We start from the raw sequence: 171633 nt of genomic DNA on the forward strand, positions 1-171633 counted from the left end.
CACCTGCGGTCTTCATGCGAACGCGGAAGCCGTGGGTGCGCTTGCGACGGGTAACGGAAGGTTGGTAAGTACGTTTCATGTTGCTCTCACTTGATCGACTGATCGAAAATTAACCGCACGATCATCGCTGAAGCGGCAATGGCCGGAGGTTTACAGAATTGGTTTTCGCGGAACCCGCTATTTAAACCGGTTTTCTTTTGGCCGTCAATAGTTTAGCCTGCTTCGGCCTGACCCCAAGAGGAGTTCGCCAGATGATCCGTCCCTGTGGATAACTCCCTTTCGCCGACGATTTGGCGTTAGAATCTCGCCTTACTTCCCAAAAATTCTGCACGCCGCTCCGGCTCGCTTGCCCCGCAAACCCTTGTGGCACAAGCGCCTGGAGCCATTACGCCTGGTTCGGCCTGACTGCTCAGGGCCTTGTTGCGTATGCGCGACAGGGGCAGCGGCGAACCGCCGTGCACATCATAACGACAGCAACTCGATGAACGATTTCTGGCAACACTGTTCCGCATTGCTGGAGCGCGAGCTAACGCCCCAGCAGTACGTGACGTGGATCAAACCGTTGGCCCCGGTCGCCTTCGACGCCGCTGCGAACACGCTCAGCATCGCTGCGCCGAACCGCTTCAAGCTCGACTGGGTCAAGAGCCAGTTCTCCGGCCGCATCGCGGATATGGCCCGCGATTTCTGGCACGCTCCGGTCGACGTGCAATTTGTGCTGGACCCGAAAGCAGGCATGCGCGCCCCCGCGGCGACGTCGTCGCCGGCTCCGTCGCGTCCATCTTCGGCGTCTGGTGCAATGGGCGGCGGCCATTCGTCGGGTGCAAACGGCGGTGGGGCCGCCGTGGACGCAGCCGTCGGCGCCGTACAAGCGTCGCAAGCCGCGCGCGCCAATGGCGCGAACAGCGCGATGGCGACCCTCAACGCGAATGCACGCGCCGCGGCTGACCACAACGCGAACGCACGCGCGGTCGCTGAAGATGCCGCCGACCTCGATCTCCCGAGCCTCGATGCGAACGAAGCCGCGGCCGCCCGCCGCACGTGGCGCCCGGGCCAAAGCGCGAGCTCGAACGGCAACGGCGACAACGACTCGATGTACGAGCGTTCGAAGCTCAACCCCGTGCTGACCTTCGACAACTTCGTGACCGGTAAGGCCAACCAGTTGGCGCGGGCCGCTGCGATTCAGGTTGCGGACAACCCCGGCATCTCGTACAACCCGCTGTTTCTGTACGGCGGCGTGGGCTTGGGCAAGACCCACCTGATCCACGCGATCGGCAACCAGCTTCTAATGGACAAAGCCGGCGCGCGGATTCGCTACATCCACGCGGAACAGTATGTGTCCGACGTGGTGAAGGCCTACCAGCGCAAGGCGTTCGACGACTTCAAGCGCTACTACCACTCGCTCGACCTGCTGCTGATCGACGATATTCAATTTTTCTCAGGCAAGTCGCGCACACAAGAGGAATTCTTCTACGCGTTCGAGGCGCTGGTCGCGAACAAGGCGCAGGTGATCATCACCAGCGACACGTATCCGAAGGAAATCTCCGGCATCGACGACCGCCTGATCTCGCGCTTCGACTCCGGCCTGACGGTGGCGATCGAGCCGCCCGAGCTGGAAATGCGCGTCGCGATTCTGATGCGCAAGGCGCAATCGGAGTTCGTGAGCCTGAATGAAGACGTCGCGTTCTTCGTCGCCAAGCATCTGCGCTCGAACGTCCGTGAACTGGAAGGCGCGCTGCGCAAGATCCTCGCGTATTCGAAGTTCCACGGCCGCGAAATCACGATTGAAGTGACGAAAGAAGCGCTGAAAGACCTGCTGACGGTACAAAACCGGCAGATTTCGGTGGAAAACATCCAGAAGACCACGGCTGACTTCTACAGCATCAAGGTCGCGGATATGTATTCGAAGAAGCGTCCTGCGAACATTGCCCGGCCGCGGCAGATCGCGATGTATCTGGCGAAGGAGCTGACGCAGAAAAGTTTGCCGGAAATCGGCGAGCTGTTTGGCGGGCGCGACCACACCACGGTGCTCCACGCGGTGCGCAAGATCGCCGCCGAGCGTGGCACGGACGCGCAGCTGAACCACGAACTGCACGTGCTGGAGCAAACGCTGAAAGGTTAAGCAGGTCGGGCGGGAAATTCGACCTGTTTATTTCCAAACTCGCCCCCATTTTAGTGGAGCGGTTCCGTTTTCAGGCACAATACAGGTTTAACCGCCCGGCGGCCGCGGGCGGAATTCACGCCGTGACAGGCGCTGCGTGGCGCCGGCGGGGAGCCGCGGTTGCGCGCTGTAAGGCTGGCAAGTCAGGCGCGCAGGCCGTTATATCAACGAAGGAACTCTATGCAACTGGTCAAGACCGAACGCGATAACCTCCTCAGGCCGCTGCAAACCGTGAGCGGCATCGTCGAACGCCGCCATACGTTGCCGATCCTCGCCAATTTGCTGATTACCAAGAACGGCCCTGAAGTGTCGTTCCTGTCGACCGACCTCGAGTTGCAGATCACCACGCGTGCCGATTTTGGCGTGGGCGGCGATTCGGTCGCGACCACGGTGGCAGCAAGAAAGCTCCTCGACATTCTGCGCGCCATGCCCGACGGGCAGGTCACGCTCACGTTGAACGACAAGCGTTTGACCGTGCAATCCGGCAAGAGCCGCTTTGCGCTGCAAACCCTGGCGGCCGACGAGTTCCCGACCGTCGCTCAGGCTAAAGACTACGGCGCGAACCTGGTGGTTCCCCAGAAAACGTTCCGCCAGTTGCTCGGCATGGTCCATTTTTCGATGGCCCAGCAGGACATCCGCTACTACCTGAACGGCATGCTGCTGGTGGTGGACGGTGACCAGCTGATGGCGGTCGCAACCGACGGCCACCGCCTCGCGTTCTCGTCGATGAAGATCGAAGGCTCGTTCGCGCGTCAGGAAGTGATCATTCCGCGCAAGACGATTCTTGAACTGCAGCGTCTGCTGGAAGACATCGACGACACGCTGAAGATCGACATCGCGCCGACGCAGGTGAAGTTCACGTTCGGCCAGGTCGAACTGGTGTCGAAGCTGGTGGAAGGCAAATTCCCCGACTTCCAGCGCGTGATTCCGAAGTCGCACAAGAATCAGTTCGTGATCGGCCGTGAAGAACTGCAGCGCTCGCTGCAACGCGCCGCGATTCTGACGTCGGACAAATTCAAGGGCGTGCGCTGCATCATCGAGCCGGGCCAGTTGAAGATCATGTCGACCAACGCCGATCAGGAAGAGGCGCAGGAAGAACTGGAAATCGCGTACGACGGCGACAGCGTCGATATCGGGTTCAACGTCACGTATCTGCTCGACGTGCTCGCGAACCTGAAGGTCGACATGTTGCAAGTGAGCCTTGGCGACGCCAGCTCCAGCGCGTTGATCACGATTCCCGAGAACGACGAATTCAAATACGTCGTGATGCCGATGCGCATCTAACGCGTCCAAAACCAAAGAACACACCAAGGGGCGCAGCGCCCCTTTGGCGTTTTTATGGTGTTTTGAAAAGTCCCGAGCAGCAACCTTGCAGTAACGCAGAACCGGAAAAAATCCATGACTGAAACGAACAATTCGCAACCCGATAACAGCTACGGCGCCTCCTCGATTCAGATCCTCGAAGGTCTGGAGGCGGTACGCAAGCGGCCGGGGATGTACATCGGGGATACGTCAGACGGGACCGGTTTGCATCACCTCGTATTCGAAGTGCTGGACAACTCCATCGACGAAGCGTTGGCGGGGCATTGCAACGATATCCAGGTGATCATTCACGCGGACAACTCGATCTCGATCACCGACAACGGCCGCGGTGTGCCGACCGGCCTGAAGATGGACGACAAGCACGATCCGAAGCGCAGCGCCGCTGAAATCGTGATGACCGAACTGCACGCCGGCGGCAAGTTCGACCAGAACAGCTACAAGGTGTCCGGCGGCCTGCACGGCGTGGGCGTCTCGTGCGTGAACGCGCTCTCGGCGTGGCTGCGCCTGACCATTCGCCGCGACGGCAAGAAGCACTTCATGGAATTCCACCGTGGCGTGCCGCAGAACCGCGTGATCGAAGAGATCGACGGCGTGGCCGTCTCGCCGATCCAACTGATTGGCGACACCGAAAACCGCGGCACCGAAGTGCACTTCCTGGCTGACGAGACGATCTTCGGCAATGTCGAATATCACTACGACATTCTGGCCAAGCGGATTCGCGAACTGTCGTTCCTGAATAACGGCGTGCGAATCAAGCTGACCGACCAGCGCACGGGCAAGGAAGAAGATTTCGCGTTCGTGGGCGGCGTGAAGGGTTTTGTTGAGTACATCAACAAGAACAAGGCCGTGCTGCACCCGAACATTTTCCACATCAGCGGCGAGAAAGACGGCGTGGGCGTGGAAGTGGCAATGCAGTGGAACGACAGCTACAACGAAAACGTGCTGTGCTTCACGAACAACATTCCGCAGCGCGACGGCGGCACCCACCTGACCGGGTTGCGTGCGGCGATGACGCGCGTGTTGAACAAGTACATCACCGATCACGAAGTCGCGAAGAAAGCGAAGGTCGAGACGGCCGGCGACGACATGCGCGAAGGGCTCTCGTGCGTGCTGTCGGTGAAGGTGCCGGAGCCGAAGTTCAGCGCGCAGACCAAGGACAAGCTGGTGTCGTCGGAAGTGCGCGCGCCGGTGGAGGATGTGGTCGCGAAGGCGCTCGAAGAATTCCTGCTGGAAACGCCGAACGACGCGAAGATCATTTGCGGCAAGATTGTCGATGCGGCGCGGGCGCGCGATGCGGCTCGGAAGGCGCGTGAAATGACGCGTCGTAAGGGCGTTCTGGACGGCGTTGGTTTGCCTGGGAAGCTGGCGGATTGCCAGGAGAAGGACCCGGCGAAGTCGGAAATTTATATCGTCGAGGGCGACTCGGCAGGCGGCTCGGCGAAGCAGGGGCGTGACCGGAAGTTTCAGGCGATCTTGCCGCTGCGCGGCAAGGTGCTCAACGTGGAGAAGGCGCGCTATGACAAGCTGCTTTCTTCGGAGCAGATTGTGACGCTGATTACGGCGCTGGGTTGCGGGATCGGCAAGGAAGACTACAACCTCGACAAGCTGCGTTATCACCGCATCATCATCATGACCGATGCTGACGTGGACGGCGCGCACATCCGCACGCTGCTGCTGACGTTCTTCTATCGTCAGATGCCGGACATGATCGAGCGTGGGTATATCTATATCGCGCAGCCGCCGCTGTTCAAGATCAAGGCGGGTAAGGATGAGCGGTATTTGAAGGATGAGGCTGAGGTTAATGCTCACATCCTGAAGCTGGCTTTGCAGGGGTCGGAGTTGTTGGCTTCTGAAGGGGCTACGCCTATCACTGGCGATGCGCTTGGGGAGTTGGCTCGGGCTTATTTGTTGGCTCAGGCTGTGGTTAATCGTCTGAGCCGGTTGTATGACGCTGGGGCGCTCGAGGCTGTGATGGATGGGGTTGTTATCGACCTTTCCAGCGAGGAAGCGGCTGCAGTGTCGGCGGCGGCTCTTGAGGCGAAGCTGCGGGATGATGCGTTGAAGCCTGAGGTTAAGGTCACGACGATGTATGACCCGGTGCGTGAACTGCGCTCGCTGCGCGTTGCGCGGACTCATCACGGCAATCAGAAGATTTCTGTGTTGGATCAGGATTTTCAGTTGACCGCTGATTACCAGCAGCTGATCAATACCGCTAATACGTTTAAGGGGTTGATTGGGACTGGTGCTGTCATTAAACGTGGCGAGCGCAGCATGGCTGTTACCGACTTCAAGAGCGCTATGAAGTGGTTGTTGGCTGATGCTGAGCGCAATATTTCCAAGCAACGCTACAAAGGCTTGGGCGAGATGAATCCTGGGCAGCTCTGGGAGACGACGATGGATCCGACCGTGCGTCGCTTGCTTCGTGTGCAGATTGAGGATGCTATTGCGGCTGATGGCATCTTTACGACGCTCATGGGGGATGATGTGGAGCCGCGTCGGGCGTTTATTGAGTCGAATGCGTTGAGGGCGGGGAATATTGATGTTTGAGGGTGTTACATGTAACAGTGCCTTGGAGTGAGTGTGAATCGCAGCCAGTTTGCGACAGGTACTATCTAATCGAGGGCCCGTCTGACTTCCGCTTGCCCCCCCCGAGATATTCCAGACAAGTTCCGAATAGAAGTCTGCAAACCCCGCGTAGCGTAAGGCTCGCGGGGTTTTTTCCACCCGCGGATCGTGGGTTTCGTTGACGATCAAGTCAATCGGGCGCATTGATGGAGAGCATGCGCTATCGCTTCAACCGACGAAGTTCGGCATTTGCCACTAACAACCGCAGGTTAGCCGCGAACGCCCAGCTGCACGTTTCGCCAACGTGTGATTTCAACGGTATGCCATCTACGCCCCGGCACCCGGTCTCTCACCAAGATGAGTCTTCGCAACCGCAAGCGACCCAGAAACCCCTGTCTGCTTACTCTGAACATCGTAGAAGCCGCCTGATGTGGTATATCGATTGTGTTTCGTTTAGCATCCTACGAGCGAGGCTATGGTGTATGACAAGATGGCCCCTTTCGTTCCGAAGATACTAACCCCACGCGAAGGTGGCGATCGTGCCATTTTCGCGTGAGATGGCCGTAGCACGTCCGACATGCTTGAAATGCTGACCAAACAGCAATGCACGAGGGATGGTTTCGATTGGCTAACTCAGGATGTCATACCGCAGAAGCCTTCGAAAGCTAGTGGTGAGGCTCAATCAATTGCGGAAAAGCGTAGAGATGGACCAACAGGGCATACGAATGACCTTTGAAGAAAAGCGATCAGATCAATCAACCCCCACGGAGAGCAGCACTATGGCGCGCAGCTCCACGGGCGTCTCTCACAAGGCTGCTGCCAACGGCACGCCGCCCGACCTGTTGAAGCCAGGCAAAAAGATGGCCCCGCCCAACATAATTGGCAAAGACCACGCACTATGGCAGGGTGACGTACTGGCTTTCTTGAAGGGTCTGCCTGCCGAACCCATGTTCGACCTTGTCGTTACTTCCCCACCATATAACATTGGCAAGGAATACGAAACCCGCAAGGGTCTCGAAGACTACATCAAATGGCAAGAGTCCATTATCGATGAGATCATTCCTCGCTTGAAAAGCGGCGGAAGCCTTTGCTGGCAAGTGGGCAACTACGTGGACGACAACCAAGTCTTTCCGCTCGATATTGAGTTCGCGCCGATTTTCAAGAAGCATAAGCTTCAAATGCGCAACCGTATCATTTGGACATTCGGCCACGGCTTACATACTCAGAAGCGCTTCTCGGGCCGTTATGAGGTTGTGCTTTGGTACACGAAGACCGAGTCGAAAAAGGACGCGTACACCTTTAACCTCGACCCTGTGCGTGTTCCGTCGAAGTATCCTGGAAAGAAGCACTTCAAGGGGCCGAATGCTGGCCAGCTATCAGGCAATCCACTCGGGAAGAATCCCGAGGATGTGTGGGACATCCCCAACGTGAAGAGCAACCATGTTGAGAAAACGCTCCACCCGTGCCAATTTCCTGTGGGGCTGATCGAGCGGCTAGTCCTCGCGCTGACTAATCCTGGTAATCTCGTTTTTGATCCGTTTGCCGGAGTTGCTTCGGCAGGAGTGGCCGCCGCAATTCATCGCCGCCGATTTTGGGGCTGCGAAATGACAGAGGATTACATCAAGGTCGGCATGGATCGTCTTCAAGCTGCTCTCAAAGGCGAGGCTGTCTACCGACCGCATGACAAGCCTATTTACGACCACACCAAGAGCTCGCTTTCACGCAAACCGGCGGAGTCCGGCTCGAAGAAAGCAGAACAAAACGAGGACCACGACCAATGAAGCATTTCACATTTAACCACTGCGCGGGTGACAAGACGATTTCTTCGGCTAATCGCAAACTCATCGCCGATGCAATCACGGGGGTGGCAGTTAAGCCCGGCCCTGGCGCTGCAAGCAAGATACGATCGCATCTAATCTCGAACCTCAAGGTTGCTGGCTGGTCAGGCGAGGTCAAGCTTGCGGCCGATTCTGACATGACCATTACTTCAGCGAAAGACGATATTGGCCTGTGCCTGCAAACGGGAAACATGTCGCGTATGTACGCCGATTTGATGAAGCTGCAGGCTATGTATCTCAACGATGCCATCAAGGCAGCCGTGATTATTGTTCCTTCACAAGATGCCGCAAAGCTTTTGGGTAGTAATATTGCTCAGTCGAAGCGGCTTGAGCGCGAGCTTGCCATCTTCAAGAAGGCGTATCACGTCCCGACGATCGTCTACGCACTGGAGGCCTGAAATGCTAGGCACCCATATTCCAACTAACCCGAAAGATTCCCGCTTCGGGTGGCCCAAGATCGAGCGGCTCGAAGAGTTCAAAAGTAAGCAAGAGGCGTGGGCAAGCGCATCAGACAGGCCGACCCACCGCGTCGTTATTCAAGGCCAGACCAAGGACATTCCGATCATTCGTGTCCACCAGAACATTCCGAAGTATCGCTTGGAAAATGGCCGTACCGCATCGGCTCAGGTTGAATACTTGGCCAAGAATGCATCCGCCCGTAAAGATATGTTCGAGGGGGACTCTGAACTCTGGGATGCACAGGAGGCACAGCACGGATTACTGCTGAAGCTTGCTGAGAAGTCGGACTTACGAAAATACTTTGAAAACACATCCAACCGACAGGTTGACCCTATTCTGGTTGATCATCTTGGATTCGTGGTTAACGGAAATCGGCGGCTATCCACTTGGCGTGATCTCTATGACTCTGACAAGGTCAAATACAAGCATTTTGAATACGTTGACCTTGTAGTACTACCCCAAGTCGATAACCGAGCCATCGATCGTCTCGAGGCAGAGCTTCAGATCGAGAAAGACATCAAAGCCAACTACACTTGGGATGCCGAGGCCAACATGATGCTGGCCAAACGCGAACGAGAGCACTACTCCGACAAGGATTTGGCTGAGCTATACGGCAAGAAGGAGCCGGAGGTCAGGGATCTGCTGGACATGCATGACTACGCCGAAGAGTGGCTCAAATCGCGTGGCAAGGAGAACATGTGGTCCTTGGTCTCGGGTTCCGAACTTGCGTTTAAGCGAATCGTTACGACGCGTGGGAAAGTCGGCGGAACCGGTCGGCAGCAGCTTTTCAAGGAAGCGGCCTTCGCCCTGATCGATAACCCAGAAGAGGTTAAAGACAGCTTGCACGACGCGATCAATGGTATGGCAAACAACATAGAGCCGATCGTCGAAAAGCTCAAAGCTGGCTTTGCTGTTACGGAGGTTGCCGTCGACAATGAAACGGACGAACTCTTCGGCGGTGGCACCAAGAAGGCGGGAGAAGCTTCCGACCTTGCTCTTTCCAAGGAAATCGCAAAGCCTGAAAACGCATCTAAGGCCCGCGAAATAATTGTGGAGTTCATCGAAAGTGAGAAGCAGCTTAAACGAGACACAAAGACCGCAGAAAAGCTGCTAGACAGCTGTTCTCGCGCAAATGCTGCGCTTGAAGATGGTATCAAGTTGGGCTTTTGTGCAGAAACGAAGATTGAGGGGGTCGAGGCACAGCTGGCGCAGCTCGAAGTGCGTATCCAGAAAATCAGGGACTTCCTGGAGAAATCTGGCAATGCTTCGAATTGATTACCGCGAGTCCGATCTGTGCGCCCGTCTCTCTTGGGACGCTCAGGACGACGCGCTGCCTTGGCCTGCGATCATCCGCAGGCTCGCCCTGGACTCGACCTCGAACGCACGCCAGGAGGATGGCCGTGTTTTGGTGATGCCGTGGTGGAACTTCGTCGCTTTGCGCGGCTCGCTCTTCGACATCTTCACCACCTTCGAACTCAAGCATGGTACTGGCTATGAAGTTTCGCAGAAGGCCAAGGAACTACTGCTTCAATCCACCAAGGCGGTTACCGGGTATGAAAAGGCTCTGAAAAGCGAGCCGGTCCCTGAGGAAACCCTGCGCAGCTACCTTCGTGAAATTGGTTTCACACGCGAGCTATCTACAGAGCAAGCTCGAAATGTGTCCAAGATTGCTGCCCTACGGGCTGCTGCGACATTTTCTGTGCCGGGCGCAGGCAAGACTACAGAGGCTCTCGCATTTTACTTCTTCAAGGCGAGACAGCAGGAGAGATTGCTCGTCGTTGCACCGAAAAATGCCTTTGCAGCTTGGGATGAGCAGACAGCGGACTGTATGCCATCGCTTAAGCCCGAGTTTGTTCGGCTGCGCGGTGGTCGGGACAACATCGAGAAAATGTTGTTGGACAACCCGCGTTTCATGATTATCAGCTATCAGCAGTTCGCGCGGGTAGGGGACCTGATCGCAGCACACTTAGCAAGACACAAATCATTTGTCTATCTCGACGAGAGCCACCGCATCAAGAGTGGCATTGCCAAGCAGACCGCGCGTGCGGTGCTGGCGGTGTCCCACCTCCCAGAGGGGAAGCTGGTCATGTCGGGGACGCCAATGCCTCAGTCGGTCGAGGACCTGATTCCTCAATTCACTTTCCTCTATCCTGAGATAGAGGTGGTCGCCGACAATGTTGTCGACAAAGTGAAGCCGATTTACGTGCGCACAACCAAGAAGGAGCTGGGACTTCGTCCGGTTACGCGCCACCGCGTGTGTTTGTCCATGGCGCCGCTACAGAAAGAGCTGTATCGGCTCATGAAGTATGAGGTCGCGCGCGAGTCCAAGAGCGCCCTGAGCACCCGCAGCAAGCAGGCATTTCGCGCGTTGGGCAGATCCGTATCCCGGCTGATCCAGTTTGTGTCCAATCCCGCGCTACTTGGTGCAGATCTGAATTTCGTGAAGCCCGAGTTGCTTGCGGCCGTGATCAATGAAGGAGAAGGGCCAAAGTTGAAATACGTGCTTCGTCGGTCTAGACAATTGGCCGCCGAAGGGAAGAAGGTCTTGATCTGGTCCTCCTTCGTTCGCAACGTTGAATACATTGCAAGCCGGCTCTCAGATATCGGTGCAGTCTACATCCACGGTGGAGTGGATGCTGGAGACGAAGACGATGACGAGACCCGCGAGGGAAAAATCAAGCTCTTCCACGATGATCCAAACACGATGGTCTTGGTTGCCAACCCTGCGGCTGCTAGCGAAGGTGTCAGCCTACACCGCATTTGCCACCACGCGATCTATCTTGACCGGACATTCAACGCCGCGCACTATCTGCAATCAGAGGATCGCATTCACCGCTTTGGTTTGCCACCCGAGCAGGAAACCATCGTCGAGATCGTCGAATGCGAGGGGTCAGTGGATCAGACGGTCCTTGAGCGGCTTGACTACAAGATTAATCGCATGGCCGAGGCACTAGAGGACTCCTCGCTCGCGGTAGATCCGATCGCCTTGGATCCAGGCGACATTGAAGACTATGACGATTACTCCGTGGGTCTGCGCGATGAAGACATTGAAGCTCTATTGCGTGATTTCGAGCGAGGCGAAAGTTGATCCCTCTCTCGCCAGGTGTCGCTTACGGTTGCTTCAACTTTCTCCGCATTGTCCAAGAGCATCCTATACCTTTCGAGCGGCTTCGTTCCGATCTACCCCGATACGAACGCCTCGACAACGGATCATTGATTGACCTCATCCAGACGCTCGGTTGGCTACGGGTCAACGATTCTGGCGTCGCTGTCGTTGCTCCGACTGGTGATCGTATCCTTCGCCTCGGCAATGATCGCAAACGCCTTCGTCGAGCGCTGTTGGATTATGTCGAAGTCTTTCGGCCACCCTGGCTAATGATGACCTTGGACGGGCGTCTCCGCACGTTGACGTTTGCACCCATCGAATTTCGCCAGTCAATGGTGGAGGCCTATCTTGCTGAGGGTTGCGACGACGAGGTGATCGAGTTCTGGGATCGTCTAGCCGCGATCGCTCGCGGGCAGCAAGATATTAAGCTTAGCGCCGTTGGTAGAGAGGGCGAACGCTTGACCATTGCTTACGAGAAGCAACGCACGGGCGTTGCGCCAGTTTGGCGTTCGATCGAAAGCAATGCCGACGGGTACGACGTAATGTCTATCGTATCGGATGTGGACCACGCTCAGCTCCAAATCGAAGTAAAGGCGTCATCCATTGGTTTATCGGGAATTTTGCACCTCACCCGTAACGAGTGGGACGCTACCGAATCGATGCCACATCATACGTTTCACCTCTGGGACCTCTCGAATCAGCTGGCTCCGCGCTTGGCTACCGTTCCTCGAGTCCTAATGGAAGCCCATATCCCTACCGACCGGGGTACGGGTCGATGGGGTGAGGCGGAAATTCCGTTCAATGTCTTCGTTGGATACTTTGTCACTCCGAGTGGGCTAAAGCTTCATCAAGTTAATTTGTTAAGTGTGTTTCCTGAATCAGATCGCGCAGGCGCGCCCTCGAATAACAGGTGAACTGTCAGGCGGGGGACCATTTTTACCCCATCGGGAGAGTGGTCCCATTTAATTCGTAGAGTTTTGCGAACAGCTCTTCGTGGAAGGTTAGGCCACCAATGCTGCAAACATTGATAGTCACGACAGGATCATGAACGTAGGTCAGCGGTCGCGTATTCCAGTCTCATGCCGGCGTTATAATCAATCTCCCTCTCTTTACCTCCACGCGAATTCTCGCGCTAATCTCAAACCCCGCCTGTTCGAGCCACCTTCCCGAAAGCCGAATCCAAGGCGCTGGCGGCAAGTCCGGATAAAATTTGACGTGATCCGGCGCGAACGTTTTCATCGGTCGCGGGCGTCTTTGTGCCGAAATGGTCAAGATGCGTTGGGTAGCAGGCGCAACTGCTTTATGATTGGCGTCAGCCATGATCAACTCCTATCCTAGTATGAGTTGTTTGTGGTCAGCGGGTCGTGTGGGTGGCAGCCCATGCGTCCCGCGCTTCATCTCCTTCCTCGTTCTCCTTGATGCTCGGCTTGGCGCTTTCGCGTCCTCTTCTATCCTCCAACGAGTCAATCGTTCAGTAATGCGTTGTAAACGTAACGCACCGAGATCGTCGGTTATGTTGTTAGGCATCCGATGTATTTTCGCGCATTGTCGACGGTTGTGCAACAGCGTCGAACGATCGATGAACAACGAAACAGGGCACACGTTTCACCTCTAGCTTTGAGACAGATTCGCCCTACAGACGTCGTATGAGATCGAGCATGTCGAAGCCCGACCGACGCCCCCGCATCGCTCGACTTTCCACCCTAAGCAGACCCGACCAAGCCTCAATAAAACCCACCAACAATGCCTAATGCATATTAAAGCGTCTATATAAGAGATATTTAACATTCTTCAATAATTCAATTTGCGCCACCCTGTAAATGTTTTGTAAAATCGCGCGATTGGCGGTGCGCGTTAAAAGCAAAGCAAACTAAAAGAGGCGGCACATGGGAGCACATCACATAAGCGGTAGCGTCAATGGCGGCCGAAGCCAAGCGCCTAACAACAAACGCATCAATCAAATAAATCAGCCGTCTAAGTCCGAGCAGCAAATCCGCCAATAACGAAAAAAGCAAACTCAAAACAGAAAACCGCCAGAACCCGAGAGCCAAACAACCCATAACGACCACGCGACACCCAAAGAGACCACCGTGAATTCCGCCGACCTGTTGCGCGCCTTTGCATCCCCGTCCCTGCCGCAAGCCAATCGCGCCTTCCGCCTGCACTGGGGCTCAGCCCAGTCGAGCCTTGAGCAAGTGCTGATCGCGCATCGCATCGACATCAGCGAGGGGCTGTGCTCAGGCATTGTGGGTCACGTGACGTGTCTGTCGACGCGCGCGGACTTGCCGCTCAATGCGTTCATCGGCTTGCCGCTGTCTGTGCAGATGGTCACCGACCGTGGCGCCTTGCACCCGATCTGCGCGATCGTCACCGACGCGCGCGCGGGCCAGTCGGACGGGTCGCTGGCGACCTACCAGTTGACCATGCGCGATGCGTTATCGGTGCTGGAGGGGCGAACCAATACGCGCATCTTCCGCACGCTGAGTGTGCCCGATGTGATTGAGAAGCTGCTGGGCGAATGGCAGAAAAAGAGTCCGGCGCTCGCGCGCGCGTTCGATTTCGACCTGTCGTCGCTGGATCGCGCGAAGTATCCGGTGCGCGAGACGCTGTTGCAGTTTCACGAGTCGGACGCGGATTTCATCCGGAGGCTGTGCCGTCGCGAGGGCATCGCGTGGTTCACGGCGGCGGGCAAGCGGGGAGCGGCCCCATCGGCCGACGGCGCCGGTGAGTCGCCGGTGCACACGCTGGTGCTGCTGGACGACCCGATGAAACTGCCGAAGTCGTCGGCCGGCACGGTGCGCTATCACCGCGACGCGGCCACCGAAGCGCGCGACTCGATCACGCTGTGGTCGGCCTCGCGTCAGCTCGTGCCGGGCAACGTGCAGCGCGCGAGCTGGGACTACAAGAGCGCGACGGTGGCGCAGGCGTCGGAGACGAGCATCGTCGATCAGGGCGAAGCCGGCAACGACCTCGCGCAGCTGCTGCGCGATGCGGTCATCGACGTGCCGCACGCGGGCGATTCCTGGTCGGACTATGAGCGCGTCAGCAAGGCGCGCATGCTCGCCCATGAGTTGCGCTCGGCGAATGTCGATGCGGTGAGCGGCGTGCGGGATCTGGCTGTCGGCAGATGGTTCGAGTTGACCGGGCATCCGGAGGTGGACACGCATCCGCAGGAGGAGCGGCAGTTTATTGTTACCACGCTGCATCATCGCGGAGAGAATAGTCTGCCCAAAACGCTGAATGAGCGCGCGCAGGCGTTGTTTGAGGCGAATCGGTGGAGGGTCGAGGGGCCTTCGAAGGTGGCTGCTTCGGCATCGTCGGCTGGGCAGGGAAGGGCGGCGAGTAGTGCGGATGAGGAAGAGAGCCGCTATGAAAACACCTTTAGTTGTGTGAGGCGTGGTGTGCCGCTGACGCCGGCGTACGATCCGCGGATCGATTTGCCGCGGGTTTATCCGATTACCGCGCTGGTGGTTGGGCCGCAGGGCGAGGAGGTGTATTGCGATTCGCTTGGGCGGATCAAGGTGCAGCTTCAGGGCCTGGATCCGGATGATCATGCGCATGCGCAAGGGGCGGGTACGAGCGGAACGGATAAGGACAGCGCGTTCGTACGGGTGAGCAGTAGCTGGGCTGGGACGAACTACGGGCACGACACGTTGCCGCGCATCGGGATGGAGGTCGCGCTGGATTTCCTGAATGGGGATCCGGACAAGATGTTTGTCACCGGTGTGCTGCACAACGGGCCGAATATGCCGGCAACGTTTAGTCATACCGGGGCGTTGCCGGGGAATCGGTTTTTGTCGGGGGTGAAGACGAAGGAGATTAAGGGTGCCCGCTATAACCAGCTGCGCTTTGACGACACGGCAGGGGAGATCAGCAGCCAACTTGCGAGCGAGCACACCTACAGTCAGTTGAACCTCGGGTATCTGACACAACCCCGCGATAACGGTACCGGTGAAGCGCGAGGCGAAGGCGCGGAGTTGCGTAGTGACGCCAACGTCGCAATTCGCAGCGGTAAAGCGATGCTGATTTCGGCGTGGCAGCGGTTGAACGCGAAGGATGGGCAACTGGCGCGTGATGAGTACCTGCAGTTGATGCAGGAATGCGTCGAGTTGTTCAAGAGTCTTGGCGACTACGCCGCGCAGCATCAAGGCGTCGCAATGGACACGCAGCCGCAGACCGATCTCGCGACTGCGGTGAAGTCCTGGAGCGATGGCAAGACATCGAGCGGCAGTGGTGATGCGTCGTCACAAGCCGTCGTCGGGGTGACGGCGCCAGCAGGGATAAGCATGGCGACGCCGAAGACCGTAGCGACTTATGCCGGCGGCAACGTGGATACCGTCGCACAGAACCATCTTCAACTGACTGGCGGCCAGCGCGTCAACGTCAACGCGGGCCAGGGCGTCTCGTTGTTCGCACATCTGAACGGAGTGTCGGCGATCGCGAATCTCGGCAAGGTGCGCCTACAGAGTCAGGCCGACGATACACAGATTGATTCGGCGAAGAACATCATGCTCACCGCTGCGGGTGGAAAGCTGTCAGGTATGGCAAGCGATCAGGTCGTGCTGGTCACTTCCGGCGGCGCGTATCTGAAGCTGCAAGGGGCAAATATCGAACTCGGCTGCCCGGGCAGTTTCACGGTCAAGGCCGCAGGTCATACGTGGGCGGGTCCGGCCAGTATGAGTGCCGACATGCCGAAGTTCGACAATGCGCCACTCGGACGAGTGCCGAAGCTTGTACGCGCGACCGATGGGCAGGCAGTGACAGGCATTGACGCTGAAGTACAGAAAGCCGCTGGCGACGTCGTCAAAGGTCAAACCGACGCGGCCGGCAAGCTGTCGCCGATCAGCAGCGACCAGTTTCAGCAACTGGCCGTGAAATTCTTCAAAAAACCTACCTAATTGAACCTCGGGGCATCACAACAACATGGCGTTCCTGAATCCAGACAATCGAGTGCAAGTAGGGTCGTGCCAGGGAACCACGCTCTTCGATACCCAGAACGAACTGATCGGCGTCATGCAAATGCCGCTGCCGGGTATCGTGATCTTCGTTCACGGCGTGAATTCAGATGGCGAATGGTTTAAGGCGAGCGAAGAAGGTTTGTGTGCCGGACTGAATCGGCGGATGGGCCGCTATGACGACCAGCTGTTTCACTTCGGCCCCGTTGCGGGACAAATGTCACCAGCTAGCTACATCGAGAGTTTGACCGCCGACGGCTTCATCAATCCCAACATGAAGCCGGACACCTACATCAATCCCGATCCGTCGTTCTCACCGGTGATCCATTTCAGGTGGGGATATAAGGCGAACAAGGAAGAACTGAAGAGGTACGGCGATAAGGTTATGCTCAATGAGCAGAACTATTGGGGAGGTGGTCCCTTTGCGAACGGCTGCTCGAGTCTTCCGGATCTGTGGCACGAAGGGTTGAACGACCGGCTGTTTCTCTGGATCACAGTCCAGCATCTGAACTCAGTCAATGCCCGCAAGGTGTACGCTACGCCACCCCGCACGTATGGAGTGCTCGCGGCACTGCGGCTGGCCAAGCTGATCGAATCCATCCGGAAGAAGCAGGCGGATGTGCCGATCACAGTGGTGTGTCACAGCCAGGGAAACATGGTGGGAATTGCCGCCGCTTTCCTGGGCGATCGCCTAGCCGAAGTAACCGATCCATTTGGGAAGAGCGGTCGCTGTGTCGCGGATAGCTATGTTCTCGCCAATCCGCCGTATAGTCTTGTCGCTGAATTGAGCACTGACAGCTGGGCGCAACGTGGCGTTCGCGACTCGTCTGGCAATGTGGGGCGGGAGATATTCGAGGCCCGCAAAGAGACGTTGAAGGAGTATTTCAATATTTTGCGAGCGCGGGCAGATCTGGAGATGGAAGCGGCCGAGCTCGATCAGGCAATGGCGAGTTCACGTCCATCGAAAAACGGCGGCAAACCGTACGCCGCAGCGACGGACCGCGCTGCACATGGATTGAACAACAAGACCTACGGGCGAGTCACGCTCTATTGCTGTCCTCATGACCAGGTCATTTCCGCAACGACGGTACAAGGGATCGGTTGGAGAGGATTGAACCAGGACGAGATCGAGAAGACCGGCGGAGACGGCGTGTTCACACAGCGGGTGTTTGCCTCGGGCTTCGAGGTAGGCGGCGACCAACCCTCTTACGGCTATTGGAAAGATGACTGGCGCAAGGACAAGAACCAGACACAAGGGTTTTGGTTTCCGCCATCGCCGAAAGCGCGCTTTGCGCTGGGGCGCGCGCTGCATTCGAATCAATCGACCGGGGCCAAGGTGATGACAGCTATCACCAGTCCGGTTCTCTATCTGTTCAATTTTACTAGCGTGCCCGTAAATGCTGATCCGCCAAAGGATTGGGTCGTGCCAGTAACAGCACCCAAGCTTGATGAGTCGACACGGTTCAAGCCGCAGGCGATTCGGTACGGAAAAGTGTCCGAAGTGAAAGACGGCGATGATACTAGCGATTTTAACGAGGGCTACGACCCGTCTGCCGCTGCACGCAACGCGGATAAAACCAACCTTCAGGACAGCGACCCCTACGACAGCTTCAAAGGAACTGGCGCGCTAGCTGCGCAAGGTAACGAGCAAACCGAAGCGGCGCAGAGGTATGAGGATCACGCCGTGTTGCGGATGGAAGCACGACGGGCCAAGAACGATGACTGGGTTGACGAACAGGGCAATGTGGCCGGTGAGGATGATCCGACCAAAGCATCCGCGGACTATACAAAATGGCGAGATGAGCAGATAACGGAGATCCTTAGCGAGGGCGAGGAAAACAATCCGACCAACCACTCGACGATCATGACTAATCCGATGCATGCGGAAAAGGCACTGGCATATGATGTGGCCGTTGGTCTGTGTTATCTGTCGGACGCCGATCTACATGATCTGCGCTTAGAAGCCGACTGGCGGTTCGTCAGCGGGTTGAGCAAAGACAATCCGAGCGTGAAATTTGCTGAGTATTTCCAGTATGGGAAATATCAGAAGGTCTTTCTGTCAGACTGGGTCAAGACGGACGCTGACGCGAAGATCCCTGAGAAAATCCATGACCAACGTGATGGTGGCTTCTTCTTGAAGGTAGGAGGCTACCTATGAGCGCATTTATCGCGACCCGACCGCGCCGCTTGGGTTTGGCGATCTGCGTGATGCTGCTGGCAGCCGTGCTGTCGTTAGTATTCATGGTTCGTTCGAACGGGGCAGCCCTACAACTTTCGAGTACCGAGGAATTGATGAAACGTCTGGTCGTGTTGCCTGGCCTATTGGCCGTTGCCTTGTTTGTGCTGACCACCGCGCTGGTCAGTCAACGGGCGCAAGCAAGTTCCACGGTGCCAGCCGCCACACCGGTCGCAGCAACCGGAACCACTCACTCCTTCGCCGCGCAAGTGGTTGGAGTCGAATGGCTGAATCCGCTGCAGCGACGCGACTATCCGACCGAATGGCAACTGCTGTGGACGCTTGGGCTTGTTAAACCCAACAAGAACGACGACATGGTGAAGGCCGACGCAAAGAAGTTCAGCACGCTTCAAGCCGTTGCTTCTATCGCTGACGCAAGCAGCGGCCGGGAAACGCTGAACGGTTACTACCAGAAGTACATCGACCAACTGCTGGTATTGTTCGGCGATCCCTATGTGATGAACGCCAAGTACTTTTATACCGTCAAAGCGGAGGATCGTAGGAAGTGGCGTGAACTGGCTGGTATGCATGTCGAGGTTGCAATTCCCAGCGGACGACTTGATCCCGAAGAGGCAAAGAGGTATCTGCGCGATCAGGTGGTGAACGCATTTGAGATCGGGAACCGTTCGGCAACCGATTTGTGGAGCCACGATACACCTCCGGATGTACACGTTACGTCCGGTGGCCCCAACGCAGGCTTCACATCCTTAAACGCCGCACTCGACTATCTTCAGGCGCATCCCCAGCAGAGCGTTTGGGTGATGAACTGGGACGCCCCGAGTTACCCGCCGAAGTTTCGGCAAATCAACGAGAACCTAGTGTTGCTGATTCTGACTGGACCGGAAATGAAGACCGAGCGCGAACCGCTCGCATGGATCGGCCGGGCGGCAACGGGCAACGTGAAGGACTTTGAAGCAAAGGCAGGCACGACGCGCGCAGTACAGGCGTGGAAATCGACCATTGAGGCCGCAGCGCAAAACGCTGGAAAAAATCTTGGCGATGTTCAATACGTCATCCACGATGCAGGGAAAGGTTCGGATGTGGCGTCTGAACGTATCGGTTCTCTGTCGCGTACGTTAACGGAAAACTTGCCTGAGTTCGACTATCAGAAACAGACGTTCAATACGGCGGGGTTGCTTGGCGATATGGGCGCGGGTAGCGCCCTGACAAATGTGGCGCTGGCGATCGCACGCGCGAACCATCTCGGCGGCAGCGTACTTGTTGCAGGAACAACTGACCAAGACCATCCGGTTGCCGTCGTGGTCACACCACCGTCAAAACTCACGCCCATCGTTGCGGATCAGGACTGGTTTCGCGCACGCGGCGAGAACAACGCTTATCTTCCGTGGTGGGGACGTCGTCATGACACGGACTATAAACAGCAAGGCTACTCGTACTAGGAGCGGGGCGGATGCGCGGCATCATTCGTGTGGGGGACGCAACCAGTCATGGCGGCCGGGTGACGACCGGCAGCGCGGTGAGTGAGGTCATGGGCCGACCAGTCGCGCGAATCGGCGACATGTGCGTGTGTCCAATCGCGGGTCATCAGACCTGCGTGATTGTGGAAGGGGATCCGAGCGTGAACGTCGACGGAAAACCTGCGGCCTTTGACGGACACAAGACCTCGTGTGGTGCGACACTCATATCGTCGATGCCGACTTCGGGTATAGCTTAGAAGTTATCGATCATTGGTATCGCCATCGACGTATCTTGCACGCGCCGTGCGCCTGAAATGGGCCTCAGCCAGTCGCGCCCGCTTGCACCTTATCCTTGATCGCGTTTTCCAACGCCGCCGGAGACTGAGAAATCCGGAAATCGAAAGCGTCGTGATCGTTCCATTCGAAGCGCGGACGGTCATCGATGCCCAACATCGTGTTTATCCAGCGAACAAACGCATCTGAGCCGTTGCAGCGGAACTGTGTCTCGAGTTCAGATTCGTACACCGCACACTTGTGCTTCTCCGCGTATTCCCGAATGTAGGCGACGGAGCCGATTTCCCCCGGGCGTACGACCTGATGATCGTCAATGAAAAATACCGAAACACGTGCGGCCGCGATCAATTCCTCCAGTTGCTTCAGGCCGGATTTCTTGTTCGCCGGCGTGAAGCGATTGCTGCTCACGTCCCGGATACGATGTGCTTCGTCAGTGACCAGCACGTCCACCGAATCAGCCTGCGCGTCTACGTAGCCGTTCGTGTACGTAAACAGCTCCTGACCTCGTGGACCAATGAACTTCCGCAGCGTTTCAGTGAACGCTTTGGAGCCGGTCACGTAGTGCGTCGAGTAGTGACTTGATAACAAACTCGCTACGAGGTTGATCGCCAGCACAGACTTGCCGGTGCCTGGGCCACCCTTGATGATGATCTGCTTCTGACGGTCATGCACCCCGCGACGCGCAGCGGTCATCACGGCGTCGAATGCTACCTGCTGCTCGTCAAGCAGCGTGTACTCCGGGTTGTTCTTGATCACGGACGCCACATAGTCCATCAGCTTCTTGCTAGGGCGATAGCGATTTTCTTCCATGCGACGCAGCACTTCCAGACCGTCGCCACCTCCAACCCGATCCACCAGAAACTTGACGAACTCGTCTATGTCGTCGGCGCTGAACGTCGGTGCCGTCTCAAGCAGCGTCGAGAATCTAGGCGCCCGGAGCGGATCAGCCGGGTGCGAATGGTAGTTGTGTAAATAGGCGCAAGCAGCGACTTCAATCGGAGTCTCGTCCGCGTAGCAAGCCTCATGATTGTCCCGAAGATAGGACGCGTATCGTGCTACCTGAGCTGAGGGATGCAGTACGTCGCGCATGCAACCATTGATGAACGTTGAGACTTCGTTGTCCCCCGCCGACTCCTCGCATGTCTGCCATTGCTTCAGCTCGATCGCTACGGCCGTCGGCGTTCCATCTTTCGCGAAGCCACATAGCAAGCAGTCGATACGCTTCGAGTTCGTCGGCAGTTGAAACTCGAGCACGACGCCCTGGTTGGTCAACCCGGCGCGCGAGAAAATGAGCGCGAGCGCGCGCAGGGAGTTTTGCCAGGATTGGAATTCACTCTGTGACGGATTTTTGGCGTATAGCTGGAAGCTGGTACGTAGCTTCTCTGCGATCTGGTTGCGCTCGCAGTCCTCGATGAATGTCTTGCAATGGTTTGCCTATAGTCGCATTGGTCTTTGATTTTCGTTTTAGTTTTGGTTTGATTCTTAGTCTTGGTAATCGGAGTACTTGCGCGAATCTCCCCGGACTTTTTCGGCGGGATATTTCGTCCGATTGACATCCATTTTTTCCAAACAGGCTTGATAGAGGTCGACATCAAGCTTGTCTGCGAGGCGAACGAGGTAGAGCAATACGTCTGCCATTTCGTGACGAATGGCGGTTTGCTTGCTCTCGTCCAGTTCGCTCTTTTCGCCGGTGGTCAGCCATTGGAACGGCTCCAGTAGCTCACTCGCCTCGACGCTTAGAGCTGTCGCTAGATTCTTTGGCGTGTGGAATTTGTCCCAGTCGCGCTCATCCGCAAACTGACGAACGAGGTCGCGCAAGCTAGCAAGGTCACTTTGCATCTCAAAATCTCTTCGGGTGATGGCTCCCCCAAACGGCTGGGGATGACTAATCGGATCGGTCTTGCGGGGTGAATAGGGCGCTAGAGGCGTCCCTGCTCGAGTGGGCCGCGTAGTCCCTATCTCGATAATAGGTGATGATATAAGACCAGGCGGTTTGATGCGTGCGTAATTAGCTGCGTCGCTAGCGCGAGGCTTCACTCGCCAGATGGCGCAAAGAACGAGTTAGCGTCGTTGACTGGAGGGCGAGGCTGGCTTGTAGTGGCACAGGGCGTCGAATAGCCCGGTGTGCCAAACGCTCTCAAACGGGATATAGAAACAAGCGGTCTTGGAAGGGCCGGACAACTTTGCCGGGTAGCGCAACCGGTCCATCGCCGTTTGTAGTAGCTAAATGAGAGTTGGCGACCCCTTGTTGTCACGGACACGACACGCGCCTAGCCTCTTTGCCTGACAGACGTCGCACGAGTTCGAGCATGTCGAAGCCCGACCGGCGTCCCGCATCGTCCAACGTTCCGCTCAGAGCACACTCAATGAAGCCTCGATAAATCCGTCAAAAATGCCTAATGCATATTGAATCATCGATATAAAAAGCATTTAACATTCTTCATTAATTCAATTTGCCTAGTCTCGTAAATATTTTGTAAAATCGCGCGACTACGCGGGGGCGCGTGAAAAGCAAACCGAAAGAGGCAGTATGGGAGCCCAGGACATAATCGCGGCAATAACCGGCGGACTCGCCCAAAGCGACCGCCTGCTGAAACTCGACGCTCCCCAGGGAAGTGACGTTCTGGTTCCCCAGCGTGTCATCGGTCATTCACGAATCGGCCGTCATTACGAATTCACCGTCGACGTCGTGTCCACGTCCAGCACCGTCGAACTCAAGACGCTGATCGCCCAACCCGTAACGCTGTGGCTCCAGCAGACTGACAAGTCATATCAGCCACACCACGGTTACGTGCACACCGCCCGCCGCCTTGGATCGGATAGCGGACTCACTAGCTACCAGATCGCGTTCGCATCGTGGATGCACTTCCTGCGCTTTCGCAAGGATGCGCGAATTTGGCAGGACAAGTCGGCTGACGAAATCCTGACCGATGTCTTCAATATGCATCCACAGGCTCAAGGTGCATTTCGTTTTGCCCTGAGCAAGCCGCTGCCCTCGCGATCGTTCTGCGTGCAATATGAGGACGACTGGAATTTTGCTCATCGACTGATGGAAAGCGAAGGGCTGTTCGGATACTTCGAGCAGGCAAGCGACGGCAAATCGCATACGTTCATCGTCACGGACAATCTCGACACGTTCCAGCCTGTTTCGCCCCAGTCCGTCGACTTCTATCGCGCGGGCACGAACAGCGAAACGAATGCCCTGGTTCAGTGGTCAGGGACCCGGACACTACAAAGCACGACGCTCACGACCCGCACATTCGATTACAAGGCACCAGCCTCGCCAGCCAATCCGAAGGGCACAAACATCCCCACACTTCCCACACAGGGGAATCTGCCTCAGCAGACCGAAGTCTATGAATACACCGGCGCGTACACCTATGGTAGCCAGGACCGGGGCGATGCGCTTTCGAAAATCCGCATGGAAGAATGGGAATCGAGGGCAAAGCGTTTCTTTGGCTCAGGTGGCGTGCGAGGTGCGGATGCCGGTCGCTGGTTTGAGCTGAATGATCACCCGGCTCACGCCTCGGATAGCGAGCAGGACCGGCAGTTCGCCGTTATCGAGGCCGCATGGTTCATCGAAAACAACCTCCCGGTGTCCAGTCAGGCCACCGATTTCCCGCACAGTCTGCAAAGCGAACTGAAAACGATCCGGGCGCGTTACACGCCGCAGGCCAACGCGCTGACCATCAGTCATGCCGATGGCAGCGAGGGCTTCTTCCTCGTTCAAATTGAGGCGCAACGCAAAGTTGTGCCGTATCGCAGTCCGTTGGTGCATCGGAAGCCGGAGATGCGCATGCAGTCGGCAATTGTCGTCGGCCCCGCTAACGAAGAGGTCTACACAGATTCGTTGAACCGCATCAAGGTGCGCTTCCACTGGGACCGGCTTAATAGTGGCGATGAAAAAGCTTCATGCTGGGTCCGCGTCGCCATGTCGGATACGGGCGGGGGATACGGTGGCGTGCACGTGCCGAGAGTCGGCGAAGAGGTCCTGGTTAGTTGGGTAGACGGCGATTGCGACAGGCCGCTCGTAACGGGCCGCGTTTATAACGGTGCGACGCAACCCCACTGGCATTCCAATGGCCTGCTATCCGGATACAAGTCCAAGGAATATCAGGGTAGCGGCTACAACCAGATGGTGATGGATGACTCGACGGGTCAGAATCGTGTTCAGTTGTATTCCACGAGCACGAATGCGCATTTGCACCTGGGTTATCTCATCGCTCAGACTGACAACACACGTGGGTCATATCTGGGCAACGGTTTTGATCTGAAGTCCGACGCATATGGCGCGGTGCGTGCCGGTCAGGGCCTGTATGTTTCCACGCATGCGAAATCAGCAACGAGCCAGCAACTTGACGTGCGCGAGGCGAACTCGCAACTGGTGAACTCGGAAAGCGTGTTGGAAGCGATGTCCGACGCGAGCACGACGCATCAGGCTGAAAGTCTCAAGGACGGAAACGACGCATTAAAGTCTTTTACCGATGCTACCCAGAACAGTGTTTCGGGCTCGTCGTCGGGTGGCAAGACAGCGGGCGGAGGAACGGGCAACGCCAATGCGTTCAAGGAACCCGTCATGCTCTTCGGCAGTCCGTCAGGCATCGCCCTGTCCACGCAGAAATCGGCCCATGTATTGGCGGACCAGCACATTAATTTCGTGAGCGGTCAGAGCACGCACGTCGCGACCGGTAAATCGTTGATTGCGAGCGTCGCGGAAAAACTCAGCCTGTTCGTGCAGAACTCAGGGATGAAACTCTTCGCGGCCAAGGGCAAGGTGGAAATTCAGGCGCAGGCGGATAACATCGAATTCACCTCGCAGAAGACGTTGAAGCTGCTTTCGGCAACGGAAAAGATCGAAGCCGCCGCAAAACAGGAGATTCTGCTGACGTCTGGAGGTGCCTATATTCGCCTCAAGGACGGCAACATCGAGATTCACGCTCCGGGCAAGGTTGATATCAAGGGCGGCCAGCACTCGTTCGCTGGGCCAACGCAAATGTCCACAGCGCTGCCTGCCATGCCCGGATCGGAAGGTAACTATGACCAGGCGTTTATCGCACATTGGGCCGGCACGGATATCCCCGCGGCCAACACGAAGTTCCAGATGTTCTCTGATGGCACGCTGATTTCACAGGGTGTCACGAACGAACTGGGCGAAACAGGACTCACACAAAGTCACGTGCCGAAAGATGTGGTCATTAAATTTCTGGAGAACCATTGATGGCTGACACGCAGGACTCCGTCTTGGGAACGGGGACATCAATGCTGACGCCGAGCGGTTATCAAGTCCGCCCGAAGGTTGCGCTGAGCAGTTGCAACAAGATAGTGCCGCCTGCGGCAGATTCGATTATCGGAAAATGTCCGTACTACTACCAGCCACTACATGGTGAGTATCTTGAAACGGTGGAGAAAGTCAGCGTCTCAAGCGCATGGGAGACGGTAAAGGCTTTCGCAACTTCGTGGGACCCGTGGAAAGATAAGGAAGTCGCACGTCGTTTGCTGCATCGGCGCGAGCAGTTGATTGCACCTGAAAGCACCGATTCCGATTGGTCGCGCCATGGCAATTTCATGATGCGGCATATCGGGTGTGGGCATAAGCCGCCTTCGTATTACGTCGGCTATGGGTACTACTACTGCTCTACTTACGGGGCTAAGCTGTATCCGAGATTGAGTCCGGAGGGGCAAGCATGGTTGCGGAGTGCCCGGTGGTATCTGCAAAAAAACATGGAGAAAGGGTTAATGCAAAACATGCAGGGCGACGAGATTCAAATGAGGAGCCAGAAACCAGGGAATGGTAGCTTCAGCTTGCCGGCGCAACAGTACGAGCTTGAACTCGACGACGATAAGTTCAAATCCTTCGCATTCAAGACACACCCCCTCGCTTATCTGGATGGAGGTCTCGCAGATCTTCCTGTTTCGGATCTGGTAAAAATCTCGGCGCAACCGAACATTCAGGAGTGGGGCGACGGCAGAACGTGGGAGCAGGCAGTCGACAGTGGCAAAGTGGTTCTGCCGAATATGATTAACCACTCAGACATGGATGATCCGGTCGGCAAAGCTCTCAGCCGTCTGTTGACGAAGTGATATGCAAAAAGCGAAACGTTGGAAGGCTTTAATTGGCGGGCTTGCGCTGCTGGCCGCCGTAACCTATGGATACCAGAGCATGAAGACGGGCTGGGAAACGATCACGACCACTTTTTCAAAGAGTGACAAACCCTACGGCGGTGGCGCATTTCGTATTCACGATAGCCAAGTCATAAGTCTTAAGCTCGCTGATCCAGTGATCACCTTCAAGCCCGCTGATCAACTGAAAGATCCACAGGTTGCAGAGCCGACCGAAGCCTGGATGAACGATACGGCCGAATTGCTGAATCGTGGAACTGTGAATTTTTTGCGCGGGACGCTCGACGGCGGTTTGACGCGCACGTTCCAGCAGCGCGGTCAGGATGCCGCTTGGTGGTATTCGAAAGACTGGCGCACGGTGTATGTCAGCACAGGATGGATGGATTACAAAGCGCCTCGCCCATCGAACGGGTTGGCGCCGCAAATTACGAAGCTCTGGCGCTCCAACGATGGCGGTCAGAACTGGACTCAATTGAGCTGGCAGGAAGACCACAACATCGGAGAGTTGCTGTTTCTTGATCCGCAGCGTGGTTATGCAATCGGGTGGGGGCCTCACGTATGGCGCACCGCCGATGGTGGCCAGTCGTGGCACGAAATCAAGGTGCCTCCGCTTGCCGATGTTGGCAAGGCTCGCAAAAGGTTTGATGCAGTAAATCTAGGCCCCGATGGTGTGTTGCGCGTTGCCTACTATGTCGAACAATTGGACGACGTCAAAACTTCGAGTCTTATCTACCGGCTGGCCTGGGACCAACAGGGCTTCGAGCAGGATGTCGTGCTGCCGAACCAAACGGTGGTCGACCTCCAATCGTCCCCGGAAACAACTGGGGGTTATTCTCTCTATGCGTTATCCAGGCTGGGCACGCCGCGCAATCTGGACGATCCGAGCGACAAGGGGCGTCGCATAGGTGCGCTCTCAACATGGGGGAATGGCCAGCGACTCAATGTGCAGCAATTGCACACGTTTGACAACCGCTTGATGCTTGATGGTCTCAGCGCAGGCAAGCAAGGCGTGCTGCTGGTCTATGCGACCGATGCGTCGGGGGATGGCGCGCCACTTGACCTCACATTCATCAGCAAGGATTTCGGAAAATCTTGGGACGACCTGAATGACGGGGCGGCTCAAGGTGGCTACTTTGATCCCGATACGAACACCCAATATGCGCTGTTTGCCTACACGCTGAAGAAACGGAAGTTGTAGCAATGTGGGCTTATCGTCATTGCAGGCAGTGAACTCGGCGATAAGCCCTTTTTCATCTGGATGTAGAGCGCCTTTGCCCGTCCGTCGATGGCGCAAGTCAATCTTGCCTTCCGTCTACACTGGAGCTCAGCTCAGTCAAGCCTTGAGCAAGTGCTGATCGCGCGTTACGTCGACGTCGATGATCCCGTCGACAAAGTACCCGGTCGTCTGTTGGCAAAATGACATGCGAAAATCGAAGCGCTGGAAGATGCTATTACTCGGCCTCGCCTCACTGGCTGTTTTAACCTACGGACACCAACGCCTGACGACAGGTTGGGAAACGGTCACGACCACTCTTGCCAAAGGTGACAAACCATACGGCGGTGGGGCATTTCGTGTTCGTGGCAACGACGTCATCAGCCTCAGGACTTCAGGACCGGAACTGAAGTTCAAACCGGCAAGTGAGCTCAAAGATCCCGATGTTGCGGAGTTCACTGAAGCATGGATGGATGACTCTTCCGAACGGCTAAATCGACGCACAGTAGCTTTCCTGAAAGGGACGTTTAATGGTGGATTGACGCGGACCTTCCAGCAGCGTGGTCAGGATGCCGCCTGGTGGTATTCGAAGGACTGGCGCACGGTGTATGTCAGCACTGGATGGATGGACTACAAGGCACCTCAGCCTGCTGATGGGCTGGCACGGCAAATTACCAAACTCTGGCGCTCCAGCGACGGTGGCCAGAACTGGACGCAATTGAACTGGCAGGAAGACCACAACATCGGACAGTTGCTGTTTCTTGATTCACAGCGCGGCTATGCAATTGGATGGGGGCCACACATTTGGCGCACTGCGGATGGTGGCCAGTCGTGGCACGAAGTTAAGGTGCCGCCGCTTGCCGATGTTGGCAATCCCCGCAAAACGTTCGACGCGGTGAATCTCGGTCCCGATGGCGTGCTGCGTGTTGCCTACTACGTCGAACAATTAGGCGAAGTTAAGACGGCGAGCCTTGTCTATCGGCTGGCTTGGGATCAACAGAACTTTGATCCGGAAGTCGTGCTGCCGAACCAGACGGTGGTCGACCTGCAATCGTCCCCGGAAACAACCGGGAGCTATTCACTGTATGCCTTGTCGCGGTTGGGTGCGCCGCGTAATTGGGATGACGCGAGCGACAAAGTGCATCGCACAGGCGCGCTCTCAACATGGGGAAATAGTCCGCACCCCGACGTGCAGCAGGCGCATACCTTTGACGGCCGATTGACGCTTGATGGTTTGAGCGTCGGTAAGGAAGGTGTGCTGCTGGTCTATGCGACTGATGCGACCGGTGACGGTGCGCCGACAGATCTTACTTTTATCAGCACTGATTCCGGCAAATCATGGAAAGAACTCAATGAGGGCGCGGCTCAAGGTGGCTACTTCGATCCCGATACGAACACCCAATACGCGCTGTTTGCCTACACGCTGAAGAAACGGAAATTGTAGCAATCTGGGTTTATCGTCGTTGCAGGCTGCGAGCTCGACGATAGCCCCGCCGATCGTGGCGAGACTGCCTTACCATCCGAACCAAATGTTGCAGCCTAAACTCGCCTAACTACGGAGCTTCCATTGATAGTGACGCCAGCCAGCCTTACATCACGCCTGACGCAGGTGATCGCGTTCGGCTGGCTTGTCGTTACCCCGCTCTTCGGCTGCACGCAGAAGACGATGGAATTGCAAGTGGTCGTCTACAACTACTGGCCCCGCGCTATCGCGGACGTCTCGGTAGACGGCCAATATGCCGGCGGCTCATATGGATCGTATGGCATAGATGGCACCGGTGGAAAGATAACCTGCTGCGTAAGAGTCAAGACTGGCCAGGTAACGGTCGACTGGACTCTCGACGGCCCAGAGAACTCGCCGCGCCTCGGCGAGCACATCCATGCACACGGCGCCTTGGAAAAGGTGCCGCCCGATGCTCAGTTTCTCGCAGTACATATCTATCCCGATCAGACGGTCGCGTTAGAAGCGTCTCGGCAACTTGCTGATTCACGGCCTCCTAAGGGGACAGCACAATGAGGCCAATTGAATGAGTACCACCGCAAAGGTCGTGGATCTTCGGATCCTCGAACGCAACCCGGGTTACGACAGGGAGAACAATCCTCGGCGATTAACCGTCGCAGAATTAACACCCGTTGAACTTACTTGGAAGTCGGACGGTATTCACCGCAGCATCCGCAATCTGGCTGGCGTGATCGGAAGACTTCTTCGCGATGCGAGCGGCATCGCTGTCGTCGAGGCTCCGTATAACCCATCGGGCAATCGCGCGTATATCGCGAATGCGGATGGGTCATTTAGAGCGCAAATTCCGGCACAGATCGGAGCCGAGCGCGTCACGTTTTACGACGTGATCGAAACTAAAGACGCCGTTGCATTTTTGGCTGCGGCGCCTGGAAGGGATGTCCGTATTGAAGTGCGGCAGGCGGACGGAGTCGTGATGCAGGTCGCAGAGAGTCGGTAGATGACGTGAAGTATCCCGCGAAGAACCGGCGATCGGTATCCGCCGTAGAGGTGCTCCGCCGTTAGCAAGCATGAAAACTACAGTTATTTTTACCGTTATTCAAAAGGCATTGTTCTCATAAGCAAAAATTGCTGGTTTAACATTTGTTTCCTCTTTATAGATTGCGGTAAACGTCTGATCTTTTGTAATATCGCGCGATAGCGCGGGGGCGCAAATTGCATAAATAAGAGGCGGTATGGGTGCGCAGGACATTATCGCAGCGATAAAAGGGGGGCTGGCGCAAAGCGACCGCCTGCTTAAACTGGATACGCCATTGGGCGCTAATGTCCTTTTGCCACAAAGGCTGGTGGGTCATTCCCGGCTCGGTCGGGATTATGGATTCACGCTGGATGCCGTTTCCCCGAATGACAGCATCGAACTTAAGACGCTGATTGCCCAGCCAGTCACACTCTGGATCCAGCAGACCGACCAGTCGTACGCCCCGCACCACGGTTATATCCATACCGCCCGCCGTTTAGGCTCCGACAGCGCGATAACCAGCTATCAGATCGGTTTTGTCTCCTGGATGCATTTTCTGCGCTTCAGAAAAGATGCGCGCATCTGGCAGGATAAACCTGCCGATGAAATTCTCACCGATGTATTCAATATGCATCCGCAAGCGCAGGGTGCATTCCGCTTTGCACTGCGCAACACGTTGCCGCAACGCTCGTTCTGCGTGCAGTACGAGGACGACTGGAATTTCTGTCAGCGGCTGATGGAAACGGAAGGGCTGTTCGGCTATTTCGAGCAGGCCACTGACGGCAAATCGCACACGCTGGTGATCACTGACGATATCGGCAGCCTGCAGCCGCTGTCGCCACAGACGGTGGATTTCTATCGCTCCGGCACCAACAGCGAGACGGACGCGTTCGTTCAATGGAGTGGCACACGCACGCTGCAGAGCACGACGCTTACCACCCGCACGTTCGACTACAAGGCGCCGTCGACGGGTGTGAATCCGAAGGGAACGACGGTCCCTACGCTCACCACTCAAGGCAACCTGCCGCAGCAGGCGGAGGTGTACGAGTACACGGGTGCCTACACATACGGACAGCAGGACCGCGGCGATCAGTTGTCGAAGATTTGCATGGAAGAGTGGGAGTCGCGCGCGAAGCGTTTCCACGGTGTGGGCGCGGTACGCCGCGTCGATACGGGGCGCTGGTTCGAACTTCAGGACCATCCGGACCACAGCACGGGCAGCCGGCAGGAGCGGCAGTTTGCCGTCATCGGCGTTGAGTGGGTGATCGAGAATAACCTGCCGGTGTCGAGCGGCACTACGGATTTTCCCCATAGCCTGAACGGAACCATCGCGGCCGCCCGCGCCGCGCATGGCACGGATGCGTCGCTGGTGATCAAGGCCAGCGATGGCAGTGAAGGCTTCTTCATGGCCACCGTCGAAGCGCAGCGCAGAACAGTCCCGTTCCGCAGCCCGTTCGAGCACCGCAAGCCGAAGATGCACATGCAGACGGCCATCGTGGTCGGCCCGGCGAATGAAGAAGTCTTTACGGACGAACTGAACCGTATCAAGGTCCGCATGCACTGGGATCGTCTCAACGATGGAGATGAGAACGCGTCGTGCTGGATGCGCGTGGCCCAGTCAGATACCGGTGGTAGTTATGGCGCAGTGCATGTGCCTCGTGTCGGCGAAGAAGTAATCGTATCTTTTCTCGATGGCGACTGCGATAAACCCATCATCACTGGACGCGTCTATAACGGAGCGAAGACGCCTGACTGGCACTCGAATGGGATCCTGTCGGGATACAAGTCGAAGGAGTATCGGGGCAGCGGCTACAACCAGATGGTGATGGATGATGCGACCGGACAGAACCGCGTGCAGCTTTACAGCACAAGCACGAATGCGCAGTTGCATCTTGGCTATCTCATTGCGCAAACGGGTAACTCGCGAGGCGCGTATCTTGGGAGTGGGTTTGATCTGAAGTCGGATGCATATGGTGCGGTGAGAGCAGGCAAGGGCTTGTACGTCTCCACACATCCGACAACGGGCGCATCCAGCCAGCCGCTCGACACGCACGACGCAAACAGCCAACTGGTCAGTTCCGAAGGCGTGATCGAAGCGCTGTCGCAGACAAGCGAAATGCATCAGGCGGAAAGCTTGAAAGATGGCAGCGATTCGTTGAAGTCTTTCACGGATGCGACGCAGAACAGCCTGTCAGGTGCGGCAGGCGGAGGCAACACAGCAGGCGGTGGCACGGGTAGTGCAAACGCGTTCAAGGAGCCGATCATGCTGTTCGCGACGCCGGCAGGCATCGCGATGTCGACTCAGAAGTCTGTACACGTGTCCGCCGACCAGCAAGTCAATCTAGTCAGCGGGCAAAACACGAACATCGCGGTCGGCAAGTCACTACTCGCGAGCGCCTACGAAAAGATCAGTCTGTTCGCCCAGAACGCAGGGATGAAGCTTTTCGCCGCGAAGGGAAAAGTAGAGATTCAGGCACACCTCGATAACATCGAGCTAACAGCGCAGAAGACAGTCAAGCTTCTTTCGGCTACAGCCAACGTCGAGATCGCGGCCAAACAAGAGATATTGCTGACCTCTGGTGGCGGTTATATCCGACTAAAAGGCGGTGATATCGAGATTCATGCGCCGGGCAAGATCGACATCAAGGGCGCGCAGCATTCATTCAATGGGCCGGTAAGAGGCGACTACCCGTTGCCGGTCCTGCCACAGTCCACATGCAAGGAATGCTTGCTAGGTTCATACCATGGTGTGGAATCGATTACTGAGGTTGGTTGATGGACCAAATGGAGCAGAACATCGCGGAACTATCACAGGACGATGGCTGGGCGCAGTGGCTCGCTCGTTTGGATGCAGTCTTTGACGAACAGTCGGCCTCTGATCGCCCGGTGTCGCTTTACATTCTGGCCGATTCGCGCGCGAACTCGAATGTCGAAGAGATGCTTGCTGAAGTACCGGATCTGCAAGTTACTTCATTGTGGGACGGCTTGGCGGTCGAATCGTTTAGGGACATCGCCCCTTACTTGATCCGAGTCAGCAAGGACGACCTCGAGAACGAGAACGGTGCACGTCATCAATTGGTAAAGCGCTTGTGGAATGAAGCCAAGGATCTGCACATGTTGACCTGGTTCTGGTCTCCAATCACCGCCGACGTCATCACCGCGCATCTCAAGCACTATTGCGTGTACACCCTGCCGAATCGCCAGGGGTTCTATTTGCACTTCTACGATAACCGCGTTCTGGAGCGTGTGCGGAAAGTCTGGTCCGTAGCCGAGCAAAAGCAGTTCGTTTCACCTTTTAGTGCGATCTGGTATCGGGATCGCGAATTGAAGAACGTGGTGTGGGCCAATGCTGACGCGCTGGCGCACGTTGCGAGTGAAGGCAGTCAATCACTAACTGACCAGCAGCACGTTCAGCTTTTGGACTTGGGCTATCCCGACAAGGTGGCGTTACAGCTGAAAGCCTTGTATGGCGATATCGTGGCGCAGTTGCCGCCACATGAGCTTTATCGCGGCGTCGTCGAACAATTGGAGCGCGCAGCGCGCTATGGTATCGAAGGCGATGATGAACTGTTGAACTATGTGTCGAAAGGCATCGTTCTATCTCCGCGATTTGATGAGCATCCTGCTGTTAACGAGCGCCTCATACGCGCTGCGCAGGGGGAAATAACGGCGAGGGACGCACTCACAGGTGTCGACAAGGAAGTGTGGGGACAGGTTGCCCAAATGCCTGCTTCTACCTCTGCCACGCAATCACGCATTGAATAAGAACTGACTAATGAAACGTTTGACTTTTTTGCTGTTGGCTGCCGTCGCGCTTGCGGGCTGCGATGCGTTTTCTTCTGAACCTACGTATGGCGGGCTGAGCATCGAAGGTTTCAACTACACACCTTATAACCTCGATCGGTTCGTGATCAAGGATAAGTACGGCAACACGGCGAGCGGTGGGGGGGATTTGCCGCCCGGTACGGGTGAAGGACGCCTAAGTTGTTGCTATAAGCTCAAAGGAACTAATTTCACTGTTAATTGGGACGTATACGACGCTGACGAAGCGATTAAAGATATCTACGCGCCAATAAAAATGATTCACAAGGTAACGAACGTCCACCTTGCGCCGACCAAAGTCCCCGGAGGTGCGGGTGACGTAGTTCTTGGACTTCACTTTTATCCTGACGATCATATCGAGTTCGAGTTTCGTAAGGATCTAAGCGGGACACGTATTGCCTATGATGAAATCTGGTACTGGTTGAAGAAAAATCATAACCAGCTCTTAAATCCGGATGGACAGGATGATGACGCGATGTTGCGCAAAGCGGCGCGATTGGCTGCGGCAGGGTGGAAAAAGTACGGCTTTACAGACACGGTAGATCTTGAGCAATACGTGTACCTCACCCTGCTAAATCCGAGGTTTGACGAACATCCGGCGGTCCGTCTAGCAATCAAGGAAGCAAACGGCAAACCCGGCGCCTTCGGCATGGCGATGCAGCGCTTGCCCGACTCAGTAGTGGACGATATCAAGCAAGGCCGATTCGAGACTTCAAAGAGTGCACAGCATGGCTAATCAGACTCACGCAGATGCAGCCGACAGGACCCCGCCGGAAGTGTTGGCTCAGATCGGTGATAGCGCGAAGGCTTATCCAAAAGACACATGTATTCCCTGTGGGGCGGTGATACATATGGGTTTCTTCTTCGACGGTTTTGGACGGAACCGAGATCAGGACGACCCAACAACGTCCCGTTATTCAAACATCTGCCGCTTGTGGGAGGCGCACCGCGACAATCGGGACCGGCGTCGCCAAGACATGCCAAACCAGTTCTGGTATCCCTTCTATTACTCCGGGCTCGGAACTGAACTAAATCAGGAAGCGCGTGTGGCAGGAGTCACATCCGCAGTTACGAAGGTCGCTAAGGCATCCGCAAGTGCGGTCGGGAAACAGGCTAAGGATACGACGAAGAAAATCGTCGGCATTGACAAATTACCGATTGATATCAAAAAGATAGCTACTGGAGGCCTAAAAGATGGATTTGAGGAGCACTCCTTCCGACCGGTAGTCAAAGCGTTTGACGATCTAACCAAGAGCGCCGAGTCGATGCCTGACAAAATCGGCCGAGTGTTGACGCTTGCGCATGATGACCGATGGGTGAGCCGTGGACGCGCCGCGGGGCGTGCCATTTTGTACGACTTAAAAAAGAACCCACTCAAAGCCGGATGGAGCATCGCACAAGGAATTTTTGTTGGCGTAATGCTGGATTCCATTCCATGGCTTCGGGACAACGCTGCGGTCGCGAGGATATTCGGCACGGGTGTCAACGATCGCCTAGCCGCGGCGCTGAAACAGTTCGAGAATGCGTATAAAGATGCTAAGGCCCACATGCCGAAGGTTCAGCGCATCCAAGTCACCGTCTTTGGCGCGGACCGAGGCGGCGTAATCGCGCGCGCATTTGTCAACGCGCTGGTGAAGAAATACAAGCGAAAGGATGCAACTGATCTTGAAATCATTGACGGGCAAGACAAGTACCCGATCGAGATCAAATTTCTCGGCCTCCTTGATGCTGTTTCGTCGTTAATGGCAGAGAACAAGTTGCTAGGCATCCTCCCGGTATTAAACGTGATCAAGCAGAACTATGGGGATATGGACTTGGCTGTGCCCGCCGCGGTTCAGCGTTGCGTACATTTTGCGGCCGCGCACGAACTACGCTTTTACCAACGCTTGGATAGCTTGGAGCAAACGTACGGGGTGCAATATCTCTATCCGGGTACTAGCGAAGATGTTACCGGCGGAGCACCTCCAGGATCGCTGGGGGCGCGTGGTGAACTCCAGCGGGTAGCCTTGCGAGACATGCTTCATGAGGCGCTCGCAACAGGCTCGGTCTTGGACAAAATGGAGGACATGTTTACCCGAAAACCAGCAACTTTTCAGAAGTTCAGCCTCGCGCATCCCATCTCGGATGGCAAGTCGACTTATCAAATGCTTGACCTGATCAAAGCCTATCGCGAAGTTGTGCCTTACGTAGCGCGACTCAATTTCCTCGACCACATGCAAGTATTCCTGCGTTGGATGGCTGTGCGATACCAGTCGCCTGCATTTCGTGAGTCGGTCACGAGCCATGTGGACACCATGAAGGCGCACCACCAGCAGTTGGTCCAGCAGCGTCAACAGGCGGAAGCGGCCTATCTGGCCGAGCGCAATCGCGCCTCCGCGAATACGCAGAGCTTGATGCAAGCGCAGGTGCGCATGGATGCGGCCAGACAGGCCGAGAGCGATTCCCTACGAGCGACCACGTTCGAGTTGTCGCGACCGTTCGTGAACGTATGGGATCGCATCCAGAATGAAGCAAATGAGATGACGCGTCGCGCATCCTACCAGGACAACTTGCAGAGTTCCGCGGATAGGATACGGGCAAAGGCCGACAGCAATGATCAGCCGTGGGATGCAGACCCAGAGGCGAGCGCAGACATGGTTGAAGCAGCGATGATGCCGGCTGACCAAGCCACACTGGCTCAAGCGTGGAAAGATGGTCTCAGTGGCAAGAAGCCACTGCCACCGCAAGTGATGGCTTTGTTCGATCTGATGGTGCACGACACCATGCTCACGAGTTGGCACGATCACGTTCTGTCAGCGACGCTCTACTTTCAGACGCGTGCAACAGATACCTTCGGCAAGACTGATTACGTCAAGGACGAAAAGAAGCGACAGCACGACAGGGCGGCCGCGGACCGTATCGACCAAATCGGTCGCTCGATGACGCAAGACCAGCAAATTAGAAAGGCACTCTGAAGAGACTTGCTTGTGAGCCCTCGCGTAGTGTACGCATTGTTCGCCCTTACCGCTCTTGCTGGTTGCGATGTGTTCACCGATACCACTGATCTCGAACAGTTCGCGTATCTCTCGCTATTGAACCCAAGGTTCGACGAGAACCCCGTAATTCGCCGCACGATCGAGCAAACGAAAGACAAACTAGGCGCATTCGGAGCGGCAATGCGGGGCCTGCCTGACTCGGTGGTCGAGGAGATTAAGCGAGACAGCGGCGAAGACTCCGCGTCCGGAGGCGGCAAATCGTGAGCGCGCGTTGAGATGACGCGGTCTCGCATTATGACCCGCATAGTTTCGCCACTGATGCGTCATTCATGCCGATAGCAAATTGCTCACTTGAAAGTCAGAAACAAATGCCGATTTAACATTTGTTTCTGCCACCCTAATTGCGGTAAACGTCTGATCTTTTGTATTATCGCGCGATAGCGCGGGGGCGCAAATTGCATAAATAAGAGGCTGTATGGGCGCGCAGGACATTATCGCGGCAATAAAAGGCGGGCTGGCTCAAAGCGACCGTCTGCTGAAACTCGATACGCCACTGGGTGCCGATGTTCTTTTGCCACAGAGATTGATAGGCCATTCCCGCCTCGGCCGCGACTATGAATTCACGTTGGACGCCGTTTCGACTAACGACAATATCGAGCTTAAAACGCTGATCGCCCAGCCCGTCACGCTTTGGGTTCAGCAAACCGATCAGTCGTACGCCCCGCACCACGGTTATGTTCACACCGCTCGTCGCCTGGGCTCCGATAGCGCCATTACCAGCTACCAGATCGGCTTTGTCTCATGGATGCATTTTCTGCGCTTCAGAAAAGATGCGCGCATTTGGCAGGATAAAGCGGTCGACGAAATTCTCACCGATGTATTCAATATGCATCAGCAAGCACAGGGCGCATTCCGCTTTGCAATACGGAATCCGCTGCCGCAACGCTCGTTCTGCGTGCAATACGAAGACGACTGGAATTTCTGCCACCGGCTGATGGAAACGGAAGGGCTCTTCGGCTATTTCGATCAGGCCGCCGACGGCAAATCACACACGCTGATTATCACGGACGATATCGCCAGCCTGCAACCGCTGTCGCCGCAAACCGTTGACTTCTACCGCTCGGGCACCAACAGCGAAACCGACGCGTTCGTACAGTGGAGCGGCACGCGCACGCTACAAAGCACGACGCTTACCACCCGCACGTTCGACTACAAAGCACCGTCCTCCGCCGCGAACCCGAAGGGCACGACGATCCCAACTCTGAGCACCCAAGGCGACCTGCCTCAGCAGGCCGAGGTGTACGAGTACACCGGCTCCTACACTTACGGCAAGCAGGACCGCGGCGATCACCTGTCAAAGGTGCGGATGGAGGAGTGGGAGTCGCGTGCCAAGCGTTTCCACGGCGTAGGCGCGGTACGTCGAATCGACACGGGCCGGTGGTTCGAGCTTAGCGATCATCCGGACCACAGCACGGGCAGTCAGCAGGACCGGCAGTTCGCGGTCATCGGCGTTCAGTGGGTGATTGAGAACAACCTGCCGGTTTCGGGCGGCAAGACGGACTTCCCGCACAGCCTTAACCAGACAGTTGCCGCAGTCCGAGCACAGCACGCAAGCGATCCCACGCTGCTCATCAAAGCGGCGGACGGCAGCGAAGGCTTCTTCATGGTCACCGCTGAAGCACAACGCAAGGCCATCCCGTTCCGCAGCCCCCTCGAGCATCACAAGCCCGAGATGCACATGCAGACCGCAACCGTGGTCGGCCCTGCGAACGAAGAAGTCTTCACGGATCAACTGAACCGCATCAAAGTACAAATGCACTGGGACCGGCTCAACGCGGGAGATGAAAACGCGTCGTGCTGGATGCGGGTGGTTCAGTCAGACACGGGCGGCAGCTATGGCGCGGTCCACGTGCCCCGTGTGGGGGAAGAGGTCATCGTGTCATTCCTCGACGGCGACTGCGACAAGCCGATCGTCACCGGACGCGTCTACAACAGTGCGAAGACACCTGACTGGCATTCGAACGGGATTTTATCCGGCTACAAGTCGAAGGAGTATCAGGGCAGCGGCTACAACCAGATGGTGATGGACGATGCCACTGGTCAGAACCGTGTGCAGATGTACAGCAGCAGCGCAAATTCGCAGCTTCATCTCGGCTATCTGATCGCGCAAACGGGCAACTCACGTGGCGCGTATCTCGGCAGCGGCTTCGATCTGAAGTCGGACGCGTACGGCGCGGTCCGGGCTGCGCAAGGCATGTATGTGTCGACGCATTCGTCAATGGGCGCGTCAAGCCAACCTCTCGACGTTCGAAACGCCAGCAGTCAGCTAGTCAATTCCGAAAGTGTGATCGAGTCGTTAAGCCAGGCAAGCGAAACACATCAGGCGGAAAGCCTGAAAGATGGCTATGACTCGTTGAAATCCTTCACGGACGCTACGCAGAACAGCATCTCGGGCGCCGCGAGCAACGGCGGCAACACAGCTGGCGGCGGTGCCGGCAGCGCCAATGCATTCAAAGAGCCAATCATGCTGTTTGCGACGCCTGCGGGCATCGCGATGTCGACGCAAAAATCGGCTCACTTCGCGGCAACGGAGCACATAAACCTGGTCAGCGGCCAGAGCACGCACATCGCAACTGGCAAATCACTACTTGCAAGCGTCGGCGAGAAAATCAGTCTGTTTGTTCAGAACGCGGGCATGAAACTCTTCGCTGCCAAAGGCAAAGTAGAAATCAAAGCGCAGTCCGACAACGTCGAATTCACTGCGCAGAAAACATTCAGGTTGCTCTCCGCGACTGAAAAAATCGAAGCCGCCGCCGATCAGGAAATCCTGTTGACTAGCGGCGGTGCATACATCCGCATATCTGGCGGCAATATCGACATCCATGCGCCAGGCATGGTCGATGTCAAAGGGGCGCAGCATAGCTTCAACGGCCCGACGAGTCAGGGCTATCCATTGCCGGCGGCGCGTCCCGATCAGCCCGGACAGCTTGAGCTGCTCCATCAATACGCGAATGGCGAGCCGGTCAAAGGTGGACAGTTCTCGGTACTGGACGCCAACGGCGGAATCCTGCGGCAAGGCGCTCTCGATGCAAATGGACGCATGACTGTCAGCGGTTTGCCCCCAGGCGTCGCGCAAGTGCAATTCGGCAACGATCCTCGCGATCCATCCCAGCCGGCCAACTACTTCAAGAGCATCAAGTGGCCGGTCGAGCCACTGAGCGCTTCAGGCGACGCCGCAGCTGCTTCGCAAATGGCTTCGTTCCTGCCGGCCGCCGGTGGCGCGACGAGCGCCGCCGGAACGCTCGGAACTGCTGGCGCAACGAGTACGGCGAGCTCGCTTGCCAGCGCGGCAAAAGGCGCAATGGGCGCGGCCGCAGGTGGCGCATCGCAACTCTCAAGTCTCGCGAGTATGGCCTCGCAGGGAACCAGCGGACTTACATCAATGGCAAAAGGTCAGGCTACAGGGTTCGCTCAAAGCGCACTCACCAAAGCGTTGCCGTCGGAAGCAAGCGCCGCGCTTTCGCAGGCAAGCCAGGCCGCCAGCGCCGCCAAGGAAATCAGCACGATCGCGCAATCTGCGCGCACTGCGCTGCCGGCACTCAAGGGCATCGTCTGACTAGATGCCGATCATTCGACTTCAAGTAAATACAGTCCAGTCATGAAGAAAACGGCCCTTCTTGCAGTTGCGTTAATCATCACCTCGACGGCATTCGGTGCGACCGAACTGAAGCTATCCGCAACCGCGATGGTCTCGCAATACGCGAGTGACGACGACGCGGCATCGAAATACACCGACAAGCCGCTCGCGCTAACCGGCACGCTGCTGTCCCTCGAATCCGGCTTGACCGACAGCATCATCGGCAAGCTCGGCGACGAATCGGACACCGCCGTGCGTGTGACCTTCGCCGATAAAGCGAGTGTCGACAAGATCCGGTCGCGCGTCGGGCAAAAGGTGACGCTCCATTGTGTGGGCGCGTTCTCGACCCCCTACCCGTCGGCGACCGACTGCAAGGTCAAGTAAGTCCGCGATGAAATTTGCTCAGACCTTGATAGGTATGGTGTGCGGCGTTGCGCTTATCGTAAGCGCGCATGCCCAGTCGGCAACCGATCTGCAGACGATCGGCCGCTTCGTTGAGTGCAAGCTCGACGCGCGCCAGATCGACAGTTTCATTGACCGCATCGACAGCGGGGCCGTGCCAGGTTTCACGAGTCAGCCGCCGCAAGAAAAAGCGGTCGACCTGGCATGGAAAACGCAGAAACCGATTCAGGCATGGGGCACATCGTCGAACCTTGTGTCGATCGTGTCGCCACGGCAGATGCTGCTCGCCATTCCCGCACCTGAAGGCGAAGAAATCAATGTTGCCAAGCAATGGGTCGCGCGTATCGGCGGCATGAGCGAAGGAGCCGGCACCATTTCTCTGCGCGAAAACGCTCAATGGCGGGGCGTCGACTATCGCAAGACGGTCGGCAAGAAGGAAATCAGATTGCTTGTCGATCAGCAGGAAAGCCCGGGATGGATTCTGCTCGGATGCGGATACGACAAACTCTTTACCAACAGCAACTAAACCGACCTGACCCAGCATGAGCGCAGCCGCTGCCCAGACCACCGCCGTTGTCCGAACCGAAGTCGCAATCGCGCCGCTCGTCACCATAGCGAAGGAGGACGTCGGTTCCGCACTCGAGCAATTCGATGCATGGCTCAAGAGCGTCAGCGATGGCTATATCACCCTCGATCGCGTCGAGCAACTGGCGAACTACATTCCCGTCGTTTCGAACATTCTGTCTGCGATCGACGTCGTGATGGATATCAAGCGGCTGATCGAAGCGGAGTCTAAAGACTTCTTCGACTATCTGAACCTGGGCATCGACCTGATCGGTGTCATTCCGCTGCCACCGGTGATGGGTGAATTCCGCATGGGTGCCCGGCCGCTGATGAAGCTGGCCCGGGAGGAACTCGCGAGAAGCGCAAAGGCCGTTGCGGAAGGCGGAGCACAGATGATCGCCGATACGGTGATCTCGGTGCTGGTGGCGCACATCAGCGCGAAGTTTGCTGGCGACATCGAAAAATTCATTCAGGAAGTGCAGGCCAAGCTCGCGCAGATGCTCAATGACTGCGCGGATCATGCGAAGAAGCTGCTCGAAGGTCTTGCGCAGATTTTTGAAGGTGCGGCGTCGGGCAAGCTTTTCGACACATCGGGCAACTATCGCGCGGCTGACAAGCATCTGGAGCAAGTCAGCGACGGCTTTGCCGCCCATGATGCGAGCAAGGTTGCCGAGAACCTGTGGTCGTATCTGAAGGACGGCACCAAGGTACTGGTCAAGGACGCGGCAAATCTCGCCTCCCGCGCAGCGAATGAAATCTCGCCATCGACGAACCAGCAGCTCAAGCAAATGGCTGCGGAAGCGCGCCACGCGATTCCGATGGTGACGGAAAAGATCAAGGGTTTGAATAGTGCGGACGTCGGCGGCCTGATCTGGATGCTCGACGCGCTGATGAAGGCCGTGGCTAAGTGGAAGGAAAAGCAGAAACACAAACAGACTGTCGGCATCAAGGCAGCCGGCAAGGTCGAAGCCGAGTTGAAGAAAACCGAAGGCGAACTGGAGACAATCGCCACGCAGGGGAAGGCGAAGCACCCAGGGGCGAGCGACTGCAAGAGCTGTGGTCTGGGACGCAGCGGCGGCTCGATCGGCTATGCACTCGGCGACGAGCGCTTCGATCACCAAGACTTTGTCTTGCCCGGCGCGATGCCGGTAGTGTGGCGACGTACTTACCGGTCATTTCTCTCTGAATATGACGAAAGCAATCTGGGTGCGCGCTGGATCACTCCCTACACCACGCGCTTCGATATCCACGCGGCGAAGCTTGTGTATCACGATCCGAGTGGACGCAGTCTTGAGTACCCACTGCTCAAGGCGGGCGAGACGCACGACGATCTCGCTGAGGACCTCACGCTCGCGCGACTCGATGACCAGTGGCTCACGCTCACGCGCGGCCATGAACTGCTCGAAGCGTATGAAAAACGCGGCGGCGCCTTCCGTCTCGCTTTCCTGAAGGATCGCAACGGCAGTCAGGTCACACTGGACTACGACGACGCACATCGGCTCACGCGGCTGATCACCGCGCAAAGTATCGTCGTGTTTTCACACGATGCAGGCGGCCGCCTCGTCGAAGCTGTGGAGATCGACCAGGAAGGTGAACGGATCGGCACGCTGGTGCGTTACGCGTACGACCAGCATGGCGACCTCATTGCGGCAACCGACCGCCACGGCAATCGTCGCGAGTACGCCTACACGCATCACCTTGTGACCCGGTACACGGATCGCACCGGCCGTGGCATGAATCTGGAATGGGATGGCTCTGGACCCAAGGCGAAGTGCGTGCGCGAATACGCGGACGACGGGAGCTACGACACACGCCTCGCGTGGCACCCAGACATCCGTCTCGTCGACGTGAGTGACGCCCTCGGCAACGTCACTCGCTATTACTTCGATATCGACGGTTACACGTATCGAATCATTCATGCGGACGGCCTCAATGAATGGTTCTACCGCGACGCCCAACATAATCTGACGCAGCATATTTATCCGGACGGCAGCGTCGAGCGTTTCACCTACGACGAGCGCGGCAACCTGATTGAGCAGGCCCGTCCGGATGGCAGCGTGGTACGCATGGAGTACGACGCAAAGGATCAGATGATTGTGATCATCGATCCGCAAACATATCGCTGGACCCGCGAGTACGATGACGCGGGTAATGTCACGACGCAGATTGATCCGCTGGGTCACAAAACCCAATACAGCTACAACGATCAAGGGCAACCAACCGAAATCGTTGACGCAAAGGGCGGGGCAAAGGCACTCGCATATGATGCTGCGGGGCGCCTTGTCAGCTATACAGATTGCTCGGGAAAGACAACGCAGTGGACCTATGATGGAGAAGGCCGCCTGCTCGAGAGCAAGGACGCGGGTGGGCGGAGTGTCATCTATCGTTACGGTGGCAACGGACAACTGGCCAAAGTCCAATCTGCTGCGGGAATCGAGAAGCTGGAATACGACGCCGAGGGCCGGCTCCTGGTGCATACGGATCCGCTGAACCGCGTCACGCGCTATGGATACGACGCCGCCGGGCGGATCGCGAATCGACGCGATGCATCGGGCGAACTGCTGACCTATCGCTATGACCGGGTCGGACGCCTGAGCGCGCTCACTGATTCGAATCACGCGACTTACCAGTTTCATTACGACCCGGTCGGCCGACTCCTCGAGGAAATTGCCTTCGACGGGATGACGACCCGCTACACCTATGACGCGGCGACTGGCCAGTTGCAAACCGTCGATGAAGCCGGGCAAACGACTCAGCTCGAATACGATACAGGCGGACGTCTCGCGCGGCGCGTCGCAGGTGCAAGCGACGAGCGCTTCATGTATGACGGAAGTGGCCGTCTGATCGACGCGCAGAATGCAATCAGCCGGGTGCAACATTTCTTCGATCCTGTCGGCAATCTGGTGCGCGAACATCACGCGCGGCAACTGTTCGATGAGCGTCGCAGCTACGTGTGGCGGCATGAATACAACGAGATCGGCACGCGTATCAAAACCGTGCGCCCGGATGGCCATACGGTCGACTGGTTGGTCTACGGTACGGGCCATGTCCACGGCTTGCAGTTCGACGGCCAGGAACTGATCCAGTTCGAGCGTGACGACCTGCATCGTGAAACACAGCGCACGCTATCGAACCGGATCGCGCAGAACACGCGTTACGACCCGGTCGGGCGGATGGAATCTCAGGCGCTCCGGCGTGCCGGAGCACCCGCTCCGATCGTGGCACGCCGGTATCAGTACGATGCGGTTGGGCAACTGAAAGAGATCGACGACAGCCGGCACGGCGTAACACGTTATCAGTACGATCCCGTCGGCAGGCTGATAGACGCAGTGAGTCCTATTGCGACCGAACGTTTCGCATTCGATCCAGCTAGCAATATTGTTGATCCTGGCAGTCCGGAGAATGCACGCAGTGGCGGCCGGCAACAACTGAGTACCTTGCCGGCACAAACGCCGAGAGTGTTAGGCAATCTTTTGAAGGACTACGCCGGCACGCACTTTACCTACGATGCCCGGGGCAACCTGATCGAGAAGCGCTCGCCGGGAGCTGAGCAGCGCTACGAGTGGAACGAATTTAACCGGATGACAGCGGCCAGTGTCCGCGAACCGGCGCGTCAGCATGAGGTTCTCTATTTCTACGATGCGTTGGGACGCCGCATCGGTAAAGACGTCGACGGCACGCGTACGACGTTCGGCTGGGACGGCGACACCCTAGCGTACGAAAGTGCCGACGAAGGTAGCACGCATTATGTGTATGAAGCGGGGACTTTCGTGCCTCTGGCGCAGTTTGCCTCCGGCGCGATTACAGGTATTGCTACACCCGAGTGGAAGCAGACCGATCGCTACGCGCCGGAAGACGATCCGCTGCTGAAGCCTGTAAGTCCCCCCTCCCCCGCACACGTCTTTTACTACCACTGCGATCAGCTCGGCACGCCGCAGTTGCTTACCGATGAACTCGGTGAAGTTGTCTGGGAGGCAAAATACAAGGCGTGGGGTGAAGCTCGGGATGTGATAGTGCGGGCGTCGAAGGCGACACTCAGCGCGCCGCGCAACCCAATCCGTTTCCAAGGGCAGCAACTCGACGAAGAGACCGGCCTCGCGTATAACCGGCATCGCTACTATGATCCGGGTACTGGACGGTTTACGGCCAAAGACCCGATTGGGCTGTTGGGTGGCGGGAACGTTTACCAGTACGCGCCGAATCCGACTGGCTGGGTCGATCCGCTGGGGCTCAAGAAGAAGGCACAAACGCCAGACAAGGATTGCTGCCAGAAAGATCCCTGTGCCGGAAAAGATCCCGCTGCGCAGGCTAGAAGCTGGCAAGGCAAAGACCCTTATCCGGGAGTCGACTCTTACACAAACACGGTCTTGAAGCGCGGTACAGTGTTGTACACGTTGTATCCGTATGCGCCGCCTGACAAGATCGCGACTGCGTTGCCCGGCAATTATTTCTCCGACGCTCGCACGATTCTTAACACGGGTGGGTCAGCGCGCGAGTACAACGACATGACGCAGATTTCGCACGCAGACAATACCGCCGGCGCCCGGCCAATGAGAAGCCAGTTGAGGGCGTTCGTCGTCACGAAGGATATCTGCGTAGCGAAGGGGCAGTCGCTCGCCAATCCCAATCTGGGCAAGGGCGGAGGCACTCAGTATTTCGTATCGAGCGCCGACAAGGGCAGCCTCGTTGGTGGCAACGTTTTGAAGTTTGGGAGTTAACTGGATGGCCACGTTTGATTTTTTAACGGGCACGTTGAGCATTGATGAGTCGACGAGCCTCTTTCGCGGCAGACCGTCGCCTGAGGAATTGCCATTGACTACGGCGAAGGAACTGGCGAAGTACGGCGACTGGGAAAACTATGGCATCGTGAATGTGAAGGTTTGGGGAAAGACCTTCGGTGTGACGGTCCGATATTGCAAGCAAAGACTCGCAATGGTTGACCTCATTTGGGTGGACGGTGTGGCGAAAAAGATCGACTGGTCGGCGACTGAGGATGATCTTGTGAAGGAAAAGAAGCAGCTGTCAAAGTTGATCGCATTCGAAGCGCAATCGCCTTGTGTGTCTTCCACGATGGGCGCGGACACATTCGTCTTCAATTGGGGAACGCTTACTGTGCACGCCGACCCGCGCTCGATGATTGTGACGACAAGCGTCGCGTACACAGAAGTTTGAATGCGCGAAAATTTCAAGCCTCGGAAGAATCATGAAACGATATTTGATTTTGAACGGCGACAAGACAACAGCCAACGGCGTCGTTCAGGCAGTCCCCACCTCTATTCAATTGAGCGATAAAGACGTCGCTCACGAGGGCGATCCAGTGGCGTGCCCCGCTTGCAATACAACGGGGAAAATCCAGTGCGACGGACCACGCCAGATTATGACCGCGCCGGACGGAAGGCACGCCGCGTTAAGTGACGATCTATGTATCTGCGGCTGTCACCCGCCGCCGCGGTTGGTGTCCTCGCAGCAGATGATGTCCGTCGATGCATAGTGCAGGGGGATGAATCAGTGCAACATGCGGGATCACGTCAAAGATGAGCTCACCCAGACTTTGTCACCGCCACGGCTTCCAAGGGTATATCGAATCATCAAAGGATGTCGATGCCTGCATCGGAGCGATGGGGACAGTTTGCTGCTGGTCAGCTAGTCAAGGTGTCGTTCGACAGGCCGAAGCGCAGCAGGGAGATCTGGATGCATCGAGCTGAACTGGCCGAGTATGCACACCTCGTCGCTTACGCAGGAGAGACCGCTCATCTTAAAGAACTTTCCGTCAATAGCCGCAATCGAAAGGTCTTTGGTTCTGGTCTGCCCACGCTGTCTCGACGAATTGTTGGTGCGCTCCGACGAGCAGCCCGTGCAGGTCACCTCGCGGGAAAGCGCTTTCGACACTGCTCTTGTTGCTGAAGACGCCAAAGTGTCAGAAGGCGTTCTCTCCTGTCCGCTACATGGCCTTGTCCGTCCGAAGAGAACTTCCCCGCAGATTGCTGGCGCAATTGATTCAGGTGGCGCGCTTCCAAGTGGCCCTTTGATTAAAACCCTTCTCGAATCTGACAAACATGAAAACGTGTTCTGGTTTGAGGCCGACTATTTGTGTAAAAGGTTTGGGTCGGGAATCGATTTGGCATCGTCGCCCTATCGGTCGAAGCGGGGGAGCAAGGGGAGGCACTGTTGGAAGGAGCCGCGCGGGTCTGCCCTGTGTGTTTGCGCGACTTTCTGATCCGTAGCGGTATCGAAGTCTGAGCATCAGCCTTAAACACGAGATACCTCAATAGGATTTTCTAGCGCTAGGTCTGCAAAGTGATCAGGCGACCGTCACCCGGATTTATTTGCCGAGCTATAAGTTTTTTTTACCGAAACTCTATCGCCGGCAAATTGTCGGGAAACAAATGCCGATTTGACATTTGTTTCGCCCACCCTAATTGCGGTAAACGTCTGATCTTTTGTATTATCGCGCGATAGCGCGGGGGCGCGAATTGCATAAATAAGAGGCGGTATGGGTGCGCAGGACATAATCGCGGCAATCAAGGGGGGGCTGGCGCAAAGCGATCGCCTGCTGAAACTCGATACGCCACTGGGCGCCAATATCCTTCTGCCACAAAGGCTGGTGGGTCATTCCTGGCTCGGCCGTGACTATGAATTCACGCTGGACGCCGTTTCCACGAATGACAGCATCGAACTCAAAACGCTGATCGCCCAGCCAGTCACACTCTGGATCCAGCAAACCGACCAGTCCTACGCCCCGCACCACGGTTATGTCCAAACCGCCCGCCGTTTAGGGTCCGACAGCGCGATAACCAGTTATCAGATCGGTTTTGTCTCCTGGATGCATTTTCTGCGCTTCAGAAAAGATGCGCGCATCTGGCAGGATAAAGCGGCCGATGAAATTCTCACCGACGTATTCAATATGCATCCGCAAGCGCAGGGCGCATTCCGCTTTGCATTGCGCAATACGTTGCCGCAGCGTTCGTTCTGCGTGCAGTACGAAGACGACTGGAATTTCTGTCAGCGGCTGATGGAAACGGAAGGGCTGTTCGGCTATTTCGAGCAGGCCGCCGATGGTAAATCTCATACCCTGGTCGTCACTGACGATATAGGCAGCCTGCAGCCGCTGTCGCCGCAGACGGTCGATTTCTACCGCTCCGGCACGAACAGCGAGACAGATGCTTTCGTGCAGTGGAGCGGCACACGCACGCTGCAGAGCACGACGCTAAGCACGCGGACGTTCGACTACAAGTCGCCGTCGACGGGTGCGAATCCGAAGGGAACGACGGTCCCTACGCTCACCACTCAAGGCAACCTGCCGCAGCAGGCCGAGGTGTATGAGTACACCGGCGCGTACACCTATGGCAAACAGGATCGTGGCGACCAGCTCGCGAAGATCCGGATGGAGGAGTGGGAGTCTCGCGCGAAGCGCTTCCATGGCGTAGGTGCGGTACGCAGGATCGACACGGGCCGCTGGTTCGAATTGCAAAACCATCCCGACCACGGCACGGGTAGCCAGCAGGACCGGCAGTTTGCGGTAGTCGCTGTGGACTGGATCATCGAGAACAACCTGCCGGTCTCAAGCGGCACGACGGACTTCCCGCACAGCCTGAACCAGACGATCGCCCGAGCCCGGGCACAGCATGCGAGCGATCCAGCGCTGCTCGTCAAGGCCGCGGACGGAAGCGAAGGCTTCTACATGGCCACCGTCGAAGCGCAGCGCAAAGCCATCCCGTTCCGCAGTCCGTTCGAGCATCACAAGCCCGAAATGAACATGCAGACTGCGACCGTGGTTGGGCCGCAGAACGAAGAGGTCTTCACGGACTCGTTGAACCGGGTCAAAGTTCAGATGCACTGGGATCGCCTGAATCCGGGCGACGAGAACGCCTCATGCTGGATGCGCGTATCCCAATCGAATGCCGGTGGCGGACACGGCGGTGTCCACGTACCGCGTATCGGTGAAGAGGTGATTGTCTCCTTCCTCGACGGCGACTGCGACAAGCCGATCATCACCGGACGCGTCTACAACGGTGCGAAGACGCCAGATTGGCATTCGAACGGGATCCTGTCCGGCTACAAGTCGAAGGAGTATCAGGGCAGCGGCTACAACCAGATGGTGATGGACGATGCCACCGGCCAGAACCGTGTGCAGATGTACAGCAGCAGCGCGAACTCGCAGCTCCATCTCGGCTATCTGATCGCTCAAACCGGCAACTCGCGTGGAGCGTACCTCGGTAGCGGCTTCGATCTGAAGTCGGACGCGTATGGCGCTGTTAGGGCGGCGCAAGGCATGTACGTGTCGACGCATCCGACCACCGGCACGTCGAGCCAGCCTCTCGACGTGCGTGACGCGAGCAGTCAGTTGGTCAATTCGGAAAGCGTGATCGAGTCGTTAAGCCAGGCGAGCGAAACCCATCAGGCGGAAAGCCTGAAAGACGGTCACGACTCGCTCAAGTCCTTCACCGACGCGACACAGAACAGTGTCTCAGGAGCGGCAGGTAGCGGCGGCAACACAGCGGGCGGCGGTACCGGCAGCGCGAACGCGTTCAAGGAACCGATCATGCTGTTCGCGACCCCTGCGGGCATCGCCATGTCGACGCAGAAGTCTGCGCAAATCGCCGCGGGCCAGCACGTCAACCTCGTGAGTGGTCAGAGTACGCACATTGCGACAGGCAAATCACTACTGGCAAGCGTCGGCGAGAAAATCAGTCTGTTCGCGCAGAACGCGGGCATGAAACTGTTTGCCGCAAAGGGCAAAGTAGAAATTCAGGCCCAGTCCGGCAACATCGAAGTCACCGCCCAAAAAAGCCTGAAGCTGCTGTCGGCGACGGAGAAAGTCGAAGTGGTCGCGAAACAGGACATCCTGTTGACGAGTGGCGGCGCGTACATCCGGATTAAAGACGGAAACATCGAAATCCACGCGCCGGGAAAAATCGATATCAAGGGCAGCAGCCACTCTTTCGCCGGCCCGACCAGTCTTTCGAGCAAACCACCGGCACTCCCCTCAGGCGAAGGCCCGTACAACGAGCAGTTCAAGATTCACGACAAACACACCGGCGACCCCGCTCCCTACGTGCGCTATCGCATCGAGACTGCGGAAGGCAAAGTGTTTGAGGGTATGACAGATGAACAAGGCCTGACCTCGCGCATCATGACAAGCACACCGAGCGCGCTGAAAGTGTTCCTCGACACCTGATTCTGACCGACGAGCATACGTGCGTCCGGATGGATGCGCCTATTCATTTGCCCATTCAAGCAGACCGACATTCATGAACGCTCCGAGCACAAGCCTCGCACCCGATGGCAATGGCACCACCAACGCGACACCTGACAGTCTCGTGAACGTGCCGCACGACCCAGCGCCCATGCTCTATTTCCGGCCCGAGACAGGTGAATTCATTCTCGTGCCGGCGGAGGACGTCAGCGGTCTGCAAAGCGAATGCAATCTGCTGCACGACCGCGTCGACAAATTTCACAAGGCCAACGAAAAGCTCGATGAGGTGCTGAAGGCATACGCTGAGGACGTGCAGAACCACATGTCCGATCCGCGTGCCGGGGAGTCGCACAAGACCGCCGTCGACGATGCGCTCAAAGAGCGCGAAACCGCGCATAAGGCGCTAAAGAAAGAACTGGAGCCGCTTAGCAAGTTGGATAGCAAAGACCTCACCATGGTCGAGCTCATTCCTATTCATATGGACGGTGACGGAAACAAATCCGTCAAATTCGCCAAGTACAAGCTGCACTACGTACGCTCGAACAAGATCAAGCCGGGTTGGCATAAATTCGGTCCGGCCGCCTTCGAAGACATGAAGGGCCGCAAAGAAGAAAAAGAAACGGGCGCGAAGAGCTTCATCAAGAAGAATGCAAACGGCAAGTACAAGATCGACGTCGACAAGCTGAAAGAGGGGGTATTGATCAGCCGCGAAAGCAGCATCAAGTCGCAGTTGTACGAAAAGACCAAGGTATCCTCAGAGATCGTCGAAAAGCACGTCACGGGGACGCTTTTCGCGTGGGCGGAAGAGTGGAACAAGGATCTCACCTACAGCGCTGGCGCGGAAGAGCCGGTTGAGCGCGGCGAGGGCGAGAAGAAAGAGACGGAAAAACCCAAACAGACTGCCTTCGGCAACAACGTCAGCATCGAGGCCAAGGCGCAGTTGATGCGATATCTGGCTGGAGCGGGACTGGACACCGAGTGGGCGCCGCAAAAGGGCCGCGTGGCCATCAAGGCGTCGGCGCAAGCCGAGTTCGCCATTGCCGAGGGCAAGGTTTCCGGCGCCTTCTATTATCCGGACATCGCAGGCTGGATGTGGAGTCTGGATGGCGATGACGGCAAGACTTATCCGCTTGGCGCGGTCCGCTTCAAATGCGAGCTGGGTTTGTCCGGGATGGTCGGCGCAAGCATGGTCGCGCAGTTGGGGGTGGTCGTCGACTATCGCGATGAAAAGCGTAAGGACTTGGGCCTGTATGGCGCTGCAGTCGACAACCCCACTACCAAGCAACGCGAAATCAAGGTAGGCGGCGAACCGGTCGATCCAAGCGCCAACGCCGATCTCGACGTGTTTGCCGGCGCGCGTGCGGACTTGTCGCTTGAAGGCGCACTCGAGTGGATGGAGCCTGCAAAGACGGGCCCCAGCGGCAAATACAAACCGTTCGCCAAGGTGGGCGATACGGTCACTGCAATGGCGGGTGCCGGACTCACATGCATGCTTGATGTGAGCTACGCAGCAGGTCGTTTCAGAATCAAGGCCAAGGCAGGACTATGCCTCGGCGTAGGAGCGAAGGGCGACATCGAGGTTTCGGTCGACGTGTTTCGCATAGCCGAATTTGTCAAATGGTTCTTCTACCAGCTTTATCACGCGAACTTCAAGAAGCTGAAGTTTGTGGAAACGACCGCCTTCGAGGCCTTCTCGCATATTCAGGTAATGGTCATTCAAGGCGTTCAGGATCTGGCCTCGACAGTCGGCCGGGAAGTAGAAGAGTTGAACCGGCTTTTCACCGACCTCGTCAATGAATATGAGAAAGAGGCGGCACGCGTGCAACTGATGAACAACGTGCTTAGCAATCCATGGATGCTGCAGTACGCGACGCCTGAGGCGAAAGGCGTGATGATCTATCAATTGACGCGCCACTGGTACGCGACTGACGGCATCGATACGGCCAACCACACGTATGGCCGCTGGTATGGGAACCGCAAGGATGCGGTCAAACAGATTCTCAAGTGGTCGCACACCAAACACGATCTGGACAACGTCGTGCAGCACATTCACCCGCAAGGGCGCTCAGGCGATATCACGGTGCGGCGACAAAAACTGAAGGATTTTCTCGAAATGTCGCTGACCAGCACCCCGACGGGAGACGCGAAAGAAATCGACGATTACTACGACAGCCTGCAAGCAATGCTGAAAGTCGATCCGACGCCCGGCTATGCCGTTGCGCAGGTCGACTCGAGCGATTACCAGTTTCAGGCTGCCGTCGGCAGGCACCCGCTTTACGACAATATGCCGGACGTGCGTGTGGTTTGACGGCAGAGCGCGAGATTTACAATGGATCAGGCTTTTGCAGCGCACAACGGAAGGTCAAGGTGACAGCTGTGGGTCCCAGCGTTCGGCCATCGTTGGTCTTCACAACATAGCCGGCGGGCGGCGCCTTGTAGCGGTAAACCGTCATGGCGGTTTCGGCGTTGTCGCCTTCCGCGCCACGAATCACCTTCATGGTTCCGTTTGCTGGTCCAGTAGGATTTTTAGCGGGTGAGTGCTCATAGTAGTCGGGGGCAAACCAGTCGTTGACCCAGTCCCGGCCATCGACGCCAATGTCGTAAAGGCCCAAGGCGTTCGGTGGGTATTTGCCTACCGGATAAATGTATTGAGTAACCGCCGTGTCAGGCGTGTACTTCTGTTCGACTGTATCGACTGATGGCAGGTTGTGATCCGCTTCGTACTTGCCGTTATTCGTCCCGTAAGTCACCGGCTTGCCACCCGAACGGGCTGCATATTCCCATTGGGCTTCAGTGGGTAGGTCGATAGGGTTACCGCTTTGCTTGCCGAGCCATTCGCAATAGTCTTTGGCCATCTGCCAAGGCACACCGGCTGGATTGTCTGCGGTCTTGTACGGTCGATCAGCTTTGTCCTGCGGCCACGACGGCTTGCCAGTCGCGGACGTATAGACATCGAGGTCCGCGTAAGTGACCTTGTACTTACTGATAGAAAAACTATCCAGCGTCACTGAATGAGCCGGCTTGTTTTCCTGCTGCGACGTGAAAGGGAGTTTCTCCGGCGTCACTTGTGGACCGAAGTCCCCCATCGTGAAGGTTCCACCTTTCACGAACACCATGTTGCCAAGTGATTTCTTAACGAGCGTATTGACACCCGCAGACTGACTATTTGGAGCGCTCTGACTGCACGCGGGAAGACAAACGACGAGTGCGGCCAGCGGGACCGCTCCCAGGAGGGAGCATTTCGTGAAAGACAAACGCATGCGATAAATCTCCGGGCAGATGGCAAACAGATTATAAGTTCGATCTGGTTGTTCTCGACGTTTGCAATTGCAACAAGTCTTATAACGGGGGAAAAACGGGCATGCCGTTCGAAACAAGTCCGCAGAACATGCCACCACTCATCCCGAACAGCCGATAATCGGATACGGCGATGCCTGAGGTCGTGCCACACATGCCATACCCGGCCCACCTATGCGAAAGTGAACCTGGATGCCAAAGGTAAAATCAATGACGAAATCACAGCCTGAGCCGAAAGACCTGGTTTGGGCGACAGCAAAAAAAGTTGCTCTGATGAACCTGTTGCTGCCCTTACTCGGCACTGGTATTTCGTACGCGGCTTATGCCGACGATCTCTCCGTATCTGAATGGCCTTGGAGGATCGGACTGCTGGTTACAGTGGTTTGTTTTCTGCTGCCGTTCGCCGTCTCATGGATGTACCGCAGCACGAACCTGCTTTGGGTATACGGCCTGGTGATGTCGTTCACGATATTTGCTGTTTATTTCTACTTCGGCATATTTGCGTACTTCTTCTACTTCCTCTTCGCACCGATGCCGCCGTTCGCGCGTTGGCCGGGTCTTCTGGGCGGGGTTGCGTTGACGCTTTACTGGGCCATCATGTCGAAGCGAGCGGTGATGCGGACGATCACGACCACCTCTTTCGTCAACCGGGCCTTTGACGAAAACGAATCCGATCTCTGCTATGGGATTCAAAGTGGAATGGCGCTATTCGAGCGACTGCATAAAGAGCGTTCGCCGTTTCCCAAAGTGTATATGTACATTGTGTTCGGGATCGCTCCGTTCTATCTGATATTGAGTCGGATGCTGTCATCCGGCTTTGGGGCGAACGGCGTGTTGGTCGTTTTGGCCGTGCTGGGTATGCCTGTGTCGCTGTGGTTTTTGGGCGTGCTTATCCGCATCAATATAGTGATGATCGGCTTGCCCAGGAAATTGGAGAAAGAACGTCGAAAGCCCGTGTTGGTGGCCGATTAGCGGGATGAGGAATTCTGTGCGAGCGAATGCCGCCCGCATCTTTGGCGGCTGAGGGCTTTTGGCAAGCGTCATGCAAAGTGAAGCTGGAAAACGATCTACGAATTTTCCGAGCTAGACTTAGTCAGCAGTTTGATTACGGGGGCGACCAACCTCGGTGGCCGAAAGGTGAGGTTTAGTGAATTTACGTGATTGGTGTGAGCGCGGTGCTGTTCTAGCATGCCTATTGGGCTTGTCGTCGGGCGCTGCCGCCCAAAGTTCGATCTCTCCTTCCAAGACTGAATGTGTGGGCCGTTACGAGCTGGTGCTCCCTGGCGCGATTGACGTTGCCCTATCGACACGCGAGAGTTTGCATGGTGGTGTCAAGGATCCGATTCGATTCAGCGATGGTCAACGTGCTCAGCATTCGCGCTTTATCTTCGACGGCGGTTTCGCCATGACCGACGACGTAACGCGCGACTTCTACGAGGAGTACGCCGCGCCGTTCAAAAAACTAGCACCCGGTACGGATTCCCAAGATGCGAACAGTTTCGGTCCGTATCCAATTGTGCTTGCGGGGGCGACGGCATGGATAGGCAGGAAGTCACTCGGTTTCGTGGTCTTCAAAGCGGGGCGCATTTATTCCTATACCGATACGGGAAACGCCGATCTCACCGACGCGAAGCGGCATTTCGACAGAATTAGTGCAAATTTCTCAAGTCGCGCGCTATATGAGATTCCAACCGGCGCCGGTGTTTGCCTGCCATACGCTTTTGTCGCAGACGACGACCGGGATTCGAACAGGCAGGTTGGCGTCACATTCCGCCTGGTCGATCACCCTGACGTCACGGTTTTTTTTCTTGATGCCAAAGCGCAGTCAACTGACCCGAAGCTCACTTCACGGCAAAAGAACGAATTCGTTTGGGGCTACGATTACGGCATAGGTAAGCAGATCAAGCTGCACGGTGTAATGCCTTATCACTCTGTGACGTTGGACCGTCGGAAGGGTGTTACGACCTCAGCCACCATCACGCGCGGCGACGATTCAATAGATTTTGGTTATTTGGCGACGGTGCAGGGAGATCCGAACGCGTCTGCCGACACCCCCGATCTGCTTCTTCTGGTCGAACGTACGGCAGCAAATGCCAAGGGCAACCCTCCCGTGTCAGCCGAGGACATCGATGAGATTGGGAAAGCAATCTCTGCTTCGATCAGGCGCCGTCCGTCAAGCCATTAGACGAGGCGACGCGCATCGCTGATGGACATCTGCATGCTAGTCTATGGCGACGATCTCCGGAACTGTGAGTCTTTCACCGAGAGTGACATGGGGGACAGTTTTTTCTCGGCGCTAATGTGCGGATCGGCACACCGGCCATCTACCTGCACCGACTCAACGAGAAGCGCTCCCGCCGTAGAGAAAACCTGATCCCTATCTATGGAAGAAGTAACGCCGCCGGATACTCCGCAGCGCCTCATCGAACGGCGTTCCAAACGTTCCTGATGGACTGCTGCCAGCGCCGCGCGTGAAGGAGTGAAAAATGGAACAGCAAAACCGGCTGGAAACGGCGACACTCGCCAAGTTCAAACATCACTAAACTGACGCGCTGTCAACGTCGTGCCCAAAAAGTTGGCCACGTTCGTCATGACGCTGAGTAGTTCAAACGCGACTTCGGCCGTCCACTGCTTGTCGAATACGAAGTTTTCAGCTTCGACGTTGTGAAGCCACGCCTTGGATGCCTGCTCGTCGCTCAATACGCAAACGGCCCATAACTGGAAATATCCCGACGAGCGTGCAGGCATCGCTGTTTCGAGGGCGAAACCCAGAAGAGACGCCCTGCGAAAGCGAAAGCTTTCATCATGCCACCGGAAGCCGACCCACTCGGCGTCACGTGAGCGAAACGCGAAGAAGTGTGCATCGTCGTCGGTCCGGGGCACCCATTGCCTTGAGCCGAAAGTGGCAAACTCGGCGTCGTTCGTCATCGATGGCGGCGAACCTGAGCGCCCGACTTCAATATCGGTTATGGAGCCAAATACCTTCTTCAAGCCCGCGAACATTTCGCCATTGAGACGTCCACCGACGGCCCGCTCTTCATCCCCGGTGGCCAGGTTGATGCGCGGGCGCAGCCCGATATGCTCGAAGACAGCCTCGTTACCGAGCAATCCATAGAGGCGGTTGTCGCCGACAGGATCGTCGGCGCGGCGCCAGCCGAGCGGATAAGGTAAATCTTCGGCCGGCATGCATTTGTCGGTGGTTCGGGCGGGCGGCAGATCTTGCGACACGATTAGATTGGAGCTGATCGGTTAATGTTCTCGGCGATTGGTTGAGTTAGAGACCCTAGGCGACCGTTCCGCATATGCAATACCTCCAACTCCGGAAGTAGGCATTTAGACGGCCAAAAGCTTTCGCGTTCTTCCACGTTCTAACCGCCAGCACCCTACTCGTTGCGCAGAAATACGACGTAGCCGCGAAACCATGGACTCCCGGCGAGATACTTTGGCGCATCCCATTCCCCGCCCTGAATCAGGCCGATCCGGAACGGCAGTTGCAACCGCCCGACGCGCGGCAAATACGCATCGTAAGCCGCGATCGTGTGACGCCCCTGATAGGTCTGCACCACGACTTCGTCGACTATCCGTTTAAGCTGGTTGACCTGATCGGCGTCGATGCGGCTGCTCCAATCGAGCAGCCCCGTGATACTCAGCCGGCAATCTGCCGGCAACCGCTCACGCAACTCCCGCAGGAAACTGAGGTAGTCCTGCAGATGATGGGTGCGCGCATCGAAGTCGATCTGGATTCCGGCGATCGTCCGGCCGGATGCACGCCAACGCGCGAGTTGAGCCAGCATGACGCGCTCGACGCGCGGCGTCCAGCGTAGCGTGTGGGCGCGATAGACAAGCCAGACTTGCGCGCCCGGTAATGGTGGCAGCGACACGTCCTGCGCGATGAAACGCACCTGCGTGTCGTCTTGCGGCGACGCCTCGATTTGCCCTTGCAGCACGTACACGGTGTGCGCGTCGCGCAGCACCGGTTGCGGCTTCACGCCCGCCCACAACCAGAATGCATCGTAATGAGCGGCATCGACTGTACCCGCCAGCGCGATCCGTGCGCATAGCAGGAGGCCCACGCAAAAAAGCCGGGGCATCCAGCGTTCACCAGTAATACTTCAATGACTGCGCCCACTTGCTGCGTGGATAGCTTGCCTTCAGCGTGTTGAACCATTTCTTGCGCGTGTCGCCCGGAATGTCGTTGCCACCGCATTCGCTGACGCCGGCCGGCGCAAAGCATTGGATCGCGCGATACAGCGCGTAGGACCGGTCGTCGGCAGGCGCCTGCGCATTGTCGATTACCGTCACGTAGCTGCCGATCCGCTGATAGACCTTGCCAGTGAATTGCGATGGCGCGCTGCCGAGGGTCGGCGGTGGGGCCACGGCGTTGGCGGTCGCTTGTGGCGCTTGCCGGAACATGAGCGGATCTTCCGCTAGGCCGTAAGCAGGCGGATTGTGCCTCACGAACTCCGCCAGGCAATTCAGCCCGCGCGGATCGTTGGGGTTCTGCTGCAACGCCGCCGCGACGTCGCGTACCGACGGGCAGGCGTAGCTGGCATCGCCTGCGGTGCCGGTTAGCGCGAATGGCTTGAGTGGGTCCGCCGGCTGGTCCGGGACCAACGCAAGGTCCGCGATGAAGTCAGGGTAGTGTGCACGCGTGAGTTCCTTGTACAACAGTGTGTACAGCGCAATATCGCGCAGCGCGCGGCTGGTCGACTGGTTCTTCGCCTGTGCGCGCAGCAGGTCCGCATTGGCTGCGCGTTGAAGCAGCGTTGCACGGATGGCTTCATTCTGAATCAGTGAATCGTCCGAAAGCGCGCGGTCGACGAGACCGGCCTGTTCGAGGTTAATCGCGAGCGCAAGCTCAAGTGCCTCGCGCTGCAACGTGTACTTCGCGAGCGGAATCAACTGCGCCCAGAGTTGCCTCGCCTGCTCCTGCTGGCCAGTGTCTTCGAGCGCAAAACCGCGCAAGGTCTGCTGGCTCAGGCTCATGTAGTCGAGCGATGCGCCGGGCGTCTGCGGCAGCAACGCAAGCGCCTGGTCGGGCTTGCGATCGACATATACGTGATAGGTCGCGAGAAGGTAGTCGTGCAGTCCCGGCGTGCGGGCGAAACGCGATTTCTGCGCCTCCAACTGTTTCAGTGTCAGCGGCTTTTGTGCGGTCGGATCGTCGGTGCCCGTCGCGCGCATTTGCATCAGATCGACGATCGCCAGCACCGACGGCGACTGCAACTGATTCGTATCGCGGCTCGACGGCAATAGCAGCTTGCTGTCGAGCTCGTTCGCCAGTTGTCCGAGCGGCACGTTCGACGTCGCCGGTGACCATTGCACGAACGCCTTGTCGTAGAGATTGCCCTGTTGCACGGTGTTGCCGCCGAGCCAGGCCACGCGCCGCTTCAGACCTGCTGCCGATACTGCGTAGCGGCCCTGCGGATAGACTCGCAGATAGGCGCCAAAGACGGTATCGGCAGCGCCGAGCGAAACCTTGACGATCCTGTCAGGATCCAGCGTTGATGTGTCCGAGGTGAACGCGTCGGCCTGCGCGGCGTTCAGTTGTGCCCGGCCGGCCATGTAGAGTCCAGTTTCCTTGAGCCAAGGGTCCGCGCTATGTGACACGCTCGCGAAAGCCTTTGTCGCAGAGACGAAATCGTGCCGGTAGAACGCGTACGCGCCGTCGAGGTACGTCGCGTATTGAAGCGCGAGCGTCGACTTGAGCCCCGCCGGCTTCGTCCATACGGGACCGCTGCCTCCCGCCGAGCAGGCCTTCGCCATGTCCGCGCGCGCCGCTCGCAGCCGCACGACGTCGTCGTCCGGGAGATCGTGCGCAGCGGCCATCGCGTCGTTAAATGCTTTGGTGCCGGAGGTTACGCTGCGGCAGATGTTGCCCTCGCCGTCGGCGTAGCTATCCGACTGGGCGCCGTCGGTCGAATTATCGTTCGTTGTGTCCGACTGCTTCTGACCGGTATCGATCCACCCGGAGAAGTCATACGAGAACGGCACGACGAGCTGGCTCGTCCTGTCCGTGGATTGCACGACGGTCTTCGGGTCCGCAAGAACCCGTGCGAGTTTGCCGGCGCCGGCCATCAGCAGCATCGCGTTGATTCGCGTGTCGTTGCCGGGACTCAGAATCGGCACGGCCCCGCAAGAATAACTGGGCTGCCTGAGCGTGGCCGTCCCATCGCAGGACATGTCCGAGCTCGCGTAGACAGTGGAAATGGAAAGCAGGTTCGCCATCAGCATGGCGATCAGAGGTCGGTGCAGCAACATGATTCTCCGCATTGTTCTTGTATGGTCGTTGCATTATTGCTTTGCTTCCAGTCGCGCCAGTTCTTCGCCGCGCCCCAGCGCCGCCGCAATGGCGCTTGTCCTCAATCGCCGCACGGCATCTGGCTGCCCCGGTACCGTCGGTTTCGCACCGCGCGCTACGGGCTCTTCGCCAGGCAGGTTGAAATCGACGTAATGGAAACCATGGTCTGGATCATTCGCAAACAACGTCTCGACCTTCCTCATGATGTCCGGCGGAATTTGTGCATCTTCCAGCACCACTTGGCCGCTCGCGTCGGAGTGCTCCTTCTCGGCGCGCGCGAAGAAAAGATCGATGTTTCCCTGCGCGAGCGCCGATTCCTTCGTCAGTCCCGCGTCGAACATGGCCTTGCCTTCCGTCGCGCAGCGGGAAAGAAAGCGCTGGAGGATGTCTGGAGGTGGCGCGGAGTTCGCACTGTTCCAGTCGTCAACCGAGCGCGCCAACACGCTCAGCAAGTCGCTGTCGCGCTCGACAGCAAAAAGTGGATAGCGCCTCGTACTGTACTTCGGGCAGAAGACCGTTGACGGCACGTAGCGCACGTCATAGTTGCTCTGCCCCCAGACCAGCTCGTCCTGGCTGTAGAACGGTTGCCGGATCGTGTCCAGCAGCGAGCGCTTGGTCCACATGATCGTGGTGTCATCATTCGCGTCCAATACCCGATGATCGACACTGAACGTGGGGCTCAGAACCAGCGCCACGATCAGGAGTGCGAGGCACGCGAGCGCCTGTCTGGCGACCGACGGCTTCGGCTGGCCACGGAAGATTCGTCCTGTGACGAAACACCAGACGGGAAAAGTGGCAACGAACAGGCAGCCGAATATACAGGCGAGGTCGATAGAGCGATTGACCGCCGCAACGATCAATCCTGCGAAGCCGAGAATCGCCGGCCAGCGGAGCAACGAACGTTTCGAAGCCGCGCGCCACGCGAGCAGTCCGGAATCGGGCGACGAGGGTTGTGAAGTCATTGGTGTGTCGAGCTCAAAGCTGTGTGGTGACTGGGAACCACGGACGAAATCGCCAATAGAGGGAGGCTCGAACCGGGCTGGCTCATTACCTGTCAGTTTTTGTAGAAATTCAACCTAGCAACGCAACCGCTTCTCTCTTCATGGTGCCTGTCGCGCGCCCTTTTCTGCAATTAGCGTCTACCTACTTAATCCAGGCTGGATTCTTTGCATCAGTAGCGTTGTTTGCCAACTTGTTGATTTCGCGCTCCCAAACCCCGATCCGAGTTTTTATTCAATACGCTTCGCATTGTCGCGGCGATTTTACAAAACATCTCGGGAGAGAAGCAAATGAAGATCAGCTTGGGAACGTTAAATCGAGTCATTTAATCAATGAAGATTGATGCTTTTTGCATCTCGGAAAACTTTTCTTATTTTATTGATAGCTTCGGGGTAACAGGAAAGATTGATCTATTGAGCGATTGGACGAATACCGTATAAACCGCTGAGATGCCAACTGGGGCTGAGACCGCGCGTGCTCGATTCTCGATCAACGGGACCAAGCGAAGCGCATCTCTGACGACGTGTGAATTGCTTTGTCCCAAGCGTAATGCCACCTTTCGACACCCATTGCATATCAATGATCAGCATTGGTACCTTTCGTCCGTTGATTTGTGCGTTGGGCAGCCGCGGAAGTTGCAGGTCACTACACCGGCGGCAAGCCCGTATGCGGATCGAGATGCTTGTCCCGACTTAACTGCTGCATCAGTTGCTCCGATGGCTTGTCCGGCGGGTTTGCGTTCGCCGTCGCATTGTCGAGGGCCCACTGAAACGTCCCGTTCCACGCAGGTAACGGTGCGGGCGGCAGCGGCACGATCTTTTCGACGTCTGGAAGAGCGACGCCTGCGTTTCGGTGGTCGATCAGAAATACGCGGATTGATTCATAACGGCTCACACGCTCCGCGTCCGCACTCGTACCCTTGTTTGACTTCTGCTGTTCGGCGAACAGATCTTCGAGCGCGGAAGCGGAACCCACGTCGCCCTTCGCAATGCCTCTGTGGAAGACCCGAATCGCCTCGTCCCGTTTGCCGTCTTGCACGAGCGCTCGCCCGATGGTCGAGATCGCATCGCCATATCCTTGTTCTGCGGCGCAGCGATATAGGGAATCCGCCACTTCCGCGTCTTCGCGGGTCGCCTTGCCCGTGGTGCCGATGATCGTGGACGGGTTCAGCATTTCTGCGGCCTCGAATTGAGCATGCGGGTTGCCGAGGTCGGCCGCCTTGCGGTAGTAGGACAGCGCGGCCGGCAGGTTCCACTCTCGACTGGCGAAGCCGCCTTGGCGATCGAATCCCGCCGGGATGTTTTCCGCGACAAGCTGGTGCAGTAACCGTGCGGACTCATCCGCGCGTTGCTTACGCGAGGGTGTTGAGACGTTCTCGTATCCGTCATCCTTTGCTTGATACAGAAGACCCATGAGCGCCAGATTCGCGCGATAGTCGCCATAGGCGGCGGCAAGCCGGTAGTATCGGGCGATCTCTGTGAAGCGATCGAGCGTTACGTCGTCGGACCGCGAAGAAAGTTTGCCCTCAAGATACCGGCCGTAGCGATAGAGCTGATCCGCTTGCGATTCGACAGCAGGCAGGTGATCAGCTTCATGCACGCACGTGTACGGCGAATGCGCATGATCGGCTGCAGGGGCGGTTTGTGATCGTGAGCACGCAGCGAGTAGGCTGACGGCGAGAAGCAGCGAGGTTATGCGGGTCATGGATTGCAGGATGATAGGTATTTATATGCGACGAGGCGCCCTTTTGTTTCATTGCCAGACACCATTTTCACTCGCCACTATCGTTTGCTTGAATGCGTCGCTCGAATGGTAGCGGCAAATGGCCCGACAGAACGACTTCGCGAGCCACACCCGAGGCGAATATGCCGAGCGCATTGATTGTGTAAATCGAGCAGTGGCAACGATGTGCAGTGATATTCTGTCTCGATCAGCAATTTTTCGAATGCGTCAGCATCGGTAACGTAAAGGATTGGGGAAAGACCTTCATATTTCGCTGCTGACATTTTCGGTTCTCATGTTTTGCTGGCATGATGCACTCCTGCCGATTACGTCCACCCGTTCATGTTTCCTATTCCGCCGCAACACTTCAAGCTACTCGTGCGCTGCTTTGCAGTGTGCTTGGTCCTGTGCAGTTCACAATTGAACGCCACCGCCGCCGAAGTGCTGACAGCACCTTCGAGAACACTGCCGGCCACCGGTACGACGTGGTGCTACAGCATTGGATCACCCCAGCCTTCTACAATGACGCTTAAAGAGGTGTCCGCAGGTATTGCAAGCTATGACATCGGCGGCCCCGGCGCAATCACACATATCGAAGAAAAGAGCGACACGTATACGTCAATCAACGCGACCCGGCACGGGCAGCGAAAACTGCTTGTGTTCCCGCTCGCGAAGGACAGGAAGTGGTCTGACGAGTTCACAGAAGACCTCACCTCGCATCTCGGCAGCGATGCCGAGTGGCAGTTCACCTATCACGCCATTTCCCAAAGTCATGTCATCGGCACTGAGAAACGACATGTCGGCGCTGGGACTTTCGATACGTTCGTGATCGAGCGCAATACTGCCTGGACGAAAAGCAAGCCCCACTCTTCAAGCAAGCTGTTGCAAGCTCAGAAATGCGACGATGCAGACTGCACCGTTACCGGCTACAGCAAAGAGGTGTATTGGTATGCGCCGTCGGCCGGTCGCGCAGTTCTGCGGGCCTATTCGCAGAGCGGCGATTCTGACTTCATCTGGAATCGATCACCGGACGAACTCCTTGGCAGCGCTAGCTCGCTCGTCACTGAACTCGTCGGATACAGCCGTGCTGCATCCTGCGAGGACCTTCATCCGCCATTGCACGCCCATGTACCGTCAGCGCCGTGGTACGGCTTTCCCCTGCTCATGAACGACACTTGGGAATTTCTGATGCAACGGAACATAGCGCCCGAATAGGTATCTTGTAGCGCTTTGACGAGCCAGTTTTCGACCACGAATCGATATTCTTGTAACGTCGATAAGTCATGTGCAAGCGTGAATGGAAGGCATGGCCAAGACACTGCCTGGTGACTCGCGTTCATCTCCGAATATCGTGCAAGATAGCAGTGACCTAGCCACATTCAACGCTGAAGACATACACCCATGATATCTGACCCGACCGCGCCTCAAGATCGTCCGACCGCCCGTACGACCGACAGGCGCATGCCGACCGAGGATCTGCCTTATCCGCTAGGCTTGCGCCGCGCCCACGATCCCGCCGACGACAACCGCCTTTATGGGTCGCTGGGCGACCAGGCACTGTTCGAGCACATCGGGCTGCGCCCGCGCATCAAGGTGGCGACCTCCGACGAATTCAGGGCCTTCGGTGGGCGTCTGAACGCCGAAATATTTGCGGGATTAAAGAAGGTGTTTGGCGAGATAACCGATATCGAGGTCGGGCCCACCGGCTCGCCGGCATCGATGACGAGCGCCGCGGAGTTCGCCACATTCGATAACAGGGGGTGGGTTCCGCCGTTTGACGACCCTGCGCACTTTTTCGTGTTCCGCTCGCGCAACGCCGAGTGGGCCGGCTTCCGATGGCATGACGAAAGTTTCCGCTTTCGACGCGCGTCCCTCCTGGGTTTTTCTGTCGAATCGGCGCTCCCAGCACGCTCGTCCGGATATTTCCAGGTGTGGGCCGTTTGCGTGCTTCGCGCCGAGCCGGGACCGCACGCATGGCTTCGCAACGTGGAAGCCGAAAACTTCGTGTTTGGTGACCGGTGGACCGCCGAGGTCGCGTTCGAATTGCTCAGTGTCATGACGAACGTGGCGAATTTTCTCGGAACGCCGCTGAGGGCTTGTCAGTTTATGGATGTTTGACCACGCTGATGGCATCGGCGCGCGGGGGCGGGTTTTGGGCCTGCTGACCGTCCGGGGAGGATGCCGCTACCAGCGCGCGAACAAGGCGGTACCTGAGCCAACAGAGGCGCTAAGGACGAAGACGAAGCCACGTCACCGCTCTGAAACACAACCAGTTGCTAAGCACGGCGCCGATGGCCACGATGGGTAACGCGTCGCCATGAACACCGCAAGAGAATAGACCGACGGTCACGGCGATCATCGCAACGAGCGGCAACAGGAACAGACAGACGCCGCGCGTCGCGCTCGCTACGTTCGCGGTGATGCGGTCACAAGAGATCCTGCTCTTCATCCCACGCGATCCGCTCAAAAATCGCTTTTAGCTTGGCACCCTTCGTGGCATTGAGCATCGCAACGTGCGCGACGCGACCCATAAGATGCGCTCGAAAGTCTGTATGACTGTCGCGATTTTGCGAACCCGCCCCATGCCTCACACAATTCGTCAACACCGCCTTCAACGCATCAAACTCCGTCCGAGCAAGATTCGGATGACTGTTCACCACAACCCCCGCCAACTGCTGCCTCCCACCTCGCCGCATCACCCGCGTCTTCCTTAGATTGACCGCGAACCCTTCCTCAATAGCAATCGCCGCCACACGAATTTCAAGCCGCCGCGCCATCCGCGCGAGATCCTCCCCACCAGAAAACGCCAGATCATCGGCATACCGCGTATACGTCGCCCCTAAAGACCGCGCCAACCCAGCCAACCTCAGATCCAGCCGAAACGCACACAAATTCGCCAACGCCGGCGAAGTCGGCGCCCCCTGCGGCAAATGCCGATTCTGATACCGCTGCCGTTCCTGCCAATCGATCCTGTCGCGCACATCCGGCGCCACCAGCCAACCACTCGGCACACGATTGGTACACAGCCCAGTCAACGCCCGCGCAACATTCAACGGATAACCCAAAGCACGTATCACGGAGTAAACGCGCCCCGCATGCACAGACGCAAAGAAATCCATCAAATCAAAGCGAATCACAACCGCTTTACCCGCATGAGGCGCCGCGAACGTCACCGTATTCCGCCCACGTCGAAAACCATGCACCGCATCGTGAGCAGGAACCCGATCGAGCAAACCGTGAAGCACTTTCCTCTGCAAGGCCCGCAAACGCGATTTAGGCACTTCGATAATCCGACACCGACCGTCGCGCTTTTCGATCGCCTTGTAAGAATAATGATGAAGCGGTGTCGCCGCACTCTGCGCCGGCACACGCCAGCGATCGGCAAACCAGTCCAGTTCGTCCGGCTCAACTTCCAGCCATGCAGCCAGATCACCAAGCGTCGGCAACTGCGACAACACGACGCCGTGCAACCAGGGCGGAGGCGGCCGCTGAACAGGCGGCCGAGGCAATACACGGACAACCCTCGGCTGATTCCCACCTCTCCAGGCCGCGACAAACCCCGTGTTCTCAGCAACAACCTTCGACAACTCTTCACTGTCGACACTGTCCCACCGCGCGCCAAATCGCCTCACAATCCCGCGCGCCAATCCATTCATCCAATCCGCGCGTTCGCCCAACACAAGCGTCATCCGCTCGACCATCGAGGCGGCCTCGGGCGGCCCGGCCAGCATGGCATCGGCGATCGCATAGGTGACAAATTGCAGGGAGGATTGCGGCATAGAGCAGAGGTAGGGGCGGGCCAGCCAGTCAACGCGTCTTGTGCTGCGTGTGCTCGTTTGCGCAACGCGCAAGTCACGCTCATGCGACGAACTGCGGAGGCCATTCTGATCCACGGGGTAACCCCGTAGTGCCCGGGACGAATACTGCCCGTACCTTGGCAAGCTTGACCAGCCGACCCGCGAGCCGAAGATAAGCGACGCGCCTAACTGTTGTCAACGCATTGGCAGTACGAATCAATCTTTCGCGACAAAGTTTTACGTAAAAGCCGTCTGGCCCACAAAGGTCGTCCATTTTTACGACGATCGAGTTCGATCTTCGCACCGCCGCACTTATCCACAACCCCCTCTGGACAACTTTTGTACAAACCACCTGACACGTTGTGGGCGAAACCTTGATAAACCAACGACCTCGCCAGGTCAGTCAAAAGTTTTCCCTGGCTCCCCCGTCCTGTTCGCCAACCCCCCGCAGGGTTATCGATTCCGCATCCCCTTGATCCGTAAACGAAGATCCAAGTTATCCACAGAAACGCGAGGTGCTTGTTAACTATTACTACGTATACATATACAAAGACTATAAAAACCAGAGAAGCATCCCCAAACCCCGCTGCGTAAACATGCACAACGCAAGCACAACAACCAAACCAGAACCGATTCCCTCAAACCAACGGCAAACAAATCTCCGTCAGCAGCTCCGAAGGCGCAGTGTCCTTCGGACTATTCAAATACTCCTCAAACACCGGCGCATCCGCAGCCTCACGCCCCGACTGCACAAGCCACGTCCCATACAACCACTCATAAGCCGCCCGCATATCGCTATACGGTCCCTTATGCCGCAACACCGCGTACTCCCCACCTTTCACATGCGCCACCGAGACCGGCGGACTGACCGTCACCGCAGCCTGCACCGGATGCGGCAACAAAACCCCAGCCTTCGACCGCAACTCATCCTCCGCAACAACACCAGGATCGTCGTAGTAAATCCCGATCATGCGCATCTGTCCCGCCAGCAAATTATGTTTCGCCAACCAGCCGAACAGCCCATCGAACGCCTTCCCGATCTGCATATACGGCCCAACGTGATCCACCGACAAAACCTCCATCGGCTCCACGCTTCGAATCACCACTTCACGCATTGTCATTTGATCGTCTCCTGAAAGTGCCGGACGAAACCGGCTATGCGTACCCTGCTTGCGATACTGCGCCGGCGGAATTCCAAAAACCGCGCGGAAGGTGCGAGTGAAAGACTGCAAACTGCTATAGCCCGAGCGCTCGGCAATCTCAGCGATCGGCATCGAGCCATTCGCCAGATATCCCGCCGCGCGATGCAAGCGCAAGCGACGCACGGTCGTCGCCACCGTCTCGCCATACATCGCCTGAAAGATGCGATGCCAGTGATACGGCGACATGCAGGCGATTTGCGCGAGACGATCGATATCCAGCGGTTCGTCGAGATGATCGTAAATATGGTCCAGCACGCGGCCCAGCCGCGTTTCGTAGCGCGCCCGATTGTCCGATTGGTTCATGACTAAGTGGCCAACAAAGAGAAGATTGCCGAAGGGATGCGAATCAAAGTACCACGTCCCCATTTACCAAATCCTGCGAACTTCGCCAAAGCAACCGTGAACAGAATTAAGCGCCCACTAACACAATCGCGCCCGAACTTTGCCGAATTTCGATAACACGTTGAATAATGGCTTACTACCATCGGCTGAAGCCTGTCCGCCCATGCACCGCAAAGCCTTGCGGCGTCGAGCAAGCGAAAACATCAGGAGCACCCGATGAAATCAGAGTCAAAAAGTCAGCACGTCGGTAAAGTCACGCATCACGAGTTGAAGCAGACGCTCGGCACGTGGCAACTGTGGGGGATCGCGGTCGGTCTGGTCATTTCCGGCGAGTATTTCGGCTGGAGCTACGGCTGGGCGAGCGCCGGCACGCTTGGCTTCGTCATCACGGCGGTTTTTATTGCCGCGATGTACACCACCTTCATTTTCAGTTTCACCGAACTCACCACGTCGATTCCGCATGCAGGCGGCCCGTTCGCCTACGCGCGCCACGCTTTTGGCCCGACCGGTGGTTATCTGGCGGGCGCGGCGACGTTAGTCGAATTCGTGTTCGCACCACCGGCGATTGCACTCGCGATCGGCGCCTATCTGCACGTGCAGTTTCCGGGGCTCGAACCGAAACACGCGGCAATGGGCGCGTATCTCGTCTTCATGGCGCTGAATATCGTCGGTGTGCAGATCGCCGCGGCCTTCGAGTTGTGCGTGACGCTGCTCGCGATCTTCGAATTGCTGGTGTTCATGGGCGTCGTGTCGCCGGGGTTCCAGTGGGCGAATTTCACGAAGGGCGGCTGGTCTGGCGCGGACACCTTCAGCATGGGCTCGTTCCACGGCATGTTCGCGGCAATTCCCTTCGCGATCTGGTTTTTCCTCGCGATTGAAGGCGTGGCGATGGCTGCTGAAGAAGCCAAGAATCCCAAGCGTTCGATTCCGATTGCTTACGTCGCCGGTATTCTGACCTTGGTCGTGCTCGCCATCGGCGTGATGGTGTTCGCAGGCGCCGCCGGCGACTGGACCAAGCTGTCGAACATCAACGATCCGCTGCCGCAGGCCATGAAATTCATCGTCGGTGAACATAGCGGCTGGATGCATATGCTGGTTTGGCTCGGCCTGTTCGGGCTCGTCGCGTCGTTTCACGGCATCATCCTCGGCTACTCGCGGCAGATTTTCGCGCTGGCTCGCGCCGGTTATCTGCCGGAGTGGCTCTCCAAGGTGCATCCGCGCTTCAAGACGCCGCATCGAGCGATCATCGCGGGTGGCGTGGTCGGCATCGCCGCGATCTATAGCGACGAGCTGATCCAGTTCGGCGGCCAGACGCTGACGGCGAACATCGTGACGATGTCCGTATTTGGCGCTATCGTGATGTATATCATCAGCATGTTGTCGCTGTTCAAGCTGCGCCGCTCGGAGCCGAACATGGAACGCCCGTTCCGCGCGCCGCTGTTTCCGTTCTTTCCGGCGTTCGCGCTGGTGGCCGCGGTGATTTGTCTGGCAACGATGGTCTACTTCAATTTCCTGGTAGCCGTCGTGTTCGCGATCTTCCTCGCGCTCGGCTACGTCTACTTCCTGTTGACGCGCCATCAACGCGAAGCGGCACCGTCGGACGCTTTGCTCGAAGAGTGACGAATCGAGCCGCTGCGCAAGCAGCGGCGATGGAGTCGTAGAAATGAGCTATACCGAGACAATCGGCAGTCGCACGTATCGCTTCGCCGACCTGAAAACCTTGATGGCGAAGGCCAGTCCGCAGCGTTCCGGCGACCAGCTCGCGGGCGTCGCGGCGGCGAGCGAAGAGGAGCGCGTCGCGGCCAAGATGGCGCTCGCTCAGGTGCCGCTGCGTACGTTTCTCAACGAAGCATTGATCCCGTACGAAAGCGACGAGGTCACGCGTCTGGTGATCGACGATCACTCGCCGCAAGCGTTCGCTGAGATCTCGCATCTGACGGTCGGCGATTTTCGCAACTGGCTGTTGAGCAGCACGACCGATGCCGACGCGCTCACGCGCATCACCGCCGGCCTCACGCCGGAAATGGTCGCGGCAGTCTCGAAGTTGATGCGCAATCAGGATCTGATCGCGGCGGCGCGCAAGCGTCCGGTGATTACGCGCTTTCGCAATACGATCGGCTTGCCCGGTCACATGTCGGTGCGTCTGCAACCAAATCATCCGACTGATGATGTCAAAGGTATCGCCGCGTCGATGCTCGACGGCCTGATGTACGGCTGTGGTGACGCGATGATCGGCATCAATCCGGCCAGCGACAATCTTGCCGCGATCACCAAGCTATTGCTGATGATCGACGACTTCCGCCAACGCTATCAGGTGCCCACGCAATCGTGCGTGCTGACTCACGTCACGAACACGATCGCGGCGATCGAAAAAGGCGCGCCGGTCGATCTGGTGTTTCAATCGATTGCCGGGACAGAGAAAGCGAACTCGGGTTTCGGTATTTCGCTTGCGCTGTTGCAGGAAGCGTATGAAGCGGGGTTGTCGCTGAATCGCGGCACTGTCGGCAATAACCTGATGTATTTCGAAACCGGGCAGGGCAGCGCCTTGTCGGCCGATGCGCATTTCGGTGTCGATCAACAGACATGCGAAGTCCGCGCTTATGCGGTCGCTCGCAAATTCAATCCGTTTCTGGTTAACACGGTGGTTGGCTTCATCGGACCGGAGTATCTGTACGACGGCAAGCAGATCACGCGGGCGGGTCTTGAAGACCACTTCTGCGGCAAGCTGCTCGGCGTGCCGATGGGTTGCGACATCTGCTATACGAATCACGCCGAAGCCGATCAGGACGACATGGATAATCTGCTCACGCTATTGGGCGTGGCGGGTATCAATTTCATCATGGGCATTCCAGGTGCGGACGATGTGATGCTCAACTACCAAAGCACGTCCTTCCACGATGCCCTTTATGTGCGCGATGTGCTGGGCCTGCGCCGCGCACCGGAATTCGAAGAATGGTTGGAGTCGATGCAGATCACCGACGCGCGCGGCACGTTGCTCAGCGCATCGTCACAGCAACCGCTGCTGCAAGGCGCGAATGACTGGATGGGCATCGCATGAGCGACTTCCTCGAAAAGAATCCATGGAACGCGTTGCGGCAGTTCACCAACGCGCGCATCGCGTTAGGCCGCGCGGGCAACAGTTTGCCGACTGCACCGTTGCTGGCGTTCAACCTGTCGCATGCGCAGGCGCGCGACGCGGTGCACCATCCGCTCGATACGGACGTGCTGCACGAACAGTTGCGTGCGCAAAGTTTCACCACACTGGATGTGCATAGTGCCGCGCCCGATCGCGAGCACTATTTGCGGCGTCCGGATCTCGGCAGGCGCCTGAGCGATGAGAGCCGCGCAGCGCTTGGACAACTCAAGGTCGAATCACCCGAAGTGGTCTTCGTCATCGCAGATGGTCTGTCCGCGTTCGCTGCGTCGAAACAATCGATTCCTCTGCTGCAAGCCGTTTGCGCAAAACTCACGGACTGGAAGATCGGTCCCGTAGTAGTCGCACGTCAGTCACGCGTCGCACTCGGTGACGAAATCGGCGAACTGCTTGGCGCCAAACTGGTTGTGATGTTGATCGGCGAACGACCAGGTTTGAGTTCGCCCGATAGTCTCGGTATCTACCTGACTTACGCGCCGAAAGTAGGCTGCAGTGATGCGCAACGCAACTGCATTTCCAACGTGCGTCCCGAAGGTCTTAACTACGAGTTAGCGGCACACAAGTTGCACTATCTGCTGACGCACGCAAGACGCTTGGGTCTCACGGGCGTTGGTTTGAAAGACGACAGCGATTCACTGCTAGCGAGTACGCCGACAACACCCGCGGTCGGCGACGACTCGAACTAGGCACGACACAGAAACGCTAAGCATCCGCCCGCTCGACCGGATGGGTCTCCAACCAAGCGTTCTCTTCATCCTCGAAGAGCCGTGAGCGTGTCAAGAAACGCAATCCGCTTGGCCGCTCCAAAGAAAACATCCCGCCATTTCCCGGCACCACATCGATGATCAACTGCGTGTGCTGCCAATATTCGAACTGCGATTCGCTCATATAGAACGGCACGCCGGCAATCGTGCCGAGTTTCACATCGGACGAGCCGACCATGAACTCGCTCAGAGGGAACATCATCGGCGCGCTGCCGTCGCAGCATCCACCGGATTGGTGAAACAGCACGGCCCCGTGTTCCGCGCATAGCTTATCGATCAAATCGACCGCAGCAGGCGTGGCGATCACGCGGGCTACTTCCTTCTCATCAGCCATCACATGCCCTCGTTGAAAAAGAGCGAGCCGCGCAATGCGGCCCGCTCGTACAGGGTTGTTACGCTCAGAAGAAACCGAGCGGCTTATCGCTATAGCTGACGAGCAGGTTCTTGGTCTGCTGATAGTGATCGAGCATCATCTTGTGATTTTCGCGGCCGATGCCCGATTGCTTGTAGCCACCGAATGCAGCATGCGCCGGATACGCGTGATAGCAGTTGGTCCACACGCGGCCCGCCTGGATTTGCCGGCCGAAGCGATAGGCGCGCGTCCCGTCGCGTGTCCATACACCGGCGCCCAGACCGTAGAGCGTATCGTTGGCGATCTCGAGCGCTTCATCTTCGTTCTTGAACGTCGTCACAGAAACGACCGGTCCGAAGATTTCTTCCTGGAAGATGCGCATCTTGTTGTGGCCGCGGAATACCGTCGGCTTCACGTAGTAGCCTTTGCTCAGTTCGCCGTCGAGCGAATTGCGCTCACCGCCGATGAGACATTCCGCACCTTCCTGCTTGCCGAGATCGACGTACGACAGGATTTTTTCCAGTTGTTCCTGCGAGGCTTGTGCGCCGATCATCGTCTTCGTGTCGAGCGGATGGCCTTGCGTGATCGCTGCCACACGCTTCAACGCGCGCTCCATGAAGCGGTCGTAAATCTTTTCATCGATCAGCACACGCGACGGACACGTGCACACTTCGCCCTGATTCAGCGCGAACATCGTGAAGCCTTCGAGTGCCTTGTCGAAATAGCTGTCGTCCGCATTCATCACGTCGGCGAAGAAAATGTTCGGGCTCTTGCCGCCGAGTTCGAGCGTCACCGGAATGATGTTCTGGCTCGCGTACTGCATGATCAGACGGCCGGTCGTCGTCTCACCCGTGAACGCGATCTTCGCGATGCGCTTGCTCGATGCGAGCGGTTTGCCGGCTTCGAGGCCGAACCCGTTCACCACGTTCAGCACACCCGGCGGCAGCAGATCGTGGATCAGCTCGAGCAGCACGAGGATCGACGCAGGCGTTTGTTCGGCCGGCTTCAGTACGACGCAATTGCCGGCAGCCAATGCAGGTGCGAGCTTCCACACGGCCATCAGGATCGGGAAATTCCACGGAATGATCTGGCCGACCACGCCGAGCGGCTCATGGAAGTGATACGCGACGGTGTCGTCGTCGATCTGGGAGAGCGAGCCTTCCTGCGCACGCACGGCGCCGGCGAAATAGCGGAAGTGGTCGATGGCTAGCGGGATATCCGCCGCCATGGTTTCGCGTAGTGGCTTGCCGTTGTCGATCGTTTCAGCTACGGCGATGCGCTGCAGATTCGCTTCCATCCGATCGGCGATACGGTTCAGGATGTTCGCGCGTTCGGTGGTCGACGTCTTGCCCCATGCTGCCTTCGCACGATGCGCAGCGTCGAGGGCGAGTTCGATATCGGCTTCGCGTGAGCGCGGGATCGACGTGAACGGCTCACCGGTGATCGGCGACACGTTGTCGAAGTACTCACCGCCTACGGGCTTCACCCATTCGCCGCCGATAAAATTCCCATACTGCTTTTTGTACGGAAATTCGGTAGTCAGAAACTGCATCTCTGCGTGATTCATCTGTGTGCTCCTCACATGTTTGAATGGGCTATATCCGGCGCGATATTTCGCTGGCCGCGACAGACTAGAGCCAGAACTGTGCCAATGCACCGCGCTGGTGAGTTGTGCACGCGCAGCAAGCACGCCCGCAGGCATGGCGCGCAGACCTGTTCATCTTGTCAAACGATGAACGTCCCGTTTCTGATCAGTGTGCGCAGCCCTGTTCATGAATTGAACAGGGCGTGAACATGTGCGGCCGCGGTCAAAGCAATGTAAGGAGCGAATCCGTTCGGCATGGGAATTGCCTTCCAGATCTCCTTAATACTTCGATTTCGTAGATCCGGTATGACGATTGAATTCCGAACCGACAGCCTGACACCATCGACGCACGCACAACAGCCGAGCTTTTGCGTGCAGACCTGTGTCGCCTACGACGCCGACGAGCAGGCGCGCAACCTCCATGGCTGGAGCCAGACCTACGACCAGTTGACTGCGGGCCGCTTCGTCGGCGGTTTGACGGAGTTGTGCCTCGACCACATGCAGGTGTTTGTCGAAACCACCAGCCACACGCTGCGGCAGACCTGCGAGGTGCAGGAAGACGCCTACTGGTTCGGCATTCCGACTTGCCCCGAGGGTTCCGGTCGTATCGATACGCAGGTGATCTCGAGCGATGCGCTCGCGTTTCGTCCGGGCGGGATCGAATTTGAATTGCTGACTTCGGCGGGCTACGAGATTTTCGGTGTGGTGGTGAAGGGGGAAGTGCTGCGCCGCTACGCGGCGGAAGTGGAGCGGGTCGGTCTGGCCGAGCATCTGCCGAACACGGAAGTCGTGTCGATCGGCACGGCTCGCAAGGAGCGCTTGTGCGCGTCGCTGCGCCAGCTTCTCGATGACGGTGCGGCGAACGGCGCGCCGCTGTCCTCGTTTGCACGCAACAATTTGCAGGCGTCGGTGCTGGCCTCGTTGTTCGACGTCGGTGCGTTACCGGCCAATGGGCAGATTGAAATGCCCACGCGTGGGCGGCGTCAGTCGATCGTGTCGGAAGCGCGTGAGTATGTTCTGGCCAATCGCGAGCGCGCGATCAACGTGCCGGAGTTGTGCGAGCGACTGCATGTGAGCCGCCGCACTTTGCAATACTGCTTTCAGGATGTGTTGGGTATGGCGCCCGCCACGTATTTACGCACGATCCGCCTGAACGGTGCGCGACGAGATCTGTGCAACGCGTCACGTGATTCGCGTTCAGTTCAGGATATCGCAGCGGCGTGGGGCTTCTGGCATCTGAGCCAGTTTGCGACCGACTACCGGAAGCTGTTCGGCATGCGGCCTTCCGATACCTTAAAGGCCGCCTTTGGCGCTCACCAGGCAACGGGTCGCCGTTCGTTCTCTCATTAGCGCTGCGCCGCCGCGCCGCATTGCTGGCAGAAACGTGCGCCGGCCGGCAGCAAGGCTTGGCACTCTTTGCATGCGGCCGACGCCAGTGACGCGCCGCATTGCTGACAAAAGCGGGCGCTTGTCGTGTTGACGGCCCGACAACCCGAACAGGTTACGCCGGTCGTCAACGTCGATGCGGGCGGCGGCCTGCCGCCATTACCATCGTCCCGCGAGCCGTTGCCGTCTCCGCGTCCCCAGTCGCCATGTCCGCTACTCCGATACCCACCGCCGTGGTGACCGCCGCCGCGATGCCCGCTCAACATCTTTTCCCAGAATCCCATGTCAACCTCCCTTTTCCGGCAATTGAAACGGGCCTGCTGCCGCACACTTAACTGCGCAACAGCCGCAAGCCATTCGCCACCACCAGCAGGCTCGCGCCCACATCGGCGAATACGGCCATCCACATCGTGCCCAGACCCATCATCGTCAGCACGAGGAAGACGCTCTTGATGCCGAGCGCCAGTGTGATGTTCTGCACCAGCACCGAATGCGTTGCCTTCGACAAACGGATGAACTGCGGAATCTTGCGCAGATCGTCGTCCATCAAGGCGACGTCGGCGGTTTCGATTGCGGTGTCGGTGCCCATCGCGCCCATCGCGAAGCCGATGTCGGCGCGTGCCAGTGCCGGGGCGTCGTTGATGCCGTCGCCGACCATGCCCACCGTCGCGCCTTCCTGTGACCACTGCGCCACCGCGTTCAGCTTGTCTTCAGGCAACTGATTGCCGCGTGCTTCGTCGATACCGACCTGCTGCGCGATCGCGGCGGCCGTGTGCGGGTTGTCGCCGGTGAGCATGGCGGCGCGCACGCCGAGGCGCTGCAACTCGGCGATAGCGGTGCGGCTCGTGTCCTTCACCGTATCCGCGACGGCGAACAGCGCGAGCACACGTTCGGCATCCACCAGCATCACGACGGTTTTGCCTTGTCCCTCGAGCGTATCCAGCCGCGCTTCGAGCGACGCCGAGCAGCGCCCGAGCTCTTCGACCAGCCGATGATTGCCGAGCCAATACGGCAAGCCGTCGATGTCGCCGCGCACGCCGCGACCCGCCAGTGCCTCGAACGCCTCGACCGCGGCGCTGGTGCTAGCGATGCTGTCGCTTTTCGCCGCTGCCGCGATCGCCATCGACACCGGATGATCCGAGCGGCCCGCAAGACTCGCCGCGAGCGTCCTGCAACGAGCGACGTCGACGTCGGCCAGTATCTCGAACTCGGTTTGCACCGGCTTGCCGTGCGTGATCGTGCCGGTTTTGTCGAGCGCGAGCCGGCTCAGCTTGCGGCCCTGTTCGAGATAGGCGCCGCCTTTGATCAGGATGCCTTTGCGCGCGGCAGCCGCGAGGCCGCTGACGATCGTCACCGGCGTCGAGATCACCAGTGCGCACGGGCAGGCGATCACCAGCATCACCAGCGCCTTGTAGACCCATTCGTGCCACTGTCCGCCGAACAGCAAGGGCGGCAGCACCGCCACGGCGAGTGCGGCAACGAACACGATCGGCGTGTAGACACGCGCGAACTGATCGACGAAACGCTGCGTCGGCGCTTTGGTGCCTTGCGCTTCCTCGACCGCGTGGATGATGCGCGCGAGCGTGGTGTTGCTGGCCGCGGCCGTGACGCGGTAGTCGAACGAGCCGGTCTGATTGATCGTGCCGGCGAAGACCGCGTCGCCCACGGTCTTGTCGACGGGCAGGCTTTCACCGGTGATCGGCGCCTGATCGACGCTCGAGCGGCCCGCGACGATTTCGCCATCGAGCGCAATCCGTTCGCCGGGCTTCACACGCACCACCGCGCCGAGCGCGATCGCCTTAAGGTCCATGAGACGCCAGCTGCCGTCCGCCTGCTGCACGCTCGCCTGTTCGGGCGTGAGCTGCATCAGGCCCTGGATAGCATTGCGGGCGCGGTCGAGCGACTTCGCTTCGATCAGTTCGGCAATCGTAAAGAGCACCATCACCATCGCGGCTTCCGGCCACTGCTGCAGGATCAGCGCACCGGTTACGGCAATGCTCATCAGCGCGTTGATGTTGAGGTTGCCGTTGCGGATCGCGACCCAGCCCTTCTTGTAGGTCGTGAGGCCGCAGGAGGCGATCGCGAGGAGCGCCAGACCCGCTGCCAGCCAGACGGGAGCGCCAAGCCAGCCCGCAGCCTCTGAGCCCACCGCAGCGATGCCTGCGAGCGCCAGTGGCCACCACGGCTTGGACGGCGCGCGAGGGGCGGCTGCTGCCGTGTCCGGGTTCGCGTCTGCCAGTTCAGGCGTGAAGTCGAGCGAACGGATCGCGGCGAGGATCGTTTCCAGGGCGTCCGGCGCGTGCACGACGGTCAATACGCGCTGCATCAGGTTGAAGTCCATGCTGCGCACGGACGGCATGCGGCTGAATTTCTTGCGGATCAGCGCTTCTTCGGTCGGGCAGTCCATCTGCATGATGCGGATCGAGGTGCGCAGGTCGCTGCCGACGGCTTCCGATTGCGGGAGCTTGACCGGCGGGGCCGCAGCGTGCGCGGTTCCGCAGCAGGACGCCTCGGCGTGGCTGCGGGCGTGTGCGTGGTCGTGATTGAGCTCGTTCGCTGCGCCGCCATGGCTGCAGCTTTCACCGTGCTCGTGAGCCTGTGCATCGTGGTCATGCGCCTGGTCGGGGTCATGTGCTTCGCGGCCGTGACCGCAGCTTTCGCCGTGCTCGTGAGCGTCTTCACGAGCACCCGCCTCATGTCCGTGACCGCAGGATTCGGGATGACCGTGGCCATCCGCTTTCTCATCGGAATGGTCGCGGACATGCCCGTCATGCCCGTGGGCACTGGCTTTGGCCCGTTCCGGGCGATCCGCTTCGGCGAGGTTGGCGTGAGGCATGGGTGGCTTCCTGGTTCGATTTGTGGTCTAGTAAACACCTTGAAGCCACTACAAGGTCAAGGCCGCATTCCGGAGGGACCATGAAAATTGGCGAACTGGCGAAAATCGCCCACTGCACGACCGAAACCATCCGTTTCTACGAAAAAGAGGGCCTGTTGCCCGAAGCGGAGCGCACCGAAGCCAATTACCGCAGTTATTCGGCCCGACACGTCGAACGGCTGCGCTTCATCCGCAACTGCCGCGCGCTCGACATGACCCACGACGAAATCCGTGCGTTGCTGCGTCTAACAGACGCACCGGCAGACGGCTGCGGCGGCATCAATACCCTGATCGACGAGCACATTGCGCACGTCGACACGCGTATCGACGAATTGAAGCAACTGAAAGCGCAACTGACCACGCTGCGCGAGCAATGCCACGGCGAGCAGGCCGTTGAAGACTGCGGCATCGTCCAGGGCCTCACCGAAATGGACGTGGGCGCCACGCGCGCGCGGCATACGCATCTGGGTTAAAGCGCTCTGCCCATGCGGCCGGCGCCGCCGACCACGGCAGTGACAGCATTCCCGGCTGGGCCACTTATCCGGCTCACCCAATAAACAATCGAATCCAGTTGGAGAATCAACGTGTTTACCTGTAGAAACCAGCCCTGCGGCGAGCAGTGGGAAATGTCGGACGTCGTCATCAAGAATGAAGGGCAGGGGCTCCTGTTCCGTTGCCCGATGTGCGGCGCGCGCAATTACGTCGAACGTTTCGACGGGGAAGATGGCTCGGTGCTGTACGAGCAGATCGAAGGCCGTCCCGCCACCGGCCCCATGGCCGAGTAGTCCCTGGCCTTCAGTCTCTTCAGCCTCTTCCGTCGATAGCGAGCCCTCACCCTATGAACACTCCCACTCAAGCCGGCGCGCCGTTTAGCCAGCTACCGCTACCGCCCGCCACGCTCGCCAACCTGACGCAACTCGGCTATGTCGAGATGACGCCGATTCAGGCCGCGAGCCTGCCGATCGCGCTGGCGGGTAACGATCTGATCGCCCAGGCGAAAACCGGCAGCGGCAAGACCGCGGCGTTTTCGCTGGCGTTGCTCAACCGCCTCGATGTGCGCAACTTCGCCGTGCAGGCGATGGTGCTGTGCCCGACGCGCGAACTCGCCGACCAGGTCACGCAGGAAATTCGCCGTCTTGCGCGCGCCGAAGAAAACATCAAGGTGCTGACGCTGTGCGGCGGTACGCCGATGCGTCCGCAAACGGCCAGCCTCGAACACGGTGCACACATCGTGGTCGGCACGCCGGGCCGGATCATGGATCACCTCGAGCGCGGCAGCCTGCCGTTGCAGTCGCTCAACACGCTGGTGCTCGACGAAGCCGACCGCATGCTCGACATGGGTTTCTTCGACGACATCGCGACCGTTGTGAAGCAATGCCCGAAAGAGCGGCAAACGCTGCTGTTTTCCGCGACGTACCCCGAAGGCATCGTCAAACTCAGTCAGCAATTCCTGCGTAATCCGAAGGAAGTGAAGCTCGCCGAGCGGCACGACAACACGAAGATTCGCCAGCGCTTCTATGAAGTGACCGAGGACCAGCGTCTGCATGCCGTCGGTTTGTTGCTGAACCACTATCGTCCGGTGAGCACGCTGGCGTTCTGCAATACCAAGCAGCAGTGCCGCGATCTGCTCGACGTGCTGCGCGCGCAGGGCTTTCATGCGCTCGCGTTGCATGGCGAACTCGATCAGCGTGAACGCGATCAGGTGCTGATCCAGTTCGCAAACCGGAGTTGCTCGGTGCTGGTTGCGACGGACGTTGCCTCGCGCGGTCTCGACATCGCAGAGTTGGAAGCGGTGATCAACGTCGACGTGACGCCGGACCCGGAAGTGCACGTGCACCGCATCGGCCGCACGGGTCGCGCCGATCAGGAAGGCTGGGCGCTGAGTCTCGCCAGCATGAACGAGATGGGCCGCGTGGGCAGTCTCGAACAGGCGCAAAAGCGTGAGGTTGAATGGCACAAGCTGGCCGATCTCAAGCCGGCGAGCAACGAGCGTCTGCTGCCGCCGATGGAAACGCTGCAGATTCTCGGCGGCCGCAAGGAAAAGATCCGTCCGGGCGACGTACTCGGCGCGCTCACTGGCGAAGCAGGTTTCGCCGGTTCGCAGATCGGCAAGATCAACGTGACTGAAATGTCCACCTACGTGGCCGTGGAGCGCAGCGTCGCGCGCGAGGCACTGCGCAAGCTCAGCGGGGGCAAGGTGAAGGGCAAGAAGGTCAAAGTCCGGATGATGGACGACGCCTGATTGTCGATTAGTTTGCTTTTGACGGCTGCGACCGCCCGGTCGCAGCCGGGTTGGTCTGCAACACCGCCCCGCATCACATTACGTCATACCTCTGCTGTTTCCGGCGCTCCCCGTACGCCTGCATTTCTCCCGCCAAACCCCCGATTTCATTGCCATAGCCTGCTACAGCACGGCATTGCGCGAGCCATGACGTAAACGCATGCCGCGCATGACAAAGTTTCGATTGTGACGGTTCTTTGGCTGATGCCTAATCATCGAACCGGATGGGACCGCCGTGCTGTGGGCAGTCCGCGAATCCGCTGCCGGATGGAGAAAGGGAGAAAGCCTTATGCAGAGCGCCATGCAAGCTCGCTCGAAACTGCCTGATGTAGGCACGACGATTTTTACCGTGATCGGCCAACTGGCCGCGCAACACGATGCGCTGAACCTGTCGCAAGGTGCGCCGAATTTCGCGCCCGACGCGAAGCTGATCGACGGTGTCGCGCAAGCCATGCGCGCCGGTCATAACCAGTACGCGCCGATGGCCGGCATCGGCGCCCTGCGCGAAGCGCTCGCCGACAAGGTCGAGACGCTGTACGGCGTGCGCTACGACCCGTCGAGCGAAGTCACGGTGATCGCCAGCGCCAGCGAAGGCCTGTATTCGACGATCAGCGCATTGGTGCATCCGGGCGATGAAGTGATTTACTTCGAGCCGTCATTCGATAGCTACGGCCCGATCGTTCGCCTGCAAGGCGCAACGCCGATCGCGATCAAACTGTCGCTTACCGATTTCCGCGTGGACTGGGACGAGGTCACCGCCGCGATCACGCCGAAGACGCGCATGATCATCATTAACACGCCGCACAACCCGACCGCGACCGTGTTCAGCGAGGCCGACATCGCGCGTCTGAAGGCCGTGACGCGCAACACCGACATCGTGATTCTCGCCGACGAGGTCTACGAACACGTGGTGTTCGACGGCGCCAAACATCAAAGCATGGCCTGCGATTCTGAACTCGCTGAACGTAGCGTGATCGTGTCGTCATTCGGCAAGTCGTATCACGTGACTGGTTGGCGCGTGGGCTATTGCCTCGCGCCCGCTGCGCTCATGGACGAGATCCGCAAAGTCCATCAGTTCATGGTGTTTTCTGCTGATACGCCGATGCAGTACGCGTTTGTCGATGCGCTGGCCAATCGCGAGAGCTACCTCGGCCTGTCCGCGTTCTATCAGAAGAAGCGCGATCTGCTCGCCCATGCGTTGCGCGAGTCGCGCTTCGAATTGCTGCCGAGCGAAGGCAGCTTCTTCATGCTCGCGCGTTTCCGCGGTTTCTCCGAGGAAAGCGATAGCGACTTCGTGCTGCGCCTGATTCGCGATGCGCGTGTCGCGACGATTCCGCTGTCGGCGTTTTATACCGACGGCACGGATTCAGGTTTGATCCGCCTGAGCTTCTCGAAAGACGACGCGACCTTGATCGAAGGCGCGCGACGTCTGTGCGAAATCTAATTTGACAGCAGTATGATCGTCGCGCGGTCACGTCGTTACGCATCAGCGCGCAGCATACTGCGTTACAACAATATCGAAGGAAAAGGGACCCGTTATGAAATTGCTCAAGCCTCTATTGGCGCTGGCCTGCGCATTCGCGTCGATCGCTGCATCGTCAGCCGCGATCGCCGCCGACACCTCGACGCTGCGTTTCGGACTCGAGGCGCAGTATCCGCCGTTCGAATCGAAAGGGCCGAACGGTGAGTTGCAAGGTCTCGACATCGACGTCGGCAATGCCGTGTGCGTCGCTGCGCACATGACGTGCAAATGGGTCGAAACCTCGTTCGACGGCTTGATTCCCGCGCTGCAAGGCCGCAAGTTCGACGCGATCAACTCAGCGATGAACGCCACCGAGCAGCGCCGTCAGGCGATCGATTTCACAACCGTTGTGTATCGCGTGCCGACGCAACTGATCGCGAAGCGCGACAGCGGTTTGCTGCCGACGTCGGAATCGTTGAAGGGCAAACGCGTCGGCGTGTTGCAGGCGTCGATTCAGGAAACCTTCGCGAAGGCGCATTGGGAACCGGCGGGTGTCACCGTCGTGCCGTATCAGGATCAGAACCAGGTCTATACGGATCTGCTGGCGGGCCGACTCGATGCGACGCTCGTTCTCGCGCCGGCCGGTCAGACGGGATTTCTGTCGAAGCCTACCGGCAAGGACTACGCGTTCGTCGGGCAGCCGGTGCGCGATGACAAGATTCTTGGCAGCGGCATCGCCTACGGGATCCGCAAGGGCGACACCGCGTTGCGTGATCAACTGAACGCGGCGATTGCGAAGGTCCAGGCCGACGGCACGGTGAAGACGCTGGCGGCGAAGTATCTCGGCAATATCGACATCACGCCGAAGTAACTTATTGACCGTATTGCTGATCGTGCGCGGCGGGTGCCGCATTGCGATCGACGCCGCGAAATTCGTTCTCGGCGTCGATCATGCGGCGCTTGAGCATCGGCACGTTGTTGACTACGCGCAAGCTCGTGCGCATGGCGCTCAACGCCATTCTTCCGACCACCGGCCGATGCAACGCGCCGCGCGCGTCGAACTGCTTGCGCGATTCCGCGACCGCATGAAAACCGTAGCGACGCATCTCCTCCTCGTAACCCGCGACGGCGTCGTAGCCCGACAGCTTGCCCTGTTGGGCGTCGGCGAGACGCGCGGCGAGTAGTGCGGCATCACGCAGCGCGGTGTTCGCACCGACGCCGCGGCCCGGCGTCATCAAATGCACGGCGTCACCCAGAACCGTGACGTTGGTGGTCGGCCATGCATCGACAGGCACCGACGTGCGCACATCGACGCTGAAAGTGGTGGAAGGATCCGATGCGCGAATCAGGGCGCGCAGATTGGGATGCCAGCCATCGGTGATCTGCGTCGCGAGTGCGAGTAACGCGGCCGGTCCGAGCGATTTGGGATCGGCCGGCAAGTTGTGCAGTGCGCCCCAGACACCCCACATCAGATAGTCGCGCGTGTTGTCGTAGAGCAATCCGGGCCAGCCCGAGAGCAACTCGGCGTCGCTGCTGCCGATGCCCTCCTTCATTCCGCCGCCGTCCGCGCGCCACGGAAATTCCATCACATGGATGATCCCGCCATAGCCCTTCGGTGCATTGATTAACGTCATGCCGTCGAGCACCTTGGGCGGCAGCAGCGCGCGTGATGTTTCGTCCATCGGCACCTTCGCGCCGATGCTGACGATGCCGGTGTTTTCAAGCTTCGCGTGCGGCAGGAGTTGGCGGCGCACCTTCGAACGCGCGCCGTCCGCACCGACGAGCAGATCGGCGCTCACGTGCGTGCCATCCGCGAAATGCGCGGTGACGCTGCCGTCGTCGTTCTGCTCGTACGACGTGAATGTCTTGTCGAAGTGCACTTGCGCTTCGAGACCTGTCAGCAGGACTTGCCTGAGCGTCATCCGGCTGACCGATTTGCCGCCGCTCATCGATTCGTCTTCAAGCGGCACCGTGAGCAATTCGGTCATGCGCTCGGTCAGGATGTTGAAGCGGCCGGGTGTACGCGCGCAGGTCGCGAGAAAGGTCGCGTAGAGTTCGGGTGGAAGACACGCTTCCAGCGACGCGAGCCCGTGCGGATTGATGCCGACGCGATAGCCCTGCAAACCGTCCGCGCGCGTGCGGTCGCGTTCATAGACATTCACGTTGATGCCGGCGCGCTTCAAGCCGTGCGCCAGACAGAGGCCGCCCGTGCCGGCCCCGATCACGATCACCTCCATGGGTTCACGACTCATGACTTCGCCTCCTTCTTTGCGGCAGGTTGGACAAGCCGGTACTTGTATTCACCGGCCGGCAGCGTGAAACGTTGAGCGATTTCTTCTATCCATTCCTGGCTCCAGGTGAGCGTGCCAGCTTTCAGATCGGTCACCACGCTGCGAACCCATTCCAGCTCGACAACGAGTTGCGCGCGCACGAGTTCAACTTCGAGCAGGAACAGCCGCGGCACTTCCATCTGGGTGGCTTGTGCGGTGGCTTCATCGAGCCGGGCCAATTCCCGCTCAAGCGCGCCGATGCGGGTATCGAGCTGACGGCACACGTCTTCGGGCGAGAGCAGAGGCAAGAGCGAGAGCGCGGCCGGAAACGCCGGGAAATCGCGGGTGCGCTGCGCAAGCTGTTCGCGCAGCCAAAGACGCCCGGTGTCGCGGCCGGCTTCGGTGATTTCGTAGACCGTGCGTTCGGGGAACGCGCCGTCGCGCTCCGTCTCGCGGATGGCGATCAGATCGCCGCGCACCAGGCGATCGATGGTCTGGTACAGGCTGTTGCGCTGGCCGACGTTAATGACCTCGTCCTTGCCGCGTGCCTTGATGAGCTGCTGCATCCGATACGGATGCATCGGCGCTTCAGTCAGCATGGCGAGAACGGCGAGGGCGAGCGGAGAGTGGCGGACCATGGTTAAAGTGGCTGCAGGCTAGTCTTTGTTTATCTAGTCATAATATAACTATGTGTTTTGAGATTGGCAAGCATGGAATTCTGGGATTTCCTGCGGGGGCGATGCTTTCAACGCTGGTCCGTGGCGGTTTGGACCGTTACGATGTGGTTCGCGCCGACTGTGCCGCGGCGACGAAGTTGCGACGGAATAAAGCGCCTGACCGAGGAGCACGAGATGAGCGGGACGAATGACCGGAGTGATGCAGCGGTGATGGCGGCGGCGCCGAAATTCTGGCGCGACGACGCGTTGCCGTTCATCGAGGCGCGTTCCATCGAAGACGGCCGCGAGGTCTGCTATGCCAAGCACTCGCACGAGACGTTCTCGATCGGCGCCGTCACCGGCGGCCGTAGCGTGTACTTGAATCGTCACGCGAGTGAATGGATCGGCGCCGGTGCGGTCGTGATGATGAATCCGGACGACGTGCACGCGTGCAACCCGGTTGCCGACGAGCGCTGGTCGTATCGGATGCTGCATGTGGACGTTGATTGGCTCACGGGTCTGCAACACGACCTGGGTTTCAGCGACAACCGCGCGTTTCGCGCTTTCTCGCAGACCATGACGACGGACCCGGCGTTGTTCGACGGTTTGAACCGTCTCTACACGATCCTCGTCGACGATGACAGCGAACTCATGCGCAAGGAAAGCGCTGCGCTTACTTTCTTCTCGGAAGTACAACAGAAGTTGAATCCAGCGCCCTTGCCGGATCACGATGCGAGCAGCCAACTCGCGCGAGCCGCGGAATTCATCGCCGAAAATTGCACCCGTCCGTTGAAGCTCGAAGATGTCTGCGAGGCAGCTGAGCTATCCGCTTCGCACCTGATCCGCGCGTTCAAACAGCGTTACGGCATGACGCCGCACGCGTATCTGATCAACCGACGCATCCAGTTCAGCCGCGCGCAACTCCGGCGCGGCCACCCGATCGCGGATGTTGCCCTCGATGCCGGCTTCGCCGATCAGGCGCATTTGCAGCGGACGTTCAAGCGGCTGGTCGCGGCAACGCCGGGGCAGTATCGCAGTTGAATTGCGGACGCGTGTTTCGCGTCACGCTATCAGCAGATACAACGCGCTAGCCGCGAGCAAAGCCGCCATCACACGATTGAAAAACCTCACGCGCTTCGGCTCCTGCAAGTATCGACGCAGGAACGTGCCGGCATACGCCCAGCTGGCAATCGACAGATAGCAAACCACGAAGTACACGACGGTGAATTGCCAGACGAGTCGGCCGTCGCCATCGGCCGCGTAGGCACCCATGCCGGCTAGCGACGCGAGCCACGCTTTCGGATTGAGCCATTGCATTGCCGCGCCGTAGGCGAAGGAGGGTCCGCGGCTGGGTTTGTCCGCGCCGAGCTTGCCGTCATCGACGGCGAGTTTGTAGGCCATGTAAAGCAGGAACCCGACGCCGGCCCATTTGACTATGTCGATCAGATTGGGGAAATGCGCGAGCAATTCGTGCAGCCCTAGACCGATGAGCAACAACAGCAGCGTGAACCCGACGGTCGCACCGGTCACATGCCGCATGCTCGCGGCGAATCCATGTTGTGCGCCGGCGCTCAGCGCGACGACATTGACCGGCCCGGGTGAAATCGACGAGGCCAAGGCGAAGGCGGCCATGGAGAGTAAGACGGTCATCTGATGCCTCGATACGTGAGTGCGCAGGATTTGCGACGCTCAACGGTATCGGGCAGTGGGGTGGGGTGTATTGAAGGAAATGACTTTCAGTGAAGCTCCGCCGCAGCGCCGCAGCATTTCTTGAATTTCTTGCCGCTGCCGCAAGGACAGGGGTCGTTGCGTCCGACTTTGGGTTCAGTGCGCTGCATCGCGGCGGCGAGCTTTCGCTCATGGACTGCCTGACGGTGGGGCAGCCAGAAACGATAGATCGCGGCGATGCTGGCGGGAATCTGTTTGGTGAGGACTTCCCGCTGTTCTGCCGTGGCGATCAACTGCTGCTCTTCCGGCAGAATCTCGTCCGAGCCCATCAGATACAGCGGATTCAGCCATTCCCGGCCCTGCTCGTTATCGAACAGCGCTTGCCAATCTGCCCGAACCAGCATGAGGCCTTCCATGAAGCCCAAAGCCCACGCTTCGCCGTCGAGGTATTCGCGGTCGCCTATCCGCCTAAAGGCAAGCACTGGTTCGAAATCGTCCGGGTCGTCTTCGAGGCTGGTGATGATGCCGTTCATGTCCCGCAAGATCAGTCCGAGAATATGCTGCGCCTGATCCGTTGTCTCGAATTTGGGAGCGTCATCCTCGTTCGGGCCCCAGACTCGTGGCAGCCAGTAACTTGGCGGTACGGTAGTGGGGCCGATGGCCAAGGCGGTCAGATAGCCGTCCAGGCCCATGATTGTTAGGGTCTCGTCCGACGTCTGGTCGGAAGTCAGAAAGTCATCGAGTTCTTCGAACTCTTTTTCGGAGAGCGGGGCACCCAGATCCCCGGGGCGTAATTTTGACTTGGACATAGTGCGATTCCGGCGTTTTGGATCGTGGGTTCCCGATGGCATGTCGGGGGAATGCGGAGCCGGTATTTTCGCACCGCACCGGCGCTGAAAAGCAAAAAGCCCAGTCGCAAGGACCGGGCTTTTTGTTGAATGCTTTGGTGGGGCGTGAGTGACTCGAACACTCGACCTACGGATTAAGAGTCCGCTGCTCTACCAACTGAGCTAACGCCCCCAACAGAAGCGAAATTATGCCGAAACTTTCCGAGATTGCCAAGCCCCTTTAGCAGATTTCTTAAAAAATCTGGAAGGGCGGCGACCCGGCACTCGAGCTGCCAGCCTTGAGGCAGCGGGAAGGCGCGCGGTTCTCCGTGCCGGTATCATGTCGCGGATACCTGCCGCGCGAAGCGTCGCGCGGCTTTCGACCGGGGACCGCCATGGATGATAAAGAGATTAACGAGCTGCTCGACCGCATCCTCGCGCCCTGGGTCCGCGCGCTTACGCTGACTCCGGTCAAGGTCGACGAAGAAAGTGCGACCTTGCGCCTGCCGTTTTCCGGCGGACTGCGCCACTCCGGCGGCGTGATCTGCGGCCAGGTATTCATGGCGGCCGCCGACACGGCAATGATCGTCGCGATTTCGGCCGCGCTCGGCGGTTTCAAGCCGATGAGCACCGTCTCGCTCAACATCAGTTTCATGCGCGCGGTCCGCAACGGCGACGTGCTGGTCACCGCGCGCGTGCTGCGCATGGGCCGTAATCTCGTGTTCGGCGAAGTCGAGTTATTCGACGAAGCCGGCAACATGGCCGTCCACGCCACCACCACCTACGCGCTGCTCGACTGACACCTGAAACGGGCCAGCAAGCTGTATTAGAGGAAAAAGCCAAGATGTTCGATCAGGTCGTATTCGCCGGCGGCGGCAATCGCTGCTGGTGGCAGGCGGGATTCTGGGACGTGGTGCAGCCGGAGCTGGATATCCGGCCGCGCGTCATCGCCGGCATTTCGGCCGGCGCCGCCACTGCGTGCATGCTCTACACGCGCGATTCCGACTGGGTCATGCGCTATTACGAAGACGCGCTGCGCCACAACACCCGCAATGCCTACTGGGGCAATCTGCTGCGTGGCGAATCGGTGTTTCCGCACTACCGGATCTACCGGCAGGCGCTGCTCGATATCTATCGCGACAAATTTTCCACGCTCGCCGACGCGCCCGAAATCCGCATCGGCGTGTCGCACCTGCCGCGCTGGCTTGGCGCGCGCAGTGCCGTTGCCGCAGGCCTGATCGCGTACAACATCGAGAAATACGTACGCAAAACGCTGCATCCGACCTTGGGTCAGACGCTCGGCTTTCATCCGGAATTCGTGCGAGCGCAGGATTGCGCGAGCGTCGAGGACCTCGCCGATCTGATCCTGCAATCGTCGAGTACGCCGCCGTTCACGCCGGTTCTACGGCGCAATGGCCGGCCGGTGCTGGACGGCGGGATGGTCGACAACGTGCCGGTCGGCGCGCTCGACGCCGATGCGCCCGGCAATGTGCTGGTGATGGTCACGCGCCTTTATCCGCGGCCGCAGATGTTCGTCGTGCCGCACGGCGTGCAGCAACGGCTCTACGTGCAGCCGTCGCGCAAGGTGCCCATTTCGAGTTGGGACTACACGAGCCCCTCGCAGATGGTGCACGCGTACAACCTCGGCCGCGCCGACGGCGAGACCTTTCTGGAACGCATGCCCGATCTGCTGGAAGCCGGTGCGCACGAAGCGCGCTGAGGCGGGTAGTGGCGCGGGACTAACGCCGAAAATTAACGCCGACGCCCGCCCTGCAACGCTTCCGGATTCGCCACGCTGGACGTATCGCCGGCGTCGAAAGCCAGAATGTTCTGGAATGCAGCGGTGAAATACAGTTCGTAGCTCTCGCGTTCCACGTAGCCGATGTGCGGCGTGCAGATCACGTTCTCCATGCGCAGCAGGCTGTAGCCCTGCAGAATCGGCTCGCTTTCGTAGACGTCGATCGCGACCATCCCCGGACGGTTGTGCGACAACGCATTGACGAGCGCATTGTCGTCGAGCAATTCGGCCCGGCTCGTGTTCACGAGCAACGCGGTCGGCTTCATCCGCATCAGGTCTTCCTGCTTGACGATGCCGCGCGTGTCGTCATGCAGTCGCAGGTGCAACGACAGCACGTCGCTCTGCTCGAACAAGGCCTCGCGGCTCTCGGCCACGCCAAAGCCGTCCAAGCGAGCCGCTTCACGCGAATGCTCGCGGCCCCAGATCAGCACGTTCATGCCGAATGCCTTGCCGTACCCGGCAAGCAGGCGGCCGATCTTGCCGTAACCCCAAATCCCCAGCGTTTGACCGCGCAGCACCTGGCCCAAACCGAAGTTCGGCGGCAGCGCAGATGTCTTCAAACCGGACTGCTGCCAGGCTCCTTGCTTAAGGTTTGCTACGTATTGCGGAATCCGTCGTTGAGCGGCCATGATGAGGGCCCAAGTCAGTTCGGCCGGTGCGATCGGTGAGCCGCTGCCTTCCAGCACGGCAATGCCGCGCTCGGTACAGGCTGCCAGATCGATATGGCTGGAGACTTTGCCGGTTTGGCTGATCATGCGCAAACGCGGCAATTTATCGAGTAGTTGCGAGTTGATGCGGGTACGTTCGCGAATCAGGACGAGTGCGTCGACTTCGGAAAGACGGCTCGCCAACTGGCCGAGACCGCGGACGGTGTTGTTGAAAACCTTGACCTCATGGTCGGCCAGCAGTTGAAAGCAGTCGAGCTTGCGGACGGCGTCCTGGTAATCGTCGAGGATGGCAATCTTCATGGTATGTGTCTTGCGGTGCACCATAGCGGTGCGGAACCGAGTGTTATGCTGACTGTCCCACCATGTGACCCAGGTCACATGCCGGTCTGGCTGAATGCCTTACTGTAGAAGCTGCCGCGTAGAACGGCAGCGCCACGGCAAGGCCGATTGACATCGTTTTTAACAGTTTGTTGCGTGTTGAGGCAAGTCGCTTTACAGACGGTTGCAGACGACCGTCGGCTGGAACCTCCGCGCAACGGGCTGTGTAGCCCATGATGACCTGCACAAATTACGCGTCGGCTTGCAGGAATGTCGTCGCGATGAATTGAACGCCTCTCGCATGCAGCGTCACTGGGCTTGTACCGTTTTTCTATTGCTTTCAAAACGGAGACAGGTCGATGAATCATCCCTCATTCGAAGGACAGCCCACTATCGAGGCGTCCGCAGGGGCACCCGAGTGGGTCAAGCACCGAAAACTGATCGAATGGGTCCAGCGCGTTGCCGCCGTGACCCAGCCCGATCGAATCGTCTGGTGCGACGGTTCACAGGAAGAGTACGACCGCCTGTGTGCCCAGATGGTCGAAGCCGGCACCCTCAAGAAGCTCAATCCCGCCAAACGTCCCAATTCCTATCTCGCATGGTCCGATCCGTCGGACGTGGCGCGTGTCGAAGATCGCACTTACATCTGCTCGCAGCGTCGTGAAGATGCCGGGCCAACTAATAACTGGATCGAACCGGCTGAGATGCGCGCAACGCTCAACGGCCTCTTCGACGGCGCCATGCGCGGCCGCACCATGTACGTGGTGCCGTTCTCGATGGGGCCGCTCGGTTCGCCGATCGCGCACATCGGCGTCGAGTTGAGCGACAGCCCGTACGTGGTCACCAACATGCGCATCATGACGCGTATGGGGCGCAAGGTGTACGAGGTGCTGGGCGAAGACGGCGAGTTCGTGCCGTGCGTGCACTCGGTCGGCGCACCGCTCGCGGCGGGCGAGAAAGACGTGCCGTGGCCGTGCAACGACACCAAATACATCGTCCATTTCCCTGAATCGCGCGAAATCTGGAGTTACGGCTCGGGCTATGGCGGCAACGCGTTGCTCGGCAAGAAGTGCTTCGCGCTGCGTATCGCGTCGACGATGGGCCGTGCTGAAGGCTGGCTCGCAGAGCACATGCTGATTCTCGGCGTGACGTCGCCGCAAGGACAGAAGCATCACGTCGCGGCGGCGTTTCCGTCGGCGTGCGGCAAGACCAACTTCGCGATGCTGATTCCGCCGGAAGGTCTGAACGGCTGGGAAATTTCCACGATCGGCGACGATATTGCATGGATCAAGCCGGGTAAGGACGGCCGTCTCTACGCGATCAACCCGGAGGCGGGGTATTTCGGCGTCGCGCCGGGCACAAGCGAAAAGACCAACTTCAACGCGATGGCCACGCTGAAGGAAAACGTCATCTTCACGAACGTCGCGCTGACCGACGACGGCGACGTCTGGTGGGAAGGCATGACCGACGAGCCGCCCGCGCACCTGATCGACTGGCAGGGCAAGGACTGGACGCCGGCGAGCGCGAAGGAGAGCGGGCGCAAGGCCGCGCACCCGAACGCGCGCTTCACAGCGCCGGCTTCGCAATGTCCGTCGATCGATGCCGACTGGGAGAACCCGGCGGGCGTCGCGATCGACGCGTTCATTTTCGGCGGCCGCCGTTCGACCACCGTGCCGCTCGTCACCGAAGCGCGCAACTGGGTTGAAGGCGTCTACATGGCGGCCACCATGGGCTCGGAAACGACCGCAGCGGCGGCGGGGCAGCAGGGCGTGGTGCGCCGCGACCCGTTCGCGATGCTGCCGTTCTGCGGCTACAACATGAGCGACTACTTCGGGCACTGGCTGAACACCGGCGAGCGTCTCGAGAGACTGAACGCGAAGCTGCCGAAGATTTTCTGCGTCAACTGGTTCCGCAAGGGCGCGGACGGCAAGTTCGTCTGGCCGGGCTTCGGCGAGAACATGCGCGTGTTGAGCTGGATGGTCGGGCGTATCGAAGGCAAGGCGCAAGGTGAAGAACACGCGTTCGGCGTGTCGCCGCACTATGAAGACCTCGACTGGAGCGGCCTGGATTTCAGCCGCGAACAATTCCAGCAGGTGATCTCGGTCGACGACGCAGCCTGGCGCGCCGAACTCGCGCTCCATACCGAGCTATTTGACACATTGCAGCAAGGTCTGCCGCCGGCTTTGACAGAGACCAAGCTCGCGCTCGAAGGAAAGCTCGCTGCCTGATTAGGTGAGTGGTCACTTCGCACGGAAGCCGCCTTCGGGCGGTTTTTCTTTTCCGATCCGGCCCCGCATTACGACTTTTTCGCATTTCATAATGCCGGACGACCGTTGCATCTGTTCGAACAAAAAAGGCAGTGCAAGCTGCGCTGCAGCAGATTGTTGCTCTTGTCGGAACAATCGAAGGTCGTGCCCCGCACTGGGGAACACAGTCGCACAAATTTCGACAATATTTCGTCTTTCGCGGGCAACTTCTGCACGATTTCGCGAGTCGTAGGAGAATTCCAAGTTCGCTTCACTGGTTTTCACTAATTGTCAGGAAGCTGTAACACGGCAGGAGTTGTCTTATGGATCATTTGCAGTCGATGCGAGTTTTCGTCAAAGTGGCGGATCTCGGCAGTTTTGCCCGCGCTGCGAGCGCGATGGATATTTCCAACGCAGTTGCCACCCGTCACGTTGCCGATCTCGAAGGCCGTCTTGGTACGCGGCTGCTCAATCGCACAACCCGCAGCTTGTCTCTGACCGAATCCGGTCAGGTTTATCTAGAGCGCGCGCGCCAGATTCTCGACGAACTGGAAGACGTCGAGCAGATGGTGGTCGCACGCAATCACGAACCCGTCGGCACGTTGCGAATAGTTGCGCCGGTCGTGTTCGGGTTGCATAACCTTGCGCCTGTGCTGCAAACCTACGCAGAGCGCTATCCGAAAGTCATTCCCGATGTCACGCTGGTCGACCGTCAGGTTGATCTGGTCGAAGAAGGTTTCGACGTTGGCGTGGTGGTCACACGGCAGATGCGCAGCGCGAGCATTGTCACGCGGCGTTTGACCACCGGTTGCATGACAGTGTGCGCGACGCCTGCGTATCTGGAAAAGCACGGCACGCCCACGCGTCCCGAGCATCTGCTCGAGCACCCGTGCCTGAGCTTGCCGTCCGAGTATTGGGGTGACGAGCGCGTGTTCACGGGTTCGGAAGGCGAAGTGCGCGTGCGGCCGGTCAACGTTATCGTGGCGAACAACACGGAGATGCTGCGGCAGTTCGCGCTGCTCGGCATGGGTATCGCGATTCTGCCGAGCTACCTGATTGGCCGCGACATGACGCGCGGCAGGCTCGTGCGTTTGCTCGGCGATTTCCGTTTGCCGCAGGTCGAGATCAATATCGCGTATCCGAGCCGCCGTCACTTGCCGGCCAAGGTGCGTACGTTCATCGATCATCTGGTCGAGCATTTCAGCCAGACGCCGAACAGTCTGCTCGGTGAGCAGTGGATCAAGGACGGGCTTGGCAGGCCCGCCACGTCCGCCGCGCTCGATTCAGCGGATCCCATGCCGCCGGAAGCATTCGATGGCGCTGAGCCGCTGTCACGGCTGCTGGATAGCGAGTTATCGCCGCTGCCGAAGACTTTGACGAAGACGACGAATCGTCCGCGGCCTACCGCTCTGTCGCCGCTGTAACGATTCGGGCGAAGGTGCCGGTAGCGCTTGAGATAAGCGCAGTCGGGCCGACAAATAAAAAGGCGCAGTCACGTAAGTGACTGCGCCTTTTTTATCGGCAAGTTCGGAGTTGGCCGGAAGCTGAATACCCTCCTCCGGCTTCCGCCCGAATTACGATCCCGTCTTGCGCGCTACCGCTTTCTTGGCCGGCGCCTTCTTGGCTGCGGCGGTTTTCGCTGCCGCAGTCTTCGCGGCCGGTGCTTTCTTCGCCGCGGCCTTCTTCGCGGGCGCCGCCTTTACTGCGACCGGTGCGTCTTCGTCATCAGACTCCGGCGCAGCCTTCGCTGCCGTCTTCGCCGCCGCGGTTTTCGCTGCGGTCTTGGCCGAAGGCTCTTTCTTCTCGAATTCGAAGCCGATCTTGCCGTCGTTCTGCTTGACGAGGAACGCCTTAAAGTTGCGGCCGGTGCGCGACGACTTGAAGTTCGTCAGCAGGTCGGTGCGTCCTTCCTCGAGCAACTTCGACATCTGCTCACGCGCGATTTCCTGCTGCAGAATCACCTTGCCCGAGCGGAAGTCGCAAGTCTTCGGATTGGCAACCGAGTTCTCGCAGACATAGCTCATGCCATGTTCGAACACGCGACCCTTGCACTTCGGGCATGAGCCGACTGCCTCCTGATCGGAGAAGTCAGGCGGTTCGCCGTCTTCGCCGCCGGAGTCCTGGCCGAAGTCGAATTCGAGCTTGTAGTTCTTGATCTCGTCATCGAGCGAGAGCTTGAGGATCGCCGAGAACGGACGGCCCATCTTGCTGCGGAAACCCGACAGCGGTCCGATGGTCTTGTTCTGCAGCAGCTCTTCAACTTCCGGGATTTCGAACTGACGGCCGCCCGGAATCTTCGAGATCGAAAACTCGCACTTCGAGCACGCAAAGCGCCGGTAGTTTTCCTTCACCTGACCGCCGCAATTCGGACACGGCGTTTGCAACGTCGCGTAATCGCCCGGGATCGTGTCGGAATCGTATTCCTTCGCGCGCTTGACGATGGTTTGCGTCATGCGGGCGATTTCCTGCATGAACGCGTCGCGCGGCAGGTTGCCACGCTCCATTTGCGAGAGCTTGTATTCCCACTCGCCGGTCAATTCCGGCGCGGTCAGTTCCTTCACGCCGAGGCCGCGCAGCAGTGTCATCAGCTGGAATGCCTTGGCGGTCGGAATCAGATCGCGGCCTTCGCGGATCAGATACTTTTCGCCAAGCAGCCCTTCGATGATGGCAGCGCGCGTGGCTGGCGTGCCGAGCCCCTTGGCCGCCATGGCTTCGCGCAACTCGTCGTCTTCGACCAGTTTGCCCGCGCCTTCCATGGCCGACAGCAAGGTCGCTTCGTTGTAGCGTGCGGGCGGTTTCGTCACCAGTTGCTGGGCGGCGATCTTGTCCGTCTTGACCTTCTCGTCCTTCTGCACCGGCACGAGGTTCGCGTCTTCCCCGCTGATTTCGCGGCCGTAGACCTGCAACCAGCCCGGTTCGACCAGCACCTTGCCTTCAGTCTTGAAGTGATGACCGACCACTTCCGTGATCCGCGTCGTCACCCGGTACTCAGCGGCCGGGAAGAACACCGACAGGAAGCGCTTCACGACCAGGTCGTAGAGCTTCTGTTCCGGTTCGGACAGATTCTTCGGCGCCTGCGCCGTCGGGATGATTGCGAAGTGGTCGCTGATCTTCGAGTTATCGAAGATGCGCTTGTTCGGTTTCACCCAGCCCTTGTCGAGCACCTGCTTGGCATACGGGAGATAGTTGTTGCTCTCCTTGAGCATGCCCAGCGTTTCCTTGACCGTATCCATATAGTCTTCCGGCAACGCGCGCGCGTCGGTCCGGGGATAGGTCAGCACCTTGTGCTTTTCGTACAGCGCCTGAGCGAGGCCCAACGTGTTCTTCGCCGAGAAGCCGAAACGGCCGTTGGCTTCACGCTGCAAACTGGTCAGGTCGAACAGCGCCGGCGACAGTTGCGTGGACGGCTTCGATTCTTCGGTTACCTTGCCGATCTGGCCGCGGCAGGCGGCGACGATCGTTTCGGCCGCGGGCAGTGCCCACAGGCGCGAATCGCGTTTTTCAGGATCGAACTCGTCGCGCTTGAATTGCGGATCGAACCAGCGGCCTTCGTAGAAACCGGCCGCGCAGACGAACTCCGCCTTCACTTCCCAGTAATCGCGCGGCACGAAGCGGCGAATCTTTTCTTCGCGTTCGACGACGATCGACAGCGTCGGCGTCTGCACTCGCCCGACCGTGGTCAGGAAGAAGCCGCCGCCCTTGCTGTTGAACGCGGTCATGGCGCGCGTGCCGTTGATGCCGACCAGCCAGTCCGCTTCCGAGCGGCAGCGCGCCGCATCGGCGAGTGGCTGCATTTCTTCGTCGCTGCGCAGACGGGCAAAGCCGTCGCGAATCGAGCCGGCTGTCATCGACTGAAGCCACAGGCGCTGTACCGGTTGCTTGGCTTTCGCGTGTTGCGCGATCAGGCGGAAAATCAGCTCGCCCTCGCGCCCCGCGTCACATGCGTTAATAAGGCGATCGACGTCTTTACGCTTGAGCAGCTTGGTCAGCACCTTCAGGCGCGACTCGCTCTTGGCGATCGGATTCAGATCGAAATGCGGCGGAATGACGGGCAGGTTGGCGAAACTCCACTTGCCGCGCTTGACTTCATAGTCTTCGGGCGCGGCAATTTCCAGCAAGTGGCCGACTGCCGAGGAAAGGACGTAGTCGTCGCTTTCGTAGTATTCGTCATGCTTGGTAAAGCCGCCCAAAGCCCGCGCGATGTCGTTCGCGACGGAAGGCTTTTCGGCGATGATCAGTGCTTTGGACATGACTCGATGTGAGGTTGGTAGATCCGGGTTGATGGCCTTGAGTGCGCATTTATTAGCGCGACCCTCGTTTGCGACCTTTGCGACCCAATAACGACCGCTTTATAGCACACGGCGCCAACGCGGCGTGTCAAGTGCCATAAAAAGCGCGCCATGATAATTGCGCGCTCAGTAACTGGGCAAGCTGCGGAAAACGCGCTGTGTGTCGCTCGCAACGCCCGTGCCGCAAGGTTCAGCGGCCGGCGGCCACAGTCACGCGACGGCGAGCGCGGGCCGCAGTTTGGGTGCGCCGCTGACGCCGGGCACGGCCGTCAGATCGGACAACATCCGCTCCACAATCGCCGCCTGCGGCAAAACCGTGCCAAAAAAACGTGTCGTTACTGAGTCTTCGATCAGGATGGTCGGGAAATTCTCGACATCCAGATCGTCGAAGCGGTCCGCATGCGTTTCGATGTCGATCCATGCGAAACAGATCTCCGGATGCTTATCGGCCAGCCGGTCGAAGGCATCCCGATACTCACGGCACGTCCCGCACCACTCCGCGCACAGGCAGGCAACGAACAGCGTGTCGGGTTCGTTGACGCGCTCGGCGATCCGGTCTTGGTCGGTGTCGAGATTCAGCGCGGGCATGGTCGTTCCTTGCGTACTTTTGTCAGGTGCTTTGGCGCGAATGTAGCATGGCCGATCCCGAATGGTGGTCAACCCATGGTCCATGCGGGGTCAGCCGTGGGTGGCTCGCGTGAAGCGGCCGCCGGGCAGCGCGGTCACCTGGCCGGCGAGTTCGAGCTGCAGCAGCGTGTTTTGCAATGCCGCGTCCCCCATCTCGGTACGGGTGGCAAGAATTTCAAGCGTGGCGGGGGCGTGGCCGAGTGCGTCGAGGAGTTGCAACGCCTCTGCGCTCATGGCCGGCGGGGCTGTGGGTGATGCCGGCGCAGTTGCTACGGGCTTCGCGATGCCCAATTCTTCCAGCACCTCATCGGGCGTTTCCACCAGCTTGGCGCCCTGCTTGATGATTCGATGACAACCGCGCGACAAGGGCGCATGGATCGAGCCGGGCAGGGCGAAGATATCGCGCCCCATTTCATTGGCAAGCCGAGCTGTGATCAGCGAGCCCGAGCGCATGGCGGCCTCGACGATCACAACCCCGCTGACGAGGCCGGCGATCAAACGGTTGCGTTGCGGAAAATTGGCGGCGCGCGCCGGCGTGCCGAGCGGCCATTCCGAAAGGATCGCGCCTTGTGTTGCAATCTGCCGCGCCAGTGCATGATGCGCGGCCGGATACACGAGGTCAGCTCCGGTGCCGATCACGGCCACCGTACTACCGGCGCCTTCCAGGCCGCCTCGATGCGCGGCACCGTCGATGCCCAGCGCGAGCCCGGAAACGATCGTGACACCGGCCTGCGAAAGCTCACGCGCAAAGCGCTCCGCGTCCTCCGCGCCTTGCGGCGTCGCGCTGCGGCTGCCCACCAGCGCGACCGCCTTCGTATGCAACAGCTCGAGCCGGCCCTTTATATATAGTAGTGGCGGCGGATCGGGCATGGTCAGCAGCGCGGGCGGGTAGGCGGGGTCGTCGAGTGTCACCACGTGGTTGCCGGGCAGCTCGCTCCATGCGATCACCGCGTCGAGTTGCGCGTCGAAATCCGGGCCGGACGGCGCCAGCACGGCGCGCGCCGCGGCCTCGCCTGCGAACTCGGCAAGCGCCTCGGGCGATTGATTGAAGATCGCTTCCGGCAGTCCGAAAGCACCCAGCAGTAGGCGCAGGGCAGCGGGCTTCAGCCCCGGCGCGAGCGAAAGCCGCAGCCAGGCGGCGAGTTCAATATGGGTTGCGGGTAAGGTATCCATTGACGGTCGATCCTCTTACTGGGCCAGCGGGCAGGCGGGCGCCATGCTAAAATTTTCATCATCCGAAATAACTGCAGCGCCGCGCCCACCCGCGCGGGCTCGTCGTTTGGCGCACGTGGCGCGTTGAATCGAACCGGTTCGACAGCCTCTATCCTCTGCGTAACGCGATGTGCCCACAACCTGGCCGAATGGCCAACGCTAGCCTTCCACCGGCAGCGGCGCCGAAAAAACACACTCAAGATCATGGCTTTACTGAACATTCTCAATTACCCGGACAAGCGGCTGCACAAGATTGCGAAGCCGGTCGAAGTCGTCAACGACCGCATCCGCCGGCTCGTCGCCGACATGTCCGAAACGATGTACGCCGCGCCCGGCGTCGGCCTCGCTGCGACCCAGGTGGACGTGCATGAACGCGTGATCGTGATCGACGTGTCGGAAACGCACGACGAACTGCTCGCCTTCATCAATCCGGAAATCATCTGGTCGAGCGACGAGAAGAAGTTGTCGGAAGAGGGCTGCCTCTCGGTACCGGGCATTTACGACAACGTCGAGCGTGCCGAGAAAGTGCGCGTGCGGGCGCTGAACGAGAAGGGCGAAACCTTCGAGCTGGATTGCGAAGGCTTGCTGGCCGTGTGCATTCAACACGAAATGGATCACCTGATGGGCCGCGTGTTCGTCGAGTACCTGTCGTCGCTCAAGCAGACGCGCATCAAGAGCAAGATGAAGAAGCTCGCCCACGCGATGTAACGCGCGTCCACCTCGCCTACTGCCCCTTCATGAGTCATTCGTTGCGCGTCATCTTTGCCGGTACGCCGGAGTTCGCCGCGGCCGCGCTGGCCGCGATTCACAGCGCCGGTTTTCCGGTGCCGCTCGTGCTGACGCAGCCCGACCGGCCCGCGGGGCGCGGGATGAAATTGCAGGCGAGTCCGGTCAAGCGCTACGCGCAGGAACACGGGCTTGCCGTGGCGCAGCCGCCTTCGCTGCGCCGCGTCGGCAAATATCCGGCCGAAGCCGCCGCCGCGATCGACCAACTGCGTGCCACGCCACACGACGTAATGGTGGTGGCCGCTTACGGTCTGATCCTGCCGCAGGAAGTGCTCGATATTCCACCACTGGGCTGTATCAACATTCACGGGTCGTTGCTGCCGCGCTGGCGCGGCGCCGCGCCGATCCACCGCGCGATCGAGGCGGGCGACACGGAAACCGGCATCACGCTGATGCAGATGGACGTTGGTCTCGATACCGGCGCGATGATTTCCGAAGCGCGCACGCCGATCTCCGCCGACGACACCACGGCCACCCTCCACGATCGTCTCGCACAGGACGGCGCGAAGCTGATCGTCGAAGCGCTGATCGAACTCGAGCGCAGCGGCAAGCTGGCGGCAACGCCGCAACCCGCGGACGGCGTGACTTACGCGGAAAAGATCGGCAAGCACGAGGCTGCGCTCGACTGGCGTAAGCCGGCTGCGGTCCTCGCGCGTCAGGTACGTGCGTTCGACCCGTTCCCCGGTGGCGTGGGCACGCTGGAAGACGGTACGTCGATCAAGATCTGGGCAGCCGTCCCGGTCGAGGCACAAGGCAACACAGCGCCCGGCACGATCGCCGACGTTTCTCCGGAAGGTGTCGTGGTTGCCTGCGGCGAAGGCGCCCTGCGTCTCACGCAATTGCAAAAACCCGGCGGCAAGCGCTTGCCGGTGCGCGAATTCCTGGCCGGCGCCACGCTGGCCGCGGGTCAGCGTTTCCAGCTGCCCGAAGCAAAATAACCGCCTTGCGCATAGCTTGAACATCGTCCGTTCGGCCGATGTTCAACAGCCACGCTGCAAGCCACCAGCGCGTTAGAATCCTCTATGCAACAGCCCGCGTTTAGAGGATCTTCATGTTTGGCATCACCCATTTCGAGTTTTTCGTCGTCGCCGTCTTTCTGCTGAATGTGACGCCCGGTCCCGATACGGCATACATCGTCGGGCGTAGCGTCGCTCAGGGGCGTGGCGCAGGGCTGATGTCCGCGCTCGGCATTTCCGCCGGTTGCTGCGTTCATTCGCTTGCCTGCGCGTTCGGCTTGACGGCGCTTCTGGCCGCTTCAGCCACGGCATTCACGGTCATCAAGTTCGTCGGTGCTATTTATCTGATGTATCTCGGCGTGCGCCTGATTTTCGTCAAACCGGCGGCGGATCAGGCGGCGGGCGAAGCGCGCGCGGCCGGCGCGCCGAAATCGTTGCGTCAGTTGTTCCTGCAAGGCTTCTGGACCAATGTGCTGAATCCCAAGGTCGTGCTGTTCTTCGTGTCGTTCTTTCCGCAATTCGTCACAACCGGCAGCGACCATAAGGCATTGGCGTTCCTCACGCTCGGCGGGGTGTTCGTCGTGATGAGCATGATCTGGAACAGTTTTGTCGCGTGGGTTGCCGGCAGCGTGACCCAGCGCTTCTCCGGCCAGCCGCTGGTGAAGCGGTGGCTGGATCGCGGCGTCGGCGGCGCATTCGTCGGCTTGGGTATCAAGCTCGCCACTGCATCAAGATGATTGAATTTTCCTCGCGCGCCCATATCTAACATTTCGCTTACAATCAGCCGCCGCGATCACGCGGCGCAGATATGAACCCGCGTTAGGGCAAGGAGTAGCAGACATGTTCAATTGGGTCAAAACCGCGATGTTGATGGCCGCGATCACGGCCCTTTTCATCGTGATCGGCGGGATGATCGGCGGATCGCGCGGTATGACAATCGCGCTCGTGATCGCCCTTGGGATGAATTTCTTTTCGTACTGGTTCTCGGACAAGATGGTTCTGCGCATGTACAACGCGCAGGAAGTCGACGAAAACAGTGCGCCGCAGTTCTATCGCATGGTGCGCGAGCTTTCCACGCGTGCCGGCCTGCCCATGCCGCGCGTCTACCTGATCAACGAAGACGCACCGAACGCGTTCGCCACCGGCCGCAATCCGGAGCACGCGGCGGTTGCCGCCACCACTGGCATCTTGCGTGTGCTGTCCGAGCGCGAAATGCGTGGCGTGATGGCGCACGAACTGGCGCACGTGAAGCACCGTGACATCCTGATCTCCACGGTGTCGGCGACCATGGCCGGCGCCATTTCCGCACTGGCGAACTTCGCGATGTTCTTCGGCAGCCGTGACGAAAACGGCCGTCCCACGAACCCGATTGCGGGCATCGCTGTGGCGTTGCTCGCGCCGATCGCCGGTGCGCTGATTCAGATGGCGATTTCGCGTGCGCGTGAATTCGAAGCGGACCGTGGCGGCGCGCAGATTTCCGGCGATCCGCAGGCGCTCGCCTCGGCGCTCGACAAGATCCATCGCTACGCGAGCGGCATTCCGTTCCCCACCGCCGAGCAGCATCCGGCCACCGCGCAGATGATGATCATGAATCCGCTGGCGGGCGGCGGCATCGCGAATCTGTTCTCGACGCACCCCGCCACCGAGGAACGCATTGCGCGTTTGATGGAAATGGCGCGCACGGGGCGCTTCGAGTAACGGGCGCACCGATCCGTCGATCTGGCGTGACGAAAGGCGAGTCTGCGGGCTCGCCTTTTTTGTTCAAGCGCGACCGCCAGTCCGCCTTCGGCGGTCTCCACCCCTCGCCACGCTACAATGTGTGCTGATTGCGCCGCGCGTACCGCGCGGCCTGCCTTTGCCTTTTTCATGACTCCAAAGCCTTCTTCGCGTTCTGCTTCGCCATCGACGCGTCCGCGCGAATCCCGTTTGACGATGCTGCATCTCGCGCCCGAATCGCTCGGTTTCGCGCTCGACTGCGCGGGCCAGGCCGTCGGCGCCGTGCGCCTCGGCGCGGCCTTGCCGGCCGCGCTGCAAGCCGTATTCGTCTCCGCGCCTGAAGGCAGCGCCGCTGCTGCGCGAGGCGCGGTGCAGGACATCGCGTACCGCACCATGCGGCGTCTGGCGACCGCCGAGTGGCTGATCGCGAAGTTGGTGAAGAAGGCGCCGCCGCCGCACGTCGGTCATGTGCTCGCCTGCGCGCTCGCTTTGCTCGTCGACGATGAAGCGAACGCCGCCTACACGCCGTTCACGGTTGTCGATCAGGCGGTGAGCGCCATCGCCGCGCGTCGTGAATTCGCGTTCGCAAAGGGTCTCGTCAACGCCGTGCTGCGCAATTTCCTGCGCGAGCGTGAGGCGCTGCTGAGCGCAGCGCAAGCCGACGAAGTCGCGCGCTGGAACTACCCAGCGTGGTGGATCGATGCGGTGAAGCGCGCATGGCCCGACGCATGGCAGGCCGTGCTCGCCTCCGGCAACACGCAAGGTCCGCTGACATTGCGCGTCAACGCGCGCCGCTCGACAGTCGACGCCTATCTGCAGGTACTGCAGGCCCATCACATTCCCGCGAGCAGGTCCGGCGAATACGCCGTCAAGCTCGCCACGGCGATGTCCGTCGACCGGATCCCCGGCTTCAACGACGGCGTGGTGTCGGTGCAAGACGCCGGCGCGCAACTCGCTGCGCAACTGCTCGGCGTGCGTGACGGCATGCGTGTGCTCGACGCGTGCGCGGCGCCTGGCGGCAAAACCGGCCATCTGCTCGAACTCGCCAACCTGCAACTCGTGGCGCTCGAAAGCGACGCATCGCGCGCGCGTCGCATCGGCGAAAACTTGCAGCGGCTCAAGCTCGAAGCGGAAGTGCGTATCGGCGACGCGGGTGCGCCCGCAAAATGGCACGACGACATCGACCAGCCGTTCGACCGCATTCTGGCCGACGTGCCGTGTTCGGCGTCCGGCATCGTGCGGCGTCATCCGGATATTCGCTGGCTGCGTCGCGCGTCGGATATTCCCGTACTGGTTGCCGAGCAGCGCCGCATTCTCGAGGCGCTATGGCCACTCGTGAAGCCAGGCGGCGAGTTGCTCTACGTTACGTGTTCGATCTTTCCCGAAGAAGGCGAGTTGCAGGCGCGGTGGTTTGGAAACAAGTACCAGGATGCGGTACGATTGGACGCGCCGGGGCAACTTTTACCCGCAGTTGCCCGCGCGCCCGCCGGCACATCGGCCGGGTCCCATGCCGGACATGTCGCTGAGGATAGCGCCGGCTCGAACTCAGACCACGACGGATTTTTCTACGCGCGCTTTCAGAAACGGTGACCATCAAACGCTTCTTCCCGCTTCGGCTCGCTGCCGTGCTCTGGATCGTGCTGGCCGTGTGGCTCGCCGTACCGGGCGCGGCGTATGCCGATTCGATCGCGGTGCAGCGCGCGTCGCTGCAATCGGACAACACCGGCTGGAGCATCGACGCGCGTTTCGACTTCGACCTGAACAGCAATCTCGAAGACGCCGTCAACAAAGGCATTCCGCTGTACTTCACGACGGACTTCGAACTGAGCCGGCCGCGCTGGTACTGGTTCGACGAGCAGCCGGTGAGCGTGTCGCAGAGCATCCGCCTGTCGTTCCAGCCGCTCACGCGTGAGTATCGTGTGTCGAGCGTGTCGTCGGGTGGCTTGCAGCTCGGCTTCACGACGCTGAAAGATGCGCTCGCGGTGATCAAGCACATCACGTCGTGGCACGTGATCGACCGCAATCAGGTGCATGTCGGGGAGACGTACAACGCGTCGGTGCGCATGCAACTCGACATCGCGCTGATGCCCAAGCCGTTCCAGATCGACGCGGTGAACAACCGCGACTGGAGCCTTTCGTCGGAGTGGAAACGCTTTACCTTCACGGTGACCGAACGTGCTAAATAGAGTGCGCCGAGCCACCAGCGTCAGCAGCATCGTCGTGCGCGTGCTGGTGTCCACGGTCGCCGTGACGGCCGTGCTGCTGCTCGTCCTGCTTGCAGCGGCGAGCGCGAATACCGAATTTTTCGACCGCTATTACCAGTGGCTGTACGCGGCCAACCTCGTGGTCGCGATGATCTTTTTGCTGGTGGTGGCGACGCTCGTCATCATCATCATTGCGCGGCTTAGAAAAGGTAAGTTCGGCACCCGGCTGTTAGCGAAGCTCGCGTTCTTCATGGCGCTGGTCGGCGTGGTGCCGGGCGGCATCATTTACGTGGTCTCGTATCAGTTCGTCTCGCGCAGTATCGAATCGTGGTTCGACGTGAACGTCGAAACCGCGTTGACCTCGGGCCTGAATCTCGGCCGCGGCATGCTCGACGCGTCGCTATCCGATCTGCAGACCAAGGGGCGCCTGATGTCTGAACAGCTGGCGAGCGCTGATGCCGCCGGCACCACGCTCACGCTGCTGCGCTTGCGCGATCAGTTCGGCGTGCAGGACGCGACGATCGTCGAACCCACGCGCAGCATGTCGGGCGCGACACCGGATATGCACGTGGTCGCGCAGGCATCCGGCAATTACGCGACGCTCGTGTCGAACGACTTGCCCACGCCGTTGATGATCGATCAGGCGCGTGGCCGCGGCTATGCGGCGATCGAAGGGGAAGTCGACGGCGATCCGCGCGCGCATGGCAGCAAGGGCGCGTTGCGGCTGCGCGTCGTGCAGCGCATTCCCGATTCGAACGCGGCGCTGTTGCAGCCGACCGAACGCTTCCTGCAGCTCACGCAGCCGGTGTCGCCGTCGCTCGCGCGAAACGCCGATGCAGTGCAGCGGGCCTATCGCGAATATCAGGAAAAGGCGCTGGGCCGTACCGGCTTGCGCAAGATGTACATCGGCACGCTGACGCTTGCGCTGTTCCTCGCCACCTTCATCGCGATGATGCTGGCGCTCGCGCTCGGCAATCAGCTTGCGAGGCCGTTGTTCCTGCTCGCGCAGGGTACCAAGGAAGTGACTGAGGGCGACTACACGCCGAAGCGCGAAATCAAATCGCGCGACGAACTGGGCTTCCTCACGCAGTCGTTCAATGCCATGACGCGGCAGCTCTCCGAAGCGCGTGCCGCGGTCGAGAACAACCGGATCGCGCTCGAACATTCGAAGGCCTATCTGGAAAGCATTCTCGCGAACCTGACCGCGGGCGTGTTCGTGTTCGACCGCCAGTTCCGTCTCACCACCGCAAACCGCGGCGCCGAACGGATTTTCCGTCAGCAGTTCCAGGAGGTGCTGGGTTCGGCGCTCGAGCAGATTGGCGTGTTGAGCGAATTCGGCGGCATGGTGCGCAAGGCCTTCGCCGATCGCGAGGCCGCAAGCGGCGACGGTCACGACGACCGTGGCCACTGGCAGCAGCAGTTCTCGGTGCAGGTGCCCGGCGAAACCGAGCCGCTCACCTTGCTCGTGCGCGGCGCGCGCCTTGTGTCGGCCACCGACCGCGATGCAGAAGACATGCAGACTTCCGGCTACGTCGTAGTGTTCGACGATATTTCGGATGTGATCTCCGCGCAGCGTTCGATCGCGTGGGGCGAAGTCGCGCGGCGTCTCGCGCACGAGATCAAGAACCCGCTCACGCCGATCCAGTTGTCCGCCGAGCGTTTGCAGATGAAACTCGCGGACAAGCTGTCGCCATCGGATGCCGATGTGCTGAAGCGCGGCGCGACCACCATCGTGAATCAGGTCGCGGCGATGAAGCAGATGGTCGACAATTTCCGCGACTATGCGCGTACGCCGCCGGCGGTGCTCGCGCATCTGCAACTGAACGAACTGGTCAGCGAAGTGCTCACGCTGTACGGTATCGAAGAAGGTAAAGGCGCGATTCAGGTAGAGCTCGCGGATTTGCCGGCGATTCGCGGCGACGCGACACAATTGCGACAGGTGATTCACAACCTGCTGCAGAATGCACAGGATGCCGTGGCCGACGTCGAACAACCGCGTGTGTTGCTCGAGACGAGGACAGTAGAATACGGAGACCCCGACGCGGAAGGCAAAGTACACGTCGCGGTGCGTCTGACAGTGTCGGATAACGGACCGGGCTTCCCCGCGCGTATCCTGACACGTGCATTCGAACCTTACGTGACGACCAAGGCCAAAGGTACGGGCCTCGGTCTTGCGATGGTCAAGAAGATCGTCGACGAACACGGCGCGCGCATCGACATTCGCAACCGCATGAAAGCGGGCGATGTGATCGAAGGCGCGCAGATATCGATCCTCTTCCTTCAACTGGCAGACGATGCCGCGGCACCTGGAGCAGGGTCGCGGCCGGCGCATGGCAATGCGCCGCAGGGAACGACTAAAGCAACAGTGCAGACAAGGGCAGCGTAAATGGCAACCATCCTGGTGGTAGATGATGAAATGGGCATCCGGGAATTGCTCTCGGAGATCCTGAGCGACGAGGGGCATGTCGTGGAGGCCGCGGAAAACGCGCAGGAAGCGCGCGAATTCCGCTTGCGCCAGGCGCCGGACCTGGTGCTGCTCGACATCTGGATGCCCGATACGGACGGCGTGACCTTGCTCAAAGAATGGGCCGCGCAGGGGCAACTGACCATGCCGGTGATCATGATGTCCGGTCACGCAACGATCGATACAGCGGTTGAGGCGACCAAGATCGGCGCACTCAATTTCCTCGAGAAGCCGATTGCGTTGCAGAAGCTGCTGAAGGCCGTCGAGCAGGGCCTCGCCCGCGGCAATGCGGTCGGAGCACCGGGCGGCGCGGTCGCCAAGCCGGTGTTGCCGGTCAGCGCTTCGGCTGTGGCTTCGGCGGCTGCGTTGCCGATGCTGTCGTCGGATGGCATGGGTAGCGGCGCGTTGGCTGCGCAAACGGCGTCGATCTCGTTCGACATCCCGTTGCGCGATGCGCGCGATGCGTTCGAGCGTGCTTACTTCGAATATCACCTCGCGCGTGAGAATGGCAGCATGACGCGTGTCGCGGAAAAGACGGGTCTCGAGCGCACGCACTTGTATCGCAAGCTCAAGCAACTCGGTGTCGATCTCGGTAAGAACAAAGGCGAGTGAACGGCCGGCGCAATGCGTGCAGGCTCGGGCGCGGTAGATTTTTTCGAGAGGGGGCTTGCCGAGCAGCTGACCCTTTGATATCATTTCGTTCTTCGTTGGCCCGGTAGCTCAGTTGGTAGAGCAGCGGATTGAAAATCCGCGTGTCGATGGTTCGATTCCGTCCCAGGCCACCAGGATTCAGCCCCAGGAAATCGCAAGATTCCTGGGGCTTTTCCTTTTCTGATGGGCATGTGTGGCGGCATAGGCAGCTTGCCCCGCAAGCGGGTGTGCTCGGCGGCATTGGGCGCCGCGTGATAAAATCGCGCCAGTTCAAGGACTTGCATGCGAGGGTGCTGTCGGCGTTCCACTTGCGCGCCACCGCACCAAACGCGTCTTTTCGTATCCTGAAGCAGCGCTTTTTGCGCACTCTGCCGCAACACGGCAAGGCCGCAACAGGTGCCGAACCCTTCGCCCGACGATTAACGGTATAAGCGCCCAGCGACTCTGCATGCGGAAGGCGCGGCCTATACTGCTTTGGGCCGGCAGCAGTGCCGGCACGCGTCGCGCCGCGTTGCTTGCATGGCGCACCTCGCGCAGCGCGACGTGGCACTCATCATTCACGGAGTTTCACGGTGATCCGCAAAGACGCTAAACGTAGCGCTCTGGTGCTGTTTTCCGGCGGCCAGGATTCCGCCACGTGCCTCGCCTGGGCCCTCGAACGTTATGAAACGGTCGAGACGCTGGGCTTCGATTATGGCCAGCGGCACCGAGTCGAACTCGAATGCCGCGAAGGCTTTCGCAACGCGGTGACGCGGGCATTTCCGGCTTGGGCCGACCGCCTCGGCGAAGATCACATGATCGATCTGTCGGTGCTCGGCTCGATCAGCGATACCGCGATGACGCGCGAGATCGAGATTCACGCCACGGCGAACGGTTTGCCGAATACGTTCGTGCCGGGCCGCAATCTGATGTTCATGACGATCGCCGCGGCCATCGCGTATCGGCGCGGTTTGCAGGTGCTGGTCGGCGGCATGTGCGAGACGGACTTCTCGGGCTACCCCGATTGCCGCGACGACACGATGAAGGCATTGCAGGTCGCGCTGAACCTCGGCATGGATACGCGCTTCCTGCTCGAAACGCCGCTGATGTGGCTCGATAAGGCCGATACGTGGCGTCTCGCTCACGAGTTGGGCGGCGACGAACTGGTCGAACTGGTGCGCGTCGAGACGCATACCTGCTATGTCGGCGAGCGCGCCGAGTTGCATGCATGGGGTTTCGGTTGCGGCGAATGCCCCGCGTGCCGCTTGCGCAAGCGCGGTTACGAAGCGTATCTGGCCGGTGAGAAGGTGACCGAGCCGGTCTGACGCTCACCGAAGTTTTACGCTGGCGCACCGTGCGAACGGGCGCCGCGCAGGCAATTATTTTCAGGAACACAAGGCAGAAAGCAGCATGACTTACGCGGTCAAGGAAATCTTCTACACATTGCAGGGCGAGGGCGCGAATGCCGGGCGTCCGGCCGTGTTCTGCCGGTTCGCCGGCTGCAATCTGTGGTCGGGCCGCGAAGAAGATCGTGCGGATGCGGTCTGCCGTTTCTGCGATACGGACTTCGTCGGGACCGATGGTGAGAACGGCGGCAAGTACCGTACTGCCGAAGAGTTGGTGCAGATGATCGCGTCGCAATGGCCGGAAGGCGAGGGCGAACGCTTTGTGGTCTGCACGGGCGGTGAACCGATGTTGCAGATCGATCAGCCGTTCGTCGACGCGCTGCATGCCGCCGGCTTCGAAATCGCCATTGAAACCAACGGCTCGTTGCCGGTGCTCGAGACGATCGACTGGATCTGCGTGAGCCCGAAGGCCGACGCGCCGCTCGTCGTCACCAAGGGCAACGAACTGAAGGTCGTGATTCCGCAGGACAACCAGCGTTTGTCCGAGTATGCGAAGCTCGACTTCGAGTATTTCCTCGTCCAGCCGATGGACGGCCCGTCGCGCGATCTCAACACCAAGCTCGCGATCGACTGGTGCAAACGCCATCCGCAATGGCGCCTGTCGATGCAGACCCACAAGTATCTGAACATTCCCTGATTTGCCGTGCTGACGATTACACGAAAACTCGAATTCGACGCGGGCCACCGCATCCCCGATCACCGCAGCCAGTGCCGTAATCTGCACGGCCATCGCTATGTGCTCGAAATCACGCTGCAAGGCGACCTGGTCGATACCGAAGGCGCGCCGGATCGCGGCATGGTGATGGACTTCGCCGACGTGAAGTCGCTCGCGGTCGAGCATCTGGTCGACAAGTGGGACCATGCGTTCCTCGTCTACGAAGGCGACACGCAGGTGCGGGGTTTTCTGGAAACCATGGCGGGGCACAAGACGGTCGTGCTCGATCGCATCCCGACCGTTGAAAATCTCGCTGCCGTCGCGTTCGATATCCTCGCGAACGTCTACGACGCGCATTACGGCGTGAATCTGCGTTTGCATAAGGTGCGTCTGTTCGAGACACCGAACTGCTGGGCCGACGTAGTCCGCGATTAAGTTCAGGGCCGCGCGACTCGAGCCCGCGGCCCAACCCCCGCGTTATTGTCACGGTATGATCGCTCCGATAACCACATGGAGCGAGACATGCCGGTCACCGCATTGCGTCGCAGCAGGCATTCAGGCCGTCACGGCCCGGGCGTTGGCCTGTTCGGCTGCGCCATCCTCACCCGCGTTTCAAGCGATGTATTCCATCGCCAGGGAGCGCGGCAATGAGCACCTTCACAAATCCCCTCAAGCAACGTCTGAAAGAAGCCGATACATTGTTCGGCCTGTGGCTTTCGCTCGGCAGCGATTCCGCAGCCGAGGCGCTCGCGCACGCCGGTTTCGACTGGCTGCTGATCGACATGGAGCATGCGCCGAACGATAGCGGCGACGTCACGTCGCAATTGCGCGCGATCGCCGCTGCGCATTTGCCGAGCGAACCGGTCGTACGCGTGCCTGCCAGCGAGGCGTGGCTCGTCAAGCGCGTGCTCGACGCCGGCGCCCGTACGCTGATGTTCCCGAATATCGAAACCGCGGACGAGGCGGCACAGGCCGTGCGTTTGACGCAGTACCCGACCGCCGATGCACTCGACGGTCAGCGCGGTGTGGCCGGCGCGGTGCGTGCGGCCGCGTACGGCATGCGGCGCGACTACGTGCAATCCGCCAACGCGCAGATCGCGACCATTGTGCAGATTGAGTCGGCGCGCGGTTTGCAGGAGGTGGAGAAGATTGCGGCGACGCCAGGCGTCGATTGCCTGTTCGTCGGACCGGCCGATCTGGCCGCGAGTCTCGGCCACCTCGGCGATTCGAAGCATGCCGACGTGCAGGCGGCGATGGCGCGCATAGTCAGCGCTGCCGACAAGGCTGGTATCGCCGCAGGAATTTTTGCTATGGATGTCGCGAGCGCCAAGCAGCATCGCGATGCGGGTTTTCGTTTTATCGCCCTGGCCGCCGACGTCATGTGGATGTTGCGCGCAACCCGCCAGGCGTTGCAGGAGGTGAGGACATGAAGGGGATGGTGCAGTGCGTCGTGGTGCGTCTGGCGGTTACAGCGGCGTTGATGGCGAATGTGACGGCGTATGCGCAGGACAACCGCGTCGCGAAGTCGAACGATCCGGAGACTCAAACCGCGGTCGCCGACTACAACGCCGGCAATCTGGGCGCGGCGCTCGCCGAGTTCCGCAAAGCCGCGCAGCGCGGCAGCCGGCTGGCCGAGTTCAACTACGCAATGATGTTGCTCAACGGTGAAGGCACCACAGCCAATGTCGATGAAGGCAAGAAGTGGCTGCGCAAAGCCGCCGACGCCAACATGTCGCACGCGCAGTATGTGTACGGCAAGATGTACGACGATGGCGAGTTCGTCGGGCGTGATCCGGTCGAAGCGCACCGGTGGTTCCTGAAGGCCGCGCAGCAGGGGCACGTGCAGGCAGAGCTCGCGTTGGCCAACCAGTTTCTCGATGGCCGTGGCACGAGTCGCGACAACCAGCAGGCGTTCGTCTGGTACAAGAAGGCCGCGCAAGGCGGCGACATGACTGCGCAGTATGTGACCGGCTCGTTCTACGAACGTGGCGGTGACGGCGTGGACAAGAATCTGAACGTGGCGCGCGCGTACTACGCTGCTGCGGCGGCACAGGGCGATCCGGCGGCGAAGCTCAAGTATCAGCAACTCAGCGCGCAGTTGCGGGATCAGAAGGAAGTGAAGCCGCAGTAGACGAGACCGTATTAAATGAAAAGGGGCGCTCCTGACGGTGCGCCCCTTTTCTTTATCGGGCCTGCTACGGTCTGCTGCGACTTTGCTGCAATCGGCTCCGCAGTCTGAGACCTACGCCCAGCCCCACTCTAACTCTGCATCAGCCGCTTCTGCCGCGCGACGCTCATGATGAGGCCGATCGCGACCCCCAGCGTAGTCAGCGCAGTGCCCCCGTAGCTCATGAACGGCAAGGGCACGCCCACCACCGGCAAGATCCCGCTCACCATACCGATGTTGACGAACGCATAGGTGAAGAACGCCATCGTCAGCGATCCGGCCAGTAGCCGTCCAAACAGCGTCGCCCCATTGGCGGCGATATACAAACCGCGCGCGATCAGCAGCATATAAAGCGTGAGCAGCACGATCCCGCCCGCCAGCCCGAACTCCTCGGAGAACACGGCGAAGATGAAGTCAGTGTGCTTCTCGGGGATGAACTCCAGGTGCGCCTGGGTACCCTTCAGCCAGCCCTTGCCGAGCGGGCCACCCGAGCCGATTGCAATCACCGCCTGAATCGTGTGGAAACCCTTGCCGAGCGGATCGGAAGTCGGGTCCAGCAGCGTACAGATACGGTGCTTCTGATAATCGTGCATCAGCGGCCACTGCACTTCCGGCTGACAGATCTTGTCCTGGAACGCCGCGATCGAGCCGACCGCGATCACGCCGGCAATCAGCACCGGCACGATCAGCTTGAAACTCAGCCCCGCGAAGTAAATCACGAAGAGGCCGGCCGCGAACACCAGTACGGCGGTGCCGAGGTCAGGCTGCTTGGCGATCAAACCGACCGGCACGATCAGGATCAGGAAGCCGACCAGAAAGTCGTACCAGCGCATCACGCCTTCGCGGCGCTGGTAGTACCAGGCGAGCATCAGCGGTGTAGCGATCTTCAGGATTTCCGATGGCTGGATCACCACGCCGACGTTGATCCAGCGCTTCGCGCCCTTGCGTGTGAGGCCGAACAGCGCCACGGCCACCAGTAACGCGATCCCGAACGTATAGAGCGGGACCGCGAAGCGCATCAGTGTGGTGGGTGGCACATTGGCCAGCGCCCACATCAGCACGAACGTCAGCATGATGTTGCGCAACTGGTCTTCCACGCGGCCGGGCATGTCCAGCGTCGCGCTGTATAGCGTGATGATGCCGACGCACAGCAGCAGAAATACGATCAGGGCGAGCGGCCGATCGAAGCCCACGAACATCCGCTTGATGCGGTCGAGCCAGGCGCGCTTGTCGAATTGCATGCCTTTCTCCTTACTCGTCGATGCCGCCGGAAACCGGCTGGCGTGGCGACGTAGGCTGAATGCTGTCATCCCGCGACGGAGCGGCGGCAGTCGGTACCGACTCGCTGCTCGGGCGGGGTTTGTGCGGGACGCCGGATTTACGCGGCGTCGGAATCTTTGTGGAGGCGGACGCGGAGGCAGCGACGGCCGCCGACGCGCCGGATGCCGAAGCAGCCGCCGCAGCTGGCGATGTCGCAGCCGTGGCCGCCGATGCAGCAGCCGAAGCTGATGCAGCCGCCGCAGCGGAAGCTGCCGCCGCGGCCGAAGCAGCACCCGGCATCGGCAATGCCGTGAAGCCCGCCGCGACCTTGACCGGCTGCGCCGCGTCCTGCGGCGCCGGTGCGCTGCCCACTTCGGGCGCGGACGCATCCTCCGTCGCCGAGGCCGCTGCCGCGACGGCCGCCGCTTCAGCGCCGGGCTTGTTCTTGCCGACCAGGTAGTAATCGAGCACGCGCCGCGCGATCGGACCGGCCGCTTCCGCGCCCCAGCCGCCGTTTTCGACGATCAGCGCGAGCGCGATCTTCGGTTGCTCGGCCGGCGCAAACGCGATGAAGAGCGCGTGGTCGCGCAGGTGCTCGGCGATCGCATGGCCCTTGTAGTTCGCGCCTTGCAGCGAGTAGACCTGCGCCGTACCGGTCTTGCCGGCGGCCAGGTAGGGGGCGCCGATGAACAGCTTCGACGCCGTACCGTTGGTCACGACGCCTTCCATCGCGCGCTTGATGATGTCGATGTCCGATTGCTTCACCGCGATCTTGTCGCTCGGATCGCGCACGACCGGGCGCGTATCTTTGGTGATCGGATTTTCGATGTCGCGTACGAGGTGCGGCTTCATCACGACGCCGTTGTTCGCGAGCGTGGCCGTGGCGTGAGCGAGCTGGAGAATGGTGAACGAGTTATAGCCCTGGCCGATGCCCAGACTGATCGTTTCGCCTTCATACCAGCGCTGCTGCTCGGGTTTGCGGTACGCCTTGCGCTTCCAGTCCGTCGACGGCAGGATGCCGCGCGCTTCGCCCGAAATGTCGATGCCGGTGATCTGGCCGAAGCCCCACGGCTTCATGAAGCCGGCGATCGCGTTGACGCCGAGATCGTGCGCGAGCATGTAGAAATACGTGTCGTTCGACACCACGATCGCGCGGTTCATGTCGACCCAGCCCTGGCCCGAGCGCACGTCGTTGCGGAACGTGTGGCCGCCGAACGTGTACGAGCCCGGATCCTGGAAGCCCCAGCCCGGCGTGCGCTTATGCAGCGTCAGCGCGGCGAGCGCCATGAACGGCTTGTAGGTGGAGCCCGGCGGATAGGTGCCGTGCAGCGGACGGTTCAGCAGCGGATGGTCGGGCGAGTTGTTGAGCTCGTCCCAGGTCTGCTGATCGATGCCGTCGACAAACGAATTCGGATCGAAGCTCGGCGCCGAGACGAACGCGAGCACATCGCCGCTTGCCGGTTCGATCGCGACCAGTGCCCCACGGCGGCCCGCAAACGCCTGTTCGGCGACCTGCTGCAGACCGATATCGATCGACAGTTCAAGGTTGTTGCCCGGCGTTGCCTGGGTGCGTGACAGCGTGCGCACAGGCCGGCCGCCGGCGGTGACTTCGACTTCCTCAAAACCGGTCTGGCCGTGCAGTTCCGTTTCGTAGCTCTGTTCGACGCCGATCTTGCCGATGTAGTCGGTGCCCTTGTAGTTGTTCGCGTCGAGGCGCGGATCGTAGTGATCCGGATCGCTGTCGTTCTGATCGCTGGCGTCGTCGATGCGGTCCTGATCGCGCTGCGAAATCCGCCCGATATAGCCGATCACGTGTGCCGCAGTGGGGCCGAGCGGATATTGGCGGAACAGGCGCGCGCGCACTTCCACGCCCGGAAAGCGGAAGCGCTGTGCGGTGAAGCGCGCGACTTCGTCGTCGGTGAGGCGGGTGCGGACCGGCAGGCTCTCGAAGTTCTTCGAGTCTTCCTGCAGCTTCTTGAAGCGGCGCCGGTCGCGTGCGTCGATCGAGACCACGGTGGCCAGATTGTCGATCACGTTTTCGAGCGTGTCGTTCAGCTTCGACGGAGTGATTTCCAGCGTGTACGCCGAGTAGTTCTTGGCCAGCACCACGCCGTTACGGTCGGTGATGATGCCCCGGTTCGGCACGATCGGCGCGACCGAGATGCGGTTTTCGTCGGCTTGCAGCGAGTACTTGCTGTAATGCCAGACCTGCAGGACCAGGAAACGGAAACCGATCAGCCCGAAGCAGACGAACACGAACACGCCCGCCGCCGCTACGCGCAGGCGGAACTTCGAGAGCTGTTGCTGAGTGTCCTTGAATTCGGTCATGCGATTCTGCAAAAGGCCGCGTGACGGCCATCATGAGTGTGCGCCCAAACCGGCCGGAACCGGGAGGCATGAACAGCGATGCGCGTCGAGCGGGCCGGGAGCGTGGATTCCATCGGAACGGCCGGCGGGCTCGATGCGGGATTAAATCGGCCGCGTATCGTCCGGATCGGCCGGGCGACGCTGCGGCATCAGCAGCAGCATGCTGGCGACCGGCCACAGCGCGGCTTCGACGAAGCCGTCGATCAGGTAACTCCAGCCCGGAAACGCCGCGCCCGTCAGCAGACGGATCACGAACGGCACCAGTTGCGCGACGACCAGGAGCGGCATCACCGCGAAAGTCTGCACGCCGAGCGACATCCATAGCACCCGGCGATGGATCGTAATCGCGCCATACGACAACAACGTATACGCCAGCGCGTGCTCACCGAGCAGGCTGGCGTTGTGTACGTCCATCAACAAGCCGAGAAAGAACGCGATGCCCATGCCGACTTTGCGCGGCTGGTGCACGTTCCAGAACAGCAGCACGAGCGCCACGAAGTCCGGCACGCCGGCGAGGCGCCCCCACGGCATCAGGTTCAGCAGGAACGCCGCAGCGAGGCTGAACGAGATGAAGTAGGGATTGACCGGCTGCAGGATGTATTGCGGACGGTTCATGGCTGGGCCCCCGGCGTGGCTTGCGGCTTCGCGCTCTTGTCAGCGGCCGGTTTCTTTTCGGTGGCGGCTTTCTTCTCCGCGGCCGCGCCCGTGGCCTTGGCCGACGGCTTCTCAGTAGGCTTGGCAGCAGCGGCGGCGGGTTTTTCTGCAGGCTTGGCAGCGGATTTATCCGCTGCGGCCTTGTTGTCCGCGGGCTTGCCGCCCTTCTTCGCTTTCGCGTCCTTGGCGGTCGTAGCCGCGTCGGGCTCTTCCGCCGGACGCGGCGGCACGTTGTTCAGATAGTGCAGCACGAGCAACTGACGCGCGCCGCGCACGGGCGCAACCGGCAAGCAGATCACGCGCGCGAACGCCGTATCGGCCTGTTTGTCGACCCGCACGACCTTCGCGACTGGCAGCCCCGGCGGATAAACGCCGTCGAGCCCGCTCGTGACGAGTTCGTCGCCGGTTTGCACATCAGCGCTGATCGGCACGAAGCGCAGATCGAGCGTATCGCCCTTCGGCGTGCCGTAGATCACGCTGCGCAAGCCGGTGCGCACGATCTGCACGGGCACCGCCTGATCCTTGTCGGTGAGCAGCGTCACTTCGGCTTGCAGCGGGAACACGCGCGTCACCTGACCGATCACGCCGTCTTCATTGACGACCGGCGATCCGTCCTGGACGCCTTGCTGGGCGCCGCGGCCGATCACGACCTTCTGCGTGAACGGGTCGCGCGTGTCGTACTGGATTTCAGCCGGCAGCGATTGCGTGGTGGAGCGCTGCGAGAGTTGCAGCAGCGCGCGCAAATGGGTGTTTTCGGCAGCCAGTTCGGCAGCTGTATTGGCTTGCTGCGAGAGCTGGAGATCTTTGGTGCGCAGTTTGTCGTTCTCGCTGCGCAAGGTGGCGCTGGTCACGGCCAGGTCGGCCGCGCCCATGAAAACGTCGCGCGGCACGAGGGCTGCGCGTTGCAACGGATAAAGACCCGCGCCGAGCACGCCGCGAACGATTTCGAGCGTTCTGAAGCGTGCATCGGAGATCAGCAGGGCGAGCGCCAGCACGACGAAAAACACCAGCCGTGCGAGGGCGGACGGGCCTTGCTTGAACAGGGGCGGCGGACTGTATTCCATGGTCGGCGCCGGGGGCGTGAGCGGTTGGGTGAGACGGCGGCGCGCGAGGGGTGCGCGTTCAGCGCGCGGAGGCTGGCAGGCCCAGCCAACGGCAAACCGGCCCGCAAGGGGCCGTTTGCCAGATCCGCGCTACTGACATGGAGACGGGCTCGCTTACTCGTACGAGAAGATGCTGCCGAGCTTGTCCATGCGTTCGAGCGCCATGCCCGAGCCGCGTACAACACAGGTCAGCGGGTCTTCGGCGACGAGCACCGGCAGGCCGGTTTCTTCGGCGAGCAGGCGGTCCAGATCGCGCAGCAGTGCGCCACCGCCGGTGAGCATCATGCCGCGCTCGGCGATGTCGGCGCCCAGTTCCGGCGGCGTTTGTTCGAGCGCGATCTTCACCGACGAGACGATCTGGTTCAGCGGATCGGTGAGGGCTTCGAGGATTTCGTTGCTGGAGATCGTGAAGCTGCGCGGAATGCCTTCCGACAGATTGCGGCCCTTCACTTCCATTTCCTTGACTTCGGAACCCGGGAACGCGGAGCCGATTTCTTTCTTGATGGCCTCGGCGGTTTGTTCGCCGATCAGCATGCCGTAGTTGCGGCGGATGTAGTTGACGATGGCTTCGTCGAACTTGTCGCCGCCTACGCGGACCGAACCCTTGTACACGATACCGCCGAGCGAGATCACGCCGACTTCGGTCGTGCCGCCGCCGATATCGACGACCATCGAGCCGGTTGCTTCTGACACCGGCAGGCCTGCGCCGATTGCCGCTGCCATGGGCTCTTCGATGAGGTAAACCTGCGAAGCGCCCGCACCGTGAGCGGCTTCTTTGATCGCGCGACGCTCGACCTGGGTCGAACCGCACGGCACGCAGATGATGATGCGCGGCGACGGCGAGAACATGCGCGATTCGTGAGCAGTTTTGATGAACTGCTTGATCATCTGTTCGGTGACGGTGAAGTCGGCGATCACGCCGTCTTTCATCGGGCGGATCGCCTCGATGTTGCCCGGCACCTTGCCAAGCATCTGCTTGGCTTCCTTGCCGACTGCCTGAATGGTTTTCTTACCGTTGGGACCGCCTTCCTGGCGGATCGAGACCACCGACGGTTCATCAAGAACGATACCCTTGCCACGCATGTAAATGAGCGTGTTGGCAGTGCCGAGGTCAATCGCCAGGTCGTTGGAGAAGTAGCTGCGCAGAAAACCGAACATTCAAAATCCTGTCTCGCTTGGGGCCAGCCCTCGCAACGTATGCGCAGGGCGGCAGCGGAAAAAATAACAGCTTCAACCGGGCGGAAGCGGCGCCACTGGAACTTGAAGCTGCGAGGGAGTCTACCGGAGGCCGGTGCAAGGCCTAGTCAGAAAAATCCGAACTATCTTTGGGAATTGTTCAGAAAGGCCTTGGTAAGTCGGTCCGGGTTTGGGTCGAACGCGTAATGATACCTTATAATTTTGGATGTTTTGAAGGAAACGGACGGCACTTTTTGCCGCCGCTGGCCCCTTTTTCGAGGTCTTCCTCCAGTGTCGTAACCCGCTGTCGCAGCATCGTTTTTCCCGCGCTGCGGCGGTCCACCACATTTTCCGGTGACTGCATGGCTCTGACCCTGACCGATGTTAAACGCATCGCGCACCTCGCGCGGCTCGAACTGGCTGACGCCGAAGCTGAGCACACGCTTACCCAGCTCAACGATTTCTTCGGCTTAGTCGAGCAAATGCAGGCGGTCGATACCACCGGCATCGCCCCGCTTGCCCATCCGATCGAGCAGATCGAAGACGTCGCGCTGCGTCTGCGCAACGACGCGGTGACCGAAACGGTCGACCGTGAAGCCTTCCAGCGCCCGGCGCCGGCCGTTCAGGACGGCCTGTACCTCGTGCCGAAGGTGATCGAGTAAGTGATCGACCAAGACTCGCGAATCAAGCCCAGGATAAAACGCAATGCATGAAAAAAGCTTGACCGAACTGCGCGCCGCACTGGCAGCCAAGGAATGCTCCGCAGTCGAGCTGGCGCAGCTCTATCTGAAGCGGATCGACGCGGCCAACAGCCTGAACGCCTTCATTCAGGTCGACGCCGACCTGACGCTCGCGCAGGCGAAAGCGGCCGACGCGCTGCTTCACACCGGCCACGCCGGCCCGCTGGTCGGCCTGCCGATCGCGCATAAAGACGTGTTCGTCACCAAGGGCTGGCGCTCCACGGCCGGCTCGAAGATGCTGTCGAACTACGAAAGCCCGTTCGACGCCACCGTGGTCGCGCGGCTGCAGCACGCCGGCATGGTGTGCGTGGGCAAAACCAATATGGACGAGTTCGCGATGGGCTCGTCCAACGAGAATTCGTACTTTGGCCCCGTGCAGAATCCGTGGGATCGTCTGGCTGTGCCGGGCGGCTCATCCGGCGGTTCGGCTGCTGCAGTGGCGGCGCGTCTCGCGCCCGCTGCCACCGGCACGGATACCGGCGGCTCGATTCGTCAGCCGGCGTCGTTCTCCGGCATCACCGGTATCAAACCGACGTATGGCCGCGTGTCGCGTTACGGGATGATCGCGTTCGCATCGTCGCTGGATCAGGGTGGTCCGTTGGCCCAAACAGCCGCGGATTGCGCCACGCTGCTCAATGCCATGGCCGGTTTCGACGAGCGCGATTCGACCAGCCTCACGCGCGAAGACGAAGACTTCACGCGCTACATCGGCAAAACGTGGAAGGAAGACGGCGCGGACAAACCGCTCGCCGGCCTGCGCATCGGCCTGCCGAAAGAGTATTTCGGCGCAGGCCTTGCCGATGACGTGCGCGCTTCGATCGACGCTGCCTTGAAGCAATACGAAGCGTTGGGCGCCACGCTGGTGGAAGTCTCGCTGCCGAAAACCGAGCTGTCGATCCCGGTGTACTACGTGATTGCGCCGGCGGAAGCCTCGTCGAACCTGTCGCGTTTCGACGGCGTGCGCTTCGGCCATCGCGCCGCGGAATACCGCGATCTGCTCGACATGTACAAGAAGTCGCGTGCCGAAGGCTTCGGTCCGGAAGTGAAGCGCCGTATTCTGGTGGGCGCCTATGTGCTGTCGCACGGTTATTACGACGCGTACTACCTGCAGGCGCAAAAGATCCGCCGCATCATCGCGCAGGACTTCCAGGAAGCGTTCAAGCAGTGTGACGTGATCATGGGCCCGGTGGCGCCCTCGGTGGCGTGGGACCTCGGCGCGAAGGGCGACGATCCGGTGCAGATGTATCTGGCCGACATCTACACGCTGTCGGTGAGCCTCGCCGGTCTGCCGGGTATGAGCGTGCCGTGCGGCTTCGGCGCGGGCGCGAATGCGCAGCGCCCGGTGGGTCTGCAGATCATCGGCAACTATTTCAATGAAGCCCGGATGCTGCAAGTGGCCGACGCGTTCCAGCGCGCGACCGACTGGCATCGCAAAGCACCGGCAGGAGTGTGAGCACCATGGCCAAGCAATGGGAAGTCGTGATCGGTCTGGAGACCCACGCGCAACTGTCGACCCAATCGAAGATTTTCTCGGGCACTGCCACGCAATTCGGCGCTGCACCGAACACGCAGGCCAGCCCCGTTGATCTGGCATTGCCGGGCACGCTGCCGGTGATGAACCGCGGCGCCGTGGAACGTGCGATTCAGTTCGGCCTTGCGATTGGCTCGACGATCGCGCCGCGCAGCATCTTCGCGCGCAAGAATTACTTTTACCCCGATCTGCCGAAGGGCTATCAGATCAGCCAATACGAAATCCCCGTCGTGCAGGGCGGCCAGGTGACGATTCAGGTTCCGGCTAACGAAAAGGCGGGTAAGGAAGCGTACGAGAAGGTCGTCAACCTGACGCGCGCTCACCTCGAAGAAGACGCGGGCAAGTCGCTGCACGAAGACTTCGCGGGCATGACCGGCATCGACCTGAATCGCGCCGGCACGCCGCTGCTCGAAATCGTCACCGAGCCGGAAATGCGCAGCGCGGCCGAAGCGGTCGCGTATGCCAAGACGCTGCATACGCTGGTCACATGGCTCGGTATCTGCGACGGCAACATGCAGGAAGGCTCGTTCCGTTGCGACGCGAACGTGTCGGTGCGGCCGGTCGGTCAGGCTGAATTCGGCACGCGTGCCGAGATCAAGAACCTGAACTCGTTCCGCTTCCTCGAAGAAGCGATCCAGTACGAAGTGCGCCGGCAGATCGAATTGATCGAAGACGGTGGCACAGTGGTGCAGGAAACGCGTTTGTACGATCCGGACAAGCGCGAAACGCGCTCGATGCGCAGCAAGGAAGACGCGCACGATTACCGCTATTTCCCCGATCCGGATCTGATGCCGCTGGTGATCGACGCGGCGTGGGTCGAGCGCGTGAAGGGTGAAATGCCGGAACTGCCGGTCGCGATTCAACAGCGCTTCGTCACGCAATACGGCCTGACGCCGTACGACGCAAACGTGCTGACGTCGAGCAAGGCCATGGCCGCGTACTACGAAGCGGTCGTCCTGAAGGTCGGCCCGTCGAATGCGAAGGTCGCGGCAAACTGGCTGATGGGCGAAGTGTCGTCGCAACTGAATCGCGAAGGTCTGGACATCGCTGACAGCCCGGTTTCGTCCGCGCAACTCGCGTTGTTGCTGCAACGTATCGCCGACGGCACGATTTCGAACAAAATCGCCAAGGAAATTTTCCTCGCGATCTGGGAAGAGAAAGCCACGGACGAAGCCGCTGCCGATCGCATCATCGAAGCGAAGGGTTTGAAGCAGATTTCGGATACCGGCGCGCTGGAAGCGATCATCGACGAGGTGCTCGCCGCGAACCCGAAGTCGGTTGAGGAATTCCGCGCGGGCAAGGAAAAGGCGTTCAACGCACTGATCGGTCAGGCGATGAAAGCGACCAAGGGCAAAGCCAATCCGGCGCAGGTGAACGAACTGCTGAAGAAGAAGCTGTCCTGAGTTGAAGTCATGTGACCGGCGCGAGTGCGCCGGTCATCGCGGGCTGTTGCCGGAAACGAAAGTGGGGCAACGGCCCGTTTCATTTTGCGGGCAATGTTTTAACGCAGATCACGGAGTGTGAATGGCGAAGCAACCCGAACTCGACGATTTCCGCGTGCCGTATTTCGACGACGGCAAGAAGAGCAGCAAATTCTCACTCGACGCTTTCGACCCGTCCGCGAAGCCTTTTTCGAGCGGTTCGAAAGATGCTGACCGGGCGCGCTTGTCGGAGATCGGCGCGATCCTCGACACGCAGCAGGAGTGCCTGCACGCGCAGCAGAAACGCCGGGTATTGCTGGTGTTGCAAGGCATGGACACGAGCGGCAAAGACGGCACGATCCGTGCGGTGTTTCATGAGGTCGACCCGCTTGGTTTGCGCATCGTGCCGTTCAAGGCGCCTACGCCTGTGGAGCTGGCGCACGATTTTCTCTGGCGCGTGCATGCGCAGGCGCCCGCTGCCGGTGAGTTGACCATCTTCAACCGCAGCCACTACGAAGATCTGCTGGTGCCGACCGTGCTCGGCAATCTGGATGCCGAAGCATTTGAACAGCGCTGTGGCCACATTCGCCAGTTCGAAAAGCTGCTGGCCGACAGCGGTACGGCCATCGTCAAGTGCATGCTGCATATTTCGAAAGACGAGCAGCGCGAGCGTCTGCAGGCTCGCATCGACGATCCGAACAAACACTGGAAATTCGACGTCGCCGATCTCGAAGCCCGCAAGCAGTGGGACCAATATCAGGCGGCGTACCGCGATATGCTGGCCGTGACGTCGACCGACTACGCACCGTGGTACGTGGTCCCGGCCGATTCGAAAACCCATCGCAATGTAATGGTCGCCGAGTTGTTGCTACGTACGTTCGAAGCGTTAAAGCTCGAATATCCGCCTGCCAAAGAATCGCTGAAGGGCGTCAAGGTCGAATGACCCTGCGCCTTTGGTCTTGTGCTCCAGAAACGAATTGAACATAAAGGGAACGACATGTTGCGTGTGATTACCGCCAACCTGAACGGCATCCGCTCAGCGGCAAAGAAGGGTTTTTTCGACTGGTTCGGCGAACAGAAAGCCGACGTGGTGTGCGTGCAGGAAATCAAATGCTCACAGGACGATCTGACGCCGGAGTTTATGTCGCCGCACGGTTTCACCGGCTATTTTCAGCATGCGGTGAAGAAGGGGTATAGCGGCGCGGGTGTGTACACGCGCCACGAGCCGGACGAAGTGGTAATCGGCTTCGGCAGCGAAGAGTTCGATCCGGAAGGGCGCTATGTCGAACTGCGCTTCGGCAAACTTTCGGTGATTTCGGTGTATGTGCCGTCGGGGTCGAGCGGTGAAGATCGCCAGCAGGCCAAGTTCCGCTTCATGGACGAGTTCATGCCGCATCTCGCGGAACTGGCCAAGGAGCGCGAAGTGATCGTGTGCGGCGACGTGAACATCGTCCACAAAGAGATCGACATCAAGAACTGGAAGAGCAACCAGAAGAATTCAGGGTGCCTGCCGGAAGAGCGCGAGTGGCTCACCAAGCTGTTTGACGAAGTGGGTTACGTCGACGTATTTCGCACGCTCGATCAGCGACCCGAGCAATACACGTGGTGGAGCAATCGCGGTCAGGCGTACGCGAAGAACGTAGGGTGGCGGATCGATTACCAGATTGCGACGCAGGGCATCGCCGGCAAGGCGAAACGCACCGACGTGTTCCGCGATATCAAGTTCAGCGACCATGCGCCGCTGACGGTCGATTACGATCACAAGGTCAAGAAGTAAGCACGGCTAGCCCGAGCCGCAAGGAACCGTGCAAGCCGCAAGCGCCGCGGCTTGCGCGCCTCACTCGCTACTGATGGGTTTGCGGCGCGGGCGGCCCATGCCGGCATAGTCCGGTAGCGCATCGACGGTCTTGCCGATTGCCTTTGCATAGAGCGGCAACATATCCGGCAAACGCTTGATGATGTCCTGACGCCGCGCCGGCGTGTACGGGTGCACGTAGATATAGCCCTGATCGCGATTGCTGCGCGTCGCCGTGGCCAGCTTGTCCCACAGCGTGACGGCCGCGCGCGGATCGAAGCCGGCGCGAGAGGCGATATCGCTGCCGATCACGTCGGCCTCGGTTTCGTCGGTGCCCTCGTACTTCATCTCGAGCAAGCGCGAACCGATGCCGAGCGGCGCTGCGCCCAGATCGGCGAGCCCGAAGAGCTGCGGGATCGTGCCGGACGAGTCGAGCTGGCTCGACTGCAGTTCGCCGAGCCGCTCACGTGCATGTTCGCGCAGTGCATGTGCGATCTCGTGACCGATCAGCATGCCGAGTTCGTTGTCGTTCAGATGCGTGCGGTCGAGCAGGCCGCTATACACCACGATCTTGCCGCCCGGCAGGCAGTACATTCGGATGTCGGGCGAGCGCACCACCGCTACATCCCACTTCCAGCCCTTGGCCCGCTCGTTCCACTTTAGCGAGTAGGGAATCATCTTGTCGACGATCGACCGCACCCGCGTGACGTGGGCGTCGGTGTCGCCGTACAGGCGGTTTGCGTGCTCCGCGCCGTACGTGATCTGATTGAACTCTTCGGCCGCTTGCGCCTCGAGCATTGGCGATGGGATCAGGTTGCGGAACACGAGGTAGCCGCCGTAGCGCAATTGCGTGTTCGGCGCACTGTAAGTCGGCGGCGTGGGACTGTTGGCGGCTGCGGGCGTCGATGTCGCGGCAGGCGCTTTTGCGGCCGCAGCCGGGCTCGAAGTGGCGGCCGGCGTTTTAGCCGTTACGGGTGCTGGTGGCGGTTGCGTTGAAGCAGGCGGCGTGGCGGCCGCAGGTGCGCTGCCGGCGTTCGTGGCGCTGGTCGCGCCGGTCGCCGCCGATGTCGCGTTTTCGGGGCTTGAGGTGTTCGGTGCCGATTTTGCCGTCGCTGCCGGCGTCGTTGTCGGCGCTGCTGCCGGAGCCGGTGTGTTGGTGGTCGCCGCTGCTGCGCTGGAGCCGGCCGCAGGCATCGCGGTCGCGTAGGCGCTCAACGGCGCCGCCAACACCAGGCTCGCGCAACCGAGCGCCAACATCGCACGTCGAACTGCGCGTCCGGCCTTGAGCCAAGACATCCCGAAGGCATCCGAAACCGGGCGCGCCCCGCGCTTTGACTGGCGCATCGTCACGACCGGGTTCTCCAGGGCGCGATGCGCAGCAGAAGCAGCATGCCGGGCAGCCCCAGCGCGGTACACACGATGAAATAGTCGAACCAGCCGATCTTTGCGACCACATAGCCGCTTGCCGCCGATGCCAACGTGCGCGGCACCGAAGCCAGGCTCGTGAAGAGCGCGAACTGCGTGGCGGTGTAACGCGGATCGGTGGTGCTGGCGATGTAAGCGGTAAAGGCCGCCATCGTCAGACCGGTCGCGAAGGTTTCGAGGCCATAGACCAGCGCCAGCGCGACCGAGCGTGGATCGAGCTGCACGGTCCAGTCGACGCCGACTAGCGCGAGCAGCTTTGAGGTGCCCTCGCTCAGCCAGACGGCGATGTCGTAAATCACGGTCAAACCGGGCGATGCCGGGCCGAGATGCGCAAGCCATGCAAAGCCGAGCGTCGACACCATCTGCAGAACGCCGAAGATCCAGAGCCCGCGGCCGATGCCGACTTTCATCAGCCAGATCCCGCCGACGATCCCGCCCGCCAGACTCGCGCCAAACGCGGTGGTCTTGGCGATCACGCCAATCTGCGTGCGCGAAAAACCGATGTCGAGAAAGAACGACGTGGACAGCGTAGTCGCCATCGTGTCGCCGAGCTTGTAGAGGAAGATGAAGCCGAGCACGAACAGCGCGCCGCGCCAGCCGTCGCGTTGAATAAATTCACTGAACGGCTGCACGATCGCTTCGCGCAGATTCTTCGGCGGCGTGCCGTGCACCTGGGGCTCGCGCACCACCAGCGTCATGATCATGCCGGGCAGCATGAAGGCGGCGGTGACGATGAAAACGGTGGTCCACGGCAAATGGTCTGACAGAATCAGCGCCAGCGAACCCGGCACCAGTGCGGCGATCTTGTAGGCATTTACATGCACCGCATTGCCGAGACCCTGCTGCGTGTCGCTCAGCAACTCACGCCGGTAGGCGTCGATCACAATGTCCTGGCTCGCGCCGAAAAACGCGACCAGCGCCGTCAAAGCCGCTACCGTCCAGATGGAATCCTTCGGTGACACGAAACCGAGCGTGCCAATCGCGCCCGCCACCAGAATCTGCGTGACCAGCATCCAGCCGCGCCGTCTGCCCGGACGCCAGCCCGGAAAACGCGGCACGTAGCGGTCCATCAGCGGCGCCCAGATGAATTTCCAGGTGTACGGGAACTGAATCAGCGCAAAAAGGCCGATTTCCTTCAGATTGACGCCTTCGGAGCGTAGCCACGCCTGAACCAGATAGACGAGCGTGAACAGCGGCAGTCCCGACGTAAAGCCGAGAAAGACGCAGATCAGCATGCGCGTATTCAGGAACGCGCGCCAGCCGGGATGTTCTTCGTGAGCGGTAAGTGCAGGCGCCTCGTGCGGCGGGTTCGACATGTGGATAAGTGGCGTTAGCTTTTCTTGACGCGATAGACCGCAAGACTACCACGCCAGTTCACGCCCCATCGCACCACCTGGCCTTCGTGAAGCACCACGCGGTCGAGGATCTCGATACCGACTTCTGGCGCCAGCGCCTCGAAATCCTTGATCGTCAGCACCCGCACGTTCGGCGTGTTGTGCCACTGGAAAGGCAGCGACTTCGAGACCGGCATGCGGCCCTGCAGCACAGACAGCCGATGCGCCCAGTAGCCGAAATTCGGGAACGAGACGATGCATTCCTTGCCCACCCGCACCGTCTCGCGCAGGATCGCGGCGGTCTGATGAATGGTTTGCAGCGTCTGCGACAGAACCGCAAAGTCGAAGCTGCCGTCTTCGAACAGGCGCAGGCCGTCTTCCAGATTCTGCTGGATCACGTTGACACCGTTTTGCGTTGACGCCAGCACGCCGGCGTCGTTGATTTCGATGCCGTAGCCCTGCACGTCCAGTTCTTCGGTCAGGAGCGACAGCAGCGAGCCGTCGCCGCAGCCCAGATCGAGCACGGTGGCGCGCGGTTCGACCCAACGGGCGATCGCGCGGAAGTCCGGGCGCAGGGCCAGGTAATCGAGTGCTCGCTGGTTCATGCGTTCACCTCGTTCGCAATACGTTCGTAATAGGCGCGCATCAGGTTGTGATAACGCGCGTCGTCGAGCAGGAAGGCGTCGTGGCCATGAGGCGCGTCGATTTCCGCGTAGGTCACGGTGCGCTTATGGTCGAGCAGCGCCTTCACCAGTTCGCGCGAGCGGGCCGGCGCGAAACGCCAGTCGGTCGAGAAACTGGCGATCAGGTATTTCGCCGTGGTGTGGGCGACGGCGGCGGTCAGATCGCCGTCGAAGGCCTTGGCCGGATCGAAATAGTCGAGCGCGCGGGTGATCAGCAGGTACGTGTTCGCGTCGAAGTAGTCGGCGAATTTGTCGCCCTGGTAGCGCAGATACGACTCCACCTCGAATTCCACGTCGAAGTTGAAGTTGTACGCGTCCACCGCGCCTTCCGCGCGGCGCAGCGAGCGGCCGAATTTCTCGGCCATGTCGTCGTCCGAGAGATACGTGATGTGGCCGATCATGCGCGCGACGCGCAAGCCGCGCTTCGGCTTCACGTTGTGCGCGTAGTAGTTGCCGCCGTGGAAATCCGGGTCCGACAGGATCGCCGAGCGCGCCACCTCGTTGAACGCGATGTTCTGCGCGGACAGCTTCGGCGTGGACGCGACCACGATGCAATGGCCCACGCGCTCCGGATACATCATGCTCCACGCGAGCGCCTGCATGCCGCCGAGGCTGCCGCCCATGACCGCGGCGAAACGCGTGATGCCGAACTCATCGGCGACGCGCGCCTGCGCGTTCACCCAGTCTTCAACCGTGACGACAGGAAAGGCCGCGCCATACGGTTTGCCGGTCGCCGGATCGATGCTCATCGGCCCGGTCGAGCCGAAGCACGAACCCAGGTTGTTCACGCCGATCACGAAGAACCGGTTGGTGTCGAGCGGCTTGCCCGGGCCGACCATGTTGTCCCACCAGCCGATGTCCTTCGGATCGTCGGCGTAGACGCCCGCCACGTGGTGCGAGGCGTTGAGCGCGTGGCACACCAGCACGGCATTGCTGCGCGCGGCGTTGAGCGTGCCGTAGGTCTCGACCACCAGGTCGTAACCGGCCAGCGAGCTGCCGTTCTGCAGCAGCAGCGGCTCGGTGAAATGCATTTTTTGGGGAGCGACGATACCGATCGATTCCATTCATTCCGCCATTTAACAAATACAGGGCGGCTAGATTGGCGTCGGCGAAGCACGGAGGAGAAGCGGTGTGCGCGGCTGACGACCTCTTTAGCCGCATTTATAGTGAACCGCGGGATCGTATATTCCCGCTGGTTCGCGCGCCCGCAATCGAGTCAGCAAATCGGCGCGTGATAGGTGTTCAGGGTGCTCCGGACAGCGGTCTTAGGTAGTTCGGCGAGCCGCAGTCAGGCGCAAAGTATAGCGGAAAATTTCATGCGGCAGCGTCGCGGACGCTACCGCGCCACTGCGCCTGCCGCGCGGACTACTGAAGAATCAGCAGCAGTTGCGCGTCGGCGTGTTCGGCGGGCGGCCGCGCAAAGCCGCTGCGTACATACCGATGCCAGCGGCCGATGATGTAGCTCAGCAGCAGGCTCGCGCGGATTGCGGGATCGTAGCCGGCGGGCAGCGGGGCGGCGTGTGCATTGGCGCTCGGACCTGTGGTTTCGCCCGCGCCCGCACTTGCGTTTGCTTCCGTCTGAGCCAGCCGCAAACACTGCTTCAACGACGCCTCGACTCGCTCCAGCATCTGATTGACCCGCTCGGTCAGCCGTTCGTGCTCGCCGACCAGCGCCTCGCAGGTCAGCACGCGCGTCATGCCGGGATTTTTCGCGGGGAAGTTGAGCAGCATCAGCGCAATCGCGCGGGCTTGCAGCACGCCATTGCTTTCCTTGTCGGCGATCTGGTTGATCAGGCCGAAGATGGTCTGCTCGATGAACTCGATGAGCCCTTCGAACATTTGCGCCTTGCTGGCGAAATGGCGGTACAGCGCCGCTTCCGAGACGCCGAGCCGGGCGGCGAGCGCCGCCGTGGTGATCTTTTCGCTTTTCGGCGCCTCCAGCATTGCGGCAAGCGTCTGCAGGATGTGCACGCGGCGTTCGCCCGGCTTCAGGCGCGGCGCGCGCGGGGCGCCCGACGGGGCGGGTTCGTGTTCGGCTACGGCTTCGTCCGGCTTGTCGATCGGCTGCATGGCTGTCGCCCCGTCTGCTATCTCTTCAAACGAACCGAGCGGTTGCCCAGTCGTAGCGATTTTAACGAACGAATGCATCGATCGACATAGTGCGGCCGACCGGTGCCCGGCAGACGCGTCGGCACGCCGTCCGCGTGCGGTTTGCGCGGCAGATGGCCGGTAATCCACACGGTGCGGATGCCGAGCCGCCGGTAGTTCTTCAGATGCGAGCGCGTGTCTTCCACGAGGATCACGTCTTTGAGCGAAACGTGCGCGTCGCGCATCGCCTTGCGCAGCATCGAATGATCGGGTTTGGCGCGCCAGCTGCGGCGATCGCGCATATGTTCGATCGCAATCACCTGCTCGAACAGACGCTCGATGCGCAACTTTTGAAGTACCGCGCGCGCGTAGGTCTCGGGCGCGTTGGTCAGCACGATCTTGCGGCCGGGCAGCGAGGCGACGAGGCGCGCAACGCCGCGTTCGTGACGGATCATCGAGCCGAGATCGGAGAACGTGTGAACGACTTTCAGAAAGTCGTTCGGGTCGAGCGGATGGTGGCGTGCCAAACCGAGCAGTGTCGCGCCGTAGCGTTGCGTGTAGCCGGTGCGGAGACGATTGGCTTCGTCGATGTCGACTCCCAGCGAGTCGATGATGTACTGCGTCATGCCCTGATTGATCGCCGGAAAGATCGCGTGCGAGGCGTGATGCAGCGTGTTGTCGAGATCGAACAGCCAGACCGGACTGCCGCCTGCAATGTGCGGACGACGGCGTCGGGAAGTGGGGGTGCGCATGATGGAGGACGCCGTTCAGGCGTGGGCAGTCGCTTCACGCAGCGAACGCGCATGACGCTTCGCGATGCGGAAGGCGATAAAAGAAGGGGGAGCGTTTTTGTGCCGGAGGGCGGCGCGTGGTGCACCGCTGGGCGCAGCGGTAGTGCAACCGCACGGCCCACATGGCACGCCTGACTGGCGTACCGTGTGGGCCGGGTTTGAGGCAGGAATCAATGCGAGCGGATCATCGTGCCGAACGGCTGTTCGGTGAGAATTTCCAGCAGCACCGAGTGCTCGATGCGGCCGTCGATGATGTGTACCGAACGCACGCCGCTCTTCGCAGCATCCAGCGCCGACGAGATTTTCGGCAGCATGCCGCCGGAGATCGTGCCGTCTGCGAACAGGCCGTCGATTTCGCGCGCCGACAGATCGGTTAGCAGATTGCCTTCCTTATCCATCACGCCCGGGATGTTGGTCATGATCACGAGCTTTTCGGCGTTCAGCACAACCGCCAGTTTGCCCGCGACCAGATCCGCGTTGATGTTGTACGACAGGCCGTCTTCGCCGAAGCCGATGGGCGAGATCACCGGAATGAAGGCGTCGTCCTGCAGCGCTTTCACAACCGCGGGATTGATCGCCTCGACTTCGCCCACTTGGCCGATATCCAGGTATTGGCCAGGATTGTCGCGATCCGGCATCTGCATCTTGCGCGCGTGGATCAGGCCGCCGTCTTTACCCGTCAGACCGACCGCATGGCCGCCGAAATGGTTGATCAGCGTGACGATGTCCTGCTGCACTTCGCCGCCGAGCACCCATTCGACGACTTCCATCGTCTCTTCGTCGGTGACGCGCATGCCCTGAATGAATGTGCCCTGCTTGCCGATTTTCTTCAGCGCCTGGTCGATTTGCGGACCGCCGCCGTGCACGATGACCGGATTGATACCGACCAGTTTCAGCAGAATGACGTCGCGCGCGAAGCCTTGCTTGAGCCGCTCCTCGGTCATGGCGTTGCCGCCGTATTTGATGACCACGGTCTTACCGTGATACTGGCGAATGTAAGGCAGCGCCTCGGCCAGGATTTCAGCCTTCAGGGTGGGCGCGATCTGCGAAAGGTCAGGGATCTCGGACATGGCGGCAGGCTCAGGCACGGAACAGTTAAAACAGGGCGAATTGTACAGGACTGGCGCGCTGCAACAGGGTTTTCGATAGCGGCGCCGGTGACGGGCGGCACCGGCTTTGCGCACTGCGCAACGAGCGGGCCGAAGCGGCGGGTGACAATGAAGCTTAGCGCCGTTCAGAGCTGCCTGTGAATTGGCCGAATGGCCGGCTCACGGCGGCGCGCCAGTCGTGGCATCATTTCCTGATCCAGGCTGAAGCGAGGTCATCCGGCCCCTCATGAAACCGTCAGCTTCCCGCTCTGCAAGCGCGCTTTGCCCGCGCTGCGGCCATGCATTCGATTGCGCCATGCATGGGGTGCCATTCGACTGCTGGTGCCGTGAGATGCCGGCTCTGCCGGCAGACCGGCTCGATCCGTCTGGCCGCTGTTTGTGTCCTGAATGTCTTGCGGCGGAGATTGCGCGAGCCGTGCAAACGGGGCCGGGAGCCGGGTCACTTTGAACGCGGCCCGGACCTGGTGGCCGCGTTGCGGCTTGATACCGGGCTTATGCCCCGTGGTGCTGGGCCGCAAGTGCGCTCAGATCATGTGCAACAGCTTCCAGCGCCGGATCCCATTGGCCGAACTGTGGCTGCCGGTAGAGCGTCGCGCTTGGATACCACGGGCTGTCGGGCCGGTCGAGCAGCCAGACCCAATGCGGGTTGACGTCGAGCAGCACCCATGTGCGCTGACCGAGTGCGCCGCTCAGGTGCGCCGCGGACGTGCAAACCGTAATGACGAGATCGAGCGCGCTGACAAATGCCGCCGTGTCGTCGAAGGTGGTGAATTCGGCCGTGTGATCCGACATTGGCAGGCCCGCTGCCCGGGCCGCCGCGACATCCGCCCCGGCACCCGGTTGCAGCGAATAGAACGCCACGTTTTGCATGCCGCCGAAATGTTTTGCATAGCGCTCCCAACCTAGCCGTCGGAATGGGTTGCGCTGATGGCCAAGGCTGCCGGTCCATGTCAGCCCGACTTTGAGCCTTGGTTCTCCGGCGAGCCTCTGTTGCCACGACGCACGCGCTGCAGCGTCCGCGCACAAATATGGAATCGCAGCGGGGATCGTCTCCTCGCGCGTGTCGAATATCAAAGGCAGACTGAGCAACGGGATTTCGTAGTCGAACGGCGGCAAAGACTCGACGCCACCGCCAACTGAGAAATCGTCCACATGATCGCCAAGGCTACGCGCGAGCAACGCGCCCATCTGCGGAAACGAATTCCAGACGAGACGGCCGCCCTCGCGATGAACGCGCTCGGCCAGCAGCGGGATATAGCGGCTGAACTGCAAGACATCGCCCATGCCCTGTTCGCCCCAGACCAGCAGTGTTTTGCCGGCCAGCGGTTCGCCGCGCCAGGTCGGCGCCGGCATGGCGGGGCGGTTGCCGCCCAATTCCAACGAGCCGTCCCAGCGCGCTTCGTGGGCTTCCCAGCCGTGCGTGTAATCGCCGCGCATGAGTTGCAGCATGCCGAGATTGGAGCGCATGCTCGCGTCGTTGGGTGCGAATGTACAGGCCGTTCTTTCGGCGCGCTCCGCTTCGTCCCAGCGTTGCGCTTCACGTAGCGCCAGCGCATAGTTGTTATGCGCCAGCGGGCTATTCGGCGCGCATTGAACGGCTCTTGCGCCGGCTTCGAGCGCGCGTGGCAGATTCAAATTGGCGCGGCTCGCCTGGGTGAGATTGGTCCATGCGTCGGCGTGGCTGGGATCCTGATGAACGGCACTTTCCAGCAGGGCGATTTGCTCGTTCAGGTCACCACCCGTGAGCGCGAGGGCGCCAGCGAGATTGTTGCGTAACTGCGGCAATGTCGGTTCGATGGCGAGTGCGCGACGATATGGCGCGATTGCCTCACTATGCCGATTTGCCATCTGCAGTGCGTAGCCGAAGCGGAAGTGCGCAAGCGCCCGATGCGGATCGAGTTGCGCAATAATGGCGGCGAGTTCGAGCGCGTCGTCGTGACGATGTTTTTCGAGCAAATTGATGACGAGCGAATCGATGGACTCGTCGTCGAGCGAATTGCGTTGTGCAGCCGCGTCGAGCCATCTGGCCTCTGCTTCTGCGGTGCCGTTTTGCCGGGCTGCGGCGGCATGTCGCAGGAAAGTCAGGAAAGCTGATGAGGCAGGGGTCTCGCTATCAGAGATTGGCAGCATGGTTGAGTTTGGATGGTGCGGGAACCGATGTTAGGCAACCGGTTCGCGCAATGTTGTCGCAAAATTCCATGTTACCGGCGCAAGGCCGCGAGGTAAGTCAGACTGGTCCGAACAGTTAAACTAAAGTCATGCATCGTATAACTAACACCGGTCGCGTCAACCTCGGCCATCTGTTCTGGTTGCGCAGCCTCGCCATCATCGGCCAACTGGTGACGATTGCGTTTGTGCAGACCTTCTTCGGCGTGCACCTGCCGTTGCCCGCGATGTTGCTCGTGATCGCTCTTGAAGTGATCTTCAACGCGCTGACATGGTGGCGGGTCTCGCAGCAGCGGCCCGAGTCCAATCTCGAACTGTTCGGCCAGATCTGGGTCGATCTCGGCGCGTTGTCGGCGCTGCTGTTCCTCTCCGGTGGCACCACCAATCCATTCGTTTCGCTGTACCTGCCATCGCTCGCCATTGCTGCCGCTGTGTTGCCATGGCATCTGATGGCGTGGCTCGCCGCGTTCGCCGTGGCCTGCTACGCCGTGCTCGGTTTTGATTCCGTCCCGCTCAATCTCGACAACCCCGCGAACCTGTTCGACTATTTTCGCGCCGGCATGTGGGTAAACTTCATGGTCAGCGTTGGCCTGATTGCGTGGTTCGTCGCGCGTATGTCACGCGCTCTGCGACTACGTGACGCAGCGCTCGGAGAGGCGCAGCAGCGCTTGCTTCACGATGAACGCGCCGTCGCGCTCGGCGTCCAGGCCGCCACTGTCGCGCACGAAATCGGCACGCCGCTGTCTACAATTGCGATGTTGTCCGAAGAGTTACGCGATGCCGCGCGAACCGACAAGGGGCTCGCGCCATACAGTGCCGATCTGGAGCTGCTCGAACAGCAAATGGCGCTTTGTACTTCGGCGCTTGCACGGCTGCGCAGTCGTGCATCGACCGCGACTAACCGGCAAACGGTCAGCGAATGGCTCGAGTCGTTTGGAGAACAATGGCGCTTGCGTCACCCGCATGTGAAGTTCGAACGGATCGGCGTGCCGCCTGCGGACGTTAGTCTTGACGATACGGTTGCCGTCAGTCAGATTCTCACGATTCTGCTCGACAACGCCGCGCGTGCGAGTCGCGATCACGTCACGCTATCGTGCACGCTCACCGCTCGCGGCGACCAGATCGCATTCGAGGTATGTGACGCAGGCCCTGGCATTCCCGCGGCGTTGCGTGGGTCGCTCGGCGCGATGCCGGTCGACAGCACGCAGGGTGGGCACGGCGTGGGCCTGTATCTGGCGTTTTCAGCGGCGGCACGTCTGAAGGGATCGATCGAGCTGGCCGATGTCAGCGAGATCAAGCCGCGTGGCACGCGCGCAGTGTTGAGACTGCCGCTTGCGGCGCGCAAATTATCAGGTGCGGGCCGTCAAGGCACTACGCCATCCAACACGGAGAAGCAGGCATGAGCGATATGAATTTTCTGGTGATCGACGACGATGAGGTGTTCTCCGGCATCCTCGCCCGTGGTTTGACGCGGCGCGGTTATACAGTGGCCGAAGCGCACAACGCGGATGAGGCGATCAAGTTGGCGAACCAGCAGAAGTTCAGCCAGATCACGGTTGACCTGCATCTCGGCAATGATTCCGGTCTCACGCTCGTTGCTCCCTTGCGTGATTTGCAGCCTGATGCGCGCATGCTGGTGTTGACCGGTTACGCCAGCATTGCCACGGCGGTACAGGCGGTGAAAGACGGTGCCGATAACTACCTGGCGAAGCCCGCCAACGTGGAGACGATCTTGTCGGCGTTGCAAAGCGAGGCGAGCGCGCTGCAAGCGGAAGAGGCGATTGAGCATCCCACGCCGTTGTCGGTTGCGCGCCTGGAGTGGGAGCATATTCAACGTGTCCTCGCGGAGCACGGCGGCAATATTTCGGCTACTGCGCGCGCGTTGAACATGCATCGTCGAACGTTGCAGCGGAAGTTGGCGAAGCGGCCGGTGAAGCAGTAAGCGCTGACGCCTGCCCGCACTCGCGGGCCGGAAAGCAAAACGGGCTGTCTTTCACAAGACAGCCCGTTTTTTTACGCCTCACACGTGATCGACTGCATGCGAGGCGCGCGGCTTTAATGCGGCGTCAGTGTCGACGCCAGCATCAACATATCAACATCACAGCACGTAGCGCGACAGATCCTCATCTTCCGCCACTTCGTTCAGCGCGCGATCGACATACGCCGCATCGATCTGCACCGTCTTGCCCGAATGATTGCCTGCTGCGAACGAGACATCTTCGAGCAGTTTTTCAATCACCGTGTACAGACGGCGCGCGCCGATGTTTTCAGTCTTCTCGTTGACCGAGTACGCGATTTCGGCCATACGGCGAATGCCGTCGTCGGCGAATTCGAGGTGCACGTCTTCAGTGGCCAGCAATGCCTGGTATTGCTTGACGAGGCTTGCGTCGGTCGACACCAGGATCGATTCGAAATCGCCCACCGACAGCGAATCCAGTTCGACCCGGATCGGGAAACGACCTTGCAGTTCCGGAATCAGATCGCTCGGCTTGGACAGATGAAACGCGCCGCTTGCGATGAACAGAATGTGGTCGGTCTTCACCATGCCGTACTTGGTGTTGATCGTGGTGCCTTCGACGAGCGGCAGCAGATCGCGCTGCACGCCCTGACGCGACACTTCGCCACCACCTGCTTCATTGCGCGACGCGATCTTGTCGATTTCGTCGAGGAACACGATACCGTTCTGCTCGACGTTCTGCACCGCCTTGGCCTTCACCTCTTCGTCGTTGAGCATCTTGCCGGCTTCTTCGTCGGTGAGGACTTTCAGCGCTTCCTTCACCTTCAGCTTGCGGCGCGTTTTCTTGCCGCCGCCGATGTTTGCGAACATCGAACGGATCTGTTCGGTCATGTCTTCCATACCCGGCGGCCCCATGATGTCCATACCGACTTGCGGCTGTTCGACGTCGAGTTCGATTTCCTTGTCGTCGAGCAGGCCTTCGCGCAGGCGCTTGCGGAAGGTCTGGCGCGTGGTGCTGCCTTCGTCGGCAGTATCCGCTGCGCTTGAGCTCGCACCGAAACCAACGGGGCGTGCGCTCGGCAGCAGGATGTCGAGAATGCGGTCTTCAGCCTGATCTTCAGCCTTGGTCCGCACTTTGCGCATTTCCGTTTCGCGCGTCTGCTTGATTGAGATCTCCATCAGATCGCGCACGATACTGTCGACGTCGCGGCCCACGTAACCGACTTCGGTGAACTTGGTGGCTTCGATCTTGATGAACGGTGCGTCGGCCAGTTTCGCCAGACGCCGCGCGATTTCGGTTTTACCGACGCCGGTCGGTCCGATCATCAGAATGTTCTTCGGCGTGATTTCCTGACGCAGCGGGTCTTCAACCTGCTGACGGCGCCAGCGGTTGCGCAGCGCCACGGCAACTGCTTTCTTCGCGCGGCCTTGGCCGATGATGTGTTTGTCGAGTTCCGAGACGATCTCGGCAGGGGTCATGGTGCTCATCGTGGGTCCTTACTCGATCGTCTCGATGACGCGGTTATGGTTCGTATAGATGCACATGTCGCCGGCAATCTCGAGCGACTTCTCCACGATCTCGCGCGGCGACAGCTCGGTGTTGTCAACGAGCGCCTTCGCGGCGGCTTGCGCGTAGGCGCCGCCCGAACCGATCGCACAGATGCCGCCTTCCGGATCGAGCACGTCGCCGTTGCCGGTAATGACGAGGGTGGTGGTGGCGTCCGCCGCGATCAGCATGGCTTCGAGGCGGCGCAGCATGCGGTCGGTGCGCCAGTCTTTGGCGAGTTCGACGGCGGCGCGGGTCAGATTGCCCTGATGTTTTTCCAGCTTCGCTTCGAAGCGATCGAGCAGCGAGAAGGCGTCGGCCGTGCCGCCGGCGAAGCCGACCATCACCTTGCCGTTATAGATGCGCCGGACTTTCTTCGCACCGCCTTTCATGACGATGTTGCCCAGTGTCACCTGGCCGTCGCCGCCAAGCGCGACCTTGTCGCCGCGGCGCACGGAAACGATCGTTGTGCCGTGAAATTGCTCCATATGCGTTCCTCTTTGCAAAACGGGTAGGACACGGCGGCACAAGCTAATGCACCACCGCATGAATCCTGAAAGCGGACGGCGCGCAACGCTGAAACGATCAACCGGCCGGCGCGCGCTCGTGCAACGCATGTCCGGCTTATTTTAGGGCGTGCGCGGTCATATCAAGAGCCGGCAAACGGCATAAGACAAAAACACGGGATTCGGAGCGGAGGACTGTGCGCAGGGGCACACAAAAGAAAAAAGGCGCACAGATCACCGTGCGCCTCTCGACGAAGCAGCTTAAAAGGGCGCGGAGCCGAAGCCGCGCCGTTGGCGTTCAGTCGCCGAACAGCTTCTGGCGCAGTTCGCGGCGTTCCTGCGCTTCGAGCGACAGGGTTGCCGTGGGCCGTGCGAGCAGACGCGGAACACCAATCGGCTCGCCGGTTTCTTCGCACCAGCCGTAATCACCCGAATCGATGCGCGCGATCGATTGCTGCACCTTCTTCAGCAGCTTGCGTTCGCGGTCGCGCGTGCGCAGTTCCAGCGCATGCTCTTCTTCGATCGTTGCACGGTCGGCCGGGTCCGGCACGATTACTGTTTCGCGCAGGTTCTCGGTCGTCTGGCCGGCATTGCGGAGAATGTCCGCCTGCAGCTGTTCGAGCTTGTTCTTGAAGAAAGCGAGCTGATCCTCATTCATGTAATCCTTGTCGCTCATCTTCAGGATTTCGGCTTCAGTCAAGAGTCGTTTCGTCGTCATCTGGCTTGCTTCTTCAATGTGAGGCAAAACTCTTACATAGTGCCCGCACTTTCGTATTGCCCGCAAAGGCGCCACGAGGACGCTGAGCGCTGGGCGGGCACGGACGATGGGCTGTCGGTGACGCCGAAGCGCCTTGCGCCCACGCGCCGGGCGTCGCTACGCCAATGCGGGGCCGAACTCCTCTGGAAACCGTTTCTCAAATGCTCCTGAGGCATTGCTTGCCGGCAGCGAGCATTGTCTGCTGTGCCAGCCGGCATTGTCGGCGTGAGTTCCGGATAAGATTTTCCGGCGCCGTTTTAGCCCGGCGCGGGATACGCGCTGACCGGGCAATTCGTTGTCATTCTCCAGTGGGCACGTATTGTAACTGAATCACAATCCGGCACCGCAACTGGTGGAAATACCCCGGCGGCGCACTGATATCCCGAAAATATAACGCGCGCACGGTCAAAAAGCGATGGTCGTGCACGCTTTAATACAGCAGGGTTTTCACGTGCTTTTCACACGGCCGACATTTCAGCAGGCTTTCGGGGCGCTCCTCCGCACCGTATTCTGCAGACGATTACCGCGGTGCCCGCCGGACACGCGCCCGTGATAAGCGCGCTCCAGCATGCCGCGTGCCGCGCCATTTGCCCGGCACGGCACGAGCCGGCACTTGCGACGACTTGTGGCGCTTACGCCAGGCAGGCGTCCAGACCGTCGGTGATCAGGTCTTGCGGCAGTTCGATGCCGATGAACACCATTTTGTTGGTCTTCTTCTCGATCGGCTGCCATTTCGCGGCCAGATCGCTGCCCATCATCTGATGCACGCCCTGGAACACCACCTTGCGGTCGACGCCCTTCATGTACAGCACGCCCTTGTAGCGCAGCAGGCGCTCGCCGTAGATCTGCAGGATGCCGCCGAGGAAGTCCTCGAGCTTGTTCGGATCGAACGGACGGTCGCTGCGGTAGACGAACGATTTGATCTTGTCGTCGTGGTGCGCGTGATGGTGATGCGCGTGGTCGTGGCCTTCGTGGTCGCACTTGCCGTGGTCGTGATCGCAGTTTTCGTGATCGTGATCGTCGTGATCGGCGTGGGTGTGGCCGTGCTCGTCATGCGCATGAGCGTGGCTGTGCGCGTGTTCGTCTTCAGCGAGGAAGTCGGGGTCGATTTCGAGCTTCGAATTGAGGTTGAAGCCGCGCAGGTCGAAGATTTCCTTGATGTCCGCTTCGCCGAAATTGACGACCTTGATTGCCGCCCGCGGGTTCATGTGCAGCAGGCGATGGCGCAGATCGTCCAGATGCTTTTCGTCGACCAGGTCGGACTTGGTGATGAACAGGCGATCGGCGAAACCGACCTGGCGCTGCACCACTTCATGCTCGTCCAGTTGGTGGTTCGCGTGCTTCGCGTCGACCAGCGTGATGATCGCGTCGAGCAGGAATTCGTTGGCGATCTGGTCGTCCATGAAGAACGTCTGCGCGACCGGGCCCGGATTGGCGAGGCCGGTGGTTTCGATTACGACGCGGTCGAAATCCAGTTCGCCGGACTGCTTCTTCGCCGCCAGATCGCCCAGCACGCGCGACAGGTCACCACGGATCGTGCAGCAGATGCAGCCGTTGCTCATCTGGATGATCTGCTCGCTCGTGTCCTGCACGAGGATTTCGTTGTCGATGTTCTCTTCGCCGAACTCGTTCTCGATCACGGCGATCTTCATACCGTGCTTTTCGTTCAGGATGCGCTTGAGCAGGGTGGTTTTGCCGCTGCCGAGAAAGCCGGTCAGGATGGTGACTGGGATCATGTTGGTCGCCTGTATGTACGTGAATCTGTGCGGAATCGAATGTGCAGCGCGAATGTGCAGCGAATGCGTCTGCGAATCCGGTTTGCCGGGCGCGGCAGCCTGACGGCGCGCGACCCGATCTAGCCGGATATTGAAACATATCTGTCAAGCCGGCGCTGGCAGCGGGGGCGAACCCCTCCGCGGCACGCGGGAAATAACCCTGAAGCTATGGGCGATCAGGCAATTTGCAACAGCAGGCCTTTCAGATATTCGCCTTCCGGGAAGGCGGTGAGCAGCGGATGGTCGACCCCGGCGCCGAGGCGCTTGAGAATCCGCGCGTCGACACGCGCATCGGCCGCCGCGCCGGACACGATCTTCTGGAACAGTTCGGAGTCGATTGCGCCGGAGCACGAATAGGTGAACAACAGGCCGCCCGGGCGCAGCAGCTTGAGGCCAGTCAGGTTGATGTCCTTATAGGCGCGCGAGGCGCGATCCACGTGTTCACGCGACGGCGCGAATTTCGGCGGATCGAGCACGATCAGGTCGAAGCGTTCGCCTTCGTCGTACAAGCGGCGGAGGGTTTTGAACGCGTCGGCGTCGAGCCAGGTGGCGCGTTCGGCGTCGAAACCGTTGGCGTCCACGTTCTGCTGTGCGATCGCGAGCGCGTCGCCCGACGAATCGATCGACACTACGCGCTTTGCCCCGCCTTTCAATGCCGCCAGCGAAAAGCCGCCGGTGTAGCAGAAGCAATTCAATACGTCGCGATCTTTCGCCAGCTGCTGCACCAGCAAGCGGTTGTCGCGCTGGTCGACGTAGAAGCCGGTTTTGTGGCCGTTGCGCACGTCGACGTGATAGCGCACGCCGTTTTCGCTCGCGATCAGCGCTTCCGACGGCGCCTCGCCCGCCAGTACGCCGGTGATCTGCTCGAGCCCTTCTTTCTGGCGAATCGACACGTCCGAGCGCTCGTAGACGTTCGGGCAGCCGGTCGCGTCGGTCAGCGCCGCGACGATCGCTTCCTTCCATGCTTCGACGCCCGTCGCCATGAACTGGCACACCAGCTGGCTGCGCTGGCCCGCGTCCTCAGCGACGTAGTGATCGACGATCAGGCCAGGCAGGCCGTCCGCTTCGCCGAAGATCAGCCGCACCGCGCCGGTGTTGTGCACCATCGTTTGACGATGCGCGAGCGCGCGCTGCACGCGGCGCTTGAAGAACGCATGATCGATCGGCTCCATTTCGTCGAAGCTCCACACGCGGGCGCGAATCTGCGAATGCGGGCTGTAGGCCGCGCGGGCGAGGAAGCGGCCGTCGTGCGCGCGCACCAGCACGGTCGCGCCGGGCGCGGGGTTGCCGTCGACGCGATCGATCACGTTGGCATAGACCCACGGATGGCGGCGCAGCAGCGATTTTTCTTTCGACGGTTTGAGCGTAACGGTATTCATCTGGGTGTCAGCAGGAGCAGTAGGCCGCGTGGAAAAAGGGGCACACGGCAGGTGAAGCGAAGGCGGAGACCGCAACCCGCAAAAAAGCAAAGAGCGGAATCAGTCGCGTTTCTTGGCGCGCGGATGCGCCTGATCGTAGACGTGCGCGAGATGCTGGAAATCGAGCGCGGTGTAGACCTGCGTGGCGGTGATACTGGCGTGCCCGAGCAGTTCCTGCACGGCCCGCAGATCGCCGCTCGATTGCAGCACGTGCGTGGCGAACGAATGCCGCAGCACGTGCGGATGCACATTGGCGGGAATGCCGGCGACCAGCGCCGCGCGCTTCACGCGATCACGCACGACATTCGGCGACAGACGGTTGCCGCGCGCCGACAGAAACAGCGGATGTGGATCGTGTTTCACCATCTGATCACGCACCGCGAGCCACGCGTTCAGGGCGTCGAGCGCCTTGCTGCCGACTGGCACGATGCGGCGCCGGTTGCCCTTGCCGAGTACTTCGACTTCGGCGGAATCGAGCTTGAGCCAGCCCGCGGAGCGGTAACCGTCGGCGTCGGCAAAACGGGCGTCGAGGCCGACCAGTTCGGACAAACGCAGGCCCGACGAGTAGAACAGTTCGAGCATCGCGTGGTCGCGCAGGCCTTCGGGCGTCGCGGCGGGCGGGCTCTCCATCAGGCGCGTGGCGTCGTCGACGGAAAGCGCCTTCGGCAGTGATTTGGCCTGCTTCGGCGCCCGCACGGTGGCGACCGGGTTGGCCGGCAAATCGACGCGGCCCGCGAACCAGCGGTAAAACGCTCGCCAGCACGACAGCCGATGGCTGATCGAGCGCGCCGTCAGTCCGCCGGCGTGCGCGCGTGAAACCGCGCCGCGAATATCGACAGCGGTGAGGCTTTCGAGCGGCCGGCCTTTGGCCAGCAGCTTGAGCTCTTCGAGTTCGTGGGTGTAGCCGCGCAGCGTGTGCGCCGACAGTCGCCGCTCATGTTCGAGATTCGACAGATAGGCGGCGATCGGATCGGCTTCGGTCACGATGGCCTTTGGCGGGATCGGCGGCTTAGCGGTTTCAGCATGGCTTTAGCGCGGCAGCAGACGGCTCAGCGCCGCGCTCGCCAACGCGCCGATCTGCGTCAGGAAATCGGTCGCCATGCCGTCGTGGAAGCGGCGGGCGTCGGCGGAACCCATCACCAGCAGGCCGAAGGTCGGTGCTTCTTCCTTGCCTTCGGGGTCGCGCAGTGCGAGCAGTGCAATCGACTCGGTGGCATGCGCGGACTCGCCGGCGCCGCCTGCGGCCCCGTCCTCACTCACCGCCGACACTGTCGGCACCAGCCACTGCGCCGCTTCGAAGCCCGTGTTGGCGCCACAGTACGGCGTGGTGAGGCTATTCGCGAAGATTCGCACTTCCTCGCCGACATGGCGCGCGAACTCGGCCTGTGCATACGGCTCGGAGACGTCCCACACGCGCAGCGCGGCTTGCGGCACGTCGAAAATATCGCGCAAGCCGTTGGAGATCGTGCGCGGCAGCGCGTACGGATCGCGCTCGGCCATCACGCGGATGGTCCAGCGATTGAATTTCGAGGCAATGCTGTCGTTTTCGTGACCGTAGCGCAGCAGCTCGGCCAGACGCCGCTCGAGATGCTTGTTCTTGTCGCGCAGCATTTCCATCTGCCGTTCCTGCAGCGACACCGCGGCTTTGCCGTGCGGGTTCGCAAGCCGGATCGTCGCGAGCATTTCCGCGTGTTCGGCGAAGAATTCGGGGTTGGCGAGCAGATATTCGGCGACTTCGCGATCGTTCATGGTTTCGGCTAAAGGACTACGGGACGACGCCTTCGGGCGGCGCATCGGTCATGAGTTCGGTCAGCCGGTGAAAGCGCTGTTTCGTCCGGCTTTTCATCGGCTGTCGTTGGCTTCTTAGTCGGCCTGTTCGAGGCCGCTTGTCTGGTACTTCCTGGGCCGATCGCTCGGCCGCTGAATCGGGTAGTGCGCTGGCGCGGGTCAGTCGGCCAGTTCGATCTCGCCTTCGAAGACGGTTGTCGCGGGGCCGGCCATCAGCAGCGGCGCGTCTTGCGTGCCGTCCCATGTGATGGTCAACTGGCCACCGTGCGTGTGCACCCGCACCGGCGCATCCAGCAGTCCTCGCCGAATGCCGGCAGCGACTGCGGCGCACGCGCCCGTGCCGCACGCCAGCGTCTCGCCGACGCCGCGTTCGTAGACCCGCAGCTTAACCTCGCTACGTCCAACGATCTGCATGAAGCCCGCGTTCACTCGCTGCGGGAAACGTGCATGCCGCTCGATCACCGGACCTTCGACGAGCACCGGAAAATCTTCGACGTCGTCGACCACTTGCACCGCGTGCGGATTGCCCATCGACACCACTGAAATCCAGCGCGTCACGCCGTTCACGTCGAGCGGCCAGAGCGTGTCCGCTCCCTCGCGGCGGCCTTCGAGGCCTTTGGTGGCGAACGGTACGCGCTCCGGTTCGAACACGGGCGCACCCATGTCGACCAGCACTTCGCCGTTCTCCTGCATGGTCAGCTGGATGGTGCCGTTCTGCACTTGCACGCGCACGCTGCGCTTGTCGGTCAGGCCGTTGTCGCGCACGAACTTGACGAAGCAGCGCGCGCCGTTGCCGCAATGTTCGACCTCGCCGCCGTCGCAATTGAAGATGCGATATCTGAAATCGACACCATCCACAGTGGGCTTTTCGACCAGCAGCAACTGGTCGGCGCCGACGCCGAAATGCCGGTCCGCGAGCGCGCGCACCTGCGCCGGCGTCAGGTTGACCGGTTGGGTGTAGCCGTCGAGCACGACGAAGTCGTTACCCGCGCCGTGCATTTTGGTGAATTTCAGTTTCATCACGCTATTGTAAGTGACGCGCCTGCAGGTGGGCCGAACGCCGTTTTATTTAAGCGTTCAGGCGCCTTTTTTCGAAGGCCGGTCATAGACGCTCGGCTCGCCCGGCGGCCGGGTCTTGAAGCGCTTGTGCACCCAGTAGTACTGCTCGGGGATCAACGGAATCTGCTCTTCGAGGAAGGCGTTCATGCGGCGCGCGTCGGCTTCGTCGTCGCCGGTGGGGTAGTTGTCCCACGGCTTGAAGACCTTCAGCCGGTAGCCCTTATAGTTCGGCAGCACCTCGCCGATGAACGGCACCACTTGCGCGTGGCCGACCCCGGCGAGCCGCCCGACGGCAGTCAGCGTGCACGTCTGTACGCCGAAGAACGGCACGAACGTCGAGTTGCGCATGCCGTAGTCCATGTCGGCGCCGAGCATGACCGGCTTGCGGTCGCGCAACCAGCGCAGCACGATGCGCGCACTGTCGGCACGGCTTGCCATGTCCGCGCCGAAGCGGCCGCGCGCGGCAATTGCCACGTCGTCGAGCACCTTGTTGGACATCGGCTGGTAGAGCGCGCCGCACTGCCGGCGCAGCGCGTGATTGATGAACACGGAGCCCGCCTCAATACCGACGAAATGCGCGCCGAGCAACAGGGTGGGCGGCATGTCGGGATCCAGTAGATCGATCTCGCTATCCACCTGCACGAGCTTTTCCAGCTTCTCTGCGGACCCGAACCACTGGACGCTGCGCTCGACATAGCTGCGGATCGCGTGGCGGAAGTGTTTCTGCGCGATCTCTTCGCGGTGCTCAGCGCTCCACTCCGGGAAGCACAGGCTCAGATTGATGTGGACGATGCGTTTACGGTTGCTGGGTATCTGGTAGAGCAGCCAGCCCAGCCCGTCGCCCAGTCGCGCAACGAAACCGTATGGCAGCAACGCCAGAAATTTCAGCAGTCCAATGGCCAGGTGGGCGCCAAGACGACTCAGCATGCCGCCCCTCCGTTTAGGGCGTCGAGCGACGCTTTGCTCAAGAAACCTGAAGACGGGTCGAAATACAGCACGGGTGATCACTCTGTGACAATCAAAGGAAGTCGCTATAATAAGGGCTTCGCCGAGTTAATAGACAACTTGCGGGGCGAAGCTGGCGGGTGCGATCCATGGGATAGGCCCCCTGCCGGTAAGGTAATCCGCTAAAGCGTCGCCGCTTCAAGGCTCCCGAAGCTGGCTACGTGAAACTCAACCGTAACCACAAAACAGGAGTCTGCAACGTGGCAAACGATTATCTCTTCACCTCCGAATCCGTGTCCGAAGGCCATCCCGACAAAGTCGCGGATCAGATCTCGGACGCCATCCTCGACGCCATCCTGACCCAGGACAAGTACTCGCGTGTCGCAGCCGAAACGCTGTGCAACACGGGTCTCGTCGTGCTGGCCGGTGAAATCACCACCACCGCGAACGTCGATTACATCCAGGTCGCGCGCAACACGATCAAGCGCATCGGCTACGACAACACCGATTACGGTATCGACTACCGCGGCTGCGCGGTGCTGGTGGCGTACGACAAGCAATCGCCGGACATCGCCCAGGGCGTGGACCGTGCGCACGACAATAACCTCGATCAAGGCGCTGGCGACCAGGGCCTGATGTTCGGTTATGCGTGTGAAGAAACGCCGGAACTGATGCCGCTGCCGATTCACCTGTCGCACCGTCTGGTGGAACGTCAGGCGAATCTGCGCCGCGACGGCCGTCTGCCCTGGCTGCGTCCGGATGCGAAGTCGCAAGTCACCGTGCGTTATGTCGACGGCAAGCCGCATGCAATCGACACGGTCGTGCTGTCCACGCAGCATTCGCCGGACATCGATCTGGCCACGCTGCGCGAAGCCGTGATCGAAGAAGTCATCAAGCCGACCCTGCCGGCTGACCTGATCAAGGGCGACATCAAGTTCCTGGTGAACCCGACCGGCCGATTCGTGATTGGCGGCCCGCAAGGCGATTGCGGTCTGACGGGCCGCAAGATCATCGTCGATACGTACGGCGGCGCGGCGCCGCACGGCGGCGGCGCGTTCTCGGGCAAGGATCCGTCGAAGGTCGACCGTTCGGCGGCTTATGCCGGCCGTTATGTCGCGAAGAATATCGTGGCGGCTGGTTTGGCGTCGCGCTGCCTGATTCAGGTGTCGTACGCGATCGGCGTTGCCCAGCCGACGTCGGTCATGGTCAACACGTTCGGCACGGGCCGCGTGTCGGATGCAGTCATCACGAAGCTGGTGCTGGAGCATTTCGATCTGCGTCCGAAGGGCATCATCCAGATGCTCGACCTGCTGCGTCCGATCTACGAGAAGAGCGCGGCCTACGGTCACTTCGGCCGCGAAGAGCCGGAATTCACGTGGGAAGCCACGGACAAGGCTCTGGTGCTCGCCGAAGCTGCAGGCACCGAACCGGTTGTCGCGCTCGCCGAATAAGCGCACACAGTCCGTTTCAGCAAAAAACCCCGCCGGCGTAAGCCGAGCGGGGTTTTTTATTGCCTTTGCAGTGCACCGCGACGCGTTCGGCGGCTCACTTAGCCGCCTATTCAGCCACTTGCTTAGCCACGCACTCAGCGGCTCGCAAACGCGAACGCAAACCAGCCGCTGCTACCACTCGTCGACATACGGCGCGGGCGGCGGCTCGTACTTTGCGGGGCGACGACCGGTGCATTGCGCGTCGCGGTGAGACGCAGCGGCGTCGGTTTGCGCAGCAGCGTGCGCAGTGAAAAACGGCGCGAACTGCCTTGCAGGCGCAGTGCGGAGAAGAAGGTGTGGAACCACGTGCGAATGCCGTCGACCGCCTTGGCTTCACGCCATTGCTCGCCTAATGCGCGAGTGCGGGTGGCATGGTGACGCAGTGCACGCACGACATGGCGGCGTGCCGGACGCGCCGCTTTCAATGCGGCGCGGGTAAGACGGGTGCTCAGAAGAGTATGCATGGCTTCACAAGTAGGCAACGTGTCGCGCGACGGAGTGTGCGCCAGAAGGAGCACCAAATGTGCCAACGGCGGTGTCGCGATGGACGGCGCGAAAGCCCGGAATTCGACTGGAAAGGACACGGAGGACGGCGGAGTCGGCCATGGCGGCCTGTGCGTGCCGTAAAAGTGCGGGAAGAACAATCAACATGTGTGCAGGCTACACGCGATTCATGACGTCAGAAAGTCGGTTTTTACCCTGCGAATACGGGTTTTTACGGGGTAAACGCGCTGCGCGAGTTTGCGGGGTCGCGCCCTTTGCGGTCGATTTTCGTGCGCGCGTGCCCAGACAGCGTGCCATGCATACCGCCCATTCGCGTGAAAGTAGTGCGTAAGGCCCGGCTTCCCGGCAGGTGAAACAGCGCGCAGTCCGATCGCGCCCGTTTTACAATCGAGCATCAGTCAGTCGAAAGTAACGGAACACCATGTCACTTCACTCGAAGAAAGAGCAGATTCAAACGTTGCGGGAGCAGGGATTTGTCGTCGTGCCGGGACTGGTTTCGCCCGAGCGTTGCGCTGAACTGAAGCAGATTGCGGAGCGCCAGCTGCAGGAAGCGGCCGCACCAATCGAATTCGAAGCGGATCTGCGCTATCCGGGCGCACCGGAATCCAAACACGCGCCGGGTGGGCATACGGTTCGCCGCCTGCTGGATGCGTACGGGCGCCATCCGCATTTCGCGCAATGGGCCACGGCGCCGGAAATTCGCGGCTGGATGGAGTTGTACTTCGGCGAGGAGCCGCGCCTATCGCGGGCCCATCACAATTGCATGATGACCAAGCACCCTGCCTATGGCAGTTTGACCGGCTGGCATCGTGACGTGAGATATTGGTCGTTCGAGCGTGACGACCTGGTGTCGGTGTGGCTCGCGGTCGGGTCGGAAACGATTGATAACGGTGCGTTGTGGCTGGTGCCGAAGTCGCACAGCGCAGCCTTCACGTCCGACCGCTTCGACGAGGCCAAGTTTTTCCGCTCCGATCTGGAAGAGAATCAGGCGTTGATTCGCACTGCGGTTTCGCCCGAACTCGAGGCCGGCGACGTGGTGTTCTTTCATTGCAACACACTGCATTCGGCTGGCAAGAATCTCAGCGATCAGGTGAAATTTTCTCTGGTGTTCACCTATCACGGGGCGAGCAATGTGCCTCTGCCGGGATCCCGCTCGGCGGCCAAGCCCGAAATTGCCTTCTAGTTTTTTTGCGTTGCGCGGCGTGGAGGCCCGTTGGCCCCGCGCCGTGCAGGCAATTAACGCTCTACCGCTTGCGCCCGGAAACAGCCATCCCGGTCAGGCCGGCAATCGTCGCGATAACGCCACCCACGATCAGCATGATCGCCTTGTTGGTCGGAGATCCGGTGAACACGCGGGACACCTCGCTGCTGACCGAGTTGAACGCCTGTCCGCCGAAATACAACAGCACGATACCGCCGACAATCAGCGCGATTGAAATCGCCTTCGTCATGAATCCATCCCTCCGCTAAGCTTTGATCGGCCAAAGTGTAGGGGAGCCGCAAGCTGTCGTCCATCCCGCATACTGGGTGCCTGCACGCATCGCGGCGATTGGCTACCATAGCGGTCTGGCCTCACCCATACCTGAATATAAAACCTGCACGCCTCCCGCAGCATGTGATTTCCTCACGCCCGTGATCGCCGGGCGACTTCAACATCAAGGACACTAGCAATGGCTTACGAAGCAGCTTCAGAACGCTATTCGGACATGAAATACCGCGTCTGCGGCAAGTCGGGTCTCAAACTGCCGGCGCTGTCGCTGGGCCTGTGGCACAACTTTGGCGATACCACGCCGATCTCCACGCAGCGCGACATCCTGCGCACGGCCTTCGATCTGGGCATCACGCACTTCGACCTGGCCAACAACTACGGCCCTCCGTACGGCAGCGCCGAAACCAATTTCGGCCGGCTCTTCAAGGACGACTTCAAGCCGTATCGCGACGAACTGCTGATTTCGTCGAAGGCGGGTTGGGACATGTGGCCGGGTCCGTACGGCCAGGGCGGCGGCTCGCGTAAATACGTACTCGCGAGTCTCGATCAGAGCCTGCAGCGCATGGGCCTCGACTACGTCGATATCTTCTATTCGCATCGTTTCGATGCCGATACGCCGCTCGAAGAAACCGCCGGTGCATTGGCGACCGCTGTGCAGCAGGGCAAGGCGCTGTACATCGGTATTTCGTCGTACTCGGCCACCAAGACGCTCGAAATGGCGAAGCTGCTCGCCGAGTACAAGGTGCCGCTCCTGATCCATCAGCCGGCGTACAACATGCTCAACCGCTGGATTGAGCAGGAATTGCTGGACACGCTCGAGAAAGTCGGCGCGGGCGCCATCGCGTTCACGCCGCTTGCGCAGGGCTTGCTCACCGGCAAATATCTGAACGGCGTGCCGGAAGACGCGCGCGTCAACAAGCCGGGCGGCGGTTCGTTGAAGCAGGAGCATCTGAGCCCGCAAAACATCGAGCACGTGCGCAAGCTCAACGACATCGCGCAGCGTCGCGGACAAAGCCTCGCGCAGATGGCACTCGCCTGGGCGCTGCGCGATCCGCGTGTCACGTCGGTATTGATCGGCGCAAGCCGCGCGGAGCAGGTGCGCGAGAACGTCGGTGCACTGAAGAATCTCGCGTTCTCGAAGGAAGAGCTGGCGGAGATCGATCGCTACGCGACCGAAGGCGGCATTAACCTTTGGGAAAAACCGTCGACGGATCAGGCGATCTGATTCCGCGGCGTGTCAGGTCGTAGATGCATGCAGTAAAAGACACGCCGTAGAAACGAAGAAAGCCGCCCATGAGGCGGCTTTTTTTCAACGCAGTTCAAGCACACACGCTTCCCGCGCAATGGCCGAAGCGACTGCGTTCAGTCGACCGAACCATCGGCGAAGCGCACAGACCGCCTTCGCCGGACCCCGCTACACTAGCGCAGGCAAGCCCTCGACCAGCACGACCGCGAACACTACGCCGATGAGCGCGCCAAGCACGCGCAACGCGTTGTGCCGAAATTCCGTCTTGCAGGGTAGCGCGCCGACAAACAGGGCGCCGGCCAGCGCCATCGGAATGACCAGGATGAAATCGCCGATCGTAAAGTAGGTCGTCATACCCGTCTCCTTATGTAATACCAACGCGGGCAGCGGCTCGATTTCTGGAGTCATGCACTGCCAGCGGTCGATTCGAGTATAGACGACGCTTAGATCAACATAACAACGTATTGCGGCGCTGCAGCGCGTCTTCGCAGGCTGCTGAACCCAGTACTGCAAGGGGCGCCGCGATTGGCGCGTTGCAGCAAAAACCCCGTAGAAAATGAAGTGTTTGCTTACACGGGCCTTACTTTTCAGGCCTGTTTGATGCGCTGCGGATGGTTCTCGCCTAACCGGGGCACGGCTCATGCAGGCGCTGATTCACGCTGCGTCCAGGTCACACGTTTCCGCACAGCCGATCAGCAGCGTTCCCTTATGCTGTGATCCGTTCGCGCTGACGCAAGCGCATAGCCGCAACGAGGCCTACGACAAGCAGCAGGCCGACTAGTCCGGCGACACCGTTCCAGCCATAACCTGCCCATACGCGCCCGCCATAAGAACCGACCACGCTCGAACCGATGTAATACGCGAGCAGATACAGCGCAGCCGCCTGGCCTTTGGCTTCTTTGGCGAGACGTCCGACCCAGCCGCTCGCCACCGAGTGTCCGGCGAAAAAGCCGAACGTCACACAAGCGATGCCGGTCGCAATGGCCGCCAGCGGATGCAGCATCGTGAGTGCAAGTCCACATGCCATCAGCAGCAGGCTGGCGATCAGCACGCGTGCCCGACCGAAGGTGTCGGCCATGCGACCCGACCACGGCGAGGCAACCACGCCCGTCAGATAGACGACGAAAATCGCGCCGATCTCCGTCTGACTCAGCAGGTACGGCGGCGCGAGCAGCCGGTAACCGATGTAGTTGTACAGCGTAACGAAGCTGCCCATCAGCACGAAGCCAAGCAGGAACAGCAGCGGCAAGCCGGGTCGCGTGAATTGCTTGAGCAGCGCAGTGCGGTGATGGGAAAAGCCGAGCCCGCGACGCGGTACGAAATGGCGTGACGGCGGCAGCAAGGCGCGAAACGCGAGCATCGACAGAATGCCGAGCACGCCGATCGTTCCGATTGCCACGCGCCACGAAAACAGATCCGCTACCACGCCGGTGATCACACGCCCAGCCATCCCGCCGATCGCCGTGCCACCCACATACAGACCCATCGCCAGACCGAGTCCATCCGGATGCACTTCTTCCGCGAGGTACGCCATCGCGACGGCGGGTACGCCACCGAGCGCGAGCCCTTCGAGCGTGCGCAACACGAGCAATTGATGCCAGTGCGGCGCGATCGACACGCCGATCGTCAGCAGCGCCGAGAGCGTGAGCGATGCCGTCATCAGCTTGTGACGGCTCCAGCCTTCCGAGACGAAGCCGGCCACGAATATGGCGAGCGCGAGCGCGGCGGTTGTCACTGAAAGCGACAAGCTGCTTTGTGCCGGCGTCACGTTGAACGCCGTGGAGAACGCAGGCAGCAATGGCTGTACGCAATACAGCAATGAGAAGGTGGCGTAACCGGCGAACAGCAGTGCGATGCTGGCGCGCCAATAGGCGCGCGTGCCACGTTCGAGATAGGGAATGTCAGAGACGCCAGACACAGAAGCGGAGGTGAGAGAAGCAGACGAAACGGGAACAGCCGAAGCAGCAGTCCGGTGGGAATCCGGCGATGCGGTCACGAAAAAATCTCCTTGGGCAGCGCAGAGTACTCAAAGAAGTTAAGGATACGCTGAAAAGCTTAACCGTGCGCCGCCGCATCGCTCCCAGGTGCTGCGGGATGCACGATCTGTTCGTCGGTCGGCAAGGCGGACGCGTCCCAGCCGCCGCCTAGTGCCTTGATCAACGCGACGCTCGCGGCCATGCGGCGGCGCGCGATCGACACCGCGGTCCGCTCATTAGTGAGCGCCGTGGTTTGCGCGACCACGACGTCGAGATACGTGATCGCGCCGTTTTTATAGCGATTCGACACGACTGCTAGCGAACGCTGCGCGGCGGCCACGGCGTCGTCCTGCGCGGCGGCTTCCTGTTCCAGCACGCGCAAGGCGGCGAGATTGTCTTCGACCTGGCCGAACGCCGTCAGCACCGTTTGGCGGTACTGCGCGACGCTTTCGTCGTAGTGCGCACGGGCCTGCTCTTTCACCGATGCACGTCCGCCGAAGTCGAGCAGCGTACCGGCCAGCGTCGGCCCGAGCGACCACAGACGGCTCGGCGCCAGCAGCCATTGGCTGTAGTTGGTCGCTTCGAGCCCACCCGTCACCGACAAAATCAGGTTCGGAAAGAATGCCGCCGTCGCCACGCCGATCTGCGCGTTCATATGGGCGACGTGCCGTTCTGCCGACGCGATGTCGGGCCGTCGTTCGAGCAACGCGGATGGCACGCCGGCCGCCGCGACCACCGGCACGGCGGTGAGCGGCGCAACCGGCAGGGAGAAGGTCGAGGGCGTCTGCCCGATCAGGATCGCGATCGCGTGCTCGAGTTGCGCGCGCTGCACGCTGAGGTCAAGCGCTTGCGCCTGAGTGGTTTGCAACTGCGTCTGCGCCTGCGCGACGTCGGCATCGGTGGCGATGCCGCCGGCGTAGCGGTGTTGCGTCAGATCGAGTGCTTCCTTGTAGGCCTTGATCGTGTCGTCGAGAAGTTGGCGTTCCTGATCGAGACCGCGGAGTTCGAAATAGTCCGTTGCCAGTTCGGCCTGCATCGAGAGGAGCACGGCTTGCGCATCGGCGGCGCTCGCCTGCGCTTCGGCTTTTGCGCCTTCGACGCTGCGCGACACGCGGCCCCACAAGTCCGGTTCCCACGACGCGTCGGCTTGTACGAGGTAATCGTTCAGCGTGAGACCGGCGGTCGATTTGTGCAGCACATTCGCCGAACTCCGCGCGCGTGAATAGTCTCCATTCGCGCTGACGACCGGGAAGAAGTTCGAGCGGTATTGCGCAACTGTCGCGCGGGCGGCGCGAAAACGCGCCTCGGCAGCCTGCACGTTCTGGTTCGCGCTCGCCACCTGCTGCTCGAGCGCATCGAGCGATGGGTCCGCGTAGACGCTCCACCATGCACCTCGTGTGACGGTGTCGGCGGGTTGCGCAGGCTTCCAGCCGGTGCCTTCGAGTTCCTTGTAGGTGGCGGCGGTGGTGGCCGATGGTTTGACGTAGTCGGGACCCACGGTGCAGGCGGTGAGCGTGAAGACAAAGACGGACGCTACGGCAAGCAGCGAGCCGTGTGCAAGCGATGGCCCGACATGGCGACGTGATACTGGCGCGCTCACAAGGACATCCTCGCTGATTGCAGGCTGGCGACGTGCGCAATGGGCGCACTTGCGGCTGCTGCGCCAGAGGCACTCGCGCCCTCCGCACCAGCCCCCGCTTTTGCCGGCACGATCCGCACCGGCGCCCCATCGATGATCGAATCTTGCGGATTCAGAATCACCTGTTCATCGCCTTGCAAACCGGATGCGATTGCCACGCGCGTGCCGAAGTCCGTCCCGAGCGAAACCGGCAGCAGCTTCACTTTGTGCTGTGTATCCACAGTGGCCACTTTCACGCCGTCCGGGCGAAACAGCAGCGCGTTGCCAGGCAACGTAAACGGCGCGGCGCCAGCGCCCAAAGCGAAATGCACCTGCGCGTATGCGCCCGGCAGCAGATCGCCATTGCGATTGTCGACATCGACTTCGACGAGCATGGTTCGCTGTTGCGGATCGACGGCGCCCGAGGTGCGCGCCACGGTCCCCGGATAATGTTTGGACGGCGTCTCGGTCAGCGTCAGAAACGCCGTCTGTTGCGCGCGGACCTGTTGTGCATAGGCCTGCGGCACGTTCACATACACACGCAATCTGTCCGCCTGCGCGACATGGAACAGTTCCTTCGCCGGGCCACCGGAACTGCCCGCGTCGATCAATGCGCCGACATCGACATTGCGTGCCGTCACGATGCCGTCGAAGGGCGCGTAGACCTTCTGGAACGACTGCGTTTTTTCAAGGCGCGCCACGTTGAAGCGCGCGGCGTCTAGCGTGCCTTTCTTCGCGAGCATGTCGCCGACCTTCTCGTCGGTTTCCTGCTTCGAAACCGATTTGCTTTTCAACATGTCGGTCCAGCGGTCGGCGGTGCTTTTCGCGAGCGCGTAGTTGGCGTTGGCATTCGCGAGGTCGGCGCGGGCGGCGCGCAGTTGATCGTCCACTTCCGGTGTGTCGATGTCCGCGAGCAACTGGCCGTTCTTGACGTGCGCGCCGATGTCCGCGTACCACTTCTTCAGGTAGCCGTTAGTGCGTGCGTAAATCGGCGTGTCGAGAAACGCCTGCACGTTGCCGGGCAGCACGAGGTCGAGTCCCGCGTTCGACTTCTGCGGACGCACGACTTCGACGCTCGTCTGGCTGGCGTGCTCGGCATCGCGCTCGAGTGCCGCATGCGCGTCATGGCGCGACCAGATACCTTGCGCCGCGAGCAGAACGATCACCACGACCACCGCCACGATTACCCAGCGCGCGCGTTTCCCTTTCGCTGGATCGGGCGCGGCGTTGGATTCGCCTGGACGTTTTCCTTCCATCAAGCTTCCCCTATCAGAATGCATGGGCAGTCGAAGCTGCCTCTTGTGCTTCGCGTTGCGTGTGTCGTGCGAGTCGTCATGGTTTTTGCACCACATGCTCGGCCGCACGCTGACGCCGTGCCGCGAGCCGTCGGTAAATCATCGAAAAGACAACGGGCACGAAGATCAGCGTAGCTAAAGTGCCGACCGTCAAACCGCCGATCACCGCGCGCCCGAGCGGCGCATTCTGCTCGCCGCCTTCGCCAAGACCGGTCGCCATCGGCACCATGCCGATCACCATTGCGAGCGCCGTCATCAGCACCGGACGGAAACGCGTGAAGCCCGCCTCGATCGCTGCACGCGTCGCGTCGCCGTGTTCGAGCAGTTGTTCGCGTGCAAAGCTGATCACAAGAATTGAGTTCGCGGTGGCGATGCCAATACACATGATCGCGCCCGTCAGCGCCGGAATCGACAGCGTGGTGTGCGTGAGAAACAGCATCCACACGATGCCCGCGAGCGCGCCCGGCAGCGCCGTAATGATGATGAAGGGATCGAGCCACGACTGGAAATTCACCACGATCAGCAGATACACCAGCAGGATCGCAAATACCAAACCGGCGAACAGGCCCGAGAACGAATCGTTCATGGTCTGCACCTGGCCGCGTACTTCGATGCTCGAGGTTTTGGGGAGATCGGCTTTGGCGCTGTCGATGATCTTGCTGATGTCGTCGGAGACGCCGCCGAGATCGCGGCCGTCGGCGGTGCCGAAAATGTCGATGGTGGTCTGCGCGTTGTAGTGCGTGAGCACTGCGTTGCCCGCTTCGCGTTTCATCGTGGCGAGCGAGCCGAGAATATTGCTGCGGCCGTTGGCATTCAGCGGAATGTTCGCGAGCGATTGCAACGAATCGATCGTGTATTGCGGCGCTTCCGTGATCACGTTGTAGCTGACGCCGTTGCGCGGATTGAGCCAGAACGTCGGCGTGGTCTGCTGGCTGCCGGACAGTGTAATCAGCAGATCGCTTGCGATGTCGCGTTGCGAGAAACCGGCTTGCTGTGCGCGTGTACGGTCCACGTCGATAAAGATGCGCGGCAAATCGGCGGGCTGCTGGATGCGCGCATCGGCAAGACCCGGCACGGTGCGCAGCCGGTTCAGCAACTGCGCGGCAAACGCGCGATTGCCGGCGACGTCGCGCCCGACGATCTGAATGTCGATCGGCGAGGGCATGCCGAAGTTGAGCGTCTGACTGACGATATCTGCGGGCAGGAAGGCGAACTGCACGCCGGGAAATTCGTCGGTGAGCGTGCGGCGTAGCGTGCGCACATAGTCGGCGCTCGGATGATGATCGGGATTCAGCGTGATGAGTATGTCCGAATCCGAGGTGCCGATCGTGCCGGTGTTGCTGTATGAGAGGTTGATACCTGAGACCGGCAAGCCGATATTGTCGATGAGTGAATGCAACTCGCTGGGCGGTATCAACTGACGAATCCGCGTATCGACCCGATCGGTCACCACTGCGGTTTCCTCGACCCGCATGCCGGTTTTCGCGCGCAGATGCAGCGCGATGGTGCCCGCATCGACTTGTGGGAAAAAGTCGCGGCCGAGAAACGGCATCAGCAGCATCGACGCGCCACAGCAGACGAGAAACAGCGTCACGAACAGACCCGGCCGCGCAACCCGCGCTTCGAGAAACACGCGATAGCGATCGCGAAAACGTGCGAAGCCACGCTCGAAGGCGTAGTGCACGCGCATGAACGGATTGCGCGTCTGCTCGGACGCATGGTGTAGATCTGCCGGCTTGTGGTGATGGCGCAGCAGGTACTTCGCCATGGTCGGCACGAGCGTACGCGAGAAGAAGTACGAGGCCAGCATCGCGAACACCACCGCTTCGGCGAGCGGAATGAACAGGTAGTGCGCGACGCCCGTTAGCAGAAACATCGGCACGAACACGATGCAGATCGATAAGGTTGAGACCAGCGTCGGAATCGCGATCTGATGCGCGCCGTCGAGAATCGCCTGCTCCAGCGTTTTGCCTTGCTCGAGTTGATGGCTGATGTTTTCGATTGCCACTGTCGCGTCGTCGACCAGAATACCGACCGCGAGCGCGAGCCCGCCTAACGTCATGATGTTGATGGTTTCGCCGAGCATCGACAGCGCGATGATCGAGGTGATCATCGACAGCGGAATCGATACCGCGATGATCAGCGTCGCGCGCCAGTTGCCGAGGAACAGCAGAATCATCAGACCGGTGAGGCACGCGGCGATCAGCGCTTCGCGCAGCACGCCCTGCACCGAGGCGCGCACGAACAGCGACTGATCGGCGACCGGATCGATGTTCAACGAAGCCGGCACGAGGTTGCGTAGCGTCGGCATCATCTTCTTGATACGGTCGACGATTTCGAGCGTGGACGTGTTGCCGCTTTTGTTGATGGTCAGCAAGGCGGCGCGCTGGCCGTTCACGCGCACGATGTTGGTTTGCGGCTGGAAGCCGTCGCGCACATGAGCGACGTCGCGGATATAGACGGTGCCGTTAGCCGTGGATTTGATCGGAATGTTATTGAGGCCGGCGAGCGAATCCGGACTGCCGTTCATCTCCACCGAATATTCCGTCGAGCCGATTTTCGCAGTGCCCGAGGGCAGGATCAGATTCTGCGCGGTGACGGCGTTGACCACGTCCATCGGCGACAGATTGCGCTCCTGCAGCTTGCGCGAATCGATATCGACCATGATCTGTCGCTGCTTGCCGCCATACGGCAATGGAGCCGAAGCGCCCGGCACGGTGGCGAGCTGCGTCTTCAGGAAGTTATTGCCGAAGTCGAACAGCTCCTGCTCGGTGAGTGAAGGGGACGACAGCGCGAGGCGCAGGATCGGCACCGTCGAGGCGTTGTAGCGCAGGATATTCGGCGGCGTGATGCCCGGCGGCAGCGAACGCAGTTGCGTCTGTGACAGCGCCGTGACTTCGGCGAGCGCTTCATCGATATTCGCGTGCGGCTGGAAAAAGATCTTCACCACCGCAATCCCGTTCAGCGACGTCGACTCCGTATGCTCGATGTCGTTGACCGCGGTCGAGAGCCCGCGCTCGTAGTTGAGCACGATGCGTTTTTCCATTTCGTCGGCGGCCAGCCCGTTGTACGACCAGATCACCGACAGCACCGGAATGTCGATATTTGGGAAAATGTCGGTGGGTGTGCGCAGGATCGTCAGCGGACCGACGATCAGCAAAAGCAGGGCCAGCACGACGAAGGTATAGGGGCGCCGCAGCGCCAGGCGAACGATCCACATGGCTAGTTAAGGGGATGAAAGGCGGCGGCGCCGGCGTGGCGCGCACAGCGGCCATGAGGCATGCCGCGACGGCGGCCGGCGGTCGCAACGGGCGGATTAAGCGGATCGTTCTGGCGGTGCATGATTTTGATATATCGCCCCGGCTGGGTTTATGATGATCTCGTTACGACGCTTTACGCCCAGATCATCGGCCCGGCGCGCTGTAATGGGAATAGGGCGAAACGACGGGTGAAGAGCCCCGAGTTCGCGCTTTCCATGGCCCCGCAAAACGGGAACAATGACTCGAACCTCTCACGCGTCTTACGCGCAGCAGATTGGGTGCGTACGCAACGTTATCGGCGAAGCGGCGCTTTTATCATCACCTTGACCGGCGCGGAAACCATAAAGCCGGCTATGGGAGAAACGGGGAAACATCATGCAAATCGGTTCCATTGTCCGATCGGTGCATATCGCGGTGCCGCAGGGCGCACGCGGGATTGTCATGCGCATTCTCGGCGACATGGCTATGGTGGCCTGGTATGCCGGCGAACCCGGCACATCGGAGCATCTGAATACTGAACCCTTTTTCCTTGAAGATCTGATCGATACGGGCGAGCAGGTTCGTCCGTCGAGCGCACAGGTGCATTGAAGCTGGTTTGAGTCCGATTCATGGTGGTTGCAGGTGGCTGTTAGCCGCACGGTGAGCCGACGCCCTCGTCTTTGACGGCGGCGCGGCGCACAATGCGGACATGAACGACGACAATTTCGACCCACAGGACGGCGCCGATAGCGCCGTACCTTTCGCCCGGCTCAAGCCGGAAATCGTGCTCGACGCGCTCGACAGCGTGCTCAGCAGCGTCGGTGTGTACACCGACGGCCGCATGCTGCCGCTCAACAGCTACGAGAACCGCGTGTACCAGGTGGGAGTGGAAGACGGTCCGCCCGTGGTCGCCAAGTTCTATCGTCCCGAGCGTTGGACCGACGCCGCCATTCTCGAAGAACACGCCTTTGTCGCCGATCTCGCCGCGCGTGAGATTCCGGCCGTGCCCGCGCGTGTTTTCGAAGGCCGCACGCTGCATACCTTCGACGGTTTCCGTTTCTCGATCTTCGAACGCCGCGGGGGCCGTGCGCCCGATCTGGACCGGCGCGATACGCTCGAATGGCTGGGGCGTTTCATCGGCCGCATCCATGCAGTTGGACAGACGCAGAACTACACCGAACGCCCGACGCTCGACATCAACACGTTCGGCTACGAGCCGCGGGATTTCTTGCTGTCGCACAACTTCGTGCCTGACGATGTGCGCACTGCCTGGCAGACCGTGGTGAATCTCGCACTGGAAGCCGTCGAGCGCGCCTTCGAGCGGGCCGGCGATATTCGCATGTTGCGAATGCACGGCGATTGTCATCCGAGCAATGTGTTGTGGACCGACGCGGGTCCGCATTTCGTCGACTTCGACGATAGCCGCATGGGTCCGGCCGTGCAGGATTTATGGCTGCTGCTGCCCGGCGATCGCGTCGAGGCTTCGCGTGCGCTGGCGGATCTGCTCGCGGGTTACGAAGACTTCTGCGACTTCGAGCCGCGCGAACTGTATCTCGTCGAGGCGTTGCGCACGCTGCGGCTGATTCACTACCAGGCATGGCTCGCGCGCCGTTGGGACGACCCGGCGTTTCCGGCGGCGTTTCCGTGGTTCAACACGCAGCGCTACTGGGAAGACCGCATCCTCGAACTGCGCGAGCAGCTCGGCGCGATGGAGGAAGGACCGCTCTGGCCGGTTTGAGCGGCAGCGGTCCTACGGCGCCTGCGACGCCACGCTCGACGATTCCACCAGTGTCGATTTGACGATCACTTCGGCGCGCACGTCGCGCCCGATCGCTTCGATCGCGGGACGCATTTTCGCGAAGTCGTCGGGCGAGCAGACCTCGCTATCGAAATGGGTGGCGCCGTCGCGCGTCATCGTCACCACGTTGCTGAGCGGATCGAACGTGTACTGCGACTGGAAATCGACGAAGCGGTCTTGAGTTCGTTTCGCTTCCGGCATTTCCAGCACGTGAAAATTCGCGGGCAATTCAATGCGCGCGCGTTCATGCAACGTCAGGTTGTGGCAGACGAATGGCTGCGTGCGCTGCCGTTCGCCGAGCCAGTAGCGGGTGTCCGCCTCGAAGCCGCCGGCCATACTCGTCAGCGCCGGAATCGATGCCGCGGCGCCCGGTACCACCAGACTTTCGAGCGTGCCTTTCATCGTAATGGTCAGCGGGCCGTCTGCAACGGTGAGGTCGCTGGTGGTCAGCGTGGCGGTGCCGCGCAGGTTGGCGCTGCGCAGTTCCGCCTGGATCGACTCCTCACGTTGCGCGGGCGTCTGCGTGCGCAACATCGCGCGCGCCTGTTCGGCCGTGGCGCCCGATGCTTCCAGACGATAAGTGAAGCTCGCCGAGCCATCCGGTTCGACCTTGATCGACAGGTCGGTGCTGCGCGTCATCAACGCGGTGGCCGGCGTTTGCGCGACCACGCCGTGGTTGACGAGGACGGTAGGCCGGTTCATATCGGACGACGGCAAAAAGCCGAATTCGACATTCGATGCGGTCGAGTCCGCATATTGCTGCAAATCCGGCAGCCAGGTGATTACGTGATTGATGACGCCGTAGCCCGGCACGCTGGGCAACGTGTAAATCGAGCCGCTGCTGATCAGGGCCGGCTCATTGCGAACGCCGACGGCGTCGAGCATCGCGCCGTACAACGCCACGTGATCCTTGCAGTCGCCATAGCGGTTCGCGAGGATCGCGCTTGCACTGTGCGGCACCACCGAACCGCGCCCAACATAGATCGCCACATAGCGGACGTTGCGGCGTACCCAGTCGTACAGCGTTTTGGCTTTGTCGTGCGGGGTGTGGTCGCGCGCGGTGAGGTTTTGCGCGAGACGTGTGACGGCGGTGTCGCGCGCGCTCGGGTCGGCGGCGGACGTCCTGTAGCTGGCGGCGAAGGCGGCGTAGTCCGGAAAGGTCGAGACCATGAGCCGGTCGCCGTACGACACATACGCGATCGAGCCGCGCTCCAGACGGCTGAAATGCGCCTTGTCGTAATGGTATTCGTAGCGAGTGCGGCCGTCGCGCGTAACCGGTTGAAGCGCGGTGAAGCCGCGTGCATCGGCATAAAGCGCCTTGCCGGCGGGCAGGTCGTAGATGAGGTGAAAGTTGTGGGTCGGCGCGAGATCGGGCGGCGTGAAGTCGCTGAATTCGCCCGGATCGATCGGCTGCTTTTGCGTCTTGCGATAGGTGAGATGCACGCGCGAGCCGGGTTCCACAGCGGGGAACACGATCACCTTTTCCTGGATGTCCTGGAACATCGGCGCGTCGAACGAGCGCGCTTCCTGCACGTCGCGGATCTGATCAGGCTGCACGTCGTGACGCACGCCGTCGGCGGTGGTCGTGTAGGCCTCGATGATCTGCACGTCCGCCATATTGCGGTTGAACCACACGTATTGCTGCGCCACTCGCGCGACGCCTGCTTCGTTGTTCACGTGCAGCGTCATCGAATCGAGCTTGGAGAAGGAGCCGTCGACATTGACGGTGAAAGTCTGCGTTTCGCCTTCGTTGGTATAGGGATCGTCCAGCTTGGCCGCGATGCTCGCGCTCGCGCTATGGACACCGGCAAGCCAGCCGAGAGACGCAAGACAGACCAAAGAGGTGAGGCGCATGGCGGGCAGGTATCCGGAACGGCAACGTTGACGGGATCGCCAGTTAGAGTCGGTTTGCGCCGCCCGGATGTCAAGCGGATACCGAGCATTGCAATTGAGCAAATGCTCCAATTGTGTAATGATAGCCATTCTCAATTGAAAGGCATCGCCAGCTTTCTGTCACATTTCTCCTCCTCTGTGACTGCCAGCCAGCCTCTCAGCCGGACGGCCTGGACCGCAAGCCGGGTCTGTCCGGCCCTTCCTTTCGAACTTTCCTTTACCGCTGGTGAGAGCGAGCGCTTTGGCGCTGCCTGACGGCGGGAGGTTAACTTGCTGTGCCTGGAGCATGGATGTGAACGCGCCTGAATCGATCGATATGAAACCTGCTGCTGGTGCCAGCACGCAATACACGGCCCATAGGCCGGAGCGCGGTCATCATCTGATGGACGACGCCGAGCAGGCGGCGCGGCGCCAGCGTTCGCGGCGGGCGAATTTCATCAAGTGGTTACGCAAGGTGCATGGTTGGGTTGGCCTGTGGGGCGCGGTGTTGGGGCTGATGTTTGGCGCGACGGGGTTTTTGCTGAATCATCGCGGCGGACCGTTGAAGGTGTCGTCGGGCGACCCGCAGGTCGAGGAGATGCAGATTCCCGTACCGCAGAAGAGACTGGGTTCGCCGATGGAGATGGCGAAGTGGCTCAAGGGCGAATTAAAGATCGACGGCAAGCCGGGGAAGGTGAAACGCGAGCCGGCGCATGCAGTGGCGTGGGGCGATCGCAGCACGATGCAGCCGGAGTTCTGGCAAGTCGGGATTTTTGGGCCTGGTCAGAATGTGCAGGCCGAGTATTGGGTTGGGAATGGGTTTGTGGCGGTGAAACGCACGCAGAATTCGTTTCTTACTACGATGAATAATTTGCATCGTGGTGTGGGGTTGAGTGTTGGGTGGGTGTTGTTGATCGATACGATTGCGGGGGGGATGATTTTGCTGTCCCTGACCGGGGTCTTGTTGTGGACTGAGTTGAATAAGCGGCGGATTGTCGGGGTTTTGTTGGTTGGCGGCTCGGTGGTTGCCGCTGTGGTTTGTGGGTTAATGTGACTTGGGGTTTTTTGCCTTTGCGGCGCTTTTTTTTGGTGTTCTTGGGGCTTTGGCCTTTCCTTGATTTGTTAGTGGTCTATTAGCGTTGCCCCTGTGCGGGGCGGCACCTACTTTTCTTTGCCGCCGCAAAGAAAAGTAGGCAAAAGAAAGCGGCTAGAAGCCCCTGCTAAGTGGGTCCCGCAGCTCGCTCAGGGTAGTGGTGCGACTGGAATCTGTGTTCGTGCACCTGCATGCACTTGTGACAAGGGCGTCATACTTCCGGCGGCGCTGCGCGCGCCGAAGAGTACTTCATAAAACCACTCGCTACGTTCTGACGCTTCCGCCTCGCCAACGGGTTGCGGCTCGTCATTGCGCGCCCACGGCTACCGCGATTTTGATTGGAACGGCAACTGCGGCCGCGACGGTGATTGCAGTACACCGAAATATTATTTTTAAGTGGGGGTCTCCGGGTGAGTGGAGAGGCGCTTCGCCGAGGCGAAGCCGATGGCTCACGCTGCGCTAACCGAAGCCCGTGGTTTCCCATGCAGACCCGTCCGCGACGCACGTAGTGCGGAGTGGGAGCTGATGAATCCTTTGTCACTAACGCCGAATGTGGGAGAGCACGGATTCCAGTCGCACCACTACCCGTAGCAGACCACGGTGCCCACTTAGCAGGGGCTTCTAGCCGCTTTCTTTGCTTATCTTTCTTTGCGGCGGCAAAGAAAGTAAGTGCCGCCCCGCACAGGGGCAACACTAATAGACCACTAACAAAACAAGGAAAGGCCAAAGCCCTAATAACACGGCCAAATGCCGCCGCAAAAGGCAAAAAACCTAAACACTACAAGCAGCCCCACCAGATGCAGCAATCTCCCGCGCGGCCTTAGCGCCCTCAACCTGTAATAGAGTCGGCAACGAAACCCCATTCTTAGCCGCAGTAACCTCAGCAAGAATAGAAACCGCAATCTCAGGCGGAGTCCGGCTGCCAATATAAATCCCAACCGGCCCATGCAGCCGGGCCAACTCGGTATCGTTCAGATCAAACTCCTTCAACCGCTCGCGCCGCGCCTGATTATTCCTTCTCGACCCCAAAGCGCCCACATAAAAAGCCGGCGTCTTCAACGCCTCCATCAGCGCGAGATCATCCAGCTTAGGATCATGCGTCAGCGCAATCACCGCGCACCGCTCGTCGAGCTTCATGTCGATCACCGTATCGTCCGGCATCGTCCGCACGATCTTCGTGCCGGGAATGCGCCACTCCTCGGTGTACTCCTCGCGCGGATCGCATACGGTGACCTGATAGTCGAGCCCAACCGCGATGTTGCACAGATACCGCGACAACTGCCCCGCACCGATCACCAGCATCCGGTAACGCGGCCCGTGAATCGTCAGCAGACGCTCGCCGTCGAAATGCACGCCGTCGGTTGCCAGCGCCGCGTCGAGCCGTACCGCGCCCGTCACCATGTCGACTTCGCGCGCCACCAGGCGGCCGTCTTCCACCGCATGGCACAGATCGGCAATGCCGCTTTGTGGCGTCAAAGGCTCGAGCACCAACTGGATCGTGCCGCCGCAAGGCAGGCCAAAGCGATGTGCTTCTTCCGCGGTAATGCCGTACTTCACCGCCTCCGGGCGGGTCTGCTCAATACCCTTTTGCCGCACGCGGTCGATCAGGTCGTCTTCAATGCAGCCGCCCGAGACGGAACCCACCACAAGGCCATCGTCACGCACCGCGAGCATCGCGCCCTCGGGACGCGGCGACGAACCCCACGTCTTCACCACCGTCACCAGTAGCGCGCGATGTCCCTCTTCCAGCCAACGTGCGCTGGACTTCAGGACTTCGAGATCCACGCTGTCCATGATTTCTTCCTTTTCGTTCCGTCGCCGCCGGACTCAGTGTCCGTGGCCTCATTCGATTCTGTATTCTGCGCCGCCGCGTCGGTTGCTGCAGCGTCGCCGACATCCGGGGCCGTCGCGCCGTCAGCGTCGCCGCCGACCTGCGCGCCGAAGCGCTTGAAAAATTCGCCCGCGATTTTACGTGCAGCGCCGTCGACCAGCCGTGAACCGATCTGGGCGAGCTTGCCGCCGACCTGTGCCGTCGCCGTGTACGAGAGCTTCGTCGCGGCGTCGCCCTCGGGTTCGAGCGTGACGCGCGTATTGCCCTTGCCGAAGCCCGCCGCGCCACCCTGACCTTCGAAAACGATGGTGTAGCTGTTCGGCGCCTCGATATCGGTCAGCAGCATACGCCCTTTGAAGCGCGCCTTCACCGGACCGACCGATGCGCTCAACACCACCGCATACGCGTTTTCGCCATCCGGGTCGATGCTCTCGCAGCCGGGAATGCACGCGCGCAAGATTTCGGTATCGTTTAGCGCATCCCACGCGCGCTGCTGGGAAACCGGCAGCGTATGGGTTTCACTTAATTCCATGGCGTTGCTCCTGCAGTTGTCGTCGCGGAGACGGTCGAACGAGGCGCGCGTGTGAGCTGCGCGAGGTCGCGGCCGAACGCCGTCAGACTGTCCAGATTATGAACCGGGCGATGTGCGTCGACGTACGGCAGAATCGCCTGCACGCCGCGCGCTTTCGGTGAAAAACCGCTGAAACGCAGCAGCGGATTGAGCCACACGATACGGTGTGCGAAGCGGCGCAAGCGGGCCATTTCGGTGTCGAGTACGTCGATCGCTTCGTGATCGAGGCCGTCGGTGACGAGCAGCACCGTGGCTCTGCCGGTCAGCACGCGACGTGCCCAGCGCCGGTTGAATTCGGCCAGCGCCGCGCCGATCCGTGTGCCGCCTGACCAGTCGACCACCAGATCGGTGAGCGTCGCGATCGCTACGTCGGGATCGCGCTCGCGCAGCGCGCGCGTCGCGTTGGTCAGGCGCGTGCCGAACAGGAACACCTGCAGGCGCTCACGCGATTGCAGAAGCGCGTGGCAAAAGTACAGCACCGCGCGGGAATAGCTGCTCATCGAGCCGGAGATATCGAGCAGCAGCACGAGTGGCGGTTTGCGTTCCACTACCGCGCGATACTTCCACACTGTCCAGTCGCCACCGGCGCGCACCGCTTGTCGTGCGCTCGCGCGCAAATCGGCATGCGTGCCGTGCGACGCGGCCTTCAGGCGGCGCGTCGGCTCGGTGGCAAGCGGCAGACGCTGGCCGCGAATCAGATGCCGCAACGTCCGCCATTCGTCAGCGGAAAGCGTTTCGAAATCGCGATGACGTAGCCGCTCTTCCGCACTGAAGGTAACGTGCGCGCGTAGTTCGTGTTGTTCGGTTTCCTGTGGCGCCTTGCTGTGCGGCGAGGGGGGCGTGCGTACGGCAAGCGCGTCGGCGAGACGGTTGTTGCGTTTGGGTGGCGGCAACCCATCGCGAACTTTCGGCAGTAGCAGCGCGCGCAGTTTGCCTTCCCAATCCGGGTCGCGCCAGAACAGATCGAAGGCGGCGTTGAAGAGGTCGCGTTCGTCCGGCGCGGAGACCAATAACGTGGCGAGCGCGGCGCGCACATCGTCGCGGCGGCCGAGGTCGATCCAGTGCAACGCGGCGAGTGCATCGACGGCTTGCGCCGGCGACATCGGCAAGCCCGCGCCGCGCAGCACGCGCACAAAGTGGACGACGTTGTGGGCGAGCGTGGGCGTATCGATCGGTGCGGCCGAGGCGCTCGAAGTATCGGCGAAGGCGGTCATCGCCGTTATCCCGGCGTCGCGAGACATTGCGCGATCTGCGCGGCGTCGATGCGCGCCAGATCGTCCTGATACTTGAGCAGCACACCCAGGGTGTTCTGCACCGATTGCGGATCGAGCTCCGTTACCGATAACGCTTCCAAAGCGCGGCACCAGTCGATCGTTTCGGCTATGCCGGGCGCCTTGAACAGATCCATGCCGCGCAACCGATGTACGAAATCGACCGCGCGCCGCTGCAATTCAACCGATGTCTGCGGCGCGCGCGCGGCGACGATCTCCAGTTCACGGTCGCGCTCGGGATAGCCGATCCATTGATACAGGCACCGGCGTTTCAACGCGTCGTGCACTTCGCGTGTCCGATTCGACGTCATCACGACGAGCGGTGGCTGTTCCGCGCGCACCGTGCCGTATTCGGGAATCGATACCTGGAAGTCCGACAGCAGTTCCAGCAGAAACGCTTCGAATGGTTCGTCGGCGCGGTCGATCTCGTCGATCAGCAGCACGCGCCGCGCGCCTGGATGATTTTCGTCGGGCATCAGCGCTTGCAGCAGCGGACGCTTCAACAGGAATTCGCTGCGATACAGCGTGTCGTTGCCGGGCCGCTCGCCGGCGGCTTCGGCGAGACGCAGCGCCATGATCTGGCGCGGGTAGTCCCATTCGTAGAGCGCGCTGGCGGTGTCAAGTCCTTCGTAGCATTGCAGCCGCAGCATCGACGTGCCGAGCATCCCCGCCGCGGCTTTGGCGAGTTCGGTCTTGCCGACGCCCGGCTCGCCTTCGACGAACAACGGCCGCTCCATGCGCAGGGCGAGATACAACGCGGTCGCGAGTTCGCGACTGGCGAAGTAGTTTTGGGCGGCGAGTTGCGCGAGAGTGTCGTCGATGGAAGCAGGCTGCATGGTGTTCCTGACTCTGCATGGTGAAGAGCAAAACGGCGCGCTCGTCCGTGTCACTCATACCGTCGGCGGAACGGAGCGAATGAACGCGAGCGTCGCGCCACACCGCGTGCGTGATCGAACACGGCTGACGCGCTCCGCCGAGACACGTCAGCCGCAAACTGCAAGGATCGCTAACCGTTCGCTTTCGTCACCGCTCGCCCGGCCAACACCGGGATCAGATGCGCGCGATATTCGGCGCTCGCGTGCATATCGGTGTTCAGGTCGGCGTCGGATACGGTTACCCCTCGCGCGGCCTCGGGCGTGAAATTCGCCGTCAGTGCGCTTTCCAGTTCCGGCACGCGAAATACCGAAGACGCCGCTCCTGTCACTGCGACACGCACGCCGCTCGCGAACTTCGCGACGAACACGCCGACCAGTGCAAAGTGCGACGCCGGGTTACGGAATTTCTCGTAAGCGGCGCGCTCGGGCACGGGAAACTCGACGGCCACGATCAACTCGTCGGGCGCCAGCGCGGTCTCATACATGCCGACGAAGAAATCGCTCGACGAGATTCGTCGCCGATCGGTGACGATGGTCGCGTCCAAGGCCATCGCAGCAGCCGGATAGCAGGCGGCCGGATCGTTGTTCGCGAGCGAACCGCCGATGGTGCCGAGCGCGCGCACCTGGCGATCGCCGATGTGCCCGGCGAGGTCCGCGAGCGCCGGCAGCACGCGCCGAAGCTCCGCATGGTCCGCGACGTCCGCATGGCATACGGCTGCGCCGATCGTCACCTTGCCGGCATCGACGGTGATCGATTTGAGCGCGGGAATGCGCGTCACGTCGATCAGTTGCGACGGCTGCGCGAGCCGCAGACGCATGGTGGGCAACAGGCTCTGTCCGCCGGCGATGAACTTGGCGTCACTGTCGGCAGCGATGGCTGCGGCGGCCGCTTTGGGATCCGTCGCGCGTTGATACTCGAATGAATACATGTCGAATGCTCCGCTCAGGATCTTAGTGGGGTTGCTTGGCTGCGTGGATCGCGGACCACACGCGATGCGCCGTTGCCGGCATTTGCAGGTCGGTCACGCCGAGCGGCGCGAGTGCGTCGAGGATCGCGTTGATCACGGCCGGCGGCGAACCGATCGCGCCTGCCTCGCCGCAGCCTTTCACGCCGAGCGGATTGTGCGTGCACGGCGTGCCCTTCGCGGTTTCGACGGTGAAGTTCGGCAGATCGGACGCATGCGGCATCGCGTAGTCCATATAGGAGCCGGACAGCAACTGGCCGCTCTCGTTGTCGTACACGCAGCGCTCCAGCATCGCCTGCCCAATGCCCTGTGCCAGGCCGCCATGCACCTGGCCTTCGACAATCATCGGATTGATCACGTTGCCGAAATCGTCGACCGCGGTGAACTGCTGGATACGGCAGACACCGGTCTCCGGATCGACCTCGACTTCGCAGATGTACGAGCCCGCCGGATACGTGAAGTTGGTCGGATCGTAGAACGCGCTTTCTTCGAGACCCGGTTCGAGCACGTTGAGCGGATAGTTGTGCGGCACGTAGGCGGCGAGCGATATCTCGGCAAATGCTTTGGTGCGATCGGTGCCCGCGACGCGAAACACGCCGTCCTTGAACTCGATGTCTTCGGCCGCGGCTTCCAGCAGATGTGCGGCGATTTTCTTCGCCTTGGCTTCGATCTTGTCGAGCGCCTTCATGATCGCCGAGCCGCCGACCGCGATCGAGCGCGAGCCGTACGTGCCCATGCCGAACGGAATGCGGCCGGTGTCGCCGTGAACGATCTCCACGCTTTCCAGCGCGATGCCGAGCCGGTCCGCGACTACTTGCGCGAAGGTTGTCTCATGCCCCTGGCCATGGCTGTGGGAGCCGGTGAACACGGTGACCGAACCTGTCGGATGAACGCGAATCTGGCCGACTTCGAAGAGTCCGGCGCGTGCGCCCAATGCACCGGCAATGTTCGACGGCGCCAAACCGCAGGCTTCGATGTAGCACGAGTAGCCGAGGCCGCGCAGCTTGCCGTTCTTTTCGGATTCCTGCTTGCGCGCGGCGAAGCCTTTCACGTCCGCTAGTTCGAGCGCACGGCTCAGCGTGGCCTCGTAGTCGCCGGTATCGTAGGTGAGGCCGACCGGCGTCGCGTACGGAAACTCGCGGATGAAGTTACGACGGCGGATTTCGGCCGGATCGATCTTCATCTCACGTGCGGCGGTTTCGACCAGACGCTCGACCACGTACGTTGCTTCCGGACGGCCGGCACCGCGGTAGGCGTCGACCGGGACGGTGTTGGTGAAGACCGCTTTCACCTCGGCGTAGATGGCGGGCGTCGCGTACTGACCGGCGAGCAGCGTCGCGTACAAAATGGTCGGCACGCTCGAGGCGAAGGTCGACAGATACGCGCCCATGTTGGCGACCGTGTGGATGCGCATCGCGAGGAACTTGCCGTCGGCGTCCATGGCCAGTTCGGCTTTGGTCACGTGATCGCGGCCATGCGCGTCGGACACGAAGGCTTCCGAGCGCTCGGCGGTCCATTTGATCGGATGGCGAATCTTCTTTGATGCCCACGTCAGCGCGACGTCTTCGGCGTACAGAAAGATCTTCGACCCGAAGCCGCCGCCGACATCCGGCGCGATCACGCGCAGTTTCGATTCCGGCAACGACAGCACGAACGCGGCCATCAACAGGCGTTCCACGTGCGGATTCTGGTTCGCGACGTAGAGCGTGTAGCTGTCGTCCTGCACCGAGTAGCTTGCGTTGACCGCGCGCGGTTCGATCGCGTTCGGGATCAGGCGGTTGTTGACGATGTCGAGCGTGGTGACGTGCGCGGCTTTGGCGAAGGCGGCGTCGGTCGCGGCTTTGTCGCCATGGCCCCAGTTGTAGCAGACGTTGTCCGGCACTTCGTCGTGAACCGCGGCCTGGCCCGGATCGGACGCGTGCGCCGTGTCGACCACGGCCGGCAGCACGTCGTAATCGACCTCGATCAGTTCGGCGGCGTCTTTCGCGGCCTTGATCGAATCGGCGATGACGAGCGCGACCTGATCGCCGACGTGGCGCGCTTTCGTGTGCGCGATGATCGGATGCGGCGGCTCGTTCATCGGCTTGCCGTCGGTGCTGTGAATTAGCCACCCGCACGGCAGTCCGCCGACGCTGTCCGCGGCCATGTCCGCGCCGGTGAAGATCGCGACGACGCCGGGCGACTGTTTGGCCGCGGTGGTGTCGATGCTGTTGATTTTTGCGTGTGCGTGCGGCGAGCGCAGGAATACTGCGTAGGTTTGCTGCGGCAGGACGATGTCGTCGGTGTACTGACCGTTGCCGGTGAGGAAACGATAGTCTTCCTTACGTTCGACGGAAGTACCGATGAGGTGGGTGTCGGGTGCGTTCATCGTCGGCTCCTCAGGCGGTGGCGGGCGCAGTGGCCGCGGCATTGGCGTTGGCCGTGCCGGCGGACTTCATGCCTTCGGCGCCTTCGAGCACTGCTTTGACGATGTTGTGATAGCCCGTACAGCGGCAGAGATTGCCGTCGAGCTGGGCGCGCACGTCGTCGCCGGTGAGATTGGGTTGGCGCTCGACGAGCGAGACCGCGCTCATCACCATGCCGGGCGTACAGAAACCGCACTGCAGGCCGTGGCAGTGTTTGAAGGCGGCTTGCATCGGGTGGAGGGCGCCGTCTTTGGCGAGTCCTTCGATGGTGGTGATGGTTGCGCCTTCGGCCTGGACCGCGAGGATGTTGCAGGATTTGACTGCGCGGCCGTTCAGGTGGACCGTGCATGCGCCGCACTGGGCGGTGTCGCAGCCGATGTGCGTTCCTGTTAAGCGAAGTTGATCGCGCAGGAACTGGACAAGCAGGGTGTTAGGGTCGATTGAGGCGCTGATGGGCGCGCCGTTCACCGTCAGACTGATGCTGATCGCCATGAAGTTGTCTCCTTATGGGGTGAAACCGGACCTTTGTTTTTTCCTGCTTTCAGCTGCCTGCTCGTGGGGTCCGATTAGGGTGCTGCGGGTTTACTTTTTTTATGGGTCTGCCGAAAAGTAAAGCACAAATTGGGTGGGGGCGCTATTGGGTTGTGTGCCTGCTCGGCGGGTTTTGGGGTGGTTTTTGCCCGTTCGGGCGGGGGATTGCCTGACGGCGCTGGTTTTGGCCTTTCCTTGTTTTGTTAGTGGTCTATTAGTGTTGCCCCTGTGCGGGGCGGCACTGTAGTGGTTCAATGAACCTGGACACCTCTAAAGGGGATAATTCTCCAACTGAGGTGAGAAATGAGCAGACGGAACATTCCTGAAGAA

The 171633-nt window shown here is 60.2% G+C and carries 139 protein-coding genes and 2 tRNA genes (1 of these 141 cut by a window edge); 78 read left to right on the forward strand and 63 right to left on the reverse strand.

Annotated features, from left to right (window positions below; genetic code table 11):
* Nucleotides 1–79 carry the 5' portion of a 50S ribosomal protein L34 gene (gene rpmH / locus KHO30_RS30230; RefSeq protein WP_004198824.1) on the reverse strand. 56 nt of this gene lie to the left of the window's left edge, so only the first 79 of its 135 coding nucleotides appear in the window; it begins with the start codon at nt 77–79; its stop codon lies off the left edge, out of view.
* 402 nt (nt 80–481) lie between these two features.
* On the opposite strand from rpmH, the gene dnaA reads away from it, so the two are divergent.
* The 8 genes from dnaA (at nt 482) to KHO30_RS30270 (ending at nt 12363) form a co-directional block, all read left to right on the forward strand.
* Nucleotides 482–2119 (forward strand): chromosomal replication initiator protein DnaA, encoded by a 1638-nt coding sequence (gene dnaA / locus KHO30_RS30235; protein WP_244864165.1) that lies wholly within the window; start codon nt 482–484, stop codon nt 2117–2119.
* Nucleotides 2120–2338: 219 nt separating this feature from the next.
* The gene (dnaN, locus tag KHO30_RS30240) at nt 2339–3442 is read left to right on the forward strand and encodes a DNA polymerase III subunit beta (RefSeq protein ID WP_054037057.1); all 1104 of its coding nucleotides are present in this window, start codon (nt 2339–2341) and stop codon (nt 3440–3442) included.
* A gap of 114 nt (nt 3443–3556) precedes the next feature.
* Nucleotides 3557–6028 (forward strand): DNA topoisomerase (ATP-hydrolyzing) subunit B, encoded by a 2472-nt coding sequence (gene gyrB, locus KHO30_RS30245; RefSeq protein WP_054037059.1) that lies wholly within the window; start codon nt 3557–3559, stop codon nt 6026–6028.
* A 743-nt stretch (nt 6029–6771) separates the two neighbouring features.
* Nucleotides 6772–7827 carry a DNA-methyltransferase gene (locus tag KHO30_RS30250; RefSeq protein ID WP_244864166.1) on the forward strand — a complete coding sequence of 352 codons (1056 nt, stop codon included), beginning with the start codon at nt 6772–6774 and terminating at the stop codon, nt 7825–7827.
* Nucleotides 7824–8282 carry a BglII/BstYI family type II restriction endonuclease gene (locus KHO30_RS30255; RefSeq protein WP_211703142.1) on the forward strand — a complete coding sequence of 153 codons (459 nt, stop codon included), beginning with the start codon at nt 7824–7826 and terminating at the stop codon, nt 8280–8282. Before KHO30_RS30250 ends, KHO30_RS30255 begins: the two co-directional genes overlap by 4 nt.
* Nucleotide 8283: 1 nt before the next feature.
* Nucleotides 8284–9618: a hypothetical protein gene (locus KHO30_RS30260; RefSeq protein WP_211703143.1), complete on the forward strand. Its 1335-nt coding sequence runs from the start codon at nt 8284–8286 to the stop codon at nt 9616–9618.
* Nucleotides 9605–11431, forward strand: coding sequence for a DEAD/DEAH box helicase (locus KHO30_RS30265; protein WP_211703144.1), 1827 nt, complete (start codon nt 9605–9607; stop codon nt 11429–11431). The genes KHO30_RS30260 and KHO30_RS30265 overlap by 14 nt, the downstream gene beginning before the upstream one ends.
* Before the next feature lie 125 nt (nt 11432–11556).
* Nucleotides 11557–12363, forward strand: a complete 807-nt coding sequence (locus tag KHO30_RS30270) for a protein NO VEIN domain-containing protein (RefSeq protein WP_211703145.1) — start codon at nt 11557–11559, stop codon at nt 12361–12363.
* Between the two features lie 163 nt (nt 12364–12526).
* Here the strand turns inward: KHO30_RS30270 and KHO30_RS30275 are convergent, their stop codons facing one another.
* The gene (locus KHO30_RS30275) at nt 12527–12769 is read right to left on the reverse strand and encodes a SymE family type I addiction module toxin (protein WP_211703146.1); all 243 of its coding nucleotides are present in this window, start codon (nt 12767–12769) and stop codon (nt 12527–12529) included.
* 770 nt (nt 12770–13539) lie between these two features.
* Between KHO30_RS30275 and KHO30_RS30280 the strand changes: the two genes are divergently transcribed.
* Genes KHO30_RS30280 through KHO30_RS30295 form a run of 4 tightly spaced genes read left to right on the forward strand, consistent with a single transcriptional unit; the run spans nt 13540 to nt 20315 of the window.
* Complete coding sequence (locus KHO30_RS30280) at nt 13540–16347, forward strand: type VI secretion system Vgr family protein (protein ID WP_211703147.1); 2808 nt, start codon at nt 13540–13542, stop codon at nt 16345–16347.
* A 25-nt stretch (nt 16348–16372) separates the two neighbouring features.
* Nucleotides 16373–18562, forward strand: coding sequence for a T6SS effector phospholipase Tle3 domain-containing protein (locus tag KHO30_RS30285; protein WP_211703148.1), 2190 nt, complete (start codon nt 16373–16375; stop codon nt 18560–18562).
* Entirely contained in the window at nt 18559–20040 is a 1482-nt protein-coding gene (locus tag KHO30_RS30290) for a virulence factor (protein WP_211703149.1), read from the forward strand. Before KHO30_RS30285 ends, KHO30_RS30290 begins: the two co-directional genes overlap by 4 nt.
* 11 nt (nt 20041–20051) lie before the next feature.
* A complete protein-coding gene (locus KHO30_RS30295) occupies nt 20052–20315 on the forward strand; it encodes a PAAR domain-containing protein (protein WP_211703150.1) in 264 nt (87 codons plus the stop codon).
* A gap of 64 nt (nt 20316–20379) precedes the next feature.
* Here KHO30_RS30295 and KHO30_RS30300 read toward each other — a convergent pair whose 3' ends face one another.
* Entirely contained in the window at nt 20380–21624 is a 1245-nt protein-coding gene (locus KHO30_RS30300; protein WP_211703151.1) for a DNA/RNA helicase domain-containing protein, read from the reverse strand.
* 210 nt (nt 21625–21834) lie between these two features.
* Complete coding sequence (locus tag KHO30_RS30305) at nt 21835–22191, reverse strand: nucleotide pyrophosphohydrolase (protein WP_211703152.1); 357 nt, start codon at nt 22189–22191, stop codon at nt 21835–21837.
* A 691-nt stretch (nt 22192–22882) separates the two neighbouring features.
* Here KHO30_RS30305 and KHO30_RS30310 point away from each other — a divergent pair.
* The 19 genes from KHO30_RS30310 to KHO30_RS30400 all read left to right on the forward strand — a co-directional run bounded on the left by KHO30_RS30310 (nt 22883) and on the right by KHO30_RS30400 (nt 53066).
* Entirely contained in the window at nt 22883–25570 is a 2688-nt protein-coding gene (locus KHO30_RS30310) for a type VI secretion system Vgr family protein (protein ID WP_211703153.1), read from the forward strand.
* On the forward strand, nt 25570–26433 hold the full coding sequence (locus KHO30_RS30315; protein WP_211703154.1) for a hypothetical protein: 864 nt from the start codon (nt 25570–25572) through the stop codon (nt 26431–26433). The genes KHO30_RS30310 and KHO30_RS30315 overlap by 1 nt, the downstream gene beginning before the upstream one ends.
* Nucleotides 26434–26512: 79 nt before the next feature.
* A complete protein-coding gene (locus tag KHO30_RS30320; protein WP_211703225.1) occupies nt 26513–27670 on the forward strand; it encodes a glycosyl hydrolase in 1158 nt (385 codons plus the stop codon).
* A 301-nt stretch (nt 27671–27971) separates the two neighbouring features.
* Nucleotides 27972–29129 (forward strand): glycosyl hydrolase, encoded by a 1158-nt coding sequence (locus KHO30_RS30325; RefSeq protein WP_211703226.1) that lies wholly within the window; start codon nt 27972–27974, stop codon nt 29127–29129.
* A 123-nt stretch (nt 29130–29252) separates the two neighbouring features.
* Complete coding sequence (locus tag KHO30_RS30330) at nt 29253–29702, forward strand: DUF3304 domain-containing protein (protein WP_211703155.1); 450 nt, start codon at nt 29253–29255, stop codon at nt 29700–29702.
* Nucleotides 29703–29712: 10 nt separating this feature from the next.
* The gene (locus KHO30_RS30335) at nt 29713–30144 is read left to right on the forward strand and encodes a hypothetical protein (protein ID WP_211703156.1); all 432 of its coding nucleotides are present in this window, start codon (nt 29713–29715) and stop codon (nt 30142–30144) included.
* A 235-nt stretch (nt 30145–30379) separates the two neighbouring features.
* Nucleotides 30380–32938, forward strand: coding sequence for a type VI secretion system Vgr family protein (locus tag KHO30_RS30340; RefSeq protein WP_211703157.1), 2559 nt, complete (start codon nt 30380–30382; stop codon nt 32936–32938).
* Entirely contained in the window at nt 32938–33927 is a 990-nt protein-coding gene (locus KHO30_RS30345; protein ID WP_211703158.1) for a DUF4123 domain-containing protein, read from the forward strand. The genes KHO30_RS30340 and KHO30_RS30345 overlap by 1 nt, the downstream gene beginning before the upstream one ends.
* A 10-nt stretch (nt 33928–33937) precedes the next feature.
* A complete protein-coding gene (locus tag KHO30_RS30350) occupies nt 33938–34720 on the forward strand; it encodes a hypothetical protein (protein WP_211703159.1) in 783 nt (260 codons plus the stop codon).
* Nucleotides 34713–36938, forward strand: coding sequence for a DUF2235 domain-containing protein (locus KHO30_RS30355; protein ID WP_211703160.1), 2226 nt, complete (start codon nt 34713–34715; stop codon nt 36936–36938). Before KHO30_RS30350 ends, KHO30_RS30355 begins: the two co-directional genes overlap by 8 nt.
* A gap of 12 nt (nt 36939–36950) precedes the next feature.
* Complete coding sequence (locus KHO30_RS30360) at nt 36951–37223, forward strand: hypothetical protein (RefSeq protein ID WP_211703161.1); 273 nt, start codon at nt 36951–36953, stop codon at nt 37221–37223.
* Between the two features lie 211 nt (nt 37224–37434).
* Nucleotides 37435–40575 (forward strand): type VI secretion system Vgr family protein, encoded by a 3141-nt coding sequence (locus tag KHO30_RS30365; RefSeq protein ID WP_211703162.1) that lies wholly within the window; start codon nt 37435–37437, stop codon nt 40573–40575.
* A 42-nt stretch (nt 40576–40617) separates the two neighbouring features.
* A complete protein-coding gene (locus KHO30_RS30370; protein ID WP_211703163.1) occupies nt 40618–40980 on the forward strand; it encodes an OB-fold protein in 363 nt (120 codons plus the stop codon).
* Between the two features lie 7 nt (nt 40981–40987).
* Nucleotides 40988–41524 carry a hypothetical protein gene (locus KHO30_RS30375; RefSeq protein ID WP_211703164.1) on the forward strand — a complete coding sequence of 179 codons (537 nt, stop codon included), beginning with the start codon at nt 40988–40990 and terminating at the stop codon, nt 41522–41524.
* A 16-nt stretch (nt 41525–41540) separates the two neighbouring features.
* The gene (locus KHO30_RS30380; protein WP_211703165.1) at nt 41541–46280 is read left to right on the forward strand and encodes an RHS repeat-associated core domain-containing protein; all 4740 of its coding nucleotides are present in this window, start codon (nt 41541–41543) and stop codon (nt 46278–46280) included.
* A 4-nt stretch (nt 46281–46284) separates the two neighbouring features.
* Entirely contained in the window at nt 46285–46734 is a 450-nt protein-coding gene (locus KHO30_RS30385; RefSeq protein WP_211703166.1) for a hypothetical protein, read from the forward strand.
* A 31-nt stretch (nt 46735–46765) separates the two neighbouring features.
* Nucleotides 46766–47053, forward strand: coding sequence for a PAAR domain-containing protein (locus tag KHO30_RS30390; RefSeq protein WP_132376448.1), 288 nt, complete (start codon nt 46766–46768; stop codon nt 47051–47053).
* 1002 nt (nt 47054–48055) lie between these two features.
* Complete coding sequence (locus tag KHO30_RS30395; protein WP_211703167.1) at nt 48056–50740, forward strand: type VI secretion system Vgr family protein; 2685 nt, start codon at nt 48056–48058, stop codon at nt 50738–50740.
* Nucleotides 50741–50813: 73 nt separating this feature from the next.
* Nucleotides 50814–53066 carry a hypothetical protein gene (locus tag KHO30_RS30400; protein WP_211703168.1) on the forward strand — a complete coding sequence of 751 codons (2253 nt, stop codon included), beginning with the start codon at nt 50814–50816 and terminating at the stop codon, nt 53064–53066.
* Nucleotides 53067–53082: 16 nt separating this feature from the next.
* Here the strand turns inward: KHO30_RS30400 and KHO30_RS30405 are convergent, their stop codons facing one another.
* Nucleotides 53083–54018, reverse strand: coding sequence for a formylglycine-generating enzyme family protein (locus tag KHO30_RS30405; RefSeq protein ID WP_211703169.1), 936 nt, complete (start codon nt 54016–54018; stop codon nt 53083–53085).
* Nucleotides 54019–54265: 247 nt separating this feature from the next.
* On the opposite strand from KHO30_RS30405, the gene KHO30_RS30410 reads away from it, so the two are divergent.
* The gene (locus KHO30_RS30410; RefSeq protein WP_244864167.1) at nt 54266–55027 is read left to right on the forward strand and encodes a hypothetical protein; all 762 of its coding nucleotides are present in this window, start codon (nt 54266–54268) and stop codon (nt 55025–55027) included.
* Nucleotides 55028–55202: 175 nt separating this feature from the next.
* Nucleotides 55203–56240, forward strand: a complete 1038-nt coding sequence (locus KHO30_RS30415) for a T6SS immunity protein Tli4 family protein (protein ID WP_211703171.1) — start codon at nt 55203–55205, stop codon at nt 56238–56240.
* 344 nt (nt 56241–56584) lie between these two features.
* Here the strand turns inward: KHO30_RS30415 and KHO30_RS30420 are convergent, their stop codons facing one another.
* The 5 genes from KHO30_RS30420 to KHO30_RS30440 form a co-directional block, all read right to left on the reverse strand.
* Nucleotides 56585–57241, reverse strand: coding sequence for a hypothetical protein (locus tag KHO30_RS30420; RefSeq protein WP_211703172.1), 657 nt, complete (start codon nt 57239–57241; stop codon nt 56585–56587).
* 197 nt (nt 57242–57438) lie between these two features.
* A complete protein-coding gene (locus tag KHO30_RS30425) occupies nt 57439–58146 on the reverse strand; it encodes a DUF3142 domain-containing protein (protein ID WP_211703173.1) in 708 nt (235 codons plus the stop codon).
* A 7-nt stretch (nt 58147–58153) separates the two neighbouring features.
* Nucleotides 58154–60328, reverse strand: coding sequence for a PA5441 family protein (locus KHO30_RS30430; protein WP_211703174.1), 2175 nt, complete (start codon nt 60326–60328; stop codon nt 58154–58156).
* Between the two features lie 21 nt (nt 60329–60349).
* Nucleotides 60350–61216 (reverse strand): hypothetical protein, encoded by an 867-nt coding sequence (locus KHO30_RS30435; RefSeq protein WP_211703175.1) that lies wholly within the window; start codon nt 61214–61216, stop codon nt 60350–60352.
* A gap of 784 nt (nt 61217–62000) precedes the next feature.
* A complete protein-coding gene (locus KHO30_RS30440) occupies nt 62001–62954 on the reverse strand; it encodes a DUF6396 domain-containing protein (protein WP_211703176.1) in 954 nt (317 codons plus the stop codon).
* Between the two features lie 543 nt (nt 62955–63497).
* On the opposite strand from KHO30_RS30440, the gene KHO30_RS30445 reads away from it, so the two are divergent.
* Both KHO30_RS30445 and KHO30_RS30450 read left to right on the forward strand, forming a co-directional pair.
* The gene (locus KHO30_RS30445) at nt 63498–64292 is read left to right on the forward strand and encodes a hypothetical protein (RefSeq protein WP_211703177.1); all 795 of its coding nucleotides are present in this window, start codon (nt 63498–63500) and stop codon (nt 64290–64292) included.
* Between the two features lie 246 nt (nt 64293–64538).
* Nucleotides 64539–65195 carry a hypothetical protein gene (locus KHO30_RS30450; protein ID WP_211703178.1) on the forward strand — a complete coding sequence of 219 codons (657 nt, stop codon included), beginning with the start codon at nt 64539–64541 and terminating at the stop codon, nt 65193–65195.
* A 308-nt stretch (nt 65196–65503) separates the two neighbouring features.
* Here the strand turns inward: KHO30_RS30450 and KHO30_RS30455 are convergent, their stop codons facing one another.
* A complete protein-coding gene (locus KHO30_RS30455) occupies nt 65504–66856 on the reverse strand; it encodes a reverse transcriptase family protein (protein ID WP_211703179.1) in 1353 nt (450 codons plus the stop codon).
* 656 nt (nt 66857–67512) lie between these two features.
* Complete coding sequence (locus KHO30_RS30460; RefSeq protein WP_211703180.1) at nt 67513–68379, reverse strand: AraC family transcriptional regulator; 867 nt, start codon at nt 68377–68379, stop codon at nt 67513–67515.
* A gap of 255 nt (nt 68380–68634) precedes the next feature.
* Between KHO30_RS30460 and eat the strand changes: the two genes are divergently transcribed.
* From eat to eutC, 3 genes are read left to right on the forward strand one after another with little or no spacing between them, the layout of a single operon-like run.
* Nucleotides 68635–70038: an ethanolamine permease gene (eat, locus tag KHO30_RS30465; RefSeq protein ID WP_054037086.1), complete on the forward strand. Its 1404-nt coding sequence runs from the start codon at nt 68635–68637 to the stop codon at nt 70036–70038.
* 43 nt (nt 70039–70081) lie between these two features.
* Nucleotides 70082–71476, forward strand: coding sequence for an ethanolamine ammonia-lyase subunit EutB (locus KHO30_RS30470; RefSeq protein ID WP_093634603.1), 1395 nt, complete (start codon nt 70082–70084; stop codon nt 71474–71476).
* On the forward strand, nt 71473–72258 hold the full coding sequence (eutC, locus tag KHO30_RS30475; protein WP_093634604.1) for an ethanolamine ammonia-lyase subunit EutC: 786 nt from the start codon (nt 71473–71475) through the stop codon (nt 72256–72258). Before KHO30_RS30470 ends, eutC begins: the two co-directional genes overlap by 4 nt.
* Before the next feature lie 16 nt (nt 72259–72274).
* On the opposite strand, the gene KHO30_RS30480 is transcribed toward eutC, so the two are convergent.
* A complete protein-coding gene (locus KHO30_RS30480) occupies nt 72275–72670 on the reverse strand; it encodes a DUF779 domain-containing protein (RefSeq protein ID WP_211703181.1) in 396 nt (131 codons plus the stop codon).
* Nucleotides 72671–72734: 64 nt separating this feature from the next.
* Nucleotides 72735–74255 (reverse strand): aldehyde dehydrogenase, encoded by a 1521-nt coding sequence (gene adh / locus KHO30_RS30485; protein ID WP_211703182.1) that lies wholly within the window; start codon nt 74253–74255, stop codon nt 72735–72737.
* 324 nt (nt 74256–74579) lie between these two features.
* Between adh and KHO30_RS30490 the strand changes: the two genes are divergently transcribed.
* The gene (locus tag KHO30_RS30490; protein ID WP_211703183.1) at nt 74580–75623 is read left to right on the forward strand and encodes a helix-turn-helix domain-containing protein; all 1044 of its coding nucleotides are present in this window, start codon (nt 74580–74582) and stop codon (nt 75621–75623) included.
* Here the strand turns inward: KHO30_RS30490 and KHO30_RS30495 are convergent.
* Both KHO30_RS30495 and KHO30_RS30500 read right to left on the reverse strand, forming a co-directional pair.
* Nucleotides 75620–75943, reverse strand: coding sequence for a double zinc ribbon domain-containing protein (locus KHO30_RS30495; protein ID WP_093634608.1), 324 nt, complete (start codon nt 75941–75943; stop codon nt 75620–75622). The two genes, KHO30_RS30490 and KHO30_RS30495, sit on opposite strands and share 4 nt — an antisense overlap.
* Before the next feature lie 47 nt (nt 75944–75990).
* Nucleotides 75991–78495: a heavy metal translocating P-type ATPase gene (locus tag KHO30_RS30500; protein ID WP_425312922.1), complete on the reverse strand. Its 2505-nt coding sequence runs from the start codon at nt 78493–78495 to the stop codon at nt 75991–75993.
* Between the two features lie 80 nt (nt 78496–78575).
* On the opposite strand from KHO30_RS30500, the gene cadR reads away from it, so the two are divergent.
* From cadR to KHO30_RS30525, 5 genes are all read left to right on the forward strand, one after another.
* On the forward strand, nt 78576–79007 hold the full coding sequence (cadR, locus tag KHO30_RS30505; RefSeq protein WP_093634609.1) for a Cd(II)/Pb(II)-responsive transcriptional regulator: 432 nt from the start codon (nt 78576–78578) through the stop codon (nt 79005–79007).
* 111 nt (nt 79008–79118) lie between these two features.
* Complete coding sequence (locus KHO30_RS30510) at nt 79119–79319, forward strand: hypothetical protein (protein WP_028197690.1); 201 nt, start codon at nt 79119–79121, stop codon at nt 79317–79319.
* Nucleotides 79320–79372: 53 nt separating this feature from the next.
* A complete protein-coding gene (gene dbpA, locus KHO30_RS30515) occupies nt 79373–80776 on the forward strand; it encodes an ATP-dependent RNA helicase DbpA (protein ID WP_093634610.1) in 1404 nt (467 codons plus the stop codon).
* A gap of 328 nt (nt 80777–81104) precedes the next feature.
* Nucleotides 81105–82259: a pyridoxal phosphate-dependent aminotransferase gene (locus tag KHO30_RS30520; protein WP_211703184.1), complete on the forward strand. Its 1155-nt coding sequence runs from the start codon at nt 81105–81107 to the stop codon at nt 82257–82259.
* A 94-nt stretch (nt 82260–82353) separates the two neighbouring features.
* Nucleotides 82354–83148 carry an ABC transporter substrate-binding protein gene (locus KHO30_RS30525; RefSeq protein WP_211703185.1) on the forward strand — a complete coding sequence of 265 codons (795 nt, stop codon included), beginning with the start codon at nt 82354–82356 and terminating at the stop codon, nt 83146–83148.
* 1 nt (nt 83149) lies between these two features.
* On the opposite strand, the gene KHO30_RS30530 is transcribed toward KHO30_RS30525, so the two are convergent.
* Nucleotides 83150–84529: an FAD-dependent oxidoreductase gene (locus KHO30_RS30530; protein ID WP_211703186.1), complete on the reverse strand. Its 1380-nt coding sequence runs from the start codon at nt 84527–84529 to the stop codon at nt 83150–83152.
* Entirely contained in the window at nt 84526–85185 is a 660-nt protein-coding gene (locus KHO30_RS30535) for a PadR family transcriptional regulator (protein ID WP_093634614.1), read from the reverse strand. Before KHO30_RS30535 ends, KHO30_RS30530 begins: the two co-directional genes overlap by 4 nt.
* Nucleotides 85186–85398: 213 nt before the next feature.
* Here KHO30_RS30535 and KHO30_RS30540 point away from each other — a divergent pair, with 213 nt between their 5' ends.
* On the forward strand, nt 85399–86244 hold the full coding sequence (locus tag KHO30_RS30540) for a helix-turn-helix transcriptional regulator (RefSeq protein ID WP_211703187.1): 846 nt from the start codon (nt 85399–85401) through the stop codon (nt 86242–86244).
* 21 nt (nt 86245–86265) lie between these two features.
* Here the strand turns inward: KHO30_RS30540 and KHO30_RS30545 are convergent, their stop codons facing one another.
* From KHO30_RS30545 to KHO30_RS30555, 3 genes are all read right to left on the reverse strand, one after another.
* Complete coding sequence (locus KHO30_RS30545) at nt 86266–86853, reverse strand: LysE family translocator (protein ID WP_211703188.1); 588 nt, start codon at nt 86851–86853, stop codon at nt 86266–86268.
* Nucleotides 86854–86939: 86 nt separating this feature from the next.
* Complete coding sequence (locus KHO30_RS30550; RefSeq protein ID WP_244864168.1) at nt 86940–87680, reverse strand: UPF0149 family protein; 741 nt, start codon at nt 87678–87680, stop codon at nt 86940–86942.
* Nucleotides 87681–87815: 135 nt separating this feature from the next.
* Nucleotides 87816–87891: transfer RNA gene (locus KHO30_RS30555), tRNA-Lys, on the reverse strand.
* Between the two features lie 202 nt (nt 87892–88093).
* Here KHO30_RS30555 and KHO30_RS30560 point away from each other — a divergent pair.
* Both KHO30_RS30560 and KHO30_RS30565 read left to right on the forward strand, forming a co-directional pair.
* A complete protein-coding gene (locus KHO30_RS30560; protein ID WP_211703189.1) occupies nt 88094–88498 on the forward strand; it encodes a PaaI family thioesterase in 405 nt (134 codons plus the stop codon).
* Nucleotides 88499–88542: 44 nt separating this feature from the next.
* Complete coding sequence (locus KHO30_RS30565; protein ID WP_093634618.1) at nt 88543–89418, forward strand: patatin-like phospholipase family protein; 876 nt, start codon at nt 88543–88545, stop codon at nt 89416–89418.
* 32 nt (nt 89419–89450) lie between these two features.
* Here KHO30_RS30565 and KHO30_RS30570 read toward each other — a convergent pair whose 3' ends face one another.
* The gene (locus KHO30_RS30570; protein WP_211703190.1) at nt 89451–90464 is read right to left on the reverse strand and encodes a D-2-hydroxyacid dehydrogenase family protein; all 1014 of its coding nucleotides are present in this window, start codon (nt 90462–90464) and stop codon (nt 89451–89453) included.
* Nucleotides 90465–90841: 377 nt separating this feature from the next.
* On the opposite strand from KHO30_RS30570, the gene KHO30_RS30575 reads away from it, so the two are divergent.
* Nucleotides 90842–92710 carry a phosphoenolpyruvate carboxykinase (GTP) gene (locus KHO30_RS30575; protein WP_211703191.1) on the forward strand — a complete coding sequence of 623 codons (1869 nt, stop codon included), beginning with the start codon at nt 90842–90844 and terminating at the stop codon, nt 92708–92710.
* Nucleotides 92711–92722: 12 nt separating this feature from the next.
* Here the strand turns inward: KHO30_RS30575 and KHO30_RS30580 are convergent, their stop codons facing one another.
* Entirely contained in the window at nt 92723–93013 is a 291-nt protein-coding gene (locus KHO30_RS30580) for a hypothetical protein (RefSeq protein WP_211703192.1), read from the reverse strand.
* A gap of 38 nt (nt 93014–93051) precedes the next feature.
* On the opposite strand from KHO30_RS30580, the gene KHO30_RS30585 reads away from it, so the two are divergent.
* Complete coding sequence (locus tag KHO30_RS30585; protein WP_211703193.1) at nt 93052–94152, forward strand: LysR family transcriptional regulator; 1101 nt, start codon at nt 93052–93054, stop codon at nt 94150–94152.
* A gap of 150 nt (nt 94153–94302) precedes the next feature.
* On the opposite strand, the gene KHO30_RS30590 is transcribed toward KHO30_RS30585, so the two are convergent.
* The 3 genes from KHO30_RS30590 to dprA form a co-directional block, all read right to left on the reverse strand.
* On the reverse strand, nt 94303–96978 hold the full coding sequence (locus KHO30_RS30590; protein ID WP_211703194.1) for a DNA topoisomerase III: 2676 nt from the start codon (nt 96976–96978) through the stop codon (nt 94303–94305).
* A 249-nt stretch (nt 96979–97227) separates the two neighbouring features.
* Nucleotides 97228–97605, reverse strand: a complete 378-nt coding sequence (locus KHO30_RS30595; protein WP_097390883.1) for a thioredoxin family protein — start codon at nt 97603–97605, stop codon at nt 97228–97230.
* A 90-nt stretch (nt 97606–97695) separates the two neighbouring features.
* The gene (gene dprA, locus KHO30_RS30600) at nt 97696–98817 is read right to left on the reverse strand and encodes a DNA-processing protein DprA (protein ID WP_093634623.1); all 1122 of its coding nucleotides are present in this window, start codon (nt 98815–98817) and stop codon (nt 97696–97698) included.
* 243 nt (nt 98818–99060) lie between these two features.
* Between dprA and def the strand changes: the two genes are divergently transcribed.
* From def to KHO30_RS30670, 14 genes are all read left to right on the forward strand, one after another.
* Complete coding sequence (gene def, locus KHO30_RS30605; RefSeq protein ID WP_054037103.1) at nt 99061–99564, forward strand: peptide deformylase; 504 nt, start codon at nt 99061–99063, stop codon at nt 99562–99564.
* 29 nt (nt 99565–99593) lie between these two features.
* Nucleotides 99594–100580, forward strand: a complete 987-nt coding sequence (fmt, locus tag KHO30_RS30610; RefSeq protein WP_093634624.1) for a methionyl-tRNA formyltransferase — start codon at nt 99594–99596, stop codon at nt 100578–100580.
* Between the two features lie 113 nt (nt 100581–100693).
* Nucleotides 100694–101335 carry a LysE family translocator gene (locus KHO30_RS30615; RefSeq protein WP_093634625.1) on the forward strand — a complete coding sequence of 214 codons (642 nt, stop codon included), beginning with the start codon at nt 100694–100696 and terminating at the stop codon, nt 101333–101335.
* 103 nt (nt 101336–101438) lie between these two features.
* Nucleotides 101439–102296: a zinc metalloprotease HtpX gene (gene htpX, locus KHO30_RS30620; protein ID WP_093634626.1), complete on the forward strand. Its 858-nt coding sequence runs from the start codon at nt 101439–101441 to the stop codon at nt 102294–102296.
* A 168-nt stretch (nt 102297–102464) separates the two neighbouring features.
* Complete coding sequence (rsmB, locus tag KHO30_RS30625; protein WP_211703195.1) at nt 102465–103904, forward strand: 16S rRNA (cytosine(967)-C(5))-methyltransferase RsmB; 1440 nt, start codon at nt 102465–102467, stop codon at nt 103902–103904.
* Complete coding sequence (locus tag KHO30_RS30630) at nt 103901–104500, forward strand: DUF4390 domain-containing protein (protein ID WP_054037187.1); 600 nt, start codon at nt 103901–103903, stop codon at nt 104498–104500. Before rsmB ends, KHO30_RS30630 begins: the two co-directional genes overlap by 4 nt.
* Nucleotides 104490–106904, forward strand: coding sequence for a sensor histidine kinase (locus KHO30_RS30635; RefSeq protein ID WP_211607419.1), 2415 nt, complete (start codon nt 104490–104492; stop codon nt 106902–106904). Before KHO30_RS30630 ends, KHO30_RS30635 begins: the two co-directional genes overlap by 11 nt.
* Nucleotides 106905–107594 (forward strand): response regulator transcription factor EsaR, encoded by a 690-nt coding sequence (esaR, locus tag KHO30_RS30640; protein ID WP_093634629.1) that lies wholly within the window; start codon nt 106905–106907, stop codon nt 107592–107594. It begins immediately after the preceding gene.
* Nucleotides 107595–107691: 97 nt separating this feature from the next.
* A tRNA-Phe gene (locus KHO30_RS30645) sits at nt 107692–107767 on the forward strand.
* Between the two features lie 438 nt (nt 107768–108205).
* Nucleotides 108206–108937: a 7-cyano-7-deazaguanine synthase QueC gene (gene queC, locus KHO30_RS30650; RefSeq protein ID WP_063494462.1), complete on the forward strand. Its 732-nt coding sequence runs from the start codon at nt 108206–108208 to the stop codon at nt 108935–108937.
* An 85-nt stretch (nt 108938–109022) separates the two neighbouring features.
* Complete coding sequence (gene queE / locus KHO30_RS30655) at nt 109023–109655, forward strand: 7-carboxy-7-deazaguanine synthase (RefSeq protein WP_054037112.1); 633 nt, start codon at nt 109023–109025, stop codon at nt 109653–109655.
* 9 nt (nt 109656–109664) lie between these two features.
* Nucleotides 109665–110108 carry a 6-carboxytetrahydropterin synthase QueD gene (queD, locus tag KHO30_RS30660; protein ID WP_093634683.1) on the forward strand — a complete coding sequence of 148 codons (444 nt, stop codon included), beginning with the start codon at nt 109665–109667 and terminating at the stop codon, nt 110106–110108.
* A gap of 212 nt (nt 110109–110320) precedes the next feature.
* On the forward strand, nt 110321–111103 hold the full coding sequence (locus KHO30_RS30665) for an HpcH/HpaI aldolase family protein (protein WP_054037117.1): 783 nt from the start codon (nt 110321–110323) through the stop codon (nt 111101–111103).
* Nucleotides 111100–111804, forward strand: a complete 705-nt coding sequence (locus KHO30_RS30670) for a tetratricopeptide repeat protein (RefSeq protein WP_211703196.1) — start codon at nt 111100–111102, stop codon at nt 111802–111804. The genes KHO30_RS30665 and KHO30_RS30670 overlap by 4 nt, the downstream gene beginning before the upstream one ends.
* Nucleotides 111805–111932: 128 nt before the next feature.
* On the opposite strand, the gene rodA is transcribed toward KHO30_RS30670, so the two are convergent.
* The 5 genes from rodA to KHO30_RS30695 form a co-directional block, all read right to left on the reverse strand.
* Nucleotides 111933–113081, reverse strand: coding sequence for a rod shape-determining protein RodA (rodA, locus tag KHO30_RS30675; protein WP_054037121.1), 1149 nt, complete (start codon nt 113079–113081; stop codon nt 111933–111935).
* Between the two features lie 10 nt (nt 113082–113091).
* Nucleotides 113092–115428, reverse strand: coding sequence for a penicillin-binding protein 2 (gene mrdA / locus KHO30_RS30680; RefSeq protein WP_211703197.1), 2337 nt, complete (start codon nt 115426–115428; stop codon nt 113092–113094).
* Nucleotides 115429–115569: 141 nt separating this feature from the next.
* A complete protein-coding gene (gene mreD / locus KHO30_RS30685) occupies nt 115570–116082 on the reverse strand; it encodes a rod shape-determining protein MreD (RefSeq protein WP_054037125.1) in 513 nt (170 codons plus the stop codon).
* Nucleotides 116079–117185, reverse strand: coding sequence for a rod shape-determining protein MreC (mreC, locus tag KHO30_RS30690; RefSeq protein WP_211703198.1), 1107 nt, complete (start codon nt 117183–117185; stop codon nt 116079–116081). The genes mreD and mreC overlap by 4 nt, the downstream gene beginning before the upstream one ends.
* A 153-nt stretch (nt 117186–117338) precedes the next feature.
* Nucleotides 117339–118382: a rod shape-determining protein gene (locus KHO30_RS30695; protein WP_004189550.1), complete on the reverse strand. Its 1044-nt coding sequence runs from the start codon at nt 118380–118382 to the stop codon at nt 117339–117341.
* A gap of 380 nt (nt 118383–118762) precedes the next feature.
* Here KHO30_RS30695 and gatC point away from each other — a divergent pair, with 380 nt between their 5' ends.
* The 5 genes from gatC to KHO30_RS30720 all read left to right on the forward strand — a co-directional run bounded on the left by gatC (nt 118763) and on the right by KHO30_RS30720 (nt 123869).
* Nucleotides 118763–119062, forward strand: a complete 300-nt coding sequence (gatC, locus tag KHO30_RS30700; RefSeq protein ID WP_093634635.1) for an Asp-tRNA(Asn)/Glu-tRNA(Gln) amidotransferase subunit GatC — start codon at nt 118763–118765, stop codon at nt 119060–119062.
* Between the two features lie 43 nt (nt 119063–119105).
* Entirely contained in the window at nt 119106–120593 is a 1488-nt protein-coding gene (gene gatA, locus KHO30_RS30705) for an Asp-tRNA(Asn)/Glu-tRNA(Gln) amidotransferase subunit GatA (protein ID WP_211703199.1), read from the forward strand.
* Between the two features lie 5 nt (nt 120594–120598).
* Nucleotides 120599–122074, forward strand: a complete 1476-nt coding sequence (gene gatB / locus KHO30_RS30710; protein ID WP_211703200.1) for an Asp-tRNA(Asn)/Glu-tRNA(Gln) amidotransferase subunit GatB — start codon at nt 120599–120601, stop codon at nt 122072–122074.
* Between the two features lie 121 nt (nt 122075–122195).
* Complete coding sequence (locus KHO30_RS30715; RefSeq protein ID WP_093634638.1) at nt 122196–123035, forward strand: PPK2 family polyphosphate kinase; 840 nt, start codon at nt 122196–122198, stop codon at nt 123033–123035.
* A gap of 54 nt (nt 123036–123089) precedes the next feature.
* Nucleotides 123090–123869 (forward strand): exodeoxyribonuclease III, encoded by a 780-nt coding sequence (locus KHO30_RS30720; protein ID WP_054037130.1) that lies wholly within the window; start codon nt 123090–123092, stop codon nt 123867–123869.
* A gap of 60 nt (nt 123870–123929) precedes the next feature.
* Here KHO30_RS30720 and KHO30_RS39355 read toward each other — a convergent pair whose 3' ends face one another.
* The 7 genes from KHO30_RS39355 to argB all read right to left on the reverse strand — a co-directional run bounded on the left by KHO30_RS39355 (nt 123930) and on the right by argB (nt 131278).
* A complete protein-coding gene (locus KHO30_RS39355) occupies nt 123930–125183 on the reverse strand; it encodes a M48 family metallopeptidase (protein WP_244864169.1) in 1254 nt (417 codons plus the stop codon).
* Nucleotides 125184–125233: 50 nt separating this feature from the next.
* Nucleotides 125234–126628, reverse strand: a complete 1395-nt coding sequence (locus KHO30_RS30735) for an AmpG family muropeptide MFS transporter (protein WP_211703202.1) — start codon at nt 126626–126628, stop codon at nt 125234–125236.
* A gap of 14 nt (nt 126629–126642) precedes the next feature.
* Entirely contained in the window at nt 126643–127251 is a 609-nt protein-coding gene (gene metW, locus KHO30_RS30740) for a methionine biosynthesis protein MetW (RefSeq protein ID WP_054037137.1), read from the reverse strand.
* Complete coding sequence (gene metX, locus KHO30_RS30745) at nt 127248–128393, reverse strand: homoserine O-succinyltransferase MetX (RefSeq protein ID WP_211703203.1); 1146 nt, start codon at nt 128391–128393, stop codon at nt 127248–127250. The genes metW and metX overlap by 4 nt, the downstream gene beginning before the upstream one ends.
* 301 nt (nt 128394–128694) lie before the next feature.
* Nucleotides 128695–129399 carry a nucleoid occlusion factor SlmA gene (slmA, locus tag KHO30_RS30750; RefSeq protein WP_054037141.1) on the reverse strand — a complete coding sequence of 235 codons (705 nt, stop codon included), beginning with the start codon at nt 129397–129399 and terminating at the stop codon, nt 128695–128697.
* Between the two features lie 17 nt (nt 129400–129416).
* A complete protein-coding gene (locus tag KHO30_RS30755) occupies nt 129417–130169 on the reverse strand; it encodes a pyrimidine 5'-nucleotidase (RefSeq protein ID WP_054037146.1) in 753 nt (250 codons plus the stop codon).
* 209 nt (nt 130170–130378) lie between these two features.
* A complete protein-coding gene (argB, locus tag KHO30_RS30760) occupies nt 130379–131278 on the reverse strand; it encodes an acetylglutamate kinase (RefSeq protein ID WP_054037147.1) in 900 nt (299 codons plus the stop codon).
* Between the two features lie 265 nt (nt 131279–131543).
* Between argB and KHO30_RS30765 the strand changes: the two genes are divergently transcribed.
* Nucleotides 131544–131765, forward strand: a complete 222-nt coding sequence (locus KHO30_RS30765; RefSeq protein ID WP_211703204.1) for a cysteine-rich CWC family protein — start codon at nt 131544–131546, stop codon at nt 131763–131765.
* 44 nt (nt 131766–131809) lie between these two features.
* On the opposite strand, the gene KHO30_RS30770 is transcribed toward KHO30_RS30765, so the two are convergent.
* The gene (locus tag KHO30_RS30770) at nt 131810–133447 is read right to left on the reverse strand and encodes a tetratricopeptide repeat protein (RefSeq protein WP_211703205.1); all 1638 of its coding nucleotides are present in this window, start codon (nt 133445–133447) and stop codon (nt 131810–131812) included.
* A 128-nt stretch (nt 133448–133575) separates the two neighbouring features.
* Here KHO30_RS30770 and KHO30_RS30775 point away from each other — a divergent pair, with 128 nt between their 5' ends.
* Nucleotides 133576–134886: an ATP-binding protein gene (locus KHO30_RS30775; protein WP_093634646.1), complete on the forward strand. Its 1311-nt coding sequence runs from the start codon at nt 133576–133578 to the stop codon at nt 134884–134886.
* Nucleotides 134883–135425 carry a response regulator transcription factor gene (locus KHO30_RS30780; protein ID WP_028197735.1) on the forward strand — a complete coding sequence of 181 codons (543 nt, stop codon included), beginning with the start codon at nt 134883–134885 and terminating at the stop codon, nt 135423–135425. The genes KHO30_RS30775 and KHO30_RS30780 overlap by 4 nt, the downstream gene beginning before the upstream one ends.
* A gap of 156 nt (nt 135426–135581) precedes the next feature.
* On the opposite strand, the gene hslU is transcribed toward KHO30_RS30780, so the two are convergent.
* The 9 genes from hslU to KHO30_RS30825 all read right to left on the reverse strand — a co-directional run bounded on the left by hslU (nt 135582) and on the right by KHO30_RS30825 (nt 145216).
* On the reverse strand, nt 135582–136928 hold the full coding sequence (gene hslU / locus KHO30_RS30785) for an ATP-dependent protease ATPase subunit HslU (protein WP_054037153.1): 1347 nt from the start codon (nt 136926–136928) through the stop codon (nt 135582–135584).
* 9 nt (nt 136929–136937) lie between these two features.
* Entirely contained in the window at nt 136938–137474 is a 537-nt protein-coding gene (hslV, locus tag KHO30_RS30790; protein WP_028197737.1) for an ATP-dependent protease subunit HslV, read from the reverse strand.
* A gap of 316 nt (nt 137475–137790) precedes the next feature.
* Nucleotides 137791–138210 (reverse strand): RNA polymerase-binding protein DksA, encoded by a 420-nt coding sequence (gene dksA, locus KHO30_RS30795; protein ID WP_054037155.1) that lies wholly within the window; start codon nt 138208–138210, stop codon nt 137791–137793.
* A 671-nt stretch (nt 138211–138881) separates the two neighbouring features.
* Complete coding sequence (locus KHO30_RS30800) at nt 138882–139985, reverse strand: CobW family GTP-binding protein (RefSeq protein ID WP_153134252.1); 1104 nt, start codon at nt 139983–139985, stop codon at nt 138882–138884.
* A gap of 215 nt (nt 139986–140200) precedes the next feature.
* Nucleotides 140201–141403 carry a class I SAM-dependent rRNA methyltransferase gene (locus KHO30_RS30805; protein WP_093634650.1) on the reverse strand — a complete coding sequence of 401 codons (1203 nt, stop codon included), beginning with the start codon at nt 141401–141403 and terminating at the stop codon, nt 140201–140203.
* A gap of 99 nt (nt 141404–141502) precedes the next feature.
* Entirely contained in the window at nt 141503–142426 is a 924-nt protein-coding gene (gene xerC, locus KHO30_RS30810; protein ID WP_093634651.1) for a tyrosine recombinase XerC, read from the reverse strand.
* A 45-nt stretch (nt 142427–142471) separates the two neighbouring features.
* Nucleotides 142472–143191, reverse strand: a complete 720-nt coding sequence (locus KHO30_RS30815) for a DUF484 family protein (protein ID WP_211703206.1) — start codon at nt 143189–143191, stop codon at nt 142472–142474.
* 198 nt (nt 143192–143389) lie between these two features.
* Nucleotides 143390–144250, reverse strand: a complete 861-nt coding sequence (gene dapF / locus KHO30_RS30820; RefSeq protein ID WP_093634653.1) for a diaminopimelate epimerase — start codon at nt 144248–144250, stop codon at nt 143390–143392.
* A 57-nt stretch (nt 144251–144307) separates the two neighbouring features.
* On the reverse strand, nt 144308–145216 hold the full coding sequence (locus KHO30_RS30825) for a lipid A biosynthesis lauroyl acyltransferase (RefSeq protein WP_211703207.1): 909 nt from the start codon (nt 145214–145216) through the stop codon (nt 144308–144310).
* 278 nt (nt 145217–145494) lie between these two features.
* Here KHO30_RS30825 and metK point away from each other — a divergent pair, with 278 nt between their 5' ends.
* Nucleotides 145495–146685: a methionine adenosyltransferase gene (gene metK, locus KHO30_RS30830; RefSeq protein ID WP_093634655.1), complete on the forward strand. Its 1191-nt coding sequence runs from the start codon at nt 145495–145497 to the stop codon at nt 146683–146685.
* Between the two features lie 134 nt (nt 146686–146819).
* Here the strand turns inward: metK and KHO30_RS30835 are convergent, their stop codons facing one another.
* The gene (locus tag KHO30_RS30835; RefSeq protein ID WP_175053749.1) at nt 146820–147188 is read right to left on the reverse strand and encodes a hypothetical protein; all 369 of its coding nucleotides are present in this window, start codon (nt 147186–147188) and stop codon (nt 146820–146822) included.
* Here KHO30_RS30835 and KHO30_RS30840 point away from each other — a divergent pair.
* Together KHO30_RS30840 and KHO30_RS30845 are read left to right on the forward strand one after the other, a co-directional pair.
* Nucleotides 147187–147351, forward strand: a complete 165-nt coding sequence (locus KHO30_RS30840) for a hypothetical protein (RefSeq protein WP_167378383.1) — start codon at nt 147187–147189, stop codon at nt 147349–147351. The two genes, KHO30_RS30835 and KHO30_RS30840, sit on opposite strands and share 2 nt — an antisense overlap.
* A 298-nt stretch (nt 147352–147649) precedes the next feature.
* Entirely contained in the window at nt 147650–148411 is a 762-nt protein-coding gene (locus tag KHO30_RS30845) for a phytanoyl-CoA dioxygenase family protein (protein ID WP_093634656.1), read from the forward strand.
* 61 nt (nt 148412–148472) lie between these two features.
* Here KHO30_RS30845 and KHO30_RS30850 read toward each other — a convergent pair whose 3' ends face one another.
* Complete coding sequence (locus tag KHO30_RS30850) at nt 148473–148679, reverse strand: DUF3185 family protein (protein WP_093634657.1); 207 nt, start codon at nt 148677–148679, stop codon at nt 148473–148475.
* A gap of 219 nt (nt 148680–148898) precedes the next feature.
* On the opposite strand from KHO30_RS30850, the gene mgrA reads away from it, so the two are divergent.
* The gene (gene mgrA / locus KHO30_RS30855) at nt 148899–149942 is read left to right on the forward strand and encodes an L-glyceraldehyde 3-phosphate reductase (RefSeq protein ID WP_093634658.1); all 1044 of its coding nucleotides are present in this window, start codon (nt 148899–148901) and stop codon (nt 149940–149942) included.
* Between the two features lie 189 nt (nt 149943–150131).
* On the opposite strand, the gene KHO30_RS30860 is transcribed toward mgrA, so the two are convergent.
* The 5 genes from KHO30_RS30860 to KHO30_RS30880 form a co-directional block, all read right to left on the reverse strand.
* Nucleotides 150132–150317, reverse strand: coding sequence for a hypothetical protein (locus KHO30_RS30860; protein WP_007179669.1), 186 nt, complete (start codon nt 150315–150317; stop codon nt 150132–150134).
* Between the two features lie 352 nt (nt 150318–150669).
* The gene (locus KHO30_RS30865) at nt 150670–151881 is read right to left on the reverse strand and encodes an MFS transporter (protein WP_244864173.1); all 1212 of its coding nucleotides are present in this window, start codon (nt 151879–151881) and stop codon (nt 150670–150672) included.
* Nucleotides 151882–152018: 137 nt separating this feature from the next.
* On the reverse strand, nt 152019–153485 hold the full coding sequence (locus KHO30_RS30870) for an efflux transporter outer membrane subunit (protein ID WP_211703229.1): 1467 nt from the start codon (nt 153483–153485) through the stop codon (nt 152019–152021).
* Between the two features lie 50 nt (nt 153486–153535).
* Nucleotides 153536–154813: an efflux RND transporter periplasmic adaptor subunit gene (locus KHO30_RS30875; RefSeq protein ID WP_093634660.1), complete on the reverse strand. Its 1278-nt coding sequence runs from the start codon at nt 154811–154813 to the stop codon at nt 153536–153538.
* Nucleotides 154814–154889: 76 nt separating this feature from the next.
* A complete protein-coding gene (locus KHO30_RS30880) occupies nt 154890–158072 on the reverse strand; it encodes an efflux RND transporter permease subunit (RefSeq protein WP_211703208.1) in 3183 nt (1060 codons plus the stop codon).
* Nucleotides 158073–158487: 415 nt separating this feature from the next.
* Between KHO30_RS30880 and KHO30_RS30885 the strand changes: the two genes are divergently transcribed.
* Both KHO30_RS30885 and KHO30_RS30890 read left to right on the forward strand, forming a co-directional pair.
* Nucleotides 158488–158700: a hypothetical protein gene (locus tag KHO30_RS30885; RefSeq protein WP_035554043.1), complete on the forward strand. Its 213-nt coding sequence runs from the start codon at nt 158488–158490 to the stop codon at nt 158698–158700.
* Nucleotides 158701–158800: 100 nt separating this feature from the next.
* Nucleotides 158801–159829 carry a serine/threonine protein kinase gene (locus KHO30_RS30890; protein WP_200566997.1) on the forward strand — a complete coding sequence of 343 codons (1029 nt, stop codon included), beginning with the start codon at nt 158801–158803 and terminating at the stop codon, nt 159827–159829.
* A gap of 12 nt (nt 159830–159841) precedes the next feature.
* Here the strand turns inward: KHO30_RS30890 and KHO30_RS30895 are convergent, their stop codons facing one another.
* Nucleotides 159842–161743 (reverse strand): DUF3857 domain-containing transglutaminase family protein, encoded by a 1902-nt coding sequence (locus KHO30_RS30895; RefSeq protein ID WP_211703209.1) that lies wholly within the window; start codon nt 161741–161743, stop codon nt 159842–159844.
* 331 nt (nt 161744–162074) lie between these two features.
* On the opposite strand from KHO30_RS30895, the gene KHO30_RS30900 reads away from it, so the two are divergent.
* Nucleotides 162075–162815: a PepSY-associated TM helix domain-containing protein gene (locus KHO30_RS30900; protein WP_211703210.1), complete on the forward strand. Its 741-nt coding sequence runs from the start codon at nt 162075–162077 to the stop codon at nt 162813–162815.
* Nucleotides 162816–163625: 810 nt separating this feature from the next.
* On the opposite strand, the gene KHO30_RS30905 is transcribed toward KHO30_RS30900, so the two are convergent.
* The 7 genes from KHO30_RS30905 to KHO30_RS30935 form a co-directional block, all read right to left on the reverse strand.
* On the reverse strand, nt 163626–164648 hold the full coding sequence (locus tag KHO30_RS30905; RefSeq protein ID WP_211703211.1) for an XdhC family protein: 1023 nt from the start codon (nt 164646–164648) through the stop codon (nt 163626–163628).
* Nucleotides 164621–165217, reverse strand: a complete 597-nt coding sequence (locus tag KHO30_RS30910; protein WP_211703212.1) for an SRPBCC family protein — start codon at nt 165215–165217, stop codon at nt 164621–164623. Before KHO30_RS30910 ends, KHO30_RS30905 begins: the two co-directional genes overlap by 28 nt.
* Nucleotides 165208–166470 carry a vWA domain-containing protein gene (locus tag KHO30_RS30915; protein WP_211703213.1) on the reverse strand — a complete coding sequence of 421 codons (1263 nt, stop codon included), beginning with the start codon at nt 166468–166470 and terminating at the stop codon, nt 165208–165210. The genes KHO30_RS30910 and KHO30_RS30915 overlap by 10 nt, the downstream gene beginning before the upstream one ends.
* A 5-nt stretch (nt 166471–166475) precedes the next feature.
* Entirely contained in the window at nt 166476–167363 is an 888-nt protein-coding gene (locus KHO30_RS30920; protein ID WP_054037965.1) for an AAA family ATPase, read from the reverse strand.
* A gap of 170 nt (nt 167364–167533) precedes the next feature.
* Nucleotides 167534–168331, reverse strand: a complete 798-nt coding sequence (locus tag KHO30_RS30925) for an FAD binding domain-containing protein (RefSeq protein WP_093647819.1) — start codon at nt 168329–168331, stop codon at nt 167534–167536.
* 22 nt (nt 168332–168353) lie between these two features.
* Entirely contained in the window at nt 168354–170735 is a 2382-nt protein-coding gene (locus tag KHO30_RS30930) for a xanthine dehydrogenase family protein molybdopterin-binding subunit (RefSeq protein WP_211703214.1), read from the reverse strand.
* 10 nt (nt 170736–170745) lie between these two features.
* Entirely contained in the window at nt 170746–171264 is a 519-nt protein-coding gene (locus KHO30_RS30935; protein ID WP_093647821.1) for a (2Fe-2S)-binding protein, read from the reverse strand.
* Nucleotides 171265–171633 lie beyond the last annotated feature (369 nt).

Origin of the sequence: Paraburkholderia aspalathi (assembly GCF_905220735.1) — a bacterium.
Classification (GTDB): domain Bacteria; phylum Pseudomonadota; class Gammaproteobacteria; order Burkholderiales; family Burkholderiaceae; genus Paraburkholderia; species Paraburkholderia aspalathi.

Excerpts from the sequence above, each read along its gene's own strand:
- KHO30_RS30405 (WP_211703169.1), bottom strand. The coding sequence starts at position 54,018 with ATGCGTTTGTCTTTCACGAAATGCTCCCTCCTGGGAGCGGTCCCGCTG.
- KHO30_RS30715 (WP_093634638.1), top strand. The coding sequence starts at position 122,196 with ATGGCGAAGCAACCCGAACTCGACGATTTCCGCGTGCCGTATTTCGAC.
- KHO30_RS30885 (WP_035554043.1), top strand. The coding sequence starts at position 158,488 with ATGCAAATCGGTTCCATTGTCCGATCGGTGCATATCGCGGTGCCGCAG.
- gatA (WP_211703199.1), top strand. The coding sequence starts at position 119,106 with ATGCATGAAAAAAGCTTGACCGAACTGCGCGCCGCACTGGCAGCCAAG.
- rsmB (WP_211703195.1), top strand. The coding sequence starts at position 102,465 with ATGACTCCAAAGCCTTCTTCGCGTTCTGCTTCGCCATCGACGCGTCCG.
- KHO30_RS30805 (WP_093634650.1), bottom strand. The coding sequence starts at position 141,403 with ATGAATACCGTTACGCTCAAACCGTCGAAAGAAAAATCGCTGCTGCGC.
- KHO30_RS30420 (WP_211703172.1), bottom strand. The coding sequence starts at position 57,241 with ATGCCGGCCGAAGATTTACCTTATCCGCTCGGCTGGCGCCGCGCCGAC.
- KHO30_RS30560 (WP_211703189.1), top strand. The coding sequence starts at position 88,094 with ATGGATGATAAAGAGATTAACGAGCTGCTCGACCGCATCCTCGCGCCC.
- KHO30_RS30340 (WP_211703157.1), top strand. The coding sequence starts at position 30,380 with ATGGGTGCGCAGGACATTATCGCAGCGATAAAAGGGGGGCTGGCGCAA.
- KHO30_RS30520 (WP_211703184.1), top strand. The coding sequence starts at position 81,105 with ATGCAGAGCGCCATGCAAGCTCGCTCGAAACTGCCTGATGTAGGCACG.
- KHO30_RS30375 (WP_211703164.1), top strand. The coding sequence starts at position 40,988 with ATGAAATTTGCTCAGACCTTGATAGGTATGGTGTGCGGCGTTGCGCTT.
- KHO30_RS30395 (WP_211703167.1), top strand. The coding sequence starts at position 48,056 with ATGGGTGCGCAGGACATAATCGCGGCAATCAAGGGGGGGCTGGCGCAA.
- KHO30_RS30250 (WP_244864166.1), top strand. The coding sequence starts at position 6,772 with ATGACCTTTGAAGAAAAGCGATCAGATCAATCAACCCCCACGGAGAGC.
- KHO30_RS30285 (WP_211703148.1), top strand. The coding sequence starts at position 16,373 with ATGGCGTTCCTGAATCCAGACAATCGAGTGCAAGTAGGGTCGTGCCAG.
- fmt (WP_093634624.1), top strand. The coding sequence starts at position 99,594 with ATGAGTCATTCGTTGCGCGTCATCTTTGCCGGTACGCCGGAGTTCGCC.
- KHO30_RS30665 (WP_054037117.1), top strand. The coding sequence starts at position 110,321 with ATGAGCACCTTCACAAATCCCCTCAAGCAACGTCTGAAAGAAGCCGAT.
- adh (WP_211703182.1), bottom strand. The coding sequence starts at position 74,255 with ATGAATCACGCAGAGATGCAGTTTCTGACTACCGAATTTCCGTACAAA.
- mgrA (WP_093634658.1), top strand. The coding sequence starts at position 148,899 with ATGGCTTACGAAGCAGCTTCAGAACGCTATTCGGACATGAAATACCGC.
- KHO30_RS30305 (WP_211703152.1), bottom strand. The coding sequence starts at position 22,191 with ATGCAAAGTGACCTTGCTAGCTTGCGCGACCTCGTTCGTCAGTTTGCG.
- KHO30_RS30345 (WP_211703158.1), top strand. The coding sequence starts at position 32,938 with ATGGACCAAATGGAGCAGAACATCGCGGAACTATCACAGGACGATGGC.
- KHO30_RS30430 (WP_211703174.1), bottom strand. The coding sequence starts at position 60,328 with ATGCGGAGAATCATGTTGCTGCACCGACCTCTGATCGCCATGCTGATG.
- KHO30_RS30255 (WP_211703142.1), top strand. The coding sequence starts at position 7,824 with ATGAAGCATTTCACATTTAACCACTGCGCGGGTGACAAGACGATTTCT.
- slmA (WP_054037141.1), bottom strand. The coding sequence starts at position 129,399 with ATGCAGCCGATCGACAAGCCGGACGAAGCCGTAGCCGAACACGAACCC.
- KHO30_RS30735 (WP_211703202.1), bottom strand. The coding sequence starts at position 126,628 with ATGTCGAACCCGCCGCACGAGGCGCCTGCACTTACCGCTCACGAAGAA.
- gatB (WP_211703200.1), top strand. The coding sequence starts at position 120,599 with ATGGCCAAGCAATGGGAAGTCGTGATCGGTCTGGAGACCCACGCGCAA.
- KHO30_RS30875 (WP_093634660.1), bottom strand. The coding sequence starts at position 154,813 with ATGGAAGGAAAACGTCCAGGCGAATCCAACGCCGCGCCCGATCCAGCG.
- KHO30_RS30775 (WP_093634646.1), top strand. The coding sequence starts at position 133,576 with ATGCATCGTATAACTAACACCGGTCGCGTCAACCTCGGCCATCTGTTC.
- gyrB (WP_054037059.1), top strand. The coding sequence starts at position 3,557 with ATGACTGAAACGAACAATTCGCAACCCGATAACAGCTACGGCGCCTCC.
- KHO30_RS30880 (WP_211703208.1), bottom strand. The coding sequence starts at position 158,072 with ATGTGGATCGTTCGCCTGGCGCTGCGGCGCCCCTATACCTTCGTCGTG.
- KHO30_RS30310 (WP_211703153.1), top strand. The coding sequence starts at position 22,883 with ATGGGAGCCCAGGACATAATCGCGGCAATAACCGGCGGACTCGCCCAA.
- KHO30_RS30265 (WP_211703144.1), top strand. The coding sequence starts at position 9,605 with ATGCTTCGAATTGATTACCGCGAGTCCGATCTGTGCGCCCGTCTCTCT.
- KHO30_RS30290 (WP_211703149.1), top strand. The coding sequence starts at position 18,559 with ATGAGCGCATTTATCGCGACCCGACCGCGCCGCTTGGGTTTGGCGATC.
- KHO30_RS30905 (WP_211703211.1), bottom strand. The coding sequence starts at position 164,648 with ATGGACAGCGTGGATCTCGAAGTCCTGAAGTCCAGCGCACGTTGGCTG.
- KHO30_RS30595 (WP_097390883.1), bottom strand. The coding sequence starts at position 97,605 with ATGCCCGCGCTGAATCTCGACACCGACCAAGACCGGATCGCCGAGCGC.
- KHO30_RS30935 (WP_093647821.1), bottom strand. The coding sequence starts at position 171,264 with ATGGCGATCAGCATCAGTCTGACGGTGAACGGCGCGCCCATCAGCGCC.
- mrdA (WP_211703197.1), bottom strand. The coding sequence starts at position 115,428 with ATGACCGAATTCAAGGACACTCAGCAACAGCTCTCGAAGTTCCGCCTG.
- KHO30_RS30480 (WP_211703181.1), bottom strand. The coding sequence starts at position 72,670 with ATGGCTGATGAGAAGGAAGTAGCCCGCGTGATCGCCACGCCTGCTGCG.
- KHO30_RS30670 (WP_211703196.1), top strand. The coding sequence starts at position 111,100 with ATGAAGGGGATGGTGCAGTGCGTCGTGGTGCGTCTGGCGGTTACAGCG.
- KHO30_RS30260 (WP_211703143.1), top strand. The coding sequence starts at position 8,284 with ATGCTAGGCACCCATATTCCAACTAACCCGAAAGATTCCCGCTTCGGG.
- KHO30_RS30920 (WP_054037965.1), bottom strand. The coding sequence starts at position 167,363 with ATGCAGCCTGCTTCCATCGACGACACTCTCGCGCAACTCGCCGCCCAA.
- KHO30_RS30590 (WP_211703194.1), bottom strand. The coding sequence starts at position 96,978 with ATGTCCAAAGCACTGATCATCGCCGAAAAGCCTTCCGTCGCGAACGAC.
- KHO30_RS30490 (WP_211703183.1), top strand. The coding sequence starts at position 74,580 with ATGACGATTGAATTCCGAACCGACAGCCTGACACCATCGACGCACGCA.
- metW (WP_054037137.1), bottom strand. The coding sequence starts at position 127,251 with ATGAACCAGCGAGCACTCGATTACCTGGCCCTGCGCCCGGACTTCCGC.
- KHO30_RS30540 (WP_211703187.1), top strand. The coding sequence starts at position 85,399 with ATGAGCGGGACGAATGACCGGAGTGATGCAGCGGTGATGGCGGCGGCG.
- KHO30_RS30565 (WP_093634618.1), top strand. The coding sequence starts at position 88,543 with ATGTTCGATCAGGTCGTATTCGCCGGCGGCGGCAATCGCTGCTGGTGG.
- hslV (WP_028197737.1), bottom strand. The coding sequence starts at position 137,474 with ATGGAGCAATTTCACGGCACAACGATCGTTTCCGTGCGCCGCGGCGAC.
- KHO30_RS30275 (WP_211703146.1), bottom strand. The coding sequence starts at position 12,769 with ATGGCTGACGCCAATCATAAAGCAGTTGCGCCTGCTACCCAACGCATC.
- KHO30_RS30335 (WP_211703156.1), top strand. The coding sequence starts at position 29,713 with ATGAGTACCACCGCAAAGGTCGTGGATCTTCGGATCCTCGAACGCAAC.
- KHO30_RS30535 (WP_093634614.1), bottom strand. The coding sequence starts at position 85,185 with ATGGTCCGCCACTCTCCGCTCGCCCTCGCCGTTCTCGCCATGCTGACT.
- hslU (WP_054037153.1), bottom strand. The coding sequence starts at position 136,928 with ATGAGCACCATGACCCCTGCCGAGATCGTCTCGGAACTCGACAAACAC.
- KHO30_RS30500 (WP_425312922.1), bottom strand. The coding sequence starts at position 78,495 with ATGCCTCACGCCAACCTCGCCGAAGCGGATCGCCCGGAACGGGCCAAA.
- dapF (WP_093634653.1), bottom strand. The coding sequence starts at position 144,250 with ATGAAACTGAAATTCACCAAAATGCACGGCGCGGGTAACGACTTCGTC.
- KHO30_RS30315 (WP_211703154.1), top strand. The coding sequence starts at position 25,570 with ATGGCTGACACGCAGGACTCCGTCTTGGGAACGGGGACATCAATGCTG.
- htpX (WP_093634626.1), top strand. The coding sequence starts at position 101,439 with ATGTTCAATTGGGTCAAAACCGCGATGTTGATGGCCGCGATCACGGCC.
- KHO30_RS30570 (WP_211703190.1), bottom strand. The coding sequence starts at position 90,464 with ATGAAGATTGCCATCCTCGACGATTACCAGGACGCCGTCCGCAAGCTC.
- argB (WP_054037147.1), bottom strand. The coding sequence starts at position 131,278 with ATGTCCGAGATCCCTGACCTTTCGCAGATCGCGCCCACCCTGAAGGCT.
- mreD (WP_054037125.1), bottom strand. The coding sequence starts at position 116,082 with ATGAACCGTCCGCAATACATCCTGCAGCCGGTCAATCCCTACTTCATC.
- gatC (WP_093634635.1), top strand. The coding sequence starts at position 118,763 with ATGGCTCTGACCCTGACCGATGTTAAACGCATCGCGCACCTCGCGCGG.
- KHO30_RS30295 (WP_211703150.1), top strand. The coding sequence starts at position 20,052 with ATGCGCGGCATCATTCGTGTGGGGGACGCAACCAGTCATGGCGGCCGG.
- KHO30_RS30835 (WP_175053749.1), bottom strand. The coding sequence starts at position 147,188 with ATGCATACTCTTCTGAGCACCCGTCTTACCCGCGCCGCATTGAAAGCG.
- KHO30_RS30410 (WP_244864167.1), top strand. The coding sequence starts at position 54,266 with ATGACGAAATCACAGCCTGAGCCGAAAGACCTGGTTTGGGCGACAGCA.
- KHO30_RS30495 (WP_093634608.1), bottom strand. The coding sequence starts at position 75,943 with ATGGGATTCTGGGAAAAGATGTTGAGCGGGCATCGCGGCGGCGGTCAC.
- KHO30_RS30755 (WP_054037146.1), bottom strand. The coding sequence starts at position 130,169 with ATGCGCACCCCCACTTCCCGACGCCGTCGTCCGCACATTGCAGGCGGC.
- eutC (WP_093634604.1), top strand. The coding sequence starts at position 71,473 with ATGAGCGACTTCCTCGAAAAGAATCCATGGAACGCGTTGCGGCAGTTC.
- KHO30_RS30450 (WP_211703178.1), top strand. The coding sequence starts at position 64,539 with ATGCCGACCGAGGATCTGCCTTATCCGCTAGGCTTGCGCCGCGCCCAC.
- KHO30_RS30695 (WP_004189550.1), bottom strand. The coding sequence starts at position 118,382 with ATGTTCGGTTTTCTGCGCAGCTACTTCTCCAACGACCTGGCGATTGAC.
- def (WP_054037103.1), top strand. The coding sequence starts at position 99,061 with ATGGCTTTACTGAACATTCTCAATTACCCGGACAAGCGGCTGCACAAG.
- KHO30_RS30890 (WP_200566997.1), top strand. The coding sequence starts at position 158,801 with ATGAACGACGACAATTTCGACCCACAGGACGGCGCCGATAGCGCCGTA.
- KHO30_RS30910 (WP_211703212.1), bottom strand. The coding sequence starts at position 165,217 with ATGGAATTAAGTGAAACCCATACGCTGCCGGTTTCCCAGCAGCGCGCG.
- KHO30_RS30585 (WP_211703193.1), top strand. The coding sequence starts at position 93,052 with ATGGATCATTTGCAGTCGATGCGAGTTTTCGTCAAAGTGGCGGATCTC.
- KHO30_RS30385 (WP_211703166.1), top strand. The coding sequence starts at position 46,285 with ATGGCCACGTTTGATTTTTTAACGGGCACGTTGAGCATTGATGAGTCG.
- KHO30_RS30860 (WP_007179669.1), bottom strand. The coding sequence starts at position 150,317 with ATGACGACCTACTTTACGATCGGCGATTTCATCCTGGTCATTCCGATG.
- esaR (WP_093634629.1), top strand. The coding sequence starts at position 106,905 with ATGGCAACCATCCTGGTGGTAGATGATGAAATGGGCATCCGGGAATTG.
- KHO30_RS30380 (WP_211703165.1), top strand. The coding sequence starts at position 41,541 with ATGAGCGCAGCCGCTGCCCAGACCACCGCCGTTGTCCGAACCGAAGTC.
- metX (WP_211703203.1), bottom strand. The coding sequence starts at position 128,393 with ATGGAATCGATCGGTATCGTCGCTCCCCAAAAAATGCATTTCACCGAG.
- KHO30_RS30930 (WP_211703214.1), bottom strand. The coding sequence starts at position 170,735 with ATGAACGCACCCGACACCCACCTCATCGGTACTTCCGTCGAACGTAAG.
- KHO30_RS30425 (WP_211703173.1), bottom strand. The coding sequence starts at position 58,146 with ATGCCCCGGCTTTTTTGCGTGGGCCTCCTGCTATGCGCACGGATCGCG.
- KHO30_RS30320 (WP_211703225.1), top strand. The coding sequence starts at position 26,513 with ATGAAGACGGGCTGGGAAACGATCACGACCACTTTTTCAAAGAGTGAC.
- KHO30_RS30365 (WP_211703162.1), top strand. The coding sequence starts at position 37,435 with ATGGGCGCGCAGGACATTATCGCGGCAATAAAAGGCGGGCTGGCTCAA.
- KHO30_RS30815 (WP_211703206.1), bottom strand. The coding sequence starts at position 143,191 with ATGAACGATCGCGAAGTCGCCGAATATCTGCTCGCCAACCCCGAATTC.
- KHO30_RS30840 (WP_167378383.1), top strand. The coding sequence starts at position 147,187 with ATGGCTTCACAAGTAGGCAACGTGTCGCGCGACGGAGTGTGCGCCAGA.
- KHO30_RS30800 (WP_153134252.1), bottom strand. The coding sequence starts at position 139,985 with ATGATCCCAGTCACCATCCTGACCGGCTTTCTCGGCAGCGGCAAAACC.
- KHO30_RS30850 (WP_093634657.1), bottom strand. The coding sequence starts at position 148,679 with ATGACGAAGGCGATTTCAATCGCGCTGATTGTCGGCGGTATCGTGCTG.
- KHO30_RS30545 (WP_211703188.1), bottom strand. The coding sequence starts at position 86,853 with ATGACCGTCTTACTCTCCATGGCCGCCTTCGCCTTGGCCTCGTCGATT.
- eat (WP_054037086.1), top strand. The coding sequence starts at position 68,635 with ATGAAATCAGAGTCAAAAAGTCAGCACGTCGGTAAAGTCACGCATCAC.
- KHO30_RS30895 (WP_211703209.1), bottom strand. The coding sequence starts at position 161,743 with ATGCGCCTCACCTCTTTGGTCTGTCTTGCGTCTCTCGGCTGGCTTGCC.
- KHO30_RS30455 (WP_211703179.1), bottom strand. The coding sequence starts at position 66,856 with ATGCCGCAATCCTCCCTGCAATTTGTCACCTATGCGATCGCCGATGCC.
- KHO30_RS30550 (WP_244864168.1), bottom strand. The coding sequence starts at position 87,680 with ATGTCCAAGTCAAAATTACGCCCCGGGGATCTGGGTGCCCCGCTCTCC.
- KHO30_RS30370 (WP_211703163.1), top strand. The coding sequence starts at position 40,618 with ATGAAGAAAACGGCCCTTCTTGCAGTTGCGTTAATCATCACCTCGACG.
- KHO30_RS30390 (WP_132376448.1), top strand. The coding sequence starts at position 46,766 with ATGAAACGATATTTGATTTTGAACGGCGACAAGACAACAGCCAACGGC.
- mreC (WP_211703198.1), bottom strand. The coding sequence starts at position 117,185 with ATGGAATACAGTCCGCCGCCCCTGTTCAAGCAAGGCCCGTCCGCCCTC.
- dksA (WP_054037155.1), bottom strand. The coding sequence starts at position 138,210 with ATGACGACGAAACGACTCTTGACTGAAGCCGAAATCCTGAAGATGAGC.
- KHO30_RS30845 (WP_093634656.1), top strand. The coding sequence starts at position 147,650 with ATGTCACTTCACTCGAAGAAAGAGCAGATTCAAACGTTGCGGGAGCAG.
- KHO30_RS30460 (WP_211703180.1), bottom strand. The coding sequence starts at position 68,379 with ATGAACCAATCGGACAATCGGGCGCGCTACGAAACGCGGCTGGGCCGC.
- KHO30_RS30615 (WP_093634625.1), top strand. The coding sequence starts at position 100,694 with ATGTTTGGCATCACCCATTTCGAGTTTTTCGTCGTCGCCGTCTTTCTG.
- dbpA (WP_093634610.1), top strand. The coding sequence starts at position 79,373 with ATGAACACTCCCACTCAAGCCGGCGCGCCGTTTAGCCAGCTACCGCTA.
- KHO30_RS30525 (WP_211703185.1), top strand. The coding sequence starts at position 82,354 with ATGAAATTGCTCAAGCCTCTATTGGCGCTGGCCTGCGCATTCGCGTCG.
- KHO30_RS30720 (WP_054037130.1), top strand. The coding sequence starts at position 123,090 with ATGTTGCGTGTGATTACCGCCAACCTGAACGGCATCCGCTCAGCGGCA.
- cadR (WP_093634609.1), top strand. The coding sequence starts at position 78,576 with ATGAAAATTGGCGAACTGGCGAAAATCGCCCACTGCACGACCGAAACC.
- KHO30_RS30350 (WP_211703159.1), top strand. The coding sequence starts at position 33,938 with ATGAAACGTTTGACTTTTTTGCTGTTGGCTGCCGTCGCGCTTGCGGGC.
- KHO30_RS30925 (WP_093647819.1), bottom strand. The coding sequence starts at position 168,331 with ATGTATTCATTCGAGTATCAACGCGCGACGGATCCCAAAGCGGCCGCC.
- dprA (WP_093634623.1), bottom strand. The coding sequence starts at position 98,817 with ATGGATACCTTACCCGCAACCCATATTGAACTCGCCGCCTGGCTGCGG.
- KHO30_RS30575 (WP_211703191.1), top strand. The coding sequence starts at position 90,842 with ATGAATCATCCCTCATTCGAAGGACAGCCCACTATCGAGGCGTCCGCA.
- dnaA (WP_244864165.1), top strand. The coding sequence starts at position 482 with ATGAACGATTTCTGGCAACACTGTTCCGCATTGCTGGAGCGCGAGCTA.
- rodA (WP_054037121.1), bottom strand. The coding sequence starts at position 113,081 with ATGCAATTCGACAAGCGCGCCTGGCTCGACCGCATCAAGCGGATGTTC.
- KHO30_RS39355 (WP_244864169.1), bottom strand. The coding sequence starts at position 125,183 with ATGTCTTGGCTCAAGGCCGGACGCGCAGTTCGACGTGCGATGTTGGCG.
- KHO30_RS30770 (WP_211703205.1), bottom strand. The coding sequence starts at position 133,447 with ATGCTGCCAATCTCTGATAGCGAGACCCCTGCCTCATCAGCTTTCCTG.
- KHO30_RS30765 (WP_211703204.1), top strand. The coding sequence starts at position 131,544 with ATGAAACCGTCAGCTTCCCGCTCTGCAAGCGCGCTTTGCCCGCGCTGC.
- KHO30_RS30780 (WP_028197735.1), top strand. The coding sequence starts at position 134,883 with ATGAGCGATATGAATTTTCTGGTGATCGACGACGATGAGGTGTTCTCC.
- KHO30_RS30355 (WP_211703160.1), top strand. The coding sequence starts at position 34,713 with ATGGCTAATCAGACTCACGCAGATGCAGCCGACAGGACCCCGCCGGAA.
- KHO30_RS30915 (WP_211703213.1), bottom strand. The coding sequence starts at position 166,470 with ATGACCGCCTTCGCCGATACTTCGAGCGCCTCGGCCGCACCGATCGAT.
- KHO30_RS30530 (WP_211703186.1), bottom strand. The coding sequence starts at position 84,529 with ATGAGTCGTGAACCCATGGAGGTGATCGTGATCGGGGCCGGCACGGGC.
- KHO30_RS30400 (WP_211703168.1), top strand. The coding sequence starts at position 50,814 with ATGAACGCTCCGAGCACAAGCCTCGCACCCGATGGCAATGGCACCACC.
- KHO30_RS30825 (WP_211703207.1), bottom strand. The coding sequence starts at position 145,216 with ATGCTGAGTCGTCTTGGCGCCCACCTGGCCATTGGACTGCTGAAATTT.
- KHO30_RS30470 (WP_093634603.1), top strand. The coding sequence starts at position 70,082 with ATGAGCTATACCGAGACAATCGGCAGTCGCACGTATCGCTTCGCCGAC.
- dnaN (WP_054037057.1), top strand. The coding sequence starts at position 2,339 with ATGCAACTGGTCAAGACCGAACGCGATAACCTCCTCAGGCCGCTGCAA.
- queE (WP_054037112.1), top strand. The coding sequence starts at position 109,023 with ATGACTTACGCGGTCAAGGAAATCTTCTACACATTGCAGGGCGAGGGC.